This window comes from Streptomyces sp. NBC_01551, assembly GCF_026339935.1.
GTDB lineage: Bacteria > Actinomycetota > Actinomycetes > Streptomycetales > Streptomycetaceae > Streptomyces.
Map to the genome: position 1 here is coordinate 742,501 of NZ_JAPEPX010000001.1, position 225,961 is coordinate 968,461.

At 72.6% G+C, this 225,961-nt stretch carries 207 protein-coding genes, 7 tRNA genes, 2 pseudogenes and 1 riboswitch (2 of these 217 running past the window's edge); of the genes and pseudogenes, 66 read left to right on the forward strand and 150 right to left on the reverse strand.

Annotated elements, in window-relative coordinates:
- Together OG982_RS03135 and ptsP are read left to right on the forward strand one after the other, a co-directional pair.
- A protein-coding gene (locus tag OG982_RS03135) for a PTS glucose transporter subunit IIA (protein ID WP_266789961.1) crosses the window boundary here: on the forward strand, positions 1-148 show its final stretch. The gene continues 302 nt to the left of window position 1, outside the view; the window shows 148 of its 450 coding nt (coding positions 303-450); the start codon falls outside the window, past its left edge; it ends in the stop codon at positions 146-148.
- Between the two features lie 75 nt (positions 149-223).
- A complete protein-coding gene (gene ptsP / locus OG982_RS03140; protein WP_266789959.1) occupies positions 224-1,894 on the forward strand; it encodes a phosphoenolpyruvate--protein phosphotransferase in 1,671 nt (556 codons plus the stop codon).
- Positions 1,895-1,977: 83 nt separating this feature from the next.
- Here ptsP and OG982_RS03145 read toward each other — a convergent pair whose 3' ends face one another.
- Positions 1,978-2,955 carry a hypothetical protein gene (locus OG982_RS03145; RefSeq protein ID WP_266947891.1) on the reverse strand — a complete coding sequence of 326 codons (978 nt, stop codon included), beginning with the start codon at positions 2,953-2,955 and terminating at the stop codon, positions 1,978-1,980.
- Positions 2,956-3,018: 63 nt separating this feature from the next.
- A complete protein-coding gene (locus tag OG982_RS03150; protein ID WP_266947893.1) occupies positions 3,019-5,007 on the reverse strand; it encodes an acetoacetate--CoA ligase in 1,989 nt (662 codons plus the stop codon).
- A gap of 211 nt (positions 5,008-5,218) precedes the next feature.
- On the opposite strand from OG982_RS03150, the gene OG982_RS03155 reads away from it, so the two are divergent.
- A complete protein-coding gene (locus tag OG982_RS03155; protein WP_266947895.1) occupies positions 5,219-7,786 on the forward strand; it encodes a glycoside hydrolase family 31 protein in 2,568 nt (855 codons plus the stop codon).
- A gap of 53 nt (positions 7,787-7,839) precedes the next feature.
- On the opposite strand, the gene OG982_RS03160 is transcribed toward OG982_RS03155, so the two are convergent.
- Positions 7,840-8,361, reverse strand: a complete 522-nt coding sequence (locus tag OG982_RS03160) for an NUDIX domain-containing protein (protein ID WP_266947897.1) — start codon at positions 8,359-8,361, stop codon at positions 7,840-7,842.
- A gap of 29 nt (positions 8,362-8,390) precedes the next feature.
- Between OG982_RS03160 and OG982_RS03165 the strand changes: the two genes are divergently transcribed.
- The 4 genes from OG982_RS03165 to OG982_RS03180 are packed head-to-tail and all read left to right on the forward strand — an operon-like array spanning position 8,391 to position 11,137.
- Complete coding sequence (locus OG982_RS03165; protein ID WP_266947898.1) at positions 8,391-9,062, forward strand: M15 family metallopeptidase; 672 nt, start codon at positions 8,391-8,393, stop codon at positions 9,060-9,062.
- A gap of 5 nt (positions 9,063-9,067) precedes the next feature.
- Positions 9,068-9,445: a DUF962 domain-containing protein gene (locus OG982_RS03170; protein WP_266789947.1), complete on the forward strand. Its 378-nt coding sequence runs from the start codon at positions 9,068-9,070 to the stop codon at positions 9,443-9,445.
- 34 nt (positions 9,446-9,479) lie between these two features.
- Positions 9,480-9,950: a Zn-ribbon domain-containing OB-fold protein gene (locus OG982_RS03175; protein WP_266789945.1), complete on the forward strand. Its 471-nt coding sequence runs from the start codon at positions 9,480-9,482 to the stop codon at positions 9,948-9,950.
- Positions 9,947-11,137 (forward strand): lipid-transfer protein, encoded by a 1,191-nt coding sequence (locus tag OG982_RS03180; protein ID WP_266947900.1) that lies wholly within the window; start codon positions 9,947-9,949, stop codon positions 11,135-11,137. Before OG982_RS03175 ends, OG982_RS03180 begins: the two co-directional genes overlap by 4 nt.
- A gap of 216 nt (positions 11,138-11,353) precedes the next feature.
- On the opposite strand, the gene OG982_RS03185 is transcribed toward OG982_RS03180, so the two are convergent.
- Genes OG982_RS03185 through OG982_RS03200 form a run of 4 tightly spaced genes read right to left on the reverse strand, consistent with a single transcriptional unit; the run spans position 11,354 to position 15,764 of the window.
- The gene (locus OG982_RS03185) at positions 11,354-11,947 is read right to left on the reverse strand and encodes an ATP/GTP-binding protein (RefSeq protein ID WP_266789941.1); all 594 of its coding nucleotides are present in this window, start codon (positions 11,945-11,947) and stop codon (positions 11,354-11,356) included.
- A 13-nt stretch (positions 11,948-11,960) separates the two neighbouring features.
- A complete protein-coding gene (locus tag OG982_RS03190; RefSeq protein ID WP_266789922.1) occupies positions 11,961-12,377 on the reverse strand; it encodes a DUF742 domain-containing protein in 417 nt (138 codons plus the stop codon).
- Between the two features lie 10 nt (positions 12,378-12,387).
- On the reverse strand, positions 12,388-12,825 hold the full coding sequence (locus tag OG982_RS03195; RefSeq protein ID WP_266789920.1) for a roadblock/LC7 domain-containing protein: 438 nt from the start codon (positions 12,823-12,825) through the stop codon (positions 12,388-12,390).
- Positions 12,822-15,764, reverse strand: a complete 2,943-nt coding sequence (locus tag OG982_RS03200) for a nitrate- and nitrite sensing domain-containing protein (RefSeq protein WP_266947902.1) — start codon at positions 15,762-15,764, stop codon at positions 12,822-12,824. Before OG982_RS03200 ends, OG982_RS03195 begins: the two co-directional genes overlap by 4 nt.
- 351 nt (positions 15,765-16,115) lie before the next feature.
- Between OG982_RS03200 and OG982_RS03205 the strand changes: the two genes are divergently transcribed.
- Positions 16,116-16,586, forward strand: a complete 471-nt coding sequence (locus tag OG982_RS03205) for a hypothetical protein (protein ID WP_266947903.1) — start codon at positions 16,116-16,118, stop codon at positions 16,584-16,586.
- 158 nt (positions 16,587-16,744) lie between these two features.
- On the opposite strand, the pseudogene OG982_RS03210 reads toward OG982_RS03205, so the two are convergent.
- The 3 genes and pseudogenes from OG982_RS03210 to OG982_RS03220 all read right to left on the reverse strand — a co-directional run bounded on the left by OG982_RS03210 (position 16,745) and on the right by OG982_RS03220 (position 24,270).
- Positions 16,745-21,483: pseudogene (locus OG982_RS03210) on the reverse strand (hypothetical protein).
- A gap of 53 nt (positions 21,484-21,536) precedes the next feature.
- Complete coding sequence (locus OG982_RS03215) at positions 21,537-22,454, reverse strand: hypothetical protein (RefSeq protein WP_266947904.1); 918 nt, start codon at positions 22,452-22,454, stop codon at positions 21,537-21,539.
- A gap of 310 nt (positions 22,455-22,764) precedes the next feature.
- Entirely contained in the window at positions 22,765-24,270 is a 1,506-nt protein-coding gene (locus tag OG982_RS03220; protein ID WP_266947905.1) for a hypothetical protein, read from the reverse strand.
- Between the two features lie 150 nt (positions 24,271-24,420).
- On the opposite strand from OG982_RS03220, the gene OG982_RS03225 reads away from it, so the two are divergent.
- From OG982_RS03225 to OG982_RS03240, 4 genes are all read left to right on the forward strand, one after another.
- On the forward strand, positions 24,421-25,182 hold the full coding sequence (locus tag OG982_RS03225) for a LamB/YcsF family protein (RefSeq protein ID WP_266792244.1): 762 nt from the start codon (positions 24,421-24,423) through the stop codon (positions 25,180-25,182).
- Complete coding sequence (locus tag OG982_RS03230; protein ID WP_266789910.1) at positions 25,179-25,790, forward strand: allophanate hydrolase subunit 1; 612 nt, start codon at positions 25,179-25,181, stop codon at positions 25,788-25,790. Before OG982_RS03225 ends, OG982_RS03230 begins: the two co-directional genes overlap by 4 nt.
- A complete protein-coding gene (locus OG982_RS03235; protein WP_266947906.1) occupies positions 25,787-26,671 on the forward strand; it encodes a biotin-dependent carboxyltransferase family protein in 885 nt (294 codons plus the stop codon). Before OG982_RS03230 ends, OG982_RS03235 begins: the two co-directional genes overlap by 4 nt.
- 489 nt (positions 26,672-27,160) lie before the next feature.
- Positions 27,161-27,568: a DUF3224 domain-containing protein gene (locus OG982_RS03240; RefSeq protein WP_266947908.1), complete on the forward strand. Its 408-nt coding sequence runs from the start codon at positions 27,161-27,163 to the stop codon at positions 27,566-27,568.
- 405 nt (positions 27,569-27,973) lie between these two features.
- Here the strand turns inward: OG982_RS03240 and OG982_RS03245 are convergent, their stop codons facing one another.
- Both OG982_RS03245 and OG982_RS03250 read right to left on the reverse strand, forming a co-directional pair.
- Complete coding sequence (locus OG982_RS03245) at positions 27,974-29,371, reverse strand: HEAT repeat domain-containing protein (protein ID WP_266789906.1); 1,398 nt, start codon at positions 29,369-29,371, stop codon at positions 27,974-27,976.
- Between the two features lie 342 nt (positions 29,372-29,713).
- Positions 29,714-30,142 (reverse strand): ankyrin repeat domain-containing protein, encoded by a 429-nt coding sequence (locus tag OG982_RS03250; RefSeq protein WP_266789904.1) that lies wholly within the window; start codon positions 30,140-30,142, stop codon positions 29,714-29,716.
- A gap of 303 nt (positions 30,143-30,445) precedes the next feature.
- Between OG982_RS03250 and OG982_RS03255 the strand changes: the two genes are divergently transcribed.
- Both OG982_RS03255 and OG982_RS03260 read left to right on the forward strand, forming a co-directional pair.
- On the forward strand, positions 30,446-30,640 hold the full coding sequence (locus OG982_RS03255; protein ID WP_007262923.1) for a hypothetical protein: 195 nt from the start codon (positions 30,446-30,448) through the stop codon (positions 30,638-30,640).
- Between the two features lie 80 nt (positions 30,641-30,720).
- Entirely contained in the window at positions 30,721-32,352 is a 1,632-nt protein-coding gene (locus OG982_RS03260) for a hypothetical protein (protein ID WP_266947909.1), read from the forward strand.
- A 9-nt stretch (positions 32,353-32,361) separates the two neighbouring features.
- Here OG982_RS03260 and OG982_RS03265 read toward each other — a convergent pair whose 3' ends face one another.
- Complete coding sequence (locus tag OG982_RS03265; protein ID WP_266789900.1) at positions 32,362-33,864, reverse strand: PLP-dependent aminotransferase family protein; 1,503 nt, start codon at positions 33,862-33,864, stop codon at positions 32,362-32,364.
- A gap of 173 nt (positions 33,865-34,037) precedes the next feature.
- Here OG982_RS03265 and OG982_RS03270 point away from each other — a divergent pair, with 173 nt between their 5' ends.
- The 3 genes from OG982_RS03270 (at position 34,038) to OG982_RS03280 (ending at position 36,956) form a co-directional block, all read left to right on the forward strand.
- Entirely contained in the window at positions 34,038-34,808 is a 771-nt protein-coding gene (locus OG982_RS03270) for a glycerophosphodiester phosphodiesterase family protein (protein ID WP_266789898.1), read from the forward strand.
- A 67-nt stretch (positions 34,809-34,875) separates the two neighbouring features.
- Positions 34,876-36,258 (forward strand): MFS transporter, encoded by a 1,383-nt coding sequence (locus tag OG982_RS03275; RefSeq protein WP_266789896.1) that lies wholly within the window; start codon positions 34,876-34,878, stop codon positions 36,256-36,258.
- Between the two features lie 323 nt (positions 36,259-36,581).
- The gene (locus OG982_RS03280) at positions 36,582-36,956 is read left to right on the forward strand and encodes an RNA polymerase-binding protein RbpA (RefSeq protein WP_007262928.1); all 375 of its coding nucleotides are present in this window, start codon (positions 36,582-36,584) and stop codon (positions 36,954-36,956) included.
- A gap of 90 nt (positions 36,957-37,046) precedes the next feature.
- Here the strand turns inward: OG982_RS03280 and fxsA are convergent, their stop codons facing one another.
- The 4 genes from fxsA to OG982_RS03300 all read right to left on the reverse strand — a co-directional run bounded on the left by fxsA (position 37,047) and on the right by OG982_RS03300 (position 41,115).
- Positions 37,047-37,631: an FxsA family membrane protein gene (gene fxsA, locus OG982_RS03285; RefSeq protein ID WP_266789894.1), complete on the reverse strand. Its 585-nt coding sequence runs from the start codon at positions 37,629-37,631 to the stop codon at positions 37,047-37,049.
- Between the two features lie 81 nt (positions 37,632-37,712).
- Positions 37,713-38,654, reverse strand: a complete 942-nt coding sequence (locus tag OG982_RS03290; protein WP_266789892.1) for a polyprenol monophosphomannose synthase — start codon at positions 38,652-38,654, stop codon at positions 37,713-37,715.
- A gap of 270 nt (positions 38,655-38,924) precedes the next feature.
- The gene (locus OG982_RS03295; protein WP_266789890.1) at positions 38,925-40,559 is read right to left on the reverse strand and encodes an amidohydrolase; all 1,635 of its coding nucleotides are present in this window, start codon (positions 40,557-40,559) and stop codon (positions 38,925-38,927) included.
- 115 nt (positions 40,560-40,674) lie between these two features.
- Entirely contained in the window at positions 40,675-41,115 is a 441-nt protein-coding gene (locus OG982_RS03300; RefSeq protein ID WP_030240692.1) for an Lrp/AsnC family transcriptional regulator, read from the reverse strand.
- A 220-nt stretch (positions 41,116-41,335) separates the two neighbouring features.
- On the opposite strand from OG982_RS03300, the gene OG982_RS03305 reads away from it, so the two are divergent.
- Complete coding sequence (locus OG982_RS03305; RefSeq protein ID WP_266789888.1) at positions 41,336-41,782, forward strand: hypothetical protein; 447 nt, start codon at positions 41,336-41,338, stop codon at positions 41,780-41,782.
- Between the two features lie 39 nt (positions 41,783-41,821).
- Here OG982_RS03305 and OG982_RS03310 read toward each other — a convergent pair whose 3' ends face one another.
- The 4 genes from OG982_RS03310 to OG982_RS03325 all read right to left on the reverse strand — a co-directional run bounded on the left by OG982_RS03310 (position 41,822) and on the right by OG982_RS03325 (position 45,515).
- Positions 41,822-42,934, reverse strand: coding sequence for a phosphotransferase family protein (locus tag OG982_RS03310; RefSeq protein WP_266789886.1), 1,113 nt, complete (start codon positions 42,932-42,934; stop codon positions 41,822-41,824).
- 56 nt (positions 42,935-42,990) lie between these two features.
- Positions 42,991-44,124: a hypothetical protein gene (locus tag OG982_RS03315; protein ID WP_266947910.1), complete on the reverse strand. Its 1,134-nt coding sequence runs from the start codon at positions 44,122-44,124 to the stop codon at positions 42,991-42,993.
- A 221-nt stretch (positions 44,125-44,345) separates the two neighbouring features.
- A complete protein-coding gene (locus OG982_RS03320; protein ID WP_266789882.1) occupies positions 44,346-44,717 on the reverse strand; it encodes a MerR family transcriptional regulator in 372 nt (123 codons plus the stop codon).
- Between the two features lie 30 nt (positions 44,718-44,747).
- Positions 44,748-45,515, reverse strand: coding sequence for an SDR family NAD(P)-dependent oxidoreductase (locus OG982_RS03325; protein ID WP_266789880.1), 768 nt, complete (start codon positions 45,513-45,515; stop codon positions 44,748-44,750).
- A gap of 205 nt (positions 45,516-45,720) precedes the next feature.
- On the opposite strand from OG982_RS03325, the gene OG982_RS03330 reads away from it, so the two are divergent.
- On the forward strand, positions 45,721-45,948 hold the full coding sequence (locus OG982_RS03330) for a hypothetical protein (RefSeq protein WP_266947911.1): 228 nt from the start codon (positions 45,721-45,723) through the stop codon (positions 45,946-45,948).
- Positions 45,949-45,978: 30 nt separating this feature from the next.
- Here the strand turns inward: OG982_RS03330 and OG982_RS03335 are convergent, their stop codons facing one another.
- The 5 genes from OG982_RS03335 to OG982_RS03355 all read right to left on the reverse strand — a co-directional run bounded on the left by OG982_RS03335 (position 45,979) and on the right by OG982_RS03355 (position 50,395).
- Positions 45,979-47,151, reverse strand: coding sequence for an acyl-CoA dehydrogenase (locus OG982_RS03335; RefSeq protein ID WP_266947912.1), 1,173 nt, complete (start codon positions 47,149-47,151; stop codon positions 45,979-45,981).
- A gap of 147 nt (positions 47,152-47,298) precedes the next feature.
- Positions 47,299-47,994, reverse strand: a complete 696-nt coding sequence (locus OG982_RS03340; protein WP_266789874.1) for a TetR/AcrR family transcriptional regulator — start codon at positions 47,992-47,994, stop codon at positions 47,299-47,301.
- A 76-nt stretch (positions 47,995-48,070) separates the two neighbouring features.
- Positions 48,071-48,235: an SCO1431 family membrane protein gene (locus OG982_RS03345; protein ID WP_323139221.1), complete on the reverse strand. Its 165-nt coding sequence runs from the start codon at positions 48,233-48,235 to the stop codon at positions 48,071-48,073.
- Between the two features lie 191 nt (positions 48,236-48,426).
- Positions 48,427-48,849, reverse strand: a complete 423-nt coding sequence (locus OG982_RS03350) for an SPW repeat protein (protein WP_266789871.1) — start codon at positions 48,847-48,849, stop codon at positions 48,427-48,429.
- 106 nt (positions 48,850-48,955) lie between these two features.
- Entirely contained in the window at positions 48,956-50,395 is a 1,440-nt protein-coding gene (locus tag OG982_RS03355) for a peptidase C39 family protein (RefSeq protein ID WP_266789869.1), read from the reverse strand.
- A 145-nt stretch (positions 50,396-50,540) separates the two neighbouring features.
- On the opposite strand from OG982_RS03355, the gene OG982_RS03360 reads away from it, so the two are divergent.
- Together OG982_RS03360 and OG982_RS03365 are read left to right on the forward strand one after the other, a co-directional pair.
- On the forward strand, positions 50,541-51,185 hold the full coding sequence (locus tag OG982_RS03360; RefSeq protein ID WP_266789867.1) for a uridine kinase: 645 nt from the start codon (positions 50,541-50,543) through the stop codon (positions 51,183-51,185).
- A gap of 378 nt (positions 51,186-51,563) precedes the next feature.
- Positions 51,564-53,525 carry an AAA family ATPase gene (locus OG982_RS03365; protein ID WP_266789865.1) on the forward strand — a complete coding sequence of 654 codons (1,962 nt, stop codon included), beginning with the start codon at positions 51,564-51,566 and terminating at the stop codon, positions 53,523-53,525.
- Between the two features lie 246 nt (positions 53,526-53,771).
- Here OG982_RS03365 and OG982_RS03370 read toward each other — a convergent pair whose 3' ends face one another.
- From OG982_RS03370 to ribD, 10 genes are all read right to left on the reverse strand, one after another.
- On the reverse strand, positions 53,772-54,830 hold the full coding sequence (locus tag OG982_RS03370) for a hemolysin family protein (protein ID WP_266789863.1): 1,059 nt from the start codon (positions 54,828-54,830) through the stop codon (positions 53,772-53,774).
- A complete protein-coding gene (locus OG982_RS03375) occupies positions 54,827-56,203 on the reverse strand; it encodes a hemolysin family protein (RefSeq protein WP_266789861.1) in 1,377 nt (458 codons plus the stop codon). The genes OG982_RS03370 and OG982_RS03375 overlap by 4 nt, the downstream gene beginning before the upstream one ends.
- 200 nt (positions 56,204-56,403) lie before the next feature.
- A complete protein-coding gene (locus tag OG982_RS03380) occupies positions 56,404-56,868 on the reverse strand; it encodes a PH domain-containing protein (RefSeq protein WP_266789859.1) in 465 nt (154 codons plus the stop codon).
- Positions 56,869-56,926: 58 nt separating this feature from the next.
- On the reverse strand, positions 56,927-57,775 hold the full coding sequence (hisG, locus tag OG982_RS03385) for an ATP phosphoribosyltransferase (RefSeq protein WP_266789857.1): 849 nt from the start codon (positions 57,773-57,775) through the stop codon (positions 56,927-56,929).
- Between the two features lie 79 nt (positions 57,776-57,854).
- Entirely contained in the window at positions 57,855-58,133 is a 279-nt protein-coding gene (locus tag OG982_RS03390; protein WP_266789855.1) for a phosphoribosyl-ATP diphosphatase, read from the reverse strand.
- Positions 58,134-58,168: 35 nt separating this feature from the next.
- Positions 58,169-58,654, reverse strand: a complete 486-nt coding sequence (gene ribH, locus OG982_RS03395) for a 6,7-dimethyl-8-ribityllumazine synthase (RefSeq protein ID WP_007262951.1) — start codon at positions 58,652-58,654, stop codon at positions 58,169-58,171.
- 66 nt (positions 58,655-58,720) lie between these two features.
- The gene (locus tag OG982_RS03400; RefSeq protein ID WP_266789853.1) at positions 58,721-60,004 is read right to left on the reverse strand and encodes a bifunctional 3,4-dihydroxy-2-butanone-4-phosphate synthase/GTP cyclohydrolase II; all 1,284 of its coding nucleotides are present in this window, start codon (positions 60,002-60,004) and stop codon (positions 58,721-58,723) included.
- Positions 60,001-60,654, reverse strand: coding sequence for a nicotinamide mononucleotide transporter family protein (locus OG982_RS03405; RefSeq protein ID WP_266789851.1), 654 nt, complete (start codon positions 60,652-60,654; stop codon positions 60,001-60,003). The genes OG982_RS03400 and OG982_RS03405 overlap by 4 nt, the downstream gene beginning before the upstream one ends.
- Positions 60,651-61,274 carry a riboflavin synthase gene (locus OG982_RS03410; protein ID WP_266789850.1) on the reverse strand — a complete coding sequence of 208 codons (624 nt, stop codon included), beginning with the start codon at positions 61,272-61,274 and terminating at the stop codon, positions 60,651-60,653. The genes OG982_RS03405 and OG982_RS03410 overlap by 4 nt, the downstream gene beginning before the upstream one ends.
- Entirely contained in the window at positions 61,275-62,441 is a 1,167-nt protein-coding gene (ribD, locus tag OG982_RS03415) for a bifunctional diaminohydroxyphosphoribosylaminopyrimidine deaminase/5-amino-6-(5-phosphoribosylamino)uracil reductase RibD (protein ID WP_266789848.1), read from the reverse strand. It abuts the gene before it with no gap.
- 149 nt (positions 62,442-62,590) lie between these two features.
- Positions 62,591-62,721, reverse strand: a riboswitch (FMN riboswitch).
- Positions 62,722-63,058: 337 nt separating this feature from the next.
- On the opposite strand from ribD, the gene OG982_RS03420 reads away from it, so the two are divergent.
- Positions 63,059-65,416 (forward strand): chitinase C-terminal domain-containing protein, encoded by a 2,358-nt coding sequence (locus tag OG982_RS03420; protein ID WP_266789846.1) that lies wholly within the window; start codon positions 63,059-63,061, stop codon positions 65,414-65,416.
- Between the two features lie 195 nt (positions 65,417-65,611).
- Positions 65,612-66,415, forward strand: coding sequence for an SDR family oxidoreductase (locus tag OG982_RS03425; protein WP_266789844.1), 804 nt, complete (start codon positions 65,612-65,614; stop codon positions 66,413-66,415).
- A gap of 12 nt (positions 66,416-66,427) precedes the next feature.
- Here OG982_RS03425 and OG982_RS03430 read toward each other — a convergent pair whose 3' ends face one another.
- Together OG982_RS03430 and OG982_RS03435 are read right to left on the reverse strand one after the other, a co-directional pair.
- Entirely contained in the window at positions 66,428-67,657 is a 1,230-nt protein-coding gene (locus OG982_RS03430) for a serine hydrolase (protein ID WP_266789842.1), read from the reverse strand.
- A gap of 47 nt (positions 67,658-67,704) precedes the next feature.
- Positions 67,705-68,862: an ROK family transcriptional regulator gene (locus tag OG982_RS03435; protein ID WP_266947914.1), complete on the reverse strand. Its 1,158-nt coding sequence runs from the start codon at positions 68,860-68,862 to the stop codon at positions 67,705-67,707.
- Between the two features lie 55 nt (positions 68,863-68,917).
- Here OG982_RS03435 and OG982_RS03440 point away from each other — a divergent pair, with 55 nt between their 5' ends.
- The 4 genes from OG982_RS03440 (at position 68,918) to OG982_RS03455 (ending at position 73,210) form a co-directional block, all read left to right on the forward strand.
- Positions 68,918-70,138 (forward strand): MFS transporter, encoded by a 1,221-nt coding sequence (locus tag OG982_RS03440; RefSeq protein ID WP_266947915.1) that lies wholly within the window; start codon positions 68,918-68,920, stop codon positions 70,136-70,138.
- Between the two features lie 62 nt (positions 70,139-70,200).
- Entirely contained in the window at positions 70,201-71,595 is a 1,395-nt protein-coding gene (locus OG982_RS03445; protein WP_266789838.1) for a uracil-xanthine permease family protein, read from the forward strand.
- A 76-nt stretch (positions 71,596-71,671) separates the two neighbouring features.
- The gene (locus tag OG982_RS03450; RefSeq protein WP_266789836.1) at positions 71,672-72,313 is read left to right on the forward strand and encodes a DUF5995 family protein; all 642 of its coding nucleotides are present in this window, start codon (positions 71,672-71,674) and stop codon (positions 72,311-72,313) included.
- Positions 72,314-72,667: 354 nt separating this feature from the next.
- Entirely contained in the window at positions 72,668-73,210 is a 543-nt protein-coding gene (locus OG982_RS03455; protein WP_266789834.1) for a hypothetical protein, read from the forward strand.
- Between the two features lie 154 nt (positions 73,211-73,364).
- Here OG982_RS03455 and OG982_RS03460 read toward each other — a convergent pair whose 3' ends face one another.
- From OG982_RS03460 to OG982_RS03470, 3 genes are all read right to left on the reverse strand, one after another.
- Positions 73,365-75,062 (reverse strand): NAD(P)/FAD-dependent oxidoreductase, encoded by a 1,698-nt coding sequence (locus OG982_RS03460; protein ID WP_266789832.1) that lies wholly within the window; start codon positions 75,060-75,062, stop codon positions 73,365-73,367.
- 91 nt (positions 75,063-75,153) lie between these two features.
- Positions 75,154-75,954 (reverse strand): carbon-nitrogen hydrolase family protein, encoded by an 801-nt coding sequence (locus OG982_RS03465; protein WP_266789830.1) that lies wholly within the window; start codon positions 75,952-75,954, stop codon positions 75,154-75,156.
- Between the two features lie 166 nt (positions 75,955-76,120).
- Complete coding sequence (locus OG982_RS03470; protein ID WP_266789828.1) at positions 76,121-76,756, reverse strand: cell envelope biogenesis protein OmpA; 636 nt, start codon at positions 76,754-76,756, stop codon at positions 76,121-76,123.
- A 981-nt stretch (positions 76,757-77,737) separates the two neighbouring features.
- Between OG982_RS03470 and OG982_RS03475 the strand changes: the two genes are divergently transcribed.
- The 5 genes from OG982_RS03475 to OG982_RS03495 all read left to right on the forward strand — a co-directional run bounded on the left by OG982_RS03475 (position 77,738) and on the right by OG982_RS03495 (position 82,939).
- Positions 77,738-78,430, forward strand: a complete 693-nt coding sequence (locus OG982_RS03475) for a GNAT family N-acetyltransferase (protein WP_266947916.1) — start codon at positions 77,738-77,740, stop codon at positions 78,428-78,430.
- A 308-nt stretch (positions 78,431-78,738) separates the two neighbouring features.
- The gene (locus OG982_RS03480) at positions 78,739-79,974 is read left to right on the forward strand and encodes an LLM class flavin-dependent oxidoreductase (RefSeq protein ID WP_266789824.1); all 1,236 of its coding nucleotides are present in this window, start codon (positions 78,739-78,741) and stop codon (positions 79,972-79,974) included.
- Positions 79,975-79,993: 19 nt separating this feature from the next.
- A complete protein-coding gene (locus OG982_RS03485) occupies positions 79,994-81,364 on the forward strand; it encodes an NtaA/DmoA family FMN-dependent monooxygenase (protein WP_266789822.1) in 1,371 nt (456 codons plus the stop codon).
- A gap of 14 nt (positions 81,365-81,378) precedes the next feature.
- On the forward strand, positions 81,379-82,518 hold the full coding sequence (locus OG982_RS03490; RefSeq protein ID WP_266789820.1) for an LLM class flavin-dependent oxidoreductase: 1,140 nt from the start codon (positions 81,379-81,381) through the stop codon (positions 82,516-82,518).
- Between the two features lie 118 nt (positions 82,519-82,636).
- Entirely contained in the window at positions 82,637-82,939 is a 303-nt protein-coding gene (locus OG982_RS03495; RefSeq protein ID WP_266789818.1) for a WhiB family transcriptional regulator, read from the forward strand.
- On the opposite strand, the gene OG982_RS03500 is transcribed toward OG982_RS03495, so the two are convergent.
- Genes OG982_RS03500 through OG982_RS03510 form a run of 3 tightly spaced genes read right to left on the reverse strand, consistent with a single transcriptional unit; the run spans position 82,936 to position 85,426 of the window.
- Positions 82,936-83,451 carry a hypothetical protein gene (locus OG982_RS03500; protein ID WP_266947917.1) on the reverse strand — a complete coding sequence of 172 codons (516 nt, stop codon included), beginning with the start codon at positions 83,449-83,451 and terminating at the stop codon, positions 82,936-82,938. The genes OG982_RS03495 and OG982_RS03500 overlap by 4 nt on opposite strands.
- 39 nt (positions 83,452-83,490) lie before the next feature.
- The gene (locus OG982_RS03505) at positions 83,491-83,946 is read right to left on the reverse strand and encodes an Lrp/AsnC family transcriptional regulator (RefSeq protein ID WP_030027017.1); all 456 of its coding nucleotides are present in this window, start codon (positions 83,944-83,946) and stop codon (positions 83,491-83,493) included.
- A gap of 10 nt (positions 83,947-83,956) precedes the next feature.
- Positions 83,957-85,426, reverse strand: coding sequence for an amino acid permease (locus OG982_RS03510; RefSeq protein ID WP_266789814.1), 1,470 nt, complete (start codon positions 85,424-85,426; stop codon positions 83,957-83,959).
- A 587-nt stretch (positions 85,427-86,013) separates the two neighbouring features.
- Here OG982_RS03510 and OG982_RS03515 point away from each other — a divergent pair.
- From OG982_RS03515 to OG982_RS03525, 3 genes are all read left to right on the forward strand, one after another.
- Positions 86,014-86,979: a GDSL-type esterase/lipase family protein gene (locus tag OG982_RS03515; RefSeq protein ID WP_266792240.1), complete on the forward strand. Its 966-nt coding sequence runs from the start codon at positions 86,014-86,016 to the stop codon at positions 86,977-86,979.
- A gap of 116 nt (positions 86,980-87,095) precedes the next feature.
- A complete protein-coding gene (locus OG982_RS03520) occupies positions 87,096-88,043 on the forward strand; it encodes an SCO0930 family lipoprotein (RefSeq protein ID WP_266789812.1) in 948 nt (315 codons plus the stop codon).
- A gap of 173 nt (positions 88,044-88,216) precedes the next feature.
- Positions 88,217-89,083 carry a LytTR family DNA-binding domain-containing protein gene (locus OG982_RS03525; RefSeq protein ID WP_266789810.1) on the forward strand — a complete coding sequence of 289 codons (867 nt, stop codon included), beginning with the start codon at positions 88,217-88,219 and terminating at the stop codon, positions 89,081-89,083.
- Between the two features lie 115 nt (positions 89,084-89,198).
- Here the strand turns inward: OG982_RS03525 and OG982_RS03530 are convergent, their stop codons facing one another.
- The gene (locus OG982_RS03530; RefSeq protein WP_266789808.1) at positions 89,199-90,374 is read right to left on the reverse strand and encodes an alpha/beta hydrolase; all 1,176 of its coding nucleotides are present in this window, start codon (positions 90,372-90,374) and stop codon (positions 89,199-89,201) included.
- Positions 90,375-90,613: 239 nt separating this feature from the next.
- Between OG982_RS03530 and OG982_RS03535 the strand changes: the two genes are divergently transcribed.
- The 3 genes from OG982_RS03535 to OG982_RS03545 all read left to right on the forward strand — a co-directional run bounded on the left by OG982_RS03535 (position 90,614) and on the right by OG982_RS03545 (position 94,044).
- A complete protein-coding gene (locus OG982_RS03535; protein WP_266789806.1) occupies positions 90,614-90,889 on the forward strand; it encodes a hypothetical protein in 276 nt (91 codons plus the stop codon).
- Between the two features lie 105 nt (positions 90,890-90,994).
- Positions 90,995-92,812, forward strand: a complete 1,818-nt coding sequence (locus OG982_RS03540) for a cation acetate symporter (protein ID WP_266947918.1) — start codon at positions 90,995-90,997, stop codon at positions 92,810-92,812.
- Positions 92,809-94,044: a sensor histidine kinase gene (locus tag OG982_RS03545; RefSeq protein WP_266947919.1), complete on the forward strand. Its 1,236-nt coding sequence runs from the start codon at positions 92,809-92,811 to the stop codon at positions 94,042-94,044. Before OG982_RS03540 ends, OG982_RS03545 begins: the two co-directional genes overlap by 4 nt.
- 115 nt (positions 94,045-94,159) lie before the next feature.
- On the opposite strand, the gene OG982_RS03550 is transcribed toward OG982_RS03545, so the two are convergent.
- From OG982_RS03550 to OG982_RS03685, 28 genes are all read right to left on the reverse strand, one after another.
- Positions 94,160-95,602 (reverse strand): GuaB1 family IMP dehydrogenase-related protein, encoded by a 1,443-nt coding sequence (locus tag OG982_RS03550; RefSeq protein ID WP_266789802.1) that lies wholly within the window; start codon positions 95,600-95,602, stop codon positions 94,160-94,162.
- Between the two features lie 146 nt (positions 95,603-95,748).
- A complete protein-coding gene (locus OG982_RS03555; RefSeq protein ID WP_266789800.1) occupies positions 95,749-96,912 on the reverse strand; it encodes an XdhC family protein in 1,164 nt (387 codons plus the stop codon).
- Complete coding sequence (locus OG982_RS03560) at positions 96,912-98,222, reverse strand: transposase (protein WP_266789798.1); 1,311 nt, start codon at positions 98,220-98,222, stop codon at positions 96,912-96,914. The genes OG982_RS03555 and OG982_RS03560 overlap by 1 nt, the downstream gene beginning before the upstream one ends.
- 72 nt (positions 98,223-98,294) lie before the next feature.
- Complete coding sequence (locus tag OG982_RS03565) at positions 98,295-98,942, reverse strand: TMEM175 family protein (RefSeq protein WP_266947921.1); 648 nt, start codon at positions 98,940-98,942, stop codon at positions 98,295-98,297.
- An 81-nt stretch (positions 98,943-99,023) separates the two neighbouring features.
- Positions 99,024-99,365 carry a nuclear transport factor 2 family protein gene (locus OG982_RS03570; RefSeq protein WP_048477838.1) on the reverse strand — a complete coding sequence of 114 codons (342 nt, stop codon included), beginning with the start codon at positions 99,363-99,365 and terminating at the stop codon, positions 99,024-99,026.
- 15 nt (positions 99,366-99,380) lie between these two features.
- On the reverse strand, positions 99,381-100,937 hold the full coding sequence (locus OG982_RS03575) for an ATP-binding protein (RefSeq protein WP_266947922.1): 1,557 nt from the start codon (positions 100,935-100,937) through the stop codon (positions 99,381-99,383).
- Positions 100,934-102,214, reverse strand: a complete 1,281-nt coding sequence (locus tag OG982_RS03580; RefSeq protein ID WP_266789791.1) for an MFS transporter — start codon at positions 102,212-102,214, stop codon at positions 100,934-100,936. The genes OG982_RS03575 and OG982_RS03580 overlap by 4 nt, the downstream gene beginning before the upstream one ends.
- Positions 102,215-102,240: 26 nt before the next feature.
- The gene (locus OG982_RS03585; RefSeq protein WP_266789789.1) at positions 102,241-103,083 is read right to left on the reverse strand and encodes a xanthine dehydrogenase family protein subunit M; all 843 of its coding nucleotides are present in this window, start codon (positions 103,081-103,083) and stop codon (positions 102,241-102,243) included.
- A complete protein-coding gene (locus OG982_RS03590; protein ID WP_266789787.1) occupies positions 103,080-105,548 on the reverse strand; it encodes a xanthine dehydrogenase family protein molybdopterin-binding subunit in 2,469 nt (822 codons plus the stop codon). The genes OG982_RS03585 and OG982_RS03590 overlap by 4 nt, the downstream gene beginning before the upstream one ends.
- A 5-nt stretch (positions 105,549-105,553) precedes the next feature.
- On the reverse strand, positions 105,554-106,078 hold the full coding sequence (locus tag OG982_RS03595; protein ID WP_266789785.1) for a (2Fe-2S)-binding protein: 525 nt from the start codon (positions 106,076-106,078) through the stop codon (positions 105,554-105,556).
- Entirely contained in the window at positions 106,063-106,689 is a 627-nt protein-coding gene (locus OG982_RS03600; RefSeq protein WP_266789783.1) for an NADPH-dependent F420 reductase, read from the reverse strand. The genes OG982_RS03595 and OG982_RS03600 overlap by 16 nt, the downstream gene beginning before the upstream one ends.
- A gap of 50 nt (positions 106,690-106,739) precedes the next feature.
- The gene (locus tag OG982_RS03605) at positions 106,740-108,224 is read right to left on the reverse strand and encodes an aldehyde dehydrogenase (protein ID WP_266789782.1); all 1,485 of its coding nucleotides are present in this window, start codon (positions 108,222-108,224) and stop codon (positions 106,740-106,742) included.
- Positions 108,225-108,261: 37 nt separating this feature from the next.
- The gene (locus OG982_RS03610) at positions 108,262-109,002 is read right to left on the reverse strand and encodes a type 1 glutamine amidotransferase domain-containing protein (protein ID WP_266789780.1); all 741 of its coding nucleotides are present in this window, start codon (positions 109,000-109,002) and stop codon (positions 108,262-108,264) included.
- Between the two features lie 70 nt (positions 109,003-109,072).
- Positions 109,073-109,816 (reverse strand): MinD/ParA family protein, encoded by a 744-nt coding sequence (locus tag OG982_RS03615; protein WP_266789778.1) that lies wholly within the window; start codon positions 109,814-109,816, stop codon positions 109,073-109,075.
- A complete protein-coding gene (locus tag OG982_RS03620; protein WP_266789777.1) occupies positions 109,817-111,076 on the reverse strand; it encodes a PP2C family protein-serine/threonine phosphatase in 1,260 nt (419 codons plus the stop codon).
- The gene (locus OG982_RS03625; protein WP_266792238.1) at positions 111,058-111,513 is read right to left on the reverse strand and encodes an ATP-binding protein; all 456 of its coding nucleotides are present in this window, start codon (positions 111,511-111,513) and stop codon (positions 111,058-111,060) included. The genes OG982_RS03620 and OG982_RS03625 overlap by 19 nt, the downstream gene beginning before the upstream one ends.
- A gap of 14 nt (positions 111,514-111,527) precedes the next feature.
- A complete protein-coding gene (locus OG982_RS03630) occupies positions 111,528-111,839 on the reverse strand; it encodes an STAS domain-containing protein (protein ID WP_266789775.1) in 312 nt (103 codons plus the stop codon).
- A 16-nt stretch (positions 111,840-111,855) separates the two neighbouring features.
- Positions 111,856-114,003: a glycogen debranching protein GlgX gene (gene glgX / locus OG982_RS03635; protein ID WP_266789773.1), complete on the reverse strand. Its 2,148-nt coding sequence runs from the start codon at positions 114,001-114,003 to the stop codon at positions 111,856-111,858.
- A complete protein-coding gene (locus OG982_RS03640) occupies positions 114,000-114,350 on the reverse strand; it encodes an STAS domain-containing protein (protein WP_266789771.1) in 351 nt (116 codons plus the stop codon). The genes glgX and OG982_RS03640 overlap by 4 nt, the downstream gene beginning before the upstream one ends.
- A 37-nt stretch (positions 114,351-114,387) precedes the next feature.
- Entirely contained in the window at positions 114,388-116,208 is a 1,821-nt protein-coding gene (locus OG982_RS03645) for an AGE family epimerase/isomerase (RefSeq protein ID WP_266789769.1), read from the reverse strand.
- 1 nt (position 116,209) lies between these two features.
- Entirely contained in the window at positions 116,210-116,662 is a 453-nt protein-coding gene (locus OG982_RS03650) for a VOC family protein (RefSeq protein WP_266789767.1), read from the reverse strand.
- Positions 116,662-117,273 carry a DJ-1/PfpI family protein gene (locus OG982_RS03655; protein ID WP_266789765.1) on the reverse strand — a complete coding sequence of 204 codons (612 nt, stop codon included), beginning with the start codon at positions 117,271-117,273 and terminating at the stop codon, positions 116,662-116,664. Before OG982_RS03655 ends, OG982_RS03650 begins: the two co-directional genes overlap by 1 nt.
- Positions 117,266-118,870, reverse strand: coding sequence for a GMC family oxidoreductase (locus OG982_RS03660; RefSeq protein ID WP_266789763.1), 1,605 nt, complete (start codon positions 118,868-118,870; stop codon positions 117,266-117,268). The genes OG982_RS03655 and OG982_RS03660 overlap by 8 nt, the downstream gene beginning before the upstream one ends.
- Positions 118,871-118,883: 13 nt before the next feature.
- On the reverse strand, positions 118,884-119,264 hold the full coding sequence (locus OG982_RS03665) for a nuclear transport factor 2 family protein (RefSeq protein WP_266668937.1): 381 nt from the start codon (positions 119,262-119,264) through the stop codon (positions 118,884-118,886).
- Between the two features lie 12 nt (positions 119,265-119,276).
- Positions 119,277-119,732 (reverse strand): nuclear transport factor 2 family protein, encoded by a 456-nt coding sequence (locus OG982_RS03670; protein WP_266789761.1) that lies wholly within the window; start codon positions 119,730-119,732, stop codon positions 119,277-119,279.
- A 23-nt stretch (positions 119,733-119,755) separates the two neighbouring features.
- Positions 119,756-120,187 carry a nuclear transport factor 2 family protein gene (locus OG982_RS03675; RefSeq protein ID WP_266789759.1) on the reverse strand — a complete coding sequence of 144 codons (432 nt, stop codon included), beginning with the start codon at positions 120,185-120,187 and terminating at the stop codon, positions 119,756-119,758.
- 89 nt (positions 120,188-120,276) lie between these two features.
- Positions 120,277-121,920, reverse strand: coding sequence for a thiamine pyrophosphate-binding protein (locus OG982_RS03680; RefSeq protein ID WP_266789757.1), 1,644 nt, complete (start codon positions 121,918-121,920; stop codon positions 120,277-120,279).
- 8 nt (positions 121,921-121,928) lie between these two features.
- Positions 121,929-122,753: a type 1 glutamine amidotransferase domain-containing protein gene (locus OG982_RS03685; protein WP_266789755.1), complete on the reverse strand. Its 825-nt coding sequence runs from the start codon at positions 122,751-122,753 to the stop codon at positions 121,929-121,931.
- A gap of 274 nt (positions 122,754-123,027) precedes the next feature.
- Between OG982_RS03685 and OG982_RS03690 the strand changes: the two genes are divergently transcribed.
- From OG982_RS03690 to OG982_RS30935, 5 genes are all read left to right on the forward strand, one after another.
- Positions 123,028-123,300 (forward strand): UBP-type zinc finger domain-containing protein, encoded by a 273-nt coding sequence (locus tag OG982_RS03690; protein WP_266789753.1) that lies wholly within the window; start codon positions 123,028-123,030, stop codon positions 123,298-123,300.
- 134 nt (positions 123,301-123,434) lie between these two features.
- Positions 123,435-125,069, forward strand: coding sequence for an FAD-dependent oxidoreductase (locus OG982_RS03695; protein WP_266792236.1), 1,635 nt, complete (start codon positions 123,435-123,437; stop codon positions 125,067-125,069).
- 54 nt (positions 125,070-125,123) lie between these two features.
- The gene (locus OG982_RS03700) at positions 125,124-125,636 is read left to right on the forward strand and encodes a hypothetical protein (protein WP_266789751.1); all 513 of its coding nucleotides are present in this window, start codon (positions 125,124-125,126) and stop codon (positions 125,634-125,636) included.
- Between the two features lie 78 nt (positions 125,637-125,714).
- Positions 125,715-126,044, forward strand: coding sequence for an antibiotic biosynthesis monooxygenase family protein (locus tag OG982_RS30930; protein WP_323139222.1), 330 nt, complete (start codon positions 125,715-125,717; stop codon positions 126,042-126,044).
- Positions 126,041-126,517 carry a group II truncated hemoglobin gene (locus OG982_RS30935; RefSeq protein ID WP_323139223.1) on the forward strand — a complete coding sequence of 159 codons (477 nt, stop codon included), beginning with the start codon at positions 126,041-126,043 and terminating at the stop codon, positions 126,515-126,517. The genes OG982_RS30930 and OG982_RS30935 overlap by 4 nt, the downstream gene beginning before the upstream one ends.
- A 205-nt stretch (positions 126,518-126,722) precedes the next feature.
- On the opposite strand, the gene OG982_RS03710 is transcribed toward OG982_RS30935, so the two are convergent.
- From OG982_RS03710 to rpe, 5 genes are all read right to left on the reverse strand, one after another.
- The gene (locus tag OG982_RS03710) at positions 126,723-127,136 is read right to left on the reverse strand and encodes a barstar family protein (RefSeq protein ID WP_266947924.1); all 414 of its coding nucleotides are present in this window, start codon (positions 127,134-127,136) and stop codon (positions 126,723-126,725) included.
- Positions 127,133-127,564: a ribonuclease domain-containing protein gene (locus tag OG982_RS03715; protein WP_266789747.1), complete on the reverse strand. Its 432-nt coding sequence runs from the start codon at positions 127,562-127,564 to the stop codon at positions 127,133-127,135. The genes OG982_RS03710 and OG982_RS03715 overlap by 4 nt, the downstream gene beginning before the upstream one ends.
- Before the next feature lie 68 nt (positions 127,565-127,632).
- On the reverse strand, positions 127,633-127,854 hold the full coding sequence (locus OG982_RS03720; RefSeq protein ID WP_031145007.1) for a CarD family transcriptional regulator: 222 nt from the start codon (positions 127,852-127,854) through the stop codon (positions 127,633-127,635).
- Positions 127,855-127,960: 106 nt separating this feature from the next.
- Positions 127,961-129,007, reverse strand: a complete 1,047-nt coding sequence (locus tag OG982_RS03725) for a sugar-binding transcriptional regulator (protein WP_266789745.1) — start codon at positions 129,005-129,007, stop codon at positions 127,961-127,963.
- 116 nt (positions 129,008-129,123) lie between these two features.
- Positions 129,124-129,810, reverse strand: coding sequence for a ribulose-phosphate 3-epimerase (gene rpe, locus OG982_RS03730; protein WP_266789743.1), 687 nt, complete (start codon positions 129,808-129,810; stop codon positions 129,124-129,126).
- A 132-nt stretch (positions 129,811-129,942) separates the two neighbouring features.
- Between rpe and OG982_RS03735 the strand changes: the two genes are divergently transcribed.
- The gene (locus tag OG982_RS03735; protein ID WP_266947925.1) at positions 129,943-131,181 is read left to right on the forward strand and encodes an MFS transporter; all 1,239 of its coding nucleotides are present in this window, start codon (positions 129,943-129,945) and stop codon (positions 131,179-131,181) included.
- Between the two features lie 151 nt (positions 131,182-131,332).
- Here OG982_RS03735 and OG982_RS03740 read toward each other — a convergent pair whose 3' ends face one another.
- Both OG982_RS03740 and fmt read right to left on the reverse strand, forming a co-directional pair.
- Positions 131,333-132,838, reverse strand: coding sequence for an RsmB/NOP family class I SAM-dependent RNA methyltransferase (locus OG982_RS03740; protein WP_266789739.1), 1,506 nt, complete (start codon positions 132,836-132,838; stop codon positions 131,333-131,335).
- Between the two features lie 62 nt (positions 132,839-132,900).
- The gene (gene fmt / locus OG982_RS03745; protein WP_266789738.1) at positions 132,901-133,845 is read right to left on the reverse strand and encodes a methionyl-tRNA formyltransferase; all 945 of its coding nucleotides are present in this window, start codon (positions 133,843-133,845) and stop codon (positions 132,901-132,903) included.
- 306 nt (positions 133,846-134,151) lie between these two features.
- Here fmt and OG982_RS03750 point away from each other — a divergent pair, with 306 nt between their 5' ends.
- The gene (locus OG982_RS03750; protein ID WP_266789736.1) at positions 134,152-134,682 is read left to right on the forward strand and encodes a hypothetical protein; all 531 of its coding nucleotides are present in this window, start codon (positions 134,152-134,154) and stop codon (positions 134,680-134,682) included.
- A 111-nt stretch (positions 134,683-134,793) separates the two neighbouring features.
- Here OG982_RS03750 and OG982_RS03755 read toward each other — a convergent pair whose 3' ends face one another.
- From OG982_RS03755 to pyrR, 14 genes are all read right to left on the reverse strand, one after another.
- Positions 134,794-136,851 carry a primosomal protein N' gene (locus OG982_RS03755; RefSeq protein WP_266949857.1) on the reverse strand — a complete coding sequence of 686 codons (2,058 nt, stop codon included), beginning with the start codon at positions 136,849-136,851 and terminating at the stop codon, positions 134,794-134,796.
- Between the two features lie 176 nt (positions 136,852-137,027).
- Positions 137,028-138,236, reverse strand: coding sequence for a methionine adenosyltransferase (metK, locus tag OG982_RS03760; protein ID WP_214940407.1), 1,209 nt, complete (start codon positions 138,234-138,236; stop codon positions 137,028-137,030).
- Positions 138,237-138,430: 194 nt separating this feature from the next.
- Positions 138,431-139,645 (reverse strand): bifunctional phosphopantothenoylcysteine decarboxylase/phosphopantothenate--cysteine ligase CoaBC, encoded by a 1,215-nt coding sequence (gene coaBC, locus OG982_RS03765; RefSeq protein ID WP_266789732.1) that lies wholly within the window; start codon positions 139,643-139,645, stop codon positions 138,431-138,433.
- 99 nt (positions 139,646-139,744) lie between these two features.
- On the reverse strand, positions 139,745-140,017 hold the full coding sequence (rpoZ, locus tag OG982_RS03770) for a DNA-directed RNA polymerase subunit omega (RefSeq protein WP_004948662.1): 273 nt from the start codon (positions 140,015-140,017) through the stop codon (positions 139,745-139,747).
- A 63-nt stretch (positions 140,018-140,080) separates the two neighbouring features.
- Positions 140,081-140,644, reverse strand: a complete 564-nt coding sequence (gmk, locus tag OG982_RS03775) for a guanylate kinase (protein ID WP_073778917.1) — start codon at positions 140,642-140,644, stop codon at positions 140,081-140,083.
- 61 nt (positions 140,645-140,705) lie between these two features.
- Positions 140,706-141,029: an integration host factor gene (locus OG982_RS03780; RefSeq protein ID WP_008740406.1), complete on the reverse strand. Its 324-nt coding sequence runs from the start codon at positions 141,027-141,029 to the stop codon at positions 140,706-140,708.
- Positions 141,030-141,367: 338 nt separating this feature from the next.
- Positions 141,368-142,201: an orotidine-5'-phosphate decarboxylase gene (gene pyrF, locus OG982_RS03785; RefSeq protein WP_266792232.1), complete on the reverse strand. Its 834-nt coding sequence runs from the start codon at positions 142,199-142,201 to the stop codon at positions 141,368-141,370.
- Between the two features lie 2 nt (positions 142,202-142,203).
- Entirely contained in the window at positions 142,204-143,313 is a 1,110-nt protein-coding gene (locus OG982_RS03790; protein ID WP_266789728.1) for a quinone-dependent dihydroorotate dehydrogenase, read from the reverse strand.
- 85 nt (positions 143,314-143,398) lie between these two features.
- Positions 143,399-146,707: a carbamoyl-phosphate synthase large subunit gene (carB, locus tag OG982_RS03795; protein ID WP_266789726.1), complete on the reverse strand. Its 3,309-nt coding sequence runs from the start codon at positions 146,705-146,707 to the stop codon at positions 143,399-143,401.
- Positions 146,700-147,857: a glutamine-hydrolyzing carbamoyl-phosphate synthase small subunit gene (gene carA / locus OG982_RS03800; protein ID WP_266789724.1), complete on the reverse strand. Its 1,158-nt coding sequence runs from the start codon at positions 147,855-147,857 to the stop codon at positions 146,700-146,702. Before carA ends, carB begins: the two co-directional genes overlap by 8 nt.
- The gene (locus tag OG982_RS03805) at positions 147,854-148,435 is read right to left on the reverse strand and encodes a hypothetical protein (protein ID WP_266789722.1); all 582 of its coding nucleotides are present in this window, start codon (positions 148,433-148,435) and stop codon (positions 147,854-147,856) included. Before OG982_RS03805 ends, carA begins: the two co-directional genes overlap by 4 nt.
- Positions 148,432-149,718, reverse strand: a complete 1,287-nt coding sequence (locus tag OG982_RS03810) for a dihydroorotase (RefSeq protein WP_266789720.1) — start codon at positions 149,716-149,718, stop codon at positions 148,432-148,434. Before OG982_RS03810 ends, OG982_RS03805 begins: the two co-directional genes overlap by 4 nt.
- A gap of 2 nt (positions 149,719-149,720) precedes the next feature.
- On the reverse strand, positions 149,721-150,710 hold the full coding sequence (locus OG982_RS03815; protein WP_266789719.1) for an aspartate carbamoyltransferase catalytic subunit: 990 nt from the start codon (positions 150,708-150,710) through the stop codon (positions 149,721-149,723).
- 117 nt (positions 150,711-150,827) lie between these two features.
- Complete coding sequence (gene pyrR / locus OG982_RS03820) at positions 150,828-151,403, reverse strand: bifunctional pyr operon transcriptional regulator/uracil phosphoribosyltransferase PyrR (protein WP_266789717.1); 576 nt, start codon at positions 151,401-151,403, stop codon at positions 150,828-150,830.
- A 246-nt stretch (positions 151,404-151,649) separates the two neighbouring features.
- Here pyrR and bldD point away from each other — a divergent pair, with 246 nt between their 5' ends.
- A complete protein-coding gene (gene bldD, locus OG982_RS03825) occupies positions 151,650-152,150 on the forward strand; it encodes a transcriptional regulator BldD (protein ID WP_007263032.1) in 501 nt (166 codons plus the stop codon).
- A 181-nt stretch (positions 152,151-152,331) separates the two neighbouring features.
- Here bldD and nusB read toward each other — a convergent pair whose 3' ends face one another.
- The 15 genes from nusB to OG982_RS03900 form a co-directional block, all read right to left on the reverse strand.
- Positions 152,332-152,766: a transcription antitermination factor NusB gene (gene nusB / locus OG982_RS03830; RefSeq protein ID WP_266789715.1), complete on the reverse strand. Its 435-nt coding sequence runs from the start codon at positions 152,764-152,766 to the stop codon at positions 152,332-152,334.
- 2 nt (positions 152,767-152,768) lie between these two features.
- The gene (gene efp, locus OG982_RS03835) at positions 152,769-153,335 is read right to left on the reverse strand and encodes an elongation factor P (protein ID WP_266789713.1); all 567 of its coding nucleotides are present in this window, start codon (positions 153,333-153,335) and stop codon (positions 152,769-152,771) included.
- 59 nt (positions 153,336-153,394) lie between these two features.
- Positions 153,395-154,501, reverse strand: a complete 1,107-nt coding sequence (locus tag OG982_RS03840; RefSeq protein ID WP_266789711.1) for an aminopeptidase P family protein — start codon at positions 154,499-154,501, stop codon at positions 153,395-153,397.
- Between the two features lie 632 nt (positions 154,502-155,133).
- Entirely contained in the window at positions 155,134-155,898 is a 765-nt protein-coding gene (locus tag OG982_RS03845; RefSeq protein ID WP_266789709.1) for an AAA family ATPase, read from the reverse strand.
- An 86-nt stretch (positions 155,899-155,984) separates the two neighbouring features.
- The gene (gene aroQ / locus OG982_RS03850) at positions 155,985-156,425 is read right to left on the reverse strand and encodes a type II 3-dehydroquinate dehydratase (protein ID WP_266789707.1); all 441 of its coding nucleotides are present in this window, start codon (positions 156,423-156,425) and stop codon (positions 155,985-155,987) included.
- A complete protein-coding gene (gene aroB, locus OG982_RS03855; RefSeq protein ID WP_266947926.1) occupies positions 156,422-157,513 on the reverse strand; it encodes a 3-dehydroquinate synthase in 1,092 nt (363 codons plus the stop codon). Before aroB ends, aroQ begins: the two co-directional genes overlap by 4 nt.
- Positions 157,510-158,028 (reverse strand): shikimate kinase, encoded by a 519-nt coding sequence (locus tag OG982_RS03860; RefSeq protein ID WP_266947927.1) that lies wholly within the window; start codon positions 158,026-158,028, stop codon positions 157,510-157,512. Before OG982_RS03860 ends, aroB begins: the two co-directional genes overlap by 4 nt.
- Positions 158,025-159,209: a chorismate synthase gene (aroC, locus tag OG982_RS03865; RefSeq protein ID WP_266947928.1), complete on the reverse strand. Its 1,185-nt coding sequence runs from the start codon at positions 159,207-159,209 to the stop codon at positions 158,025-158,027. Before aroC ends, OG982_RS03860 begins: the two co-directional genes overlap by 4 nt.
- A 114-nt stretch (positions 159,210-159,323) precedes the next feature.
- Positions 159,324-159,461: a hypothetical protein gene (locus tag OG982_RS03870; RefSeq protein WP_266947929.1), complete on the reverse strand. Its 138-nt coding sequence runs from the start codon at positions 159,459-159,461 to the stop codon at positions 159,324-159,326.
- Between the two features lie 93 nt (positions 159,462-159,554).
- Positions 159,555-160,379 (reverse strand): shikimate dehydrogenase, encoded by an 825-nt coding sequence (locus OG982_RS03875; RefSeq protein ID WP_266789698.1) that lies wholly within the window; start codon positions 160,377-160,379, stop codon positions 159,555-159,557.
- A gap of 11 nt (positions 160,380-160,390) precedes the next feature.
- On the reverse strand, positions 160,391-162,196 hold the full coding sequence (gene mltG, locus OG982_RS03880) for an endolytic transglycosylase MltG (RefSeq protein ID WP_266947930.1): 1,806 nt from the start codon (positions 162,194-162,196) through the stop codon (positions 160,391-160,393).
- A gap of 127 nt (positions 162,197-162,323) precedes the next feature.
- A complete protein-coding gene (gene ruvX, locus OG982_RS03885; RefSeq protein WP_030028999.1) occupies positions 162,324-162,794 on the reverse strand; it encodes a Holliday junction resolvase RuvX in 471 nt (156 codons plus the stop codon).
- A 2-nt stretch (positions 162,795-162,796) separates the two neighbouring features.
- Positions 162,797-165,466, reverse strand: coding sequence for an alanine--tRNA ligase (gene alaS / locus OG982_RS03890; protein WP_266789694.1), 2,670 nt, complete (start codon positions 165,464-165,466; stop codon positions 162,797-162,799).
- Positions 165,466-165,807 (reverse strand): DUF6167 family protein, encoded by a 342-nt coding sequence (locus OG982_RS03895; protein WP_266789693.1) that lies wholly within the window; start codon positions 165,805-165,807, stop codon positions 165,466-165,468. The genes alaS and OG982_RS03895 overlap by 1 nt, the downstream gene beginning before the upstream one ends.
- An 8-nt stretch (positions 165,808-165,815) precedes the next feature.
- Positions 165,816-166,244 (reverse strand): DUF948 domain-containing protein, encoded by a 429-nt coding sequence (locus OG982_RS03900; RefSeq protein ID WP_266789691.1) that lies wholly within the window; start codon positions 166,242-166,244, stop codon positions 165,816-165,818.
- 146 nt (positions 166,245-166,390) lie between these two features.
- Between OG982_RS03900 and OG982_RS03905 the strand changes: the two genes are divergently transcribed.
- Positions 166,391-168,649, forward strand: a complete 2,259-nt coding sequence (locus OG982_RS03905; protein WP_266789689.1) for an AAA family ATPase — start codon at positions 166,391-166,393, stop codon at positions 168,647-168,649.
- A gap of 30 nt (positions 168,650-168,679) precedes the next feature.
- On the opposite strand, the gene rpsD is transcribed toward OG982_RS03905, so the two are convergent.
- Positions 168,680-169,291: a 30S ribosomal protein S4 gene (gene rpsD / locus OG982_RS03910; RefSeq protein WP_008740451.1), complete on the reverse strand. Its 612-nt coding sequence runs from the start codon at positions 169,289-169,291 to the stop codon at positions 168,680-168,682.
- A gap of 55 nt (positions 169,292-169,346) precedes the next feature.
- On the opposite strand from rpsD, the gene OG982_RS03915 reads away from it, so the two are divergent.
- Positions 169,347-170,258, forward strand: a complete 912-nt coding sequence (locus tag OG982_RS03915; protein WP_266789687.1) for a DUF2470 domain-containing protein — start codon at positions 169,347-169,349, stop codon at positions 170,256-170,258.
- Here the strand turns inward: OG982_RS03915 and OG982_RS03920 are convergent.
- The 5 genes from OG982_RS03920 to OG982_RS03940 form a co-directional block, all read right to left on the reverse strand.
- Positions 170,255-170,944 carry an HNH endonuclease family protein gene (locus tag OG982_RS03920; protein ID WP_266789686.1) on the reverse strand — a complete coding sequence of 230 codons (690 nt, stop codon included), beginning with the start codon at positions 170,942-170,944 and terminating at the stop codon, positions 170,255-170,257. The two genes, OG982_RS03915 and OG982_RS03920, sit on opposite strands and share 4 nt — an antisense overlap.
- 134 nt (positions 170,945-171,078) lie before the next feature.
- Positions 171,079-172,434, reverse strand: a complete 1,356-nt coding sequence (locus OG982_RS03925) for a replication-associated recombination protein A (RefSeq protein WP_266789684.1) — start codon at positions 172,432-172,434, stop codon at positions 171,079-171,081.
- A 41-nt stretch (positions 172,435-172,475) separates the two neighbouring features.
- Positions 172,476-173,090, reverse strand: coding sequence for a vitamin K epoxide reductase family protein (locus tag OG982_RS03930; RefSeq protein WP_266789682.1), 615 nt, complete (start codon positions 173,088-173,090; stop codon positions 172,476-172,478).
- Positions 173,091-173,265: 175 nt separating this feature from the next.
- Entirely contained in the window at positions 173,266-174,528 is a 1,263-nt protein-coding gene (gene hisS / locus OG982_RS03935) for a histidine--tRNA ligase (RefSeq protein WP_266789680.1), read from the reverse strand.
- A gap of 10 nt (positions 174,529-174,538) precedes the next feature.
- Positions 174,539-175,252 carry an MBL fold metallo-hydrolase gene (locus tag OG982_RS03940; RefSeq protein ID WP_266789679.1) on the reverse strand — a complete coding sequence of 238 codons (714 nt, stop codon included), beginning with the start codon at positions 175,250-175,252 and terminating at the stop codon, positions 174,539-174,541.
- A gap of 164 nt (positions 175,253-175,416) precedes the next feature.
- On the opposite strand from OG982_RS03940, the gene OG982_RS03945 reads away from it, so the two are divergent.
- Positions 175,417-176,160 (forward strand): peptidylprolyl isomerase, encoded by a 744-nt coding sequence (locus OG982_RS03945; protein ID WP_266789677.1) that lies wholly within the window; start codon positions 175,417-175,419, stop codon positions 176,158-176,160.
- Positions 176,161-176,351: 191 nt separating this feature from the next.
- A complete protein-coding gene (locus OG982_RS03950; RefSeq protein ID WP_266789676.1) occupies positions 176,352-177,581 on the forward strand; it encodes a DUF349 domain-containing protein in 1,230 nt (409 codons plus the stop codon).
- 78 nt (positions 177,582-177,659) lie between these two features.
- On the opposite strand, the gene OG982_RS03955 is transcribed toward OG982_RS03950, so the two are convergent.
- The 15 genes from OG982_RS03955 to pgsA form a co-directional block, all read right to left on the reverse strand.
- Positions 177,660-180,083 (reverse strand): bifunctional (p)ppGpp synthetase/guanosine-3',5'-bis(diphosphate) 3'-pyrophosphohydrolase, encoded by a 2,424-nt coding sequence (locus OG982_RS03955; protein ID WP_266789674.1) that lies wholly within the window; start codon positions 180,081-180,083, stop codon positions 177,660-177,662.
- 320 nt (positions 180,084-180,403) lie between these two features.
- Entirely contained in the window at positions 180,404-180,955 is a 552-nt protein-coding gene (locus OG982_RS03960) for an adenine phosphoribosyltransferase (RefSeq protein ID WP_266789672.1), read from the reverse strand.
- Positions 180,952-182,031, reverse strand: a complete 1,080-nt coding sequence (gene secF, locus OG982_RS03965) for a protein translocase subunit SecF (RefSeq protein ID WP_266789670.1) — start codon at positions 182,029-182,031, stop codon at positions 180,952-180,954. Before secF ends, OG982_RS03960 begins: the two co-directional genes overlap by 4 nt.
- 3 nt (positions 182,032-182,034) lie before the next feature.
- Positions 182,035-183,828 carry a protein translocase subunit SecD gene (gene secD / locus OG982_RS03970; RefSeq protein ID WP_266789668.1) on the reverse strand — a complete coding sequence of 598 codons (1,794 nt, stop codon included), beginning with the start codon at positions 183,826-183,828 and terminating at the stop codon, positions 182,035-182,037.
- Positions 183,829-183,985: 157 nt separating this feature from the next.
- Positions 183,986-184,450: a preprotein translocase subunit YajC gene (yajC, locus tag OG982_RS03975; protein WP_266947931.1), complete on the reverse strand. Its 465-nt coding sequence runs from the start codon at positions 184,448-184,450 to the stop codon at positions 183,986-183,988.
- Between the two features lie 164 nt (positions 184,451-184,614).
- Entirely contained in the window at positions 184,615-185,676 is a 1,062-nt protein-coding gene (gene ruvB, locus OG982_RS03980) for a Holliday junction branch migration DNA helicase RuvB (protein ID WP_266789665.1), read from the reverse strand.
- 179 nt (positions 185,677-185,855) lie between these two features.
- A complete protein-coding gene (gene ruvA, locus OG982_RS03985; RefSeq protein ID WP_266789664.1) occupies positions 185,856-186,488 on the reverse strand; it encodes a Holliday junction branch migration protein RuvA in 633 nt (210 codons plus the stop codon).
- Positions 186,485-187,015, reverse strand: a complete 531-nt coding sequence (gene ruvC / locus OG982_RS03990; protein ID WP_266789662.1) for a crossover junction endodeoxyribonuclease RuvC — start codon at positions 187,013-187,015, stop codon at positions 186,485-186,487. The genes ruvA and ruvC overlap by 4 nt, the downstream gene beginning before the upstream one ends.
- 105 nt (positions 187,016-187,120) lie before the next feature.
- Entirely contained in the window at positions 187,121-187,873 is a 753-nt protein-coding gene (locus OG982_RS03995; RefSeq protein ID WP_266789660.1) for a YebC/PmpR family DNA-binding transcriptional regulator, read from the reverse strand.
- Positions 187,874-187,930: 57 nt separating this feature from the next.
- The gene (pdxT, locus tag OG982_RS04000) at positions 187,931-188,521 is read right to left on the reverse strand and encodes a pyridoxal 5'-phosphate synthase glutaminase subunit PdxT (RefSeq protein WP_266789658.1); all 591 of its coding nucleotides are present in this window, start codon (positions 188,519-188,521) and stop codon (positions 187,931-187,933) included.
- A gap of 5 nt (positions 188,522-188,526) precedes the next feature.
- The gene (gene pdxS / locus OG982_RS04005) at positions 188,527-189,444 is read right to left on the reverse strand and encodes a pyridoxal 5'-phosphate synthase lyase subunit PdxS (RefSeq protein WP_008740483.1); all 918 of its coding nucleotides are present in this window, start codon (positions 189,442-189,444) and stop codon (positions 188,527-188,529) included.
- A 142-nt stretch (positions 189,445-189,586) separates the two neighbouring features.
- Complete coding sequence (locus OG982_RS04010; RefSeq protein WP_266789656.1) at positions 189,587-190,126, reverse strand: hypothetical protein; 540 nt, start codon at positions 190,124-190,126, stop codon at positions 189,587-189,589.
- Between the two features lie 89 nt (positions 190,127-190,215).
- Positions 190,216-191,379, reverse strand: coding sequence for a glycosyltransferase family 4 protein (locus OG982_RS04015; protein WP_266789654.1), 1,164 nt, complete (start codon positions 191,377-191,379; stop codon positions 190,216-190,218).
- Positions 191,376-192,290, reverse strand: a complete 915-nt coding sequence (locus tag OG982_RS04020) for a phosphatidylinositol mannoside acyltransferase (protein WP_266789652.1) — start codon at positions 192,288-192,290, stop codon at positions 191,376-191,378. Before OG982_RS04020 ends, OG982_RS04015 begins: the two co-directional genes overlap by 4 nt.
- Positions 192,290-192,955: a phosphatidylinositol phosphate synthase gene (gene pgsA / locus OG982_RS04025; RefSeq protein ID WP_266789651.1), complete on the reverse strand. Its 666-nt coding sequence runs from the start codon at positions 192,953-192,955 to the stop codon at positions 192,290-192,292. The genes OG982_RS04020 and pgsA overlap by 1 nt, the downstream gene beginning before the upstream one ends.
- Before the next feature lie 293 nt (positions 192,956-193,248).
- Between pgsA and OG982_RS04030 the strand changes: the two genes are divergently transcribed.
- Positions 193,249-195,444, forward strand: coding sequence for an elongation factor G-like protein EF-G2 (locus tag OG982_RS04030; RefSeq protein ID WP_266789649.1), 2,196 nt, complete (start codon positions 193,249-193,251; stop codon positions 195,442-195,444).
- 121 nt (positions 195,445-195,565) lie between these two features.
- The gene (locus OG982_RS04035; RefSeq protein WP_266789647.1) at positions 195,566-197,242 is read left to right on the forward strand and encodes a hypothetical protein; all 1,677 of its coding nucleotides are present in this window, start codon (positions 195,566-195,568) and stop codon (positions 197,240-197,242) included.
- Positions 197,243-197,270: 28 nt separating this feature from the next.
- Here the strand turns inward: OG982_RS04035 and OG982_RS04040 are convergent, their stop codons facing one another.
- The gene (locus OG982_RS04040) at positions 197,271-197,831 is read right to left on the reverse strand and encodes an HIT domain-containing protein (protein WP_266789646.1); all 561 of its coding nucleotides are present in this window, start codon (positions 197,829-197,831) and stop codon (positions 197,271-197,273) included.
- A 67-nt stretch (positions 197,832-197,898) separates the two neighbouring features.
- Here OG982_RS04040 and OG982_RS04045 point away from each other — a divergent pair, with 67 nt between their 5' ends.
- Complete coding sequence (locus tag OG982_RS04045) at positions 197,899-198,597, forward strand: potassium channel family protein (RefSeq protein ID WP_266789645.1); 699 nt, start codon at positions 197,899-197,901, stop codon at positions 198,595-198,597.
- Positions 198,598-198,607: 10 nt separating this feature from the next.
- On the opposite strand, the gene thrS is transcribed toward OG982_RS04045, so the two are convergent.
- Positions 198,608-200,584 (reverse strand): threonine--tRNA ligase, encoded by a 1,977-nt coding sequence (gene thrS, locus OG982_RS04050; RefSeq protein WP_266789644.1) that lies wholly within the window; start codon positions 200,582-200,584, stop codon positions 198,608-198,610.
- Positions 200,585-200,726: 142 nt separating this feature from the next.
- On the opposite strand from thrS, the gene OG982_RS04055 reads away from it, so the two are divergent.
- Complete coding sequence (locus OG982_RS04055) at positions 200,727-201,209, forward strand: GNAT family N-acetyltransferase (RefSeq protein ID WP_266789642.1); 483 nt, start codon at positions 200,727-200,729, stop codon at positions 201,207-201,209.
- A gap of 67 nt (positions 201,210-201,276) precedes the next feature.
- Positions 201,277-201,792 (forward strand): DUF4232 domain-containing protein, encoded by a 516-nt coding sequence (locus tag OG982_RS04060; RefSeq protein WP_266947932.1) that lies wholly within the window; start codon positions 201,277-201,279, stop codon positions 201,790-201,792.
- A 57-nt stretch (positions 201,793-201,849) separates the two neighbouring features.
- On the opposite strand, the gene OG982_RS04065 is transcribed toward OG982_RS04060, so the two are convergent.
- Both OG982_RS04065 and OG982_RS04070 read right to left on the reverse strand, forming a co-directional pair.
- Positions 201,850-203,055: a hypothetical protein gene (locus OG982_RS04065; RefSeq protein ID WP_266947933.1), complete on the reverse strand. Its 1,206-nt coding sequence runs from the start codon at positions 203,053-203,055 to the stop codon at positions 201,850-201,852.
- The gene (locus tag OG982_RS04070) at positions 203,055-203,645 is read right to left on the reverse strand and encodes a DUF4365 domain-containing protein (RefSeq protein WP_266789636.1); all 591 of its coding nucleotides are present in this window, start codon (positions 203,643-203,645) and stop codon (positions 203,055-203,057) included. The genes OG982_RS04065 and OG982_RS04070 overlap by 1 nt, the downstream gene beginning before the upstream one ends.
- 216 nt (positions 203,646-203,861) lie before the next feature.
- Here OG982_RS04070 and OG982_RS04075 point away from each other — a divergent pair, with 216 nt between their 5' ends.
- A complete protein-coding gene (locus OG982_RS04075; protein ID WP_266947934.1) occupies positions 203,862-204,587 on the forward strand; it encodes a 3'-5' exonuclease in 726 nt (241 codons plus the stop codon).
- Positions 204,588-204,658: 71 nt separating this feature from the next.
- On the opposite strand, the gene OG982_RS04080 is transcribed toward OG982_RS04075, so the two are convergent.
- A tRNA-Val gene (locus OG982_RS04080) sits at positions 204,659-204,730 on the reverse strand.
- Positions 204,731-204,859: 129 nt separating this feature from the next.
- Here OG982_RS04080 and OG982_RS04085 point away from each other — a divergent pair.
- The gene (locus OG982_RS04085; RefSeq protein WP_266947935.1) at positions 204,860-207,199 is read left to right on the forward strand and encodes an SCO7613 C-terminal domain-containing membrane protein; all 2,340 of its coding nucleotides are present in this window, start codon (positions 204,860-204,862) and stop codon (positions 207,197-207,199) included.
- 85 nt (positions 207,200-207,284) lie between these two features.
- Here the strand turns inward: OG982_RS04085 and OG982_RS04090 are convergent.
- Positions 207,285-207,356: transfer RNA gene (locus tag OG982_RS04090), tRNA-Val, on the reverse strand.
- A 67-nt stretch (positions 207,357-207,423) separates the two neighbouring features.
- Positions 207,424-207,885 (reverse strand): TIGR02611 family protein, encoded by a 462-nt coding sequence (locus tag OG982_RS04095; protein ID WP_266947936.1) that lies wholly within the window; start codon positions 207,883-207,885, stop codon positions 207,424-207,426.
- A gap of 177 nt (positions 207,886-208,062) precedes the next feature.
- On the opposite strand from OG982_RS04095, the gene OG982_RS04100 reads away from it, so the two are divergent.
- Entirely contained in the window at positions 208,063-208,476 is a 414-nt protein-coding gene (locus tag OG982_RS04100; RefSeq protein ID WP_030011909.1) for an SsgA family sporulation/cell division regulator, read from the forward strand.
- A gap of 202 nt (positions 208,477-208,678) precedes the next feature.
- Entirely contained in the window at positions 208,679-209,299 is a 621-nt protein-coding gene (locus tag OG982_RS04105) for a CGNR zinc finger domain-containing protein (protein WP_266789628.1), read from the forward strand.
- Positions 209,300-209,530: 231 nt separating this feature from the next.
- Here the strand turns inward: OG982_RS04105 and OG982_RS04110 are convergent, their stop codons facing one another.
- On the reverse strand, positions 209,531-210,004 hold the full coding sequence (locus tag OG982_RS04110; protein WP_266789627.1) for a hypothetical protein: 474 nt from the start codon (positions 210,002-210,004) through the stop codon (positions 209,531-209,533).
- A 194-nt stretch (positions 210,005-210,198) separates the two neighbouring features.
- Between OG982_RS04110 and OG982_RS04115 the strand changes: the two genes are divergently transcribed.
- A complete protein-coding gene (locus OG982_RS04115) occupies positions 210,199-210,693 on the forward strand; it encodes a DsbA family protein (RefSeq protein ID WP_266789625.1) in 495 nt (164 codons plus the stop codon).
- A gap of 19 nt (positions 210,694-210,712) precedes the next feature.
- Here the strand turns inward: OG982_RS04115 and OG982_RS04120 are convergent, their stop codons facing one another.
- The 3 genes from OG982_RS04120 to OG982_RS04130 form a co-directional block, all read right to left on the reverse strand.
- Positions 210,713-211,537, reverse strand: coding sequence for a GNAT family N-acetyltransferase (locus OG982_RS04120; RefSeq protein WP_266789624.1), 825 nt, complete (start codon positions 211,535-211,537; stop codon positions 210,713-210,715).
- 63 nt (positions 211,538-211,600) lie between these two features.
- Positions 211,601-212,422, reverse strand: a complete 822-nt coding sequence (locus OG982_RS04125) for an aminotransferase class IV (protein ID WP_266789622.1) — start codon at positions 212,420-212,422, stop codon at positions 211,601-211,603.
- Positions 212,419-213,516, reverse strand: a complete 1,098-nt coding sequence (locus OG982_RS04130) for a chorismate-binding protein (protein ID WP_266789620.1) — start codon at positions 213,514-213,516, stop codon at positions 212,419-212,421. Before OG982_RS04130 ends, OG982_RS04125 begins: the two co-directional genes overlap by 4 nt.
- 180 nt (positions 213,517-213,696) lie before the next feature.
- Between OG982_RS04130 and OG982_RS04135 the strand changes: the two genes are divergently transcribed.
- The 5 genes from OG982_RS04135 to OG982_RS04155 all read left to right on the forward strand — a co-directional run bounded on the left by OG982_RS04135 (position 213,697) and on the right by OG982_RS04155 (position 214,161).
- Positions 213,697-213,769: transfer RNA gene (locus OG982_RS04135), tRNA-Gly, on the forward strand.
- 38 nt (positions 213,770-213,807) lie between these two features.
- Positions 213,808-213,881 (forward strand) — tRNA-Cys (locus OG982_RS04140).
- A gap of 1 nt (position 213,882) precedes the next feature.
- A tRNA-Val gene (locus OG982_RS04145) sits at positions 213,883-213,954 on the forward strand.
- A 20-nt stretch (positions 213,955-213,974) separates the two neighbouring features.
- Positions 213,975-214,046: transfer RNA gene (locus tag OG982_RS04150), tRNA-Val, on the forward strand.
- A 40-nt stretch (positions 214,047-214,086) separates the two neighbouring features.
- A tRNA-Val gene (locus OG982_RS04155) sits at positions 214,087-214,161 on the forward strand.
- 72 nt (positions 214,162-214,233) lie between these two features.
- Here OG982_RS04155 and OG982_RS04160 read toward each other — a convergent pair.
- From OG982_RS04160 to OG982_RS04170, 3 genes are all read right to left on the reverse strand, one after another.
- The gene (locus OG982_RS04160; protein ID WP_266789618.1) at positions 214,234-214,536 is read right to left on the reverse strand and encodes a zf-TFIIB domain-containing protein; all 303 of its coding nucleotides are present in this window, start codon (positions 214,534-214,536) and stop codon (positions 214,234-214,236) included.
- Positions 214,537-214,601: 65 nt separating this feature from the next.
- Positions 214,602-215,552, reverse strand: coding sequence for a phosphotransferase (locus OG982_RS04165; protein ID WP_266789616.1), 951 nt, complete (start codon positions 215,550-215,552; stop codon positions 214,602-214,604).
- A gap of 233 nt (positions 215,553-215,785) precedes the next feature.
- Complete coding sequence (locus tag OG982_RS04170) at positions 215,786-215,971, reverse strand: hypothetical protein (RefSeq protein ID WP_037797219.1); 186 nt, start codon at positions 215,969-215,971, stop codon at positions 215,786-215,788.
- Positions 215,972-216,534: 563 nt separating this feature from the next.
- Here OG982_RS04170 and OG982_RS04175 point away from each other — a divergent pair.
- Entirely contained in the window at positions 216,535-217,776 is a 1,242-nt protein-coding gene (locus tag OG982_RS04175) for a serine/threonine-protein kinase (protein ID WP_266789613.1), read from the forward strand.
- A gap of 59 nt (positions 217,777-217,835) precedes the next feature.
- Here the strand turns inward: OG982_RS04175 and OG982_RS04180 are convergent, their stop codons facing one another.
- The 6 genes and pseudogenes from OG982_RS04180 to OG982_RS04205 form a co-directional block, all read right to left on the reverse strand.
- Positions 217,836-218,648, reverse strand: a complete 813-nt coding sequence (locus tag OG982_RS04180) for an RNA methyltransferase (protein WP_073774591.1) — start codon at positions 218,646-218,648, stop codon at positions 217,836-217,838.
- A 58-nt stretch (positions 218,649-218,706) separates the two neighbouring features.
- Complete coding sequence (cobA, locus tag OG982_RS04185; protein ID WP_266789610.1) at positions 218,707-219,915, reverse strand: uroporphyrinogen-III C-methyltransferase; 1,209 nt, start codon at positions 219,913-219,915, stop codon at positions 218,707-218,709.
- A gap of 213 nt (positions 219,916-220,128) precedes the next feature.
- Complete coding sequence (gene cobT, locus OG982_RS04190; RefSeq protein ID WP_266947937.1) at positions 220,129-223,317, reverse strand: nicotinate-nucleotide--dimethylbenzimidazole phosphoribosyltransferase; 3,189 nt, start codon at positions 223,315-223,317, stop codon at positions 220,129-220,131.
- A gap of 270 nt (positions 223,318-223,587) precedes the next feature.
- Positions 223,588-224,798 (reverse strand): annotated as a pseudogene (gene cbiE, locus OG982_RS04195) (precorrin-6y C5,15-methyltransferase (decarboxylating) subunit CbiE).
- A 91-nt stretch (positions 224,799-224,889) separates the two neighbouring features.
- Positions 224,890-225,594 (reverse strand): GNAT family N-acetyltransferase, encoded by a 705-nt coding sequence (locus OG982_RS04200; protein ID WP_266789605.1) that lies wholly within the window; start codon positions 225,592-225,594, stop codon positions 224,890-224,892.
- A gap of 234 nt (positions 225,595-225,828) precedes the next feature.
- Positions 225,829-225,961 carry the 3' end of a MetQ/NlpA family ABC transporter substrate-binding protein gene (locus OG982_RS04205; RefSeq protein ID WP_266947939.1) on the reverse strand. It continues 734 nt past the right edge of the window, so 133 of the gene's 867 nt are visible here — the last part of the coding sequence; its start codon lies beyond the right edge, outside the window; its stop codon occupies positions 225,829-225,831.

Sequence of the window (225,961 nt, forward strand, 5' to 3'; positions counted from 1 at the left end):
CATCCGCTGGAACCCGCAGGCCGTCGAAGAAGCCGGCAAGTCTCCGATCTGCCCCGTCGTGGCACTGGAGGCCACCGCGGACTCCCTCTCCGACGTCGTCGAGTCCGGAGACGTGAAGGCGGACGACGCCCTCTTCAGCTGGCGCTGACCTTGTCCGCCTTCACAGGCGAGTCGGACATCCATCGCGGCGGCTGGGCTCGCCGCTCTATCGGAGACGGGTGAAATGGAGACAACGCTGCGAGGCGTCGGCGTGAGCCACGGTGTGGCGATCGGCGAGGTCCGGCACATGGGCACGGCGGTTCTCGAACCGCCGGCCAAGCAGATCGCCGCGGACGAGGCGGAGCGCGAACAGGGGCGCGCCCGTCAGGCCGTGAGCGCGGTCGCGGCCGACCTGATCGCACGCGGCCAGCTGGCCGGTGGCGAGGCCCAGCACGTGCTGGAGGCCCAGGCCATGATCGCTGAGGACCCCGAGCTCATGGCGGACGTCGACCGCCGTATCGCGGTCGGCAGCACCGCCGAGCGTGGCGTGTACGACGCGTTCGCCGCCTACCGCGAGCTGCTCGCCGGGGCCGGCGAGTACATGGCCGGCCGGGTGGCCGACCTGGACGACGTGCGCAACCGGATCGTGGCGCGCCTGCTGGGCGTGCCGATGCCGGGTGTGCCGGACAGCGACGAGCCGTACGTACTGATCGCGCGGGATCTCGCCCCCGCGGACACGGCGCTGCTCGACCCGGCGCTCGTGCTCGGCTTCGTCACCGAGGAGGGCGGGCCGACCAGCCACAGCGCGATCCTCGCGCGGGCGCTGGGTGTGCCGGCCATCGTGGCGCTGCCGGGTGCCGGTGAGATCGCCGAGGGCACCGTGATCGCCGTCGACGGCAGCACCGGTGACCTGTTCGTGGAGCCCACCCCGCAGAAGCGGGCCGAGCTGGAGGCCGCGGCCGCCGAGCGGAAGGCGGCGCTGTCCGCCTCCTCCGGTCCGGGTGCGACCTCCGACGGGCACAAGGTGCCGCTGCTGGCGAACGTCGGCGGTCCGGCGGACGTGCCGGCGGCCGTCGAGGCCGGGGCCGAGGGTGTGGGTCTGTTCCGCACCGAATTCCTGTTCCTGGACGACAGCAAGAAGGCGCCGTCCGAGGAGAAGCAGATCGAGTCGTACCGCAAGGTGCTCGAGGCCTTCCCCGAGGGTCGGGTCGTGGTCCGGGTCCTGGACGCCGGGGCCGACAAGCCGCTGGACTTCCTGACGCCGGCCGACGAGCCGAACCCGGCGCTGGGTGTGCGCGGTCTGCGTTCGCTGCTGGACCACCCGGACGTGCTGCGGACGCAGCTGACCGCGCTGGCGAAGGCCGCCGAGGGGCTGCCGGTCTACCTTGAGGTCATGGCTCCGATGGTGGCCGACCGTACCGATGCGAAGGCGTTCGCCGACGCGTGCCGCGAGGCCGGTCTGCGGGCGAAGTTCGGCGCGATGGTGGAGATCCCCTCCGCCGCGCTGCGGGCGCGCTCGATCCTCCAGGAGGTCGAGTTCCTGTCGCTGGGCACCAATGACCTGGCGCAGTACGCCTTCGCCGCCGACCGTCAGGTCGGTGCGGTGTCGCGGCTCCAGGACCCGTGGCAGCCGGCGCTGCTCGACCTGATCGCCATGTCTGCCGAGGCCGCGCGGGCGGAGGGCAAGAGCTGTGGTGTGTGTGGCGAGGCCGCTTCGGATCCGCTGCTGGCCTGTGTGCTGACCGGTCTGGGTGTCACCTCTCTGTCGATGGGTGCCGCGTCCATCCCTTATGTACGGGCGACGCTCGCCAAGTACACCCTCGCGCAGTGCGAGCGTGCGGCCGCGGCCGCACGTGCCGCGGACAGCGCCGAGGAGGCGCGGGTGGCCGCGCAGGCGGTGCTGTCCGGCGAGTAGCCGGATGGTGTGTTGTCGATCGAGGGGCCTTCGCCGGCGGCGAGGGCCCCTCGGCCGTTTCCGGGTTCCGCGGTTCCTTCCGCTCAGTGGTGTGGGCCCGGGTCGTCCACCTCGTAGCCGGGGCAGTACTCGACGCCCGGTTCGGGGGCGACGGGGTCTCCGGTGTCGGCGTCCGTGCAGTAGGCGTTGAACACGGAGGCCGCGGAGAGGGGGACGAGGCGGCCGCGGTCCAGGCGCCAGCCGTGTACCCGGTCGCGGAACCCTTCGGTGGTGCTGCGGAGCACCAGGCCTCCAGGGCCTCCGAGGGCGATGCCGGCGGCGAGGACGGTCACGAAGTCGAGGCCGTCGCGGCCCTCGATGCGTGGCGGGGCGGCCGGGTCGTCATCGGCGTCGGCGTGGAGCACGGCGACGAGCTGTTCCTCCTCGGTCGGGATGCTGCACACCAGGTGGTGGTGGCCCCGGCCGGCTCCGGCGACCAGGCGTTTGAGTGCCTCGGCCGCGCGCTCGAAGGAGGCGTGGCCGATGTCCTCGCCGCAGTCGGCGCAGTTGCCGACTGCGGCGAGGAGCGTGGTGGCGTACTCCCACGTGGCCTGGCGGACCGCTTCGTCGACGAGGAGCGGGACGAGCTCCTCGATGGGCTGGCCGGTGTAGGCCAGTCCCCCGCTGCCGCCGGCGAGCTCGGCGGTGAAGCGGGTGCGTGTTTCGGCCGTGTCCGGGTCGAGGTCGTGTTCCTCGCAGAACACGGCGTACTCCTCGGGGTCGAACAGGGCGACGGTGGTGTGGATGCCCTGGGACGCGAGGGACCGGAGCAGGCCGTCGACGTGCCGGAGGTAGTCCTGGTGGTCGTCGAAGGTGAAGCTTCGGTAGTCACGCATGGCCGCGAAGTCCCCCGCGTCGGCGAGGAGGCCGACGGTGCTGGGGGCTTCGCGGCGCAGGGTGCGGCGCAGGGTGCGGCGCCTGTCGTTGCGCGGGCGGTGCCGCGGTGCGGTCTTGTCTTCCCCGGTCGTGTCTTCCGCGGTCTTGTCTGTGGTCTTGTCTGTGGTCTTGTCCGTCGGTGGCATGGCTCCCCCTGAGTGGCGCAATCGCTTGCTCACTCACAGTAACCATGACCACTGACAGTGGCCTCAGGCCTGGGTGCGGGTGCGGGTGCGGCCCAGCTCCTCGTAGAAGGGGAGCAGGTCGAGGTTGTCGACCGAGCCGGCGTTGACCGCCTTGGCCAGGGGCGTGCCCTGGAGGAGGCGCTTGACCGGGACCTCGATCCGCTTGCCGGTGAGGGTGTGCGGGATGGCCGGGACCTCGATGATCTCGTCCGGGACGTGCCGCGGGGAGAGCTGCTCGCGGATCGTCGTCTTGACGCGGGCGCGGAGGTCGTCGTCGAGGATCGCGCCGGGGGCGAGGTGCACGAAGAGCGGCATCCAGTAGCCGCCGTTCGGCTCCTCCAGGCCGATGACGAGGGATTCCTTGATCTCCGGGAGGCGTTCGACGGCCTCGTAGATGTCGGCGGAGCCCATCCGGACGCCCTGGCGGTTGAGGGTGGAGTCCGAGCGGCCGTGGATGACGACCGAGCCGTGGTCGGTGATGGTGATCCAGTCCCCGTGCCGCCAGACGCCGGGGAACATCTCGAAGTAGCTGTCGCGGTAGCGGCTGCCGTCCGGGTCGTTCCAGAAGTGGATCGGCATGGACGGCATGGGGTTGGTGACGACGAGTTCGCCGACCTCGCCGACGAGGGGCTTGCCGGACGGGTCCCAGGCCTGGAGGTCGGTGCCGAGGCAGGCGGCCTGGAGCTCACCGATGTGCACGGGAAGGGTGGGAACGGCGCCGGCGAAACAGCTGCAGACGTCGGTGCCGCCGCTGACGGAGGCGATCCAGAGGTCTTCCGTCACCTCGTCGTGCAACCAGCGGAAGCCGTCGGGCGGCAGCGGGGATCCGGTGGTGGCGACGCACTTCACGGCGGAGAGGTCGAAGTCCCGGCCGGGGTGCACCTCCGCCTTGCGGCAGGCCATGACGTACGCGGCGGAGGTCCCGTAGAGGGTCGCCCCGGTCCGCTCGGCGATCCGCCACTGGGCGCCGGTGTCGGGATAGCCGGGGCTGCCGTCGTAGAGGACGACGGTCGTCCCGGTGAGGAGGCCGGAGACGAGGAAGTTCCACATCATCCAGCCGGTGGAGGTGTACCAGAAGAACCGGTCCTCGGGGCCGAGGTCGCAGTGCAGGCCGAGCTGCTTGAGGTGTTCGAGGAGGATGCCGCCCTGGGACTGGACGATCGCCTTGGGGAGGCCGGTCGTACCGGAGGAGTAGAGGACCCAGAGGGGGTGGTCGAAGGGGACCGGCTCGAAGACGGGCTCGGTGGCCCCGGCGGTCAGGTCCGACCAGGTCAGCGCGGCTTCGGGGGCCGGAGTACCCAGCAGCGGGATGTGCACGACGGCGCGCAGCGAGGGCAGCTCGGCGCGCAGTTCGGCGACGGTGTCGCGGCGGTCGTGCTCCTTGCCGCCGTAGCGGTAGCCGTCGACGGTGAAGAGGACGACGGGCTCGACCTGCTGGAAGCGGTCCAGGACGCTGCGGGCGCCGAAGTCGGGGGCGCAGGAGGTCCAGACGGCGCCGACGGCGGCGGTGGCGAGCAGGGCGGTGACGGCCTCGGGGATGTTGGGGAGGTAGCCGCTCACCCGGTCGCCGGGGCGGACGCCGAGGGCGCGCAGTTCGGCGGCGAGGGCGCCGACCTGGCGACGCAGTTCTGCCCAGGTGACGGGGACTGCCTCGTGGGTCTCGTCGACGTAGAGGAGGGCGGCCTCGTCGGCGCGGGCCGGGTCCTCGGCGGCGCGCAGGGCGTGCTCGGCGTAGTTGAGGGTGGCGCCGGTGAACCAGCGGGCGCCGGGCATGGCGCGGTCGGCGAGGACGGACTCGTACGGGGTGGTGAAGCGGACCTCGAACCATTCGGCGACGGCCTGCCAGAAGGTGTCCAGCTCGTCGACGGACCAGCGGTGCAGGGCCGGGTAGCCGCCGGTCGCGGGGGCTCCGAAACGTTCGACGGCCCAGGCCTGGAAGGCCGTGATCCGGGCCGCGGCGATGCGGTCGGGGCCGGGGGACCAGAGGGGTTCCGGCGTGCTGGGTGAGGTCATGGGTCGGCTCCCGGTCAAGTCTGCGGCTCGCGCTTCGTGTGCGTACGGTGCCATCGCGCGGTGGGTGTGCGCGTGGCGGCTCACAGGGACGATGCCACGTGATCGACATACGCACCAGAGCTGTCAGGGCCGGTCTCTCTTGATCCATTTATCGGTGAACGGAAGTTGAACGCAGCCCGCTCGGCCGGGGGCCGGTGGCAGGGTGAGGGCCATGGACGGTCGTGATCTGGTGCGTGCGGTGATGGAGCTCGGTACGGCGCGGGGGCGGGGGGCGTGGCGGTCGGCCTGGCGCCACCGGCGCGCGGACGCGGTGGGGCTCCCGCGCCGGGGCGCGGAGCGGGCGCGGGTGCCGGGGCTGCTGACGGGGACGGAGCCGCGCCCGGGCGGGGGCGTGCTGCGGTTCGCGCGCTCGGAGCTGCTGGTACGGGTGATGGTGGGCGGCGCGGTGTTCTGGGGCTGGGACGGGGCGGAGCCGACGCCCTCGTACGCCGTGACGGGCGGCGGCCCGGAGCCGGATCCGCGCGCGGTGCTGGAGGCGGACACCGGGGGCGGCTGGCGGGTGGTGTCGGAGCGGGTGACGGTGGCGGTGTCCCGGCACGGGGCGGTGGAGGTACGGACTCCGGGCGGGACGGTGTTGCGCCGGGAGCTGCCGCCGCGCTGGTGGGAGCCGGTGGCGGAGGATCCGGAGGGCGACGACGACGCGGTCGTCGGGTACGGGTACGGGGGCGCGGGCGACGACGCGGGCGGGGACAGGGACACGGGCGGCGACGCGGCCGGGGGCTCGGACGCGGACGGCGACGCGGCCGGGCACACGGACGGCGACGCGGACCGCGCTGAGGGCGCGCTCGGGGACGCGGCCGGGCCCCGGCGCGAGGCGCGGTGGCTGTCGCGGGCCGAGGTGCCGGCGGACGCCCGGTTCTTCGGGCTGGGTGGGCGCGCGGCGGGGCCGCGGCTGCGGGACGGCTCGTACCGGCTGTGGAACACGGACCCGAAGGGCGGTTTCGGGCCGGGGGACGATCCGCTGTACATCACGATGCCGGTGCAGATGGTGGTCGCGGACGCGGGGACGCACCTGGTGTTCCACGACAACACCTGGGACGGACGGGTGGTGCTGCGCGAGGGCGAGGAGGGCGCGGGCTCCGGGCCGGACCGGCCGGGGACGAGCGAACTGCGCATGGAGGGCGGCCCGTTGCGGTGCTGGGTGCTGGTGGGGACGCCGGCGCGGGTGCTGCAGGGCTGGTCGGGACTGACGGGCGCGGCCGCGGTGCCGCCGGAGTGGGCGCTGGGCTACCAGCACGCGCGGTGGGGGTTCGGGAGCGCGGCGGAGGTGCGCCGGGTGGTGTCGGGGTACCGGGAGCGCGGGCTCGCGCTGTCGGCCGTACATCTGGACATCGACCACTACGACGCGCACCGGGTGTTCACGGTGGACGAGGAGCGGTTCCCGGATCTGGCCGGTCTGGCCGGGGAGTTGCGGGAGCGGGGGGTGCGGCTCGTCTCGATCGTGGACCCGGCGGTGAAGGCGGGCGACGCGGTGCACGCGTCGGGCCTGGCGGTCGGCCCGGACGGGGCGTTCGTACGGGACGCGCGGGGTCAGGAGGTACGGGGTGAGGTGTGGCCCGGGGAGTGCGCGTACCCGGACTTCACGGATCCGGCGGTACGGGAGTGGTGGGGCGGGCTGTACGAGGAGCGGCTCGCGCGGGGGTTCTCCGGGGTGTGGCACGACATGAACGAGCCGGTGTCCTTCGCCCCGTTCGGGGACGCGTCGCTGCCCCGCTCGGCGCGGCACGCGCTGGACGGGGCCGGCGGGGACCACCGGGCCGCGCACAACGTGTACGCGCTCGGGATGGCGCGGGCGGGCTGGGAGGGGCTGGTGCGACTGCGGCCGGACGAGCGGCCGTTCCTGTTCTCGCGGTCGGGGTGGGCGGGGATGCAGAGGTACGGGGGCACGTGGTCGGGGGACGTGGAGACGGGCTGGGAGGGGCTGCGGGCGTCGCTCGCGCTGGTGCTCGGGCTGGGTCTGTGCGGGGTGCCGTACTCGGGGCCGGACGTCGGAGGTTTCGGGGGGTCCCCGTCGCCCGAGCTGTACCTGCGGTGGCTGCAACTGGGTTCGTACCTGCCGCTGTTCCGGACCCACTCGGCGATCTGGGCGGGGCGGCGCGAGCCGTGGGAGTTCGGCCCGGAAGTGGAGGAGCACGCGCGGGCGGTGCTGGCGGAACGGGAGCGGCTGCGGCCGTATTTCGTGACGCTGGCGCATCTGGCGCGGCGGACGGGGGCGCCGTACGTGCGGCCGCTGTGGTGGGGGGCTCCGGAGGACCGGGGGCTGCGGGACTGCGAGGACGCGTTCTTGCTGGGGGACGCGCTGCTGGTGGCGCCGGTGCTGGAGTGCGGCGCGGACCGGCGGGCGATCCGGCTGCCGCGGGGGCGGTGGTACGACACGGTGACGGGGGAGGCGTACGAAGGGCCCGGCCAGGTGCTGCTGGACGCTCCGCAGGGGCGGATCCCGGTGCTGGCGCGGGCGGGCGCGGTGCTCCCCGTCCGCTCCGGCGACGGGTCCGGGGTCGGGTCCGGGGTCGGGTCCGGGGTCGGGTCCGGGGTCGGGCTGGAGGTGTGGGCGCCGGCCCGGGGCCGCACGGGCGGCGGGGTGGTGATCCGCGACCCGGGGCCGGGTTTCGAGCCGGGCGAGGTCGAACGCTACGCGGTGCGGTGGGCGGGGGACACGGTGGTCGTGGAAACGGAGGCCGGAACCCCGGTCGACGGCGTGACCATACGCGGCCTCTGACCACGCCCACAGCGGACCCCGCCGGGGATCCGGCGGGGGCGCGCCGTGCGGGTTTACGCGGCGGCGGGGGTGTAGCCCCCCTTGAACCAGGCGGCCGCGGCGCGGGTGTGGAGGGGGAAGGCCAGTACCTCCGGGGTGCGCAGGATGTGCCAGCCCGTCGTCTCGTCGGTCGCGACGGACGGCGGGAGGGCGGCGGCCGGGCGGGGCGGGAGGAGGCCGAAGAGGAGGAGGTGGCCGGCCGGGGAGCTCATGGCGTCGGCGAGGGCGACCTCCGAGGCGGTGGCCTCGATGCCGGTCTCCTCGCGCAGTTCGCGGACCACCGCGTCCCGCCAGTCCTCGCCGAAGTCGATGAACCCGCCGGGCAGGGCGACGCCGCCGAGGGCGGGTTCGATCGTACGGGTGATGACCACCAGGCCGGTGCCGTCCTCGTCGTGGACGGGGAGGAGGGTGACGGCCACGGGGAGCGGGTTGCGGTAGGTGACGGCGCCGCACGCGGAGCACGCGCGGGGCCAGGCGGACGTGTCGAACACGGCTCCGCAGGTGGAGCAGTGCGAGTCCCTCAGGTGTGCCGGCATGCGGTGATGGTATGCCAAGGGCCATGAGGATGTTGGCTGTTGTGGCGGTGGTCGCGGGGCTGGCCGCGGGGTCGGCGGCTCCGGGGTTCGTGGCGCTGGCGGAGGTGGACCCGAGTATCGGGCAGGACATGCGGTACGCGGGTCCGCACAATTTCACCGGCGCGCGCGTGCCCGGCTACCAGGAGCCGGTCTGTCTGCTCGCCCGGCCGGCCGCCGAGGCGCTGCGGCGGGCGCAGCGGGAGGCGTTGCGCGGCGGGTACGCGCTGAAGGTGTACGACTGTTACCGGCCGCAGCGCGCGGTGGACCACTTCGTACGGTGGGCCGGCGACGCGGCGGATCAGGCGACGAAGGCGGAGTACTATCCGGCGGTCGCGAAGGACCGGTTGATCCCCGAGGGGTACATCGCCGAGCGGTCGGGGCACAGCCGCGGCAGCACCCTGGACGTGACGCTCGTTCGGCTGCCCGCGCGGCGGGAGGTCGACATGGGGACCCGGTTCGACTTCTTCGATCCGCTCTCGCACACGGACGACCGGCGGGTGGGGGCGGCCGCGCGGGAGAACCGGATGTGGCTGAAGGAGGTGCTCGGGCGGCAGGGGTTCGTGAATCTGCCGGAGGAGTGGTGGCACTTCACGTACCGGCCGGAGGCGTTCCCGGACCGCCATTTCGACTTTCCGGTGTCTGTCGGGTCCGTCCGCCCCTGAGTACCGTGCCCGGCATGACTTTCCGTTCGTACGAGGAATTCTGGCCCTACTACGTCGCCATGCACTCCCGCGCCGCCACCCGCTGGATCCACCTCGCCGGCACGCTCACCGGCCTCGCCGTGACGGCCTACGGGCTGGCGCGCGGCCGCAAGCGCCATCTCGCCGCCCTGCCCCTCATCGGGTACGGGACCGCGTGGCCCGCGCACTTCCTGATCGAGGGGAACAATCCGGCCACCTTCGGGCATCCGGCGTGGTCGCTGCGCGGGGACGCGCAGATGATCCGGATGATGCTGGCGGGGCGGGACGCGGAGCTCTCCGTGATCGCGCAGAAGTGGCTCGCCGAGAACCCGTGCCAGGACTGCCCGCCCGTGGCAGACTCCTGACGATCCGTCAGATATCTGTCAGGGAGGGGTTCCCATGGGACGCACACGCACCCCCGTCGTCAGCGGGTGGTTCACCGAGGACGCACCGGACGGCGGCGGCTTCCGGCTGCTCGGCACCCGGTGTTCCGCCTGTGGCGCGGTGTTCTTCCCGCGCGAGGACGCGTACTGCCGCAACCCGCACTGCCCGGGCGACGGCGGGCTCGCCGAGGTCGCGCTGTCCCCTCGCGGGCGGGTCTGGTCGTTCACCGACGGGCGCTACCGGCCGCCCGCCCCGTACGTGTCCGACCCGGACGTGCCCTGGGAGCCGTACACCCTGGTCGCGGTGGAGCTGGAGGCCGAGGGGATGGTGGTGCTCGGGCAGGCGGCGCCCGGGGTGGGTGTCGCCGATCTGGCCATCGGCATGGAGGTCGAGGTGGAGGGCGGCGTGCTCGACGAGAGCGCCGACACCACCTGGACCACCTGGCGGTTCCGCCCCGTGGCGGCCGGCGGGGAGGCGCGGCCGTGAGCGCCGATGTCGCCGTCCTCGGGGCCGGCATGCACCCCTGGGGCAAATGGGGCCGGAGTTTCGTCACGTACGGGCGGGCCGCGGCCCGGGCCGCGCTCGCCGACGCGGGGCTCGACTGGAAGGACGTCGGATCCATCGTCGGGGCCGACACGGTGCGCTCCGGCTACCCCGGCTACGTCGCCGGCGCCACCTTCGCCCAGGCGCTCGGCTGGCAGGGCGCACGGGTGACCAGCGTGTACGCGGCCTGCGCCTCGGGAGCCCAGGCGATCGGGGCGGCGCGGGCGCAGATCCTGGGCGGGCTGGCGGACGTCGTCCTGGTGGTGGGCGCGGACGCGGCGCCCAAGGGCTTCTTCGCCCCGGCGGGCGGGGACCGGCCGGACGACCCGGACTGGCTGCGGTTCCGCGTACTGGGGGCGACCAACCCGGCGTACTTCGCGCTGTACGCGCGGCGCCGGATGGCCCTGTACGGGGACACCGCCGAGGATTTCGCCCAGGTGAAGGTGAAGAACGCGGCGGCCGGGGCGCTCAACCCGAACGCCCGGTACCGCAAGGCGGTGACGGCCGAGGAGGTCGCGGCCTCTGGCGTGGTCGCCGACCCGCTGCGGCTGCTGGACATCTGCGCGACCTCCGACGGGGGCGCGGCCCTGGTGCTGACCAGCATGGACTTCGCCCGGGCCCGGGGCGTCAGCGATCCGGTGCGGATCCGGGCGGTCTCGACCGTCACGCCGACCTATCCGCGCACGGTGCTGGACCTGCCGGACATCGCCACCGACTCGGTGACGGCGGTGCGCCCGGCGCCGGGCTCGTTCCGGGCGTCGATCGCGCGCGCCGCCTACGAGGAGGCCGGCCTCGGTCCCGAGGACCTGTCGCTCGCCGAGGTGTACGACCTGTCCACGGCCCTGGAGCTGGAGTGGTACGAGGACATCGGGCTGTGCGGTGAGGGCGAGGGGGCGAAGCTCGTACGGGACGGGGCGACCGCGTTGGGCGGGCGGGTCCCCGTCAACACCAGCGGCGGGCTGGCCTCGTTCGGGGAGGCGGTGCCGGCGCAGGCGATCGCCCAGGTGTGCGAGCTGACCTGGCAGTTGCGCGGCACGGCCGCGGAGCGCCAGGTTCCGGGGGCGCGGGTGGGGATCACCGCGAACCAGGGGCTGTTCGGGCACGGATCGGCGGTCATCGCGGTCCGCTAGCGGGCGCCGGGGAACCTCCTGTGCGAACGCTTGACGGCTCCTGGCGGCGGGTTCACACTCTCCCCACAGTCTCGCGCCGCGCAGGCCCCCCGGACCCCCGTGAGAGCCGCGGCCCGTACCCCAGTCGGCGGGGGTACGGGCCGCCTCCACGTCCGGGCATGGCCGCGGACCGGCTCAGGCGACCGCCGTCAGGGGCCGGCCGTCAGGCGCCCGCCGTCAGGCGCCCGCCGTCAGGCTCTGCCGGCGTGCTCGGGCCAGCGACATCGCGTGTTCCACGACTCCCACCAGCACGTCCTTGACGGACTCCCGGTCGCGCGCGTCGCACAGCAGCACCGGCACCTCGGGATCGAGGTCCAGCGCCTCCCGTACGGTCACCACCGGATGGCGCTCGGCGCCGTCGAAGCAGTTGACCGCGACCACGAACGGCAGTTCCCGCCGCTCGAAGTAGTCGATGGCGGCGAAGCAGTCGGCGAGGCGGCGGGTGTCGGCGAGGACGACCGCGCCGAGCGAGCCCTGGGACAGCTCGTCCCACAGGAACCAGAACCGGTCCTGGCCGGGCGTGCCGAACAGGTACAGCACCAGGTCCTCGCGCAGGGTGATGCGCCCGAAGTCCATGGCCACGGTCGTGGTGTTCTTGCCCTCCACTCCCCCGGTGTCGTCGATTCCGACGCCGGGTTCCGAGAGCAGTTCCTCGGTCCGCAGCGGTCTGATCTCACTCACCGCACTGACCAGGGTGGTCTTGCCCACCCCGAAGCCGCCCGCGACCAGGATCTTCAGGGTCAGCGGCTCGACCGGCGACACGGCATGCATCGCGCCGGTGCGGCTAGAGCGCCCGAAGGCCATCGATCACCTCACGCAGAATGGATTCGTCGGGCAGTTCGGCCGGTGGCACCGGCCGGGTCACATGGACCAGTTCCTCGTCGACCAGGTCGCCGATCAGGACACGGACCACCCCGATCGCCAAGTCGAGTTCGGCCGCGAGTTCCGCGACCGACTGGGGGTGCTCCCGGCACAGCCCGAGGATGTGGGCGTGTTCCGGGGACAGGGTCATGTCCCAGATCGGGTCGTCGGCCGCCGAGTCGGCGATGACGAGCGCAATCAGGTCGAGCCGGTGCTGGCCCGCGTGGCTGGTCCGGCCGCGGGTCATCGCGTACGGGCGGACCACGGGGCCCGCCTCGTCGTCGAACCAGTGCGGGTGGGCGGGGGTGGTGGCGGGGTGGTCCTGGCCTGAATCGCTCATGCCGTCCGACTCACCCTCCGGCTGGCAGCCCGGTCCGAGGGGCGGTCGCCAGGTGGTCGCCGACTCGCTTGACCATCAGGGTCATCTCGTACGCGACCTGGCCGACGTCGGAGTCGGCGTCGGAGAGCACGGCCAGGCAGCTGCCGTCGCCGGCCGCCATGACGAACAGGAACGCCTCGTCCAGCTCGACGACGGTCTGGCGGACCCGGCCGGACTCGAAGTGCCGGCCGACGCCCTTGGCCAGGCTGTGGAAACCGGAGGCCACGGCGGCCAGGTGCTCGCTGTCCTCCCGGGTCAGGTCCTTGGAGCTGCCGGTGGGCAGGCCGTCGCCGGAGAGGACGACCGCCTTGCGGATGCTGGCGACCTTGTCGACGAGTTCGTCGAGGAGCCAGTTGAGCGGGCCGGAGCCGCGGCCCCTGGTGTCGTTGCCGGTCTGCGGTGCGGTCATCGACCGTCCCCCTCGTTCTCGTTCTCGGTCGCGGGACCGGTGGCGGCGGACGTGCCCGCCCCCGTCTCCGACTGCTGCTGAGCGTTCTCCTGCTGTACCCGGCGCTGCTGCGCCGCGTACTCGGTGCGTCCGGCCGTCCAGCCTCGCTGGAGCGCGGACATGCGGTTGCGTACGTCCTCCGCGTCGCGTTCCTCCGGCCGCTCGGCGGCGGCTTCGGCGGACGCGGCGGCCGGGGCGTTCTTGAGCTGTGGGGCCAGGCTGGCCTGGCGGACCCGGCGGGGCAGCCCGCCGGGGCCGTGGGCGGGATTGGCACTGGTGGCCGGCGCGTCGGTCTCGGCGGGCGCCTGCCCGGGCCGCCGGACCATGGACACCGGGCGGGGATCCACCCGGCGGCCGTGCTCGGCGACCAGGGTCGGGGTCGGCCTGCGGCGCGGGAGCGGTACGGCGCCGGAGGCGCGGGGGCCGTCGGGGCGGACCTTCTCGACCCGGGAGTGGTCGAGGCGGACCGGGCCGGTGGGGGGCAGCGGTTCCCGCTCGCGGTCGCGGTCGGGTTCGCGCTCGCCGAAGCGGTCGGCGCCGCCCCGGTCAGCGCCGCCCCGGTCGCCGGCGTGGCGGTCACCGGTGTGCCGGTCGACGGAGTTGCGGTCGGCGGTGTTGCGGTGGGCTCCGTTGCGGTCGCTCTTCCAGCCGCCGGCCCGCTGCGGGAGCCCCAGCAGGGAGCTGCGCGGGGTGCCGTTCGGCGGGGTCTCGTCGTCCAGGGTGGCCATGGGCGGGCGGCCGCCGACGCCGCTGAGCCCGGCGATCCCGGTGATGTCGTCGAGGATGTCGAGGTCGGCGAGGCCGACGGGGGCCTCGGTGGCGTCGATGCCCTCCAGTCCGAGGGCGCCGAGCGGGGCCTCCAACTCCACCGGGCCGCGCAGGGCCCCGGCGGGCAGCGGGCGGCCTGAGCGGGCACGGCCGGACTGGGCGCGCTCGACGGCGGCCTGCGCGGGGCGCGGGGCGCGCTTGCCGTCGGTGAGCCGGATGCCGTTGCCATTGGTCTCGGGGGCGTCGGTGAGCAGGTCGGCCGGGAGGAAGACGACCGCGGTGGTGCCTCCGTAGGGGCTGTGCTGGAGCACAACCTTGACGCCGTGGCGCTGGGCGAGCCGGCTGACCACGAAGAGGCCCAGCCGGTCGGTGTCGGAGAGCTCGAACTCGGGGGTCTCGGCGAGCCGGAGGTTCGCGTCGAGCAGCGCCTCCGGGTTCATGCCGAGGCCGCGGTCGTGGATCTCCAGGGTGAAGCCGTTGGCCACGCGCTCGCCGTGGACGTGGACGGCGGTGTGCGGCGGGGAGAACACGGTGGCGTTCTCCAGGAGTTCGGCGACGAGGTGGGTGACGTCGGCGACGGCCGGGCCCTCGATGCCCAGGCGCGGCAGGCGGCGCACCTCGATGCGCTCGTAGTCCTCGACCTCGGCGACGGCGGCGCGTACGACGTCCATCAGCTGGACGGGCTTGCGCCACTGGCGGGAGGGTGCGGCGCCGGAGAGGATCACCAGGCCCTCGGCGTGGCGGCGCATGCGGGTGGTCATGTGGTCGAGGCGGAACAGGTCGGCGAGTTCCTCGGTGTCCTCGGTGCGCCGTTCCATGGTGTCGAGGAGGGTCAGCTGGCGGTGCAGGAGCACCTGGTTGCGGCGGGCCAGGTTGACGAAGACCTCGGAGACGCCGCGGCGGAGCTCGGCCTGCTTGACGGCGGCCTCGACGGCGGCGCGCTGGAGGCTGTTGAGGGCGAGGGCGACCTGGCCGACCTCGTCCTTCTCGAACTGCAGGCGGGGCGCCTCGGTTTCGACGTCCACGCTCTCGCCCGCGGCGAGGCGGCGCATGACGCTGGGCAGCCGGACACCGGAAGCCTCGTGGGCGTCCTTGCGGAGCCGGGACAGGTCGCGGACGAGGTCGCGGCCGATGCGTACGGAGAGGACGACGGAGACGAGGAGGGCGATGAAGCCGAGGACGCCGGCGATGGCGGCCTGGATCAGGACGTCCATGGCGGCGGGCTCGACGCGCTTCTGGTAGGCGTCACCGGCCGCGGTGCCCATGGTGGCGAGGTCGTCGAGGACCTTGGTGGCCGTCTCGTCCCACTGGGCGGCGGTGACGGCGCGCGGGGTCTTGGTGACCCCCGCGTTGATGAACCGTTCCTCCGCCTCGCGCAGGGCCCGGGTCTGGGCGCCCATCCAGTACGACTCGAAGCGGTCCCGGTCCTCGCTCGGCAGGATCGCCAGGTTGAACTCGTACAGCAGGCGGCGGTTGGCGGCGAAGTCGGAGACGTGCCGGATGTCGGCGGCGCCGACGTTGCGGGCGACGAGCGCCGAGGCGATGACGGCGTCCTCCCGGGAGAGCGTCTCGCGGGCGCGGGTGATGCCGACGAGGGCGCGGCCCTGCTTGTCCATCTCCACGTTCTCAAGGGCGTGGAGGTTGACCAGGAACTCGTAGCAGGGGTCGATGAGTCGGCTGTAGAGCTCCAGGGCCTGGCTGGGATCGAGGCTGTTCTGGTCGACGGAGCGGCGCAGCGCGGAGATGCCGCGGAAGGCGTCGAGGATGGAGTCCAGCCGCTGGGCGGTGCTCTCGCTGAGCTCGTCGAGGACTTCGGGGTCCTTGGCGCTCGCGCTGATGCTCTCGACGGCGGCGTCGGTGGCGGCGCGGCTCTTGGCGAGTTCGGCGGTGGCGACGGAGGAGCGGGGGTCGCCGACGACGACGAGGGTCTGGCGGCGCTCCTTCTGGATGACGCGGACGACGTCCTCGATGGGATAGCCGACCTTGTCTATGACGTAGGCCACGTCGAGGAGTTGGAGGGCCTGGCGGCCTGTGATGACTGTCGCGAACCCCCAGAGGGCGGTCAGGGAGACGAGCGGCACAAGGAGCAACGCCACGATCTTCCGGCGGATGGACTTCCCGCGAAAGCGCATGGCCTCCCCAGCCTCCCCCAGCTCAACCCCATTGGCGGGGGTCGGTGTTCCGTCATTTAAACGGCGTGAGCCTACTACTGCCACCGTGCGGCTTCGAAGGCGTGTCCGGACGTTTTCGGCCGGATGCGTTGGCGGAGATCACTAGTTGTCCGCTCATTCCGGGCGTGAGCGGACCGATATGTGGCAGATGACACTTGGTGGGGCGTCAGTTCCCGCTACGTGATGGATGGCTGGAATTCTTCGTTCCGCGTTGTTCAAGCGCGGGGAAGGTGTCCGGCATCCGGGAATCTCTCGGCCGTCCCGAACGTCTTTCCAGGTATGGGCGGCCGCGTGGAGGGGAGTGAGCGGACCATGCGGATGTACGAGGACGGCGGCGCGGGTGGCGCCGGGCGGTCCCTGTGGGTGGAGGAGGAGGCTCCGCGGCGCAGGCTGCCCGACCCGGTGCGGACCTCGGCGGTGCGGGCGGTGCTGATCGTGGCCGTCACGCTGACGGAGGCGACGATCACCTTCTTCCTGATGATCACCGGCTCCTGGCTGGCGCTGCCGATGGCGCTCGGCGCGATAGCCGGGACCGTCGTGGCCACATGGGGGGTGCTGGACGTGCTGATCACCCGGCAGATGTGGAACCAGCGGTACGGGGTGGTGTCGCAGCCGAGCAGTACGGCGCGGGCCCGGCGCCGCGAGGCCCGGACGGGGGCTCCGTCCGCGCAGGGCGGCCGAATACGGGCGCAGCAGGGCGATACGGCGGCCGGTGGACGCGTCGCCGCCTGGCATGCGCCGGCCGGTGACCGGCGGTACCAGACGGGCGCCGGTCGGGGCTGACGGCGGGGCCTTGCCGGGTTGGCCCGGGGCCGGGCCGGATCCCGGGGCCTGGGCAGGGCATGTCCGGCATGCCCCCGACCAGGCAACCGGGTCGGCGGGGGCCTGGGCGGCGTGCACTGGTCGGGGTGCCCTGGGCGGGCGCCGGCCGGGCGCCCGGGTCAGGCGCCTACCGTCGAGCGGCGGAACATCCGGGTCGCCGTGATCTCTCCGTGGATCGTCTCCTCGTCCGGGGACTGCTGGGGCAGGCCCGGACGCAGGTGCTCCTCCACGCTGATGTACTTCAGGCCCGCGCGCAGGTCCGCGTCGTTGCGCAGCCGGATGACCAGCGGGAACTCGGCGAGGGCCGTGGTGTCGAACAGGCCCGTCGTGTACAGCAGCTGGACGCCGAGCGCGTCGGACACGGCCCGCTGGAGCTCCAGCAGGTACGTGGCGTTCGCGCGGCCGATCGGGTTGTCGAGGAACAGCGTGCCCGCGTGGCGGTGCTTGTCGCGGCCCCGGTCGTTGCTGCGCAGCGCCGCCATCGTGCAGTACAGCGCGATCGCGGCGGTCAGCAGCTGCCCGCCGGAGAAGACATCGCCCATCTGTCCGACGGGGACCCGCTCGGCGCGCAGCACCGCGTCCGGCTTCAGGATCTCCACCGCGATGCCCTTGGGCTCCAGCGCCGCCTGGACGCCGCGCAGCAGCAGTGACATGCCGTCGCGGCGGCCCTCGCCGAAGGAGGCGGCGCTGTTCTTCTTGACGGCGGAGCGGGTCGCCTCGTCGATGACCTCGCCGAGCCGCTCGGTGAGCGTGGCCTGGTCGGGCTCCTCGAAGCGGATCCGCAGGAACTCCTGGCCCGACCACTCCCCCAGGCCCTCGGGGAGCTGGGAGAGCCGCTGGGCGGAACGCAGGGTGGCCAGGGCCGACTCCACCAGCCCGCGCAGCCGGTCGACGATGCTGTCGCGATTGCGCTCCAGCTGCGCCAGCTCGTCGGTGAGGACGCGCAGTCGCGGGGCGAAGGCCGCCGCCCAGGCGGCCGCGTGCTCGGGCAGGGCGGAGGCGGGCAGTTCGCGGATCTGCTGGCGCGCGGGGGTGCGCACCTGCTCGTAGCGGTTGGCGTTGGCGTGCCGGACGAGGATGTCGCTCGCCTCGCGCACCGCCGCCTCGGCGGCCGAGAGGTCGGCCGCGCAGCCGCGCAGGGAACGGCGGGCCTCGGTGGCGGACTGGCGGGCTTCCTCCAGGGTGCCCGGGTGGGGCGCCGGGGACTGCTCGTCCTCGTCGTGGCCGTGGTCGCGCAGCAGGTCCCGCAGCAGGGCGGCGAGCTCGTCGAAGCCGCCGGCGCCGTCCTCGGCGGTGCGGTGGGCGCGCAGCAGGTCCGCGTGGGCGGCCTTGGCGCTCTCCACCGCCGCGGCGTGGGCGGCGAGCTGGGCGGTGGCGGTGCGCAGCAGGCCCTGTGCCTGTTCGACGTCCCCGGGGATCATCTCCTCGGGCAGTTCGGTGTGCGCCTCGCCGTCGGCGGGGGCGTGCCGTTCGGCCTCGCCGCGCAGCCGGCCGAGCTGCTCGCTCGCGGTGGAGGCGCGGGACTCCAGCATCTGGACGAGGGACTCGGCGCGGGCGGCCGCGGCCTGCCGGGAGGGGCCGTCGGCGCCGTCGGTGCCTTCGAGGAGCTGGGCGGCGCGGGTGCGGACCTTGTTGGTGAGCCGGTCGAGTTCGGCCAGGGCGGCGCTCTCGTCGCCTTCGGCGCGGGCCTGTTCGGCGCGCAGGTCGGCGCCGACGCCGACCTTCTCGTAGAGCTGGGAGGCGGCCCGGTAGGCCTCACGGAGGTCGGGCAGCGGCGCCTTGGGGGCGCCGTCGTCCTCGGGGAGGGGCTCGGGGGCGCCGGCGATCTCGGCGCGTTCGGCGCGCAGCGCGCGGGCGGTGCGGCGGGCGTCGTCCGCGGCGCGCTGGGCGGCGCGGCGGTCCTCGTCGGCGGCGCGGGCCCGGTCGAGGCAGACCTCGGCGCGCGCCTCGGACTCGGCGGCCTCGTCGGCGAGTTCGCGGACCTTGGCCTGCCAGCCCGCGCGTTCGCGCAGCCGGAAGGCGAGTCCGGCCAGCGCGTCGGCGGCGCGGCGGGCCCGCTGGGCGGTGTCCTGGCGCTCGTCGCGGACGCGGGCGGCGTCGGCGGCGGCCTCGTCGGCTTCGGCGCGTACGGTACGGGCCTCCGCGAGCTCGGCGTCGGCCTCCTCGGCGAAGGCGCGGGCGGCCTCCGCCTGCTGCGCGAGCTCGGCGAGGCGGCCGGGCGGGCAGCCGGTGCGCCAGGAGGCGAGGCGGGCGGCGAGTTCGCGGTCGCCGGAGAGGCGGGCGGCGAGGTCGCGGATCTCGGTGTCGCGGGCGGTGGCGCGGGTGCGCAGCGCCTGGCGTTCCTCGTCGGCGGCGTGCTCGTCGTGCATGGCCGGGTTCGGCGGTACGAGGAACACCCCGGAGGCGGAATCGTCGCCGACCGGGGGCACGGGGGCCAGCAGGGCGGCGGCCGTACCGACGGCGACGGTGGAGCGGGGCAGCAGAGCCGCGCCGGAGAGCACCTCGCGGGCCCGGGCGTGGGTGTCGGGGTCGGTGATGACGACGCCGTCGACGAGTTCGGGGCGGGCGGCGAGGACGGCGGCGTGGTCGGCGGGGTCCACGGACTGGGCGAGGTAGCGCCAGCCGGGCAGGGCGGGGATGCCGTGCTCTCCGAGGTACTCGACGGTGGCCAGGACGTCGGGGCCGGGGGGCAGCAGCCCGCCGTCGCCGAGCGCGCCGAGGATCCGGGCGTCGTCGGCGGCGGCGGTGCGCAGCTCGAACAGCTGGCGCTCGGCCGCCGCGACGGCGCGGGTGAGCAGCTCACGCAGGTCGTCGGCGTTCCGGTCGAGGTCCTCGACTCGGAGGCCGCCGCCTGCGGCGGTTTCGGGGTGGCCGGCCGAAGCACCGGAGCCGGCGGCTCCCGGGCGCCCGGAGGCGGAGCCGGGTGCGGTTCCGGTCGCGCCGGCCGGCGCGGCGGAGCCCGCGGAGGCGCCCGGCGTGCCCGGGCGCGGGTGCGGGAGGAAGGTGTCCGGGGTCGAGGGGAGGCCCAGGAGGTCGGCCAGGCGGGGGCGGCCGCGAGGGAGGCTGCCGCCCGGTGCTCGGCGTCGTGTGCGGCCTCGGCCGCGTCGGCGGCGTCCGCCGCGCGGGCGGCGGTGAGTTCGGCGCGGGATTCCGCGGCGGCGGCCTCGCGGGCGGCCTCGGCGGTGGCGCGGGCGGCCTCGCGGGATTCGTCCCAGGCGGCGACGGCGGTCTTCTCCGCGTCGGCGGCGGCGAGCGCGGCGCGGGCCGGGTCGGCGTCGGGGGCGGTGTCGTCGAGCCAGCCGGCCCGGACGGCCTCGGCGGTCTCCTGCTGGACCTCGCCGAGGCGGGAGCGCAGGTGCTCGGCCTCGCTGCGGGCCCGCTGGGCGGCGGTGGCGGCGGCGGTGGCGTCCCGGTGGGCGGTCTCGCCGAGTTCCTGGAGGGCGGCGGAACGCTCCTCCTCTTCGTTCGCGGCCCGCTCCCCGTGCTCGGCGGCGGTGTGCAGGGCCCGTACCAGCTCGGCGGCGGCCGTGGCGCGCGCGGCGAGCGCCGGGGCGGCGTCCCGCTCGGCCTCCAGGATCGCCGCGGCGACCCGCGCGGAGCGGTCGGCGGCGGCCCGGTGGCGCAGGACGATCTCGGCGGCCTGCCAGGCGGAGTGCAGGGTGCGGGCTTCGAGGAGCTCGCGGCGCTGCGCGGCGGCGGCCTTGTCGGCGACGGTCAGGGCCAGCGAGGCGTGCCGGTAGGCGAGTTCGGCGGAGATGGCGGCGCTGCGGTCGCGCGCGGCCTCGGCGGCGGTGACCTCGTGGGCGGCGCCGGTGACCCGCTGGGCGAGGTCGGCGGCGCGGCCGCGCTCCTCGCCGGCGCGGGCGGACAGCCGCCGGGCGAGGGTGCGCGTGCGGCGTTCGGCGCCCGCGTGGACGTCGCGCAGCCGGGACCGCGTCTCGGCCGCCTCGACGATCTTGGTGAGCAGGTCCACGGAGCCGGCGGTGAAGTCCCGTTCGGCCATCAGCTCGCCGCGTCGGCCGAGCTTGTTGCCGAAGCCGTGGACCAGGTCGGCCAGGCCGTCGGTGTCTCGGGTGTCGGTGACGGCGCGCAGCAGCAGGTCGGTGAAGTCGGAGTCCTTCTTGACCGCGAAGAGGCCGGCGGCCTCGCCCTCGTCGGCGTTCATCTCGCGCTGGTAGCGGAAGAGTTCGGGGTCGAGGCCGAGTTCGGTGAGGTGCTCGTTCCAGCGGTCGTGGATCTCCTCCCAGTACACCTCCAGGTGCGGGTACGCCTTGCCGGCGTCGGTGATCGCGTCGCGGAAGCCCTTCATGGTGCGGCGGCGGCCCTGGGCGCCGGAGGCGCCTTCGACGGGCGGGCGCACTGCGGTGGCCTCGGCGACGGGGAGGTTGTCGAGGCTGAGGCCCGGGCCGGGGCGGAAGGAGTACCAGGCCTCGGCGAACTTGCGCGGGTCGTTGGAGACCTGGCGGCCGCGCCATTCGCTGACCTTGCCGACGACCACGCACTCGCCGGTCTGGGTGTGCTGCCACTCCAGGGCGACGTGGCCGCAGTCGTCGGCGAGCAGGAACTTGCGCAGCACGCCGGAGCTGGCGCCGCCGAGCGTGTTGCGGTGACCGGGGAGCATCACCGAGAAGATCAGCTTGAGCAGGACGGACTTGCCGCCGCCGTTCTCCAGGAAGAGCACGCCGGCGGGCGCGGGGCGCCGGGGCGGGCCGGTGGGCTCGTCCTCGAAGAACTCCGCCTGGGTGGGCGCCGGGTGGGGCACCGGTTCGCCCACTCCGCGCAGGTCGAGCACGGTGTCGGCGTAGCGTGCGCCGGCGGGCCCGATGGAGTAGAGGCGGATCCGGGACAGCTCGTACATGGCGGCGGACTCTCGTGAATTCTCGGTACGGAGGGGTACGGAGGGCAGGTGGCTCAGGCGTGGAACGGCAGGCCGGCGTCGGCCGCGAGCTCCAGGTCGTCGCCCTCGGGCGGCGGCAGGAGGGTGGCGGAGCCGTCGCTGACGGGGACCACGCCGAGTTCCAGGAGTTCGGCCATCGCCGAGCTGCCCGCCATGTCGCGGACCTGGAGCTGGTAGCGGGGGGTGGTGCGGTAGGTGCCGCCGGACTCGTCGCCGGTGCGCTGGAGGAACCCGGAGTCGGTGAGGAAGGCGGCGGCCTTGCCGACGATGCCGGTGGTGGATCCGGCGAGGCGGCGGGCGTCCTTGGTGGCGCCGGTCGCGCTGCGGCGGGCGTAGACGCGCCAGGCGGCCTCCAGGCCGGGGGCGTCGGAGGCGGGGTCGGTGTTCTCGCCGAGTTCCTCGGCGCGCTCCTCCAGGCGGCGGCAGGTCTGGCGGACGAACGCGTCGACGCCGTTGACGGTGATCCGGCCGATGTAGCCGTCGTCGGCGAGGTCCTCGGGCCGGGGGAAGGCGAGGGCGGCGACGGCGAGGTGCGCGAGGCCGTGCAGGAACCGGTCGGCGGAGTCGGCGGTGGTGCGGCGGGCGTAGTCGCCCATGCGCACGGCGAAGACGGAGTCCTCGCCGGCGGCGACGGCCATGCCGGCGCGCGGGGACACCTCCAGGACGACGAGGCCGAGCCCGGTGGCGACGGCGTCGGCGAGCCGCCCGAAGGCGGGGTCCTCGCGGTAGCGGCGCAGCAGTTCGGCGTACTCGGCGTCGCGGGCCGGGAGCAGCTTGGGCTGGAGCCCGAAGGCGACGAGCCGGGCCGCGTCCGCGGCGTCGGCGGGCGTGACGGTCCCTCCGGGGGCGGTCCCTCCGGGGGCGGGCGCGACGGGAGCCGACGGCGCGTCGGGCTCGCTCCACGCGGGGTGCTCGGCGTGGTGGTCGCTCACGGGTGGGTCTCCTCGGCGGTGCGGTGTGCGTGGTGTGCGGTGGCCGTGGGGCGCTGCGCCCGGGCCGGCCCGGCGGCGGGCGGGGTCCGTTCCGGGTACGGAGCCCCGGCGGCCCGGCGGCCTCCGGCCCGGGGGGTGCCACGGCCCGTGGCACCCACAGCGGCACGGCCCCCGGCCCCAGCCGAAGGACGGTCTGCGTCCCCGGCGCCGGCCCGGGTAGCGGCCGCGCGCGCGGTGCGGAGTCCGGCTCCGGCTTCGGATCCGGCTGTGGGGCGGTGGCCAGGCGGCGGGGGCCCGGCGGGGGCGGTGGTCACGACGCCTCCGAGCGGGCCGCGGCCATGCCGGCGGCGTCGAGGAGGGCCGTGCCGACGATCAGGTCGGCGCCGCCGAACTCCGGGTCCTCCAACTGCGTGCCGTCGTCCACGGCGAAGAGCAGCCGCTCCTCGCCCTGGCGGTACGCGGTGCCGACCGCCGGGCTCGCCGCGTGGACGGCCAGCAGGGCCACCAGGTACGGGAGCTCCGGGTCGCCGCGGCGGGCCTGCGCGAGCAGCCCGGAGAGCCGGCGCGGGGCGTCGTGCGGCAGGTCCAGGAGCTCCATGGCGCGGGCGAGCTGCTCCTCGCTGAAGCGGCTGTCGTCCGGGGTCGCGATGAGGTCCGGCTCCGGCATCTCCACGCCGAGGTGCTCCCGCTCCACGGGCGGGGTCAGCAGTATCTCGACGAGGTCGGCGGCGCGGACGGAGACGGGGGTGCGCAGGCCGGCGCCGGCCGCGAAGAAGGCGTCGGTGACCCGGCAGGCCTGCTCCAGCGGGAGCGGCAGGACGGGGGCCACGAGCTGCCCGTACAGGTCGATGCCCGAGCGCGGCGCGGGGGCGGCGAAGGCCTGCCGGTCCTGCTCGGCGCGGAACAGCGGGCCGGCGTCCAAGAGGCGGGACTGGAGCTGGGTGTGGCGGCGGATGCAGTCCTTGACGATGTCCACCAGCTCGGCGGCGCGGCGCTTGTTCTCGGGGTCCTCGGCCTCGTCGCGGGCCCGGCGGATGTTCGTCAGGATCGCGTTCTCGTGCCGGTAGCGGTCGGCGACGTGGTCGAGGGCCTCGGCGATCATGTCGGGGACGGCCTGGAGCCAGTCCACGGCGCGCACGTTGCGCCGCGTCGCGTCGAGGGTGCGGCGCAGCGTCTCCGCGTACTGGACGGTGCGGTAGCGGGCCTGTTCGGCGGCGAGCTGCGCGTCGGCGAGGCGGCCCCGGCTGATCAGGACCTCCAGCTTGACCTCGGCGGCGATCTGCGCGCTGGTGACGTCCGTGTCGAGGGCGCCGACCAGGACGTTGACGGCCTCGTCGGTGGTGCGCAGGTAGACGCCGCCGCCGTACCCCGGGACTTCCTCGATGAGTTTGAAGTCGTAGTCGCGGCGTACGTACACCCCGTCGGGGCCGAACGTGCCGTAGATCGCGCGGAAGCCCCGGTCGACGCTGCCGACGTTGATCAGGTTCTCCAGCACCCAGCGGGCCACCCGCTCGTGCTCGGCGGCCGGGCGGACGGGCGCCTGGGCGGCGACGCGGGGCAGCAGCCGGGCCACTATCTGCTCGTGGTCGGCACCGGTGTCGAAGTCCATGTTGAGCGTGACCAGGTCGATCGCGGCGAGCGCGACCTCCGCCATCGCGTAGCCCCCGTACTCGCCGGCCAGGTTGGCCTTGCGTACGTCGAGGTCGTGCAGCGGGGCGGTGCAGGCGAGCGCGCGCAGCCGCCGGGCCAGGCCCTCGTCGGCGGCCGGGCCCGGCGCCGGGGACGAGAGGGGCTTCGCCGGGGCAGGGAGAGTCACGGACAAAGACTAGGCGCTGATACGGACAACATCCCAAACGGCATGGTTCGGCCGGATCGGTCCCGGAGCGACGGGGAACCCGGCACGGCGGTCCGGGCGCTGTTCTACGCTCACCGCATGGCTTCCATGATCGCACCCAGGATCACCCCCCTGATCGACCTCAACGCCGACCTCGGCGAGGGCTTCGGGCGCTGGACGCTGACCGACGACGAGGCGCTGCTGTCCGTGGTCACGTCCGCCAACGTGGCGTGCGGCTTCCACGCCGGGGACCCGTCGATCATGCGACGGGTGTGCGAGCGCGCGGCGGAGCGGGGGGTACGGATCGGCGCGCAGGTCGCCTACCGGGACCTGGCGGGCTTCGGGCGGCGCTCCATGGACGTGCCGCCGGATGAGCTGGCCGACGAGGTGGCGTACCAGATCGGGGCGCTGGAGGTCTTCGCCCGGGCGGCCGGGTCGAGGGTGTCGTACGTGAAACCGCACGGCGCGCTCTACAACCGCACCGTCCACGACGCGGGCCAGGCGGGCGCGGTCGTCGCCGGGGTCCGGCTGGCGGCCGGGGCACAGGGTCTTCCCGTACTGGGGCTGCCCGGGTCGCTGCTGCTCGCGGCGGCGGCGGAGGCCGGGCTGGCCGCCGTACCGGAGGCCTTCGCCGACCGGGCCTACACGCCCGCCGGGACGCTCGTACCGCGCGGCGAGCCGGGGGCGGTGCTGCACGATCCGGACGCGGTGGTCGCGCGCGCGGTACGGATGGCCGTCGAGGGGGCGGTGACCCCGGCCGACGGGACGGCCCCGGTACCGGTCGCCGCGCGCTCGCTGTGCCTGCACGGGGACACCCCGGGGGCGGCCGGCCTCGCGCTGCGCGTGCGGGAGGCGCTGCGCGCGGCCGGGGTGCGGGTGGAGGCGTTCGCGTGAGGGCCCTCGTGGCGGGCTCCGAGGGACTGCTGCTCGAAGTGGACTCCGCGGCGGAGGTGGCCGCGCTCCACGCCGAGCTGCTGCGGCGCCGCGCGGAACTCGGCCCGGTACGCGAGATCGTGCCGGCGGCCCGGACCGTACTCCTGGACGGGGTGCGGGAGCCGCGCGCGCTGGCGGAGCGGATCGCCCGCTGGGAGGTGCCGCCGCTGGCGGAAACGGAGGGGCCGCTGATCACCGTCCCGGTGCGGTACGACGGACCGGACCTGGCCGAGGTGGCCCGGCTGTGGGGGGTGGGGGCGCGGGAGGTCGCGGAGATCGTCGGCTCGCTGGTGTTCCGGGTGGCCTTCTGCGGCTTCGCACCCGGGTTCGGGTACCTGACGGGGCTCCCCGAGCACCTGCACGTACCGCGCCGGGCCACGCCGCGCACGGCCGTCCCGGCGGGCTCGCTGGCGCTGGCGGGCGAGTACGCCGGGGTGTACCCGCGCTCCTCCCCCGGCGGCTGGCAGCTGATCGGGGCCACGGACGCGGTGCTGTGGGACCCGGAGCGGGAACCGGCGGCGCTGTTCGCGCCCGGGCTGCGGGTGCGGTTCGAGGAGGCCGGGTCATGAGCGGGGCGCGCGCCCTGCTGGTGCTCCGCGCGGGGGCGCTGACCACCGTCCAGGACCGGGGCCGGCCCGGGTACGCGCACCTCGGGGTCCCCCGGTCGGGCGCCCTGGACGCGGGGGCGCACGCGTTGGCCAACCGGCTGCTGGGCAACCCTGCGGACGCCGCGACCCTGGAGACCACCCTGGACGGGGTCGCCCTGCGGGCGCTGGCCCCGCTCACGGTGGCGGTCACGGGAGCGTCCTGCGCGGTACGGGCCTCAGGACGCCCGGTCGCCTGGGGCGAGCCGGTGTGGCTCCCGGCCGGGGCCGAGCTGGAAGTGGGCCGGGCGGTGTCGGGGCTGCGCAGCTACGTCGCGGTCCGGGGCGGCTTCGCCGTACCGCCGGTCCTGGGCAGCCGGGCGACGGACCTGCTGTCGGGCCTGGGCCCGGACGTGCTCGCGGCGGGGGCGGTGCTGCCGGTGGGGGCGGCGGGGCGGGACCCGGTGACCGGGGCGGACGTGACGGGGGCGGCGGGGGCGGGGCCGGGGGCGGAACTGCTGCTGCCGTTGCGGCTGGGGCCCAGGGCCGACTGGTTCACCCCGGAGTCGATCGCGGGGCTCTGGCGCTCCGGGTACCGGGTGTCGGCGATGTCCAACCGCATCGGCCTGCGCACGGAGGCGGGCCCACCGCTGCTCCGGTCGCGCCCGGGCGAACTCCCGAGCGAGGGCATGGTCCTGGGCGCGGTCCAGGTCCCCCCGGACGGCCTGCCGGTGGTCTTCCTGGCCGACCACCCGGTCACGGGCGGCTACCCGGTACTCGGCGTGGTCCCGCCCGGCCCCGCCCTCAACGCGGCGGCCCAGGCCCGACCGGGGGTCGGGGTGCGGTTCGTGAGGGCGCGGGCGTGACCGGCATACGGGTCGGGCGGGATGGGACAGGGTTGGGGACTTCCCGCCAGTCTCACTGTCCTTCCGGTTCGGTCCGGCCCGTCAAGGGCGCTCACTGCGTTCGCGTCGCTTCGCGATGGCCTTCGGCCACCCTTGACCGACCGGCCCGAACCGGAATGCCAAAGACTGTCGGGAACCCCCCAAAGAAACGGTCAGGGGGAACCGTTCCAGGGAGGGCGACGCGAGACGCCTGAACGGGACCCCTGCCTCCCGGCAACGCCGCCCTCCGGGCGGAAAGACACCCGCACCAGCCCCCAGCAGCACCCAAGTACCAAACGGGGGCCAGGCGCGTCAGATCGCTACGTGCTCCTCATTGCCCGGCGACCGCGACCCGTCTGTGGCCGGACATAAGCCGCCCACGATCGCTACACAGCGCGGACCGGCCGGCGGCGAACGGTCGCCGTGGGCTGGTCAGGGCGCGTTGTCAGTGGGCGTCCTTACGATCGAGGCATGAGAGCTTCTGGAACGTTCAGCGTCAAAGCCTTCGACCCGACCGACGTCGTGCCGTCTCCCCCTGTGGCCACCGGAGTTCCGGTGGGCGTGATGACGATGGAGAAGCACTTCGAGGGTGACATCGTCGGCCGTTCGGCCACGCTGTTCACCTCTGCGTTCGACCACACGGCGGGTGTTGGCACCTACCTGGCCATGGAGTCCTTCGAAGGCACGCTGAACGGTCGCGAGGGTGCGTTCAACTTCGCGCATTCCGCCACGACGCACGGCAGTGACCGTGTCAACGAGTTCTTCGCCATCGTGCCGTCCAGTGGCACCGGCCGACTCACCGGCATCGCCGGATCCGGTGGGCTGACCGTCGATGCCGACGGCACCCATCGGGTGTGGTTCGACTACGAGCTGAGCTGACCAGCCACAGACGTCCGCAGTCGCCAAGCCGTGAGGAGCGCGTAGCGATCTGACGCGCCCTGCCGGCCTTCTGTTAGTCGGATGCTGCTGGGGGCGGGTTCGGCTGTCTTTCCGCCCGGAGGGCGGCGTTGCCGGGAGGCAGAGCTCCCGGCCAGGCGCCTCGCTCCCGAGAGGTGGGCATGGTCCCCCCTGACCGTTTCTTTGGGGGGTTCCCGGCAGTCTTTGGCATTCCGGTTCGGGCCGGTCGGTCAAGGGTGGCCGAAGGCCATCGCGAAGCGACGCGAACGCAGTGAGCGCCCTTGACGGGCCGGACCGAACCGGAATGCCAAAGACTGCCGGGAACCCCCCAACCCTGTCCCATTCCGTCCGACGTGAATACCGGACACCCGACACCGCAGCCCGGACCTACACCGCCGACTCCGGCGCTATCCGGCTCCGGACCGCCGACTGGACTTCCTCTTCCTCCGCCGGGTCCGCCGCCAGGTGGCGCAGCCGGGGGGCTACACGGGCGTCGGCCGTTTCCGCGTGGTGGGCCGCCACCTCGCGGGTGGTCTCCTCGCAGTCCCACAGGCACTCGACCGCGAAGCCCGCCGCGAAGGACGGGTCCGTGCTGGCCAGGGCGCGCGCCGCGCGGCCGCGCAGGTGGGACGAGGACGTCTCGCGGTAGACGTGGCGCAGCACCGGTGCCGCGCAGCCGATGGCGAGCCGGCCGGCTCCGTCGACCAGGGGGAACAGCCTCAGGCTGTCCGGGCCCGCGCCGCGGACCGTGGAGCGGAGGGCGCTCAGGACGAGGTTCGTGTCCTCGGCGCCGCCGCGGGTGGCGAGGAGGGCCGCCGCGGCCGCTCCGAGGGCGTCGGGGCGGTGGGCCCAGAGCCGGGCCCGGTCGATGGCGGCGGGGCTGTACATGCGCTCGTAGGCGGCCACGGCGGGCTCGTCCCCGGCGGCTTCGATGAGGTCGAGGACGGCCGGGTTGTCCGGTTCGGCGACGACCAGGTGGTGCAGGGCGGTGGCCCGGGCCGCCTCGCCGGCGGCTCCGGCGGCGGCCGCGAGGATCGCGGAGCGGTCCTCGGGGGCGGCCACCGCGGCGAGGCAGCGGGCGGCGGGGACGTGCAGCGGGGTGCCGCGGCTCAGGCCGTCGGCGGCCCAGTCGAAGACGGCCTGGACTCCCCAGCCGGGGCGGGGCCCGCTGGGCGTCAGCTGGCGCTGCCAGCGGTCGAAGGAGCCCTGCTGGCGGGCGGCGCGCAACCGCTCGCCGAACTCGGGCGTCTCTTCCCACAGGCACCAGGGCCGCGGCTCGTACGCGTCGCGGACGGCGGCGGCCAGCCGCGCCTCGCCGTCGGCGGTGGCCGGGAATCTGGCGAGGATGGGGGTGGCGAGGCCGCGCAGTCCCTCGTCGTCGTCGCGCAGGGCGAGTTCGTCGAGGGCCCACGCCCAGTTGGCGCCGGAGGCTGCGTACCGGCGCAGCAGCATGAGCGCGTCGTCGCGGCCGTAGGAGGCGAGGTGGCCCAGTACGGACAGGGCGAGGCCGGTCCGGTGGTCCTCCTCGTCGACGAGGTCGTCGGCGCTGAAGAGGTGGGTCTCGATCTCGCCGAGGGGGCCGTCGAGGTCCAGGTAGAGCCTGGCGTAGTACAGGGAGCGGTTCTCGACCCGCCAGTCCTGGCGCGGGTCGCGGAGCACGCACTGGTTGAGCGCCGCGAGGGCCTCGGCCCTGGGTGCGGCCAGGGCGTGCAGCGTGCCGTCGCCGCGACCCCGCTGGAGGAGCCCGAGCAGGGTGCCGCTAGGCGCTATGACTGGTTCGAACATGGGAATGGCCTCAAATCAAGCTGGGGACGCAACCGGGAATCGGGATTCACAGGGCCGCGTAACAGCATGTGAGGACGTCCGCCGTCATGTTCCGCTCGATGTAGACCATTGCCTTCTCACTCTCGTCGGTGCTTCGCGGCCATGGCGGCCGGTTCGGCAGGTGGTGGGTCGGGACACCCTTCGCGTCCAGCCCGCTCCTGCCCGTCCGTCATGTTCGCGAATCGAATCCGACGCCATGATGACCCAGCCGGTTTGTGCACCGCGACCACATTTACGGCCGCCGTGACCAACCCGTGAGGTCCGCGTCGGCCGATCGGTGCCCAGGTGGCGCCAGAAAACGGATTACTCGGCTCCGAAGAGTTCCAGCAGGTCGGCCTTGGCGAACATGCGGGCGGTGTCCACGGCGGAGGGGGTTCCGGCGGTCGGGTCCGCGCCCGCGGCGAGCAGCGCGCGGATGACGGCCTCCTCGCCCTTGAAGACGGCGCCGGCCAGCGGGGTCTGGCCGCGGTCGTTGGCGCGGTCGGCCTCGGCGCCGCGGGCCAGCAGGGCCGTGACGGTGGCGGCGTGGCCGTGGTAGGCGGCGAGCATGACGAGGGTGTCGCCGCGGTCGTTGGTGAGGTTGGCGGGGACCCCCGCGTCGAGGTACGCGGTGAGCGTCTCGGTCTCACCCTGGCGGGCGAGGTCGAAGATCTTGGTGGCCAGTTCGATGACGTCCTCGTCGGGGACGCCGTTGGTGCCGGGGCCGGAGCCGTCCGGGGTGTGCTCGCTCATCGTTCGTACCGCCTTTCGCTGGCTGATGGCGTGATGTTTCCCCAGGCCGGGCGGGCAAGGGGGCGTACGGAGCCGCGTCCGTACGGGTGAATCGTCAGGGTAGCGCCCGGTCCCGCACAGGAGCGGGACCGGCCGGGGCGAAGATCGCCCTTGACCCCCTTCGCCCCGGACGCGCCAGCCGGGGAGGGCCGGTCAAGTGAAAAACCCGGAGATTCACCCGTATGCACCTTTTGTCGCATTGATACTTCCTGTGAGCCTGGAACAACTGATGGTGACTGTCCCCACCCACCAGGAGAACCTCTCATGGTCCTGTCCATCTCAGGTGTCGTCCTACTCGGCATCATCTGCTTCCTGTTCTTCAAGAAGGACGGGATGAAGCTGACGCACGCGTTCGTCTGCGCGCTCTTCGGCTTCTTCCTCGCCGGCTCCGCGATCGCCCCCAGCATCACGGCGAGCACCGCGAGCCTCGCGAGCCTGCTCGGCGGGATCAAGCTCTAGGGCCCGCCGAGCGAGTGGTACCGAGAACACCCAGCCACACCCGACGTACCCCGCCACACCCACAACTCCAGGAGACGCCCGTGGCCCGGCGCCCACTTCCCCGCATCCTCAGCAGCGGCACAGCGTCGCTGGCACGGGGCCGCGACTTCGCTCGCACGGCCGCCGACAGCGCCACGGACGTCCTCCATCCGCTCCTCGTCATCGGACGCGGCCTGCGCATCCTGGCCTCCGCCGGGCGGCGCAAGTGGGCCGAGACCCCCAAGGACAAGCGTGGTCCCGCGCTGTTCCTGGCAGCGGCCTGCGTCCTCGTGGTCGCGCTCGTCCCCTACGGTCCGCTGCTCGCCCTGATCACCCTCATGGCGGCGGCAGCCTGGCAAGGACGCGACCGCTCCCCGGTGAAGACCGGTCCCAGCGATGCCGAGACCGAGCGGCTCGGCTCCCTCTACGAAGCCCTCGTGCCGTACTTCTCCATCCCGGAGGACCCGAATCCGCTCTTCGCCCACGGCGGGGACTGGGACCAGGCCTTCAGCGGCTACGAGTTCGACGAGGCGGGCCGCGTCACCCGGCTGCGCATCCGCTACCCGGCCTACTTCACCGACGGCGAGGCCCCCTCGCGGGCCCGGATCGAGTCACTGCTGCACGCCAAGTCCGGGCGCGGACGGGAGTACCGCTTCGACTGGGACGAGGAGGGCAACCAGCTCGACCTGAGCGTGCTGGCGGCGCTGCCCACGGGCATCGCCGCCCAGCCTTTCGTCACCTCGCCCGGTGAGACCGTGCTCGGCTTCACCGACGCCGGCGGCGTGCAGCGCACGCTGCCCGTCGTGGAGGGTGACGAGCCGCGCGACGTGCCGCCGGTGATCTGGCGCACCGGACCGCGCTCCACCGAGCCGCACCTGCTGGCCGTCGGCCAGCCGAGCAGCGGCACCTCCACCCTGCTGCGCTCGATCGCCCTCCAGGCCCTCCGGCACGGGGGCGACGTACTGGTCGTCGAGGGGGGCGGCACCGGCGAGTACGCCTGCCTCTCGGGCCGTACGGGCGTCCTGGCCGTGGAATGCGGCCCGACGGGAGCGCTGGCCACGCTGGAGTGGGCCGCGCACGAGACGGAGCGGCGGCTGATCGCCGGCCACCGGGCCCGCGAGACGGGCCGCCCGGCGCCCGAGGACACCCGGCGCCCGCTGTGGATCCTGCTGGACCAGCCGAGCGTGCTGGCGCACCTGGCCGTCGCCGAGGGGCACCCCGATCCGCTCGGCCAGCTCCAGGTGCCGCTGCGGCACGGCCGTGCCGCGCACATCACGGTGGTGGTGGCCGAGCAGTTCGACCACCTGGAGCTGCTGAACGACGCCGTCTGGCAGCACACCCGGGCGCGGGTGGTGCTCGGGCCCGCCGCGATCCAGCAGATCGCCGACGTACTGGGGCTGCCGCCGCACACCACTCCGCCCGCGCAGGTCCCGCCCGGGCGGGGGTACGCGCGGCTCGGCACGGGTCCGGTGCACCGGCTCCAGGTGCCCGCCACGCCGGACCCGTACGACGACGCCACGCCCGCGGCGCACCGCCAGGCGGTACTGGAGCTGCTCCCCGCCCGCCGGGCGTCCGGGGCCGGGGACCACCTCACCCCGGGCAAGCCGCTCCCGGGCCACCAGCCCCCCGCGCAGGCGCAGGCCCCTGCGATGGACTCCGCGGAGATCCCCGAGGTGCCCGCCGAAGCCCCGTAACCGCCTCTCCTACGCCACGAAGGTGCGCGGCGGCTCGGCGCCGCTGCCGCCCGCGCCCGTGCCGACCAGCCGGGCCGCCGCCGCCAGCCGGGCCGCGGCCTCCTCGGCCACCGGGCCGCCGACGGTGAACGGGAGCCGGACGTACCCCTCGAAGGCCCCGTCCACGCCGAAGCGGGGGCCCGAGGGCACCCGTACGCCGACCCGCTCCCCCACCTCGGCCAGCCGCGAGCCGGACAGCCCGCCCGCGCGGGCCCACAGGGTCAGCCCGCCCCGCGGCACCTCGAACTCCCAGTCCGGCAGTTCCCGGCGCACGGCCGCGACCAGCGCGTCCCGGTTCTCGCGGGCCTGGTCGCGGCGTATTCCGACGGCCTCCTCCCAGCCCCCGGTCCGCATGAGCCAGTTCACCGCGAGCTGTTCGAGCACCGGAGTGCCCAGGTCCGCGTAGGCGCGAGCGGCGACCAGGCTCCGGATGACGTCGGGCGCCGCGCGGACCCAGCCGATCCGCATCCCGGCCCAGAAGGCCTTGCTGGCCGAGCCGACGGTGATCACGGTGGATCCGGCCGGGTCGAAGGAGCACACCGGGCGCGGCATGGCCACGTCCGGATCCAGCCGGAGCTCGGCCATGGTCTCGTCCACGACGAGCACGGTCCCGGCCGAGCGGGCGGCCTCGACCATCGCGCGACGCTGGTCCTCGGAGGCCAGGGCGCCGGTCGGGTTGTGGAAGTCGGCGACGACGTACGCGAGGCGGGGCGCGGCGTCACGCAGCACCTTCCGCCACACGGCCATGTCCCAGCCGGCGAGGCCGTCGCCCATGGCGACCGGTACGAGGCGGACGCCCGCGGCGCGCATGAGCTGGAGGATGTTGGCGTAGGACGGGGATTCGACGGCGATCCGCTCCCCGCGTCCGGCGAAGAGGCTGCAGATGGCGTCGATGGCGCCCATCGCCCCGGTGGTGACCATGATCTGCTCGGGCATGGTCGGGATGCCGCGCTCGGTGTACCGGTCGGCGAGCATCCGGCGCAGCGCGGGCAGCCCGGCGGGGTAGTCCCCGTGGGTGTGCGCGTACGGGGGGAGCTCCTCCAAGGCGCCCTGGACGGCCTTGGTGAGCCAGGGCTCGGGGGCCGGGAGGGCGGCGCAGCCTAGGTCGATCATGGAGCCGAGGGACTCGGGCGGCAGGGGTTCCAGGCCGCGCGCGGGCAGCGGGTTCCCGGCGGGTACGGAGGTCCAGCTGCCGGCGCCCCGGCGGGATTCGAGGAACCCCTCGCCGCGCAGCGCCTCGTACGCGGCGGCGACGGTGGTGCGGCTGAGGGAGAGGGAGACGGCCAGCTCGCGTTCGGCGGGCAGCCGGGCGGCGACGGGGACGCGGCCTTCGAGGACGAGCAGCCGGATCCCGTCGGCGAGGGTGCGGTACGCGGGCGGCTTGCGGGCGCCGGCCGCGGCGGGCGGCCGCTGCTGGGAGCCGATCAGGCGGGCGAGCTGTGCGGCGCCGACCGCCGAGGTCCACTGAGCCATGCTGTCCGGTCCACCTTCGTCGAATTGGCCCCGACCGGCCCCCGAGGCGACCGGTATTGGATTGCTTCCGTAGCCCCAGACTGTCATGCGCGGCTCTCTCAGGGCCAGAGGGCCCGGCCGCCCGGGCGAGGGTCCGGTCGGGCGCGCGCCCGCGCAGGGGGCATACTGCCGCCGTGACGCAACGACCCCCTCGCCACCCGTATCTGGACCACCACGGTCCGATCCCCTTCGCGCACCGCGGCGGGGCCGCCGACGGGCTGGAGAACACCGCCGCCGCGTTCCGCCGTGCGGCCGACGCGGGCTACCGGTACTTCGAGACCGACGTGCACGCCACGCTCGACGGGAAGCTGGTCGCCTTCCACGACTCCACCCTCGACCGGGTCACGGACACGCGGGGGCGGATCTGCGAGCTGCCCTGGAGCCGGCTGCGGGAGGCCAGGGTGGGCGGCAAGGAGCCGCTGCCGCTGCTGGAGGAGCTCCTGGAGGAGTTCCCCGACGCCCGCTGGAACATCGACATCAAGGCCGAGTCCGCGGTGCACCCGCTGGTCAACCTGATCGCGCGGGCGGGCGTCTGGGACCGGGTCTGCGTGGGCTCGTTCTCGGAGAGCCGGGTGGCCCGGGCGCAGAAGATCGCCGGCCCCCGGCTGGCGACCTCGTACGGGGTGCGCGGGGTACTGGGCCTGCGGCTTCGCTCGCTGGCGATCCCGTTCGCGCTGCGCGTCGGCGCGGTGGCGGCGCAGGTTCCGGAGACCCAGGGAGGCGTCCGGGTGGTCGACCGGCGCTTCGTACGGACCGCGCACGCGCGGGGACTCCAGGTGCACGTCTGGACCGTGAACGAACCGGAACGCATGCGGGCGCTGCTCGACCTGGGAGTCGATGGCATCATGACCGACCGGATCGACATCTTGCGCACGGTGCTGGAGCAGCGCGGGGCCTGGGCCTGACGAGCCCGTACGGCCACCGCGCGGATCCGGCGGCCCGTGCGGTACGGGGACCAGCGAGGGGGCACCCATGAGTGCGCAGACCACGGACGAAGCGGAACCGGGGGCCGAGGACGGCAGAGCCGGCGCGGCCGCGCGCAAGCGCGAGCAGCGCGGCTGGTACTTCTACGACTTCGCCGTCTCGGTGTACTCGGCGAGCGTGCTGACCGTGTTCCTCGGGCCCTACCTGACCTCGGTGGCCGAGGCCGCCGCGAAGGCCGACGGGACCCCCGGGTTCGTGCACCCGCTGGGCATCCCGGTGCGGGTCGGGTCCTTCTTCGCCTACTCGGTCTCGGCCTCGGTGATCCTCGCCCTGCTGCTCATGCCGCTGGTGGGGGCCGTCGCCGACCGGACCGGCCGGAAGAAGCCGCTGCTCGCCGTGGCGGCGTACACGGGCGCGGCGGCCACCGCCGGGATGTTCTTCCTGGGCGGCGAGCGCTACCTGCTGGGCGGGGTGCTGCTGGTCGTCGCGAACGCCGCGCTGTCGGTCTCGATGGTGCTGTACAACGCCTACCTGCCGCAGATCTCCACGCCGGACGAGCGGGACGCGGTGTCCTCGCGGGGCTGGGCCTTCGGCTACACGGCGGGCTCGCTGATGCTGGTGGTCAACCTGGTGCTCTACCTGGGCCACGACTCCTTCGGGCTCAGCGAGGGCGAGGCGGTACGGATCTGCCTGGCCTCGGCGGGCCTGTGGTGGGGAGCCTTCGCGATCATCCCGCTGCGCCGGCTGCGGGACCGCTCGGTGGTGCGCGAACCCGGGGCGGGGCCGGCGGTGAGCGGCTGGAAGCAGCTCGTGGCCACGCTGAAGGACATGCGGCGCTACCCGCTGACCCTGTCGTTCCTGCTCGCGTACCTGATCTACAACGACGGCGTGCAGACGGTGATCTCCCAGGCCTCGATCTACGGCTCGAAGGAACTGGAACTGGAGCAGTCCACGCTGATCGGAGCGGTGCTGCTGGTGCAGGTCCTGGCGGTGGCCGGCGCGCTGGGGATGGGCCGGCTGGCCCGGGTGTACGGCGCCAAGCGGACGATCCTCGGTTCGCTGGCCGCGTGGGCCCTGACGCTGGCGGCGGGCTACTTCCTGCCGGCCCGGACGCCTGCGTGGTTCTTCGCGCTGGCCGCGATGATCGGGCTGGTGCTGGGCGGCAGCCAGGCGCTGTCGCGCTCGCTGTTCTCGCACCTGGTGCCGGCGGGCAAGGAGGCCGAGTACTTCTCCGCGTACGAGATGAGCGACCGCGGGCTGAGCTGGGTGGGGCCGCTGGTGTTCGGCCTGACCTACCAGATCACGGGCAGCTACCGGGACGCGATCATCTCGTTGGTGGTCTTCTTCGCACTGGGTTTCGTGCTGCTCGCCCGGGTGCCGGTGCGGCGCGCGGTGGAGGCGGCGGGGAATCCTGTTCCCGAGCGGATCTGAGAGGGGTCCGACGGTACGCGGGAGCCCCGGCCTGACCGAATTCTCTGGCGAATTCCGAACGGATTTCGACGTTGAAGCCAAGGGCCGGTAGTGTACGCCTTTGGCCTGCCAGGCGGACCGTTACTGCGCGCTAAAGAAGTGAAGACGTTGGGTGACATCTGCTGCCAGATGTGACAAAACGGGCATTGGTGGGTACAACAAGGGGCGGCACGACGGGCGACGCATGACCCGGAGCGGGAATCTATACCGCCGACCGGACGTTGACCGGATGACGACGACAGCGACACCTGTCCTGTGGGCGACAAGCCCGGGAGGCACGATTCATGAGTGAGCGAGCTCTCCGCGGTACGCGGCTCGTGGTTACCAGCTACGAGACGGACCGCGGCATCGATCTGGCCCCGCGCCAGGCGGTGGAGTACGCATGCCAGAACGGACATCGATTTGAGATGCCGTTCTCGGTTGAGGCAGAAATTCCGCCGGAGTGGGAGTGCAAGGCGTGCGGCGCCATGGCACTCCTGGTGGACGGGGACGGGCCCGAAGAGAAGAAGGGCAAGCCTGCGCGAACGCACTGGGACATGCTCATGGAGCGACGCACCCGCGAGGAGTTGGAGGAGGTGCTGGCCGAGAGGCTGGCCGTCCTTCGTTCCGGCGCCATGAACATTGCCGTGCATCCGCGGGACAGCCGCAAGTCCGCCTGACAGCCGGACTGAGCACACGCAACAAGCCGAGGGGCCCCCGCCACATCTGATGTGGCGGGGGCCCCTCGGCTTTTGGCGGTTCTACGGGGATCAGGGGGCCAGCGGCGGCCGGTACCCGGTGTCGGGGCCGGACGGACCCGGGCCCTGCGGCCGGTCCTCGCGGATGACCTCGCCCTGGACGATCTTGCCGTCCGGGTAGTGGATACGGGCCTGCTGGAAGGCGTCCCCGAAGGAGCCGGAGGGCGCCGCGGCCATCTTGCGCTCCAGCGAGCGCGAGGCGCGGCGGCTGACGAACGCGCGGACCGGCGGGAGCAGCAGGAGCAGCCCCGCGAGGTCGGACAGCAGGCCCGGCATGATCAGGAGCAGGCCGGCCAGCATGGTGAGGCCATTGCCGCCGCCCGGCTGCTGCGCGGTGGGGGCCACGCCCTGCTGAGCCTGCTGGAACGTCTCCGTCAGGTTCTTGAAGGCACGCCGCCCGGCCCGCTTGATGACCACCACGCCCAGCACCATCGCGCCCGCGAGCAGCGCGGCCACGGCCAACCCGCCGGCCTGCCCCGCGACCAGGCTGAGCAGCCAGATCTCCAGGATCAGCCAGGCGGCTACCGCCAGGGGGAGGAACGTACGGGCGGGCGAGCGCCGCCGGGGGGCCGTCGAGGTGGGAACGCCGGTCGTCATGACATCCAGTGTGCCTGGGGCGGCGTAAAAGCGGCCTCAGTCGGAGGTACCGGACATCCCCTAAGGGCTCCCCCGGGCAGGTCAGGCGTGGGGGTCGGCCTTCGGTCCGGCCTTGGGTTCGGCCTTGTGACCAGGTGTTTCGTCGCCCCGGGGCGCTGCCTTGAGCTCGGCCGCGGGCTCGCCCTCGCCCTCGGCCACGGGCTGCGGGTCCGCCTTGTGGTCCGTCTTGCCCAGGGCCAGGTCCGTCAGCTTGGACGTGCGCGCCTTGAGGCCCCACTGGGTGACCCGCCACAGCGCCTCGACGACGATGTCCTTGCTCATCTTGCTGTCGCCGAACTCCCGCTCGACGAAGGTGATGGGCACCTCCACGACGCGGAAGCCCTTGGTCACCGCCCGGCGGGCCAGGTCCACCTGGAAGCAGTACCCCGCCGAGGCGACGTCCTCCAGGCCGAGACCCTCCAGGGTCTCGCGGCGGAAGGCGCGGTACCCGCCGGTGACGTCGCGGATCGGGACGTCCAGCAGCAGCCGCGAGTAGGTGGAACCGCCGCGCGAGAGCACCTCGCGGCTCTTGGGCCAGTTGACGACCCGGCCGCCCGGCACCCAGCGGGAGCCGAGCACCAGGTCCGCGCCGGCGAGGGCGGTGAGCAGCCGGGGCAGCTCCTCCGGCTGGTGGGAGCCGTCGGCGTCCATCTCGACGATGACCCCGTAGTCGCGCTCCAGGGCCCAGTGGAAGCCCGCCAGGTAGGCGGCGCCGAGGCCTTCCTTGCCCTTGCGGTGCAGGACGTGGACGTGGTCGTCGGCGGAAGCCAGCTCGTCGGCGAGCTTTCCGGTGCCGTCGGGGCTGTTGTCGTCGGCGACCAGGACGTGGGCAGCCGGAACCGCCGCGCGGACGCGCCCGACGATCGGCCCGATGTTCTCCGCCTCGTTGTAGGTCGGAATGATCACCAAAGCCGTGCCGAGTGGGCCGTAGCTACGCGGTCCGCCGTCGCTCACAGGGTCCCCTTGTGTGTTCTCGTCGGTCATCCGGTCACAGGAGGATGATTTTAGAACAGCGATCGGAGCCCGGGGTCCTTCGGGCCGGTCCGCTTCCCGCTGGCCGCGGGCCCTCGCAACCGTTGTCTACTGGACCGCCGGACTCCGATCCGGGGCCACCGCCGCCCGGCGAAACCTTCCCTCGCCCCCGAGGCGCGGGCGCGCCGGGCTGACGGATCCGTCCGGCGCGGACGTCCCTTTGGTGGACCCGGCCGAACCTATCCGGGTCCGGCCGCCCGCACCGAGCCGAGGCCCGCCGGATCACCCCTGTGGGCGTACGAATACCTCCCGGCCGCCCACGACGGTGGCGAGGCACACCGGCAGTTCTCGGCCGGGGGTCAGATCGGGCAGTCCGGGGGTGCCGGAACGGGGGTCCGTGGACCAGCGGGCGACCCGGTCGTCGGGGGCCTGGACCACCAGTTCCTCCGTCTGCCAGACGGCGTAGTCGGCCGGGGCGCCGGGCACGAGGACGCCCGCGTCGTCGCGGCCCAGCGCCCGCCAGCCGCCCCGGGTGTGGGCGGTGAAGGCGGCCCGTACGGAGATCCGGTGCTCGGGGGTCCGGTGGAAGGCCGCCGCCCGGACGGTGCCCCACGGGTCGAGCGGGGTGACGGGCGCGTCGGAGCCGAAGGCAAGGGGCACACCGGCCTTGAGCAGGGCGGCGAACGGGTTGAGCGTGCGAGCCCGCTCGGCGCCGAGGCGGTCCGCGTACATGCCGTCCTCGCCGCCCCAGGCGGCGTCGAAGGCGGGCTGCACGGAGGCGGTGAGGCCGAGTTCCGCGAAGGCGGCGATGGTCTCGGGGGTCATCATCTCGGCGTGCTCGACGCGGTGTCGGGCGGCGCGGACCCGGTCGAGGCCGACCTTCGCGGCGGCCGCGCGGGCGCCTTCGACGACGGCGGTGATCGCGGCGTCGCCGATGGCGTGGAAGCCGGCCTGGAGGCCCGCCTCCGTACAGGCGGCGACGTGTTCGGCGACGGCATGCGCGTCGAGGTAGCCGGTGCCGGTGTGGCCGGCGTCGGCGTACGGGGCGTGCAGGCAGGCGGTGTGCGAGCCGAGGGCGCCGTCCACGAAGAGGTCGCCGGCGGCGCCGACCGCGCCGAGGGCCTTGGCCCGGTCGAGGTCGCGGTCCGCCCAGTATCCGAAGACGCGCGGCCCGGGGCGGCTCGCCGCCAGCTCCAGGAGGGCGGTGAAGTCCTCGGCGGAGGAGATGCCGGGGCCGCCGCACTCGTGCACGGAGCCGATGCCGAGGGAGGCGGCCCGGTCCAGGGCGGCCCGCTGGGCCTCGGCGCGCTGGGCCGGGGTGACGGCGTCGAGTGCGGCGGCCCGTACGGCGTGGTGGTCGTCGCGGGTCAGCGGTTCGTCGCCGCTCGCGCGGACGCCGGGGACGAGGTCCAGCAGGGCGGTGGTGACGACGGCGGAGTGCACGTCGATGCGGCTCAGGTAGAGCGGGCGGCCGCCGGTGGCCCGGTCGAGCTCCTCGCGGCGCGGGGCGCGCCGCTCGGGCCACCGGGCGGCGTCCCAGCCGTGACCGAGGAGGACCCGGTCGGCGGGGCGGCCCTCGGCGTACGCGCGCACCCGGTCGAGGGCGTCGGCGAGGGAGCGGGCCGCGGAGAGGTCCAGCCCGGTCAGGGCCAGGCCGGCGGAGGTGGTGTGGACGTGGGCGTCGGTGAAGGCGGGGGTGACGAGCGCCCCGTCGAGGTCGACGACCTCGTCCACGCCCTGCGCGAAGGCGTCGGCGGCGCCCTCGGAGCCCACCCAGGCGATGTGGCCGCGCTCGACGACCATCGCGGTGGCGAAGGGGTCGGCGGGGCTGTGCACCTCGCCGCGGCGCAGGAGGACGGTGCGGTGCGGTGCGGTTGCTCCGGCGGCGGTGGCGGAGTCGGCGGTGCGGTCAGTCATGCGGACCAGTCTCGCGGGTCCGTGTCGCCGGTCCGACCGCGGCCCCCGGGCGACCGGCGGGCCGTGGCCGGTTCGCGCGGGGCGCGCGTCCGGTTTCGCGCGCGGGGCGCGCGGGTCACACGCGGGGCGGGCGGGCTTCGTAGGGGGTGGAGAGGACGACCGTGGTGCGGGTGGAGACGTGCGCGAGGGCGCGCAGCCGGCCCAGCAGGTCCTCCAGTTCCAGCGGGGTGGCCACGCGGACCTTGAGGATGTAGTTCTCGTCGCCCGCGACGCTGTGGCAGGCCTCGATCTCGGGCACGCCGGCGAGCCGTTCGGCGATGTCGTCCGGGGCGCTCGGGTCGAACGGTTTGACCGAGATGAAGGCGGTCAGGGGCAGCCCGACGGCCTCGGGGTCGACGACGGCCGCGTAGCCGCGGATCACCCCGCGCTGCTCCAGGCGGCGTACTCGCTGGTGGACCGCCGACGTGGACAGTCCCGTGGCCTTGCCCAGATCCGTGTAGCTCATCCGCCCGTCCCGCACGAGCAGGTCAACGATCTGGCGGTCCAGCTCCTCCATTGCGCTCATAGCCGCACAACCTACGGCCCAACACGGCTCCGCGCCCAGCGCTGTCCACGGTTGAACTGGCACCTGCGCCGGGCATGTGACCAAAGCCACAGGGGTATGAGGGCGTATGCCGGTCTGTTGTTGGTTACTCGTGCCGGGCGACGGGAAGTGCTTGCTGTGGCCGTGGCCGAAGAACCTTGCCCGCCCGGCCCACCCAAGGGGGAGTACATCCATGCCGAACACCAAGCGCGCCGGTCGCACCGAACCGGAGCCCCTCGAACTTCTCGTCGACTCCGAGGACGACGACTACCTCGAAGACGCCGAGGGCTTCGAGGTGCACCACGCGGTCTGCCCGGACTGCGGGCAGTCGATCGCGCTCGTCGCCGACGAGGAGCACCTTCCGCAGCACGCTCTCTGCCTGACCCCGTGGAACCCGTTCGGGCTCACGGTGTGCGCGGGTACGGGCCGGCCGGTTTCCGACGCGCTGCCGACCGTGGGCACGCTGCAGAACGAGGACGGCGTCCGGGAGCTGGAGCCGGTGGTGCTGCTGACCCTGCCGCAGGGGCTGGACTGGCGCACGCAGCCGTTCTCGCACGTCGGCGGTCCGGGCTCGCGTCCCGTACAGATGCCCGCGCCGACGCTGCTGCCGCAGATGCGGCAGCACGCGCAGGCGGCCTGAGCAGGTCGGTCGCGGTAGCCCGGACTCAGCGGGCCGGGTTCACCAGTACGTGCCCTGCACCATGGCGGCGAGGCTGGCGTGGTGCAGGATCAGGCCGTCGACCTGGTCGGCGGCTGCCGGGATCTCGACCTCCCCGAAGTGCGCCTGCCGGTAGGCGATGCGCAGCATTACGATCCCGTGCCGCAGCGCGGCGTACAGGGTGTGGAACTCCATGTCCCGCGGGGTGTGCCCGGTGAGTTCGGCGTACCGGCGTTCGAGGTCCTCGCGGCGCAGGAAGCCGGGCAGGCCGGGCTGGCCGAAACTCACCGTCAGGTCCTGGAAGAAGCGGTGCAGGTAGACGGTCCAGCCGAGGTCCACCTCGCGCGGGGCGAGCGCCGCCATCTCCCAGTCCAGGACGGCGACGGGGGCGAAGCCGTCGGGCTCGTAGACGACGTTGCCGATGCGGGCGTCGCCCCAGTTGAGGACGGCGGGGCCCTCGTCGGCCGGCCAGAGTTCCTCCAGGCGGTCGAAGGCCCGCTCCAGCAGCGGGGACGGCGCGAGTCCGCCCACCACCCAGGCGTAGTAGGCCCGTTGGGCGTCGACGTGGCGGCGCAGTGGGCTGCCGGCGCCCTCCGGGAGGAGGAACTCGGCCTCCTTCGCGGGGAACTGGTCGTGCAGGCGGGCGAGCAGGGAGATGCTCGCCTCCTGGAGCGCGGCGCGTTCGGTGTCGGTGGCGGCGTGCAGCCAGTTGCCCTCGTAGGTGTAGGGCATGACGTCGGGCGGTACGCGGCCCTCGGCGCGGGCCATGACGAAGAACGGGGCGCCGAGCGGGCGGGGGTCTTCTTCCAGCCACAGCACGCGCGGGACGGGCAGGTCGGTGTGCTCGGCGACGAGGCTCATCACACGGTGCTGGCGGGGCATGTCGTAGGTGGGGAACACGGTGTAGGCGGCCGGGTCGGCGGCGAGGCGCAGGGCGCAGGCGCGGACCGGGGCGTCGGGGTGTTCGATGTCGAAGAGCAGGGTCTCGCTGGACATGCCGTTGGAGCCGGGGACGGAGGCGTTCGTGACCTTCGCGCCGGGGAGCCGGGTGTCGAGCCAGGCGGCGAGGCGGCGGCCGAGTTCCTCGGGCTCGCGGGTGGAGGTGCGGGGACGTGGTGCGGGCGCTGCTGCCATGGACTGCCCCTTCCTGCGGTGTGCTGGATGCTGCCTGCGGCGGGTGTGGGCGGGGGTTACTGCGCGACGGAGTCGTAGTCGGTGAAGCCGCTGGGGTCGTGGCGGCCGAAGCTGCCGTGCTCGAAGATGCCGAAGCCGGTGCGGCTTTCGAGGGTGAAGCGGGCCGAGTGGTCGGTGACCCCGAAGGCGGCCATGGGGTGGGCGGCGGGGTCGGAGAGGTCGTAGACGCGGCGGTCGGTCCAGCCGCGGCCCTGCCAGGTGCCGTGCTGCCAGTCGGCGGCGGGCGGGTAGCCGGCGCCGACGGCGAGCGGGGAGGAGGCCAGGATCTCCACGGCGAGTTCGAGGGGCTTGCGGGCCGGGTCGGTGAGGTGCACGACGGCACTCTCGGGGTGGCGGGTGCCCGGGCGGTAGCGGATGTCGGTGTGGGGCCAGCCGAGTTGGACGTCGTGGCGGCCGTCGCCCTCCGGGAAGACCTGGACGGCTTCGCTGAGGGTGCGGTGGCCGTCGGCGTCCTCCTGGGCGATGACCATCAGGAAGCGGTCCTCGAAGCGGACGGGGATCCAGAGCCAGTGGAAGCCCTCGGGGCGGTACTCCTCGGCGGCCCGGCCGCCGTCCTCGCCGGGGATGGGGCGCACGCCCCAGCTGCGGTCGCGGGTGCCGGTCCACTCGTGGGGGGTGAGGGCGTACTCCTCGCCCTTGGCCCGGATGGTGCCGGTGACGTGGCCGGCCTGGACGAAGCGGCGGCCTTCCAGCATGAGGCGGTCGCCGCGGCGCTGGACGTGGTGGGGCTCCCAGACGGCGGGGAACTCGGCGGTCCAGGTGATGTCGCAGGAGAGCCCTTCGGGGTCGTCGGGGTCGGCGTCGCACTGGAGGGTGATCCGCTTCAGGGGTTCGTCGACGATGATCCGGAGCGGGCCGACGGAGAGGTTCATGCGGTCGTCGGTGAGGGCGTCGGAGGCGCGGACGGCGAGGAGTTCGTCGCCGACGCGGAGGGTGGCGTAGGCGTCGATGACCCCGGCGTTGGGGTAGACGCCGAGGCCGAGGATGAGGACGGCCCGGCCGGTGTGGTCGAAGACGTGGAAGATGCAGCGGTCGTAGGCGTTCCGGTCGCCGCTGACGAGGTGGCGCATCGACAGGGGGGCCTGGTGGATGGGGTACTCGTCGAGGGCTATGGGGCGGTCCGCGGGCATGGCAAACCTCCTGGGCGCGGGGCGGGCGGATCAGCGGAGATGACGGTACGTCAGAAACCGCGTCGGGGGCCATAGCCGTACGTGGCACGCCCTGACAGGGCGTCACTCCGTGCCGCTCCGCTGGCCGCGGGTTCGAGGCGGCGCCGACTGCGCCTGGCCGGCCCCGGGGCCGGGGATGAGGGCGGGCCCGGGCCCGGGCCCGACCCCGGTGGGGCGATCGGTCAAGCCGTCGGGTGGATCCGGTCGCCGGTCCGCTCCCGGAGGGCGGTTCGCAGTCGGTCGCGGGCCTCGGTCTGGGCGGCGATCCGTTCGTCGAGGACCGCCAGTCGTTCCAGGGCAACGCGCAGGCCCTTGTCCGAGGGCGGTGCGGCGGCCACATCGCCGTCCAGGCACGGCGCGAACACGCGCACGTCGTCCAGGGTGAGCCCCGCGGACAGCAGGCAGCGGATGTTGCGGACCCGTACCAACGCGCGCTCGTCGTAGACGCGGTAGCCGTTGGAAGCCCGTGCGGAGGAGATCAGCCCGGCCTGCTCGTAGTGCCGCAGCGCACGGGCCGTCGTCCCGGCCGCCTCGGCCAGCTCACCTATCCGCACCCGTTCCACCTCCGCGACCCACCACTCTTATCACGCCACGACCGCTCCCCCGTCGACCGGGAGCACGACCCCGGTGACGAACGAGGCTGCCGGTGCGGCGAGCTGGGTGATCGCCCAGGCCACCTCCTCGGGGCGGCCGATCCGGCCCAGCGGGGTGTGCGCCAGCTGCCACTCCCGCACCGCGGCCCGCCGCTCGGACGTCAGGCCCTGGTGCTCGCCGATCGGGGTGTCGATCGCGCCGGGCGCGACCGCCACGACCCGGATCCCGCGGGGTGCCAGCTCGACCGCCCAACTGCGCGTCAGCAGTTCCAGTGCGGTCTTGGTCGCCGCGTAGACCGAGCTGCCCGGCCACGCCCGCTGCCCCACCGACGTACTGACGTTGACGATCACTCCGCCCGAAGCCTCCAGAGCCGGCAGCGCGGCCTGGGTCAGCAGAACGGGGGCGACGAGGTTCGTGGCGAGCTGGTCCGTGATCAGCTTTGGGCTCAGCGTTCCGAGGGCGCCGCCGCGCACGATGCCGGCGTTGTTGACCAGCACGTCCAACCGGCCGTGCGCCTCCTGGACGGCCTGGACGATCCGCTCGGGCTCGCCCTCGGCGGTGATGTCGGCGGGCAGCGGCACGATCCGGTCGTATCCGGCCGCCGTCTCCTGGAGCCGTTCCCTTCGCCGTCCGATCGCGACCACGCGGGCGCCCTCGGCGGCGAAGGCGCGGGCGGTGGCCCGGCCGATGCCGGTGCCGGCTCCGGTGACGACGACGATCCTGCTGCTCTGCGGTTCGGTGCTGTTCATGCCGGTCATCGTGCAACCCTGCCGCCAGCGGCAAGGTCAACTTCTCGTCAGACCTCGGACCTCGGACGTCGGACGCCGGGCGCCGCGCATCGGACGCCGGCCGCGGGTTCGCGCGGGGGTACGGGCCGCGCCGGCGGGAGGAGCGGGGACACGTCGAACGGATGGGCGCCGGGTGGGGGCGGTTACCGGGGGTGCGGTGGCGCGTTGGGCCGGTATGACGACGCTTGGGAGTACCACGCCGAGGACGGGGCGCCGTCGGCGGCCGATGCCGCCCGGCCACGAAGAATCGGTTCAGCAGCGGCACCCGGATCCGCCGATCTACCGCGAGTTGCTGGCCCGCTGGGCCGCCGACGGGCGGACCCTGCCGGGGTGCGGCGACCAGGAGTGGTCCAAGGTCGCCGCGTCCCCGATCTGGCCGAGCGGCCCGCTCTACGGCGGCTGAGCGCTCACAGCCCCGGCACCGCCGGAACGGTCAGCGGGTTTCCGGGCCGGCCAGGTGGCGGGCGATGACCATGCGCTGGATCTGGTTCGTGCCCTCCACGATCTGGAGCACCTTCGCCTCGCGCATCAGCCGCTCCACCGGGAAGTCGGCCGTGTAGCCGTAGCCGCCGAGGATCTGGACCGCGTCCGTCGTGACGGCCATGGCCGCGTCCGTGCAGAACAGCTTGGCCATCGCCGCCTGCCGGGAGAACGGCTTGCCCTCGTCCCGCAGTCGCGCCGCCGCCAGGTACAGGGCGCGGCCCGCCTCGATCTTCGTCGCCATGTCGGCCAGCATGAACCGCAGGCCCTGGAAGTCCGCGATGGGGTGGCCGAACTGCTTGCGGCCCAGGGCGTACGACACGGCCTCGTCCAGGGCTGCCTGGGCGACGCCGATCGCGCAGGCGGCGATGCCGAGGCGGCCCGCGTCGAGCGCGGCCAGCGCGATGGTGAAGCCCTGGCCCTCCTCGCCGATGCGGCGCGCGTCCGGGACGCGGACGCCGTCGAAGTGGAGCTGGGCCGTGGGCGAGCCCTTCATGCCCATCTTCTTCTCGGGGACGGCCGCCGTCAGGCCCTGCGCGTCGCCCGGCACCAGGAAGGCCGTGATGCCCTTGGGGCCCGGGGCGCCGGTGCGGGCGAGCACGGTGTAGAAGTCGGCGACGCCGCCGTGGGTGATCCAGGCCTTGGTGCCGGTGATGACCCAGTCGTCGCCGTCGCGCACCGCCTTGGTGGTCAGCGAGGCCGCGTCGGAGCCGGCGGCCGGCTCGGACAGGCAGTAGGCGCCCAGCAGGCCCCCGCCGAGCATGGCGGGCAGGTGGGCGGACTGCTGCTCCTTGGAGCCGTAGCCGGCCAGGCCGTGGCAGGCCAGCGAGTGCACGCTGACGCCGAGGCCGACGGTCAGCCGGGCCGCCGCGAGTTCCTCCAGGACCTGGAGGTAGACCTCGTACGGCTGCCCGCCGCCGCCGAACTGGCCGTCGTAGGGAAGGCCGAGCAGGCCGGCCTCCGACAGCAGGGTGAAGACCTCCCGGGGGAAGCGCCCGGCGTCCTCCTCCTCGGCGGCCCGGGGGCGGATTTCCCGCTGGGCGATCTCGCGTACGAGGGCGAGGAGGTCCCGGGACTCCTCGGTGGGCAGCTGACGGTCCACCGGCTGCGGGGCGCGGTCGGTCATGGCGGCGCTCTCCTCCCTGATCGGGCACGGCGGCGGCGCGTGAGGTGTGGGACGCGACGCCGGGTCTCGGTGCTCTCACAGCCGATGCTGCCCTTTCGGATCACGAAAGGGGCTGACCAGCGGCTGCGGCGGCTTGAGTATGCCCGATCAGGGGCGTCCCGTCACCGGGGCAAGATCATCGGCCCGGTCGAACGGCCCTTCGAGAAGGGGCGGCGGCGGACACTCCGGGACGAACTCCCCGATGACCGTCAGAGTGGCTCGCAGCTGGCGTACGAAGAGGGCCCCGAGGCGGTCCCGGTCGGGCTGGTCGGCGGCCTGCGCGGCGAGCGCGCCGATCCACTCCAGGGTGGCCCCCTCGACGGCGCAGAGCCAGCCCACCAGCGCGAGCCGGGCGAGCGGCGGGATCTCGCGCCGCCCGTACGCGCCTTCGGCGATGGCGGCGACCAGTTCCTCGCGGACGGCGTCCCGGATGGCGAGCACCTCGGCGTCGGAGCCGACGCCGCCGGTGACGATGGTGCGGTACGCGGCCTGGTGGTGCTCGGCGTACGCGAGGTAGCCCTCGATGGTGCGGCGGACCCGCTCGGCGCCGGGCAGGTCGGTGTCCCCGCCGGCGCGGGCGACGAGCTCGGCGACGGAGTCCTCGACGATGGCGAGGTAGTAGCCGCGCTTGCTCTGGAAGTAGTAGTAGATCAGCCCCTTGGCGACACCGGCCTGCTTGGCGATGTCGTCCATGGAGAGCGCGTCGTACGAGGTGTCGGCGAACAACCTCCGCCCGATGGCGATGAGTTCGGCTCTGCGGACCTGCGAACGTCCGGTCGCACCACGCTGTTGACTATTGTTCAAATCCGGCCCCACCCTAGAACTGCCTCAGGATGGCGGAAGTATGGCAGAGCCGGGCAGGAGGGGCGGAGCGGCCCCGTCAGAACCAGCCGACCTGCGTGACGAACATGGCGACGACGACCACCAGCGTCCAGCCGAGCACGTGCTCCAGCCAGGAGGAATCGTCCTTGGGGCCGCCGGTCCGGACGAGGTTGCGCAGGAGGTTCCGGGCGGGGGCGGTGGGGGCGGCGCTGTCTGCGGTCATGCCGTCCAATGTGCCAGCGTTCGCGGCTTTCGCGGTAGATGACGATGGTCACACGCGTGGTGCACGTCACTTCGCCGGGCGCCGCACACCGTCGGATCCCCGCGTGTCCCTCGGGTCCCCGCACGTCGTCGGACGCCCGCACGTCGTCGGGCCCCGGCCGGATCGCGACCGGGGCCCGGCGTGCTCGGATGTCAGGCGGCTCGTTCGCGGCCCGCCATGCCGGCCATGGCCAGGGCGAGGCAGAGCGCGACGGCGCCCGTGATCACGTTGTTGACCACGGTGCGGGTCGTGTCGACGTTGCCGGCGATGACCCACGGAGCGATGATCGTCCAGGCTCCGATGCCGACCGCCGTCCAGGCCATCGCGTGGGTGCGTTCATAGGCGGAGCCGAGTCCGCTCATGCACACGCAGTACGCCAGGCCGGCGATCAGGTTGTTGACGGCCAGCGCGCCGAGGACGCTGAACCCGGCGATCCACGGTGAGGCCGCCAGGTACAGGCCCGTTATCAGGGCCAGCGCCTCCACCGCCTGCGCGGCCGGGGTGCTGGTGACCCGCTCGAACCGCGTCCTCATTTCGGCGAGGTCGGGGTGGTGTTCGATGCTGTGAGTGGTCATGGTGGGCCGCCTCCACATAGAAACGTTTATACGCCCTTTATGCCCCATATTGCACTTGTCATACCTCGCGGTCAACGGCATCTCGGGCCCCTTTTCGGCCCGTTCCTCACAGCACTCCGACGGCCTTCAGCGCCGCGATCTGGACGGGGCTCGGTTTGGCCGGCGCGTAGAGGTAGCAGATGCCCCCGCTCCCCGAGACGACCTTGCCGGCGGCGTTGTGGCGCTTGGTGCGCAGCCAGATCGTCTCCCATTCGGCGCGCTTGTAGACGCGGCGCACGGCCGCGTTGTCGGCCGAGTTCGGGTCGTTGGCGATCACGTCGCCGGCCGCCGTGAAGCCGATGACGGTCATCAGGTGGCCCGCCGTGCCGTACCCCGCCCCGGCGAGTTCCTCGGTGCGGAAGGACTGCGAGGTGATGGCGGGGATGCCGGCGCGGATCAGGGTCTCCAGGTCGGTGAGGGAGCCCAGCCGCGTGACGACCCCGGCGATGCCTCGGTAGGTGGCGGCGTAGGCGGCGTTGAAGGGCCAGTTGCCGCAGCCCTTGTAGGCGGCGTCGTAGGTGGAGCGGGCGGCGTGGCAGACCTGCGGGTCCTTGTACTTGGCGTCGACCCAGCCCAGGGCGCCGGCACTGGCCCGGCCGCCCCAGTACTCGATGATCATCTGGGAGGAGGTGGGGCTGCACCAGGCCTCGCCGCCGTTGTCGTACTGGGGGTACTGGCCCTTGTGCGTCTCCTGCGAATAGCGCGGGACCGTGAGCTCGTGCGCCCCGCCCAGGGAGGGGACGGAGGCGGGGACGGTGAACCGGGCCGGGACGTCGGAGACCATGGCGCCGGCCAGCCGCACCACCGGGCCGCCGTCCGCGCCGGGCTTGCGGTAGAGGGTCAGGCGCAGCTGCCAGTCCCTGATCCGCAGGCCGCTCTCGGGGTGGTCGACGGCCAGGGTGTCCGTCCAGACGGTGGTCTTGCCGTCGGTCTGGCCGTCCACCGAGGTGCGCCGGATGTCACCGTCGCCGCCGGCCCAGCGGCCCATCACGTACCAAGGGCCGGAGAGGCCGTCGGTGTAGGTGGGGCGCAGTTCGATCTGGATCCAGGTGCCGGCCGGGGTGCGGGCATTCCAGGAGGCGATGGCCTCGGTGCCGGGCACGGCGCAGCGGTGCACCGGGGAGGTCCAGGCGGCGTACTCCCAGGTGCGCTTCTTGCCGGTGTGCGGGTCGTGGTACTCGGTGCGGCCGACGGGCGTGTGGATCCGCAGGGCGGGACGGTCGCCCGCGGTGGCGGTGGTGCCGTGGTGGATGCCGTCCCGCCAGTGGCGGTGGGCGTACCAGAACCGGTTGTCGACCGTCGCCGGGGTGGCCTGAGGGGCTTGGGCGGCCTGGGCGGCTCCGTCAGGCCCGGCGGCCCCGTCCGCCCCGGCGGCCCCCCGACCGGCACCCGCGCCGTCGGAACGGGCCGGGCCCGAGGCCGAGGCGCGGCCGCCGGGGACGGTGACCGTGGCGGCGGCCGCGAGGGCGACGGCCAGCAGGGCCCGGCGTGGTGTGGCTGCGGTCATCGGCTTGGCCCCCCTGGGGTCGGTACGGCGGATCGGCTGCTCCACCCTTCCAGTTCCCGGTGGCCGGGTGTCGAAGCCACGGCCCCGCGTCGGGGTGACAAATCGGCCCGTCCGGCCTCGGAATGCCAGGCCATAGGCTGGCCGGGTGGAGTCACACCGGTCACACCAGTCACTCGAACCGCTGGCGCGCGAGATCGCCGCACTGCCCCCGTCGCTCGGCCCCGTGCGCCTGATCGGCATCGACGGGCACGCGGGTTCCGGCAAGAGCACCTTCGCGGGGCGGCTCGCGGAGGCGCTCGGCGGGGTGCCGGTGCTGCACCTCGACGACATCGCCACCCACGAGGAGCTGTTCGGCTGGCCGGAGCGGCTGCGCGCGCAGGTGCTGGAGCCGCTCGCCGCCGGTCGGCCCGCGCACTGGGCCCCGTACGACTGGGTGGGTCGCCGCTTCGGCCCGGAACGGGTACTGGAGCCGGCGCCGGTGCTGCTCGTCGAGGGTGTCGGGGCCGGGCGGCGGGCGCTGCGCCCGCATCTGGCGCGGCTGCTGTGGATGGAGACACCGCGCGCGCAGTCCTGGGGGCGCGGACGAAACCGGGACGGGCGTGAACTTTCCGACTTCTGGGACGGATGGGAGCGCGCGGAGCTCGCGCACTTCTCGGACGACCCTTCGCGCCCCTTCGCCGACACTCTGGTACGCCAGAGCGGTACGGGATACGAGTGGTCTTCCGGGACGGGTGCGACCTCAGGAACCTCCGCTTCCGTCACCGAGGGTGACGGACTCCCCCAGGCCTGAGCCGCCCGGGAAATCCGCTCGCGCGGGCCTGCTCCGACCCGCTTGACCCGGGGCCCGCACCAGCCGTACGTTCTCAATGCGCGGCCTGCGAAGGCCGCAGCAGACGCGAAGCCCCCGATTGTTCCCCCGTGATCGGGGGCTTCGTTCTGCCCGCGACCCCCTTCGCACCGCCGTCCCACGCGTCGTTCCCGCCCCGGCCGTTCACCCTGAGTCACCGTGCGCCCAGCAGGCACCCGCCCGACCCGTGAGCGCCGCACCCTACGTAAGGTGCGTAACCGCAGGTACGATGCAGCCCTGAATTCATCGGCGCAGGGAACAACTCGCGTGTGCGACGCGGGGGTTGCCGCGCACCACGGGGGCAGGCTTGTGGGGGATGTGATGGACTTCGGCACTCCGGGCAGCACGCACGCCCCGGCCGAACTCGCCTGGCTGCGCGGGGTCGACGCCTGCACCATGGGCGCGTACCCGCAGGCCGAGGAGGAGTTCCGGGCCGCCGTACGGCTCGACCCCGCGATGGCCGACGCCTGGCTGGGCCTGCACGCGCTCCGGGTGGACACCACCAACGCCTTATTGCGCATGTACGCCCACCGGGACCGGTTCGGGGAGCAGCGGGCCCGGCACCGGCGCACGCTGAACTCCTGGTACTGGCTCGGCTGGTGGGTGCAGCCGGTGCTGGAGAGCCGGCGGGACCTGCTGCTCGCCCACGCCTCGCACTGGCTGGACGGACGCCACGTACCGGAGCTGGACCAGGCGCTGGCCGCCCTGCCGCCCGTGGACGCCGATCCGCAGGTGCGGTTCCTGCACGCCTGCCGGGCCTATCTGGTCAAGGACTGGGAGCAGCTGGTCCGGCACACCGAGCCGCTGGTCGACGATCCTCTGCTGGGCATCGAGGCGGGCCTGTTCGGCGGGATGGCCCGGGTGCGGCTGGAGATGTACGGGCAGGCGGAGCCGATGCTGTCGACGGCGCTGATGCGCTGCCGCAGCGAGCAGCCGCAGCGCAAGGAGCTGCGGTACTGGCTGGCGCGGGCGCACGAGGGGACCGGGCGCAGCGCGGCGGCGCTGCCGCTGTACCGGGCCGTGCACCGGGTGGACCCGGCGTTCATGGACACGGCGGCGCGGCTGACGGCGATCGAGGACAGCGACTACGTCGACGGCGCCGACGGCTACGCGGGCTTCGGCGGGCACTCCGCGGAGGGGTTCGCCGGTCACGGCCTGTCCCCGGTGGGCGGGGACTTCGCGGCGGTGGCGCTGGGCGGTGGCGGCGGTCCCGTCCAGGACATCGCGGCGGACGGCCAGGTGGACGGGCAGGCGGAGGGCGATCCGCTGTCGGCGCCGGACCCGCCCGACCAGCGTTTCGCGCCGCCTTCGGACGCGGGCCGGACGGAAGGCGTACGGCGGAAGGTGTCCGTACCCCCGCAGGCCGCCCCTGCGGGGCTGCCGGCCGGGCCGGCCGATCCGCAGGCCCTGGCGCAGGCGCTCGCGGAGCTGGAGCGGATGGTGGGCCTGGAGCCCGTCAAACGGCAGGTGAAGGCGCTGTCCGCGCAGCTGCACATGGCCCGACTGCGCGCCGGGCAGGGATTGCCGGTGCAGCCGCCGAAACGCCACTTCGTGTTCTCGGGGCCCTCGGGCACGGGCAAGACCACGGTGGCGCGAATCCTGGGCCGGGTCTTCTACGCGCTGGGGCTGCTCGGCGGGGACCACCTGGTGGAGGCCCAGCGGGCCGACCTGGTCGGCGAGTTCCTGGGGCAGACCGCCGTGAAGGCGAACGAGCTGATCGACTCGGCGATCGGCGGGGTGCTGTTCGTGGACGAGGCGTACTCGCTGTCGAACTCGGGCTACAGCAAGGGCGACGCGTACGGGGACGAGGCGCTCCAGGTGCTGCTGAAGCGGGCCGAGGACAACCGGGACCACCTGGTGGTGATCCTGGCGGGCTATCCGGCCGGGATGGACCGGCTGCTCGCGGCCAATCCGGGGCTGTCGTCGCGGTTCACGACCCGGGTGGACTTCCCGAGCTACCGGCCGCTGGAGCTGACCGCGATCGGCGGGGTGCTCGCGGACGCGAACGGGGACCGCTGGGACGAGGAGGCGCTGGAGGAGCTGCGCAGCATCAGCGGGCACGTGGTCGAGCAGGGCTGGATCGACGAGCTGGGCAACGGGCGGTTCCTGCGGACGCTGTACGAGAAGAGCTGCGCGTACCGGGATCTGCGGCTGGCGGGGTTCGCCGGGGAGCCGTCGCGGGACGATCTGGCGACGTTGCGGCTGGCGGACCTGATGCAGGCGTACGGGGAGGTGCTGTCGGGGCGGGGCCCGGACCGGCCGGAGCCGCCGCCGCTGCCCTGACGGGGGGCGAAGCCGGGGGTGGGTCTCCCGGCCGGGGGGCCCGGCCGGGGGGCCGGTGCCGCTGCGCGGTCCGACGCGAAGCCGGGCCGGGGGCCGGTGCCGCTGCGCGGGGCTGTCCCTGCCCGCCCTTCCACCGTTCCCCCCAGGGGCTCCGCCCCGGACCCCGCGCCTCAAACCCCGGCGGGGCTGGATTCGCGCCGGCGGGGCTGGAGTGGCGCGGAACGCCGTCCAGCCCCGCCGGCGGTATTACGCGCTGCGGACGTAGCCGCGGTGGGCCGGGTCGCGGTGGGCGGGGTCGCGGACTTCGCCGACCAGCATTTCCAGGACGTCCTCCATGGTGACCAGGCCGAGGATGCGGCCGGACGGGTCGGCGACCTGGGCCAGGTGGGTGGCGTCCCGGCGCATGACGCTGAGGGCGTCGTCCAGCGGGAGGGTGGAGCACAGGGTCGTCATCCTGCGCCAGACCCGCTGGGGCACGGCCCGCTCCCGGTCCTCCAGGTCGAGTACGTCCTTCACGTGCAGGTAGCCCATGAAGGCGCCGCCGTCGGAGCGCACGGGGAAGCGGGAGTACCCGGTGCGGACGGTGAGCTGCTCGATCTGGCGCGGGGTCGCCGAGGGGCCGACCGTGACCAGGCGGTCCCGGGCGAGGAGGACGTCGGTGACGGGGCGGCTGCCCAGTTCCAGGGCGTCCTCCAGGCGTTCCTGCTCGACCGGCTCCAGGAGTCCGGCCTGCCGGGAGTCCTTGAGCAGCCGGCCGAGCTGGGCGCTGGTGTAGACGGCCTCGACCTCGTCCTTGGGCTCGACCTTGAACAGGCGGAGCACCAGCGTGGCGCAGGCGCCGAGCGCGGTCGTGATCGGCCCGCACAGGCGGGCGAAGGCGACCAGGCCGGGACTGAACCAGAGGGCGGTCTTCTCGGGGGCGGCCATGGCGAGGTTCTTGGGGACCATCTCGCCGATGACCAGGTGCAGGAAGACCACGGCGGCCAGCGCGAACGCGTAGCCGAGGGGGTGGATCAGGCCCTCGGGCACGTGGACGGCGTGGAAGACGGGCTCCAGGAGTCGGGCGACCGTCGGTTCGGCGACCGCGCCCAGGGTGAGGGAGCAGACGGTGATGCCGAACTGGGCGGCGGCCATCATCCGGGGCAGGTTCTCCAGGCCGTGGAGCACCTGGCGGGCCCGCTTGGAGTCGGCCGCGAGGGGTTCGATCTGGCTGCGGCGGACGGAGACGAGGGCGAACTCGGCGCCGACGAAGAAGCCGTTGGCCAGGACCAGGAGCAGGGCGAACAGGAGCTGGAGGGCGTTCACCGGCCCACCGCTTCGAGCTGGGCGGGCACGGACACCGTGCCGGTGGACACGGGGTCGGCCGCCGGGGCGGCGCGGACCAGCCGGACCCGTTCGGCGCGGTAGCGGCCGACCTGGCGGACGGACAGCTTCCAGCCGGGCAGCTCCGCGCGGTCCCCGGGGGCGGGGATCCGGCCGAGCAGGTCGGCGACGAGGCCGGCGACGGTCTCGTACGGGCCCTCGGGCACCTCCAGGCCTATCCGGCGGAGGGTCTGGACGCGGCAGCTGCCGTCGGCCTCCCAGGAGGGGCGGCCGTCCTCGGCGGCCACGGCGGCCAGCTCGGGGCTGTGGTCCTCCGCGAGGTCGTGCTCGTCGCGGACCTCGCCGACGAGTTCCTCCACGATGTCCTCCAGGGTGACCACGCCGGCGGTGCCGCCGTATTCGTCGACGACCACGGCCATCGGCTGTTCGCTGCGCAGCCGCTCCAGCAGCGGCTGCACCGGCAGGGAGCCGGGCACCAGTAGCGGGGCGACGCAGATCCGCGCCACGGTGGTGCGGGCGCGCTCGGACTCGGGCACGGCGAGGGCGTCCTTGAGGTGGACGACGCCGGTGACCTCGTCGATGCGGTCGCGGTAGACGGGGAAGCGGGACAGGCCGGTGGCCCGGGTCAGGTTGAGCACGTCGGCCGCCGTGGCCGTGTGCATCAGGGCGCTGACCTTCACCCGCGGGGTCATGACGTGCTGGGCCGTGAGCTCGCCCAGCGAGAGGGTCCGTACGAAGAGGTCGGCGGTGTCCTGTTCGAGGGCGCCGGCCTGGGCCGAATGGCGGACCAGGGAGACCAGTTCGCCGGGGGTGCGGGCGGAGGCCATCTCCTCGGTCGGCTCCACGCCGAGCGACCGGACGAGCCGGTTGGCGACGGCGTTGAGGCCGGCGATGACCGGCCGGAAGGCGCGGGAGAAGACCTGCTGCGGGCCGGCCACGACACGGGCGACCTGGAGCGGCCGGGAGACGGCCCAGTTCTTCGGGACGAGCTCGCCGACGACCATCTGGACGGCGGAGGCGAGCAGCATGCCGATGACCACGGCCACGCCGGAGACGGCTCCCTGGGGGAGGCCGGTCGCCGCGAGCGGGCCGGACAGCAGTCCGGCGAGGGCCGGTTCGGCCAGCATGCCGACGACGAGGGAGGTGATGGTGATGCCGAGCTGGGTGCCGGAGAGCTGGAAGGACAGCTCCCGCAGGGCCTTGACCACCGTACGGGCACGGCGGTCACCGTCGGCTGCGGCGCGTTCGGCCTCGGGTCTCTCGACGGTGACGAGGCCGAATTCGGCTGCCACGAAGAAACCGTTGGCGAGGATCAGCGCGAAGGCCGCCACGAGCAGAAGTAGCGGGATGATCATGCCGCCGCCTCCGTGGGGAGGGCGGCGCGGGTATTACCGGACGATCCGTCCATTGCTGGAAGGAGTCACTCCTCAAGTAGCAGTTGCCCGCGGGCCACGGGGTCCCGGGGCCGGTGGGAGGGCGCACGGACGCGCCCCGCCACCAGGGTAGTCATTGAGATCGCTGCCGCAATGGGACGCAGCGACGAGGCGGGCCGGGCTCAGTGGTCGTTCGACCCGGTTCCCCGGGATTCGGCGAGGGCGCGCAGGGCGCGGGCGTCGCCGATGGCCTGGGCCTTCGCCACGCCGGGCTGGATGCCGAGGGCGGGCAGGCTGGTGCCGTCGCTCAGGTCGAGGAACACCCACGGGTCGCCGGGGCGGAGGTTCACGCGCAGGATCTGCGCCCACTCCAGGCGCCGGGTGGTCGTCAGGTTGACGACGGTGACCCCGGCCTCGTCCGCGACCACCTTGGGGCGGCTGAGCAGCACGAGTACGGAGCTCAGCAGGACGGCGGTGAAGACGAAGCTGATCCGCTCGCCCGGGCCGAGGTTCTCCAGCAGCAGGGCGATCGCCGTGATGGTGGCGAACATGGCGAGCCCGACGGCCAGCAGGACGGCCCGGGTGCGGGTCGGCCGGAAGGTGACCGGCAGGGCGGGCGGTGCGGGCTGGGCGGCGGACTCGGCCATGATGCTGGTGATGCCTTCTGGAGGGGGTGTACGGATCGGGTGACCGCGTGCGTACGGGTCAGAGACGGCAGGCGTGGATCGAGGTGGTGAGGATCGCGCGCGCGCCGAGCTCGTACAGGTCGTCCATGATCCGCTGGGCTTCCTTGGCGGGGACCATCGCGCGGACGGCGACCCAGCCTTCGTTGTGCAGCGGGGAGATGGTCGGCGACTCCAGGCCCGGGGTGAGGGCGACCGCGCGCTCCAGGTGCTCGGCGCGGCAGTCGTAGTCCATCATCACGTAGCTGCGGGCCACCAGGACGCCCTGGAGGCGGCGCAGGAACTGCTGGGCGCGCGGGTCGTCGGCGTCGGCGGAGTTGCCGCGGATGACGACCGCCTCGGAGGTCATGATCGGCTCGCCGATGACCTCCAGGCCGGCGTTGCGCAGGCTGGTGCCGGTCTCGACGACGTCCGCGATGATCTGGGCGACGCCGAGCTGGATGGCGGTCTCGACCGCTCCGTCGAGGTGGACGACGGAGGCGTCGATGCCCTGCTCGGCGAGGTGCTTGGCGACGATTCCCTCGTACGAGGTCGCGATCGTCATCCCGGCGAAGTCCTCGGGGCCCTTCGCGGTGCCGGGCTTGGTGGCGTAGCGGAAGGTGGAGCGGCCGAAGTTCAGCGGCAGGATCTCCTCGGCGCTGGCGCCGGAGTCGAGCAGCAGGTCACGGCCGGTGATGCCGATGTCGAGCTTGCCGGAGGCCACGTAGATCGCGATGTCCTTGGGGCGGAGGTAGAAGAACTCCACTCCGTTCTCGGGGTCGATGACCACGAGCTCCTTGGACTCCTTGCGCTGGCGGTAGCCGGCCTCATGGAGCATCGCCGACGCCGCTCCGGAGAGTGAACCCTTGTTGGGGACGGCGATGCGCAGCATGGGGCTTCCTTCAGTGCGTGGTGTGCGAAAGGTGTGGGCTAAGCGGCGGGCGGGGGGGGGCCCGGGGAGGAGCTCCGGCCTAGAGGTGCGCGTAGACGTCGTCGAGGGAGATCCCGCGCGCCACCATCATCACCTGGACGTGGTAGAGCAGCTGGGAGATCTCTTCGGCGGCGGCTTCCTTGCCCTCGTGCTCGGCGGCCATCCAGACCTCGGCGGCCTCCTCGACGATCTTCTTGCCGATCGCATGGACGCCCTTGCCCACGAGCTCGGCGGTACGGGAGGTGCTGGGGTCGCCGTTGGCGGCCTTGAGCTGGAGCTCGGTGAAGAGCTCTTCGAAGCTCTTGGGAGTGTTCGCCATGATGGTCCTCAGAATAAGGGGTCCCCCGCCGCCACTCAGCGCCAGGGTTCGCTGACGGTCCGCAGGGTCATGGCGGTGGAGACGGCGGCGGTGACCGCTTCGTGCCCCTTGTCCTCGTTCGACCCCTCGAGTCCGGCGCGGTCCAGCGCCTGCTCGTCGTTGTCGCAGGTCAGGACACCGAAGCCGACGGGGACTCCGGTGTCGATCGACACCTGTACCAGGCCTTGGGTGACGCCCTGGCAGACGTAGTCGAAGTGCGGGGTGCCGCCGCGGATGACCACTCCGAGGGCGACGATGGCATCGTAACCGCGACCGGCGAGTACCTTCGCCACCACCGGCAGCTCGAAGCTGCCCGGGACGCGCAGCAGGGTGGGCTCGTCGATGCCCAGCTCGTGCAGGGCCCGCAGGGCGCCGTCGACGAGCCCGTCCATGACCTTCTCGTGCCACTGGGCCGCGATGACGGCCACCCGGAGGTCGCCGCAGTTCTTCACGCTCAGTTCGGGTGCGCCCTTGCCGCTCACAGCTGTGCTCCTCGGTGCGTTACGTGTTTCGTGTCGTTCGGTCGGGTGATACGGGTGGTGCTGGTGTTACTGGTTGCCGCAGGCGGACGTGGTCACGGCCTCGTCCAGCCAGGGCAGGTCGTGGCCCATCCGGTCCCGCTTGGTGCGCAGGTACCGCAGATTGTGCTCGCCCGCCTCGACCGGCATCGGCTCCCGGCCGGAGACGGCGATGCCGTGGCGGACCAGGGCCTCGGACTTCTCGGGGTTGTTGGTCATCAGCCGGACGCTGTGCACGCCGAGGTCGGCGAGCATCTGCGCGCCGGCCCCGTAGTCGCGGGCGTCGGCGGGCAGGCCCAGTTCCAGGTTGGCGTCCAGCGTGTCGCGGCCGCGCTCCTGGAGTTCGTACGCGCGCAGCTTGGACAGCAGTCCGATGCCGCGTCCCTCGTGGCCGCGCAGGTAGACGACCACGCCGCGGCCCTCGGCCTTGATGCGGGCCATGGAGGCGTGCAGCTGGGGGCCGCAGTCGCAGCGCAGGGAGTGGAAGATGTCGCCGGTCAGGCACTCGGAGTGCATCCGGACCAGGACGTCCTTGCCGTCGCCGATCTCGCCGTGGACGAGGGCGACGTGCTCGACGCCGTCGACGGTGGAGCGGTACCCGTAGGCGGTGAACTCGCCGTGGGCGGTCGGCAGGCTGACCTCGGCCTCGCGGCGCACGGTCGGCTCGGCGCAGCGGCGGTAGGCGATCAGGTCCTCGATGGAGATGATCGTCAGGCCGTGCTTGCGGGCGAAGGGGATCAGCTCGGGCAGCCGCAGCATGACGCCGTCCTCGCCGGCGATCTCCACGATGGCTCCGGCCGGGCGCAGCCCCGCGAGGCGGGCGAGGTCGACGGCGGCCTCGGTGTGGCCGTTGCGGACCAGGACGCCGCCGGGCTTGGCGCGCAGCGGGAAGATGTGGCCGGGGCGGACGAAGTCGCCGGGCTGGGAGACGCCGTCGGCGAGCAGCCGCAGCGTGGTGGCGCGGTCGGCGGCGGAGATGCCGGTGCTGACGCCGTGGGCGGCGCTCGCGTCGACGGAGACGGTGAAGGCGGTCTTCATCGACTCGGTGTTGTTCTGGACCATCTGGGGGAGTTCGAGCCGCTCCAGCTCGGGGCCCTCCAGGGGGGCGCAGATCAGGCCGCGGCACTCGCTCATCATGAACGCGACGATCTCGGGGGTGGCCTTCTCGGCCGCGATGACCAGGTCGCCCTCGTTCTCGCGGTCCTCGTCGTCGACGACGACCACCGGGCGGCCGGCCGCGATGTCGCGGATGGCCTGCTCGACGGGGTCGAGGCGGAAGGTCTCGATCTCATTGGGCACGGGCTCGAGGATCATGCCGTTGCTCCTTCCAGGGCCGTGGCGGGGGTGGTGCGCGAGCGCTGGTACCAGTCGTAGGCGCCCCAGATGACGAGGGCGAAGTAGACGACGTACACGAGGCCGGAGAAGGCCAGTCCGTTGTTGAAGGCGAGGGGGACGCCGACCAGGTCGACCAGGAGCCAGGCGCCCCAGAACTCGACGAGGCCGCGGGCCTGGGCGACCATCGCGACGATCGTGCCGACGAAGATGTACGCGTCGGCCCACGGGCTCCAGGACAGGTCCGGGTAGAGCGTGAACAGCCCGCCGACGGCGAGGGTGCCGACGGCCGCACCGGCCAGCAGGAGCCCGCGCTCGGTCCAGGTGGCGGTGCGGACGGCGATGGAGCCGTCCTGGGCCTGCCGGCGGCCGCGGGACCAGGCGCGCCAGCCCCAGGCGGCCACGCCGATGACCAGGAGCTGCTTGCCGACGCCGCCGGAGAGGTGTGCGGAGGCGTAGGCGGCGATGAGGATCAGGCCGGACAGGAGCTGGGCGGGCCAGGTCCATATGGAGCGGCGCCAGCCGAGCGCGAGGGCGGCCAGGCCCATCAGGTTGCCGATCATGTCGGACCAGATGACCTTCTGGCCGAAGACCGTGAAAGCCTCGGTGTTGAGCCAGGTCAGGGCGCTCACCGCTGGTCCTCCTTGGCGGTGATCGGGTCCACGCCGGCGGCCAGCAGGCGCTCGACGTACTTCGCGAGGACGTCGACCTCGAGGTTGACCGGGTCGCCGGGCTGCTTGATGCCGAGCGTGGTCAGCGCGAGGGTGGTGGGGATGAGGCTGATGGTGAAGTAGTCGGCCGCCGCCTCGACGACGGTGAGGCTGACGCCGTCGACCGTGATGGAGCCCTTCTCCACGACGTACCGGGACAGGTGCGCGGGCAGCGCGACCTTGACGAGTTCCCAGTGCTCCGAGGGGGTGCGGGAGACGATCTCGCCGGTGCCGTCCACGTGCCCCTGGACCAGGTGGCCGCCGAGCCGGCCGCCGAGCGCCATCGGGCGCTCCAGGTTGACCCGGGAGCCCTGGTGGAGGGCGCCGAGGCTGGAGCGGTTCAGGGTCTCCTGCATGACGTCGGCGGTGAACTCGCCGTCGGCGGTCTCCACGACGGTCAGGCAGACGCCGTTGACGGCGATGGAGTCGCCGTGCTTGGCGCCGTCGGTGACGACGGGGCCGCGCAGGCGGAAGCGGGAGGCCTCGGCGAGCTGCTCGACGGCGGTGACCTCGCCCAGTTCTTCGACGATTCCGGTGAACACTCAGTGCTCCTTGGGGGCGGTGGGGGTGGCGGGGGCGGCTTCGGGGACTTCGGGTACCGCGGTGATGCGGAGGTCGGGGCCGATGCGGACGGTCTCGGTGATCCGGAGCCGGAGCGCGTCGGTGATCGTGTCGATGCCGGCGTCGCCGAGGGCGGTGCGGCCGGCGCCGAGGAGGACGGGGGCGAGGTAGCCGACGACCTTGTCGACGGCGCCCGCGGCGACGAAGGCGCCGGCCAGGGTCGGGCCGCCTTCGAGGAGGACGGAGCGGACGCCGCGCCGGTGCAGCTCGGCGAGCAGGGCCTCGACGGAGATCCCCGCCCCGTCGGCCGGGAGCCGGGCGACGTCCACGCCGGGCAGGTGCCCGGTGTCGGCGTCCTGGGCGACGGCGATCAGCGTGGGGGCGGCCCCGTCGAGGACGCGGGCGCCGGGGCGGACGGTGGCGCGGGTGTCCAGGACGACGCGCAGCGGCTGGTCGGCGGCGGCGAGGCCGGGGCGGCCGCGGACCGCGAGGTGCGGGTCGTCGGCGCGCAGGGTGCCGGAGCCGACGACGACGGCGTCGGCCTCGGCGCGCAGCCGGTGGACGTCGGCGCGGGACTGCGGGGAGCTGATCCAGCGGCTGGTGCCGTCGGCGGCGGCGATCCGGCCGTCGAGGGTGGCGGCGTACTTCCACAGGACGTACGGGCGGCCCAGGCGTACGGAGGTCAGCCAGGCGGCGTTGCCCTCCTCGGCCTCCTGCGCGAGCAGGCCGGCCTCGGTGGCGATCCCGGCGGCGCGCAGGGTGGCGCCGCCGCCGCTGGCCTGCGGGTTCGGGTCGGAGACGGCGTAGACCACGCGGGTGACGCCGGCGTCGATGAGGGCCTGTGCGCAGGGGCCCGTACGGCCGGTGTGGTTGCAGGGTTCGAGGGTGACGTACGCGGTGGCGCCGCGGGCCGCCCCGCCGGCCGCGCGCAGGGCGTGGATCTCGGCGTGCGGGCCGCCGGCCCGCTGGTGCCAGCCTTCGCCGACGACGGCGCCGCGGGCGTCGGTGATGACGCAGCCGACGACGGGGTTGGGGCTGGTGGAGCCCAGTCCGCGGGCCGCGAGCGCGATGGCTCGGCGCATGGCGGTGGCGTGGGTGTCGGGTGCTGCCTGCGCGGCGTGGGTCGCCACCGGGTCCTCCTGCCTCATCGGGCACGGACTCCGGGGCCTGTCGGGATACGACAGTGAAGCGGGACACCACACGCGGGGACGCCGGGGCCGGAAAAACGGTCCGACCGGGCACGTCCCGAGGGATATGCCGATGAACCGCCGACGGCGGCGTACCGGTGACTGGCCCGCCGCGCACTGCCTCCCATCCGGACTTTAACCGTCGGTCCAGGAATTTCACCTGGTCAACCGGCCGCTGGCTGCGGACGGGTCGCGGACTATAACCGCCGGTTCGGAATTACACCGACCCCGGAGTGCGCTGCTACTGGTACTAGGGCCAGTGTGCCACGGGCGATCGGCGGCCATGCGAGTGAGGGGCTGTGGCCTGACTCACAGCAGGGGGCTGCGGGCCGACCTTGTCAAGTCGGTGGGGCGGGTCGCCGGGGTTGGGGTGAATCGCCCGGTTGGCGGCCCGTACCGGAGCCCGGCCGCCCACCCCTCGCTTTGGTCCAGACCTATTGACGGGTTGGTCTAGTCCTCTTAACGTTCCCTTCATCTTCCCCGGGAGACAGCCCGTCAGATGTGCGCACGTCACGGGCCAACAAGCGCCACCCGTCTGCATGTTGTGTCCTGCCATCCTCCCCTCCCCAGGAGGCACAATGCTGTCCCCCACGCGTACGAGAGCGATGCTCCTGGCATCCGGCGCAGCGATCGCCGGCCTGCTGGTCGGCGGGCTCTCCGCGGGCGTCTCGCACGCCGCCGACAACGAGAGCTGTCGCCCCGACGGGCTGTACAAGACGTCCGGCGTCGAGGTCCCGTACTGCTCGGTCTACGACTCCGAAGGCCGCGAGAAGATGGGCGCCGACCACCAGCGCCGCGTCATCGGCTATTTCACCGGCTGGCGCACGGGCAAGGACGGCACGCCCGCCTACCTCGCCAACAACATCCCGTGGTCCAAGGTCACCCATCTGAACTACGCCTTCGCGCACGTCGGGGCCGACAACAAGATCTCGGTCGGCGCGGACAACGCGAACAACGCCGCCACCGGGATGACCTGGCCGGGTGTCGCGGGAGCCGAGATGGACCCCGCGCTCCCCTACAAGGGCCACTTCAACCAGCTGACCAAATTCAAGAAGCAGTACCCGAACGTGAAGACCCTGATCTCGGTGGGCGGCTGGGCCGAGACCGGCGGCTATTTCGGTGACGACGGCAACCGGGTCGCCTCCGGCGGCTTCTACTCGATGGCCACCAACGCCGACGGCTCGGTCAACCAGGCCGGCATCGACACCTTCGCGGACTCCTCGGTCGAGTTCATCCGGAAGTACGGGTTCAACGGCGTCGACATCGACTACGAGTACCCGACCACCATGAAGGACGCGGGCAACCCGCTGGACTGGCAGCTGTCCAACGCACGCCGCGCCGGGCTGGTCAAGGGCTACGCGGCGCTGATGAAGTCGCTGCGCGAGAAGCTCGACCGCGCGGGCGCCGCCGACGGCAAGCACTACCTGCTCTCCGTCGCCGCCCCCTCCTCCGGCTACCTGCTGCGCGGCATGGAGACGTTCCAGGTGCAGCAGTACCTGGACTACGTCAACATCATGTCCTACGACCTGCACGGCGCCTGGAACGAGTACGTCGGCCCCAACGCCTCGCTCTTCGACGACGGCAAGGACGCCGAACTGGCGGCCGCGGGCGTCTACTCCACCTCCCAGTACGGCGGCGTCGGCTACCTCAACACCGACTGGGCGTACCACTACTTCCGCGGCTCCATGCCCGGCGGCCGCATCAACATCGGCCTGCCGTACTACACCCGCGGCTTCAAGAACGTGCAGGGCGGCACGGACGGCCTCTGGGGCAAGGCCCCGGCGACCACCTGCCCGGCCGGCGCGGGTCTGACCAAGTGCGGCGACGGCGCGGTCGGCATCGACAACCTGTGGCACGACAAGGACACCAACGGGGTCGAGTCCCCTGCGGGCTCCAACCCGATGTGGCACGCCAAGAACCTGGAGAAGGGCGTCGTCGGTGACTACGTCACCGCGTACGGCTTCCCGGCCAACACCGCGCTGACCGGCACCTACGCCCGCAAGTACGACTCCACGCTGGTGGCGCCGTGGCTGTGGAACGCGCAGAAGAAGGTCTTCCTGTCGACGGAGGACGAGCAGTCCGTCGCCGCCAAGGCCGACTACGTGGTCGACAAGGGCATCGGCGGCGCGATGGTCTGGGAGCTGGCGGGCGACTACGCCTACAACTCCGCCAAGGGCCAGTACCAGGCGGGCGACACGCTCACCTCCCTGATGTACGACAAGTTCAAGGCGGCCGCCCCGTACGGCGCGAAGAAGGCGGGCAGCGCGCTGCCGACGCAGGCCGTGGACATCAAGACGGAGTTCACCGAGTTCAAGCTGGGCGACTCCAACTACCCGCTCACCCCGAAGCTGAAGATCACCAACAACACGAAGGCCACGCTGCCCGGCGGCACCGAGTTCCAGTTCGACTACGGGACCTCCGCCCCGGCCAACGCCTCGGACCAGTCCGGCTTCGGCACCAAGGTGATCAGCACCGGGCACAGCGGCAACAACATCGGCGGCCTGAAGGGCGACTTCCAGCGGGTCTCGCTGAAGCTCCCGGCGTGGCAGACGCTGGCTCCCGGCGCCTCGGTGGACCTGGCGTTCAACTACTACCTGCCGGTCTCGACGCCCTCCAACTGGACGGTGAACATCTCCGGCACCACCTACGCCCTCGCCGGCGACCTGGCGCGCGGCACGACGGTGACGGAGCCGGGCGGCACGCAGCCCCCGACCACCCCGCCCACGACCCCGCCGACCACTCCCCCGACGACGCCGCCGACCACGCCTCCGGGCGGGACCTGCACGAACCCGGCGTACGTCGCGGGCACGGTCTACAACAGCGGGAGCGTCGTCTCGCACAAGGGCCACAGCTGGAAGGCCCAGTGGTGGACGCAGAACGAAGAGCCCGGCACCACGGGTGAGTGGGGCGTCTGGAAGGACCAGGGCGCCTGCTGACACGACGCGGGTGAAGGCGTGCGAGGACCCGGTGGCCCGGCGGCCACCGGGTCCTCGCGCGTTCGCGGGCAGCGGCGGCCCCGGGGAAGCTGAGACGTCTTCGGCCGAGGATTCCTCGGCCGCGGCTGTCACATTCCCGAGGGCTGCCTTGTCCGGACTGGTGAACGCACCTCTCGCACGGAAGGAACGGACACCATGAGCACCATCCTCGTCACCGGAGGCACCGGGAACCTCGGCGCACTGGTCGTCGCCCGGCTACGGGACGCGGGCCACGAGGTCCGCGTGCTGAGCCGGCACGCGAAGGAGTACCCGGTCGACCTGACGGACGGCAGCGGGCTGGAGGCGGCGATGGCGGGTGCGGACGTCGTCGTGCACTGCGCGAGCAACCCGCGCGGGGGTGACGACGTGGCCGCCCGGCACCTGATCGAGGCGGCCCGGCGGGCCGGGACGGTCACGAACGTCGTCTACATCTCGATCGTCGGGGTGGATGTGGTCCCGTTCGGCTACTACAAGACGAAGCACCAGGTGGAGCAGCTGCTGGAGGAGTCGGGGCTGGGCGTGACGATCCTGCGGACGACGCAGTTCCACGACCTGGTGGCGATGCTGGTGGACGCGCTGGCGAAGGCCCCGGCGCCGCTTCCGGTTCCGCTGCCGAAGGGGGTACGGGTGCAGTCGGTCGCGGTCGAGGAGGTCGCGGCCCGGCTGGCGGAGCTGGCGGTGCCGGTCCCGGCCGGCCGGGTCCCCGACATGGGCGGCCCGGAGATCCGTCAGCTGGCGGACCTGGGCCGGTCGTACCTGGCGGCGACCGGGCGGCGCCGGCGGGTCCTGCCGCTGCCGCTGGCGGGCAAGGCGTACAAGGCCTTCGTGCGCGGCGGGCACCTCACCCCGGGCCACGCGGTGGGGCGCCGCACCTTCGCGGACTTCCTGGCGGAACGCGGACCCGGAACCGGACGCGGAACCGGAACCGGTACCGGACCCGGGCGCGGACCCGCCGTCTGACGTCGCCCGGCGTCACTCCAGGACGAGGGGGTGGTCGGGGGCGAGGGCCTTGGCGATGCGTTCGGCGATGGTCGAGGCGGAGTTGCCCTCGGGGGACGTCGGGCCCTTCGTCACGGAGACCGCGAGGGAGAGATCCTGCGCCGGGAGGTAGGCCGAGACCGCCGCGTAGCCGGAGAAGGACGGGTTCGTCGCGGTCCAGTCGTGCAGGACCAGGATGCCGAAGCCGAAGTGCAGGGCCTCGGTGTTCTTTCGGCAGTACGGGGCCGGGCACTCCTTGGTCGGGGTGCCCAGACCGACCGTGCCCGGGTTCAGCTGGGTCCTGAACGCGGCCTTCGACAGCAGCTCGCCGGTTCCGATGGCCCGGGCCGAGGTGGCCAGGTCGCAGACGTCGCCGGTGAGGACCGCGCCGGGGGCGGTGGTCCAGGAGGGGTTCCAGTAGCTGGACTCCTCGTAGGTGCCGCGTTCGGAGGTGAAGGCGTGCAGTGCGGGGACCGGGATCTCGGGGGTCGCGGAGTTGGCCGTCTGGTCCAGGCCGAGCGGGGTCGTCACGCGTTCTTGGAGCACCTGGTCGAGGGGCTTTCCGGTGATCTTCTCCAGGGCGGCGCCGAGGAGCTGGAAGTTCTCGTGGGAGTAGCTCCAGTTGGTGCCCGGCTCGTACCAGAGCGGGTGGCTGCTGGTGATGGCCAGGGTGTCGGCGGGAGTCCACTGGCGGAAGGGCTTGGCCTCGATCTCCTTGAGGAAGACGGGGTCGGTGACGTAGTCGTGGATGCCCGAGGTGGAGTTGCCGAGCATGCGCAGGGTGATCTCGTCTGCGTGCGGTACGTCCGGCAGCCAGCGCGCGATCGGGTCGTCGAGGCCGACCTCGCCCTCGTCGACGAGCTGGAGCAGCACGGTGGCCATGTAGACGATGCCGACCGATCCGGTACGGAAGTGCATGGCCGGATCGGCGGGGACCCCGGTCATGGACTCGCCGACGGCTCCGGTGACGACCTCCCGCTGACCGGACGTCACGCGGAAGACGACCGCGTTGAGGCCGAGGTCCCGCTGCGCCTGGCGGACGATGTCGCGGACCCGGGCGGCTTGGCCCGCGTCCTGGTTCGGGCTGCTGACGCACTCGCGCGCCGGGGCCGATGCGACGGCGGCCGCATGCGCCCCGGTCCCGGTCCCGGTCCCGGCGGGCAGGAACGCGGCGACCAGGCCCGCTGCGCACAGGAGCGCGGTACGAGTACGCCTCACATTCATCAGTATGGCCGTGTCGCGGACATCCGCCCGGCGGGCCGAGGGGCCCGTCAGGGGGCGAAGAGGGTGGCCTGGGCGGATTCGCGGGCCGCGAGGCGGGCTCCGGTCAGGACCGCCGGGTCGCCGAGGGTGGTGGCCAGGACCCGTGTCGCCACCGGGGTCAGCGTGGCCAGCCGACGGGCAACGTGGTCGGCCAGCGCGGAGCCGCCGGCGCGGCCGAGTTCGCCCGCCAGGACCACGCATCCCGGGTCCAGCACCGCCGCCACGGCCGCCGCCCCCAGCGCGAGGCGCTGCGCCAGCGCGTCGAGGAACGCCTCCCCCGCGGCGCCCGCCACCGCCTCTTCCACCGGCCCGGCGTAGCCGTGCTCCGCCGCCAGCTCGGCCACCGCCCCCCGGCTGACCAGCGCGTGGAACCCGCCCCCGCAGTCCGTGGCGGACGGCAGCCCGCCGGTGCCCGGTACGGGGAGGAAGCCGATCTCGCCCGCCCCGCCCGACGCGCCCCGCCGCAGCCGTCCGTCCAGGACCACCGCCGCCCCGACCCCCGCGCCCAGCCAGAGCAGCACGAACGAGTCCAGCTCCCGGGCCGCCCCGACCCGCTGCTCGGCCAGCGCCGCCAGGTTGGTCTCGTTCTCCACCACCACCTCGGCCGGCAGCCGCCGCTGGAGGGCCGCGACCAGGTCCCGGTGCCAGGCCGGCAGCCCGATGGTGTCCCCCAGTTCGCCGCTCGCGGGGGCGACCATTCCCGGGGCGCCGACCACCACGGTGTGCAGCCGGTCCGCGCCGGCCTCCCGGGTGAGCTCCTCCAGCCGGTCCACCGCCTCCTCCACCGCGTCCACGGGCAGCACCGCCCGGGCCAGCGGGCGCCCGAGCAGGTCCGCGATCACCGCCGTCGCGCTGTCCATCCGTACGTCCAGGGCCGCCAGGTACGCGCGGCCGGCGACGATCCCGTACAGCCGGGCGTTGGGGCCGCGCCGCTGGGCGCCGGACTCGCCGACGACCTCGATCAGCCCGGCCTCGGTGAGCCGCTCGACGAGGTCGGCGACGGAGGGCCGGGAGAGCCCGGTCCTCGCCTTGAGCTGGGTGGCCGTCAGGGGGCCCTCCTCCTGGAGGAGGGCCAGCGCGAGCCGGTCGTTGATGGCCCGGGCCGTGCTCGGGGAGGCGGGCGACGGAGCGGGGGTCAGGGCCTTGGCAGGAGTCACGGCGCTCATCCTAGGGAGTTCCCGGCATTAACCATCAGGCAGGGTCCCTGATAGTTTACTTGTCATGACCGGGGACACCAATAGCACCCTCAGCCCGGCGCGGCTGCGCCATGCCCGTTTCGCCATCGCCGCCGTGTTCTGCGCCCACGGCGCGGTGACCGGCTCCTTCGCCACCCGCATCCCCTGGATCCAGGAGCACGCCCAGCTCAGCGCGGGCACCCTGGGGCTCGCGCTCGCCTTCCCCGCCCTCGGCGCGGCGCTCGCGATGCCGCTCGCCGGGCGGATCAACCACCGCTTCGGCGCCCGGGCCGCGCTGCGCGGACTGCTGGCGCTGTGGACCCTGTCCCTGATCCTGCCGAGCCTGGCCCCGAACCTGCCGACGCTCTGCCTCGCGCTCTTCGTCTACGGCGCCACCGCCGGGATGTCGGACGTGGCCATGAACGCCCTCGGCGTGGAGACCGAGAACCGGCTCGGGCGCTCGATCATGTCCTCGCTGCACGGCATGTGGAGCGTGGGCGCCCTCCTCGGCTCGGCCGCCGGTACGGTCGCCGCGCACGCGGGGGCCGACGCCCGGCTGCACCACCTGATCGCCGCGCTGGCGCTGACCGCCGCCGGCCTGGTCGCGGCGCAGGGGGTGCTGGACCTGCGCAGCGCCCCGGACGCGCAGGCTCCGCCGCATTTCGCGCTGCCGCCGAAGTCGGCGCTGCTGATCGGCGCGATCGGGTTCGCGGCGGTCTTCGCGGAGGGCGCCAGCCTGGACTGGTCGGCGGTCTACCTGCGGGACGTACTGGACACCAACGCGGGCGTCGCCGCCGCCTCCACCACCGCGTTCGCACTCACCATGGCCGTGGCGCGGCTCGCCGGGGACCGGGTCGTGGACCGGTTCGGCCCGGTGCGCACGGTGCGGGCGGGCGGCGTACTGGCCACCGCGGGCGGGGTGCTGGTGGTGACGGCCGGTCATCCGGGCACGGCGATGGCCGGGTTCGCGCTGCTCGGGCTCGGGATCGCGGTGGTGGTCCCGCTGGCCTTCGCGGCGGCGGGACGCAGCGGGCCGGCCCCGGCGCAGGCCATCGCCGGTGTCGCGACGATCACGTACACGTCCGGCCTGATCGCGCCGTCCGCGATCGGGGCGGTGGCCGACGCGAGCTCCCTCGTCGTGTCGTTCGGGCTGGTCACGCTGCTGGCGTTCGCGCTGGTCGTGGGGGCTTCCGTACTGCGGCCGAAGCCGGCCGGGGCGGGCTCCCGTACGGCCGACCAGGACGAACCCGCTGGTATCCGCCCGTAATATGTCGCTGGCCGCCCAGCGGTCAGGTTGATCGACCCTCGGCGGAACGGAAGTGGTGGAACATGGGCCTCGGCGTGGGCTGGACCCTGCACGGAGACGGGCGGACCCCCGCCCCCGGAGCGGTGGTACGGCCGGACGAGCGGCTGTCGTGGCCGCGTACCGCCGGGCTCGGCGCCCAGCACGTCGTGGCGATGTTCGGGGCGAGTTTCGTCGCCCCGGTCCTCATGGGCCTGGACCCGAACCTGGCCATCATGATGTCCGGTGTCGCGACGGCGATCTTCCTGCTGGCGACGCGCGGCCGGGTCCCCTCCTACCTGGGCTGCTCGCTCGCCTTCGTGGGCGTCGCCGCCGCGATCCGGGCGGGCGGCGGGGACAGCGCGGTGGTCACCGGCGCGGTCTTCGTGGTCGGCGGGGTGCTGTTCCTGGCCGGGCTCGCCGTGCGGCGGTTCGGGGCGCGGGTCATCCACGCCACCATGCCGCCGGTGGTGACGGGCGCGGTGGTGATGCTGATCGGCTTCAACCTGGCGCCGGTGACGGCCTCGACGTACTGGCCGCAGGACCAGTGGACGGCGCTGCTGACGATGCTGTTCACGGGGCTGGCCGTGGTGTGCCTGCGGGGCTTCTGGTCACGCATCGCGATCTTCCTCGGGCTGCTCTTCGGGTACGCGCTCTCCTGGCTCCTCGACCTCGTCTTCGGCAAGATCCACTCGCCGGCGGGCGGGGCGGAGGCCGTCGACCACTGGCGGCTGGACCTGTCCGGGGTCTCCAAGGCCGACTGGATCGGGCTGCCGTCCTTCCACGCCCCGGCGTTCGAGTGGTCGGCGATCCTGATCGCGCTGCCGGTCGTGATCGCCCTGATCGCGGAGAACGCCGGGCACATCAAGGCCGTCGGCGAGATGACGGGCGACCCGCTGGACGACGAGCTCGGCACCGCGATCGCCGCCGACGGCGCGGCGTCGATGCTGTCCACGGCGGTGGGCGGCCCGCCGAACACCACGTACTCCGAGAACATCGGCGTCATGGCCGCCACCCGGGTCTACTCCACGGCGGCCTACTGGGCGGCGGCCTGCTTCGCGTTGCTGTTCGGCCTGTGCCCGAAGTTCGGGGCGGTCGTCGCCGCGATCCCCGGCGGGGTGCTGGGCGGGATCACCGTCATCCTGTACGGCATGATCGGGCTGCTCGGCGCCCAGATCTGGATCAACGGCCGGGTAGACCTGCGCAATCCGCTGAACCTGGTGCCGGCCGCGGCGGGCATCATCATCGGCATCGGCGGCGTGAACCTCCGGATCACCGACAGCTTCGAGCTGGGCGGCATCGCGCTCGGCACGATCGTGGTGATCACCGGCTACCACACGCTGCGGTACTTCGCCCCGGCGCACCTGAAGGGGCAGGAGCCGCTGCTCGACGCCGGCACCTCCTCCTACGACGACCAGGAACCCCGGGACACGCCGAGTTGACGGCGTTTCGCCCGAACCGGCGAAGCGTACGGCCAAGTTCCCCGCTTCCGGGCCGCCGACTGGGACGCTGCGTCCCATGGAAGCGGTGCTCGCGCGGATGCGCGCCCTGGATCAGCGGCTCCCCGAGCAGGACGGCGTCGCCGTCTTCAACCGGGTGTACCTGACGGTGACGGAGACCCTGCACGAGCGCATCGCCCTCGGGGCGTTCCCCGCACCCCGGCGGGCGACGGCGCTCAGCTCGCGGTTCGCGGAGCGCTACCTGACGGCGGTGGAGGCGGACCGGCCGCCGGCCTGCTGGCGGCCGCTGCTCCAGTACCGCCGGCACCCGGGGGTGCGGCCGCTCCAGCACGCGCTGGCGGGGATCAACGCGCACATCGGCCACGACCTGGCGCTGGCGGTGGTGGCGACGTGCCGGCACCTGGACTGCGACCCGGCGGCCCTGGAAGCGGACTTCGACCGGGTCGGGGACACCCTGGTCTCCCTGGAGGAGCACATCCGGGAGGACCTGATGCCGGGACCGGACCTGCTGGAAATCGCGGACCCGCTGACGCACCTGGTCGGCTCCTGGAGCCTGGAACGGGCCCGCGCGGGAGCCTGGGCGGCGGCCCGCCTGCTGTGGGCACTGCGCCGCTCGCCGGAACTGGCCGAGGAATTCACCCGGTCACTGGACGCGGGTGTCGGCCTGGTCGGCCGCTGCCTCCTGACCCCCCGGGGCTGACGGGCACTACGTACATTGGCCGTGCGCCGGGTGCGGGGTGTGTCTGGGGGGCCGGGCGGTCGGCGAAGCGGAATCCGCCGTGGCGGTGGCGCGGGCGGAGCGCCGGAAGCCGGTCCGGCAGCGCCGGAGTTGAGCCGTGGAGCCCGTGTGCCCGGGGCCCGCGCGAGATTGCCCCGAACGGTCGCACACCCGGTCTGAGCAGCCATCACGCCCCTTTCCGGCCAAGGAAGTTCGAGCCTGATTTGTGTGGACGGTCTTCACAATCTCCCCAGTAGTGTCACATTCGCTTCGCCGCGAGGGCCGCGGCTCATCGGGAGCCGTGGCATCCGAGCGTGACCGAAAGGGAACCCACTGATGATCGAGACCACCGGCCGGCCGCGGCTCCGCGCCAGGCTCACCGCCGCCACCAGGCGGGGCGCGGCCCTCGCGGGCGGCGCCACCCTCTTCGCCTCGCTCCTCCTCGCCGGCACGGCCGGCCAGGCGGCCGCTGCCCCGAAGACGGACACCGTGCGCAGCGCCGCCGCGCAGGCCGGCCCGGCGCAGGCGGACACCGCGGTGGCGGCGGTCGGCGGGTGGACCTGTTCCGGCGCGGCCATTCCCGCCGGTTACGTGCTGACCGACTACGACCCGTGGGGCTGCGGCGGCTTCGGCTCCTGGTTCCAGGCGCCCGCGCACAACAAGATCTGGACGTGCTCGGGTTCCCCGGTGGTGTCCGGGTACGTGATCACCAGCTACAACAAGACGGGCTGCCGGGGCATCGGCGCCTGGTACCACGAGCTCGTCCACGACAAGATCTGGACCTGTGGCGGCTCGCCCATCCCGCCCGGGTACCGCAGCGTGCAGTTCATCTCCGGCGGCTGCAACGGTGTCGGCGCCTGGCTCCTGCGGACCATCTGACCCCGTCCGGGCGAGGGCCTCGGGGGAAAGCGACGGGGAGACGACGGGGGCAACGGGGGCAACGGGGGCAACGGGGGCATTGAAAACGGGCCGCCGCCGCGATGTTTGCGCGGGGGCGGCCCGTGGTCACGGGGCCGGAGGGACCGGGGTGGGGTCAGTCCTCCGGGAGCTCGACCGGGGCGATCTCGTCGTAGACGTCGCCCGGGCCCGGGTTGGTGGAGTCGGTGGAGCCTCCGAGGTGGTGCATGACGCCCCAGACCGCGTTCAGCGCCGTCTGCACCGCGCCCTCGGCCCAGCCGGCCGTCCAGGAGATGTCGTCACCCGCGAGGAAGATGCCCCGCTTGTCCTCGGGCAGGCGGTCCTGCATGAAGTGGGTGAACAGGCGGCGCTGGTAGCGGTAGTGACCCGGCAGGTTGGCCTTGAACGCGCCCATGAAGTAGGGCTCGTTCTCCCAGGACACGGTCACCGGGTTGCCGATGATGTGGCGTCGGATGTCGACCTTCGGGTAGATCTCGCCGAGGGACTTCAGCATGACCTCCATCCGCTCGCTCGCGGACAGCGGCAGCCACTTCAGGCTGTCGTCGCACCACGTGTACGAGAGGCAGATGACGGCGGGCTGGTCCGGGCCGTTGTCCAGGAGGTACGTACCGCGCGTCATGCGGTCCGTGAGCGTCATCGACATGACGTCGCGGCCGGTCTCCTCGTCCTTGTCCAGCCAGAACGGCCGGTCGACGGGGATGAAGAGCTTGGACGACTCCATGTAGTGGGTGCGCTCGATCGCCGTCCAGTGGTCGATCGGGAACAGCGTGTCGTCGCACGCGATCTTCGACAGCAGCATCCACGACTGCGCGGTGAAGATCGCCGCGCGGTAGGTACGGATGTCGCCGGTGGCGTCGGTGACCGTGATGCGGTTGCCGGCCGTGCGGTGCAGGCGGGTCACCGCGGGGCGCGGGGTGCCCTCGTGCAGGGAGGACAGCGAGGTGCCCTGGGCCCAGTGGAGGATCTTCTCGGGCTCGCGCTCCCACAGGCGCAGCGGCAGCTGCTGCGAGCCGCCGACGATGCCGCGGTGGTGGTCGTCCGCCTCGGTGTAGACGACGCGGAGGATCTCCAGGATGGAGTTCGGGAAGTCGGTGTCCCAGCCGCCCGTGCCGAAGCCGACCTGGCCGAAGATCTCGCGCTTGCGGAACGACTGGAAGGCCTCGGACTTGCAGAGGAAGCCGTAGAAGGTCTCGTCGTCGAGCTTCTCGACGAGCTTGGCCCAGATCTCGCGGATGCGCGGGACGTCCCGCTCGCGCATCGCGGTGTTCATGTCGGAGAAGTCGGCGCCCTCGTCGAGGCAGGCGTTCCACGCGGCCGACACGTCGCGGTAGATCTGCGGGAGGTCCGCAATGGTCTCGGCGTAGTGCGTCTCGCCCTTGAGGTCGACGACCGTCGAGGGGGTGGACTCGGCGAGCGGGTTCGGGAACGGCTCGGTGACCAGGCCGACGAGGTCGATGTAGTGCTGGAGCGCGGTGGAGGACGGCGGGAAGCGCATGGCGCCCATCTCCGCGGTCAGGCCCTCCGTGCCGGCGCCCTCGAAGCCGACGGTGCGCAGCCGGCCGCCGATCTGGTCCGCCTCGTAGACGACTGGCTTGAGGCCCATCTTCATCAGCTCGTAGGCGGAGATGATGCCGGACAGCCCTCCGCCGATGACGGCGACCTCGGTGCCGAACTCGGTCGCCGGTATCTGCCCCAGGCCCGCCGGGTGGGCGAGGAAGTCGTCGTACGCGTACGGGAAGTCCGGGCCGAACATGGTGATCGGCGGCTGTCCGTCGCTGTGCGGGACGGCGGTGGTGGGCACCGTGGACGTCATGGGGTACGACTCCTTGCAGGGTGGGGCAGGGGGGAAGACTCGGGGGCGGGCCCGGGCGGGCAGGCGGCCTCGGGGGCGCGGGCGGGAGGGCTCAGACCAGGGACTCGTAGAGCCCGGGTCGCCGGTCGCGCAGGTACGGGTTGGCCGCGCGGGAGGCCCGCAGCAGCTCGGGGTCGGCCTCGCCGACCACCATCTCCTCGCCGCGGCCGGCCCGGGTGCGGGTGACCCCGTCGGGGCTCGCGAGGCAGCTGAGGCCGACGAACTCGAACTCGCCCTCGGGGCCTGTGCGGTTGACGTACGCGATGTACATCTGGTTCTCGAAGGCCCGTACGGGGACCAGCTGCTCGGCGACGAACTGGAACGGGTGCATCTGCGCCGTCGGGACCAGGAGGAGGTCGGTCCCGGCGAGCGCGTGGGCGCGGACGTTCTCGGGGAACTCCACGTCGTAGCAGATCATGATGCCGATGCGGAGGCCGTTCAGGTCCGCCTGGACGACGGGGGCGTCGCCGGGGGTGAAGGCGTCCTGCTCGAAGCAGCCGAAGAGGTGGGTCTTGCGGTAGTTCGCGAGCGTGGTGCCGTCGGGGCCGATGAGCTGCGCCGAGTTGTACACCGTGTCGCCCGCGCGCTCGGGGTAGCCGTACAGGACGGCGATGCCGTGGCGGCGGGCGATCTCGCCGATGGCCCGGGCGGACATGCCGTCCGCCGGTTCGGCGAGACCGGGGATGTCCTGGAGGTCCAGCGCGTAGCCGGTCAGGAACATCTCCGAGGTCACGAGGAGCCCGGCCCCGCCCTGTGCGGCACGCTCCGCGGCCTCTTCGAGCGCCTTGAGGTTCTCGGCGGTGTCGCCGAGCCGGCCGGAGCTCTGGAGGAGGGCGGTGCGCAGCGGGGGCATGGGCGTACCTCTGTGAGTCTGTGACAGGTGGGGTAGGGGTGTCATACGAAGGTACGGTCGCACGTTCGACCGCGACAAGCCGTGACCGTTGCGCTCTGCGCATCGATTCGTTGCGTGTTCGGGGGGCCGCACGGCGATTCGTTGCGCGGGCCGCGTTGCGCGGGCGCTACGCGGGGGCGCGGAAGGCGGGGTGGGCGCGCAGACGCCGCAGGTACGAGCGTACGTGCGGGGCGGGTGTGACCGGGGTTGCGGGGTGCCGGAGCGCGACCCAGAGGTCGGCGTCGGCGACGGTCGGGCGGTCGCCGGCGAGGGCGTACGGCTGGACCGCGAGGCGGCGCGCGACGAGCTCCAGCGCGGCGGACCGCTCGGCGCGCGGGGCGGCGGGGTCGAGCAGGACCCGGACGGCGTCGGCGTGGGCCTCGGGGGCGGGCGGGTTCAGATCGGGACGGCCGGCGAGCCGGAGTGCGAGGTCGTCGAGGATGTCGGGGGTGTGCTCGCTGACCACGCGGCCGCTCCAGGTGTCGCAGAGGGCGGGGACGGTGAGGGCGCCGGTGTGGTGGTGCCGGGTGGCGTCGTAGGCGCGCCGCAGCTCCGCGTAGCCGGGGGCTCCGGGAGCGAGGACGCTGGCCGGGACGGAGTCCTCCAGGCCGAGCAGGGAGCGGGCGATCCGGACCCGCAGCGAGCTCGGACACCCGGCGGACAGGTACAGGTGGTACCGGTGGGGCACGGGCGAGAACCCGGCCCCGATCCGCCCCCGCAGCACGGGCGCGGGCCCGGTCCGGGGCAGTGACATCTGAAGCATGGCTCTCCTCCTGGGTACGGGACCTCTACGTGATCCGCGCCTGTCCGTGCCTGTCCGTGCCTATGCCGTGCCTGTCCGTGCCCGGCGCCCGCGCCGACCGCGCGCGCCGCCCCTACCTGCCGGGCCCGGCCGGTAGGCCCGGCCGGCCGCCGGTCCGGGGTCGCCGCCCGCCCTGGCGACACCGGGCCCCCGGCCTGCGCCAGCCGCCGTGCCCCTGCCGGGGGCGGATCGCCATGCGGTGCACCGGGCGGGCCGGCCCCGACGTGCCTGGCCTGGCGCCGCCCGTCAGCCGTGCCGAGCCCGGCACGAGCCCGGCCCTGCGACCCGGCCCGCCTCCGTCGGCCTCCCCGGCCGTGCGGCCTGGCCCACCGGGCCGGGAGGGCGACCTGGGCGGGTCGGACGCCGGGCGGCGCGCCGCACGCGGTCGGGGACCCGCCGTCCGGTGGGCCGGGACCGACGGGCGGTGACCGACCCGCCGTACGGCGGACCCGGCCCGCCGCGACCCCGGCCCGGGGAGGCGACCCCGCCCCACCGGCCGTGCGGCCTGGCGCACGGGTCCGGGAGGGCCGGCGCGGGCAAGGCCGTACGGGGGGCCGGGTAGGCCGGGGGCGGAGCCGGCGGCCTCGGCCGGACGGGTGCGGTGTCCCCGCGAGGCGCCGGACCGCGTGCGGGCACGGGCCTGCCGGGGCGTCGACCCCGGGGCGGGCTCGGGCCCGCCGAGGGCGGCGGAGGTGGCGGGGTCCCGGATCAGCCCCGCAGGGCGGTGGCGCTGCAGACGCGCAAGAGATCGATGTGGAGGCGGCGGGTGAGCCAGCAGCGGCGCAGCGTACCCATCGGTCCCGCTCCATCCCGTCCGCGGCGGCCAGCGCACCGGTGGATACGCTGATCACGGCGGGCACTTGAGGCCGTGGCCGCCGTCCCCCGCAGTCTCGTGGCGGCGCGCGGGGCCGTCAAGAAGCCCGACCCAAGGAGTTCCGCGTCATGTCCACCGACACCGCAGCCCTCGACAACCCGGTCTGGGCCGCGCTGACCGGCCCCCACGCCGCCTTCGCGGAGGTGTCCGGGCTCGCCGCCCGCTACGTCGCCGACGCCAGCCCGTTCGCCGCGCTCGCCGACCCGCGGGACCCGCTGGCCTGGGCGGATCTGGCCGAGCTGGCCGGCCCCGGCATGCCCGTCTGGGTCACCGGGCTGCTGACCCCGCCCCCGGACTGGGAGACCGCGGCCGTCATCCCCGGCGTGCAGCTGGACGGCCGGGCCGTACGGGCCGAGGCCGCGCCCGACGCCGTCGTGCTCGGCGCCGCCGACGTGCCGGAGATGCTGGAGCTGGTCGAGCTGACCAAGCCCGGCCCGTTCCTGGAGCGCACCGTCGAGCTGGGCACGTACCTGGGCATCCGGCACGACGGCCGGCTCGTCGCTATGGCCGGGGAGCGGATGCGGCCGACCGGCTGGTCGGAGATCAGCGCCGTGTGCACCCACCCCGACCACCGCGGGCAGGGGCTGGCCGCCCGGCTGATACGCGCGGTCGCCGCCGCCGTCCGGGAGCGCGGCGACAGCCCGTTCCTGCACGCGGCCGCGGACAACACCCCCGCCATCGCGCTGTACGAGGCGATGGGCTTCACGCTGCGCCGCCGGCCGGACTTCCTCGGCCTGCGCACTCCTGACAAGAAGCCGTAACACGGCGTTCGTTGTGGGGCACACGCACCTCGCGTAGCGTCGAACGCGAGGGCCCGGCGCCGAGGGCCGGGGCCGAGGACGGCGGAGGTGGTGGGCGTGGACACGCAGCGTGGCAGCGCCGCACGCCCCGTCCTCCGTCCCGCGCTCCGACCCGCCTTCCGGCCCGTCCGGCTGTTCTCGCGGGCCCACATCGACCTCGTGAGGGTCGCCGCCTCGCTCTGTCTTTCCTGACCGCTCCCGCGTACCCGCCCCAGCGTCCTGTCGACGCCGGCGGTCCTCCACGCCCGCTCAGGAAAGGCGGCACCGCCATGCCCTCCCCCTCCTCCTCCCCCGCCCTCCACCTGGCCGTCGCGCTCGACGGCGCCGGCTGGCACCCGGCCGCCTGGCGCGAACCGGGCGCGGCGCCGGACCGGTTGTTCACCGCCGCGCACTGGGCGCCGCTCGTCGCCGAGGCCGAGGCGGGCCTGCTGGACTTCGTCACGTTCGAGGACTCCCTCGCCCTCCAGTCCACGCATCCCACCGAGTCCGACGGCCGCACCGACCAGGTGCGCGGACGCCTCGACGCCGTGCTCCTCGCCGCCCGGCTGGCGCCGCTGACCCGGCACATCGGGCTGGTGCCGAGCGTGGTCGCCACACACACCGAGCCGTTCCACGTCTCCAAGGCCGTGGCCACCCTCGACCACGTCAGCCGAGGGCGCGCCGGCCTGCGGATCCGGATCTCCCAACGGGACGACGAGGCACGGCACTTCGGCCGCCGTAAGCCCGACGAGGGCCGCGCCGCACTGCTCGACGAGGCGGCCGACCACATCGAGGTGGTCCGGCGGCTGTGGGACAGCTGGGAGGACGACGCGGAGATCCGGGACGTGGCCACCGGCCGCTTCGTCGACCGCGCGAAACTGCACTACGCCGACTTCGAGGGGCGGCACTTCAGCGTCAGGGGGCCCTCGATCACGCCCCGGCCACCGCAGGGCCAGCCCCTGGTGACCGCCCTCGCCGCCGACAGCGGCGCGTACCCGCTGCTCGCGCGGGCCGCCGACCTCGGGTACGTGACCCCGAGGGACGCCGACGAGGTCCGCGTCGCCGTCGCGGGCATCCGCGGCGCGCGGGAGGCGGCCGGACTGGGCGGCGGACAACCCCTGCACGTCTTCGGCGAGTTGACGGTCTTCCTCGGGGACACCCAGACGGCCGCCGCGCGCCGGCTCCAGAGGCTGGACGCCGCGCACGGGTCGGCGTACACGAGCGACGCCCCCGTGTTCACGGGCACGCCCGCGCGCCTCGCGGACCTGCTGCTGGAGTGGCGGGCGGCCGGGCTGACCGGGTTCCGGCTGCGGCCCGGCACGCACGCGCACGACCTCCCGGCGATCACCCGGGGCCTGGTTCCGGAGCTGCGGCGGCGGGGCGTCTTCCGGCGGTCGTACGAGGCCGCCTCGCTGCGCGGCCTGCTCGGGCTCCCGCGGCCGGGGAACCGGTACGCCGCCCCGGCCCCCGGCCCCGCTCCCGTTCCCGGCCCCGCCCCCGCCGCCGTTCCCACCGCCCGCGCCTGATCCGGAAGGACCGGTCACGATGAGCAAGCCGCTCAAACAAATTCACCTCGCGGCGCACTTCCCCGGGGTCAACAACACCACCGTGTGGAGCGACCCGGCCGCCGGCAGCCACATCGAGTTCGCCTCGTTCGCCCACTTCGCGGCGACAGCCGAGCGGGCCAAGTTCGACTTCCTCTTCCTCGCCGAGGGCCTGCGCCTGCGCGAACAGGGTGGGCGGATCCACGACTTGGACGTGGTGGGCCGGCCCGACACCTTCACCGTGCTGGCCGCGCTCGCCGCCGTCACCGAACACCTCGGGCTGACCGGCACGATCAGCTCCACCTTCAACGAGCCCTACGAGGTGGCCCGCCAGTTCGCCACCCTCGACCACCTCTCGGACGGCCGCGCCGCCTGGAACGTGGTCACCTCCTGGGACGCCTTCACCGGCGAGAACTTCCGGCGCGGCGGCTTCCTGCCGCGCGAGGAGCGGTACGCGCGGGCCCGGGAGTTCCTGGCCACCGCGCACGAGCTCTTCGACTCCTGGGACGGCGGGGAGATCCTGGCCGACCAGGCGTCGGGCGTGTTCCTGCGGGACGCGGGCGCGGGCGCCTTCGCGCACCGGGGCCCGCACTTCGACATCGCCGGCCACTTCAACGTGCCCCGCAGCCCCCAGGGCCGCCCGGTGATCTTCCAAGCGGGCGATTCCGAGGAGGGCCGGGAGTTCGCCGCGGCCGACGCCGACGCCGTCTTCAGCAGGTACGCCACCCTGGAGGCCGGCCGGGCCTTCTACGCCGACGTCAAGGGCCGGCTCGCCCGGTACGGCCGCACCCCGGACCAGCTGAAGATCCTGCCGGCGGCCACCTTCGTACTCGGTGACACGGACGCCGAGGCGCGGGAGCTGGCCCACGAGGTGCGGCTGAAGCAGGTCAGCGGGGCCACCGCGATCAAGTACCTGGAGCACGTCTGGAACCGGGACCTGTCCGGCTACGACCCGGACGGCCCGCTGCCGGACATCGACCCCGACCCCGGGGAGAACACGATCGCCCTCGGGCGGGCCAGCGTGCGCCAGTTCCGCGACCCGTTCGCGGTGGCCCGGCAGTGGCGGGAGCTGGCCGCCGCCGGGAACCTGTCCATCCGGGAGCTGGTGATCGAGACCACCGGCCGGCAGACCTTCGTCGGCTCCCCCGCCACCGTCGCGGAGTCGATCGACCACCTCGTCCAGGCGGACGCCGCCGACGGGTTCATCCTCGTCCCGCACCTCACGCCCGGCGGGCTCGACGCCTTCGCGGACACCGTCGTCCCGCTGCTCCAGGAGCGCGGCGTCTTCCGCCGCGCATACACGGGGCGCACACTGCGCGACCACCTCGGGCTGGCGGCCGCGGCCCGGCCCGTCGCCCACTCCCACCGCTGAGGAGCAGCCCGACCATGCCCGGAACACCGCTCGGGGTCCTGGACCTCGTACCGATCTCGTCCGGTTCCACCGCCGCCGACGCCCTGCGGGGCAGCATCGACCTCGCCCGCCAGGCGGAACGGCTCGGCTACGCCCGCTACTGGGTCGCCGAGCACCACCTGAACCCGGGTGTGGCCGGGAGCTCCCCGGCCGTCGTGCTGGCGCTGACCGCCTCGGCCACCTCGACGATCCGGATCGGCTCCGGCGCCGTCCAGCTGGGCCACCGGACCGCGCTGTCCGCGGTGGAGGAGTTCGGGCTGATCGACGCCCTGCACCCGGGGCGGCTCGATCTGGGCCTGGGCCGCTCGGCGGGCCGCCCGCCGCAGCGCACCGGGCCGCCGCCGCGGGAGCGGCCCGCGCCCGAGGGCGGGTACACGACGGACAACGGCCTGCGCATCCCGCCGCCGTTCTCCTTCTCCCACCTGCTCGGGCATCCCCGGGTCGTCCTCCAGCAGCAGTTGCTGAACCTGCCCGGGGCCCGGCCACAGGACTACGCCGAGCAGGTGGGCGACGTACTGGCCCTGCTGCGCGGGGAGTACCGGTCGGCGCAGGGGGTGGCGGCGCGGGCCGTCCCCGGCGAGGGGGCCGACGTACAGGTGTGGGTCCTGGGCAGCAGCGGCGGGGTGAGCGCGCAGACGGCCGGGGAGAACGGGCTGCGGTTCGCGGCGAACTACCACGTGAGCCCGGCGAGCGTGCTGGAGGCGGCGCGGGGCTACCGGGCGGCGTTCAAACCGTCCGCCGGGCTGGACCGGCCGTACCTGACGGTCTCCGCCGACGTGGTGGTGGCCCCCGACGACGCGACGGCGCGGGAGCTGGCCGCCGGGTACGCGCCGTGGGTGCACAGCATCCGTACGGCGCAGGGCGCGATCCCGTTCCCCACGCCGGCCGAGGCTCGCGCGCTGACCGGGTCGTGGACGGCGGCGGACCACGCGCTGGTCGCGGACCGGGTGGAGACGCAGTTCGTCGGCTCGCCGGGGACGGTGGCCGACCATCTGGAGCGGCTGCGGGACGCCACCGGGGCCGACGAGCTGCTGATCACGACGATCACGCACGACCACGCCGACCGGGTCCGCTCGTACCGGCTGCTGGCGGAGGAGTGGGCCCGCCGGCAGTGACGGCCGGGCGGCGGGTTGCGGGTGGCCGGGCCGCGGGCGGTAGGCGGCAGGCGGGTTTCAGGGAGCGGGGAGCGGTCAGACGCGGAGGGAGAAACCGCATCCCAGGAAAGGACCTGCCATGACCGACGTCTCCCGCCTGCCCGGACCCGCCGCGCACCACTGGCAGTGGCAACTGCGCGCGGCCTGCCGGGACCTGGGGCCGGGACCGTTCTTCCATCCCGCCGGCGAGCGGGGCGAGGACCGGGAGGAACGGGACGAGGCCGCGAAGCGGGTCTGCGCCGGCTGCCCGGTGCGGGCGCGATGCCTGGAGCACGCGCTGCGCACCCGCGAGTCGTTCGGCGTCTGGGGCGGGCTGACCGAGGAGGAACGCCGCCCGCTCCTCGTCCCGGCCGCCCGCCCCGTGCCGGCGGGCCGGCGCTAGGCGTCCTCCGCCTGCGCCAGGCCCGCCGCGCGGGCCGAGGCCCGCACCCGGCGGGCCAGGTCGGCCGGCGGCTCGCCGGGCGAGGCCGCCCACGCGTCAAGGACCCGTACGAACTCCTCGTGCGCGGCCTCGGGCTCCAGTACGGTGGCCAGCCATGCCTGGTGGCCGCTCAGCGCGGCCGCCGGCAGCGCCCCGGCGCGGGCGAAGAGCAGCACGTTGGCCCGGTGGTGGCCGGCGTCCACGGGCAGTTCGTGGTCCCGCTCGGCGGTGCGGGCGAGCCCGTAGGCCCGGGCGGCGGCGCGGCGGTGCGGGCCGCTCAGCCGGTGTCCCACCGTGTCCCAGAACCACGGCAGGTGGGCGGGCGGCAGCTGCCGCGCACGCCGCTCCAGCCCGTCGAGGAAGCGCCCGGGCTTGCCGTACGCCCCGGGCAGGCCCCGGGCGACCTCGGCGAGGAGCTCCCGCACGGCGGGCTCGGCGCCGGGGTCGTACGCCCTGACCCAGTCGGGGTACACCGTCGAGGTGGCGGGGTCGATGCGTCTACTCGGGGGCGTCTACGCGGGGGCGCCGGAGGTGAAGCGGCGCAGGAGCGGCGAGAGGACCAGGACCGACTTGGTGCGCTCCACGAAGGGCTCGCCGGCGATCCGTTCCAGGACCCGCTCGAAGTGCCTCATGTCGGAGGCGAAGATCTGGACGAGGGCGTCCGCGTCGCCGGTGACGGTCGACGCGGACACCACCTCGGGGTACCGCTCCAACCCCCGCCGGATGTCGTCCGGCGAGGTGTTGTGGCGACAGTAGATCTCGATGAAGCCCTCGGTCTCCCAGCCCATCGCGGCGGGGTCGACGCGCACGGTGAAACCGGTGATGGCTCCCTCGGCCCGCAGCCGGTCCACGCGTCGCTTCACGGCGGGGGCCGAGAGCCCGACCTCGGAGCCGATGTCCGCGTAGGAGCGGCGGGCATCCTCGGCGAGGGCGTGCACGATGCGTTCGTCGAGATCGTTCAGTCGCACTGCGGGTGGATCACTTTTCTGCTGTGGCCACCTCTGCCGTGGCCAGTCGGGAGCGGCGGACGCCGTACAGGAAGTAGAACACGAGGCCCACGATCATCCAGCCACCGAAGACCATCCACGTGGCCGAATCGAGCTCGAACATCATGTAGCCGCAGGCGATGGCGCCCAGGATCGGAGTCACCGGGAAGAGTGCCACCTTGAAGGTGCGCGGCATGTCCGGGCGGGTCCTGCGCAGGATGATGACGGCGACGTTGACGAGGCCGAAGGCGAACAGGGTGCCGATGCTGGTGGCGTCGGCGAGCTTGCCCAGCGGGATGAAGGCCGCGAGGACGCCGCAGAACAGGGAGACGATCACGACGTTGGTGCGCGGGGCGCCGGTCTTCTCGTCGACCTTGGCGAAGACCTTGGGGACCAGGCCGTCGCGGGACATCGCGAAGAGGATGCGGGTCTGGCCGTAAAGGACGGCGAAGACGACGGAGAAGATCGCGATGACGGCGCCGGCGGCGAGAACGACGCCCCAGACGCTGTTGCCGGTGACGTCGGTCATGATCTGGGCGAGCGCGGCCTCGGTGCCCTCGAAGTCCTGCCACGGCATGGCGCCGACGGCGACGAAGGCGACGAGCACGTAGAGGGCGGTGACGATCGCCAGCGAGAGCATGATCGCGCGCGGCAGGTCCTTCTTCGGGTTCTTGGCTTCCTCACCGGCGGTGGAGGCGGCGTCGAAGCCGATGTAGGAGAAGAAGAGGGTGGAGGCGGCGGCGCTGATGCCGGTGACGCCCAGCGGGGCCAGCGGGGTGTAGTTGCCGGCCTTGATGCCCATGACACCGATGCCGATGAAGAGCAGCAGGGTGACGATCTTCACCGCGACCATGATCGAGTTGACCGTGGCGCTCTCCTTGGCGCCGCGCATCAGGAAGACCATGGAGAGCAGGACGACGACCAGGGCCGGCAGGTTGATGAACCCGCCCTCGCCCAGCGGCGCGGAGACCGCCTCGGGGACGGTGATGCCTATGGTGCCGTCGAGGAGCTCGTTGAGGTACTGGCCCCAGCCGACGGCGACGGCCGCGACGGAGACGGCGTACTCCAGGACCAGGCACCAGCCGCAGATCCAGGCGATGAGCTCGCCCATGGTGGCGTACGCGTACGAGTACGAGGAGCCGGAGACCGGGACGGAGCCGGCCAGCTCGGCGTAGGAGAGGGCCGAGAACAGGGCGGTCAGGCCCGCGAGGATGAAGGAGATCGTCACGGCGGGGCCGGCCTTGGGGGTGGCGGTGCCGAGGACGACGAAGATTCCGGTGCCCAGGGTGGCGCCGATGCTGATCATCGTCAGCTGCCACATGGTGAGCGAGCGGCGCAGCGAGCCGCCCTCACCCTGGCCGCCCTCGGCGACCATCTGCTCGACCGGCTTGCGGCGCAGCAAAGGGTTCACAGGCTTGCGGGGCTCGGCGGAGAGCGGTGGCGCCTGGCCGGTTTCGAGCACGGGGGGTCTCCTTTGACACTGCGGGTGGGGATAAGGCGTCGACCGCAGCGGTCCTGAGCAGGAGCAGGCGCGCGAAAGGCGCGCCTGGGCATGGGGGACCGCCGAGCAGGCGGTCCACGCCACTCCACGTACAGCGAGTGAGCCTACGAGCTGAGTGATACCGCCCGTAATGCACCATCCTTGCACATTGCCGAACGATCGTTGCGCGGATCTGTCCCAGATGGCCCTTTGTTGCGCGCGGATGATCGATCACTGCGCGGGCACACTCGGCTCACCTTTCTTGACAGTTCGTCAGATCTGTCGCAGCGTGCCGTGGGCCCGAGCGGGGTACGGGTGAACGCGGCGGCCCGGGGAGCGGTGCGGTTCCCGTATCCGACGAGCGGAGGCGATGCGTGAGACCAGTGAGCGGCGCGGACGGACGGGGCGACAGGCGAGAACCGGGCGGCGCGGCGGAGCCGGGCGGACCGGGCGGCGTCGGCGGAGGGGGCGGAGCGGGCGGAGGGGGCGGAGCGGGCGAGGTCGGCGGACCGGGCGAGGTCGGCGGACCGGGCGGCGTCGGCGAGCGGTGGCAGGACCCGGCGCCGTTCCTGCGCGGGATCGCCTGGCTCGACCGCGGGCGCCCCGTGCGCGCGGACCCGGCCGACACCATGCGGCTGCCCTGGGACACCGGCGAGCGGGCCACCCTGCCGATCGGCGTCCGCCTGGAGTTCACCACCGAGACGGCCCGCGCCCTGGAGATCCGCTACCGGGCCACCGTGCCCGGCCCCACCGACGCGCTGCGCGACCTCGCGCACGGCTTCGCCCTGTGGAACCGGCACGGCCGGCTCACCGAGGTGTACACCGAACCGGCCGCCGAGGCCGTCGTCCGCATCGAACTCCCGTCACAGCGCGGCCCGTTCACCGTCCACCCGCCCGAGAACCAGGGCCCCTTGATCCTCGGCCTGCGCGGCATCGGCGGCCCCGTCGCCCCGGCCCCGGCCGCCCCGCGCTGGGTGGTGCACGGGGACTCCATCACCGAGGGCTGGTGGTCCACCCGACCCGCCCACGGCTGGCCCGCCGTCACCGGCCGGGCGCTCGGCTGGGACACCGTCAACCTCGGCTACGCGGGCGCCGCGCGCGGGGAGCTCGCCACCGCCGAGCAGCTCGCCGGACTCCCCGCCGACGTCCTCACGCTCGCCTTCGGCACCAACTGCTGGTCCCGCGTGCCCCATTCGGCCCCCCTGCTGTACGAGACCACGCGCGCGTTCCTCGACCTGCTGCGCCAGGGTCACCCCCGGACCCCGGTGCTGCTCGTCTCGCCCGTGCTGCGCCCGGACGCCGAACGGACCCCCAACAAGCTCGGCGCCACCCTGGGCGCGCTGCGCGACGCCATGGAGCGCGCCGCCCGCGACCGGATCGCCGCCGGGGACTCGTACCTCGCCCTGCTCCCGGGGCGTGACCTGCTGGGTCCCGAGCACCTGGCGGACGGGCTGCACCCCAACGACTCCGGACACCAGGTCCTCGGCCTCGCTGTGGTCACGGCCCTGCGCCGGGCCGGGTTCGACGGCGTGTGAGTGAGACAGCACACAACGGCCGCGCTGAACGATCCGGCCCCCTCGTCCCGTGTCCTGCATGAAGTTGGCGCGGCCCCGGTCGCGGCACGAGAGACACCACCACGGGAGAGATCACGATGGGCATCAAGCGCGGAACCACCCTGGCGGCCGTGGCAGTTGTCGTCGCCCTCACGGCGACGGCCTGCGGCGGGGACGACACCAAGGCGGCGGACGCCGCACAGCCCGTCGCGGCCGCCTCCTCGCAGTCGAAGGCGGGCGAGTACGGCGACGCGAACGCGGCGGGCAACGCCGCCAACGCCGCCGCCAAGACCGGCGCCGGGCAGCTGGCGATCGCCGACAACGAGAAGGTCGGATCCTTCCTCGCCGACAGCGAGGGGCGCACCCTCTACCGCTTCGACAAGGACACCGCGAAGCCCCCGAAGTCGAACTGCGAGGGCGACTGCGAGAAGACCTGGCCCGTGGTCGCGGCCGGCGACGTCACCGCCGCCGCAGGCATGGACGCGTCGCTGCTCGGCGAGGTCGTCCGCAGCGACGGCACCAAGCAGCTGACGGTGGCCGGCTGGCCCGCGTACCGCTACGCCAAGGACGAGAAGGCCGGCGACGTGAACGGCCAGGGCGTCGGCGGCGTCTGGTTCGCGCTCGCGCCCGACGGCAAGAAGGCCGCGAAGGCGGCCGCCCCGGCTGCCCCGGAGGCTCCCGCCAAGGGCCAGGAGGGCGCCCTGACCGTCGCCAAGGACCCGAAGCTCGGCGACCACGTCGTCGACGGCAAGGGCATGACCGTCTACCGCTTCAAGCCGGACACCGCCTGGCCGATGGTCTCCAAGTGCACCGGCGACTGCCTGGCCAAGTGGCCCGTGGTGGCCCCGCAGGACAAGGGCGAGGGCATCATCGAGAAGAACTACCTGGTGCTCGACCGCCCGGACGGCAAGAAGCAGCAGACGGTCAACTGCTGGCCCGTCTACACCTTCACCGGTGACAAGAAGCCCGGCGACGTCAACGGCCAGGGTGTCGGCGGCACCTGGTACGCCGTCGCCCCCGACGGCAAGCTCATCACCGCCAAGTAGCCGTCCGTGAGGCCGGCCGGCCCCCTCGCCGGCCGGCCTCCGGACTCGCCCCGCCCGCCCGGCCACCCGCCGGGCGCTCCCCCACGCCCGACCGCGCGGCCCTCGCCCTACCTCCCCCGGGGCGGGGGCCGCGCACCGTTTCGCCTTGTCGGCGCACTCCCTACACTCCACCCATGCTGCGCGTACTGGCCGTCGACGACGAGAAGCCGCTCCTCGAGGAGCTCCTCTACCTGCTGCGCTCCGATCCCCGGGTGCACACCGCCGAGGGGGCCTCGGACGCCACCGAGGCACTGCGCCGGATCACCCGCGCGCTGGAGAGCGGCCCCGACGGGGCCGACGGCATCGACGTGGTCTTCCTCGACATCCACATGGCGGGGCTGACCGGACTGGACATCGCCCGGCTGCTGGCCGGGTTCGCGCGGCCGCCGCTGATCGTGTTCGTCACCGCCCACGAGGGTTTCGCCGTCCAGGCCTTCGACCTCAAGGCCGTGGACTACGTACTCAAACCGGTCCGCCCGGAGCGGCTGGCCGAGGCCGTCCGGCGGGCCTGCGTACAGCTGGGCGGGCCCGCCGAGGCGCCCGCCGCCGCGGCCGGGCCGCCGCCCGCGGTACGGAGCCGGCCGGCGCCGGCCGCACCGCCGCTACCGGCGCAGCCGGCGCCGCAGCTGCCCCGCCCCGTCCCCGAGGTCACCGTCGCCGACCGGACCGCCGACCAGATCGCCGTCGAACTCGGTGGGGTCACCCGGTTCGTGGCGATCGCCGACATCGCGTACGTGGAGGCCCAGGGCGACTACGCCCGCCTGCACACCGACGAGGGCAGCCACCTGGTCCGGATCCCGCTGTCCACGCTGGAGCAGCGCTGGGCGGCGCGCGGGTTCGTCCGGATCCACCGGCGCCACCTGGTGGCGCTGGGGCGGATCGACGAGCTGCGACTGGACGCGGGCACCACCAGCGTCCGGGTCGGGGCGGCGGAGCTCCAGGTCAGCCGCCGCCACGCGCGCGAGCTTCGGGACCTGCTGATGCGGCACGCCACGGGCTGACCGGCCGCCGCGCCGCCGCCGCCCCGTTCCGGCCGCCCCGTTCCGGCCGCCCGGCGGTGGTCGGAGCCGGCGCTCTCGGGGGTGTCCGGCATGCGCGTGAGCTCCTCGGGCCGGTTCAACCGCCGCGGTGGAACAGGACTTCCGGGTCGGACGCCGCCGGACCGTCCAGGCGCGGGGCCGCGGTCCCGCGCAGGTGCAGGCCGAAGAAGTCGCCGACGTACGCCCGCGTGATCTGCTGGGAGCGGGTGCCCGACAGCGGGGTCTCGGGATGCGAGTAGCCCACCTGGTCGCCGAGTACGGGCCAGTCGGTGAACGCGGGGTGGCCCGCTCCCGTCACGGTCAGCCAGCGCTTCCAGCCGTCGAGGCGGGGCCAGCTGTCCTCCCAGGAGGTGTCGGGGAAGTCCGGCGGCAGCAGGGCCGGGTCCCCGGCGAGCATCAGGAAGGGGCGGCCGCCGAGGCCGGCCTCGGGTATCGGGGTGAAGAAGGTGCCGTCCATGTTGACCCCGGCGTCCACGCGCGGGTCCGCGGCCATGGTGGCGGAGGCCGCGGCGCCGCCGATGGAGTGGCCGGCCATGCCGATGTACCGGGCGTCGATCAGCCGGGAGTACCGCCACGCGGAGCGCGGGCCGGTGAGCCGGTCCAGGAGGAAGGTGACGTCGCGGGCCCGGCCGTCGGAGACCCGGTGCAGCGACCCGTCGGGGAACACCTGCTCGCACGCCTTGCAGCTGAGCAGCCGGCCGCCGGGGAAGACGCTGCCGTCCGACTCGTACGCGTGGTCCACCGCGGCCACGACGTAGCCGCGGCTGGCGAGGTCCTCCGCCAGGGTGGTCAGCGAGGAACGCGGCATCGTGAAGCCGGGCGAGAGCACGATCAGCGGGTAGCCGCGCGGGGCGGGCCGGGGCAGTGCGCCGGCCCGGGAGTGCGTGCGGGTGGCCGCGACGCGCTCGGGCGTGACGTGGTCGCCGAGCTGTCCCCGGTCGGTCAGCAGCGCCTTGGCCTCGGCGGCGGCCATGTAGGGGGCGGGAGTTCCGGTGTGCGCGAGGGCCGGGTAGTACAGCGAGAGCAGCAGCTCCCGGTCGGCGGTCGGCACCCAGGGGTCCTTGCGGTCCCGGTCCACCAGGTGGAGGGTGTCGCGGCCGACCGCCAAGGCGCCGGTGGGGCGCGGGAGTTCGAGTCTGGTGGCCTCGCCGGCCGGGGCGCCCGCCGCCGAGGCGGGGGTCGCGAGGGTGCCGGGCGCGGCGAGGGCCAGGCCGGCCGCCACGGCCGTGAGCACGCGGATGATCTTCTTCATGACCGCATCCTAGCCTCAACTTAGGCAAGGCTTACCTAAATTGGCCACATGTGGCGGAACCCGGCCGCGCGAGGCCCCGGACCGACCGTCCGCCGTGCGGAGGATGCCGTTCGTCGCGCCGGGAGGGGCGTACGGCGATCCGGCGCCGCCGTCGGCCGCAGCGGTCGGAGGAACGATCCGCCACCGCCCCGCCCCACGCGTATCGTGGATCTTCCGGCCCGGACGGAGCAGGGGGTGCCATGTCCGAGATCCAGGCGCTGCTCGACGCCCTGAACGGACTCGCCCGCACCCGCGCCGCCGGACCCGCGGAGGCCGAGGAACTGCTGGCCCGGCTGCGCAGCGCGGCCGCGCGCTGGGCCGACGTGCTGTACGAGGCGCACGAGGGCGTCCGGGCGGAACTGCCGCCCCGCGCCGAGGCGGCCCTGACCCTGGCCTTCCGGCGCGCGGAGGAGTCGTACGTGGAGCTGGAGATCGCGCTGCGCGACTGCGCCGAGCACCGGGACCCCGCGATCTGAGGCCCCGCGCGGCCCGGACAGACGTGCCGGATCACGCCTGTTGCCCGGTCCGGAGCCGTGCGTAGACTCCGGTCACCCCGCTCCCCCGCCGAAGGACCGACGCCCGTGAACCAGACGTACGCGCTGACCGCGGTCACCGTCGTCGTCCTGGTCACGGTGCTGGTCGGGGCGCTCGGCCTGCGGATATCCCGCACCACCTCCGACTTCTACGTCGCCTCGCGCACCGTCGGCCCGCGCCTCAACGCGGCGGCCATCAGCGGGGAGTACCTGTCGGCGGCCTCCTTCCTCGGCATCGCGGGGCTGGTGCTGCTCCAAGGGCCGCAGATGCTCTGGTATCCGGTCGGCTACACCGCCGGATACCTGGTGCTGCTGGTGCTCGTGGCGGCCCCGCTGCGGCGCTCGGGCGCGTACACGCTGCCCGATTTCGCCGAGGCGCGGCTGGAATCGCAGGCGGTGCGGCGGATCGCGGTGCTCTTCGTGATCGGCGTCGGCTGGCTCTACCTGCTGCCGCAACTGCAAGGAGCCGGGTTGACGCTGGCGATCTTGACCGGGGCCCCGCACTGGGTCGGCGGGGTGGTCGTCGCCGCGGTGGTGACGGTGGCGGTGGCCGCCGGCGGGATGCGCTCGATCACCTTCGTCCAGGCCTTCCAGTACTGGCTGAAACTCACCGCCCTGCTGGTGCCGGCGTTCTTCCTGATCGGGGCCTGGGCCGGGGACGGCGCGCCGCGCGCCCGGTTCGACGCCCCGGCGGTCTTCCGCGAGCACACCGCCGTCACCCTCGCCGACGACGTCCGCCTCACCTTCGACGAGCCGCTCACCCTGACGGTGACGGGGCAGGTGGACGGCCGGTCGTACGACGGCAGCGAGCCGCTGGCCCTGTCCGCCGGGCAGCACGCGGTACGGGCGCCCGCGCGGCTGGAGTTCACCCCGGGCAGCCCCGTCCCGGAGTCCCGGGCGGAGGCGGGGATGGGGGTGTCCAGCTGGTCCGAGCCGCTGTCCGGGGACCGGCCGGAGTTCCGGCTGTACGCGACGTACGGGCTGATCCTGGCCACCTTCCTCGGCACCATGGGGCTCCCGCACGTGGCGGTGCGGTTCTACACGAGCCCGAACGGCAGGGCCGCCCGGCGGACGACGCTGGTGGTGCTGGGGCTGGTCGGCGTCTTCTACCTGCTGCCGCCGGTCTACGGGGCCCTCGGCCGGATCTACGCCCCCGAGCTGGCGCTGACCGGCACGGCGGACGCGGCGGTGCTGGTGCTGCCGGAGCGGATGGTGGGCGGGTTGCCCGGCGACCTGTTGGGCGCGCTGCTGGCAGGGGGCGCCTTCGCGGCGTTCCTGTCGACGGCCTCGGGGCTGACGATGGCGGTCGCCGGGGTGCTGCACCAGGACGTCCTGCCGACGCGGGGGGTGCGCAGCTTCCGGGTCGCGGCGCTGGTGGCGATGCTCGTACCGCTGGGCGGCAGTGTGGCGGCCACCGACGTGCCGGTGGCGGACGCGGTGGGGCTGGCGTTCGCGGTGTCGGCCTCCTCGTTCTGCCCGCTGCTGGTGCTGGGGATCTGGTGGCGCGGGCTGACGCCGCCGGGGGCGGTGGCCGGGCTGGTCACGGGCGGCGGGGCGGCGCTGAGCGCGGTGCTGGCGACGCGGGCGGGGCTGCCGCCGGCGGGCTGGCCGCACACGCTGCTGGCGTGGCCGGCGGTGTGGTCGGTGCCGCTGGGGTTCCTCACGATGGTGCTGGTGTCGCTGGCCACGCGGTCGCGGATCCCGGCCGGGACGGCGGTGACGCTGGCCCGGCTGCACCTGCCGGAGGCGCTGTACCCGCCGGAGGCGGGGGCGGGGGCGGGGACGGGGACGGGCGCCGGGGCGGGGTCGGGCGCCCGGGCCGGCACGGGCTCGGGCGCCGCCGCGCGCGCGGGCGGTGCTCCATGACCGGAGCGGTGCTCTCGGTACTGGCAGTGGCCGGCGCCGCCCTGCTGTTGGGGCTGGGCTGGGCGGCCGGTCGCCGGCAGGCCCGGCGCGGCGAACGGACCGCCGCGCCGGACCTCGGGACGCCCGTGGAGCTGGCCACCTTCCACACCCTGCACACCGCCTCACTGGCCGCGCCCCCGCTGCGCGCCGGGCTGACCGAGGACACCGCTCGCAAGGCCGCCCGGCGGCTGCGCTCGCTGCTCGGCACCGAGGCCCTGTGCCTCACGGACCGGGAGGCGGTGCTGGCCTGGGACGGCCCGGGCGCCGACCACCACCAGCGGCGGGTGATGGCCCGGGTGGCGGTGATGCTGGAGTCCGGGCGGAGCCAGAGCGTGCGCACCGAGTGCCAGCGCCCCGACTGCCCGCTGAAATGGGCCGTGTTCGCCCCGCTCACCGGCGAGGACGGGGTGCTGGGCGCCCTGGTGGCGTACGGGTCGCGCGAGTCGGCGGTGCTCGTGCGGGCCGCGACCGAGGTGGCGCGCTGGGTCTCCGTACAGCTGGAGCTCTCGGAGCTGGACCGGTCGCGGACCCGGCTGATGGAGGCGGAGATCAAGGCGCTGCGGGCGCAGATCTCCCCACACTTCATCTTCAACTCCCTCGCCGCGATCGCCTCGTTCGTGCGGACCGACCCGGAGCGGGCCCGGGAGCTGCTGCTGGAGTTCGCGGACTTCACCCGCTACTCCTTCCGGCGGCACGGCGAATTCACCACGCTCGCCGAGGAGTTGCGCTCCATCGAGCAGTACCTGGCGCTGGCCGGGGCCCGGTTCGGGGACCGGCTGAAGGTGACCTTGCAGGTGGCGCCGGAGGTGCTCCCGGTGGCTCTGCCCTTCCTGTGCCTGCAGCCGCTGGTGGAGAACGCGGTCAAGCACGGGCTGGAGGACTCCACCCAGGAGTGCCGCATCGCGATCAGCGCCCGGGACGCGGGCTCCGAGGCGGTGATCGCCATCGAGGACAACGGGGTCGGGATGGACCCGGCCCTGCTGCGCCGGATCCTGGCCGGGGAGCGGGCGGGCTCCTCGTCCGGCATCGGACTGCCGAACGTGGACGAGCGGATCCGCCAGGTGTACGGCGACGCGTACGGGATGGTCATCGAGACGGCCCTCGGCGCCGGCATGAAGATCACCGTACGCATCCCCAAATACCGCGCGGGCGTACACAGCTCACCCCCGGGCCAGCGCCTCCCTCCGCCCTGAACCTCCGGCCCCGCCCCGCTCCATCTGCCCCCGCCCGGGACGCGCCAGGCCCGGGACGCGCCTGGGCCCCGGCACCGTCCGGGGATGGACGGGGCCGGGGCCCAGGGGAAGTGGACTAGCTCCAGCTGGCGTGCAGCGGCTTGCCCTCCGCGTAGCCGGCGGCGGACTGGACACCCACGACCGCCTTCTCCTCGAACTCCGCGAGGGAACCCGCACCCGCGTAGGTGCAGGACGAGCGGACGCCCGCGATGATCGAGTCGATCAGGTCCTCGACGCCCGGACGCGTCGGGTCCAGGAACATCCGCGAGGTGGAGATGCCCTCCTCGAACAGCCCCTTGCGGGCCCGGTCGTACGCCGACTCCTCCGACGTCCGGTTCTGCACCGCGCGCGCGGACGCCATGCCGAAGGACTCCTTGTACAGGCGGCCGTCGGCGGTCTGCTGGAGGTCGCCCGGGGACTCGTACGTACCCGCGAACCAGGAGCCGATCATGACGTTGGACGCGCCGGCCGCGAGGGCCATCGCCACGTCGCGCGGGTGGCGCACGCCACCGTCGGCCCACACGTGCTTGCCGTACTTCTTCGCCTCCGCCGCGCACTCCAGCACCGCGGAGAACTGCGGGCGGCCCACGCCGGTCATCATGCGGGTCGTGCACATCGCGCCGGGGCCGACACCGACCTTGATGATGTCCGCGCCGGCGTCGATCAGGTCCTTGACGCCCTCCGCCGCGACGATGTTGCCCGCCACGATCGGAACCTGCGGGTCCAGCGCCCGGACGGCCTTGATCGCGTTGATCATCGACTCCTGGTGGCCGTGCGCGGTGTCGATGACGAGCGTGTCCACGCCCGCGTCGAGCAGCTGCTTGGCCTTCTGCACGAAGTCACCGTTGATGCCGACGGCGGCGGCGATGCGCAGCCCGCCCTTGGCGTCCACGGCCGGCGCGTACAGCGTCGCGCGCAGCGCGCCCTTGCGGGTCAGGATGCCGACGAGCCGGCCGTCCTTGTCCACGGCCGGGGCCAGCTTGCGGTGGCCGGCGTCGAGCCGGTTGAACGCCTCGCGCGGGTCGATGTCGGCGTCGATGAGCAGCAGCTCCTTCGACATGACCTCGGAGAGCTGGGTGAAGCGGTCCACGCCGGTCAGGTCGTGGTCGGTGACGACACCGACCGGTCGGTTGTCGGCGTCGACGACGACACCGGCGCCGTGCGCGCGCTTGGGCAGCAGCGACAGGGCGTCGGCGACGGTCTGGGTGGGCGCCAGCGTGATCGGGGTGTCGAGCACGTGGTGGCGGGTCTTCACCCAGGAGATGACGTCGGTGACGATCTCGATCGGGATGTCCTGAGGGATGACGACGATGCCACCGCGGCGGGCGACGGTCTCGGCCATCCGGCGGCCCGCGATGGCGGTCATGTTCGCCACGACGAGCGGAATGGTGGTGCCGGTGCCGTCGGGCGAGGAGAGGTCGACGCCCTGGCGGGAACCCACCGCGGAGCGGCTCGGCACCATGAACACATCGTCGTACGTCAGGTCGTACGGCGGCTTCTGGTCATTGAGGAAACGCACGTGCAGAACATCCCAGTCGAGTCGGAGGATCCCGTCATACCCAGCAGGGCAGCCGAGGAAAACGCACGTACTTCATTCTCCCACGTCCGGGCGTTTACCACGCCCGGGTAGATCGTCCAGGACATAACGGGCCGTGTGGTTCTTTCCTACGGGACTTTGGTCCCGAAAGGGGCGCCGGTCGCGCCGACCCGCCGGTGCACGGGTCCCGAGAGCGCCGCCAGAGGGAGCACCGAGCCGCCGTGCCGGGCGGCGGTGAACTCCGCGGCGATGGACAGGGCCGTCTCCTCGGGGGTGCCGCCGCCCAGGTCCAGGCCGATGGGCGAGCGCAGCCGGGCCAGCTCGTCGGCCGTGACGCCCTCGTCCCGCAGCCGCGCGGCCCGCTCCTCGTGGGTGCGCCGCGATCCCATGGCCCCGATGTACCCGAGGGGCAGCCGCAGCGCCAGGGCCAGCAGCGGTACGTCGAACTTCGCGTCGTGGGTCAGGACGCAGACGGCGGTACGGGCGTCCAGCCGGCCCGCCTCCCACTCGGCGGCCAGGTGCCGGTGCGGCCAGTCGACGATCACCTCGTCGGCGTCGGGGAAGCGGGCCGGGGTGGTGAACACGGGCCGGGCGTCGCAGACGGTGACCCGGTGTCCGAGGAAGGCCCCGATGCGGGCCAGGGCGGAGGCGAAGTCGATGGCGCCGTAGACGATCAGCCGGGGCGGCTCGGCGGCGGATTCGACGAGCAGGGTGAGCGGCTGCCCGCAGAGCCCGCCGGCCGTGCCGAGCTCGGCGGTCCCGGTCCGGCCGGCCAGCAGCAGCGCGCGGGCCTGCCGGGCGGCTGCCCGGTCGAGCTCCGCGCTCCCGCCCAGGCAGCCCTCGTAGGAGCCGTCGGGGTGGACGGCGAGGGCGCGGCCGAGCTGCTGGGGCGGCCCGGTGACGACGCGGGCGAACGCGGCCTTGGCCCCGCCGAGCGCGGCGTCGAGCACCGCGCCCAGCACGGGCCGCACCTGGTCTTGCCCGCGGACCGGGGTGACGAGGACGTCGAGGACTCCCCCGCAGGTCAGCCCGACGGCGAAGGCGTCGTCGTCGCTGTATCCGAAGCGGTGCACGCCGCTCTCCCCGGACGCGATCGCGTCGAGGCAGATCTCGTGCACGGCGGACTCCACGCAGCCCCCGGAGAGGGAGCCGAGCGCGGTGCCGCCGGCGTCGACGGCCAGCGAGGCGCCGGGGCCGCGTGGTGCGCTGCCGCTGACGGCCACCACGGTGGCCAGCGCGAATTCCCGCTGGGCGGCGCACCACGCGCGTAGCTCCCCGGCGATGTCGAGCATCAGCGGATGTACTCGCGGCGCGGGCTCTGTCCGGGCAGGCGGGGTGCCTGCCCGGGTATGAGCGGTCTCGGCGGTCTCGGCGGCAGCACGGACGGCCCCGCGGTCCGGGCGGGTGCGCCCGGGTAGGCGAGCGGGCCCGGGTCGGGGCTGTGGCCCCGGGTGCCGAGCAGCATGGCGGCGTGGGCCACGCTGGCGAGGGTGGCGTGGTGGTGCCAGCCGCGGAACGAGCGGCCCTCGAAGTCGCGGATCCCCACGGGTTCGCAGGTCTCGGAGAAGTCGAGGGAGACGCGGTCGGTGAGCTTGGCGAGCAGGAAGAGCTGGGCCAGCGGGCGGTCACCGATGTTGGTGATCCAGAACTCGGACGGCAGCATCGCGGCCTCGGTCCAGGCGCCCACCAGGAGCAGCGGGGTCGGCGGCGCGGGGACCGGCCGGTCCTCGCAGGGGGTGGCGAGGATGGCGGCCGAGGTCAGCAGGGTCACCGCTCCCTCGGTGCGGCCGTGGCGGGTCCATTCGACGACGCGGCGCTGGGAGCGCAGGGAGTCGATGAGTTCCCGGGCGGGCGCGGTGTGCGGGCCGGGTTTGTGGCGGCCGGCGCCGCCGAAGGAGACGGGCAGGGTGCCGTCGACCTTGAAGACGAAGGGGATGTCCTGGAGCGCGAACGACTCGATGCAGTGCGGGAGATCGCTGTTGGCCACCTCCATCACGACGGGCCGGCGCTGGAGTTGCCAGCTGGCGGCCATGCGCTGGACGGCGTGCACCGCGTCCTGGGCGGGGGTCAGGGAGCGGGCGGTGTCGGGGATGCCGGCCCGCCGCCTGCGCAGCAGTTCACTGGTCCAGGGCCCGGGGAGGGTGAGGGTCCATTCGACCGGGAAGCTGGCCTCGCTGGAGGCGAGCCAGATCCCGCTGGCCTGCTGGCAGTTGGCGGTGCGGCCGAGCTGGGGGACGAACTGCCGGCCGACGCCCACCGACCGGTCGCCGGCCTTCTCGATGACCATGGGCTGGATGACCCAGGCCAGCGGGCGCTGCGCGGTGCGTTCGAGGTGCTGAGCGAGGGACCGGCGTACGGGGGTCCAGTCCCACGGGGATTTGCTGATGAACTGCTGGAGGCTCTGCTCTACGGAACTGGCCCCTGTTCCGGCGATGTTTCGGATTGTTTTCTTCCCGGTCGTCTTCACGAGACCGTTCAGATATACGCGGGCCCAGTTTCGCTGGTCCCGCCGGGGTAAGGATTCGAAGAAGAGCGAGATCAGTACGTCGATCAAATCGGAGATTTCCTTCGTGGAATCCTCCGGCAGAACTACGCGAGCCATCTGGGCCTCCCCCGCGACCAGCTAGATCCAATACCCTACTTGACCGCGGAGAACGGCCGTAGGCCACGGCGGCTACTTCCTGAGGTCGCTGGCAGTTTCGAGCCGCTCTTCCTCTACCACGAGGGGGATGGGGATCTGGTTCGCCGCATAGTAGAGCGCGATCAGGAAGTGCGCGACAAGTGTGAGCGGTGCGGAGACGAAGGCCAGGAGCACGGTCAAGGGGTAGGCGATGGCCCCGAGACCGAAGCGCACCCTGGTGGCGCGGGCGCCGACCTTGTCCACCTTTTCGTGGAAGAGGTGGCCGACCCGGGTCACGTACCACCAGAAGGCCAGGAATGCCAGGGCGTAGGCCACGGTGACGGCGCTGTAGAGGACCGCGGCCGCGTTGGCGGAGCCGCCTTCCTCCATGAGGTGTTCGGCGAGCACATTGGTGGTGTACGGAATCACCGATACCACCATCAGCACCATGAGATTCAGGAACAACAGCGGCCTGTCCACCCGCTTGAGGTGACTGAAGATGGTGTGGTGGTTCACCCACATGACGCCGATGATGAGGAAACTCACCACGTAGGCGGCGTAATGCGGCCACTGTTCCCGGACGCCGTGCCAGAAGGCGGATCCGGTTTCTTCCGGAACCTTTAGCTCCAGGACGAGAATCGTGATGATGATGGCGAATACGCCGTCACTGAATGCCTCGACCCGCCCGGTTTCGCGTTCCATGACCTCCCCTTTGCCATTCATGTGCACATACGGGGAGGGCGTTCCCCGCCCTCCCCGCACACGCTACCCAGGTTTCGGCCGTCAGCCGCCAAAGCCCGCCGTCTGGCGCCAGATTCGGCCATCGCGGACGACGAGTGTCCCGAACGCGTGCTCCGGTTCACCGTTGAGGTTCATGATCGCCCGATAGAAGATCGTGTCGTCGGTCTCGATGTACTCCTGGAGTTCGACCAGGGTCGGCTTCACCGTGAGGTAGCCGGTGAACGTCTCACGGACGGCCTCGATGCCGACGGACGCCCCCTCGAAGCGGAGCAGCACGGCGTCGTCGGTGTAGTTCTTCATCACCGCCTCGATGTCCAGGGCGGCCAGGGCGTCCATCTGGCGGACGAACACCGGGTGCAGTTTCGAGATGTCGTACTTGGCCATGTCGACTCCATTCCTTCACGTGGTGGCGGAGCTGCGGGTGGAGCTGGTGGTGGCGTTGGTGGAGCTGGTCGCGGTCGCCGCGTCACCCTCCTGACCAGGGAGGTCGTCCTCGATGGCACAGGCCGGCGCGTTCCCGGCGAAGGGCAGCCGGACGACCATCCGGGTCTCGCCCGGCCGGGAGCGGGCCGCGATCGACCCGTGGTGGCGCTGGGTCACGATCCGGTAGCTGAGGTGCAGCCCCAGACCCGTGCCCTTCCCGACGTCCTTGGTCGTGTAGAAGGGCTCGAAGATCCGCGGCAGGGAGTCCTCGGGGATGCCCCGGCCGGTGTCGGTGATCTCGACGACCATGCAGACGCCCTCGGCCCGGACGCGTAGCGTGAGTACGCCGGATCCCTCCATGGCCTCGGCGGCGTTGTCGACCAGGTTGGTCCACACCTGGTTCAACTCGCTTGGATAGCCCGTCAGTTCGGGCAGGTCGGGCTCGTACATCCGTACGATGCTGATGCCCGCGAGCTTCGCACGCAGCACGACCAGCGTGTTCTCCAGCCCGTCGGTCACCGAGAAGGTCTGCTCGGGGGCGCGGTCGAGATTGGCGTAATCCCGGGTGGCCGCCACCAGTTGGGAGATGCGCGGGCCGGCCGCGCGGAGCTCGGCCGCCAGCGACCTGGTCTCCAGCAGCGCCGCCAGATGGTCCAGGGCGGCGGGCAGGGCCGCCTCGCCGACGCCCTCCAGCCGCTCCAGCAGCCAGCCCAGCTCCAGCCCGAGGTCCGAGATCCCCGAGCCGAGCAGCCCGGCGCGCTCGGCGCCCGCCTCCTGCGCCCAGTCGGCGATCTCCTCCTCCGCGTCGGCCTGGGCGAGCGGATCGGTGATCTCCGGCGGCGGCAGCTTGTCCAGCTCCTCGGCCAGCCGGTCCAGGACGGAGCGCTCCGCGCCCGAGGCCGCCGCGCCCCAGGCGTACCCGGTCCGGGTCAGCCGCTCCAGGGCGGGCGCCAGCTCCTGCGCGGCCCGGGCCACGGCGGCGGCCGGGTTGTTCAGCTCGTGGGCCAGCCCGGCGGCGAGCGTGCCGAGCGCCTCCACGGTGGCCCGTTTGCGGGCCTGCACCTCGGAGGACTTGATCCGCCAGGCCAGGACCGGGATCAGCACCGCGGCCACCCCGTGGCAGCGGGTCAGCATCTCGAAGAACACCGGCCTCGGGTACGCGACCACGGTCGTCGCCGGCCCGCTGGCGGCGGCGGTCGCCACGTAGGCGCCGTCCGTCAGCAGCGGCAACTCCCCGGTGAAGCGGTGCGCGGCGGAGGGTTTCCCGTCGTGCTCCTCGGCGGCCGCGCTCTCCTCCTCGGTGGAGTGCCGGGTGAGCACCTCCTCGCGGCCGTCGACGACCTTGGTGACGACGAGGCCCCCGGAGAGCAGGACGTGGAAGCCGCTCGCCTCCTCGCCGTCGCGGAAGAGGACCTCCCCGTCACCGAGGACCCGGGGCTCGGAGACGGAGACCAGCCAGTCCAGCTGGTCCTCGGAGAGCCCCTCGAAGATCTCCAGCCCGCGCAGGGCCGCGCGCAGCTCCGGCTCGCTCATGCCGTCCTCCCCTCGGCCCGGGTCCGGGCGGCCAGTCGCAGGGTCACCAGCAGGGCCAGCGCGCACACCGCGGCGACGGCGGCCATGAAGCCGACCGAGGTGCGGTGCAGCCCGTGGATGTTGGTCAGCATTCCGGCGAGCACCGCCGGCACGCTCATCGCCAGGTACGCGAACACGTAGACGGCCGCGGTCAGTTCGCCCCGGTGCGCCGGGTCGGCGAGGGCGCTCAGCGCCCGGAAGGAGCCGAGGAAGGCCGCGCCCCAGCCGCTGCCGAGGACGGCGGTGGCCACCAGGAACAGGGCGGCGGAACCGGTGCCGAGCGCGAGCAGCACCAGCCCCAGCCCGGCGAGCAGCCCGAGCAGGCCGATGACGGCGGTGCGCAGCGCCTCCGTACCGCCCAGCAGCAGCTGGGCGACGGTGGCGGCGCCGGCGAGCAGGGCCACGGTGGCCCCGCCGACGAGGTAGTTGGTGCTCTGGAGCAGGGAGAGCACCAGGTGCGGGCCGAGCGAGAGGTAGAAGCCGCCCACGGACCAGACGGCGACGATGGTCAGCACGAGGACGGCGAACCGGCCGCGCGAGGCCGCCGGGATCCGGATCCGGTGCGGTACGACGCGGAAGCCGCCGCCCGCGCCGGGAGCGCTCTCACCCATCCGCGCGACGCCGACCAGGGTGACCGCGAAGGCCCCGATCAGCAGCAGGTAGCTCAGCACGGTCGGCGCGGGCGCGTACTGGACGAGCAGCCCGGCCCCGATGCCGCCGAGCCCGATGCCGATGGTCGGCCCGGCGCTGTTGACCTGGGCACCGAGCGCGGGCCGCGAGCGCGGGGTGAGTTCCAGCAGGGCCGCGCCCATGGCCCCGGTGGCGAGGCCCACCGCCAGGCCCTGGACGGCGCGGGCGGCGAGCAGCAGCCCGAGCCCCTGGGCGCCGGCGAACAGCCCCATGGAGACGATGGCCAGGACCAGGCCGGCGCCGAGTACGGGGCGCCGGCCCAGGGTGTCCGACAGGGAGCCGAAGAGCAGGAGTCCGGCCAGCACGGTGACGGCGTAGAGGGCGAAGACCACCGTGATGGTGCCGGAGGACAGGCCCCACTTCTCCTGGTAGAGCACGTAGAGGGCGGAGGGTACGGACGAGGAGAGCATCAACAGGACCAGTACGGCGCCCACCACCCAGAAGCCGGAGCCTCTCGGTGTACGGGCCGCGCGGGCGGCCGGGTCCAAGGTCCCCCCCGTCGTGGTCGTCGTCGGCGTGGTCAGCGTCGATGTCTGGTCGGGTTCCACTGGTTCAACTCCCCCGTGGTGGGCGGTCAGGCGACGGCCTGGACCGCCCTCGCGAGCGCGCGGGCGGTCAGTACCCCCGCGAGGTGGCCGAGGTATTCGGCCGAGGTGCCGCGCCCGGGGACGAACAGCTCCCTGGGTTCGGCGCGGAACGCCGCGAGTACGGCGTCGGTGGTGTACGGGCCCGCGCCCAGGCGGTCCTCGACCCCGCGCAGGCGCAGCGCGCGGGGGGTGGCGCCGGTGACCGCGATGCGCGGCCCGTCGGCGGTGATCCGTACGGCGGTGGCGCAGACCGGGTAGCGGGTGGCCCGGTCGGCGGTCTTCTCGAACGCGGCGGCGGGCCCCGCGGCCGGTGCGAGGAGCGCGGTGACGACGGCTCCGGCGGGCGTGCCGGTGGCGGCGAACTCCTCGGCCGGTACGGTCGACCGCCCGCCGGGGCCGGCCAGTTCGACGAGCGCGTCGGCGGCGATGGCGGCGACCGGCAGGTCGGTGGCCCGCCCGGTGGCGGCCAGGTTCCCGCCGACGGTGCCGAGGTTGCGGACCTGCGGGTCGCCGTTGGCGCGGGCCGCGGCGGCCAGTTCCGGGGCCTCGGCGAGCACCCGGGGGTGCGCGGCGAGTTCGGCGAGGGTGGTCAGGGCGCCGATGCGCAGGCCGCCGTCGGGCCCCTCCTCGATGCCGCGCAGCTCGTCCACGTGCCGGATGTCCACCAGCAGCGGGCCGCCGGCCGCGTCGAGGACGATCTCGCCGGTGCGCAGCGCCGGCAGCAGGGTCTGGCCGCCGGCCAGCACCCGGGCGCCCCGGGTGCCGGACAGCAGGGTCAGGGCCTCGTCGAGGCCGACGGGCCGGACGTAGTCGAACTCGGTGAGGATCACTGGGCTTCCCCTCTCAGGCGGCGCCAGACCTTCTCGGGGGTGACGGGCATGTCGATGTGCCGGACGCCCAGGTCGGAGAGGGCGTCGACGACGGCGTTGACGACGGCCGCGGCGGGCGGCACGGTGGCGATCTCGCCGGCGCCCTTGGCCCCGAGCGGGTTGTGCGGGGAGGGCGTGGTCGTCTTGTCGAGGGTGAAGAACGGCGCGTCGAAGGCCCGCGGCAGGGCGTAGCGGGTGAGGTCGGAGCTGACGAGCAGCCCGTTCTCGTCGTAGACGGCGTGCTCCATCAGTGCCTGGCCGAGGCCGTGCATGATGCTGCCCTCGATCTGGCCGAGGACCACCTTCGGGTTGCCGATGTTCCCGGCGTCGTCGACGGCGGTGTAGGCCACCACCTCGGTCTCGCCGGTGAGTTCGTCGATCTCGACGACCGCGACGTGGGTCCCGAAGGGGTAGTTGAAGTCGGGCGGGTCGAAGTGGGTGGTCTCGTCGAGGGCCGGCTCGATCTCGGGCGGCAGACCCCAGCCGTACCACATGGCCATCGCCAGCTCGGCGAAGGTCTTGGTGTTCTCCGGGTTGCCGTCCTCGTAGACCTTGCCGCCCTCGTAGACGACCTTGTCCTCGGGGACGCCGAGGAACACGGCGCCGGCCTTGACCAGCTTCGCCTTGAGCTTGCGGGCGGTGAGGGCGACGGCGGGCGCGGCCATGCTGTAGGAACGCGAGCCGTAGGTGCCCTGCCCGTACGGGGCCTTGAGCGTGTCGCCCTCGTACACCTGGACCTGCGCCGGGTCGATGCCGAGCTCGTCGGCGGCGACCTGCGCGAAGACGGTGCCGTGGCTCTGGCCGGTGGAGGCGGAGCCGACGGTGACGGTGACCTCGCCGGTCGGGTGGACGCGGATGTTCGCGCTCTCCCAGGTGCCGCCGAGCATGCCCTCCTTGGACATCCGGGTGGAGGGGCCGACGCCGCAGATGGCGACGTAGCTGGCGATGCCGACGCCGAGGCGCTTGCCGCGGGCGCGGGCCTCCGCCTTGCGGGCGGGCATGCCGGCGTAGTCCGACAGTTCCATGGCCCGGTCGAAGTTCAGCTGGTAGTTCCCGGAGTCGTACGTCCAGCCGAGGCCGTTGTCGTACGGGAACTTCTCCTTCGGCACCAGGTTCTTGCGCCGTACGGCCGCCGGGTCCATGCCGATCTCGCAGGCGTACCGGTCGACCAGGCGCTCCATCAAGAACGCGGCCTCGGCTCGCCCGCTGCCGCGCTGGGCGCCGAGCGAGACGGTGTTGGTGAAGGCGGCGTACACCTCGCAGAAGGCCGCGTCGATGTCGTACATGCCGCTGATGGAGCGTCCCATCAGGGCGGTGGCGACACCGGGGCCGATGGTGGAGGGGTAGGCGCCGAGGTTGGCGTAGCTGGTGGCGCGCACGGCGGTGATGCGGCCGTCGCGGGTGCCGGCGAGCACCACGTGCTGGCGGTGGTCGCGGCCCTGGACGGTGGAGTTCATCAGCCCGGTACGGGTGTCGACCCACTTCACGGGCCGGCCGAGCGCCTTGGAGAGCAGCAGGACCAGCGCCATGTCGGGGTACAGGTACCCCTTGGTGCCGAAGCTGCCGCCGACGGTCGGGGCGACGACGCGGAGCTTGTTGAAGGGGATGCCGAGGACCAGCGCGGAGAGCAGGAAGCGGTGGTTGTGCGGGCCCTGGGTGGAGGCGTACAGCGTGTACTCGCCGGTGGCGGCGTTGTAGTCGCCGACCGCGCCGCGGGGCTCGATGGGGCTGTTGATGGTGCGCTGGTTCACCAGGTCCAGCTCCACCGTGACCTCGGCGACGGCGATGGCCGCGTCGGTGCGGTCCTTGTCGCCGCAGGTCCAGTACGCGTTCAGGTTGCCGGGAACGGCCTCGTGGAGCTGGGGCGCGCCCTCCTTGAGGGCTTCGTCGGCCAGCGTGACCACGGGCAGCGGCTCGTACGCGACCTCGATGGCCGAGAGCGCGGCGGCGGCCTGGCGGGGGGTCTCGGCGACGACGACCGCGATGGGGTCGCCGACGTGCCGGACGGTGTCACCGGTCAGGACGGGGCGGGCGCCGGGAAGTCCGTAGGGGTGGGGCGGGAAGTGGCTCTCGACCCCGCCGGGTATCCAGATGCAGGGCAGCGGCATGACGTCGGTGAAGTCGGCCGCGGTGGCCACCTTGAGCACGCCGGGCAGCTGCTCGGCGGCCTTGGTGTCGATGGAGAGGATCTTCGCGTGGGCCACCGGGCTGCCGAGGATGGCCATGTGGGCGGTGCCGGGCAGGTTGATGTCGGCGACGTACGTGGCCTCGCCGCGCAGCAGCTGCGGGTCCTCGCGGCTGTCGAGCGGCTGACCGAGCACTCCGTTGCCGTAGGGCGCGGCCTCAGCGGTCCCCGTGGCCTCAGTGGTCTGCGCGGTGTCCGCAGCCTCCACGGTCTCCGTGGTCTCCCCCGTCACTGTGGTCATCTCCCTCACACCTCCTGTCCGACGGCGGTGGACGCCGGGGAACCGGCGGGCACCTCGGCGCGCGAGGCCTCGCAGGCGCGCTGCACTCCGCGGACGACGCTGTGGTAGCCGGTGCAGCGGCACAGGTTGCCGGTGAGCCACTCGCGGATCTCGGGCTCCGTGGGGGCATCGCCGTCGGCGGTGGAGTCGACGAGTTCACCGAGCGACATGACCATGCCGGGGGTGCAGAACCCGCACTGGGTGCCGTGTTCCTGGCGCAGGGCCTCCTGGAGGCCGGTGAGCTCACCACCGGTGGTGGTGACTCCCTCGATGGTGGTCACCTCGGAGCCGGCGGCCGCCGCGGTGAGGACGAGGCAGCTCTTGACGGACCGGCCGTCGAGCCGCACCACGCAGGACCCGCACTGGCCCGTGTCGCAGCCGACCTTGGTGCCGGTCAGCCCGAGGCCCTCGCGCAGGCGCTCCACGAGCAGCTCGTTCGGCTGCGCCGTGAATTTCTCGGGTCTTCCGTTTACATTCAGTGTGAGATCCATGCGAGCGCCTGCGCTTCCGTGAGCGGCCGGTTGAAGAGGGGCCCGCCGGGCTGCTGGAGAATTCCCCCGGAGTGCAGCGGACCGGTGTCCACGGGAGCGAATCCGAGATCCGTGATGACCCCCGCGACGATTTCCTTGGCTTTCCCGTCGTCGCCGGCCACGAAATGGGCCAGGCGCTGTGACTCTTTTCGGCCGGGATCGGTTCCGGCGACGGCGAGTGTCTCGAAATGCATGGTGTTCAGGGATTTCACGACCCGCGCGCCGGGATACCACTCGGCGACGAGTTCGCTGGAGCCGCGCCCACCCAGCTCCCGGGGGTTGCCCGGGCCGCTGAAGGCGTTCGTCGCGTCGACGAGCACGGCGCTGCGCACGGCGTCCTGGGGCAGCAGGCCCTGGACGCTGTCGAAGGGCACCATCAGCACCAGCAGTTCGCTCCGGTCCGCCGCCTCGGCGGGGTGCGCCGCCGAGGCCGCCGGCCCGAGTTCGGCCAGCAGCGGGCCGATACTGAGGGGGCCGCGGGCGTTCGCGAGGACGACCTCGTGACCTGCCGCCACCACGATCCGGGCGAGGGTCGAACCGATCCGCCCTGTGCCGATGATGCCCAATCGCATTGCCGCTCCTTCGGGAGGAATCTCCAGGCGGTGCCCAGCCCGTTCCGGACTCAGTCCATGCCGATCCAGACCGACTTGGTCTGGGTGTAGCTCTCCAGGGATTCGGGCCCGCATTCGCGGCCGAACCCGGAGGCCTTGTAGCCGCCGTACGGCACGGAGGGGTCGTACTGGTTGTAGCAATTGACCCAGACCGTTCCGGCCTTGATCTGCGAGGCGACCCGGTGGGCGCGCCGCAGGTCCTTGGTGTGGACACCGGCGGCGAGGCCGTACGCGCTGTCGTTGGCGATGCGTACGGCGTCCTCCTCCGTGTCGAAGGGGATGATCGACAGGACCGGGCCGAAGATCTCCTCCTGGGCGATCCGCATCGAGTTGTCGACGCCCGTGAAGATCGTCGGCAGGAAGTACAGGCCTTCGGAGGAAGCGCCCTCGGGCGTCCAGCCGGTGCCGCCGGTGCGCAGGACGGCGCCTTCCTTCTCGCCGACCTCGATGTACGAGCTCACCTTGTCGAACTGGCCGCGGTGGGCCAGCGGGCCGAACAGGGTGGCCGGGTCGCGCGGGTCGCCGGGCTTGAGGGCGGAGGCCCGGCGCACCAGGCGCTCGACCATCTCGTCGTGGACGGGGCGCTGGAGCAGCAGGCGGGAGCCGGCGGTGCAGATCTCGCCCTTGTTGTAGTAGATGCCGAAGAACGCGAGCTCCTCGGCGGCGTCGAGGTCGGCGTCGGCGAAGACGATGTTGGCGGACTTGCCGCCGAGTTCCATCGTCACCTTCTTCAGGGTGCCGGCCGACTTGCGGATGATCGACTGGCCCACGACGGTGGACCCGGTGAAGGCGATCTTGTCGATGTCCGGGTGGTCGCTGAGGGTCTGGCCCAGCTCCACGCCGGGCCCGGTGACCACGTTCAGCACCCCGTCCGGGATCTCCGCCTCCTGGAAGAGCTCGGCGATCTTCAGCGCCGTGAGCGGGGTCGCCGGGGAGGGCTTGTGGACGACCGTGTTCCCCGCCGCGAGAGCCGGCGCGATCTTCGTCATCGACAGCAGCAGCGGGAAGTTGAACGGGGTGATCGCGCAGACGACGCCCAGCGGTTCGCGCAGGGTGTACGCGAGCTGCCCGCCGGCCGGGGCCCGCGAGGAGCCGTCGACGCGGGTGACCGCGCCGGCGTAGTAGTGCATCAGCTGCGCGGCCATGGGGGCGTCGACCGTGCTGGAGAAGGCGAACGGCTTGCCCATGTCCACCGTCTCCAGCAGGGCGATCTCCTCCAGGTCCCGCTCGATCAGCTCACCGACCCGGTTCAGCCGCAGCGCGCGTTCCTGGGCGGACAGTCTGCTCCACGGACCCTCCTCGTACGCCGTGCGGGCGGCGGCCACGGCCGCGTCCGCGTCAGCGGCGGTGGCCTGGGCCACCGGCACGATCTCCTGTCCGTCCACGGGGCTGATGTCCGGCTCGGTCCTGCCGTCCTGGGACGGGACCCATTTGCCGCCGATGAAGAGCTTGCCGGGGTTGGCGAGGGGCGGGCCGCTCAGCTCACGCTTGGTCATGGCTGCCTTCCGGTGTCGGGTGCGGGGCGCGGTGGTGCTAGCCCTTCGCGAGCTGCGATAAGAAGGTCTCGGCGAGGGCCTTGGAGGAGTACGGGTTCTGGCCGGTGGTGAGCTTGCGGTCCACGACCACGTGGGAGTCCCAGATCGCTTCGGCCTTCTCGTACCGGGCGCCGAGCCGGGTGAGCTCGACCTCCAGGATCAGCGGGAGGCGGCCGGCCATGTTGGTGACCAGTTCCTCGGCGTGGGAGAAGGCGGTCATTCTGTAGCCCTCGAACGGCCACCGGCCCTCACCGTCGCGGAGCGCGAGCAGCGAGGTGTGTCCGTGGCAGACGGTGGCCAGCGGCTTGTCCTGGGCGATGGCCCACCGCAGGATCTGGGCGAGCTCGTCGGACTTGGGCAGGTCGCCGATGGCGCCGTGGCCACCGCTGACGTAGATGCCGTCGTAGTCGGCGATGTCCTTCTCGCCCAGGGTCTCCAGGGCGATCGGGTCGTTCAGCTGCGGGGTGTCCCCGATGACGCGGACGTATGCGGCCGCGTTGGCCTCGTCCTCGTTGGGCGAGCCCTGGGGGCGGACCCACTGGAGGAACTGGGGGTCGATGCTGGTCTGGTCGACCGTGGGCGCCTGTCCCCCGATCGTCGCCACGTCCACGGTGTGGCCGGCGGCCTTGAAGAGCGTATAAGGAACCACGAATTCCTCGGCCCAGAATCCCGAGGGGTGTTGTTCCCCGTCCAAGAGATGGAGCGTTGCCTTGGCCGTCATGACGACGAGAATCTTCATGACTGTTCTCCTTGTTCTGGAATCGCTGCCGATTCAACACGCCGCCCGCGAGGGGCGTAAGGGGGGAGCGTCAGGCGCGTGATACTTCGTCACGTGCGTCCAACGCCGAGATGATGGTGCGGAATTCACCGACCAGGGGGTGGTCGGGATGGGCTTCGGCGAATATGCGTTCGCCGTACAGAGCGGCCATTTCCGGCGCGTAGGGGAGGATTCCGGCCAGGGGGGCGTCGTACGCCTCCTCGGCGCGCCGGCAGACCTCGTCCCGGTCGACGCCGTGCGGGGCCATGCTCATGACCAGGGCGCGCCGGCAGGGCAGCCGCCCGGCCAGTGCGAGCGTCTCGTCGACCCCGGTGAGATCGATGCGGTCCGCCCGTACCATGATCATCAGTACGTCGGCGCTGGCCATGGCCGTCACCGACTCGTTGTTGAGTCCGGCGTGCGTGTCCAGCAGCAGCACGTCGAGGGCGAGGTGCTGCGACAGCCGGTCGAAGCCCTCCGGCAGCAGCCCCACGTCGTACCCGGTGGACATGAGCTCGCGCAGGGCGGCGGTCCCGGTCCGGGCCGGTACGACGTACAGCCCGGGCACACCGACCTGCTGGGCCGCGGCCTCGATCTCGCACCGGCCGAGCAGGTAGTCGGCCAGCGAGAAGCCGGGCTCCAGCCGGAACAGCAGGTCCAGGGTGGGCGACTGGATGTCGGTGTCGACCACCCCCACCCGGCGCCCCTCGGCCGCGATCAGCAGCGCGAGGTTCGCCAGCACCGAGGACTTTCCGGTGCCGCCGCGGTGCGAGTGCACCACGATGGTCCGGGTCATCTACGCCACCACCCGATGCCCGGCACCGCTCGCGCGCGGCCCCCGCGCCGCACGTGGCCGGTGCAGGGCCAGCATGGTGACGTCGTCGTGCTGTTCGGCGGTGCCGGTGTGCTCGCGCACCGCCAGGTCGATCCGGTCGACCACGTCCTTGCCGCTCACCGGCGGACCGGCGAGCAGGTCCAGCATCCGTTCGTCGCCGAGGAAGCTGCCGTTGGGGCAGCGGGCCTCGGGGACCCCGTCCGTGAACACGAAGAGCGTGTCCCCGGGATTGAGCTGGGCGTAGCCGAGGGTGTAGACGCAGTCGGGCAGGACTCCGACGGCCGGCCCGGTGACGTCCAGCGGGACGGGGTCGCTGCCGTCGGCGCGCAGCAGCAGCGGCGGGTTGTGGCCGCCGTTGATGTAGACCAGGCTGCCGGTGAGCGGGTCGAGCACCCCGAAGAACAGGGTGGCGAAGTAGCCCTGCCGCAGGTGGTTGCGGGTGAGGTAGCCGTTGGTGGCGGTGACCGCGTTGAGCAGCGGGGTGGCGCCCACGACCGGGGTGCGCCGGCTGCCGCCGGTGCGCCCGGCCGCCATCAGGTGCTGGAGGCCGCTGTTCTCGGCGGTGTGCCGCAGCAGGGAGCGGATGAGCGCCATGAAGAGCGCGGCGCCGACCCCCTTGTCGCAGACGTCGGCGACGACGACCGCGAGCCGGCGGCCCCGGGAGATCTCGAAGACGTCGTAGAAGTCCCCGGCGACCTGTCGGGCCGGCCGGAACCGTACGTCGATCTCCCAGCCCTCCGGGACCGGCAGCGATTCGGGCAGGAACCCGGCCTGGATCTCCCGGCCGATCTCCAGTTCCTTCTCGTACCCCATGAGCTCGGCCCGGGCGTCGGCCTCGCGCAGGGTGCGGCCGAGTCCGGCGCGCTCCGAGCAGCTGTGCAGCCGGGCCCCGACCAGGGCGGGCAGGAACGGCGGTACGAGGTAGTCGTGACCGAGGCGGACGTGCCCCTCCAGGGCGGCGAACTCCGTCACGGTCCAGACGACCACGATGGGCGCCCCGGCCCAGCGGCGCAGCCGGCGGACGGCCGTGCGTACCGACTCCCCGTCGGATTCGGCGGGTACGAGCAGCACGTCCGCGACGGGCAGCTCCTCCGTGTCGCCGTACAGCAGGTCCGGCAGGGTGCGGGTGACGAGCTCCGCGTCCATCGACCGCAGCGCGTCGAACAGCTGCGGCGGCGGAGGCGGGTACTGGTCGAGGATGATCACGGTCGTGGAGGGCATGGGTCCGTCCCCTCAGCCTTCACAGTCAGCGTGCTGATGTTGCGGCCGTCCCTACGGGTGTAGCTGTACTCGTCCACGCTGGTCAGCGCCAGGTGGATGCCGAGTCCGCCGACCCTGCGCCGCTCCGGGGGGAGCCCGGGGACGGGCGGCAGGCAGCCCTCGACGGGGTCGAAGGCGGGTGCGGTGTCCTCGATGACGATCTGCACCCCGCCGGGACCGGAGCGGCCGCGGACGGTGATCCGCCCGTCGCCGCCCCGGTACCCGTGCATCACGATGTTCGTGGCCAGCTCGTCCACGGCCAGCCGGATCCGGTACGCGGCGCCCTTGCCCAGGCCCGCTCCGGCGGCCAGCCGCAGGACGAACGCGGCGATGTCGCCCAATGCCCCCGTCGTCGCGGGCACTTCCAGCTCGACGGGCTTCCTCGCCAGTTCAACCATGTCACTCACCGGTGTCAGTCATCGGAGAGGACGATGCTGCGGTCCAGCCCGGCCGTCCGGATGGTCCGGGACACGGGCTCGATGGCGCCGACCACCTTGATGGTCACGTGGTCGGCCACCTTCTGCTGGGCGAAGACCAGGGAGCGCAGTCCGGCGCTGGCCATGTAGCCGACGCCGGCCATCCGGATCTCCACCGTGCCGGTGCCGTGCCCGGCGGCCTTCTCGATGGTCTGGTGGAACTCCGGCGCGGTCTTGGCGTCCAGCTCGCCCGTCAGTTCGATCACGGTGGTGTCGCCCTCGATGCTCAGGGACACGGAAAGCGGCATGTCAGGTCTCCTTCGGTCAGGGCGTCCCGGTCGTCTCGGGATCGTTCGTGCGGCCCACCAGGATCACGACGGAGCGGGGGCCTATGAGGTACTTGCCGGCGTTGTCCAGCTCCTGCTCCGCACCGGGGGTGCGGATGTCGTACGGCGCCTCGGCCCCGGTGTCGGCGAACAGGTGCCAGCTCCGTCCGCCCGGGAGGGCGGGCAGTTCCAGGTCGTGCGACTCCCAGTGCGAGTTCATGGCCACGTACACCACGTCGTCGTCCCCGGTGCCGCAGCGGGCCACCGCCAGCAGGCGGCTCTCCTGCGACCAGTCGGGCTGCCAGGCCCGCTCCCCGTGCCAGCTGATGTCGGGCAGCCCGAGGCTGTCCCGCATCCGGCCGGTGGGGTGGGCGGTGGAGCGCAGCTCGCGGTGGTGCTTGCGGAAGGCGATCATCTCCCGCGTGAACCGGAGCAGTTCGGCGTTCTCGTCGACCTGGTCCCAGTCGAACCAGGACAGCTCGTTGTCCTGGCAGTACGTGTTGTTGTTGCCCTGCTGGGTCCGTGCGACCTCGTCCCCGGACAGCAGCATCGGGATGCCCTGGCTGGTGAAGAGGATGGCGAGGGCGTTCTTCATCTGCCGCGTGCGCAGCGCGTTGACCTCGGGGTCGTCGGTCGGCCCCTCCGCCCCGCAGTTCCAGCTGGCGTTGTCGTTGCCGCCGTCGTTGTTGCCCTCGCCGTTGGCCTCGTTGTGCTTGTCGTTGTACGAGACCAGGTCGGCCAGGGTGAACCCGTCGTGCGCGGTCAGGAAGTTGACCGACGCCGACGTGCCGCGGCTGGAGTACAGGTCCGGCGAGCCGGCGATCCGGGTGGCGAGCTCCCCGGTGATCCCCGGGTCGCCCTTGAGGAAGCTGCGCACGGTGTCGCGGTACTTGCCGTTCCACTCGGCCCAGCGGCCGTACGCCGGGAAGTTGCCGACCTCGTAGAGGCCGCCCGCGTCCCACGCCTCGGCGATGAGCTTGGTGTGCCGCAGTACCGGGTCGTAGGCGAGCAGCTCCAGCAGCGGCGGGTTGGGCAGCGGCGTGCCGTCCAGGGACCGGCCGAGGATGGCGGCGAGGTCGAAGCGGAACCCGTCGATGTGGTAGTCGGCGACCCAGTGGCGCAGGCAGTCGAGCACGTAGTTGCGCACGACGGGGTGGTTGCAGTTGACCGTGTTGCCCGTGCCGCTGAAGTTGAAGTAGTACCCCTCGGGCGTGAGCATGTAGTACGTGGCGTTGTCGAGCCCCTTGAAGGAGATCGTCGGGCCCTGCTCGTTGCCCTCGGCGGTGTGGTTGAAGACGACGTCGAGGATGACCTCGATGCCGGCCGCGTGCAGGTCCTTGATCAGGGTGCGGAACTCGTCGCCCTGCATCCCGTAGCGTCCGGTGGCCGCGTAGCCGGCCTTGGGCGCGAAGAAGGCGACGGTGTTGTAGCCCCAGTAGTCGAAGAGCTGCTCGCCCGTCTCCGGGTTGCTGCGCGGGTTGTCGCTCTCGTCGAACTCGAACACCGGGAGGAGCTCGATGCAGTTCACGCCGAGTTCCTTCAGGTACGGGATCTTCTCCCGCAGCCCCGCGAAGGTGCCGGGCGCGGTGACGCCCGAGGAGGGGTGCCGGGTGAAGCCCCGCACGTGGGCCTCGTACACGACGAGGTCCTCGGCGGGGATGCCCAGCGGTGTGTCGTCGCCCCAGTCGAAGTCCTGGAGGCAGACGCGGGAGCGGTACTGGTAGCCGCGGCTGCGGTCCGGTTCCACGCCCCACACGTCGCGGCCCGCGATGAGCCGCGCGTAGGGGTCGGAGAGGACCTGGCGGGCGTCGAAGCGGTGGCCGGTGACCGGGTCGAAGGGGCCGTCGGCCCGGTAGCCGTACTCGATGTTCTCGTGGTCGAGGCCGAAGACCGTCATGGCGAAGACGCTGCCGGTGCGGAATTCCTCGGGGAATTCCAGCTCGGCCATCGGCTCGGGCTCTCCGCGCTTGTAGATGACCAGCGACATGGAGGTGGCCTGGTCGGAGAAGACGGAGAAACTGACCCCGCCGGGGACCACGTTGGCCCCGAACGGGAAGGGCTTGCCGGCGCGGACGCGGTACCCGCCCACCTCGTGGGTCGGGTACGCGTCGACGCGCAGGACCTGCTCGGACTGGGCCTCGGTCATCGCGCCGACCGTGCCTTGACCTTGGCCTCGGCGGCGGCGGCCTCGCCCGTCTCGAAGAAGTCGAGGAAGCCGGTGGCCGACATGACGAACCGGACTTCCTCGCTCACCCCGTAGAGGGTGACGGCGACCCCGGCGTGCTGGGCCTCGCGGTAGACGACGAGCAGGGTGCGCAGCCCCGCGCTGGAGACGTAGGTGACGGCCGTAAGGTCGATGCGCAGCGGCCGGCCCTCCCGGACGAGCGGCAGCAGCGTCTGCAGCATCGCTCCGGAGGTCTCGCTGTTGATCTCGCCGGTGGCGACGAGCACGGTGCCCGTCTTGTTCCGGCGTTCCTTCAGGTTGAGAGTCATGATGTTCCCCTCTTCTCGGGGCGCCCCCCGTTGGGCCTTACTTGGTCACCGGCCGCAGCCGGACCTTGACCTTGACCCGCCCCTGGACGTCGGGCAGCCGGACCGTGAGGCCGTCCGCGTCGAAGTCGGTCCACGGCTTCTCGTCGATCTCGACGGACGCGACCTTGACCGAGCCCGCGGGCAGCAGGTCGGGCGAGACGCGCAGCACGCGGTCGGGCAGGTTGGTCGGGTCGGGCTGGAAGTGGAAGTCCATTTCCCGGCCGTTGATGAGCAGGTTGTTGTAGACGGCGGAGAGGTAGCAGAGCTCCGCCGAGTGGTACATGGACATCGAGTGACTGCCCTTGAGCCGCTCCGTGCCGAGCAGGTACGGCATACCGCTGGCGAGCACGTTGAAGTAGACGGCTCCCTCGTCGTGGTCGAGGAAGAACGTGTTGTAGAAGGCCTGCGCCTGCCGGGCCTCGCGCAGGAAGTCGTCGCCGCCGACGGTGCCGTTCAGGATGAGGTAGGCGAGGATCGCCTGCTCCTGCTGCCACCAGGCCTTGCGGTCGTGCCAGGCGAAACGATACGTCTCCTGGTCGCCCTGCTTGACCCGCTCGACGACGTCGTACCAGCCGCCGCGCTGCACGTCGCTGCCGACGGCCGGCATGATCTCGCCGATCTTCTTGGCGAGGTCCTCGTACGCCGGCTTGGCCTTCAGCGAGTTCATCCGCATCAGGTTCCAGGCGATCTTCAGGTTGTGCCCGACGACCGCGCGGTTCTGCTGCCAGCTGTGCGCGGTGTCGTGCGACCAGTCGCGGAAGAAGCGCTCCTGGACGAAGGGGCTGTTCTTGTAGTCCGGGAACTTGTCCGCGATGGTGTCGAAGGTGTACTCGAGGAAGTCGGCGTACGTCTGGTCGCCGGTCGCCAGGTACAGGTTGATGAGGTACGCGGGCGCGTGGTCGCCGACCGAGTTCCAGTTCTTGCGCTCGGCGTTCTCGCCGAGGGACTCGTGGTCCGCGCTGAACAGGATCGGGTCGATGTGCGAGTAGTAGCCGCCCTGCTCCGGGTCCTTGAAGAACTTGTCGAACAGCCGGATCGTGGCGTCCGCGTCGTTCTTGATCCGGATGTCACCGGTGACGCGGTACGTCTGGATGGGGCCGGCGAGCGCGTAGATCTGCTCGTACATCGGGATCGCGTCGTAGTCGTCGGAGAACTCCGAGGTGAACAGCTTGCGTTCGGAGTCACCGTCCACGCTGATGCCGTGGTACCAGAAGACCACGTCCTCCTCGCCGTCCACGACCCGCATGTGCTTGCGCAGGTACTCGGTGCCGCGCTCGGCGACCTCCAGGTACTCGTCCTTGCCGGTCAGCAGGTAGGCCGAGGCCATGCCGTAGACCAGTCGGGAGATCGTGTCGGTCTCCTGGACGTGGCTGGCGGTCTTGTCGCCGCCGAGGCGGATCTCGGTGCGGTACTCGGTGAAGTCCACCGGCCCGTCACCGAACTGTGCCCGGATGTAGAAGTCGGCCAGCGACTCGATCTGCTTGACCCACCAGCTGCCCTCCTCGAAGCGGTAGTCCTCCGCCCCGCGGCCCAGGAACACCAGGCGCTTGGCGTCGAAGCGGCCGCCGTGCTCCGGGTAGAAGACGCCGTAGACGAAGAGGAACCGGCCCGGCGAGAGCATCTCGTCGATGTGCCCGGAGGCGTCGATGTACGGCTCGTCCAGGTTGCGGACCAGCTCGGCGCTCGGGTCGCCGGCCAGCGAGACGTCGAACTCGCGGCCGTCCGAGGTCTTCAGCCGCAGCAGCCTGGAGCCGGAGTCGAAGCGGACGACGTAGCCCGCGATGGTGTCGGAGAAGGAGAAGCTCACGGCGTCCGCCATGTCATGCACCGTCCTTATTCTCTGAAGGCGTGCGGTCGTCCTCGAACCCCTGGCTGACCTCGACGATCACCCCGTCGGGATCGCGGACCCACACGGTCCGCCACCCGCAGATGAAGTCGTCGAAGTCCAGTGGCCCCAGGGTCACTTCGGCCGCGTCGCCCAGCGATGCCAGGAACGCGTCCACGCTGTCGGTCTGAAAGGCCAGGTGGCGCATCCGGCCGGGCGCCTGCGGCCCGTCGTCGTGCGCCTGGCGCGCCGGTTCGGCGTCGGCCGCGAAGAGCTCCAGGTACGCGTCCCCCTTGCGCAGGAACACGATCCGGGCCTCCCCGAGGTCGACCACCCGGGCCCGGGTGAAGCCGAAGTACCGGGTGTAGAACTCCTCGGTCGTCTTCTGGTCCGTGCAGTTGAGGCCCACGTGGGACCAGACCATCACGCGCTCCCCCGCGCCGGGCATCAGGCGCTCCCCCGGCCCCGCCCCGCCGCGATCAGCTCGATGATCCGGCGGGCGAAGAGGTGGTGGTGCGCGCCGGTGCGGCCGGTGACCAGGTCCCCGTCGACCACGACGTCCTCGTTGACGTACTCGGCGCCCATGTTGCGGACGTCGCCGATGAGGTTGTTGTGGCACACCACCTTGCGGCCGCGGATCTTGCCGGGGATCGAGGCGGCCAGCCACATGCCGTGGCAGATGATCCCCTTGAGGACCGTCGGCTCCTCGAAGGCCCGGCGCAGCAGCTCCGTCGCCGGCGCCAGCACGTCCACGTCCTCGGTGTAGCGCAGCCGGTCGGCCACCATGCCCGAGGGCACGATGATCGCGGCGTACCGGCGCAGCTCCTCGTCGCTCAGCCCCTCCAGGGACTTGTCGGCGGTGAACGGCGCCCGGTACTCGTGTCCCGAGAAGGTGATGGAGTCGTTGCCCCACAGCCGGGTCAGGAAGTCGACCTCGGCGCCCTCCTCGGCGAACCGGTGCTGGTAGTAGAAGATCTCCGGCTCGTAGAAGTCGCTCTCGACCAGGACCGCGATCCGGGTCCCGGACAGCGCGCCCTCGCGCAGTACGGCGTCAGGCACGGGAGGTCCCCCTCAGGAAGTCCGCCGCGCGCTCGGCGATCATCGCGATGGCGGTGTGGCAGTTGCCCGACGGCACGGCGGGCATCACGCTGGCGTCGACGACGCGCAGGTTCCGTACGCCGTGCACCCGCAGCTCGGGATCGACGACGGAGAGGTCGTCGATGCCCATGCGGCAGGAGCCGGCCTGGTGGTGGTAGCTCTCCGACTTCTGCTTCACGAAGGTCCGCAGCTCGTCGTCCGTGACGTGGCCGGGCCCGGGCTGGAGTTCCTGCTTGTACCAGGGCGAGAAGGCCGAGGTCGCGAAGATCTCGCGGGCGGTCTTGACGCCCTGCACCATCCGCTCCAGGTCCCACCGGTCGCCCAGGTAGTTCGGGTGGATCAGCGGGTGGGCCAGCGGGTCGGCGCTCGCCAGCCTGATCCAGCCGCGCGAGACGGGGCGCACGACACCGGGCAGGATGCTCACCGTGTTGGGGTGGTCCTGGCCGACGATCACGTCGAACGGCACGTGGACGAAGGCGATCTGCAGGTCGGGAGCGGGCAGACCCGGCTGGGAGGCCAGGAATAGAGCGCTCTCGGAGAGGTTCTGCGCCGGCGGCGGCAGCTCCTGCGTGACCTCCGCCATCAGCCCGGTCAGGACGTGGTTGTGGAAGTTCTCGCCGACCCCGGGCAGGGCCGCGGTGAGCTTGACGCCGTGCTCGCGCAGCTGCTCGGGGTGCCCGATGCCGGAGAGCAGCAGCAGCTTCGGGGACTCGATCGCCCCGGCGGCCACGATCACCTCCCGGCGGGCCCGCACGGTGCGCGGCCCCGGCTCGCCGGCCGTGTCGCCGACGGTGCGGCCCGGGAACTCGGCGGGCGGCGCGAGCTGGGCGTACTCGACGCCCGTGCAGGTGTCGCCGTCGAAGAGCAGCCGGGTGGTCTGCGCGCTGGTGCGCAGGGTCAGGTTGGGGCGCTCCAGCGCCGGCTCCAGGTAGGCGGCGAGGGCGCCCTGGCGGCGGCCGTCGGCCACGTCGATGTGGTGCCAGCCGGTCCCGAAGAGCCCGCGCCGGGGCCCGTCGGTGTTGAAGTCGGCGATCTCCTCGTGGCCGAGCTCGACGGCCGCGTCGATGAAGGCACGGGAGACCGGGTTGGGCCCGTGCTGCCCGGCGTTGGTGATGCGCTGCGGGCCGCGGGTGCCGGTGGTGGCGGCGGTCGCGTCCTCCTGGCCCTCCAGCAGGGCGAAGTACGGCAGGACGTCCTCGTGCGCCCAGCCGGCCGCGCCCTGGTAGGCCCAGTTGTCGAAGTCCGAGGCGTGGCCCCGGATGTGCATCATGATGTACAGGTTGCTGCTGCCGCCGGGGGCCTTGCCGCGCGGCTCGTACGTACGGCGCCCGTCCAGGCCGGGCTGCGGGACGCTGGTGTAGCCCCAGTCGACGGGCCCGCCGAGCAGCTTGTACCAGGAGGACGGGTCGTCCACCTCGGGCGGGATCCGGGAGCCGCCGGCCTCCAGGACCAGGACGGAGACGTCCGGGTCCTCGGAGAGGCGGTTCGCCAGGACGCTGCCGGCGGTACCGGATCCCACGATGACGTAGTCGTACTCGTCTGTGTCGGCGATAGCCACGAGTCGGCCCCCCTCAGCCCTGGCTCAGCACCTGGAAGGGGACGGTGTCGTGGTAGTTCGCCATGTACGCGATCTTTCCGTCCACGATCCGGAAGAAGTTCATGACCTCGGCCTCGATCGCCTCGCCGGAGGCGCTGACGGCGCTGAGGTGGGAGACGGCCGCGGCCTTCTCCCCGTCGACGAGGAAGTGCACGGGCTTGTTCTGGAAGACGCGGTACATCGTCCCCATGCCCTTCATCATCGAGCGCAGGACCTCCAGGCCCTCGATGTGGCCGGCGAGCTGCTCGTCCATGACCTGGTCGTCGGCGAACAGGTCGCACCAGCGGTCCCAGTCCCCGGCGTTGGCGTACTCGTAGTACTTCTCAAGGATCTGTCGTGCGTCCACGGCGCTCATCGCGCTCCTCCCCTATCGGTCCCGGCGGGTTCCGTCGGGCGCGAACGGCGCCCAGAACTGGCTGAATGCGGTGGCCGTGTCGCCGAAGAGCCCGTCGCGGCCCTCGACGATGCGGCCGCCGCGCCACCGCATGAAGTGGAATACGGGGTAGTCCATCCGCTCGTACGGGGACAGGCTCGCGGCGTCCGCGCCGTCCCGCAGGGCGACGTTGCGGCACACGTCGGCGCTGCAGTCCTCGCCGACGAGGACCGCCTGGATGTCCATCCGGAAGGTGCCGCCCGTGAGCTTGTGGGTCTGGCCCATCAGCTCCAGGAAGGCGTCCAGGCTCTCGTACCAGCCGGCCAGCGGGTGGCTGCCCGGCACCAGCCAGCGCAGGTCCTCGGAGTAGTACTCCAGGATGCGGGCGCGGTCTCCGGAGCCGAGGGCGGCGTAGGCGGCCTGGACGCGCTCGCGTGTCACTTCGGTCATGGTGGCTTCTCCTTCGCCGGTGCTCAGAGGGAGCCGGAACCGGGCATCGGCGCCAGGTCGTTGACGGTGTACTGCTTGATCAGCGGCCCGTCGGGACCGGCCACCACCGTCCACGTCTGGTCGGCGTCGAAGCCGAGCCACTCGCTGCGGGCGGCCGGCGGGTCCCAGATCTTGGCCTGCCAGTTGACGAGCACCCGGACGATGGCGCGGTCGCCCTCGATGACGGGCTCCACCTTCGTGACCGTGTGCACCTCGTCGAAGAACCGGTTGGTCACGGCCGCGTACCAGCGGCCGAAGCCCTCGGCTCCGAGGAAGGTGTCCTCGGGGACCTTGAACTCCAGGTCCTCGGTGATGAGTGCGAGCAGCCGGTCCAGCGGAAGGTGCTGGTCCAGGGCCACGTACCAGTTCTCGGCGAAGCTGCGGATCGCGTCCTCGGTCAGCCGTTCGGCGGGCATGCGGTCTCCTCCTGTCCGTACGGGTGTGGTGTGCGGGCGGGGCGTGCGAGCCGGCTCACGGGCGTCCGGTGGGCCGGCGGCGCCGTGCGTCAGATCTGGACGTCCACGAGGAACGGTCCGGGGTGGGCCAGCATCCGGGTCACGGCGGCGACCGCCTCGTCCGGCTTCTCCACACGGACCCCGTCGGCGCCCAGCGACCGGGCCAGCCCGGCGAAGTCGATCTCGGGGTGGGAGAGGTCGAAGGAGCCCGGGAAGCCGTGCTCGGGGATCTCCCGCTCCCGCCAGTACTGGGCGATGTTGTCGTCCAGCAGCCGGTACTTGCGGTTGTTGCAGACCACGAACTTGGCGTTGATCCCGTGCCGGACCGCGGTCCACAGCGCCTGGTACGTGTACATCGAGCCGCCGTCACCCGCGAAGCCGACGACGAGCCGGTCCGGATGGGCGAGCTGGGCGCCCACCGCGCCCGGGAAGCCCACGCCCAGCGAACCGCCCCGGGTGAGGTGGTAGTCGCCCGGCCGCTCGGGCGGCAGGTACTTCGTGACCAGCGGCGAGGTGGTCAGGGCCTCGTCGAAGACGATGAGGTCGCCCCCGGTCCGCTCGGCCAGGGTCCGCAGGAAGACGGCCATCGGCGTGCCGTCCTGCTCGTCCTGCCCGGCCCGGGCGGCCAGCGCCCGCTCCCGGGTCCGCGCGTCCAGCCGGGCCGCCGCGGCCGCCCGCCGGGGCGCGCTCAGCAGGCGTTCCAGCGCGCCGGCCAGCGCGCGCAGCGCCTGCTTGGGATCGGCGGCCAGCCCCAGGTCCACCGGGTGGTTCTTGGCGATCTCGTACGCGTTGAGGTCGATGTGGACGACCTTCGCGCCCTCCCGGAAGGGGCTCTCCAGCTCGGGGAACACCTCCGGGAAGACATAGGTGCCGACGATCAGCACCCCGTCGGCTTCGCCCACGAGCTCCTTGCTGTGCGGTCCGAACATGTGGCCCGTCTGGCCCCGGCGCAGCGGGTGCGAGGCCGCGATGTTCACCTCGGAGGAGTCCACCTCGTACACGTCCGCGCCCAGCAGCTCGGCGACGGCGACGAGTTCGCGCTGCGCTCCGGAGAGCGAGACCCCGTCGCCGACGAGGACGACGGGCCGTTCGGCGGAGGCCAGCAGCTCGGCCGCCCGCCCCACCGAGGCCGGAGAGGGCGCCACGTCCGTGAGCGGCACCGCGGCGGGCAGGACGGGCTCGGAGTTGAGCTCGTCCAGCACGTCCATCGGCAGCGCCACGAACACCGGACCGCGCGGCGGGGTCAGGGCGATCTTCACCGCCCGGCGGATCGTGCGCAGTACGGAGTGCCGGTCGGTGACCCGGGTCGCGTACTTGGTCACCGGCTTGGCCATCGCCACCAGGTCGGACGCCATCTGCGCGTCCATCGCGTCGTAGCGCACCCCGGCGTCGCCGGCGACGACGACGAGCGGGGTGTGCCCGCGCAGCGACTGGTAGAGCATGCCGATGCCGTTGCCCAGCCCCACTCCGGAGTGCAGCTGGAGCAGGGCCGCGCCGCCGGTGGCCCGGGCGTAGCCGTCGGCGATGCCGGCGGCCACGGTCTCCTGGAGGGCGAGGATGTACGAGAAGTCCTCCGCCGCGTCGACCGCGTCGAGGAATCCCTGTTCCACGGTCCCCGGATTTCCGAACATCACATTCAGGCCGTCGGCCTTGAACTGGTCGATCAGCCTTTCCCGTCCGGGAGTGGCTTCCATGATTCCCCCTACCACCCGTATCGGGTGAGACCGTCCTCCAGGACTTCCACGATCTTCTGCCCCGTCAGATATGAATCAGGGGTGGAACGGCCGGTCACGAACGGGAAGTCGACGATCACCGAAAGCGGGTGACCGAAATTCCCGTGATACGCGCCGCGCGGCCCGGTGGCGTCGCGCAGGATGTACTCCAGCGGGTACGGCGGCGGGCCCATGTTGAAGTCGGTACCGAGGAATCCGGTGCCGTCCTTGTAGTCGTACTCCTTGCAGTGCCCGGTGACGTGCTTGCCCCAGATGATGCTCTTGCGGTCGCCCCAGTCGCGGGCGAAGGCGAGGCAGGCCACGCCGTAGCACTCGGCCGCCACGACCTTGCCGGCGTTCTTGAAGGCCAGGATCAGGGCGTGCACGCGCTCGTTGTTCGCGAGGTCGACGATGGGCCCGCTGCCGCCGACGATCAGGACCGCGTCGTAGCCGGCGATGTCGGACTCCAGCTTGTCCAGATCGCGGTGGTACTGCTCAAGCTTGGGGAGATAGCCCGCGTCGCTCGTGTACGGACGCTCGGGGACCCACGCCTCGATGTCGAGCGGCGAGTCCAGCCGGCTCGACTGCTCGAACTCCCGCCCCAGCCGGGCGTTCTCCTCGGTGGTGACGGAGCGACCCAGCGGGGGGTCGATGAAGCTCGCGTCGAGGCTCGGCGGAAGAGCGTGCGCACGCTTCCCGGTCGGCGTGGCGAATACGACTTCATAGCCCCGCTCGTCGAACTTGGATACGGGGCCTATCAGTTCTTCGGCCCAGTAACCGTGTTCGGAGACAATGACCAGAATCTTTCTGCTCACAGATTCCTCCAGGCGCCGCCTGTTGTCGTTGGCGTCCCCCACACTGCTTGTGCCCGGGGCCTGCGTCAAAGCGCCCGTATGCGACTTCGTGAGGTAGGAACCCAGGTCGTCGGGACACCTCAGGTAGTAGTGCGCGGACCTGAGGAAGTCGCCCCCGGACTTCCTGACTTCGGCCGAATCAGTGAACCATTCGGGGGGTCGCGTCTTATGGTCTGGACGCGTCGTGAATCACGGACGCGAGGGGCACGAGTGCGCGAGGAGAGGGACGGGGACGATGACGATGGACCTGTTGTGCACACACATCGATCAGATACGTCCGGTGAAGCCCGGTACCGAGGGCTGCGAGGAGTGCCTGGCTCTCGGGGACAGCTGGGTGCATCTGCGGATGTGCCTCAGCTGCGGGCACGTCGGATGCTGCGACTCCTCGAAGAACCGTCACGCCACCCGGCACTACAAGGACACCGACCACCCCATCGCGGCCTCGCACGAGCCCGGTGAGGACTGGGCCTGGTGCTACGCCGACAAGCTGATGCTGGACCCCGCGTGAGCGCGGCCCCGGAGAACGCTCCGGCCACCCAGACCGCCCCCAAGAGGGCGAACGGCACCGGCACCACCACGACCGGTACGACCACCGCGGCCGCCGCCGAGCGCGCGGAGAGCCGCAAGCCCGTCATCCTCGCCGTGGACGACGACCCGCAGGTGCTGCGCGCCGTCCGCCGCGACCTGCGCAGCGCCTACGGCGACCGCTACCGGGTGCTCGGCGCCTCCTCGGCGGCCGACGCCCTGAAGATCCTGGACTCGCTCGACGAACGCGGCCACGACCCCGCTCTGTTCCTCGTCGACCAGCGGATGCCCGACGTCACCGGCGTCGAGTTCCTGCTCGAAGCCGTCAGCCGCTTCCCGGACGCCCGCCGCGTGCTCCTGACCGCCTACGCGGAGACCGACGCGGCGATCACCGCCATCAACCGGGTGCGGCTGGACTACTACCTGCTCAAGCCGTGGGACCCGCCGCACGAGCGGCTGTTCCCCGTCCTGGACGACCTGCTGTCGGACTGGCTGGCCACCTACCGCCCCGCGTACGACGGGATCATCGTCGCCGGCCACCTGGTCTCGCCCGGCACCCACGCCGTCCGGGACTTCTTCACCCGCAACGGCCAGCCCTTCCGCTTCCTCAACGTCGAGCGGGACCCCGAGGCACTGACCCTGATCGCCGGCCAGCCCGACGCCGCGCTCCCGCTCGTGCGCTTCCCCGACGGAGCGGTGCTCTCCGCCCCGACCGACACCGAACTCGCGCAGCGCCTCGGGCTGGCCACCACCGCCTCCCGCCCGCACTACGAGTGCGTCATCGTCGGCGCCGGCCCCGCGGGCCTGGCGGCCGGGGTGTACTCGGCCTCGGAGGGCCTTTCGACCCTGATGCTGGACGCCCGCGCACCGGGTGGCCAGGCGGGCACGTCCAGCCTGATCGAGAACTACCTCGGCTTCCCGTCGGGCCTCTCGGGCGGGGACCTCACGCGTCGGGCCACCATCCAGGCCTCGCGGTTCGGCGCCGAGATCCTGCACCCGGTGGAGGTGGTCTCGCTGACCCGGGACGACCCGGCGAAGATCCTGACCCTGGCGGACGGCACGGAGATCAGCGCGGAGACGGTCCTGCTGGCCACGGGCGTCTCGTACAACCGCCTGGAGGCCCCGGGCGCGGACCGTTTCGAGGGCGCTGGCCTGTACTACGGCGCGGCCACGACGGAGAGCTCGGCCTGCATCTCCCAGCACGTGTTCATCGTCGGCGGCGCCAACTCGGCCGGCCAGGCGGCGGTGCACTTCGCCAAGTACGCGGCCCGTGTGACGATCCTCGTCCGCGCGGAGTCCCTCGACGCGAGCATGTCCCGCTACCTGATCGACGAGATCGACCGCACGCCCAACATCGAGGTCAGGGTCCGCACGACGGTGGTCCGCCTCGACGGCGAGGAGCACCTGGAGAAGCTCACCCTCCACAACGCGGACACGGGCGAGGACACCGAGGTCCCGGCCCGCTTCATGTTCACGTTCATCGGCGCCCGCCCGCACACCGGCTGGCTGTCGGGCGTCGTGGAGCGCGACGACCACGGCTTCGTCCTCACCGGCTCCGACCTGATCTCCAACGGCGGCGAGCTCCCGGCCGAGTGGAGCCTCGAACGCGCCCCCTACCCCCTGGAAACCAGCGTCCCCGGCGTCTTCGCGGCCGGCGACGTCCGGGCCCACTCGGTCAAACGCGTGGCCTCCGGCGTGGGCGAGGGCGCGATGGCGGTCTCCCTGATCCACCGCTACCGCTCGATGGGCTGAGAGCGAACACCGATCGCTTGCGATCAACCCCCCGCCGGATGCAACGTTGATTACATGATTACAGCCGAACAGAGCGAACAGCTCCGCGCGTGGTTCGCCGAGCGCCTGCCGGTGGACGTCTACGAGTCCCTCGTCTCGGTCACGGTCGACCGCGAGGAGATCACGGTCGTCGGGGCCATCCCGGCGACCGAGTCGGTCAAGGAGTTCCGCGAGCGCACCCGCGAACAGCGTATCGAGGTGGCCCGCGAGGCCGAGGAGCTCTACCGGCGCAAGGTCGCCTGGGGCGTCCAGGCCGGCACCGAGCGCCACCTCTTCACGCACCTCGCGGTCCCCGTCATGACCCGGCTGCGCCAGTCCGAACGCCAGGTCCTCGACACCCTGGTCGCGGGCGGCGTGGCGCGCAGCCGGGCCGACGCCCTCGCCTGGTGCGTCCGCCTCGTCGCGCGCAACACGGACGAGTGGCTGGGCGACCTGCGCGAATCCCTCGACAAGGTCCAGCAGGTCCGCTCCCAGGGCCCGGACGTCAAGGAATCGTCCTCCGACTCCATGAAGTCAGAGGACGAATAGGTAAAACCGTCGCGAGGACCGCCATGATCCCGGAAGGGTAGCCGGGACCACCTGAACCCAGGGAGAGGCACTCACACCATGACCACCACCGTCGAATACATCCGCTACCGGATCGCATTGGACGACCAGCAGGCCTTCGAGGACGCGTACACCCGGGCCGCCGAGGCCCTGGCCGCCTCGCCCGAGTGCGTCGACTACGAGCTGACCCGCTGCTCGGAGGAGGCCGAGCGCTACATCCTCCGCATCCGCTGGACCTCGATCGACGCCCACCTCAACGGCTTCCGCAAGGGTGAGCACTTCCCGGCGTTCTTCACCGCCATCCGCCCGTACGTGACGGCCATCGAGGAGATGCAGCACTACCTCCCGACCTCGGTGGCCGGAACGGGAAAGGCCAGCACGGAGTCATGAGCACCACGCCCAACACGCCCACGATCTACGAGTGGATGGGCGGTGCGGAGGCGATGCGACGCCTCACCGACGCCTTCTACGCCCATGCCCTCCAGGACGAGATCCTGGCCCCCGTCTTCGCGGGCATGGACGCCGAGCACCCCCAGCACGTCGCGGTCTGGCTGTCGGAGGTCTTCGGCGGCCCGTCGGACTACACGGCCCACCACGGCGGCCACCAGCACATGGCCACCAAGCACCTGGGCCGCGGCATCACCGAGAAGCAGCGCCGCCGCTGGGTGGATCTGCTCCTGGACACCGCCGACGAGGTCGAACTCCCGACGGACCCGGAGTTCCGCGCGGTGTTCATCTACTACATCGAGTGGGGCACCCGCATGGCCCTGATCTACTCGGGCCCCAACCCACCCCCGGTGGACGCGGCCAAAATCCCCATCTGGTCCTGGGGCCAAACCCCGCCTTGGATCCCGAAAACCTGACCCACTCCAGCCCAGCCGCCCCCTCAGCCCCGCCGGCGTTTGAGGCGCGGGGTCCAGGGCGGAGCCCCGGTACGTCCCAGCCCGTCCGGCGCTTCAGGCGCGGGGCTCGGGCAAAGCCCGGGGACTTCCCAGCCCGTCCGGCGCTTGAGGACCGGGTCCGGGCGGAGCCCGGGGAAACGGAGAAAGGGCGGGGCGGGGAGAGAACTCACTCCCCGCCCCGCACCCTCCCCCCGGAGGGATCGGCATCGGCGAGCAGCACCACCAACGGCGTGCCCCCGTCCTCCCGCCAGAACTCGACGGCAGACTCCAGCACCTCCTGGAACGTCTCCCACTCCCCCGCCCGCCCGCCGGCGAACTCCGACCAGGACGTCACGGCAACCACCCGCCCCGGCGCCTCCGGCGCCCCCGGCAGCCACGACAGATCGATCAGCGCATCCGCCAACGCGTCCCAGTTCCCCCCGAACCACCCCGGCACCCGCAACGCATCGGCACACCGGCGCATCAGCCCGGCCTTGCCCCGCACCCCGCCCAGGTCCAGCCGCACGGTCACCCACCCCGCCGCCCCGGCCTCGGCCAGCGCGGCGTCAACGGCATCGAGGGGCTGCGGATCCAGGCTCATCGGAGAACCGCCTTGAACGTGTTGTAGTGGTCGTCCGTGTAGTAGAACTCCCCACCCTCACCCGTCACGATCCGCCGGGCCCCACGATCCCGCTCCCCCGGCGTCTTCACGGTGAACTCGTGGTAGTAACCGCGCCCCTGCTTCGGCAGCGCCTTCTCGAAGTTCCCGAAGACGGTCCCGTCCTGCCGGTACGGATACGGCCCGCCCTTGTCGATCAGCGCGAGCACGTCCCGCGCCTGCCGCGGCAGCGCGGAGGCCCGTACGGTCGCCATCCCCTCGGCCCACCCGGGCGTGGCGACACCACCGGACGGCGGCACGGGCTCAGGAGCACCGGCACCACACCCCACCGCACCGGCGACCACCGCGGCGCAGAGGAACAACGCCCCCAGCACACGCAGCAACGATCGGGGCACGTTCCGAAAGATCATGCACCGATCGTGCCAAATATCCGATTCGCCCGCGAATCGCGCACGAACCGGCCCAGCGCTCCCTCAGTTCAGAGCGCGGCCATCTTGGTGTAGGGACTCAGGATCCGTTTCTGGACCGATCCGAAGTCGACGAGGACAGCGATCCCCTCCTCAATACCGACGACACGGCCGAGGCCGTGCTCATCGTGAGTAACCCGGTCGCCGACGCTGAACTGCCGGAGCGGCGGTTCCACGGGGGCCTTGAACGGGCTGGACGGCAAATGGCGGCGAGGTACTGCTGACTTTGTCATTGAGACCAGTATGCGCCCCGCAGGCCTCCCCGCGGTCCGCCGTTCGGATCTCAATTCCAGCACCATCCGCACCACACATCTTGCGGCCGCCGGATCCGACGCCGGATCAGTCGTCCGGGTCGGCCCGGTCCAGCGCCGGCCGCAGCCCCGGGGCCGACTCGGTCAGCAGGTAGTCCGCGACCGCCGTGTCCGTGACCAGGCTGGTCACGAGCCCCGACCGCAGCACCGCCCCGATCGCCGACGCCTTGCGCAGCCCGCCCGCGATCGCCACGACCTCGGGGATCCGGCGCAGCCGGTCCGCCTCCACGGTGATGCACCGCTCGCCGAGGTCCCGGCCGACCCGGCGCCCCTCGGAGTCGAACAGGTGAGCCGACATCTCGGCCGCGACACCCAGCGAGGCGTAGTGCGCCCGCTCCTCGTCACTCAGCATGTCGTGGACGGTCGAGATGCCCGGCTCCCACGACCCGATCGAGACGGCCGCGACGGTCACCTTGTCGAAGTACTCGAACGCCCGGGCGATCCCCGTCTGGGACCGCAGCGCGGCCGCGGTCGCGGGATCCGGCAGCAGCATCGGCGCGTAGATCGGGTGCGCGTCCCCGCCGGAGACCTGCGCGGCCCGCCGTACCGCCTCCACGGAGCCGCGCTCGGCGGTCCCCGCGTCGTACACGCCGGTCAGCTGGACCACCGTGCACTGCGGGAGGCGGTGCAGGGAGGCGGCCATGTGAATGGTCGACCGTCCCCACGCGAGGCCCAGGACGTCGCCCTCGTTGACGAGCTCGCCCAGCAGGTCGGCGGCGACCGCGCCCAGGTTCTCCGGGTCCGGCGCGTCCTCGGTCGCGTCGGCCGGGGACTCCACCACGACGGCGTGCCGCAGCCCGTACCGGGCCCGCAGCGCGTCGGAGCGCTCCGCGTCGAGTTCCGCCGGAACCCGGATCTCGATGCGCACGAGGTCACGTTCGAGGGCGGTCTCCAGGACCCGGGCCACCTTGAAGCGGCTCACGCCGAACTCCTCGGCGATCTGGATCTTGGACTTGCCCTCCAGGTAGAAGCGGCGCGCCATGGCCGCCGCCTGCACCAGCTCCGCGGGTCCCATCCGCAGGGCTGACCGTCCCGCCGACATAGCAGACACCGCGTTCTCCTCACTGCTGTTCACACTCTCGTGTTCACACTCTCGACTCGTCGTTCATCCTGTCAGATCCAACGGCCCCCGATCAGCCCGGACAGCTCCCGTTCACCAAGCTGTTCACGAACCCTCGCCCTGGGCCGTCCCTAGTGGTCGCAGCCCCACGGCGCGGCGGCGATCGCCGCGCCCGCCTGCTCGCGCAGCGTCCGGACCGCGGACGCCGGATCGACGGCCCCGTATACGGCGCTGCCCGCCACGAACACGTCGGCGCCGGCCTCGGCGACCCGCTCGATGGTCGTCGCGGAGACCCCGCCGTCCACCTGCAGCCACAGGTCCAGGCCGTGCTTGGCGATCAGCTCCCGGGTACGGCGGACCTTGGGCAGCATGATGTCGAGGAAAGACTGCCCGCCGAAGCCCGGTTCGACGGTCATGATCAGCACCATGTCGAGCTCGGGCAGCAGGTCCTCGTACTGCTCGATCGGAGTCGCCGGCTTCAGCGCCATCGCGGCCCGCGCCCCCTTGGCCCGGATCTCCCGCGCGAGGCGCACGGGCGCGGCGGCGGCCTCGGCGTGGAAGGTGACGGACCCGGCACCGGCCTCCACGTACTGCGGCGCCCAGCGGTCGGGGTCCTCGATCATGAGGTGCAGGTCCAGCGGAATGTCCGTGGCCCGGCTCAGGGACTCCACGATCGGCATTCCGAGGGTGAGGTTGGGGACGAAATGGTTGTCCATGACGTCGACATGCAGCCAGTCCGCGCCCTCGACGGCCTTCGCCTCCTCGGCGAGCCGGGCGAAGTCCGCGGACAGGATGCTGGGATTGATCTGAACGGCCATGCCCCAAGCCTGCCATGCCCTCGCGTAGTTCCGGCCACGACCCCGGATGTCCGGACTCCCGCAGCGGCGCTTAAGTGATCATGGAGAACATTTCAATTGTCCTGCGTGATCACGTCCGGCACGGTTCTGCCTATGCCCCCACAGCCCACCAAAGCTCCCACCACCACCCCGTGGCGCAACAGAAACTTCCGCACCCTCTTCGCCGCCTCCACCCTCAACCAGTTCGCCACGAACACCGGCGCCGTGGCCGTCCCCCTCCTCGCCCTCACCGCGCTCGACGCGAGCGCCGCACAGGTCGGCGCCCTCGCCACGCTCTCCACCCTCGCGTTCTTACTCATAGGCCTCCCGGCCGGCGCCTGGGTCGACCGCCTGCGCACCCGCCGCGTCCTGATCGCCGCCGACCTGGCCCGCGCCGCCCTCTTCGCCTCGCTCCCCGCCGCCTGTTGGCTCGACGCACTCACGCTCGCGCAGCTGTACGCCGTCGTCCTCCTCGGTGGCTGCGCCACCGTCTTCTCGGACGTCGGCTCACAGAGCGTCCTGCCCCGGCTGATCGACCGCGAGAGCCTGGTACGGGCCAACGCGGCCATCGTGACCCTGATGGCCGTCGCCAACATCGCCGGCCGGGGCGCCGGCGGAGCCCTGGTCGCCGCCCTCACCGCACCCTTCGCCCTCGCGTGCGTCTCGGCGGCGTACCTCACCTCCGCGCTCCGCCTCATCGCCATCGCCGCCACGCCCGCCCCGCCAACCGGCGACCGCACACGGCTCCTGCCCCAGATCCGGGAGGGCCTGCGCCACGTCCTGGGCCACCCGGAGCTACGGGCCCTGGCGCTCAACGCCGCGCTCAGCAACCTGGGCGGCTCGATCATCAACACCATGCTGCCGGTGCTGTTCGTACGGGAACTCGGACTCTCCCCGGCCTCCCTCGGCCTCTTCTGGGCGGCGGGCGGCGTGGGCCTGCTCCTCGGCGCCCGCCTGGCCCGCCCCTTCGCGGCCCGCGTCGGCTACGGCCGCGCCCTGGTCCTCAGCCTCACCCCGGCGACCCTCCTGGTCCCCCTGCTCGACCGGGGCCCCTGGCTCTGGCTGGCGGGCGCGGGCTGGATGCTGGCGATGATGAAGGTCGGCGCGAACAACGTCCTAGGGGTCAGCCTCCGCCAGCACCTCACCCCGGACCCCCTCCTGGGCCGCATGAACGCCACTTTCCGCTTCATGCTCACCGGCGCCCTCGCCCTGGGCGCCGCGACCTCGGGTTTCCTGACGGAGCTCACCACCCTCCACACCACCCTGTGGGCGGGCGCAGTGGTCATGGCCCTCGCCTGGCTCCCCCTGTCCCTGTCACCGGTCCGCGAGAGGGTGTCCCTCGACGGAACGTGACGTCATTCCAGCCCCAGACGGCCGGCAGCCGCCAAGCCGGGAGAAGCGCGTAGCGATCTGTCGCGCGTTGACCCCGCGCCTCGAACGCCGGCGAGGCCGGACAAGCGGGAAACGGACGCTCAACCGCCAAACCCGCTCAGACCAGCACCAGCTACGCCGTACGCCTCAGCAACGCCAGATACATCGCGTCCGTCCCGTGCAGGTGCGGCCACAGCTGGACGTCCGGGCCGTCACCCAGCGCCGGGACGCCGGCCATGAACGGGCGGGCGTCGATCAGTTCGGCCGACACCGGCGACGCGCCCGCGCCCCGGCCCTTGAGGACGTCGTCCACGACCACCCGGGTCTCCGCCAGGTGGGGCGAGCAGGTCGCGTAGCCCACGACGCCGCCCACCCGTACCGCCGACAGCGCCTCCCGCAGCAGCCCCCGCTGGAGCGGCGCGAAGCCCTCCAGGTCCTGGGGCCGGCGCCGCCAGCGCGCCTCCGGGCGGCGCCGCAGCGCGCCCAGGCCGGAGCACGGCACGTCCATCAGCACGCGGTCGAAGGATCCCGGCCGCCACGGCGGCCGGGTGCCGTCCGCCGCGATGACCTGGTACGGACCGGGGTTGCCCGCCAGCGCCTTCTCCACCAGCCGCGCCCGGTGCGGCTGCTTCTCCGAGGCCAGCAGGAACGCCCCGCGCTGCGCGGCCAGCGCCGCCAGCAGGGCCGCCTTGCCGCCCGGTCCCGCGCAGCCGTCCAGCCAGCGCTCGTCGCGCCCGTCCACGGGCACGGCGGCCAGGGCCATCGCCACCAGCTGGCTGCCCTCGTCCTGGACACCGGCGCGGCCCTCGCGCACCGCCTCCAGCGCGCCCGGCTCGCCGCCCTCGGCCATCCGGACGGCGTACGGGGACCAGCGCCCCGGCAGCGCCGAGTCCTCGCCGACGGCCTCCAGCAGCTCCTCGGGCGTGGACCGCCCGGGCCGTGCGACCAGCGTGACCTCGGGCCGCTCGTTGTCGGCCTCCAGCAGGTCCTCGATCCCGGCGCGCCCGCCGCCCAGCGCGTCCCACAGCGCGCTGACGACCCAGCGCGGGTGCGAGTGGTAGACGGCGAGGTGCTCCTCGGCATCGTCCTCGTACGGCGGGGCGACCCGCTCCAGCCAGCCGTCCAGATCGTGCGCGGAGATCTTCCGCAGGACAGCGTTCACGAACTTGGCACGCCCGTCGCCGAGCACCACGCGCGCGAGCTCCACGCTCGCGGAGACCGCCGCGTGCGTCGGGATCCGGGTCCCCAGCAGCTGGTGCGCCCCGAGCGCGAGCACGTCCAACACCGGCGGGTCCACCTCCCGCAGCGGGCGGTCGACGCAGGCGGCGATGATCGCGTCGTACGTCCCCTGGCGGCGCAGCGTCCCGTAGACGAGCTCGGTGGCCAGTGCCGCGTCGCGCGCCTCGAAGCTCTCGTCCTGGCGGGCCTTGCGCAGCAGCGGCGGCAGGACGAGGTTCGCGTAGGCGTCGCGCTCGTCGACCGCCCGCAGCACCTCGAAGGCGAGCATCCGGACGGGGTCCTTCTGCGGCCGCCGGTACGGCTTGGCCTGCTTGCCGGGCTTGCCGCCCTGATTGCCGGACGGCTTGCCACCCCCGCCCGCGGCGGGACGACGACGAGGCTGACGAGGCTGTTCGCTCACGTGAAAGGTGCTCCGGATTTACGAGGTGCTACGAATGTGCTGATACGGAAATGCGACAGACCTCAGCCTACGTCGCCCCCGCCGACCCGCTCGCCGGGAGCGATCCGCACCCCGCGCGCCCAGTCGGCACCCTTCATCGGCTTCTTGCCCTGCGGCTGCACCCACAGCAGCTCCACGGCGTGCGAGCCGGTGCCGACGTAGATGTTGTTCTTCGCCGGGGCCAGCTCGCCCGGTGCCAGGTCGGTCCGGTCGGTGACCAGGCCGAGGGAGATCAGCTTGAGCCGCTCCCCGCGGAAGACGGTCCACGCGCCCGGCGCGGGCGTGCAGCCGCGCACCACGCGGTCGGCGCGCATCGCCGGGGCGTTCCAGTCGATCCGGGCGTCCTCGACGGTGATCTTCGGCGCGACCGAGACCCCGTCGGCGGGCTGCCCGACGGCGCGCAGGGTGCCGTCCTCGATGCCGTCCATGGTGGCGGCCAGCAGGCCGGAGCCGGCGAAGGCGAGGCGGGTCAGCAGGTCGCCGCTGGTGTCGGTGGGCCGGATCTCCTCGGTCAGGTGCCCGTAGACGGGCCCGGTGTCCAGGCCCTCCTCGATGAGGAAGGTGGAGGCACCGGTGACCTGGTCGCCCGCCATGATCGAGTGCTGGACGGGGGCGGCCCCGCGCCACGCGGGCAGCAGCGAGAAGTGCAGGTTGACCCAGCCGTGGCGGGGGATCTCCAGGGCGCTCTTGGGAATCAGCGCGCCGTACGCGACGACCGGGCAGCAGTCCGGGCCGATCTCGCGCAGCCGCGCCTGGAAGTCGGGGTCGCGCGGCCGGACCGGCTTGAGGACCTCGATCCCGGCCTCCTCGGCGCGCTCGGCGACGGGGCTGGCGACCAGCCGGCGGCCGCGGCCTGCCGGTGCGTCGGGGCGGGTGATGACGGCCGCGACCTCGTGGCGCCCGGAGGCGATGAGGGCGTCCAGGGCGGGCACGGCAACCTCGGGGGTGCCTGCGAAGACGAGCTTCACTGGGGTCCTACCTCGCTATCTCGGCTGTCAGCAGCGCACCAGTCTATGGGGTGCCCGTCGGGGTGCCCGATGGAGCGTCCAGGGGGCACCCGCCGGAGCGTCCACCGGGCGGCCCGCCCGCACCGTCGAGGGGGCGCACGCACACCCACACGCCTCTCGCATATGCCGACACGCCCCCACAGCGTGACCTGGGCGCCGGGTGGCGCGTTGGTCAAGAGAGATTGACCGAAACCGGGCCGCGATGAGAACTGAGAACGGTGTCTGCGGCCCGATCCGCTCTTCAGCACCGGTTCGAGAGGCTTCTTCATGGCCGACCACGCCACCCACGACGCCCAAGCACGGGCCAGTCTGCACCTGTTGGTGCGAGACATCGAGCGGGTTCGCCGGCAGGTGGATGCTCTGCGTACGCTCACCGCCCAGCTCGGCAATGTGTACCGCCCGCGCCGCTCCGGTCCCTCCACGGGCTTCGTCGTCTACGGGAGGGCTCCCGCGCCCACCGTCCGCCTCGCGCAGGAGCTGCGGGACAGCGTCGAGACCCTGGTCACGGCCGCGGTGGACTTCGACCGCTCGCTCGGCTTCTCGTGGGACGCGGTCGGCTCGGCGCTCGGGGTCACCAAGCAGGCCGTGCACCGCCGTTACGGGGCCCGCCGCGCGCAGGCCGCCGAGTCCGCCGAGCCGCTGGCCGAGGGCACGACCACCCGGACCCTGGGGCCGCTCCCCACGGTCCCGGCGGCCCGCTCGGTCCCGCCGCAGCCGGTGCGCGAGGAATCCCAGAGCGCGGCGGGCGCGGCCGCCGCCACCCGCTCCCCGGCCTTCCCGGGCCCGCGCGGCGGCTGACGCACCGTCGGCCGCCGGGACGCCGACCCCCGACGGCCCTGCCCGACGCCCCCGGCTCCGCCGGGGGCGTTCGGCGTTCACGCGCCCGCCGACTCCACCGCCCGAGCCGGATCAGCCGATGTCCGGCGGGTCGATCCGTACCCGGACCGATTCCGCCGCCGACACCCCGCGCGCCAGCCGGGCCGCCTGCGCCGACTTGAGCGCGGCGGCCAGCGCGGCCCCGCTGCCCGGCGGCACCCGGACCAGGGCCCGCTCCCCCGGCGAGCGCTCCCCGCGCCGGCCCGGCAGCGGCACCGGGCCCAGGACCTCCGCGTCCGACGGCAGTTCGGCGGCGGCCAGGAAGGCCTCGACGGCCTCGGCCCGCCCGGCGACCGCGGCCATCCGGGACACCGGCGGGAACCCCAGCTGGGCCCGCTCCGCGAGCTCCCGTACGGCATGGCCCACCGGGTCCCACCGCACCAGGGCCTGGACCGGCCGCAGCGTCGGCTCGGCGACCACCACGACCTGCCCCTCCCCCCGTACGAGCGAGGCGGCGCCGATCCAGCGCCGCAGGGCGTCCTCCCCGGCCCGCAGGTCGGGCCGGGTCAGCATGGCCCAGCCGTCCAGCAGCAGCGCCGCCGCGTACCCCTCGCCCGCGGCGACCGGTTCCGCCCCGGGCGTGCACACCACCAGCGCCGGCCGGTCCGGCACCTCGTCCAGTACGTGATCGCGTCCGGACGTCCGGACGGGCACGGCGGGGAAGGCCCGCCCCAGCTCCTCGGCGGTCCGCCGGGCGCCCACCACCTGGGCGCGCAGCCGGAACGACCCGCATTCCTCGCAGTGCCAGGACTGCTCGGCCCGCCCGCACCAGCCGCACTGGAGGTCCCGCTCGTCGGGGGCCTCCAGCGGTCCCGCGCAGACCTTGCAGCGGGCCGGGGTCCGGCACCGCTCGCACGCCAGCCGGGGCACATAGCCCCGCCGCGGCACCTGCACCAGTACGGGCCCGGTCTTCAGCCCCTCCCGTACGGTCTCCCACGCCAGGCTGGGCAGCCGCGCCGCGCGCGCCGCCTCGTCCCGGGCCAGCAGCTCGTCCCCGACGGTCCGGATCCGGGGCGCACACGCCCTCACCGTCTCGCGGGCGGCGACCAGCGGCCGCGCCCAGCCGGACTCGACGAGTTGCGCGGCCTCCACGGTGCAGCTCGTGCTCCCGGCGAGGAAGCCGCAGCCGTCGCTGACCGCGCGCAGTTCCAGCACCTCCCGGACGTGCGGGAACGGGGCGTTGTCGTCGCTGTGGCTGGAGTCCCCGTCGTCCCAGATGGCGACCAGACCGAGGTCCCGTACGGGCGCGAACATCGCGGCGCGGGTGCCGATGACGGCCCGCACCGAGCCGCGGTGCACGGCGAGCCACTGCCGGTAGCGCTTCTCCGGCCCCGACTCGGCGGTCAGCAGCGCGTGCCGGCCCGGCCCGAGCAGGGCGGTGAGCGCCGCGTCGACCCGGGCGGCGGTGCGCCCGTCGGGCAGGACCGCGAGGGCGCCCCGGCCGGAGGCGAGGGTGGCCGCCATGGCGCGGGCGAGTTCGTCGGCCCAGCCGGGGCCGGGCAGCGCGGTCCACACGGCGCGCGGGGTCCCGCCGGTGGCGAGGGCGCGCAGGAAGGCGGGCCCGGCACCGTACCGCTCCCAGCCGGCGGGTTCGGGCGCGGCGGGCGGGGGCAGCGGCTCCGGGGACGGCTTGGCCTCGGCGCGGGCGTTGCGCGGGGGCAGGGCGAGCTGGAGGACGTCGGCCAGGCTGCCCGCGTACCGGTCGGCGACGGCCCGGGCGAGGGCCAGCATGCGCGGGCTGAGCACCACCTCGGGCGAGACGACGTGGGCGAGGGCGGCGAGCGCCCCGTTGTAGTCGGATTCGGCGCGGCGCTCGACGATGAAGCCGTCGATCAGCCCGCCGCCCTCGCGGCGGCCGCCGTGCACCTGGTGGGAGCCGGCCCCGAAGCGGACCCGGACGCGGACGCCGGGCTGCGCGGCCTCGGAGAGCTCGGCGGGGACGGCGTAGTCCCAGAGCTGGTCGAGGTGGAGGACGCCCTTGTTGACGAGGATCCGGGCGACGGGGAGCTCCTCGGCGAGCGCGGCGCCCCGCCAGGTGCGCGGCTTGGCCTTGGGCGCCTTGGCCTTCGCCTCGGCGACCATCTCCCGCATCAGCGCGAGCTGCTCCGGCGGACCGCCGGGATCCTGGTCCCGGCCCCGCTGCTCGGACTCGTTCGCGCTGCTCACACCCGCATTCTTACCAAACGCCACCGACAACGGACGGGTCCGGGACGCAGCGCGTACGGCCCCGGACCGCGAGGGTCCGGGGCCGTACGGGTGTTCAGGTCCTACAGGCCGGCGGCCGCGCGCAGCGCGTCCACGCGGTCCGTGCGCTCCCAGGTGAAGTCCGGCAGCTCACGGCCGAAGTGGCCGTACGCGGCGGTCTGGGCGTAGATCGGGCGCAGCAGGTCCAGGTCGCGGATGATCGCGGCGGGACGCAGGTCGAAGACCTGGCCGATCGCGTCCTCGATCTTCTGGACCTCGACCTTGGCGGTGCCGAAGGTCTCGACGAACAGGCCCACCGGCTCGGCCTTGCCGATGGCGTACGCGACCTGTACCTCGCAGCGCGAGGCGAGACCGGCGGCGACCACGTTCTTCGCGACCCAGCGCATCGCGTACGCGGCCGAGCGGTCCACCTTCGACGGGTCCTTGCCCGAGAAGGCGCCGCCGCCGTGACGGGCCATGCCGCCGTAGGTGTCGATGATGATCTTGCGGCCGGTCAGGCCGGCGTCGCCCATCGGGCCGCCGATCTCGAAGCGCCCGGTCGGGTTCACCAGCAGGCGGTAGCCCTCGGTGTCGAGCTTGATGCCGTCCTCGACGAGCTGCGCCAGCACGTGCTCGACGACGAACTCGCGGATGTCGGGAGCGAGCAGCGAGTCCAGGTCGATGTCCGCGGCGTGCTGCGAGGAGACGACGACGGTGTCGAGGCGGACGGCCTTGTCGCCGTCGTACTCGATGGTGACCTGGGTCTTGCCGTCGGGGCGCAGGTACGGGATGGTCCCGTTCTTGCGGACCTCGGACAGGCGGCGCGAGAGCCGGTGCGCGATGTGGATCGGGAGCGGCATGAGCTCGGGGGTCTCGTCGCAGGCGTACCCGAACATCAGGCCCTGGTCGCCGGCGCCCTGCTTGTCGAGCTCGTCCTCGTCACCCTCGACGCGCTTCTCGTAAGCGGTGTCGACACCCTGCGCGATGTCCGGGGACTGGGCGCCGATGGACACCGACACGCCACAGGAGGCGCCGTCGAAGCCCTTCTTGGAGGAGTCGTAGCCGATCTCGAGGATCTTGTCGCGGACGAGCTGCGCGATCGGCGCGTACGCCTTCGTCGTCACCTCTCCCGCGATGTGCACGAGGCCGGTGGTGATGAGGGTCTCCACGGCCACGCGCGAGGTCGGGTCCTCGGTGAGGAGTGCGTCGAGGATCGTGTCGCTGATCTGGTCAGCGATCTTGTCGGGGTGGCCCTCGGTCACGGACTCCGAGGTGAACAGGCGGCGGGACACATCGCTCCCTGGGGTTGCAGCGGCTGCTGGCTGATCATTTGGCGGAACCACATCGGGGGCTGCGCCCGATCACGTTCCGAATGCAGTTTATCGGTCGCCACCGTTTACCGGACCACCTGTCTCGCCCTATGGGAGACGTGTGACCTGCGGCACTCCATTCTGGCGCACGGATTTGCCGGGGAGAAGAGCGCCACTCAGGGCGTTCGGGGCGCGAGTCGCGGAGCGACCTGGTCCCAAATGGCGTCCGCCAGCGCTTCCTTCGGACCATGGGCCACCGGGGTTTCCGTCCCGTCGGATGCCAGGATGACCGCCTCGTTCTCCTCGGAACCGAAGGTCTTGGTCTCGCCGACCTCATTGACCACGAGAAGATCACATCCCTTGCGGACGAGTTTGTTCCGCCCGTTCGCGAGGACATCGTCCGTTTCGGCGGCGAAACCGACGACGACCTGCCCGTGCTTCGCCCGATCGGCCGAGATCTCCGCGAGGATGTCCGGATTTCGCACAAGGTTCACCGGGGCGGGCTCCTGGCCGTCCTTCTTCTTGATCTTGCCGTCGGCGTAGACGGCGGGCCGGAAGTCGGCCACGGCCGCCGCCATCACCACGGCGTCGGCGTCGGCGGCCGCCTTGAGCACCGCCTCCCGTAGCTGGAGGGCGGTGCCCACCCGTACGACGTCCACCCCTGCCGGGTCGGCCAGCGCGGTGTTGGCGGCCACCAGGGTGACCCGGGCGCCGCGGGCGGCGGCGGTGCGGGCCAGCGCGTAGCCCTGCTTGCCGGAGGAGCGGTTGCCGAGGAAGCGGACCGGGTCGAGCGGCTCGCGGGTGCCGCCCGCGCTGATCACCACGTGGCGCCCGGCCAGGTCGGGCCCGGCCGCGCCGCGCGCCAGGACCCGGCGGCAGACCTCGTAGATCTCCTCGGGGTCGGGCAGCCGCCCCTTGCCGGTGTCCTTGCCGGTCAGCCGGCCGACGGCGGGCTCGATGACGACGGCGCCGCGGCGGCGCAGCGTGGCCACGTTCTCCCGGGTGGCCGGGTGCTCCCACATCTCGGTGTGCATCGCGGGCGCGAAGACCACCGGGCAGCGGGCGGTCAGCAGCGTGTTGGTGAGGAGGTCGTCGGCCAGTCCGTGGGCGGCCTTGGCCAGCATGTCCGCGGTGGCCGGGGCGACGACCACGAGGTCGGCGTTCTGCCCGATGCGCACGTGCGGGACCTCGTGGACGGTCTCCCAGACCTCGGTACCGGCCGGGTTCCCCGACAGCGCGGCCCAGGTGGCCGCGCCCACGAAGTTGAGGGACGCCGCCGTGGGGACGACCCGTACCTCGTGCCCGGACTCGGTCAGCAGGCGCAGCAGCTCGCACGCCTTGTAGGCGGCGATCCCGCCGCTGACTCCGAGCACGACCTTCGGCTTAACCACCACACACGCCCCTATCGCTGATCGTCGTACCTGTCTATGACACACCACAGGCCCGGCAGATGGTCTGCCGGGCCTGTGGTGAAAGGAATTCTCGGTGCCTTACTGGGCCGGGGCCTCGATGGCCTCGGAGGTCAGCAGACCCGCGTTGATCTCGCGCAGCGCGATCGAAAGCGGCTTCTCGTGGACGTGGGTGTCCACCAGCGGGCCGACGTACTCGAGCAGGCCCTCACCGAGCTGCGAGTAGTACGCGTTGATCTGACGCGCGCGCTTGGCCGCGTAGATCACGAGGCTGTACTTCGAGTCCGTGGCCTCGAGCAGCTCGTCGATCGGCGGGTTGATGATGCCCTCGGGCGCAGTGATGGAAGAGGACACGCTCTACCTTCCGAAGAATGGGTGAATGATCAAGCATTGACCGAAATGAACAACGGTCAACGATCAGACAACTTCCATCAAGGCTAGCAGCTCGCGCGCCACGTCCTCGACGGAGGTGTTGACCAGGGTGGTGTCGAACTCGGACTCGGCAGCCAGTTCGACCTTGGCGGACTCCAGACGGCGCTGGATGACCTCCGGTGATTCGGTGCCCCGGCCGGTGAGCCGGCGGACCAGCTCGTCCCAGCTCGGCGGGGCCAGGAAGACCAGCTGGGCCTCGGGCATCGACTCGCGGACGAGCCGGGCGCCCTGGAGATCGATCTCCAGCAGGACGGGTTCGCCGTTGTCCAGGCGCTCCAGCACCGCGCCGCGCGGTGTGCCGTAGCGGTTGCCCGCGAACTCGGCCCACTCCAGCAGCTCGCCGTTGGCGATCAGCTTGTCGAACTCGTCGTCGTTGACGAAGAAGTAGTGGACTCCGTGTCGCTCACCGGGCCGCGGCTTGCGGGTGGTGGCCGACACCGAGAGCCATACCTCCGGGTGGACCTTGCGCATATGCGCGACGACCGTGCTCTTGCCGACCCCCGAAGGGCCGGAGAGCACGGTCAGCCGCGGACGAACCTCTGCTGCCATAGAGCGATTATCCAGGTTCTCGGGACTGCCTGAGAACGCCGGGAGAACTTCAGGCGACGCGTCAGCCGGCGGGAGTGCCGAACTCACGCTCCAGAGACGCGATCTGGTTGGAACCGAGACCTCGGACACGCCGGGATTCGGAGATGCCGAGGCGCTCCATGATCTGCTTGGCGCGGACCTTGCCCACGCCAGGCAGGGACTCCAGCAGGGCGGAGACCTTCATCTTGCCGATGACGTCGTTCTCCTGGCCCGTCTTGATGACCTCTTGGAGCGAGGCGCCGGAGTGCTTGAGTCGATTCTTCACCTCGGCCCGCTCCCGGCGAGCCGCGGCGGCCTTTTCGAGCGCGGCTGCGCGCTGTTCAGGGGTAAGGGGCGGAAGAGCCACGCCTACGTCACCTCGGATGTCGAACTGTCGGATACGGACCAGTGGGGAGCCCGAAGGCACCACACCAGGCGAGCCCCCGAACAGCGCCGTTATTCGCTCGCTGCTCGTTCACTCTGCTCGGAGACTAGCGGCCAAGGCCGCTCCAGTCAGCGAGAACGGACGAAAAGTCCTGGTCAGCCTCCACTGAACCGTACATCACGGACAAATCACCCCGGTTTTGTCCGGTGAAAGACGTTCGATTTTCGTCAAGAGGTGCGACACGAGGTTCGAGGCGGGGTGCGACGCGGGGTGCGACGCGCTCCTCCGGAGACGTCCCGGAGGAGCGGAGCGGCATTCCGTCAGGCCGAAACGGCCTTGCGGATCTCGTCCGCGAACCCGGCCGCCGACGCGCGCAGCGCGGCCGCGTCCGGACCGTGCTTCAGGACACCCCGCGACACGTTCGGGACGACGTTGCGCACCGCCGCACCGAAGACCGCCGGCAGATCGGCGGCGGTGGCGCCCTGCGCACCGATTCCGGGGGCCAGCAGCGGCCCGTTGATGTCCAGGTCGAAGGAGGACAGGTCGCCCAGCGTCGCGCCGACCACGGCCCCGAAGGAGCCCATCGGCTCGGCGCCCGCGTTCTCCGCCGCCAGGTGCGCCAGCATCGTCGCGCCGATCGAGCGCCCGTCCTCGCGCAGGGCCCGCTGGACCTCGGCGCCCTCGGGGTTCGAGGTGAGGGCGAGGACGAACAGGCCGGCGCCGGACTCGCGCGCCAGCTCCACGGCGGGGGCGAGCGAGCCGTAGCCCAGGTACGGGGAGACCGTCAGGGCGTCCGAGAACAGCGGCGAGGACGGCGACAGGAACGTCTGCGCGTAGGCGGCCATGGTCGAGCCGATGTCCCCGCGCTTGGCGTCCATGACGACGAGCGTGCCCGCCGCGCGGGCGTCGGCGACGGTGCGCTCCAGCACGGCGATGCCCTTCGAGCCGAACCGCTCGAAGAAGGCGGCCTGCGGCTTGAACACGGCGACCTGGTCGGCCAGCGCCTCGACGACCGTGCGGGAGAACGTCTCCAGCCCGGCGATGTCGTCGCTCAGGCCCCAGGAGGCCAGCAGGGCCGCGTGCGGGTCGATGCCGACGCAGAGCGGGCCACGGGTGTCCATCGCCTCACGGAGGCGGGTGCCGAACGGGATCACGGTCACTGGGCGGCCTTTCGGGTCTCGGCGCCCACCGCTTCGGCGAGGGTCGCGTAGGGGCTGTTGGCCAGGCGCGCCGCCAGGCCCTTGTGGATGGCGCGGGCGTAGAACGGGCCCTCGTAGATGAAGGCGCTGTAGCCCTGGACCAGGCTGGCGCCGGCAAGGATCCGCTGCCAGGCGTCCTCGGCGTTCTCGACGCCCCCGACGCCCACGAGGACCAGCTGGCCCCCCACACGGGCGTACAGGCGCCTGAGGACCTCCAGGGAGCGCTCCTTGACCGGCGCTCCGGACAGCCCGCCGGTCTCCTTGACGAGCGCGGGGTCGGATTTCAGCCCCAGGCCCTCGCGGGCGATGGTGGTGTTGGTCGCGATGATGCCGTCCAGGCCCAGCTCCAGGGCGAGGTCCGCGACGGCGTCGACGTCCTCGTCCGCCAGGTCGGGGGCGATCTTGACGAGCAGCGGCACGCGGCGGTCCGTCACGGTGCGGTCGGCGGCCTCGCGGACGGCCGTGAGCAGCGGCCGCAGCGACTCGGTGGCCTGGAGGTTGCGCAGGCCGGGGGTGTTCGGCGAGGAGACGTTCACCACGAGGTAGTCGGCGTGGCGGGCCAGGCGCTCGGTGGAGGCGACGTAGTCCCCCACGGCCTCTTCCTCCGGGACGACCTTCGTCTTGCCGATGTTGACGCCCACGACGGTCTTGAAGACGGCCGTACGGGCCGCCAGGCGGGCCGCCACGGCCTCGGAGCCCTCGTTGTTGAAGCCCATGCGGTTGATCAGCGCGCGGTCCGGCACGAGGCGGAACAGCCGCTTCTTCGGGTTGCCGGGCTGGGCCTGCGCGGTGACCGTGCCGATCTCGACGTGGTCGAAGCCGAGCATCGACATGCCGTCGATCGCGACGGCGTTCTTGTCGAAGCCGGCCGCGAGCCCGAAGGGGCCGTGCATCCGCAGGCCGAGGGCCTCCGTGCGCAGCTCCTTGAAGCGCGGCGCGAGCCAGGCGGCGAGGAAGGTGCGCAGCACGGGCGTGCGGGCCGCGAGTCGGATCCATCGGAAGGCCAGGTAGTGGGCCTGCTCGGGGTCCATCCGCTTGAAGACCAGGTTGAAGAAGAGTTTGTACATCGTCAGTCGAATCCTCGTGCGCTCATGAAGAGGGGGACACCCGTCGCCTCGGCGAATCCGGTGTCCCCCTCTCCTGTTCGGGCTGCTAGTCGCGGGCCGCGGTCAGGTGCTCCGCGTGCTCCTGGAGCGAGCGGACGCCCACGTCGCCGCGGTTGAGCGCGTCGATGCCCTGGACGGCGGCGGCGAGCGCCTGGACCGTGGTCAGGCACGGGACGCTGCGCGCCACGGCCGCCGTACGGATCTCGTAGCCGTCGAGGCGGCCGCCGGTGCCGTACGGGGTGTTGACGATCAGGTCGACCTGGCCGTCGTGGATGAGCTGGACGATGGTCTTCTCGCCGTCCGGGCCCTCGCCCTCGCTGAGCTTGCGCACCACGGTGGCGTTGATGCCGTTGCGGCGCAGCACCTCGGCGGTGCCGGAGGTGGCCATCAGCTCGAAGCCGTGGGCGACCAGCTCGCGCGCCGGGAAGATCATCGAGCGCTTGTCGCGGTTGGCGACGGAGATGAACGCGCGGCCCTTGGTGGGCAGCGGGCCGTAGGCGCCGGCCTGCGACTTGGCGTACGCCGTGCCGAAGACGGTGTCGATGCCCATGACCTCGCCGGTGGAGCGCATCTCCGGGCCGAGGACGGTGTCCACGCCGCGGCCGTGGATGTCGCGGAAGCGCGACCACGGCATGACGGCCTCCTTGACGGAGATCGGCGCGTCGAGCGGCAGGGTGCCGCCGTCGCCGGTCTTCGGCAGCATGCCCTCTTCGCGCAGCTCGGCGATGGTGGTGCCGAGCGAGATGCGGGCGGCGGCCTTCGCGAGCGGGACGGCGGTCGCCTTCGAGGTGAAGGGGACGGTCCGGGAGGCGCGCGGGTTGGCCTCCAGGACGTAGAGGATGTCGCCGGCCATGGCGAACTGGATGTTGATCAGGCCGCGGACGCCGACGCCCTTGGCGATGGCCTCGGTGGAGGCGCGCAGGCGCTTGATGTCGTAGCCGCCGAGGGTGATCGGGGGCAGGGCGCAGGCCGAGTCGCCGGAGTGGATGCCGGCTTCCTCGATGTGCTCCATGACGCCGCCGAGGTAGAGCTCGGTGCCGTCGTAGAGGGCGTCGACGTCGATCTCGATCGCGTCGTCGAGGAAGCGGTCGACCAGCACGGGGCGGGTCGGGGAGATCTCCGTGGACTCGGCGATGTACGACTCCAGGCGGGTCTCGTCGTAGACGATCTCCATGCCGCGGCCGCCGAGCACGTAGGACGGGCGGACCAGGACCGGGTAGCCGATCTCGTCGGCGATGGCCTTGGCACCCGCGAAGGTGGTGGCGGTGCCGTGCTTGGGGGCCGGCAGGCCGGCGTCGGCGAGGACCTGGCCGAAGGCGCCGCGGTCCTCGGCGGCGTGGATGGCCTCGGGCGAGGTGCCGACGACGGGGACGCCGTTGTCCTTGAGCGCCTGGGCGAGACCGAGGGGGGTCTGGCCGCCGAGCTGGACGACGACACCGGCGATGGGGCCGGCGAGCGACTCGGCGTGGACGATCTCCAGCACGTCTTCGAGCGTCAGCGGCTCGAAGTACAGGCGGTCGGAGGTGTCGTAGTCCGTCGAGACGGTCTCCGGGTTGCAGTTGACCATCACGGTCTCGTAGCCGGCGTCGCTGAGCGCGAAGGAGGCGTGGACGCAGGAGTAGTCGAACTCGATGCCCTGGCCGATGCGGTTCGGGCCGGAGCCCAGGATGATCACCGCGGGCTTGGTGCGGGGCGCGACCTCGGACTCCTCGTCGTACGAGGAGTAGAAGTACGGGGTCTTCGCGGCGAACTCGGCGGCGCAGGTGTCGACCGTCTTGTAGACCGGGCGGACGCCCAGCGCGTGGCGGACCTCGCGGACGACGTCCTCGCGCAGGCCGCGGATCTCGGCGATCTGGGCGTCGGAGAAGCCGTGCCGCTTGGCCTCGGCGAGGAGCCCGGGTTCGAGCTTCTCGGCGCCGGCGAGCTCGTCGGCGATCTCCTTGATCAGGAAGAGCTGGTCGACGAACCAGGGGTCGATCTTCGTGGACTCGAAGACCTCTTCCTGGGTGGCGCCGGCGCGGATGGCCTGCATGACGGTGTTGATGCGGCCGTCGGTCGGGCGGACCGCGGTGGCCAGCAGCTCGGCCTTGTCGCCGGGGTCGCCGACGAAGGTGAACTGCGAGCCCTTCTTCTCCAGGGAGCGCAGGGCCTTCTGGAGGGCCTCGGTGAAGTTGCGGCCGATGGCCATGGCCTCGCCCACCGACTTCATGGTGGTGGTGAGGGTGGCGTCGGCGAGCGGGAACTTCTCGAAGGCGAAGCGCGGGGCCTTGACGACGACGTAGTCGAGGGACGGCTCGAAGGAGGCCGGCGTCTTCTCGGTGATGTCGTTGGGGACCTCGTCGAGCGTGTAGCCGATGGCCAGCTTGGCGGCGATCTTGGCGATCGGGAAGCCGGTGGCCTTCGACGCGAGCGCCGAGGAGCGCGAGACGCGCGGGTTCATCTCGATGACGATGACGCGGCCGTCGACCGGGTCGATCGCGAACTGGATGTTGCAGCCGCCGGTGTCGACGCCGACCTCGCGGATGATCGCGATGCCGATGTCGCGCAGCCGCTGGTACTCGCGGTCGGTGAGCGTCATCGCCGGGGCGACGGTGATCGAGTCACCGGTGTGGACGCCCATCGGGTCGAAGTTCTCGATGGAGCAGACGACGACCACGTTGTCCTTGGTGTCGCGCATCAGCTCCAGCTCGTACTCCTTCCAGCCGAGGATGGACTCCTCCAGGAGCACCTCGGTGGTCGGGGAGAGCGTGAGGCCCTGGCCGGCGATGCGGCGCAGCTCCTCCTCGTCGTGGGCGAAGCCGGAGCCGGCGCCGCCCATGGTGAAGGAGGGGCGGACGACGACGGGGTAGCCGCCGAGCGTGTCGACGCCCGCCAGGACGTCGTCCATGGAGTGGCAGATGACCGAGCGGGCGGACTCGCCGTAGCCGATCTTGGCCTTCACGGCCTCGACGACGCCCTTGAAGAGGTCGCGGTCCTCGCCCTTGTTGATGGCCTCGACGTTGGCGCCGATCAGCTCGACGCCGTACTTCTCCAGTACGCCCTGCTCGTGCATGGAGATCGCGGTGTTGAGCGCGGTCTGGCCGCCGAGGGTGGGGAGCAGCGCGTCGGGGCGCTCCTTGGCGATGATCTTCTCGACGAACTCGGGGGTGATCGGCTCGACGTACGTGGCGTCGGCGATCTCCGGGTCGGTCATGATCGTCGCGGGGTTGGAGTTGACCAGGATGACCCGCAGGCCCTCGGCCTTGAGGATGCGGCAGGCCTGGGTGCCGGAGTAGTCGAACTCGGCGGCCTGTCCGATGACGATCGGGCCGGAGCCGATGACCAGGACGGACTGGATATCGGTGCGCTTAGGCACGCTCGGCCTCCATCTGGGCGGTGCTCATCAAAGACGTGAAGCGGTCGAAGAGGTACGCGGCGTCGTGCGGGCCGGCGGCCGCCTCGGGGTGGTACTGGACGGAGAAGGCCGGCTGGTCGAGCAGCTGGAGGCCTTCGACGACCTGGTCGTTCAGGCAGACGTGGGAGACCTCGGCGCGGCCGTAGGGGGTCTCGGAGACCTTGTCGAGGGGCGCGTCGACGGCGAAGCCGTGGTTGTGCGCGGTGACCTCGACCTTGCCGGTGGTGCGGTCCTGCACCGGCTGGTTGATGCCGCGGTGGCCGTACTTCAGCTTGTACGTGCCGAAGCCGAGCGCGCGGCCCAGGATCTGGTTGCCGAAGCAGATGCCGAAGAGCGGGGTCTTGCGCTCCAGGACGCCCTGCATGACGGCGACGGGGCCGTCGGCGGTGGCCGGGTCGCCCGGGCCGTTGGAGAAGAACACGCCGTCGGGGTTGACCGCGTACACGTCCTCGACGGTGGCGGTGGCGGGCAGCACGTGCACCTCGATGCCGCGCTCGGCCATCCGGTGCGGGGTCATGCCCTTGATGCCGAGGTCCACGGCGGCGACGGTGAACTTCTTCTCGCCGATCGCGGGGACGACGTACGCCTCCTTGGTGGCGACCTCGGCGGAGAGGTTGGCGCCCTTCATCTGCGGGGCCTCCTGGACGCGGGCCAGCAGGGCCGCGTCCTCGGCGATGGCCTCGCCGGAGAAGATGCCGACGCGCATGGCGCCGCGCTCGCGCAGGTGGCGGGTCAGGGCGCGGGTGTCGATGCCGGAGATGCCGACGACGCCCTGCTTGACCAGTTCCTCGTCGAGCGAGCGCTGGGAGCGCCAGTTCGAGGGCTTGCGGGCGGGGTCGCGTACGACGTACCCGGACACCCAGATGCGGGAGGACTCGGGGTCCTCGTCGTTGACACCGGTGTTGCCCACGTGCGGGGCCGTCATGACGACGACCTGGCGGTGGTACGACGGGTCGGTCAGGGTCTCCTGGTAGCCGGTCATGCCGGTGGAGAACACGGCCTCGCCGAAGGTCTCCCCCACAGCGCCGTAGGCACGGCCGCGGAAGATCCGACCGTCCTCCAGGACGAGTACGGCGGGAGCTTTGGCTGCTCCCCTGGTGGAGGTCGTCATCGTTCGGCGCCTTCCGTCGTGATGGATGAGTTCATGGTGTTGATCGCTTCGACCCACGCGGCGTGTTCGGCCGCGCGGTCGGAGCGGAATCCGGAGTCGATCAGCTTGTCGCCGTGCGCCCATGTGACGACGAGCAGACCGCCCTCGGTGAGTACCTTGCCCGCGATTCCCTTGTCGAGGCGGGCGCCGCGCAGCTGCGCGGTCGGTACGAAGAAGTCGTTGGCCCCCGGACGGACCACGTCGAGGCCCGCGTCGGTGAGCGTGAGCTCGACCCGGCTGCGCAGACCCAGACCGTGGGCGACGATCCGGTCGAGCCACTGCCCGGCGGTGGTGGACCCGTGGTACCGGCCGGTCAGGGCCAGCCGGTGCTCGGGGAGACCGCTCGGGGCGGCGGGCAGCTCCGGCAGATCACTCTGCAGAGCGCCGCGCCATTTCCAGCCCTGCCGCATCAGCCAGTACACGAACGCGATGAAGACGAGCAGACCGACGACCCACGCGATGCGGGCGCCCCAGTCCGTCACCTCCGCCGACTGTCGTTCGGCGGCCTCGGCGGCCAGTTGGATTACTGCAGGTGTCACGCCAGCGTCCCGTCCACGACCGTTGCCCGGCCCCGCAGGAAGGTGTGAGTGACGCGTCCCGGCAGCTCGCGGCCCTCGTAGGGCGTGTTGCGGCTGCGGGAAGCGAACTGTGCGGGGTCCACGACACCACGGTACGAGGTGTCGACCAAGGTCAGGTTCGCGGGTTCACCCACCGAGACGGGTCGGCCGTGGCCCGCGAGGCCGCCGATCCGGGCCGGGGCGAAGGACATCCGCTCGGCGACGCCCGCCCAGTCGAGGAGCCCGGTCTCGACCATCGTCTGCTGGACGACGGAGAGCGCGGTCTCCAGGCCCACCATGCCCATGGCGGCCGCGGCCCACTCGCAGTCCTTGTCCTCGTGCGGGTGCGGGGCGTGGTCGGTGGCGACGATGTCGATCGTGCCGTCGGCGAGCGCCTCGCGCAGGGCCATCACGTCGCGCTCGGTGCGCAGCGGCGGGTTGACCTTGTAGACCGCGTTGTACGAGCGGACGAGCTCGTCGGTGAGGAGGAGGTGGTGCGGGGTGACCTCGGCGGTGACGTCGATGCCGCGGGACTTGGCCCAGCGGACGATCTCGACGGAGCCGGCGGTGGAGAGGTGGCAGATGTGCACACGGGAGCCGACGTGCTCGGCGAGGAGGACGTCGCGGGCGATGATCGACTCCTCGGCGACGGCCGGCCAGCCGCCGAGGCCGAGCTCGGCGGAGACGACGCCCTCGTTCATCTGGGCGCCCTCGGTCAGGCGGGGCTCCTGGGCGTGCTGGGCGACGACGCCGCCGAAGGCCTTCACGTACTCCAGGGCGCGGCGCATGATCACGGCGTCGTCGACGCACTTGCCGTCGTCGGAGAAGACGGTGACGCGGGCGGCGGAGTCGTGCATGGCGCCGAGCTCCGAGAGCTGCTTGCCCTCCAGGCCGACGGTGACGGCGCCGATGGGCTGCACGTCGCAGTAGCCGGACTCCTTGCCCAGGCGCCAGACCTGCTCGACGACGCCGGCGGTGTCGGCGACCGGGAAGGTGTTCGCCATGGCGAACACGGCGGTGTAGCCACCGGAGGCGGCGGCGCGGGTGCCGGTCAGGACGGTCTCGGAGTCCTCGCGGCCGGGCTCGCGCAGGTGGGTGTGCAGGTCGACGAGGCCGGGGAGGAGCGTCTGGCCGGCGGCCTCGACGACGGTCGCGCCCTCGGCGGACAGGCCGGTGCCGACCTCGGCGATCGTCTCGCCGTCGATCAGGACGTCCTGCGCCTCGCCACCGAGTACCTTCGCGCCACGGATAAGGATCTTGCTCATGGTTACTTGTTCTCCTCGGTGCGCGCGGCGGGGGTGGTGGTGACGGCGGGCTCGGAGCCTCCGAGCAGCAGGTACAGGACGGCCATCCGGGTGGAGACGCCGTTGGCGACCTGCTCGACGGCCGTGCAGCGGTCGGAGTCGGCGACCTCGGCGGTGATCTCCATGCCGCGGTTCATCGGGCCGGGGTGCATCACGATGGCGTGCTCGGGCATCTTCGCCATGCGGTCGCCGTCGAGCCCGTACCGGCGGGAGTACTCTCGCTCGGTCGGGAAGAAGGCGGCGTTCATGCGTTCGCGCTGCACACGCAGCATCATCACCGCATCGGACTTCGGCAGCACCTTGTCGAGGTCGTACGAGACCTCGCACGGCCAGCTCTCGACGCCGATCGGCACCAGCGTGGGCGGGGCCACCACGGTGACCTCGGCGCCCAGCGTGTGCAGCAGCTGCACGTTGGAGCGGGCCACCCGGCTGTGCAGGACGTCACCGACGATGGTGATCCGGCGGCCGGCCAGGTCCTTGCCGAGCCCGGCGTCGCGGCCGACCAGGCGGCGGCGCATGGTGAAGGCGTCCAGCAGGGCCTGGGTGGGGTGCTCGTGGGTGCCGTCGCCGGCGTTGACCACGGCGGAGTCGATCCAGCCGGAGGTCGCGAGCCGGTAGGGGGCGCCGGAGGCGTGGTGGCGGATGACGACCGCGTCGGCGCCCATCGCCTCCAGGGTCAGCGCGGTGTCCTTCAGCGATTCGCCCTTGGAAACCGAGGAACCCTTGGCGGAGAAGTTGATGACGTCGGCGGAGAGCCGCTTGGCGGCCGCCTCGAAGGAGATCCGGGTACGGGTCGAGTCCTCGAAGAAGAGGTTGACGACCGTGAGCCCGCGCAGGGTGGGCAGCTTCTTGATCGGCCGGTCGGCGACCCGGGCCATCTCCTCGGCGGTGTCGAGGATCAGGACGGCGTCGTCGCGCGTGAGATCGGCGGCCGAGATGAGGTGGCGCTTCATCTGGATGGCTCCGTAAGTCTGGGAGGGCAGGCTGAGGGCGCCCGCTGCGGCGGGCGGGGCGGTGCTGGGCAAGGGCTGCGCGGCGGTTCCCCGCGCGGGGAGCCGTGCGCGCGGGGGCTAGAGCCCTGCTGCCTGGGCGGTCCGCTGGCCGAGCAGCACGGCGTCTCGGCCGTCCTCCTCCTGGAGCTGGACCTTGACGATCTCCCGCAGCGAGGTCGGGAGGTTCTTGCCGACGTAGTCGGCGCGGATCGGCAGTTCGCGGTGGCCCCGGTCGACGAGGACCGCGAGCTGGACGGCGCGGGGGCGGCCGAGGTCGCCGAGCGCGTCGAGGGCGGCGCGGATGGTGCGGCCGGAGAAGAGCACGTCGTCGATGAGGACCACGAGACGGCCGTCGAGGTCGTCGCCGGGGATCTCGGTGCGACCGATCGCGCGGGCGGGCTTCATCCGCAGGTCGTCGCGGTACATGGTGATGTCGAGGGAGCCGACCGGGATCTTCGTGCCGGTGATCTCTTCGAGCTTGGCGGCCAGCCGGCGGGCGAGGTAGACACCGCGGGTGGGGATGCCGAGGAGCACCACGTCGTCGGCGCCCTTGGCGCGTTCGACGATCTCGTGGGCGATGCGGGTCAGGACCCGCGCGATGTCCTGCGCTTCGAGCACGGGGCGCATGTCATCGGTGTGCTGCTGGGTGTCCATGGATGGACCTCCTTCTCCGCCTCACGGGACGGACCTTAAAGGACGTCTGATGTACGCCGTCCACGGTAGCAGGGGGAATCGGGCGGGCCCGCACCGGGCCGCCGGGAACCCCTCGCGCGGGGCGATGAAGACCATTCGGCTTGACGCATCCAAGTAACGCTGCGTAACCTCACAGTGAGTTACCAGCCGCGCGGCTGAGCCGCATGCAGTCCATGTAGTCACAGCGTCACAGCGTCCGGGAGCGTTATGTCCAGCGAATACGCCAAACAGCTCGGGGCCAAGCTCCGCGCCATCCGCACCCAGCAGGGCCTTTCCCTCCACGGTGTCGAGGAGAAGTCCCAGGGCCGGTGGAAGGCCGTGGTGGTCGGTTCCTACGAGCGCGGGGACCGCGCCGTGACCGTCCAGCGCCTTGCCGAGCTGGCGGACTTCTACGGGGTTCCGGTGCAGGAGCTGCTGCCGGGCACGACCCCCGGCGGAGCGGCCGAGCCGCCGCCGAAGCTGCGTCTCGACCTGGAGCGTCTGGCAGGGGTGCCCGCCGAGAAGGCCGGTCCGCTCCAGCGTTACGCCGCGACCATCCAGAGCCAGCGCGGCGACTACAACGGCAAGGTGCTGTCGATCCGCCAGGACGACCTGCGCACCCTGGCCGTGATCTACGACCAGTCGCCCTCGGTCCTGACCGAGCAGCTCATCAGCTGGGGCGTGCTGGACGCGGACGCGCGCCGCGCCGTGGCCCACGAGGACATCTAGTCCTCGGACCCAGGACCAGCAGAAACGTTACCGGCGGGTGCCGGGCGGCCTGAGCGGCTTCCCGGCACCCGCCGGTTTTTTCGGTTCCGGTGCGAGTGGATGCGGCTGAACACGGAAGGGCCCGCAGCACGTGTGCTGCGGGCCCTTCCGTATGACGCGGTACCGGCGACGACCGGTGCGGTCAGCTCTCGCTGCGGCGCAGGCTCGGCTTCAGGTCCTTGAAGCGGGCCAGCAGCCCGTTCACGAACGAGGGCGACTCGTCCGTCGAGAACTCCTTGGCCAGCTGGACGGCCTCGTCGATGGCCACGGCGTCCGGGGTCTCGTCCACCCAGATCAGCTCGTAGGCACCGAGACGCACGATGTTGCGGTCCACGACCGGCATCCGGTCGAGGTCCCAGTCCACGGCGTACGTGATGATCAGATCGTCGATGCGGTTCACCTTGTCGGCGTAACCCTCGACGAGATCCATCGTGAAGGCGCTGACCGGCGGCTGCCGGTCGTCCGACCGCGCGTGGCGGATCCAGTCCGCGAGGACGTCGCGCACGGGCACCCCGCGCTGGTCGGCCTCGAACAGGATCTGGAAAGCGCGCTTGCGCGCGTTGCTCCGGGCAGCCACGGTTAGCTGTTCACCCGGCCGAGGTAGTCGCTGGTGCGGGTGTCGACCTTGACCTTCTCGCCGGTGTTGACGAAGAGCGGGACCTGGATCTCGTGGCCGGTCTCCAGCTTGGCGGGCTTGGTGCCGCCGGTGGAGCGGTCGCCCTGGACGCCCGGGTCGGTGTGCTCGATGACGAGCTCGACGGCGGCCGGGAGCTCGACGTAGAGGACCGAGCCCTCGTGCTGGGCGACGGAGGCGGTGAAGCCCTCGATCAGGAAGTTGGCGGCGTCGCCGACAGCCTTCTTGTCGACCATCAGCTGGTCGTAGGTCTGCATGTCCATGAACACGAAGTACTCGCCGTCCATGTACGAGAACTGCATGTCACGGCGGTCGATGGTGGCCGTCTCGACCTTCGTGCCGGCGTTGAAGGTCTTGTCGACGACCTTGCCGGAGAGCACGTGCTTGAGCTTGGTGCGCACGAAGGCCGGGCCCTTGCCGGGCTTGACGTGCTGGAACTCGACGACGGACCAGAGCTGGTCACCGTCGAGCTTGAGCACCATGCCGTTCTTGAGGTCGTTCGTGGAAGCCACGGTTGCGGAATCTCCTGCACTGGAAGACCACGGGTGCGCGCACAGTCCGCCGCGGCGGGCTAGAGCGCGAGCAGCTCCTTGGTCGTAATGGTGAGTAGCTCGGGACCGCCGTCCGCCTCGGGGCGTACGACGAGCGTGTCATCGATCCGGACACCTCCCCGGCCGGGGAGGTGAACCCCCGGTTCGACGGTGACCGGCACGCAAGCGTCCAGTTTACCCATTGCCGTAGGTGCAAGCTGCGGGTCCTCGTCGATTTCGAGTCCGACACCGTGTCCGGTCCACGGAGCGAGGGATTCCCCGTGCCCCGCAGAGTCCAGTACGGAGCGGGCCGCGTGGTCGACGTCCCGGTACGCGGCGCCCGGCAGGAGCGCCTCGCGACCGGCCCGCTGGGCGGCGAAAACAAGATCGTAGAGCTCGATCTGCCAGTCGGCCGGGCTGGTGCCGATCACGAACGTACGGCCGATCTCGCAGCGGTAGCCGCGGTAGTTGGCGCCGAGGCAGACGGTGAGGAAATCGCCCTCCTCGACCCGGCGGTCGGTGGGCCGGTGCCGGGAGCGGCCGGAGTTCGGGCCGGTGCCGACGGAGGTCGGGAAGGCGGGGCCGTCGGCGCCGTGGTCGACGAGGCGGCGCTCCAGCTCCAGGGCGAGGTGGCGTTCGGTCCGCCCCACCAGGATCGACTCCAGCAGCTCACCGAGGGCCTGGTCGGCGATCTCGGCGGCGATGCGGAGGCAGGAGATCTCCTCCTCGTCCTTGACGAGGCGCTGCTGCTCCACGGAGAGGCCGAGGTCCGCGAGGCGGAGCCCCGGCGCGACGGAGCGCAGGGCGCGGTGGCGGGCGACCGTGAGGTGGTGCTCCTCGACGGCGAGCGAGTCGGCCCGTACGGCGCCGGCCATGTCCCCGGCGGCGACGGCGGGATCCCCGCCGGGGGCGGACAGCACCGACACCCGCAGCTGTTCGTCGAGGCGGCCCTCGTCGGCCTCGCCGGTGGGGGTGTTGGAGCAGAACAGCACGTCGTCGGCGGGCCCGACCAGCAGCACGGCGCCGGGCGGTGAGGCCCCGGCGAGGTACCGGACGTTCGCCGGCCGCGTGATCAGAGCGGCGGCGTTGCCCGCGGCGGCACAACGGTCGCGAAGCAGGCCCCTTCGGGCCGCGTACACGTCTGACATGACTCCGAGCCTACGAGCGCCTCGCCCATCCGGCCTGACGAGCGCCGCCGTCCGATGCCGGCCCGCCTGTCCGGCGACACCCCCCCGCCCCAGGCGCCCCCGCCCCTGGGGCCCCTGCGGGGCCGAACCGATCCCGGCCGGAAACCCGGCCCGCGCCGGCAATCGAGACCCGGGCCCGCCCCCGACGACAGCGCTGCCGTCGCACAGCCGCGTGCGCCCGCGGAACCCCAGCCCCACCGGCGTTCGAGGCGCGGGGGTCCAGGGGCTGCACCATCCAGCCTCGCCGGCGTTTGAGGCGCGGGGGTCCGGGGGCTGGCCCCCGGCGACGGCGCCGCACGGCTGGACCCGGGGAAGCGTTGGCCCGTGCGGGCGGGCTTCCTGGGGCGCCGCCCCAGACCCCGCGCCTCAAACGCCGGCGAGGCTGGGATTGCCGGCACAGCCGGGTTTCCGGCGCAGCCGGCGTTGCGGCGAGGCCGGGTTTCCGGCGCGGCCGGGTTCCGGCACAGCCGGCGTTGCGGCGAGGCTGGAATTTCCGGCACAGCCGGGTTCCGGCACAGCCGGCGTTGCGGCGAGGCTGGAATTTCCGGCACAGCCGGGCGCCCGGCGCGGCCGGGGTAGGAGTAGGCGGGGTGTTAGAAGGCGGGAGCCGAGATGGCTCGGGCCAGGGCTTCGTCGAGGGCTCGGGAGGTGGCCTCGACGTCCAGGTGCGAGTTGTCGATGATCGGCAGGCCCGAGCCGTACCAGCCCGCCATGCGCCCGTGGATCCGCGCGACCTCCTCGTCGGACAGCCGCCGGTTGCCGGAGCGCTCCGCGTTGCGCTCCAGGACGATCTCCAGCCCCGGCAACAGCACCACCGGCAGCAGGTGCGGGCCCACGTGCCGTTTCCAGCCGCCCAGCCCCACCACCGGCCGGTCCGGGAAGACCGCGTCGTCGAGGATGCAGGAGATCCCGTTGGCGAGGTAGTTGCGGGCGGCGAACCCGCAGGTGCGGCGGGCGAGGCGGTACTGCGCCTCGGAGTGGTCGTTCCAGCCCGCCTGCGGGTCCGCGAAGCCCGAGCAGACCCACTCCCGGACGTCGTCCAGGCTCACGTGCGCGGTCGGGACCGGCCGGGTGCTGGCCCAGTGCCGGGCCACGGTGGTCTTCCCCGCGCCCGCCGGGCCGATCAGCAGCACCGCGAGCGTGGCCCCACCCGTTCCGGTCGCGACCGGCGCAACGGGCGCCACCGGCGCGACCGGCGGCAGCGGGATGTGCCCCGTCGGCTCCTGCCCCGGCGAGGGCGGCGGCAGCGTCGGCCACCCCTTCGCCGGGGGTATCGGCGGTTGCGGCGGGGGCGTCACCGGAGGCTGCTGTCCCGGCTGCCCCCAGCCCGCTCCCCCGCCCCCGACTCCTTGCTGCATCCGCTGCCACTCCGTCTCGTTCCAACGACTGATGCGAGAACGTTATATGACCGGACGCCCCCAACCCCCACCGGCGGGCCCCGACGTCAGGCGGAGACTTCCTCCGCCAGCGCGCGCAGCGCCAGCCGGTACGAACCGATGCCGAACCCCGCCACCGTCCCGGTCGCCACCGAGGCGATGACCGAGGTGTGCCGGAACTCCTCACGGGCATACGGGTTCGAGATGTGCACCTCGATCAGCGGCGCGGTGCGCTGCGCCGCCGCGTCCCGCATGGCGTACGAGTAGTGCGTGAACGCGCCCGGGTTGATCACGACCGGGATCTTGCCGTCCGCGGCCTCGTGCAGCCACCGGACCAGCTCGCCCTCGTCGTTGGTCTCGCGGACCTCGACGTCGAAGCCGAGCTCCCCGCCCAGCGCGCGGCAGCTCTCCACCAGCCCCGCGTACGAGGTGGCCCCGTACACGTCGGGCTCGCGCGACCCGAGCCGGCCCAGGTTCGGGCCGTTCAGGACGAGCACCTTGCGGCTCACGCCGACACCTCGCCGTACGCGGCGATGAGATGCGCCGGGTCCGGGCCCTCAAGGACGGTCGGCTTGCCCAGGCCGTCCAGGACGATGAAGCGCAGCAGGTTGCCGCGGGACTTCTTGTCGACCTGCATGGTCTGGAGCAGCTTGGGCCACTGGTCGCCGCGGTAGGTCAGCGGCAGCCCGACGGCGGCCAGGATCTCGCGGTGGCGGTCGGCTGTCGCGTCGTCGAGCCGCCCGGCCAGCCGCCCGAGTTCCGCCGCGAAGACCATGCCGACGGACACGGCCGCGCCGTGCCGCCACTTGTAGCGCTCGTTCTTCTCGATCGCGTGTGCGAGGGTGTGGCCGTAGTTCAGGATCTCGCGGAGTCCGGACTCCTTGAGGTCGCTGGAGACGACGTCGGCCTTGACCTGGATGGACCGCACGATCAGCTCGGCCGTGTGCGGGCCGTCGGGCGTACGGGCCGCCGCCGGGTCGGCCTCGATCAGGTCGAGGATCACCGGGTCGGCGATGAAACCGGCCTTGATGATCTCCGCGAGCCCGCTGACGTAGTCGTTGACCGGCAGCGAGTCCAGCGCCGCGAGGTCGCAGAGCACGCCCGCCGGGGGGTGGAAGGCGCCGACGAGGTTCTTGCCCTCGGCGGTGTTGATGCCGGTCTTGCCGCCGACCGCCGCGTCGACCATGGCCAGCACGGTCGTCGGGACCGCGATCCAGCGCACCCCGCGCAGCCACGAGGCCGCGACGAAGCCCGCCAGGTCGGTGGTGGCGCCGCCGCCGACGCCGACGATCACATCGGTACGGGTGAACCCGGACTGCCCGAGCGCCTTCCAGCAGTACGCCGCGACCTCGACGGTCTTGGCCTCCTCGGCGTTCGGCACCTGGATGGCGACCGCCTCGTAGCCCTGCGCCGCGAGGTCGTCGCGCAGCGCCTCACCGGTCGAGGCCAGCGCCTCGGGGTGGATCACGGCGACCCGCTGGGCCTTCGTACCGATCAGGCCGCCCAGCTCGCCGAGCAGCTGCCGGCCGACCAGCACGTCGTACGCGTCGTGTCCGGCGCTCGCGCCGACCTGGATACGCGTCACCTGGTCTGTCATACGTCCTTCAACTCCAGAGCGTCGAGGACCGCCTGGGCGACCTCTTCGGGGGTGCGGTCGTCGGTGGCCACCACGACGCGCGCGACTTCGGTGTACAGGTGGCGGCGGGCTTCCATCAGCTCGCGCCACTGGCGGCGCGGGTTGACGGCGAGCAGCGGGCGCGCGGCGCCCAGGCCGACGCGCCGGACGGCTTCCTCCACGTCCATCGACAGGTACGCGACGGGCAGCCCGGTGAGCAGCTCGCGCGTGCCCTCGTCGAGGACGGCGCCGCCGCCGAGGGCGAGGACTCCGGTGTGCTCGGCGACGGCGGCCGCGACCGCCCGGCGCTCCAGCTCACGGAAGTACGGCTCGCCCTCGTCGATGAAGAGGTCGGAGATCTCCCGGCCGGTGGCCCCGACGATGTCGGCGTCGGTGTCCCGGTAGGGGACGCCGAGCCGCTCGGCGAGGAGTTCTCCCACCGTGGACTTGCCGGACCCCATCGGTCCGACCAGGACGATCAGAGGGCCGCCGCTCACCGGATGCGCAGGTGGTCGAGGTAGGACCGGACGTTGCGGCGGGTCTCGGCGACCGAGTCGCCGCCGAACTTCTCGACGACGGCGTCGGCCAGCACGAGCGCGACCATGGCCTCGGCGACGATGCCGGCGGCCGGGACGGCGCACACGTCGGAGCGCTGGTGGTGCGCGGCCGCCGCCTCGCCGGTCGCCACGTCGACCGTGGCGAGGGCCTTGGGGACGGTGGCGATCGGCTTCATCGCGGCGCGCACGCGCAGCAGTTCACCGGTCGTGAGTCCGCCCTCGGTGCCACCAGAGCGGCCGGAGGTGCGCTTGATGCCCTCGTCCGTCGCGACGATCTCGTCGTGCGCCTGCGAACCCGGTACGCGGGCCAGCTCGAAGCCGTCGCCGACCTCGACGCCCTTGATCGCCTGGATGCCCATCAGCGCAGCGGCCAGCCGGGCGTCCAGCCGTCGGTCCCAGTGGACGTGCGAGCCGAGGCCGACGGGAACTCCGTAGGCGAGGACCTCGACCACGCCGCCGAGGGTGTCGCCGTCCTTGTGGGCCTGGTCGATCTCCGCGACCATCGCCTTCGACGCGTCGGCGTCGAGGCAGCGCACCGGGTCGGCGTCGAGCTTCTCGACGTCGGCGGGGGTCGGGTAGACGCCGTACGGGGCCTTGGCGGCGGCCAGTTCGACCACGTGCGAGACGATCTCGATGCCGGCGACCTCCTTGATGAAGGAGCGGGCGATCGCGCCGAGGGCGACGCGCGCGGCCGTCTCACGGGCGCTGGCGCGCTCCAGGATCGGGCGGGCCTCGTCGAAGCCGTACTTCTGCATGCCCGCCAGGTCGGCGTGACCGGGGCGCGGCCGGGTCAGCGGCGCGTTTCGGCCGGTCTCCTTCAGCTCGGACGGGTCCACGGGATCGGCCGACATGACCTTCTCCCACTTCGGCCACTCGCTGTTGCCGACCATCACCGCGACCGGCGAGCCGAGCGAGCGCCCGTGCCGGACCCCGCCGAGGAAGGTGACGACGTCCTGCTCGAACTTCATCCGGGCACCGCGGCCATAGCCGAGCCGGCGCCGGGCCAGGTGGTCAGCCACCAGCTCGGTGGTGACCGGGACGCCGGCGGGAAGGCCCTCCAGCGTCGCCACCAGCGCCGGTCCGTGGGACTCTCCGGCGGTCAGCCAACGCAACCTGCTCAACGATGCTCCTCATGCTCGCGCCTGGTTACTGCGACGGCGCGATCGGGTGCGCGGCCCGGACCCGCCGTACTTGATCCTCCCATGTCCGGCGCCCGGGACCGCGCTCCGGTCCAGCTATCGGACGGCGGACCGGCGCCGCCGCAGCCACTTGCCGCCCTCCCACAGACCCGCGAAGGCCAGCAGGCCGCAGATGGTCCACTTCGCCCAGTCGGGCAGGGTGTGGCTGAGCATGACCCGGACGAAGTGGAACACGCCGGGCACGATGTCCCATTTACTGGCCAGTATCTGACCTGATTCCGCCGTTTCCACGTAGCCCCCTCGACCTGAAGTGCGCAGGTGAGAAGCCTAGCGGGCGCGCAGTGCCGCCTCGCCCGCCGCCCGCATGGCGGCCAGGGGCGCGCTCGGGCGGCCGGTCATCCGCTCGACCTGGAGCACGGCCTGGTGGACGAGGAGGTCCAGCCCCCCGATGAGCTTGCCGCCGTGCTGCGACCAGGCAGCCGCGAGGGCGGTCGGCCAGGGGTCGTACAGCACGTCGAACAGGGTTCCCGCCCCGTCCGGTACGTCGGCGGCCAGGGCGTCCGTGGTCCCCGCCGGGGTGGTCGCGATCACCAGCGGCGCGGACAGCGCCTCGGCCGCCCGCGACCAGTCGGCGGTGCGGACGGGAACGCCGAGACGCTCGCCCCACTGCCGCATCTCGTCGGCGCGGGCGTCCGAGCGGACGTAGACGGTGACCTCGCCGGTGCAGATCCGCGCCAGCGCGGCCAGTGCCGAGGAGGCGGTGGCGCCCGCGCCGAGGATGGCGGCGGACGGCACCTTCTCGACGCCGCGCTCGTGCAGCGCCGAGACGATCCCGGGGATGTCGGTGTTGTCGCCGAGGCGGCGGCCGTCCTCGGTGAAGACGACCGTGTTGACCGCCTCGACCGAGGCGGCGGTGTCACTGATGCCGTCGAGCAGCGGGATGATCGCCCGCTTGAGCGGCATCGTCAGGGACAGCCCGGCCCACTCGGCGCCGAGGCCCGCCACGAAGTCCGGGAGCGCGGCCTCGTCGATCTCGAACCGGTCGTACGACCAGTCGACGAGGCCGAGCTCCTGGTAGGCGGCGCGGTGCAGCACCGGTGAGAGGGAGTGCTCGATGGGCGAACCCAGCACCGCGGCCCGTATGCGTGACATGTCTTTCCTACCTACCCGCCGTTTTGCTGCTTCTGATTCTGACGCTCGTTGAACTCGTCGACCAGTTTCGTGTGCTCGGCGAACGTCTTGGTGAAAGTCGTCTTGTTTCCGTCAACTGACACGAAGAACATCCAGCCGCCCTTGTCGGGGTCGAGCGTGGCGTTCAGGGCGTCGGCGCCCGGGTTGCTGATCGGACCCGGGGTCAGGCCCTTGTGGAAGTAGGTGTTGTACGGGTGGTCGAGCTTCTTCGTCTCCGCGCGGGAGACGTTGATGTTGCTCGTGCCCTTGAGGTAGTTGATCGTCGAGTCGAATTCGAGCTTCTGGTTGGTGACGTCGTTCGACTTCTTCAGTCGGTTGTAGATGACGTCGGACATCTTCCGGAAGTCGTCGTGGTTCATGCCCTCGGCCTGCACGAGGCTGGCGACCGTGATCACCTGGAGCGGGCTCTCCAGGCCGAGCGACTTCGCCTTCTCCTCGACGCCGAGCGCCGCGTACTTCTCGTTGGCGTTCTTGACCATCTGCTTGAGCAGCGACTCGGGCGTGCTGTCCTTGCTGAGGTCGTAGCGCGCCGGGTACAGGAACCCTTCGAGCGGGTCCATGATCTTCTGGTTGCTGTTGGCCCAGGCCGGCAGGCCGAGGTTCTTGATCTCGCGCTTCGCCGTTTCCTCGGTGGTGCCCTCGGGCCGGCTCAGCTTCTTGTCGATCGCCTCGTAGACGGCCTTGTTGCGCATGCCCTCGGTGACCGTGATGACGTTCAGCTTGCTCGGGTCGGTCATCAGCTCGACGGCGGCCGCGCCCGACATCTTCTTCTTCAGCGGGTAGATGCCCGGCTGGATCGATTTGCCCTTGGGGTGGCTGCCGGCGGCGTTGGCGAACGCCTGGGCGCTGGCGACGACGCCGTGTTCCTTGAGGATGGCGCCCATCTGGAGCAGGCCGGCACCCTTGGGGATCTCCACCTCGACCGTCTCGTCGAGGCCGGAACCCGCGTAGTCCGCGGCCGCGCCGAACCGCGCCTTGAGGTAGGTGTACCCGTAGTACCCGCCACCGCCGACCACACCGATGATCACGACGGCGGCGATCAGGCAGGCCGCGCCGTTGCGGCGTTTGGGCTTGCCGCCGCCCTTGCCCTTCGAGCGGCCCGAGCGGCGGCCACCGCCGCCCGAGGCGTCGGGGTCGTCGTCATCGTCGTCCCGGTCGGCGAAGAAGGAGTCAGGCTCGTCCTCGTTCTTCGCGTCCTCGGCGTCGTCCTGCCACTCCTCGGCCTCCGGTTCCGGCGCGGGCCGGCGCCGGCCCGGGGGCTGCGGCGGCGGATAGGCCTCGGGGGTGGTGTAGAGGTCGGGGCTCTCGCCCGCGTAGCCGCCGACGGGCTGCTGGGTGTACGGGTCCACGGCCACGTACGGATCGGCCGGCGCGGCGACCTGCGCTCCCTGGCCGGTGTCCCAGACCTGGCCCGCGTACGTCGGCTGCTGCTGGGGCTGCTGCTGGTACTGGGGCTGCTGCTGGGGCTCCTGGAGCTGCTCTTGCCGGTACTGCTGCTCCTGGAACTGCTGCGGGGCATAGCCCTGCTGCTGCCCCGGGTACTGCTGGTGCTGCTGGTGCTGCTGGACGTACGGATCCTGCTGGCCCTGCTGCGGGTACGACGGCTGCTGCTGGTACTGGGGCTCCTGGTACTGCGGCGCCTGCTGATACTGCTGCGCGCCACCGCCATAGGGCACCTGACCCTGCTGGGCCTCGTGCCCGCTCCACCCCTGGTCGCCGTACAGCGGGTCCTCGGGGTGCCACGGTTCGGAGCCGCGGCCCCGGCCATACTCAGTCATCGATCCCCTAGCGCCGCGAGACGACGGCCACGGTTCCGTCTACCGCGACACCCGGTTCCGCCTCTTTGGTGGTGGGCGACGGCTGTTCGAATGCCGTCTCATCGCGCGGAACGTTACCGTATCGCGATCAGACAACCACTTCGACGCACTCACCGGGCGGATTACCTGATACCCGTTCGGTCTCAAGAGCGTTCTGAAGGATGACCACCGCGGCGGCCTGGTCGATGACCGACCGGCCCTTCTTGGCGTTCCTCCCCGAGGCCCGCAGCCCCTGGGCGGCGGTGACCGTGGTCATCCGCTCGTCCACGAGGCGGACCGTCACCGGCTTGATGCCCTTGGCCAGCTCGTTCGCGAAGGCGCGCACCTTGGCCGCGGCCGGCCCCTCCCGCCCGCTGAGCGAGCGGGGGAGGCCGACCACGACTTCGAGGGGCTCGTACTCCTCGACGAGCTGCCGCAGCCGCCGGTGGGCGAAGGGAATGTCCCGGCCCGGCACGGTCTCCACCGGTGTGGCGAGCACCCCGTCGGGGTCGCACGAGGCGACCCCGATGCGGGCGTCCCCGACGTCGATGGCGAGCCGGCGGCCACGGCGCAGCGTCATGGTCAGACCGTCTCTACGACGAGGCGCTCGACCGCGGCAATGGCGTCGGGGATGGCGGCCGGGTTCTGGCCACCGCCCTGGGCCACGTCCGGCTTGCCGCCACCGCCGCCGCCGAGGGTCTTGGCGGCGGTACGGACCAGGTCGCCGGCCTTGAGGCCGCGCTCGCGGGCGGCCTCGTTGGTGGCGATGACGGTCAGCGGGCGGTCGTTCGCCGTGGTGAAGAGGGCCACCACGGCCGGGCGGTCGCCCTGGATGCGGCCGCGCACGTCGAGGACCAGCTTGCGCAGGTCGTCGGCGCCGGTGCCGTCCGGGACGGTGCCCACGACGAGCGCGACGCCGCGGATGTCCTGGGCGTTCTCGGCGAGACCGGCGGCGGCCTGGAGGACCTTCTCCGCGCGGAACTTCTCGATCTCCTTCTCGGCGTCCTTCAGCTTGCCGAGCATGGAGGCGATCTTCTCCGGCAGCTCCTCCGGACGGCCCTTGACCAGCTCCTGGAGCTGGGCGACGACCGTGTGCTCCTTGGCGAGGAAGTTGTACGCGTCCACGCCGACGAGGGCCTCGACGCGGCGCACGCCGGAGCCGATGGAGGACTCGCCGAGCAGCTTCACCAGACCCAGCTGGGCGGTGTTGCCGACGTGCGTACCGCCGCACAGCTCCTTGGAGAAGTCGCCGATGGTGACGACGCGCACGCGCTCGCCGTACTTCTCGCCGAACTCGGCGATGGCGCCCTGCTTCTTGGCCTCGTCGATGCTCATGATCTCGGCGGTGACGTCGAGCTCGCGGGAGAGCACGTCGTTGATCTTCTGCTCGACGTCGGTGAGGACCGTGCCGGGGACGGCGTTCGGCGAGCCGAAGTCGAAGCGGAAGCGGCCGGGCGAGTTCTCGGAACCGGCCTGGGCGGCCGTCGGGCCGAGGGCGTCGCGCAGCGCCTGGTGGGTCAGGTGCGTGGCCGAGTGGGCGCGGGCGATGGCCCGGCGGCGGTTGATGTCGATGGCGGCGTACGCGGAGGCGCCCACCGTCACCTCGCCGACCTGGACGGAGCCCTTGTGCACGGAGACACCGGGGACCGGCTGCTGCACGTCGCGGACGACGATGACGGCGCCGGAGTCGAGCTTGATGCGGCCCTGGTCGGCGAGCTGGCCGCCGCCCTCGGCGTAGAAGGGGGTGCGGTCGAGGACGACCTCGACGTCGTCGCCCTCGGAGGCGGCGGGCGCGGAGACGCCGTTGACCAGGAGGCCGACGATGGTGGACTCGCCCTGGGTGGTGGCGTAGCCGGTGAACTCGGTGGCGCCGGAGCCGTCGGCGATCTCCCGGTAGGCGGACATGTCCGCGTGGCCGGTCTTCTTGGCCTTGGCGTCGGCCTTGGCGCGGTCGCGCTGCTCCTGCATCAGGCGGCGGAAGCCGGGCTCGTCCACGGAGAGGCCCTGCTCGGCGGCCATCTCCAGGGTGAGGTCGATCGGGAAGCCCCAGGTGTCGTGGAGCAGGAACGCCTTGTCGCCGGAGAGGACCGTGCCGCCGGCGGCCTTGGTCTCGGTCACGGCGGTGTCGAGGATGTTGGTGCCACCCTTGACGGCCTTGAGGAAGGCGGCCTCCTCGGCGAGCGCGACGGTCTCGATGCGCTTGCGGTCGGTGACGAGCTCCGGGTACTGCTGCCCCATCGTGTTGATCACGACGTCGACGAGGTCCTGGACGACCGGGCCGGTGGCGCCCATGAGGCGCATGTTGCGGATGGCGCGGCGCATGATGCGGCGCAGCACGTAGCCGCGGCCCTCGTTGCCGGGGGTCACGCCGTCGCCGATGAGCATCACGGAGGTGCGGATGTGGTCGGCGACCACGCGCATCGAGACGTCGGTGCCCTGGGCGGCGCCGTACTGCACGCCGGTCAGCTCGGTGGCCTTGTCCATGACCACGCGCAGGGTGTCGGTCTCGTACATGTTCTGCACGCCCTGCAGGATCATCGCGAGGCGTTCGAGGCCGAGACCGGTGTCGATGTTCTTCGACGGCAGGTCACCGAGGATCGGGAAGTCTTCCTTCCCGTCGCCGGCGCCGCGCTCGTACTGCATGAAGACCAGGTTCCAGATCTCCACGTAGCGCTCGTCGTTGACGGCCGGGCCGCCCTCGACGCCGAACTCGGGGCCGCGGTCGTAGTTGATCTCCGAGCACGGACCGCAGGGGCCGGGGACGCCCATGGACCAGAAGTTGTCCTTCTTGCCCAGGCGCTGGATGCGCTCGGCGGGAACGCCGATCTTCTCGCGCCAGATCGTCTCGGCCTCGTCGTCGTCGAGGTAGACGGTGATCCAGAGCTTCTCGGGCTCAAGGCCGTAGCCGCCGTCCGCCACGGAGCTGGTGAGCAGCTCCCAGGCGTACTTGATGGCGCCTTCCTTGAAGTAGTCGCCGAAGGAGAAGTTGCCGCACATCTGGAAGAACGTGCCGTGGCGGGTCGTCTTGCCGACCTCTTCGATGTCCGGCGTACGGACGCACTTCTGCACGCTGGTGGCGCGGGGGGCCGGGGGCTTGGTCTCGCCGAGGAAGTACGGCTTGAAGGGGACCATGCCCGCGTTGACCAGCAGCAGAGTCGGGTCGTCCGCGATGAGCGACGCCGAAGGGACAACGGCGTGACCGCGCTCCTCGAAGAAGCTCAGCCAGCGGCGGCGGATTTCAGCCGACTCCATCAGTGGTCCTCATTCCGGTTGTACGAAAGGTTCGAGTGGGTGGTCTTGTCGTTCTGGAGGGCCCGCAGCCGCCGCGGCCCCGGGAGGGCGGTGACGTTGTCGGGCCGCTCGGGGTCCTGATGGAGCCCCAGTGCATCGTTCAGCTCGTCCTCGCGCTGCGTCATTCCCGCCTTGACGTCGAGGGCGAAGTCCTTGAGGCGGTGACCCGCCTCGACGGCCTTGTCCGCGGCCTGCGCGGCGAGGCTCTCCGGCGTCAGCTTCTTCAGCTGGCGGTTGACCTTGGTGGTGGCCCACACGCCGGCGGCGGCGCCTGCGGTGAACCAGAAGGCTCGGCGGAACATCGGAGGTCTCAGCCCTTCTGCTTCCGGCGCCGGGCCGCCGGCACCGTACGGCCGACGATCACGGTTCGCCGGGGGGTCTTCTGCGGCGCGTCGTCGGTCTTGCCCAGCGCCTTGCGCACCCCGTAGCCGAAGGCCGCGACCTTGACCAGCGGCCCGCCGAAGGCGGAGGCCACGGTGGAGGACAGGGCGGAGGCGTTGGAGGTGACTTCCTGGACGTCGCTCGCGATGGCGTCGACGCGGTCGAGCTGCGTGCGCGCGGAGCGGACGGTCGTGGAGGCGTCGGCCAGCAGCGGCACGGCCTGATCGGTCACGTCCGCCACCAGTTTGGTGGTCGCTTTGAGCACCTGGGCCAGCCTCACCAGCACCACGGCGAGGAAGGAGACCAGAATGGCCCAGAAGACGGCCACGAGGATCCCGGCCACCTCTCCACCGGACACGTTGCACCGCTCCCTGCACATTGATCACTACGCGAAAAGTCGTCCTCCGACCCTATCGCGCCGGGGATCCGCCGCCGTACCGGAATTCCGAGGTCGGGCACATCGCGTTGTACGCGGCGCATCCGGACCAGTACTCTCCGTGTCCCATGCGACAGAGACCCCTTCACACGGGCACCCGGGGCAATCTTCCCTCAGAGCTGAGCGGCTTCGTCGGGCGGGGTGCCGAACTGGGCGAGCTGGCGCGGCTGCTGGAGTCCTCGCGGCTGGTCACCGTGACGGGCGTGGGCGGGGTCGGCAAGTCCCGGCTGGTCCTGGCGGCGGCCCGGCGCGTCGCGGAGCGGGCGGGGGAGCCCTCGGACGGCACACCGGACGGGCCGCGGGAAGGGTCGCGGGAGGCGCTGCGGGAGGGGCCGCAGGAACGCTACTGCGACGGCGTCTGGCTGGCCGAGCTGGCCTCCGTACGGGATCCGGCGCTGCTGGAGCTGACCCTCGCGGAGGCCCTCGGCCTGACCAACCACACCACCCGGCCGCCCCGGACCGTCCTGGCCGAACACCTCGCCGGGCGGCGCCTGCTGCTGGTGCTGGACGGGTTCGAGCAGCTGGTGGAGGACACCGCCGAGCTGGTACAGGAGCTGCTGCGCCGCTCCCCCGGCCTGCGGGTACTGGCCGCCGGGCGGCGTCCGCTGGCGCTCGACGGGGAGCAGGCGTTCGCGCTGGCCCCGCCCGCGCCCGAGGAGGCCCTGGCCCTGCTGTGCGCGCGGGCGGCCGCCGCCGATCCGGGTTTCACGGTCTCGGAGGCCGACCGGGCGGTGCTGGTCGAGCTGTGCGCCCGGCTGGACGGGATCCCCCTCGCGCTGGAGCTGGCGGCGGGCCGACTGCGGGCGCTGTCACCGGCGCAGGTGCTGGCCCGGCTGGAGGACCGGTTCGCCCTGCTGACGGGCGGGGCGCGCGGGGCGCTCCCCCGGCACCGGGCGCTGCGCACCACGATCGGGTGGAGCCACGAGCTGTGCACGGCGCCGGAGCGGCTGCTGTGGGCCCGGCTCTCGGTGTTCGCCGGGCAGTTCGACCTCGACGCCGCCGAATACGTGTGCGCGGGCCCGGACCTGCCCGTGGAGTCGGTGCTGGACCTGGTCGGGGAGCTGCTCGCGCAGTCCCTGCTGTTCCGGGTGGAGACGGCGGCCGGGGTGCGCTACCGGATGCTGGAGACCGTACGGATCTACGGGGCGGGCTGGCTGGAGTCGCTGGGCGACGCGGCGCGGCTGCGGCGGCGCCACCGGGACTGGTACACGGGGCTGGCGACCTGGTGCGAGCTGGACTGGTTCAGCCCGCGCCAGCGCGAGGTGGCCGCACTGGTGGAGGCGGAGCTGCCGAACCTGCGCCTCGCGCTGGAGTGCTGCCTGGAGGATCCGGAGGAGGTCCACCTCGGCCAGTACCTGGCGGGGACCCTGTGGTTCTCCTGGGCGGGCTGCGGGCGCCTGACCGAGGGCCGGTACTGGCTGGACCGTGCGCTGGAGAACACCCCGGAGGCGGGGTACGAGAGCTCATGGCTGAAGGCGCTCTGGGTGCTGGGCTACGTGGCGGCCCTGCAGGGCGATTCGGTGGCCTCGATGAGCGCCCTGTACGAGTGCCGGGACGGGGCCGCGCGGACGGGCAACCCGGTGGCGGCGGCGTACGCGGTGCACCGGCTGGGCTGCCTCGCGCTGGTCTCGGACGACATGGCACGGGCCGGGGAGCTGCTGGGTTCGGCGCTGGAGCGCTACCGGGAGGCGGGAGAGCTGAACAGCAACGTGCTGATGTGCCAGGTGGAGCTGGCCATGACGCTGGCCTTCCAGGGCGACCTCGCGGGCGCGCTCTCGCTGTGCCGGGAGGTCCGGGACATCTGCGAGGAGCGCGGGGAGCGCTGGACGAAGGCGTACGCCCTGTACGTGCTGGCGTACGCGGCGCTGGACGCCGGCGGCACGCGGGAGGCGCGGCGGCTGCTGGCCGAGTGCGTGGAGATCAACCACGCCTTCCGGGATCTGGTGGGGCTGGTCCTGGCCGTGGAGCTGCTGGCGCTGGTCACGGTCGCCGAGGGCGAACCGGCCGAGGCGGCGGTGCTCCAGGGCGCGGCGGAGCGGATGTGGGACGGGGTGGGCCTGCGGCTGTTCGGCTCGGGGTACTTCAACGCGCCGCGGCTGATGTGCCAGGAGCGGGCGGGTGAGCTGCTGGGCGCGGAGCGGTACGCCGCCTGCGCCGGGCACGGCCGCGCCCTGGCGCTGGACGAGCTGGTCGAGCGGGCCCTGCGCGGCCCGGAGCCGAAGCCGTCGAGCGCGCTGCCGAGGCCCCGTACGGCGGCCGGCCGACCCGTCGGGTACCCGAAAAGCAGGAAACCCGCCGACTCCCCCGAGGGGGAGCCGGCGGGCTGACCAGCCTGTGAGGCTACGTCCGCGGATGAATCAGCGGGCGTAGTACTCGACGACGAGCTGCTCGTCGCAGATGACCGGGATTTCCTTGCGGTTCGGGTCGCGGTCCAGGCGGAAGGCCAGGGCCTTCAGGTTGACCTGCAGGTAACGGGGGGTCTCGCCCTCGCCTGCGTAGCCACCCTCACGGGCAACCTGGAACGGAACCTTCTCGCGGCTGCGCTCGCGAACGGTGATGACGTCGTCCGGGCGGACACGGAACGACGGCTTGTCGACCTTGTCACCGTTGACCTCGATGTGGCCGTGAACGACCATCTGGCGAGCCTGGTAGATGGTGCGGGCGATGCCCGAACGCAGGACCAGGGCGTCGAGGCGACGCTCGAGCTCGACGACCAGCGCCTCGCCCGTCTTGCCTTCGGCCTTCTTGGCGCGGTCGTAGGCGCGAGCCATCTGACGCTCAGAGATGTCGTACTGGGCGCGCAGACGCTGCTTCTCGAGCAGACGAACCTTGTAGTCCGAGTTCTGCTTGCGGCCACGGCCGTGCTCGCCCGGCGGGTAGGGGCGGGCCTCGAAGTACTTGACGGCCTTCGGGGTCAGCGCAATGCCGAGGGCACGCGACTTCTTGACCTTGGGTCGCTTCTGGTTCACGTGGAACCTACCTCCATGTAAGTTAGGTGAGGCTTACCTTAGCGAGGAGGACGTAATGTCTCGACCACATGGGATCCCCCTGCCCAGTGCGCGTCGAAGTTCGGGTTCCAACGAAACGGAATCCGCTTTCGACGACGATAAGCAAGGTCAGCCGCGTCCCAGGGAAGGCGTTCGGCAGCTCACCGGAGCCGAACGCGTACGAACCCTCGTAGAGTCCAACGCCTCAGTATCCCTCACGCTGCCGGGTGCTTTCGACCAGGGTGAGTTCGGGACAGGGGTGGTGGCCGCGCGGACCGTCACCCCGGACGGGGACGTGATTCTCCTTGTTCCAGGGGAATCCGCGGCTGCCAGGGCAGCCGCTTACGCCCAGGACGACGACCTCACGGCCGTGATCGAGATCACGGATGTGGCGCCGGTGTCCGTGCCCCATCGTATCCGAGGCCGCGCCTGGCTGGCCGGGTGGCTGACGCGGGTGCGCGGGGACGACCGCGCGGTGTGCGCGGCGCTGATGGCGGAGCGCCACCCGGTGGGCGAGCTGCTGGGGATGCACGGCGGACACCCCTACGTCCTGCTCCGCCTGGAGGTCGGCGAGATCTCGGTGGACGACCTCTGGGGCGCCGAGCACGTCGAGCCGGAGGACCTCGCGGCCACCGAGCCGGACCCGCTGGTGCACCACGAGACGGAGCTGCTCCAGCACCTCGCGGCCGCGCACGGCGACCGCGTCGCCGACCTGTGCGGGCTGCTCGGGTCGCGCGAGGCCGACGGGATGGCGGCGGTGCCGCTGGCCCTGGACCGGTTCGGCCTGCGGGTGCGCTTCACGGGCGGCGGCGTCTCGTCGTTCGACGCCCGCTTCGACTTTCCCGACCCGGTGGCGGACGTGTGCGGCCTGCGCCACGCGATGCGGCGGCTGTTCGCGGCGGCGGGCGAGCGGGCCGGAGAGCGGGCCGGTGACCGGGCAGCCGACTAGCAGGCGGCCAGCATCTCGCCGAGCGCGGCCTTCTCCGGCTCGGTGACGGACAGCCGGTACTTGGCCTTGATGCCGGTGTAGCGCCGGGCGTACTCGCACCAGTACGCCCGAAGCGGCGGCTTCCACTTGTCGGCGGTCCTGCTGCCCTTGTCCTGATTGGTCTGCTTGTCCACGGCCAGGAGTACGTCGAGGTCGTTCGCGTACTCCAGCCTGCCCTGCGACGTCCAGGCGTGGGCGCCGGCGCGCCAGGCCGCACCGAGCGCGACGACGTGGTCGGTCTCGATCTGCGAGGCGCGGCGGTAGGAGTAGGGGAGGGTCTTGCCGGTGTACGGATCGTGCAGCACCCCGGAGACCACGACGCAGGGGTTCCGGTCGCCCTCGCGGAGCTCCGTCAGGTCCCGGCGCAGGACGTCGTCGCGGGTGTCGCAGCCGTTGCGGCCGCCGGGGGCGTCGGTGTCGTCGGACCAGTAGCGGCCGAAGTTCTCGCGCTTGTACGTCTGCCAGTTCTTGCCCCACTCGACGGTGAGCCCCGCCAGCTCGGCCTTGGCCGCCTCGGCGCCGGGCGGAAACCCGACCCCGACGAGCGGGACGACGCTCCCCCGGGCCGGCTGCCCGGGATCCCCGTGGTGACACCCGCTGATCAGCAGCGCCGCCGCCACGGCGATGAGCGAAGCCCGACGTCCCATGCGAGGACCCTAGGCCGGGCGCGCGAGTTCCCCGGACCCCCACGCCGTCGGCAGGGCACCGCTGCGCGGAGCCGTTCCCCCACCCCGCCCCTTCCCGAAACCGGGGGCTGGGGCGGAGGCCCAGGGGTGGCTGGTCAGGGGGCGTCGGGGCGGAGGCGGTCGCGGACCTTTTCGACCACGTCCGCGTACCGCGCCTCCGCTCCGTACCGCGTCGGCTCGTAGTACCGCTTCCCCTGGATCTCGTCCGGCGCGTACTGCTGCGCGGCGATCCCGCCCGGCACGTCGTGCGGGTAGACGTACCCCACGGCGTGACCCAGCTTCGCCGCGCCCTTGTAGTGCCCGTCCCGCAGGTGCGCCGGCACCGCTCCAGCCAGTCCGGCCCGGACATCGGCCAGCGCCGCGCCGATCGCGGTCGTGGCCGTGTTCGACTTCGGCGCCAGGGCAAGGGCGATCGTCGCGTGCGACAGCGTCAGCGCCGCCTCCGGGAAGCCGATCATCGCCACCGCCTGCGCCGCCGCCACGGCGATCGGCAGGGCCGTCGGATCCGCCAGCCCGATGTCCTCGCTCGCCGAGATCATCAGGCGCCGCGCGATGAACCGCGGGTCCTCCCCCGCCTCGATCATCCGGGCCAGATAGTGCAGCGCCGCGTCCACGTCCGAACCCCGGATCGACTTGATCAGCGCGCTCGCCACGTCGTAGTGCTGGTCGCCGTCCCGGTCGTACTTGACCGCCGCCCGGTCGACCGCCTCCTCCAGCGTCTGGAGGGTGATCTCCGGCTCCCCCTTGGCGATCGCCGACCCGGCCCCCGCCTCCAGCGCCGTCAGCGCCCGCCGCGCGTCCCCGCCGGCGATCCGCAGCAGGTGCGCCTCCGCGTCCGCCGGCAGCGTCACCGCGCCGCCCAGCCCGCGCTCCTCCTCCAGTGCCCGCCGCATCAGCGCGCTCAGGTCGTCGTCCGTCAGCGGCTCCAGCGTCAGCAGCAGGGACCGCGACAGCAGCGGGGAGATGATCGAGAAGTACGGGTTCTCGGTGGTCGCCGCGATCAGCGTGACCCAGCGGTTCTCCACGGCCGGCAGCAGCGAGTCCTGCTGGGCCTTGCTGAAGCGGTGGATCTCGTCCAGGAACAGGACGGTCTCCTTGCCGTACCCGCCGGCCGCCCGCTTCGCGCCCTCGATGACGGCGCGTACCTCTTTCACACCGGCCGTGATGGCCGACAGCTCCACGAACCGCTTCTGCGTCGCCTGGCTCACCACGTACGCGAGCGTGGTCTTCCCGATGCCCGGCGGACCCCAAAGGATCACCGACGAGGCACCGGCCGGACCGCCCGCCCCCTCCCCGACCAGCCGCCGCAGCGGTGATCCGGGCTTCAGCAGGTGCTGCTGGCCGACCACCTCGTCCAGGGTGCGCGGGCGCATCCGGACGGCGAGCGGAGCGCTCGTGGGGTCCTTCTCACGGCGTTCTTCGGCAGCGGCGGTGAACAGGTCTGGTTCCACACAGGAAGCCTAAGCGAGCCCACCGACAGCGCGGCCACGCCTTACGAGGTCCAGAAGTCCCACCAGCGGGTCAGGATCAGCATCCCGATGATCCCGACGTGCAGGACGGGCAGCACCCAGGTGAACTCGTCGAGGAAGCCCCGCAGCCAGCCGGGGGCGGGCAGCAGCCGCTCGCGGACGTTGTGCGCGGTGACGTACCAGAACATGAAGATCGTGGCGACCCAGGCCAGGCAGCACCACAGGCACAGCGAGTTGATGTTGTACAGCGACTGGTACGTGAGCCAGGCGCAGAAGACGACGCCGAAGGCGGTGCCCGCGTTCAGGGTCAGCCAGTACCAGCGGCGAAACCGCGCCCCGGCCAGCATGCTCATGCCGACGCAGATCACGATGCCGTAGGCGACCAGGCCCAGCATCGGGTTCGGGAAGCCGAAGACGGCCGCCTGGTCGCTCTTCATGATGTTGCCGCAGGAGACGATCGGGTTCAGGCTGCAGCCCGGCGTGAAGTTCGGGTCCTCCAGCAGCTTGAACTTGTCGATCGTGATCACCCAGGCCGCGAGCAGACCCGCGGCTCCCGTGATCACCAGCAGCAGCGCCAGGGCACGGCTGCCCCCGATGGTCCGCGGGGCGGTGTCCGCCTCAGCACTCTTCGTCGTCATACCGCCCGCTCCACATCCGCAAGGTCATCAAGCCCGTCAAGCCCCGACATTGTGCCGTACTCACCTGTGCGTCGGCCGTTCGGTGGACATAAGGACGGGCGGGGCAGGGGGACTCCGCACCGCGGAACCACCCTGCCCCGCCCGGAAACCACCGTGGGGCGCCGGACCGGAGAGGTCAGGCCGCCAGCTTGGCCTTCAGCACCTCGACGACGTCGGACAGCGCCACCGGGGACTGCTCCCCGGACTCCATGTCCTTCAGCTGGACGACGCCCTCGGCGAGGTCGCGGTCCCCCGCGACGACCGCGAACCGCGCGCCCGACCGGTTGGCGTCCTTCATCGCGCCCTTGAGGCCCTTGCCCCCGTACGAGATGTCCGCCGCGATCCCGGCCTTGCGCAGCTCCGTGACGAGCCCGAACAGCACCGGCTTCGCCTCGCCCAGCGCCACCGCGAACACCGAGGTGGCCGCGGGGATGTCCAGCTCGACGCCTTCGGCCTCAAGGGCCAGGACCGTACGGTCCACACCGAGCGCCCAGCCGACCGACGGCAGCGCCGGTCCGCCGATCATCTCGGAGAGGCCGTCGTAGCGGCCGCCGCCGCCGACCGCCGACTGCGAGCCCAGACCGTCGTGCACGAACTCGAAGGTGGTCCGGGTGTAGTAGTCCAGGCCGCGCACCAGCTTCTCGTCGTCCTCGAAGGCGACGCCGGCCGCCGTGATCAGCGCCCGCACCTCCTCGTGGTACGCCTTGCAGGCGTCGCACAGGTAGTCGCGCAGCATGGGCGCGCCGACCAGCTGCTTCTGCACCTCGGGACGCTTGTCGTCGAGGACGCGCAGCGGGTTGATCTCGGCCCGGCGGACGGTCTCCTCGTCCAGGTCGAGGCCGCGCAGGAAGGACTGGAGCGCCTCCCGGTACACCGGGCGGCATTCCTTGTCGCCCAGCGAGTTCAGCAGGATCCGGAAGTCGCGCAGGCCGAGCGTGCGGTACGCCTGGTCGGCCAGGATGATCAGCTCGGCGTCCAGCGCAGGGTCCTCGGCGCCGATCGCCTCCGCGCCGACCTGCGAGAAGTGGCGGTAGCGGCCCTTCTGGGGACGCTCGTAGCGGTAGTACGAGCCCGAGTACCAGAGCTTGACCGGCAGGCCGCCGGCCTTGTGCAGGTTGGCCTCCAGCGCCGCGCGCAGCACGGACGCGGTGCCCTCGGGGCGCAGCGCGAGGTTGGCCCCGCCCTTGGTCGTGAGGGTGTACATCTCCTTGGTCACGATGTCGGTGGACTCGCCGACACCGCGGGCGAACAGGTCGACGTCCTCGAAGCCGGGCGTCTCGACGTACCCGTAGCCGGACAGGCGCAGCGGGCCGGAGATGGCGTCGCGGACGGCCAGGTACTTCGCCGAGTACGGCGGGATGAGGTCGTACGTGCCCTTGGGGGCCTTGAAGGTGCTCACGAAACTCTCGTCACATTCCTCGTCGTGGGGCGGCGGTCGGGTCCGCTCCCAGGCCGGCGGCGACTTCCCGCAGGTACGGGTTGGTCGCGCGCTCGCGGCCGATGGTGGTCTGGGAACCGTGGCCGGACAGCACCACGGTCGAGTCGTCCAGCGGCAGGCACACACGGGCCAGCGACTGGAGCATCTCGGCGTGGGAGCCGCCGGGCAGGTCGGTGCGTCCGATGGAGCCGGCGAAGAGCAGGTCGCCCGAGAAGAAGACCGACGGGATGTCGGCCGCCTCGGGCATCCGGAAGGTCACCGACCCCTTGGTATGGCCGGGCGCGTGCGCCACCGAGAACTCCATTCCGGCCAATTTCAGGGTGCTGCCGTCGGTCAGTTCACGGACGTCGTCCGGCTCCCCCACGGTCAGCTCGCCCATGAGGGGCATCCCGATGGAGCGGCCGAGGGCCTTCTCCGGGTCGCTCATCATGTAGCGGTCCCTGGGGTGGATCCAGGCCGGTACGTCGTGTGCTCCGCACACCGGGACCACCGAGGCCACATGATCGATGTGGCCATGGGTCAGGACGACCGCGACGGGCTTGAGCCGATGCTTCTTCAGCGTCTCCTCGACACCCTGGGTGGCCTGGTGGCCCGGGTCGATGATGACGCACTCCTCACCGGCGGCGGGGGCGACCAGATAGCAATTGGTCCCCCAGGCCCCGGCGGGGAACCCGGCAATCAGCACGTTCGTCCTCAATCGTCGTCCGGCGGGAGCTGCGGCAGCGGCCGCTGATCGGAATGCTGCTGCTCAGAGCCTACCGGCGCGGCTCATTACTCAGCGAACCCATATACGGTACGGCCTAACCCAGCCCGGACAGCGGTACCAGAGACGCACAAGGAGACGACCCGGTGGTCACGAGCGATCAGCGGCGGCGACAGCTCGCCAGGGAGAAGTACGAGCGCCAGCAGAAGCGGCGGGCCGAGGCCCGGCGCAAGGCCCGGCGGCGTTCGGCGGTGATCGGCGCGGCCGTGGCCGTGGTGGTCGCCACGCTGGTCGGCCTGATCGTGGGCGGCGTCTTCGACAAGGAGGAGAAGAAGCCGCTGGAGCCCTCGGGCCCGCCGCCGATGGCGATCGACAAGAGCGCGAAGTACACCCTCGGCCTGAAGACGAACTCGGGCGACATCAAGATCGCGATGGACGCGGCGAAGACGCCGGAGACGGTCAACTCGTTCAAGTCGCTGGCCGACAAGAACTTCTTCGACAACACCAAGTGCCACCGGCTGACCACCGGCGGCATCTTCGTGCTCCAGTGCGGCGACCCCCAGGGCACCGGCAGCGGCGGCCCCGGCTACACCATCAAGGACGAGAACCTCGACGCTCTGGGCAAGCCGGACGAGTCGGGCAAGGTCGTCTACAAGGCCGGCACGGTGGCGATGGCGAACACCGGTCAGCCCAATTCCGGCGGCAGCCAGTTCTTCCTCGTCTACAAGGACACCCAGCTTCCTCCGGGCTACACGCCCTTCGGCACGATGGACGCCGCGGGCCTGAAGGCCGTGGAGGAGATCGCCAAGGCGGGGACGGCCGACGGCGCCCCGGACGGGGCCCCGAAGAACACCGTGACCATCGAGAAGGCCACCGTCGGCAAGGACTGACGGGGCGCGGCGGCACCGGGCCCGGCCGGCCTCCCGCCCGTACGGCGATATTCCGTCGTGCGGGATGCGGACAGCCGGCCCGGCGGTCGCCTATGTTGGCGTTGTGCAGGGCGGGCGCGGCCCGCCCCAGGAAACTGTGGACGATGCCCAGGGGGTGAACCCCTCGCAAGGCATCAGGTGGAGGAGGCGCTGTGAGCAGCGACCCGTGGGGCCGTGTCGACGAGACCGGCACCGTGTACGTGCGTACGGCCGAGGGCGAGCAGGTCGTCGGCTCGTGGCAGGCGGGCACCCCTGAAGAGGCCCTGGCCTACTTCGAGCGCAAGTACGAGGGCCTGGTAGTCGAGATCGGCCTCCTTGAGCGGCGGGTGCGGACCACCGATCTGTCCGCCAAGGACGCCCAGACCGCGATCGACCATCTGCGGACGCAGGTGGACGAGCACCACGCCGTCGGCGACCTCGGCGCGCTGCGCGTCCGGCTGGACAAGCTGGTGGCGACGGTCGACTCCCGCCGCGAGGAGCGCAAGGCCCAGAAGGCCAAGCAGACGGACGAGGCCCGCGCGGCCAAGGACGCGCTGGTCGTGGAGGCCGAGCAGCTGGCGCAGAGCGACCAGTGGCGCAGCGCCGGTGAGCGGCTGCGGGCCCTGGTCGACATCTGGAAGGGGCTGCCGCGTCTGGACCGCAAGTCGGACGACGAGCTGTGGCACCGCTTCTCGCACGCCCGGTCGGCCTTCTCCAAGCGCCGCAAGGCGCACTTCGCCTCGCTGGACGCCCAGCGCGAGGACGCCCGCAAGGCCAAGGAGAAGCTGGTCGCGGAGGCCGAGGCGCTGTCGAAGTCGACGGACTGGGGTCCGACGGCCGCCCGCTACCGCGAGCTGATGGCGGACTGGAAGGCGGCGGGCCGCGCCCAGCGCGAGGCCGAGGACGACCTGTGGAACCGTTTCCGCGGTGCGCAGGACGTGTTCTTCGCGGCGCGCGGCGAGGTCTTCGCGGAGCGCGACGCCGAGCAGACCGAGAACCTGAAGCTGAAGGAGGAGCTGGCCGACGAGGCCGAGAAGCTCGTCCCGATCACGGACCTGAAGGCGGCCCGTGCCGCGTTCCGCTCGCTCAACGAGCGCTGGGAGGCCATCGGCCACGTGCCGCGCGACGCCCGTCCCAAGGTCGAGGGCCGGATGCACGCCGTGGAGCGGGCGATCCAGGAGGCCGAGGAAGGCGAGTGGCGCCGTACCAACCCGGAGGCGCGGGCCCGTGCGGCCGGTCTGACGGGTCAGCTGCAGGCGGCCGTCGACAAGCTGCGCGAGCAGATCGACGCGGCGCGCGCGGCGGGCAACAACGCCAAGGCCGACAAGCTGGCGCGGGAGCTGGAGGGCCGGCAGGCGCTGCTGGACCAGGCGCTCAAGGGCCTTGAGGAGTTCGGCGGCTGATCTTCCGGCCGCACGATCGACGCGGAAGGGCCCGGTACGGATCTCCGTACCGGGCCCTTCTCGCCGTGCTCGCGCGGGCTACGGCCGGCGGGCCGAGGTCACGCGGTAGACGTCGTACACGCCCTCGACGCCCCGGACGGCCTTCAGGACGTGTCCCAGGTGCTTGGGGTCGCCCATCTCGAAGGTGAACCGGGAGGTGGCCACCCGGTCCCGGGAGGTCTGCACGGCGGCCGACAGGATGTTCACGTGCTGGTCCGACAGGACCCGGGTGACGTCGGACAGCAGCCGGGACCGGTCCAGCGCCTCGACCTGGATGGCGACCAGGAAGACGGAGGACTGGGTGGGCGCCCACTCGACCTCCAGCATCCGCTCGGGCTGCTGGGAGAGGGAGTCCACGTTGACGCAGTCGGCGCGGTGAACCGATACGCCACTGCCGCGCGTGACGAACCCGATGATCGGGTCGCCCGGAACCGGGGTGCAGCAGCGGGCGAGCTTCACCCAGACGTCGTCGACGCCCTTGACGACCACGCCCGGGTCGGCGTTGCTGCGCCGCTTGTTGCGGGCGCGCGACGGCGGGACGCTCTCCTCGATGTCCTCGTTGGCGGCTTCCTCGCCGCCGAGGGCCTGGACGAGCTTCTGTACGACGGCCTGCGCCGAGACGTGTCCCTCGCCGATCGCCGCGTACAGCGAGGAGATGTCGGGGTAGCGCATCTCGTGGGCGAGGGTGACGAGCGAGTCGCCGGTCAGGATGCGCTGGATCGGCAGGTTCTGCTTGCGCATGGCCCGCGCGATGGAGTCCTTGCCCTGCTCGATGGCCTCGTCGCGGCGTTCCTTGGAGAACCAGGCGCGGATCTTGTTGCGGGCCCGCGGGGACTTGACGAAGCCGAGCCAGTCGCGGGACGGGCCGGCGCCCTCGGCCTTGGAGGTGAAGACCTCGACGAGGTCGCCGTTGTCGAGGGTCGATTCGAGCGGGACGAGCCGCCCGTTGACCCGCGCCCCTATGGTCCGGTAGCCGACCTCGGTGTGGACGGCGAACGCGAAGTCCACGGGGGTGGCGCCGGCCGGGAGCGCTATGACGTCGCCCTTGGGCGTGAAGACGAAGACCTCGTTGCGGGAGAGGTCGAAGCGCAGCGAGTCGAGGAACTCGCCCGGGTCCTCGGTCTCCTTCTGCCAGTCCAGCAGCTGCCGCAGCCAGGCCATGTCGTTGACGGTGTCCTGGCCGGCGCTGCCCTTGGCGGCCTGCGGGACGTCGGTGCGGACCTTGGAGGTGCCGGCGACGGTCTGCTGCTTGTACTTCCAGTGCGCGGCGATGCCGTACTCGGCGCGGCGGTGCATGTCGAACGTGCGGATCTGGAGCTCGACGGGCTTGCCGCTGGGTCCGATGACCGTCGTGTGCAGCGACTGGTACATGTTGAACTTGGGCATCGCGATGTAGTCCTTGAACCGGCCGGGGACCGGATTCCATCGCGCGTGCACGGTGCCGAGGGCTGCGTAGCAGTCCCGGACGGTGTCGACCAGGACGCGGATGCCGACCAGGTCGTAGATCTCCGCGAAGTCGCGCCCCCGCACGATCATCTTCTGGTAGACGCTGTAGTAGTGCTTGGGCCGCCCGGTGACGGTGGCCTTGATCCGGGCCGCCCTCAGGTCGGTCTGCACTTCGTCCGTCACGACGGCGAGGTACTCGTCCCGCTTGGGCGCCCTTTCGGCCACCAGCCGGACGATCTCGTCGTACATCTTCGGGTAGAGGATCGCGAAGGAGAGGTCTTCGAGCTCCCACTTGATGGTGTTCATGCCGAGCCGGTGCGCCAGCGGGGCATAGATCTCAAGGGTCTCGCGGGCCTTCTTCTCCTGCTTCTCCCGCTTGAGGTAGCGCATCGTGCGCATGTTGTGCAGGCGGTCGGCGAGCTTGATGACGAGGACCCGGGGGTCCTTGGCCATGGCGACGACCATCTTGCGCACGGTCTCGGCCTGCGCCGCCTCGCCGAACTTCACCCGGTCGAGCTTGGTGACGCCGTCCACGAGCAGGGCCACGGCGTCGCCGAAGTCGCGGCGGAGCTGTTCGAGGCCGTACTCGGTGTCCTCGACGGTGTCGTGCAGCAGCCCGGCCATCAGCGTCGCCGGGTCCATCCCCAGCTCGGCGAGGATCGTCGTGACGGCGAGCGGGTGGGTGATGTACGGGTCGCCGCTCTTGCGCTTCTGGCCGCGGTGCCAGCGCTCGGCGACCTGGTACGCCTGCTCGATCTGGCGCAGGGTCGCCGTCTCGATCTTCGGGTCGTTGCTGCGGACTATACGGAGGAGGGGTTCCAGTACCGGGTTGTACGGGTTGGAACGCTGGACTCCGAGTCGGGCGAGGCGGGCGCGCACCCGGTTGGAGGACCCGGCCGACTTCAGCGGCGCGGGCTTGACCGGCGGGGCCGGCGGGGGCGTGGCGGCGGCCGCCTTGGCCTGCTCGGCCTGTGGGTCGGGCTGCGCGGCGGAGATTGGCTGGACCTCGTCTGGCAAGAGCGCTCCTCTGGGGGTCCCCCCGGACGAAGTGTGGGGGAGGATCCGGTGCCCGTGTCCGGTCCGGATAACCCATCGTAGCGAGGGATCCGCCGCCTCGTTCGCCGAGCCTCCGTCCGGTGCGGGTCCCCTCCGGGGGCTCCGCCCCGGCCCCCGCGCCTCAAACGCCGGCGAGGCCGATCAATCCGGCCCGTCCGGCCCCCGAAGACCGGGCCCGGGGCGGGGAGGAGTCCGCGTGGCGGTCGGGCCCCGATACGCCGAACGGCGGGTGCCCGGGGGAATCCCGGGCACCCGCCGCTCCACGGCAATGCCGGCGGTCGTCAGACCACGATCAGCGCGTCCAGCGGGGCACCGCCAAGGCCCTCGGCCAGCCGCGCCCGCCCCGGCAGGAACGACAGCTCCATCAGGACCGCCACCCCCGCCACATCGGCCCCGGCCCGCCGGATCAGGGACAGCGACGCCTCCGCCGTCCCCCCGGTCGCCAGCACGTCGTCGATGACCATCACCCGGTCACCCGCCGCCAGGTCCTCCGCGTGGACCTCGATCTCCGCGGTCCCGTACTCCAGCTCGTAGGACTGTGCCAGCGTCGCCCCCGGCAGCTTCCCGGCCTTGCGCACCGGCACGAAGCCGATGCCCGCCGCCACCGCCACCGGAGCCGCCAGGATGAACCCGCGCGCCTCCAGCCCGACGATCTTCGTCGCGCCGTACCGCCCGGCCAGGTCCACCAGTACGTCCGTCAGCGCGGCGAACGCCTTCGGGTCCGCCAGCAGCGGCGTGATGTCCTTGAACATCACCCCCGGCTTCGGGTAGTCCGGGACGTCCTTGATGCGGCTGACCAGCAGCTCCCGCACCTCCGGCGAGATCACGGTCACCGCCGCCGCCCCGCGCGCCCGGGCGTCTGGGCGACGATCTGCGGACCGCCCCCGGAGCCGTCCTCACCGCCGTCCTCGTACCCCGCGTCCGCGGACTCGCCCTTCGCCGCCGCGGCCGCCCGCTTCGCGAGCACCCGCTTCTTCAGCGCCTTCATGGCGGGCTCGCGCTCCTTCAGGTCGACGACCAGCGGGGTCGCGATGAAGATCGAGGAGTACGCACCGGCCGCGAGGCCGACGAACAGCGACAGCGAGATGTCGTTCAGCATGCCCGCGCCCAGGAAGCCGCCGCCGATGAACAGCAGGGCCGCGACCGGCAGGAGCGCCACGACGGTGGTGTTGATCGAGCGGACCAGCGTCCCGTTGATGCTGCGGTTGGCGACCTCGCTGAAGGTGTAGCGGGTCTGCTTGGTGATGTCCTTCGACCCCTCCTTCAGACCGTCGAAGACGACGACGGTGTCGTAGAGGGAGTAACCGAGGATCGTCAGCAGACCGATCACGGTGCCCGGGGTGACCTCGAAGCCGACCAGCGCGTACACGCCGACGGTGATGGTGAGGTCGTGGATCAGCGCGATCAGCGCCGCGACCGCCATCCGCCACTCGAAGGCGATGGCGAGGTAGATCACCACGAGGATCATGAAGACGGCGAGGCCGGTCCAGGCCTTGTTCGCGATCTGCTCGCCCCAGCTGGGACCGACCAGGTCGGCGTTGATGCCGGCCTGCTCGACCTTGAGCTCCGTGGCGAGCTCCTTCTTCACGTCGGCCGCGGCGGCGGTGTCCAGACCGGTGATCTGGATGCGCATGCCGCCGGTGCCGAGCTCCTGGACGATCGCGTCGTGGCCCGAGGCCTTCTCCGCGGCCTCGGTCGCCTTGGCGACGGAGACGGCCGTCTTCGGGGTGGTGAAGACGGCACCGCCCTTGAACTCGATGCCCATGTTGAGGCCCTGAACGGCCAGGGCCACGATCGCCGTGATGGTGATCAGGATGGAAACGCCGTACCAGAGAAAGCGCTTGCCGACGAAGTCGTAACCGACCTCACCTCGGTACAGCTTGGCGCCGAGATCTCCCAGCTTCGACATCTCTCACGCCTCCTTTGCGTCGACGGGAGCGGAGACGGTACCGGAACCGGTGCGACGGGACCGGCGCAGCGGCGGCTTCGCGCCAAGCCGCTTCGGGTCCAGACCGGACCACGGGTGACCGCTGGAGAAGAACTTCGTGCGGGCCAGCAGCGTCATGACGGGCTTGGTGAAGAGGAACACCACGACCACGTCGAGCAGGGTGGTGAGACCCAGCGTGAAGGCGAAGCCCTGCACCTTGCCGACGGTCACGATGAACAGCACCGCGGCGGCCAGGAAGGACACGAAGTCGGACACCAGGATGGTGCGCCGGGCACGCGGCCAGGCCCGCTCGACGGCCGGACGCAGCGTGCGGCCCTCACGGATCTCGTCGCGGATGCGCTCGAAGTACACGATGAACGAGTCCGCGGTGATGCCGATGGCGACGATCGCACCGCAGACGGCCGGCAGGTTCAGCGCGAACCCGATGCCCTTGCCGAGCAGCGCCATGATCGTGTACGTGAGGATCGCGGACACCAGCAGCGAGATGATCGCGATGAACGCCAGGCCGCGGTAGTACACCAGCAGGTAGATCACGACGAGGAGCATGCCGATCGCACCGGCGATCAGGCCGGCCTTCAGCTGCTCGCCGCCGAGGGCGGCGGTGACGGTGGTGACGCTGTCCTCCTGGAAGGACAGCGGCAGGGCGCCGTACGAGAGCATGTTGCCCAGGTCCTGCGCGGACTGCTGGGTGAAGCCACCCGAGATCTGGGCGTTGCCGCCGGTCAGCGCCTGGCTCACGGACGGGTCGGAGATGACCTGGCCGTCGAGCACGATCGCGAACTGGTTCTGCGGGGCCTGCTTGGCGGCGAGCTCACCGGTGATCTTGGCGAACTTGTCGGCGCCCTTGTCGGTGAACTGCATGGTGACGATCCACTGACCGGACTGCTGGTCGATGACGCCCTTGGCGTCGTCGACGTCCTGGCCGTTGACGCCGGCCGGGCCGAGCACCCACTTGCCCCAGGTGTCGCCGCGCTGACCGCAGGCGACCATCGGCTCCTCGGGCTTGACGCCCTGGCTCGCGGCGACGCGCTGCTTCTCGTCCTTGCAGTCCAGGGCGGCGAACTTGGCCTGGAGCGCGGCGGCGGCGGCTTCGTCACCCGACGGCGTCGCGGAGGGGGACGGGGCCTTGCTGTCGTCTGCCTTCTTCGACTCGCTCGCCGAGGGCGAGGGAGAGGGGCTGCCCGGGGCCTTGAGGGCCTCACTGAGCGCGCGACCCTGGGAAGTGGCGCTGGACGACGGGGTGGCGGACGGGCTGGCCTTCTTGCCGTCCGAGGCCTTCGGGGCTCCGGAACCGCTCGGGGACGCGCTCGGCGATCCGCTCGGCGAGGTCTCGGGGGCGATCGGCTCACCGCTCGCGAAGGTGAGCACCGGGCGGAAGTAGAGCTGGGCGGTGGTGCCGACCTGCTCGCGCGCCTGCTGCTCGTTCATCCCCTTGGGGATGTTCACGATGATGTGGTCTTTACCCTGCGTCTGAACCTCGGCCTCGGTGACACCGAGACCGTTGACACGTCGCTCGATGATGCCGACGGCCGTGTTCATGTTCGTCGGGTTGATCGCGTCCGGCTTGCCGGGCTCGCTCTTGGCCTTGAGCGTGATGCTCGTACCGCCCGCGAGGTCGATGCCGAGCCGGGGGGTCGTCTGCTTCGTGAGGAACATCCCCGCGGTGAGCGCCACCATCGCGATCAGGATGATGGCCAGGGCGCGCCCCGGCCTCCCCTGAGCCCCCGTGGGCCGCCGGCCCTTCTTCGGTGCTGCCACCTTGTCGTATCTCCCTGTCCAACCGTCCCGCGCCGGGTCAGCGCGCGGACGGCCAAGAAATGTGTGGTGGGGACCCCTGCCCCCCGCAGAAACGGGTCACTGACAGGCACCGCGGCGGCCGCCGGTCAGGCGCCGCCGCGATCCATGCCGCGTACTGCTACTTGGCTCCGGCGTCGCCGTCGGTCTTGCCGTCCTTGGGCTCGTCGCCCTTCGGCTCGTCGTCCTTGGGCTCGTCCTTCTTGCCCAGGTCGAGCTTCGGGGCGTCGCCCTCGGTCTCGGCCTCGGTGAGCGAGGAGGCGTCGTCCGGGACGACCGGCGTGTCGATCGTCAGATCAACGGCCGTGCCGTGGACGATGCGGTTGTACTCCTCGTCGTCGAGGACGGCGCCGATGGCGTTCTTCGCGAAGATCGCGTGGACGCCGGGGGCCACTTCGAGCGTGACCGTGTCGTCACCGATCTCCTTCACCGTGGCGTACATGCCGCCGATGGTGCGGACGCCGGTGCCGGGCGTCATGTGGTCGCGCATCTGCGCGGCCGCCTGCTGCTTCTTCTTCGCGGAGCGGGTCATCAGGAACATCGCCCCGATGAGCACGATGAACGGGAGGAGTGTCACGAGATTCACGGGACGGAGATCCTTCGCACGACCGCGCGGGAGGCGGCCTTTTTCTACGGGGGTGGGCACGCCGACCCGAAGGGTCGGCATCGGCGGAGTCTAGGCGAGTCCGCACCGATGGAACAACGCCCAGCATGGCACCGCAGTTCCTGACGGGGCGAACCTCCGCGCCGTCACGCCCCGAACAAGCCCTGTTGTCGGCTTGATCCACTCCCACCGGACTGCGGCGGGACGAGCCCCAGGTGAGCCCATGCGGCGGGGGTCGCGACGCGGCCGCGGGGGGTACGGGCGAGCAGTCCCTCCCGTACCAGGAAGGGCTCCGCGACCTCCTCGACGGTCTCCCGCTCCTCCCCGACCGCCACGGCGAGGGTGGACAGCCCGACGGGGCCGCCGCCGAACAGCTTGAGCAGTGCCTCCAGGACGGCCCGGTCGAGGCGGTCGAGGCCGCGCGCGTCCACCTCGTAGACCTGGAGGGCGGTTCCGGCCACCTCGCGCGTGATCACTCCGTCGGCCTTGACCTGGGCGTAGTCGCGGACGCGGCGCAGCAGCCGGTTGGCGATGCGGGGGGTGCCGCGGGAGCGGCCGGCGATCTCCGCGGCGCCCGCGGTGTCGATCTCGACGTCGAGGAGGCGGGCGGAGCGGTGGATGACGCGCTCCAGCTCCTCGGGGGCGTAGAACTCCATGTGGCCGGTGAAGCCGAAGCGGTCGCGCAGGGGCGGGGGGAGCAGGCCGGCGCGGGTCGTCGCGCCGACGAGGGTGAAGGGCGGCAGCTCCAGCGGGATCGCGGTGGCCCCCGGGCCCTTCCCGACGATCACGTCGACGCGGAAGTCCTCCATGGCCATGTACAGCATCTCCTCGGCCGGCCGCGACATGCGGTGGATCTCGTCGAGGAAGAGCACCTCGCCCTCCTGGAGGGAGGAGAGGATCGCGGCGAGGTCGCCGGCGTGCTGGATGGCGGGGCCGGAGGTGATCCGGATGGGCGCGCCCATCTCGGCCGCGATGATCATGGAGAGCGTGGTCTTGCCGAGGCCGGGGGCGCCGGAGAGCAGTACGTGATCGGCGGTGGCCCCGCGCTGGCGGGCCGCCTTCAGCACCAGGTCGAGCTGCTGGCGGACCTTCTCCTGGCCGACGAACTCGCCGAGGTCCTTGGGGCGCAGGGCCGCCTCGACGGCGGTGTCCTCGCCGTCGGCCGCCGCCGCCACGATCCGGTCGTCGCTCTCGTCATCCCAGTTCACGCTGTCAGTCTGCCTTGTCGTTCGTACGGTGGTTTCCTGCCCTGCCGCCACGTGCCCCGCGGGGTCGTGCCGGGCGGCGAGGCGCGGGTCCGGGCCGGGCCCGGTGAACGGGAGAAGGGTGGGGCGGGGCGAGCCCCGCCCTGCGGCGTCGAGCCGGGGTCCGGCTCAGCGGGTGCGGTTCAGCGGGTGCGGTTCAGGGTCTGCAGGGCCGCTCGCAGGAGCTGCGGGACCGGGGCCGAGCCGCCGGAGGCGATGGCGGCCTCGGCCTGCGGCGTCACCGCCGAGACCGCTTCCTCCGCCTCGCGGGACGCGTAGCCCAGGCCGATCAGCGCGGCCGACAGCTGTTCGGTCCACGGCGCGGGCCCGGACGCGGCCGCGCGCTGCGCACCCACGAGTCCGCTCGACCCGAGCGGCGCGCCCAGCTTGTCCTTCAGCTCCAGCAGCAGCTTCTGCGCACCCTTCTTGCCGATCCCCGGCACCGCCATCAGGGCCTTCTCGTCCCCCGTCGAGACGGCCAGCCGCAGCGCGTCCGGGCTGTGCGCCCCGAGCATCGCCTGGGCGAGCCGCGGCCCGACCCCGCTCGCGGTCTGGAGCAGCTCGAACACCTGCCGCTCGTCGTCGTCCGCGAAGCCGTACAGCGTGAGCGAGTCCTCCCGTACGACCAGCGACGTCGCCAGCCGCGCCGGCTCCCCGATCCGCAGGCCGGCGATGGTGTTCGGGGTGCACTGCACCGCCATGCCCACTCCCCCGACCTCGATCACGGCCAGGGTGGGGGCGAGCGCGGCGACCGCGCCGCTGACGAAAGCGATCATGAAGGGCGGCCTTTCGAGGCGTGCAGGGCGACCGCCTGCTGGAGGCGGTTCTGGGCGGGGGCCCGCCAGATGTGGCAGATGGCGAGCGCGAGCGCGTCGGCGGCGTCGGCCGGTTTCGGCGGGGCGGAGAGCCGGAGCAGCCGGGTCACCATCGCCCCGACCTGCGCCTTGTCGGCCCGGCCGCTGCCGGTGACGGCGGCCTTGACCTCGCTCGGGGTGTGCAGCGCGACCGGTATCCCGCGCCGCGCGGCGCACAGCATGGCGACGGCGCTCGCCTGGGCGGTGCCCATCACCGTACTGACGTTGTGCTGGCTGAACACCCGCTCCACGGCGACGATTTCGGGCCGGTGTTCATCGAGCCACTCCTCGATGCCCCGCTCGATGGCGACGAGTCGGTGGCCCAACTCCGCGTCCGCGGGCGTCCGTACGACCCCCACGCCGAGCATGGTCAGCGGACGGCCCGCGACTCCCTCGACCACGCCGACACCGCACCGGGTCAGCCCCGGGTCCACACCGAGCACGCGCACCGGGCCCCCCTCCTTCGATTGCCAGTGCGTGCAGGCTAACCGGCGGCACTGACAAAGCGACGGGCCGACGGGGTGTGTCCCCGTCGGCCCGTCGTTGATGCCGGATCAGGCGTCGACCTTCTCCATGACCTCGTCCGAGACGTCGAAGTTGGCGAAGACGTTCTGCACGTCGTCGCTGTCCTCCAGCGCGTCGATCAGCTTGAAGATCTTGCGCGCGCCCTCTTCGTCCAGCTCGACCTGCATGGTCGGCAGGAAGTTGGAGTCGGCCGAGTCGTAGTCGATGCCGGCCTGCTGGAGCGCGGTGCGGACCGCGACCATGTCGGTGGCCTCGCTGATGATCTCGAAGCTGTCGCCGAGGTCGTTGACCTCTTCGGCGCCCGCCTCGAGCACCGTCTCCAGGACGTCGTCCTCGGTGAGCTCGCCCTTGGGCAGCAGGACGACACCCTTGCGGTTGAACAGGTACGAGACCGAGCCCGGGTCGGCCATCGAGCCGCCGTTGCGGGTCATGGCGACGCGCACGTCGGACGCGGCACGGTTGCGGTTGTCGGTGAGGCACTCGATGAGCACCGCGACACCGTTCGGACCGTAGCCTTCGTACATGATCGTCTCGTAGTCGGCGCCGCCGGCCTCAAGACCACCGCCGCGCTTGACCGCGGAGTCGATGTTCTTGTTGGGGACCGAGCTCTTCTTGGCCTTCTGAATGGCGTCGAAGAGCGTCGGGTTGCCGTCGATGTCGGCGCCGCCCATACGGGCCGCGACCTCGATGTTCTTGATCAGCTTCGCGAAGAGCTTGCCGCGCTTGGCATCGATCACGGCCTTCTTGTGCTTCGTCGTAGCCCATTTAGAGTGGCCGGACATCCGCCTGTCTCCTTCGCGTAACCAACAGTGTTCGTCACCGATCCTACCGGGAGCTCGTCACAGCCCCGCGCGCACCATGTCGACGAAGTACGCGTGCACGCGGTCGTCGCCGGTCAGCTCGGGGTGGAACGAGGTCGCGAGGACGTTGCCCTGGCGCACGGCGACCGTGTGGCCGTCGTACGTCGCGAGCACCTCGACGGCGCCGCCGACCGATTCGACCCAGGGGGCGCGGATGAAGACGCCCTCGACCGGGCCGCCTGCCACGCCCGCGAACTCGACCTTCGCCTCGAAGGACTCGTTCTGGCGGCCGAAGGCGTTGCGGCGGACGATCATGTCGATGCCGCCCAGCGTCTCCTGGTCCTCGCGGCCGTCGAGCAGCTTGTCGGCGAGCATGATCATGCCGGCGCAGGTGCCGTAGACCGGCATGCCGGCCTTCACGCGTTCGCGCAGCGGCTCCAGCATGCCGAACAGGACGGCGAGCTTCGACATCGTCGTGGACTCGCCGCCGGGGATCACCAGGGCGTCGACCTCGGCGAGCTCCTCGGGACGCCGGACCGGCCTGGCCACGGCGTCCGCCGCGGCCAGGGCGATCAGGTGCTCCCGTACATCTCCCTGGAGGGCCAGGACACCGATAACGGGGGTGGTCATGGTGACTACCAGCCGCGGTTGGCGTAGCGCTCGGCCTCGGGGAGGGTGTCGCAGTTGATGCCGACCATGGCCTCGCCCAGGTTGCGGGAAGCGTCCGCGATGATCTTCGGGTCGTCGTAGAAGGTGGTGGCCTTCACGATGGCCGCGGCGCGCTTGGCCGGGTCGCCGGACTTGAAGATGCCGGAGCCGACGAAGACGCCCTCGGCGCCGAGCTGGCGCATCAGCGCGGCGTCGGCCGGGGTGGCGACGCCACCGGCGGAGAACAGCACGACCGGGAGCTTGCCGAGCTCGGCGACCTCCTTGACGAGCTCGTACGGGGCGCGCAGCTCCTTGGCGGCGGCGAACAGCTCGTTGTTGTCGTAGCCGCGCAGGCGGGCGATCTCGTTCTTGATCTGGCGCAGGTGGCGGACGGCCTCGACGACGTTGCCGGTGCCGGCCTCGCCCTTCGAGCGGATCATGGCCGCGCCCTCGGCGATGCGGCGCAGGGCCTCACCGAGGTTGGTGGCGCCGCAGACGAAGGGGGTGGTGAACGCCCACTTGTCGGAGTGGTTGACCTCGTCGGCCGGGGTCAGGACCTCGGACTCGTCGATGTAGTCGACGCCGAGGGACTGGAGCACCTGGGCCTCGACGAAGTGGCCGATGCGGGACTTGGCCATGACCGGGATCGAGACGGCCTCGATGATCTCTTCGATCATGTTCGGGTCGGACATGCGCGCGACGCCGCCGTCCTTGCGGATGTCCGCGGGGACCCGCTCCAGAGCCATGACGGCCACGGCGCCGGCGTCCTCGGCGATCTTCGCCTGCTCGGCGTTGACCACGTCCATGATCACACCGCCCTTGAGCTGCTCGGCCATGCCGCGCTTGACGCGGGAGGTGCCGATCGCGGACTCAGCGGACTGCGGGGTGGAGGGAAGCGTGCTCACGGGTTGACCTCACTCGAAGGAAAAGGAAGACGGGTGCTGCGGGTGTACTCGGCGAGCAAACCGTCATCGACCAGTCCACTGCAAGGGCCAATGCGGAGCCGGTGGCTCCTTCCAAATTGGCCTTCGGGTACAACTCGCGGCCTCAGGGGCGGTCGGCGAGGTCCGCCGGGGGTTCGTCGTCCATCTCGAAGGCGAGCGGGAACGGCGCGTGTCCCGCCAGTCTGAACCAGCGGACCTTGCGGTGCCTGCGCAGCGCGCGGGCGGCGCGCACGGCGTCGTTGAGGAACCGCCGGGCCATCGGCACCCGGCGGACGGCCGCCGCCAGTTCCTCGGCCGCGGCCTCGCCGCCCGGGGCGGCCTTCACGGCCTCGACCTGGTCGGCGTCGGCGAACACCGCGCGCAGCGCCTGGCTGAGCTCGCTCTCGGCGACCTCGCGGTGCTCCTCCTCGGCCTGGCGGGCGGCGTGGGCGGCCTCGTAGAGCACGAGCGAGGAGGCGGGGTCCAGCACCCCGGAGGTCGCCACCTCCAGCACCACGGAGGCCCGGCGCACGAGCTGGGCGTCCAGGGCGGCGCGGGCGGCGTCCATGCGGGTGTGCAGCCGGTCGAGCCGCCCGGCGGTCCAGCTGAGGTAGACCCCGATGACGCCGAGCGCCAGGGCGATCCAGACAAGGGTTTCGATCACGGGCCGCGACTTTACCCGCGAAGTCACCCCCGAATTCACCCGCGAACGCGCGGGTCAGGTCCCGGCCGGGCGCTGGCCGGGGCCTGACGTCACGTCTCCCGGGACAGCCCCCAGCGGGTGCGCAGCGGGACCCGCTCGTCGGCGGCCACCGCGGCCGCGCCGTCCGTCACCGTCTCGTAGACGGCCAGGATGTCCGCGCCCACCGTCGACCAGTCGAAACGGCGTACGTGCGCCGAGCCGCGGGCGCTCAGTTCCGCCCGTCGCGCCGGGTCGCGCAGCAGCCGTACGGCGGCGGCGGCCAGGTCGTCGGCGTCCTCATTGGCGAAGAGCTCGCCGGCCGCCCCCTGGTCCAGGACCTGCGCGAACGCGTCGAGGTCGGAGGCCAGCACCGCGGCGCCCGCCGAGAGGGCCTCGACGAGGATGATCCCGAAGCTCTCGCCGCCGGTGTTGGGCGCGACGTACACGTCGACGCTGCGCAGCAGTCGCGCCTTGTCCTCGTCGGAGACCATGCCGAGGAACTCGACGCGCGAGCGCAGCCCGGCCGGGAGGGAGGCCACCGCCTCCTCCTCGTCGCCGCGGCCCGCCACCAGCAGCCGTACGTCCGGGCACTGCTCCACGATGCGCGGGAAGGCCGCCATCAGCACGGGCAGGCCCTTGCGCGGCTCGTCGATGCGGCCGATGAAGCCCAGGGTCCGCCCGGACCAGTCGGGATTGGGCTCTGCCTCGGCGAAGAAGTCCACGTCGACGCCGTTGGGGATCACGACGGCGTCGCCGCCGAGGTGCTCGACGAGCGTGCGCCGCGCGTACTCGCTCACCGCGATCCGCGCGCTGATCTTCTCCAGAGCGGGCTGGAGGATGGGGTACGCCGCGATCATGGCCCGCGAGCGCGGGTTCGAGGTGTGGAAGGTGGCCACGATCGGCCCCTGCGCCGCCCAGCAGGACAGCAGTCCCAGCGAGGGCGAGGCGGGCTCGTGGATGTGGATCACGTCGAAGACCCCGTCGTGCAGCCAGCGCCGGACCCGGGCCGCAGAGAGGAACCCGAAGTTCAGCCGGGCCACCGACCCGTTGTACGGCACCGGAACCGCCCGCCCCGCCGAGACCACGTAGGGCGGCAGCGGGGTCTCGTCGTCCGCCGGGGCCAGCACCGAGACCTCGTGGCCGAGGCGGATGAGGTGCTCGGCGAGGTCCCGGATGTGGAACTGGACGCCGCCCGGCACGTCCCAGGAGTAGGGGCACACGATGCCGATCTTCACTGCGTGCGCTCCCCCTGGTCGTCCAGGTCGTCCAGCCACAGCCGCTGCAGCATGTGCCAGTCCTGAGGGTGCTCGGCGATCCCGAGCGCGAAGGCGTCGGCCACGGCCTGGGTCATGGCGGCCGTCTTCTCGACCCGGGTGCCGTCGCGCGGCACCGGAACCTCGGGGTGGATCCGCCCGTACAGCTTCGGGGTGTCCCCGTAGTACAGGGTGACGGGCAGCAGCACGGCGCCCGTCTGCTGCGCGAGCAGCGCCGGCCCGGCCGGCATCCGCGCGGCCGCGCCGAAGAAGTCCACCTGGACCCCGGAGGCCGACAGGTCCCGGTCGGCGACCAGGCAGATCAGGCCGCCCGAGCGCAGCCGGCGCGCCAGGGTGCCGAAGGTGGAGCCGCCGCTGTGCGGCAGGACCTCCATGCCCAGGCTCTCGCGGTAGGCCACGAAGCGGTCGTACAGCGATTCGGGCTTGAGGCGCTCGGCGACCGTGGTGAACGGGATGCCCAGGTGCCCGGTGGCCCAGGCCCCGGCGAGGTCCCAGTTGGCCAGGTGCGGAAGGGCGACTATGACGCCGCGCCCGGAGGCGATGGCCTCGCGGAGGATGTGGTCGTCCTTGATCTCGACGTCCGTGCCGAAGCGCTGCCGGTCCATCGCCGGCAGGCGGAACGATTCCATCCAGTAGCGCATGTACGAGCGCATGCCCGCCTTGGACAGCTCGCGCAGCCGCTCGGGGCTCGCGTCCGGCACCACCCGGGCCAGGTTCGACTCCAGCCGCAGCACGCTCTTGCCGCGCCGCTTCCAGGTGTGGTCGGCGATGCGCCGGCCCAGGGCCACGGCCGCGGGCTCGGGGAGCTTCTTGACCCCGGCCCAGCCGAGCCCGTACAGGCCGTCGACCAGCTTCTCCCGCGTCGTGCCCATCAGGCGGCCCCGCCCTCGGCGACGGCGGCGGCCGCGTCGGCCTCGGCCGCCTCGCGGCGTACGGTGACCACCCGCTGGATCAGCGTGACCAGCGAGCCGACGGCCACGACCCACAGCGCGATCGGCAGCAGCACGCCGATCCAGGACGGCACCCCGAAGGTCTCCAGCCCGGACAGACCGGCCGCGACCAGCGAGATCACCAGGCGTTCGGCGCGCTCGATGAGCCCGTTGACGGCCACCGGCAGGCCGATCGACTCGCCGCGCGCCTTGGTGTACGAGACCACCTGGCCGCTGGCCAGGCAGAAGATCGCCACCGCGCACAGCACGTTGTCGTTGCCGTTGCCCGCGTACCAGAGCGCGAGGCCGCCGAAGATCGCGGCGTCCGCGACCCGGTCGAGCGTGGAGTCGAGGAACGCGCCCCACCGGCTGGAGACGCCGGCCTGGCGGGCCATGTTCCCGTCCACCAGGTCGGAGAACACGAAGAGGGTGATGGTGATCGTGCCCCAGAAGAACTCGCCGCGGGGGAAGAAGACCAGCGCTCCGGCCACCACTCCGGCCGTGCCGATCAGGGTGACCGCGTCCGGGCTCACCCCCCGCCGGAGCAGAAAAGCGGCGAATGGCGTGAGAACACGCGTGAAGAATGCACGCGCGTACTTGTTCAGCATGGCCTTCCCAGAGGGTCGCTGGGCCGCACGGCCACATCGGCCACCGGCTGGCCCATCGTAGCCAGCGCCCCGGGCGCGCAGCGCCGCGCACCCACCGGTTCGCGCCGGACAATCCCCGCGCCACCTCCGCGTCACACTCCGGCCGGCGCCCGGTACGACGTATGGACGGAGTGTGACGGCAGTGCAAAGCTCGAAGGGCCGCGTTTTCTCCGGAACGACTTCTTCCACACCGTGGACACCCTCATCACCCCCGAACATCCTCCTCACCGTCACAACCGGGAGGCACGAGCATCATGGGAGCCACCTCACACCACGCCGGGGCCGCCGGCAGGGCACTGACGGCCGACCGCCCCTCCTCGATACGCAACGTCGTGCTGGTCGGCCACAGCGGAGCCGGTAAGACCACCCTGGCGGAAGCCCTGGCCCTGACCGCGGGCGCGGTCAACCGGGCGGGCCGGGTCGAGGACGGCGGGACCGTCTCCGACTACGACGAGATCGAACACCGCCGACAACGTTCCATCCAGCTGTCCCTCGTCCCCGTCGAATGGGGCGGGATCAAGATCAACATCCTGGACACCCCCGGATACGCCGACTTCGTCGGTGAGCTCAGGGCCGGTCTGCGCGCCGCGGACGCGGCCCTTTTCGTCATCTCGGCCTCCGACGGGATCGACGGCGCGACCCGCATGGTCTGGGACGAGTGCGAGGCCGTGGGCATGCCCCGGGCCATCGTCGTCACCCATTTGGAGGCAGCCCGCGCCGACTACGCGCAGATGACCTCCGTCTGCGGCGAGATCTTCGGCGCCGAGGACCCCGACGCCGTGATCCCCCTCTACCTGCCCCTGTACGGGCCCGCCGGGCCCGACGGGCACGCCCCCGTCGCCGGCCTCCTCGGCCTGCTCTCCCAGCGCGTCTACGACTACACCTCCGGCGAGCGCGTCGAACGCGACCCGGAGCCCGACGAGCTCGCCCTCATCACCGACGCCCGCTCCCGACTGATCGAGGGGATCATCGCCGAGAGCGAGGACGAGGGCCTCATGGACCGCTACCTCGGCGGCGAGGACATCGACTTCAAGACCCTCGTCGACGACCTGGAGCGCGCCGTCGCCCGCGGCACCTTCCACCCCGTCCTGATGGCCGCCCCGGCCACCGACGGCGCCCGCCAGGGCCTCGGCACCGTCGAACTCCTCGAACTGGTCACCGGCGGCTTCCCCACCCCGCTGGAGCGGGCCGCCGTCACCGTCACCTCCCCGGACGGGGCCGCCCGCCCCGACGCCACCTGCGACCCCGAGGGGCCACTGGTCGCCGAGGTCGTCAAGACCTCCTCCGACCCCTACGTCGGCCGCGTCTCCCTCGTCCGCGTCTTCTCCGGCACCCTGCGCCCGGAGGAGACCGTGCACGTCAGCGGCCACGGGCTCACCGACCGGGGGCACGAGGACCATGACGTGGACGAACGCGTCGGCGCCCTCTCCTCCCCCTTCGGCAAGCAGCAGCGCACCCTCACCCGGGTCATCGCCGGCGACCTCGCCTGCGTGGCCAAACTCACCCGCGCCGAGACCGGCGACACCCTCTCCGACAAGGACCGGCCGCTCCTCATGGAACCCTGGCCGATGCCCGACCCGCTGCTCCCCCTCGCCATCGAGGCCCACAGCAAGGCCGACGAGGACAAGCTCTCCCAGGGCCTGGCCCGGCTCGTCGCCGAGGACCCGACGATGCGGCTGGAACAGAACCCGCACACCCACCAGGTCGTCCTGTGGTCCCTCGGCGAGGCGCACCAGGACGTCGCCCTCGAACGGCTGCGCACCCGGTACGGGGTCCAGGTGGACGCCGTCCCCCACAAGGTCAGCCTGCGCGAGACCTTCGGGGCCAAGGCCACCGGGCGCGGCCGCCACGTCAAACAGTCCGGCGGGCACGGCCAGTTCGCCATCTGCGAGATCGAGGTGGAGCCGCTCCCGCCCGGCAGCGGCGTCGAGTTCGTCGACAAGGTCGTCGGCGGCTCCGTCCCGCGCCAGTTCATCCCGTCCGTGGAGAAGGGCGTACGGTCGCAGGCCGCCCGCGGGCTCGCCGCCGGCTACCCGCTGGTCGACGTGCGCATCACCCTGCTCGACGGCAAGGCGCACTCGGTGGACTCCTCCGACGCCGCCTTCCAGACGGCCGGGGCGCTCGCGCTGCGGGAGGCCGCCGCGGAGGCCCGCATCCACCTCCTCGAACCGGTGGCCGAGCTCGACGTGAGCGTCCCCGACGAGTACGTCGGCCCCGTCATGAGCGACCTCGCCGGCCGCCGCGGCCGCGTCGTCGGCACCGAACAGGCCGGCCCCGGCCGGACCCGGGTGCGCGCCGAGATCCCCGAGATCGAGATCGGCCGCTACGCCGTGGAGCTGCGCTCCGTATCGCACGGCACGGGCCGGTTCGCCCGGGCCTACGCCCGCCACGAACCCATGCCACCACAACTGGCGGACAAGATTCGCGAACAGGCAGAGAAGGGAACCTAGTTGACATAGCGCTTCGGCGGCCGCCCACCCAACCAGCTTGCGGTGGGCGGTATTTCCCTGTCCCATGACCATGGGGCACGCCGCGCGGATAGGCTCTTCCGCGCGGCAAAGAGCAGCAGCAATGGGGGCAGTGGTGGCGGACGACGGATTCGACTTCAGTCCCGGCGCGCAGATTCCGCTCCAGGGCAGCGGGGGGCAGACGGCGGCGACCAACGCGCTGGCCTCCGCCGCGTACCGGGACGGCGGCAAGGACACCAAGCTGGCGGCCATCCTCGGCGCCGACAACGAGTACCACAAGTCGACGGTGAAGGCCGGGAAGCTCTCCCTGCTCGAACCCAGCCTCGGCGAGGCCTTCTGCCGGGCCGTGGAGGCCCGCACGGTCACCCCCGGCCGCAAGCCGCTCATCCAGTCCTTCGGCGCCGACCCGCAGACCGTCGTCGAGCACTGTCTGGCGGCCTCCCGCATCCGCAAGGTACGGGACCGCAAGCTCCGTCTGATCATGCTGGTGTGCGGCGTGCTCTTCCTGCCCGGACTGCTGCTGTGGCTGGGCCTGTTCCAGCTCCGCAAGACCCTGGCCTCCGGCAAGGGCAAGCACTCCTCCTGGCTGGGCACCGCGCTGCTCGTCGGCGTCGCCCTGGTCGTGGCCGTGCTGATGTTCCGGCTGCCGTTCACCGGCTTCCTCGGCCTCTACCTGCGCGGCATGATCATCGCCCCGGCGCTGGGCTGGTTCCTCGCCCGCCGGATCTGCGAGGCCACCGTCACCGACCTGCGCTCCCGCTGGGACGGGCTGCTGTCGGGCGGCGGCGTCGCCGCCAAGATCCCGGAGGCGGTGCCCGGCAACCCCGACGAGAAGGCCCGCGAGGACCTGCGCCACTCCCTCGCCAAGCTCACCGCCGAGGACCGCAGCAACTCCGTCTTCTACGCCGGCCCCAAGGGCATCCTCGGCATGGGCACCCGCTGGGGCAGCTGGCAGATGGCCGAGGAACTGGCCCCCAAGACCGAGGGCGCCGAGATCCACCCGTTCCGCAGCTGGGACGTCATACGAGCGATCGACACCGAGCTGCGCAAGCTGGAGCGCGGCCCCCTGCACACCGGCGGCTTCCCGCCCGCCGCGATCAAGCACTGGATCGTCACGCCGATCGGCGAGGGCGCCACGGAGGTGGCCCGGCCGTCCGGCGCGGACGTCGACACGTTCATCGTGAAGCCGCACGAGATCACCCGGATCTGCAACGAGCAGCAGTTCAGCGCCGGCGAGCGGCACTACCTGGGCATCCAGTACCCGCTCTGGGACGGCCAGTTGGTCATCACCATGCTGGTGACGGTCACCGTGCTCTACAAGACCCTGCGCGTGGACGTCACCGCGCACGCGCTCGGCCCGGTGCACGGGCTGTTCACCACGAAGTCCAAGGCGCCGACGGTCGAGGTCCCGAAGTCCATCCGCTTCTGGGAGACCGTCGAGCGCCCGCTGCCGCTGGTCGACACCATGGAGGTGGTACGGCTGGCCGCGCGCGCCCCGCTGACCTGGTACCCGCCGCTCCTGGAGTTCCTCGGCGGCAAGCTGGTCCTGCCGGAGCCGTTCGGACTGCGGCACGTGTGGGCCGGCTCGATGTGGCGCCACCGCTTCATGGCGGACGACGCCCTGCGCACGGTCGCCCCGGTGCTGCGGGCGGTGCACGCGGCCGCGTTCCGGGTGCTCGAGGAGAACGGCTGCGACACCGACCGCTTCACCAACCGCTCCTCGATCATGAGCGGCCTCATCCAGGAGCCCTCGCCCCGCAAGGCGGACGTGTACGAGTAACCCGTACACGTCGACGGGCGTACGGGTCCTAGTCGACGGGCCATGCGTCGGCCAGCATCTGGCGGGTGTCCGCGAGGAGTTGCGGGAGCACCTTGGTGTGGCCGACGACCGGCATGAAGTTCGTGTCCCCGCCCCAGCGGGGCACGATGTGCTGGTGCAGGTGCGCGGCGATGCCGGCCCCGGCGGCCGCGCCCTGGTTCATGCCGATGTTGAAACCGTGCGCCCCGGACGCCTTGCGCAGCGCGACCATGGCCCGCTTGGTGAGGTCCGCCAGCTCGGCCGTCTCCGGCCCGTCCAGCTCGGTGTAGTCGGCTACGTGCCGGTAGGGGACGACCATCAGGTGCCCGCCGTTGTACGGGTACAGGTTCAGCACCGCGTAGACGTGCCGGCCCCGGGCCACGACCAGGCCGTCCTCGTCGGACATGTCCGGAATCCCGCAGAAGGGACAGCCGTCGCCGGCCTCCGGGCCGGTCGGCTTGTTCTCCCCCTGGATGTAGGCCATCCGGTGGGGCGTCCACAGACGCTGGAACGCGTCCTGCGTGCCCACACCGATCTGCTGCTCCGGCTCAGTCGTCATGGGATGCAGCATATGACCTTGCCCCCGCTCGGCGTGTCGCCGGGGCGAAGACCGGCACTGCGGCCGCGATGCTGGGCGCATGCGCGAACAAGCCGAGAGCCGGGACGCAGTCTGGGAGCGCCGTACCGAGCTGCCCCTGTTCTATGCCTCGCTGGTCTTCCTCGCCGGGTACGCGGTCCGCGTCCTGGTCAACGAGGCCCACGCCCTCTGGCGCGACATCGCGACCGCCCTGGTCCTGGCGACCTGGCTCTGCTTCATCGTGGACTTCCTGGTGCGGCTCGTCCTCAGCCGCCAGCGGCCGCGGCGCTTCATCCGCGTGCACTGGCTGGACGCCCTGGTCGTCCTGCTGCCGACGCTGCGGCCGCTGCGCATGGTCAAGGTCCACGACGCCATCCAGGCCAAGCACCACGACCAGCCGCGCCGCGGCCTCTACCCGCGCGTGATCACGTACGCCGGTCTCTCGTCGGTGCTGCTGGGCTTCTCAGGCTCGCTCGGCATGTACCACGTCGAGCACACGGACCCGCACTCCCCGATCCGGACGTTCTGGGACGCGGTGTGGTGCGTGTGCCAGACGCTGACGACGGTCGGCTACGGCGACGTGGCCCCGGTGACCGCGGAGGGACGGCTGATCGCGGTCGGGCTGATGACCTTCGGCCTGGGCCTGCTGGGCGCCGTGACGGGTTCCTTCTCGTCCTGGCTGATCCAGGTCTTCCGCCGGGAAGGCGAAGAAGAGGGGCCCCCGGGGAACGGAAGTTCCCCGGGGGCCCCTCGGGACTGAGCTGCGCCGGTCAGACCTGGACGCGGTCCGCGACGACCTTGGCCAGCTTGGCCAGGGCCTCGTCCTTGGCGATGCCGTTCTCCTGCGAACCGTCGCGGTAGCGGAAGGAGACGGTGCCGGCGGCCATGTCCTCGTCACCGACGATGATCATGAACGGGACCTTGAGCTTCTGGTGGTTGCGGATCTTCTTCTGCATCCGGTCGGAGGAGGCGTCCACCTCGACCCGCAGGCCCTGCTTCTTCGCCGCCGCGGCGAACTCCTGCAGGTACTCGACGTGCCCGTCGCCGATCGGGATGCCGACCGCCTGGACCGGGGCCAGCCACGGCGGCATGGCGCCCGCGTAGTGCTCCAGCAGCACGGCGAAGAACCGCTCGATGGAGCCGAACAGGGCGCGGTGGATCATCACCGGCCGCTGGCGGGAGCCGTCGGGCGCGGTGTACTCCAGGTTGAAGCGCTCCGGCAGGTTGAAGTCCAGCTGCACGGTCGACATCTGCCAGGTACGGCCGATGGCGTCCTTGCACTGCACCGAGATCTTCGGGCCGTAGAAGGCGGCGCCGCCCGGGTCCGGGACCAGCGGGAGGCCCTGCTTCTCGGCGACCTGCGCGAGGACGGCGGTCGCCTCCTCCCACGCCTCGTCCGAGCCGACGAACTTCTCCGGGTCCTTGGTGGACAGCTCCAGGTAGAAGTCGGTCAGGCCGTAGTCGCGCAGCAGGTTGAGCACGAAGGTGAGGGTCGTGTCGAGCTCCTCGGCCATCTGCTCGCGGGTGCAGTAGATGTGCGCGTCGTCCTGGGTGAAGCCGCGGGCGCGGGTCAGGCCGTGGACGACACCCGACTTCTCGTACCGGTACACGGTGCCGAACTCGAAGAGGCGCAGCGGCAGTTCGCGGTAGGAGCGGCCGCGCGCGTCGAAGATCAGGTTGTGCATCGGGCAGTTCATGGGCTTGAGGTAGTAGTCGGTACCACCGTCGAGCTGCATGGGGGGGTACATGCCCTCCGCGTACCAGTCCAGGTGGCCGCTCTTCTCGAAGAGGGCGCCCTTGGTGGCGTGCGGGGAGTAGACGAACTCGTAGCCCTCCTCCTCGTGCCGCTTGCGCGAGTAGTCCTCCATGACCCGGCGGATGATGCCGCCGCGCGGGTGGAAGACGGCGAGGCCGGAGCCGATCTCGTCCGGGATGGAGAAGAGGTCGAGCTCGTTGCCGAGCTTGCGGTGGTCGCGCTTCTCGGCCTCGGCGAGGAAGTCGAGGTGGGCCTTCAGCTCCTCCTTCGACGGCCACGCGGTGCCGTAGATGCGCTGGAGCATCGGGTTCTTCTCGCTGCCGCGCCAGTAGGCGGCCGCGTTGCGCATCAGCTTGAACGCCGGGATGTTGCGGGTGGTGGGCAGGTGGGGACCGCGGCAGAGGTCCTTCCAGCACAGGTCGCCGGTCTTGGCGTCGAGGTTGTCGTAGATGGTCAGCTCGCCGCCGCCCACCTCGACGTTCGCGCCGTCGTCGGTCGACGCGGAGCCCTTGATGCCGATGAGCTCCAGCTTGTACGGCTCGTCGGCGAGCTCCTCGCGGGCCGCCTCGTCGGTGACCACGCGGCGGGAGAACCGCTGCCCGCGCTTCTGGATCTCCTGCATCTTCTTCTCGATGGCCTTCAGGTCCTCCGGAGTGAAGGGCCGGGCCACGTCGAAGTCGTAGTAGAAGCCGTTCTGGACCGGCGGGCCGATGCCGAGCTTGGCCTCGGGGAACAGCTCCTGCACGGCCTGCGCCATGACGTGCGCGGTCGAGTGGCGCAGGATGTTCAGGCCGTCCTCGGAGGAGATCTCCACCGGCTCGACGCTCTCGCCGTCCTTCACCTCGTACGCGAGGTCCTTGAGCTCGCCCGCGACGCGCGCGGCGACGACGGTGCGCTCGCCGGCGAAGAGCTCGGCCGCCGTAGTGCCCGTGGCCACCACGCGCTCGTCCCGCTCGGAATCGCGTTGGATGATCACACGGACGTCTGACACCGGTCTCTCCTGACTCAGGGGATGCGCCAGCGAACGCTGCGCGCCTGAATCGTACCGAGCCGAGTGGCTCCCCCGCGAAACGGTTACGGGTGCCCGCGTTCGTTACGGTGGACCCGCCCCCTCCCGCGAAGGAATCCCGCGTATGCGCAGCCCGCTCGCCGTCCGGCCGCTGGACCTGACCGACGACGCCACGGCCGCCGCCGTCCACCGGATCGGCCGGGCCGCGTACGCGGTGGAGGCGGAGCTGATCGGCTTCGACGGGATCCCGGCGCTACGGGAGAGCCTCGCGCAGATGCGGGAGCGACCGCTGCGGTGGCTCGGCGCGGTGACCGGGGCGGGGGAGATCGCCGGGTTCCTCGCCTGGGAGGAGGAGCCCGAGGGGGCCGTCTGCCTGGACCGGCTGTGCGTGGACCCGGCCTGGTTCCGCCGGGGCCTCGCCTCCCTGCTGCTGGAGCACGTCCTGACGGAGGTCTTCCCGGACCGGCCCGTGGAGGTCACCACCGGAGCGGCCAACTCCCCCGCCGTGGCCCTCTACGAACGCCTCGGCTTCGTCCGCGGGGCGGACTTCTCGCCGGTCCCCGGCCTGCGCATGGCCTCCTTCGCCCGGGCGGCGACCGGGTCGTAGCGCCGCCCGGCGGGGCCCGTGGGATCGTGGGAGAGGGGATCCCTGCCGGTGGTGAGAGGAGACCCCCATGAGAGCCGCGAGGAAGGCCGCTCTGGCGATGACCTCGACGGGCGTACTGCTGGCCGCAGTGCCCGCCGGCGCGTTCGCGGCGTCCGCGACAGCGGCGGCCGCCCCGGCGGCGGCGTGCAAGGGCTCCCAGCTCACGGCGGGCGGCGCGCAGTACACGCCCTCCGGTCAGGTGCGGTTCACGGTGGTCAACAAGGGCGCGCCGTGCGAGCTGCGGGGCTTCCCAACGGTGGCCGTCGCGGGCCAGGGCTCCCCGGACAAGAACAAGCCGCTGGGCGTCAGCCCCCAGGGCCAGGCCCCTTCGGTCCGGCTGCCCTCGGGGGGCAAGGCGGTGACGGTGCTCTCCTTCACCCCGGTCCTCGGTGAGGCGGACGGCTACTGCGCCTCGGGCACCGACCCGACCGTGGCCCCGTCCCTCGTGGTGGGCGTCGCCGGCACCCGCTTCCAGGTGGGCTCGTCCGACGGCGGCGAGTTCGCCCTGTGCGGCGACTCGGTCCGCGCGACCGCCTTCCGCTGACCACCGCCCTCCCCGTCGGCGGCCGCGCCCCCCGCGCCCGCTGCGTCACGGGTCGGCTCAGTCGTCCGACGGCAGGACGTCCTCCGGGTCGAAGGACGCGTCCAGGGACTTCATCAGGCGGTCGCGTTCGACCTCGTCCAGCGGGACCGGGGCCACGTCCGCCGCGTCGGTGAGCCGGCGGAAGCCGCCCCGGCGCTGGAGGCGGCCGCTGACCCGGACCGGGAGGCCGACGAGGTGGGCGTGGCCCGCGATCCGGTACGCCTCCTCGTCGAGCGCGGCCCGAACGTACGGGACTTCCGCGCCCGCGAGCACGCGGAGGCGGACGGTCCCCCCTCCCCCGGCCGCCTTGCGCCGCATCCGCACCACGGCCCCCGCGATCCGGACGGGGACGGCGGGTTCGGCCCGGGTGTAGCGGAGCGCGGCCTCCCGCAGCACCGGCAGGTCGCCCGGGGAGAACTCCACCGGTTCCGGCCGCGCCGCGCATCCCGCCGGGACCCCGGCCGCCGGCGCCCACGCCAGCGCGATCCGGGCCCCCTCCGATCCCCGCACCAGCGCGATCAGCGCGTCCGCCAGCTCTCGGCTGACGCCCGCCGCCACCGCCGCGTCGAAGGCCTCCATGCCGCCGGTGGCCCGCTGGTAGTCCACCGCCTCCCGCGCCGCGTGCAGCGCGTGGTGCAGCCGTGTCACGGTGCCCCGGCCCCCGTCCACCGGGACGTACGCCGTCAGTCGCCGACCGCCCGGCGCCGGGCCCACCAGCACCCCGTCCAGCGCCCGTTCGGCCTGCGCCCGGTGCCGCGCCCCGTAGTACCCGGCGCGCGCCCGGTCCGCCAGGGCCCCGGCCAGCAGCAGGTGCCGCGCCGCCGAGCGCAGCTGTTCCTGCACCGTCCAGTCTGCCTCGGCCCGGAACCCGTGCGAGCCCTCCGGTATCTCCCGCTCCCACCGGATCTCGTCGCTCGGCACGCTCAGCCCGTACAGCACCTCCCGCGCCGAGGGCAGGGCGCTGCGCGCGAGGGCGCCGAGCGCCTCCTCCAGCAGGTCCGCGCAGTCGGGGAAGGCCCGGGTCTCGGGGACGAGCAGGCTGGTGCCTGCGTAGCCGGGCGGGGTCCAGCGCCCGTACCGTCCTGCGGCCCCGCCGCGCCGCAGCCAGCCGTGCCGGTGCAGCAGAGCCCCCAGCACCGCCGGGTCGACGTGGGCCGGATCCGGGGCTCCCGGGCTGAACTCCGGGGACGACAGCGGCTCCAGGTGCGGTGAGTGCCAGTTCATCAGGGTGTCCCTCCCGACCCGACCCGGGTCATGATCTCGCACAGCGCCCGGTCGTCGAAGATCCGCGAGGTCGGGATCCGTACGGTGGTCCGGCGCCGGCCGGTCACGGGGTGTCCGGCGAGGTTGGTCCAGTAGCAGCAGTGGCGCAGGTCGAGCCGGTCGTGCCCGGCGGACAGCCACTGGTCGCGCTCCCTGGGCACGAGCATCACGACCAGGATCTTGTGCACGGCGACCGGCGTGCGGGCGAGCTTCACCAGGTGCTCGTTGTCGAGGGTGAAGGCGAAGGTGGGCCCGGCCGGTCTGGGCGGGACCTGGTAGGTCGCCTTCAGCTGCACCTTGACGGTGACCTCGTCGTCGACGACGTGCTCGGGCGCGCCGTGGCTGACGTGCCAGTCGATGCCGTTGTCCGGAAAGGGCTGGGACAGCGAACAGCCTGCCGCGGCGGCGACGGCGTGCAGATAGCCCACCTGGAGGGTCTCCATGCAGGCGGTGGTGGCGAGTGTGCCGCGCAGCGGTCCGGTCCGCGCGTCACCCCGCGGATCGATGTGCAACGCCGGTACCCCGCCCGGTTCGGGCTGTGCGAGCGCCATGGCCGGCTCCCCATGCCTTCCGGGCTCTGCCGAATGAGGGTGGAGTGGTGGGCGGGGTGACGGCCGATCATGTGTGCGGTCCCCCAAGGAAGTTGTCTCCGCACCCGGCTGCCCGCAAACGGCGTACGGCGCAAACAGGCCGGGTATCACGGATTCGGGCAAGGGTGGCGTGTCACGGGTGCGCCCCATCTGCCGATCGGGGACGAGGAGTTCGCCATGACGCGCTGGTACGAGGGCCCGCTGGCCGCATTCGACACGGAGACCACCGGGGTGGACGTGGAGCAGGACCGGATCGTGTCCGCCGCGCTCATCGTGCAGGAGTGTGCGGGCGGCCGGGTCCGCTCCACCCGGTGGCTGGTCAATCCCGGCATCCCGGTTCCCCCGGGGGCCACGGAAGTGCACGGTCTGACCGACGAGCACCTCCAGCTGCACGGGCGCTGGCCCGCGCCGGTGGTGGAGGAGATAGCCCGCGCGCTCGGTGAGCAGCAGGTGGCGGGCCGTCCGGTGGTGGTGATGAACGCGCCGTTCGACCTGACGCTGCTGGACCGGGAGTTGCGTCGGCACCGGGCGTCGTCGCTGGCCCGGTACCTGGACAACCGGCCGCTGACGGTGCTGGATCCGCGGGTGCTGGACAAGCACCTGGACCGCTACCGCAAGGGGCGGCGGACGCTGACGGATCTGTGCGCGCACTACGGGATAGAGCTGGAGGGCGCGCACGACGCCGCGGTGGACGCACTGGCCTCGCTGGAGCTGGTGCGGGCGGTCGGGCGGCGGTTCGCGGCGCGGCTGGAACGGCTGACGCCGGGCGAACTGCACACGCTCCAGGCGGTGTGGCACGCGGCGCAGGCGCGCGGCCTGCAGGCGTGGTTCGCGCGCCAGGGGACGCCGGAGGCGGTGGATCCGCACTGGCCGCTGCGGCCGGAACTGCCGGCGGCGGCGTAGCGGCGGAGGCGGCGACCGGGCCCGGGAATGCGGAAGGCCGGTCCGTCATCAGACGGACCGGCCTGTCCCGGTGGGCGATACTGGGATCGAACCAGTGACCCCTTCGGTGTGAACGAAGTGCTCTCCCGCTGAGCTAATCGCCCGGGAACGGGTTGAACAATACAAGAGCCTGCGGGTCGGTTCAAACCGCTTCCGTCGCGGCGGGTACTCAGCACACGGATGAGTACGCACACCCATGTGCCGGGGGCGTGACGGGCACCACACTCCGAACCATGAACACCCCCCTGCCGCCGGCCGACGAGCTGGCGCTCATCGATCGCGAACTCGCTCAACTCGACGCCCGGCGCCTGCACTTGCTCGTGCGGCGGGACTGGCTGATCCGGCAGCTGACCCCGATCGCCTGGGCGGCCCCGGCCGCCGCGGCGGCAGCCGGGCGCCCGAAGGAGGCCTCCGCGCCGAGCGCGCAGAACGTGCTGCTGACCTTGGGCGCCGTCCTGCTGGCGGTGGCCGCCCTGGCGTTCACGCTGGTCAGCTGGGGTTCCCTCGGGATCGGCGGCCGCTCGGCGGTGCTCGCGGTGGTCACGGCGGCCGCGCTGGGCGCGCCCGCGCTGCTGCTGCGCCGCGGGCTGCGGTCCACGGCCGAGTCGGTCGGGGCGGTCGGCCTGCTGCTGACGGTGCTCGACGCGTACGCCGTCTTCGCCGTCGGCATGCCGGACACCGACGGCACCGCCTACGCGGCGGGGGCGGCCGCGGTGCTCGCGGCGGGCTGGGCCGGTTACGGCCTGGCGCTGCCCTCGCTGCGGATCCCGCTCCCTGCGGCGCTCGTGACGGCGCAGCTCCCGCTCCCGCTGGCCGCGCTGGCCTCGGAGGCGGGCCCGCTGGAGCTGGGCTGGGCCCTGCTGGCGACGGCCGCGCTGGACCTGGCCCTGGCGGTACTGGCGCCGGGTGCCCGGGCGCGCGCCGCCTGGGTCCCGGCGGCGGCGCTGGGCGCGGGGGCGCTGCTGATCGGGCTGACGGAGTCGGTGGCGGCGGCCTCGGCGGCGGACGCGACGGCTCCGTCGGCGCTGCTCGCGGCCGTGGCCGTGCTCGGTGTCGCGGCGGCCTGGCGCACCCCGCAGGCCTCGGCGGCGGCCACGGCCGGCGGGCTCGCGGCGGTGGCGGCGCTCGGCGGGCCGGCCCGGCCGGAGCTGGCCCCCGGCTGGGCGGTCGTCGCCCACCTCGCGGTGGCGCTTGCGCTGCTCGCGGCGGTACGGATGACAGCGCTCCCGGCGTCGGTCCGGGGCGGCCTCGCCCGCGCGGGGGCGGGCATCGCCGCCCTGGCCGCGCTGTGGGGCTGCTCGGTGGCGGCGACGGCGCTGGTGACGCGGCTGCGGGTGCTGGAGGAGGTGTGGGCGGCGACGACCCCGCCGGCGGACGCGTACGGGCAGCCGGGCGCGGCCGCGCTGACCGCCCTCCTGACGACGGCCGGGGCGGCCTGGTGGCTGGCCCGGCTGCTGCCCGCCCGCCCCGAGCCCGGGGTACTGGCGGTGGCCCTCGGGTGGGCCGGGCTGTTCTCGGCCCCGCTGCTGCTCGGGTTCCCGGTGGCGGCGGTGCTCGCCGCGCAGCTCGCGGTCACGGCGGCGGCCACGTTCCTCGCGCTGCGCTCCCCGGACCGCAGCGCCGCGCTCGCGGCCGGCGTGTGCGCCCTCCTCGGGGCCGGGAGCGTGTCCCTGGCCTCCCTGGACGGCCGCGCGGCGACCTTCGCGGTGCTCGGCCCGCTGGGCGCGCTCTGCGCGGCGGGAGCGGCGTACGCGCCCGCTCCGCGCCGGGCCCGCGCGGGGGCGGCGGCGCTCGCCGTCGGGTACGCGACGGCGCTGGCGGTGGCCCTGAGCGCGCTGACGGAGCTGGCGGTCGCCTGGTGGGCGCTGCCGGTGCTGGCGGTGCCCGCGGCCGTGGCGGTGGCCGGGCCGAGGCTGGGCGCGGTCCGGATCCCCGCCGAGGCCGCGGCGGCCGCGGCCGGGGTCCTCGCCCTGGCCCTCGCCTGCGGGGACGCAGCCGTGCCGGCCCTGGCGCTGGCGCTGTCCGGCGTGATCTGCGCGGGTGCGGCGGTCCGGGCGGACCGGCGCGTGCTGGGCTGGGCGGCCGGGGTGCTCTTCGTCGCGGCGACCTGGGTCCGGCTGGCGTCGGCGGGTGTGGAGGTGCCGGAGGCGTACACGCTGCCGGTGACGCTGCCCGCGCTGGCGGTGGGGTTCCTGCGCCGGCGCCGGGACCCGGCGGCCTCGTCCTGGGCGGCGTACGGCCCGGGGCTGGCGGCGACCCTGCTGCCGAGCCTCGTGGCCGCCTGGGGCGACACGCACTGGCTGCGGCCGCTGCTGCTGGGGGTGGCCGCGCTCGCGGTGACCCTGGCGGGAGCGCACCGGCGCCTCCAGGCCCCGCTGCTGCTGGGCGGGGGAACGCTCGCGGCGGTGGCCCTGCACGAGCTGGCCCCGTACGTGGTGCAGGTCGTCGACGCCCTCCCCCGCTGGCTGCCGCCGGCGCTGGCGGGCCTGCTGCTGCTCGCGGTGGGGGCCACGTACGAGAGGCGACTGCGGGACGCCCGCCGGCTGCGCTCGGCCCTCGGCCGCCTGAGGTGACCGGGGCGGGCGCCGGGGCCCGGGCCGGCGCCCCGTAACGCCAAAGGCCCGGAGACTCAAAGAGTCTCCGGGCCTTTGGTCCGGGTGGGCGATACTGGGTTCGAACCAGTGACCCCTTCGGTGTGAACGAAGTGCTCTCCCACTGAGCTAATCGCCCGGACGCACCGCAAACATTACCGCATGTCAGCGGTGCTCTTTGACCATCCCCGGGCGGCCCCGGCCGATCACTGGTCCTTGAGGTTCCACGGCAGGGTCAGGCCGTACTTCCACAGGTAGAAGCCGATCAGCGCGCCGGCGATGGCGAGGCCCACGCTGGTCAGGATGATGTTGCGACGGCGGACCTTGGGGTCCAGTGCCTTCTGCGCGGCCTCGCTCACCTTGCGCTTCGTCCAGCGCAGGACGAGGTGGGCCCAGGCGAACTCCGTCGCCCAGATCGCCAGGCCGGCGAAGATCGCCACCCATCCCGGTCCGGGCAGGACGAGCATGGCGACACCGGCTCCGATGACGGCCAGGCCGACGACGAAGACGCCGACCTGCCAGCTCAGGTGCAGGCTGCGGTTGGCCTTGATGAAGGCAGGCGCCTTGGAGACGTGCGGCGCCTCCTGCGCGTCCGGTCCGTCGGTCGCGCGCACCTCCGGTCCGGCGGTCGCGGACTCGTGGGTTCCGTGGTCACTCCCCGTATTCATGCGCCCGAATCTACCGGAGCCGGAAGCACACGTGAATGCCGGTTTGGATCCGCCGTCCGAGGGACCCAGAGGTCCGCAAAACGGTCAGAGGGGTTTACAACGGCACCGTAGGTGGCATGTCGATTTCGCCGACGTGCGAATCCCCGAGCGCACACTGAGCGAAAGGCCCTGGCGCTTATGAACACCACGGTCAGCTGCGAGCTGCACCTGCGCCTCGTTGTGTCGAGCGAGTCCTCACTGCCTGTTCCCGCGGGCCTGCGGTATGACACGGCCGACCCCTACGCCGTGCACGCCACCTTCCACACCGGCGCCGAGGAGACGGTCGAATGGGTATTCGCCCGCGACCTCCTCGCAGAGGGCCTCCACCGGCCCACCGGTACCGGCGACGTCCGCGTCTGGCCCTCCCGCAGCCACGGTCAGGGCGTCGTGTGCATCGCCCTGAGCTCACCGGAGGGAGAAGCGCTGCTCGAAGCACCCGCCCGAGCACTCGAGTCGTTCCTCAAGCGGACGGACGCCGCGGTTCCACCCGGGACCGAACACCGGCACTTCGACCTCGACAAGGAGCTCTCCCACATCCTGGCCGAAAGCTGAGCCAGGCCTACAGCCGCTCGACACCGTCCGACTCGGGGCGACGGTGCGGCGCGGACAACCACATACGGCTGTGTCGGCGCTGTCCTCGCGGGAGCCACCCGCGCGGATGGCGCCGGTGCGCTTTCGGGGGGACCCGCTAGAGTCGGCCACCAGCGGCAAGCAGCAGCCCGTCGCCGCAGGCCCGGCCTTCAGGGAGCGACCCGTGCAGATCCCCCACGACACCCGTCGCGCGCTCGACGTCGTCGTCGCGCTGGTGAACACCGCGGCCGAGCCGGACCAGCCGGACGGCCTGTCGGACGTCAGCGAGCTGCGCGGATTCGTCCACGAGCACGCGATCAGCGACGTCGGCGAGCTCGGCGCCCGCGACCTCGCCGGGGTCCGTACGGTGCGCGGCAAGTTCGCCCAGGTCTTCGCGGCCCCGAACTCCCGTGCGGCCGCCACACTGATCAACGAGCTGGTCGACACGGCCGGCACCACCCCGCAGCTGACCGACCACGACGGCTACGACTGGCACGTGCACTACTTCGCGCCCGGCGCCTCGGTGGGCGACCACCTGGCGGCGGACGGCGGCATGGCGCTGGCCTTCATCGTGGTCTCGGGCGAGCAGGAGCGGCTGCGCCGCTGCGAGGCCCCGGACTGCCGACGCGCCTTCGTCGACCTCTCCCGCAACCGCTCGCGGCGCTACTGCGACAGCCGTACGTGCGGGAACCGGCTGCACGTGGCCGCGTACCGGGCGCGCCGCAAGGAGGCCGACGCGCACGGCTCAGAGCAGGAAGAGATCGTGCACGGCGGCGAGCAGCAGCAAGGTGCCGATCACCGCTAGGAAGATCATCAGGGGCGGCTGGGAAAGCGCGAAGAGGCAGCCTCGGGGCTCCTCCGCGACGGAGGCGGTGACCGGCGCGGGTACCGGCGGATCACCCTGCGATGTGTCGAGCATGTCGGGGCGATGATGACGCAGCGCGCCGCCGTTCGCCCCACAACACGCCAAGATCTACGCGGGAGTTCGCCAGATCCGGCGGATCGGTCAGATCCCGCCGGTTCCCGTCGTTTTCCGTCAGATCCCGTGCTTCTTCAGAATCGCTTCGATGTCCGAGAAGTCGTCCGCGGGGGTGGCGGGGGCGCTGCGGCCCGCGTCGGACCGCTGCCGGGATCCGGTGCCCAGCGAGGGCGCGGAGGCTGCGGGCGCCACGGCGTCCCGTGCGGGAGCGCCCTTCGCGGCCTTGGGCGCCTTCGCCGCCTTGGCTTCCTTCGCCGGCTTCCCGGCTGCGCCCGCGCCGCGCCGCTCGACGGCCCGCGTGGTCATGAACAGCAGCCAGGACGCGCCGAGCAGCCCGAAGCCGATCCACACGCTCGGCTCGAAGACCATCCCGGAGACCCACTCCACGACGCCCGTCATCACCAGCCCGAGCGGCACCAGCGCGTACGCCGTGATCCGCGCGGCGGCCAGGAAGCGCCTGCGGTAGGCGGTCAGCGCGGCGACGCCCAACCCCGCCGCGGACACCGCGGCACATATCGTCTCGGCGAGCATGCGGTCCTCCAGGGTGCGGCTGACGGTCGGGCTGGGCGATCTGTCCCTTCCATCCTGCACCGGACACCGCCCTGCGGGCCACGCCCCGGACGCGGCGCGGCCCGATCTCCGGGAGATCTCCGGGTCCCGTCTCCTCCCCAGGTCCCGGCCGGTGCGGTGCGCCGGGCCCCGGGCGCGGCTGGGAGACTGTCCGTATGACCGATTCCGTGATCCTCGACGTCTGGTGCGAACTCCAGTGCCCGGACTGCCACAGCGCCCTCGACGACGTACGCGCCCTGCGGGCCCGCTACGGCGACCGGCTGGACATCCGGCTGCGCCACTTCCCGCTGGAGAAGCACAAGCACGCGTTCGCGGCCGCGCAGGCCGCCGAGGAGGCCGTGGAGCAGGGTCAGGGCTGGCCGTACGCGGAGGCCGTGCTGGCGCGGACCGCCGAGCTGGCCGAGCGCGGCGAGCCGGTGCTGCTGGACGTGGCGCGTGAACTGGGCCTGGACGTCGAGGAGTTCGACACGGCTCTGATCGACGGCCGGCACATCCTGATCGTGGACGCCGACCAGGCCGAGGGCAAGGCGATCGGCGTGAGCGGCACCCCGACGTACGTGATCGACGGCCAGCGCCTGGACGGCGGCAAGAGCCAGGAGGGCCTGCGCGCCCGCATCGAGGAGATCGCCGACCGCCTGCTGGCTGGCTGACACCCCGCGCGGGCGGCCCTCAGATCAGCTCCTTGGCGAAGTTGATGCCCGTCGGGCGGTAGCCGAGGGACTCGTACAGCCTCAGGGCCGGGGTGTTCTCCGCGAAGACGTGGAGCGCGAGCGTGCGCCCGCCCCCGGCGAGGGCGGCGCGTTCGGCCAGCAGCATCAGATCGCGGCCGTACCCCCGGCCGCGGTGCTCGGCGGCGACCTCGACGTCGTAGACGTACGCGTCCCCGCCGTTCGGCCCGACCCACACCTGCCCGACGGGCACGCCGGCCGCCTCCAGGACGCAGACGCTCACCCCGGGAGTGGCCAGGCCCCGGGGCAGCTGGGTGTCGTGGTCGGCCGCCGACTTCGCGTGCGCGGCCTGCGGTGACATGCCCCGGCCGATCCAGGTCTCGGCGTACGCCGCCCGCGCGGCGGCGATCCAGACCTCGTACTCGGCCGGGGTCATGGGGCGGCCCCGTACCCCCTCGGAGAGGGCGGGCGGCTCGGCCGGGAGTTCCTTGGCCATGTTGCGGCCGTGCTCGGTGTAGCCGAGGGCCTCGGCCATCCGCAGCCCGCCCGCCGACCCGGCCGGGACGCAAACGCGCACCCGGCGGCACCCCCAGCCGCGCAGCACCTCCTCGGCGGCGAGCGCCGCGACGGTGGCGCGCCCGCGCCGCCGGTCCGGCTCGTCGATGGCCAGGCCGCGGATCTCGCCGACCGTCGGCCCGAAGGCGGTGTCGGCGGCGATCAGCAGGGCGCCGACGCGCCTGCTGTTGACGCGGACCTCGTACGGGCGCGAGCGCCCCCCGCCGGTGCTCTGCTGAAGCGGCGCGCTCGGCCGCAGGGTGGTGGTCATCATCCGAGTTCTACCCACTCCGCGGCCGCCGCGACAGTGCTTATCGGACCGCCCGCGACCCGCTCACGGGTCGATGTCGGCCGCGGCGCGCTCGTCGAAGGCGCGCATGGCCTTCGCGGTGACCGGTCCGGGAGCCTGGGTGACGGTCCGCCCGTCGACCCGGTGGACGGCCTGGACGTCGCGCAGGGTGGAGGTCAGGAAGATCTCCTCGGCCCGCTCCAGGACGTCGAGGGGCAGGTCGGTCTCCTTGGCCCCGGCCCATTCGACGGCGAGGGCGCGGGTGATGCCCGCGAGGCAGCCGGAGGCGACGGGCGGGGTGTGCAGTTCCCCGTCGAGGACGACGAACACGTTGGAGCCGGTGCCCTCGCAGAGCTGCCCCACGGTGTTGGCGAACAGCGCCTCGGAGGCGCCCGCCCGGTTCGCCTCGGCCAGCGCGACCACGTTCTCGGCGTAGGAGGTGGTCTTGAGGCCGGTCAGCGGGGAGCGCTCGTTGCGGACCCAGGGCACCGTGATCACGGCGGTGGTGTCGGGGCGGCGGGTGGTCGCGCCGACGGCGACGACGAGGGTGGGGCCGGTGTCGCCCCGGTCGGAGCCGAGCGGGGACAGGCCGCCGGTGTAGGTGATGCGGAGCCGGCCCAGCGGTACCGGGTTGGCCTCCAGCACGGCCGCGCAGGCGCGGCGGACCTCGTCGAGGTCGGGGTCGGGCAGCCCGAGGCCGCGCGCCGAGCGGGTCAGCCGGTCCAGGTGGCGGGTCAGCGCGAAGAGCTTCCCGTCCTGCGCCTTCAGCGTCTCGAAGACGCCGTCACCCACGGTCAGCCCGTGGTCGAGCACGGACACCTTCGCGTCGTCGGCGTCCCGCAGTGCTCCGTCGAGCCAGATCCTCACCGTACGGTCCCTCCACTTCCACTCGGTTCACGGACCCCGGGGGTCCCCGCGGCCTCGTGGGTCCCGGAGCCCGACGCTACCGCGAGCAGCCGGGCGGCCTTGAGTTCGGTCTCCGCCCATTCGCGGTCGGGGTCGGAGCCCCAGGTGATCCCGGCGCCGGTGCCGAAGCAGAGGCGGGGGCCGCCGGGGGCCGCGCGGTCGATCCAGAACGTGCGGATGCCGACGGCGAGCTCGGCCGTGCCCCGGTCCGCGTCGACCCAGCCGATGCCGCCGCAGTAGGGGCCGCGCGGGGCGGTCTCCAGGGCCTCGATGATCCGCAGGGCGGAGGACTTGGGGGCGCCGGTGACGGAGCCGGGCGGGAAGGTCGCGGCGAGCAGCTCGGGCCAGCCGGCCCCGTCGGCGAGTTCGCCGCTGACGGTGGAGACGAGGTGGACCAGGCCCGGGTGCTCCTCCACGGCGCACAGCTCCGGGACGGTGACGCTGCCGGTGGCGCAGACCCGGCCGAGGTCGTTGCGGACGAGGTCCACGATCATCACGTTCTCGGCGTGGTCCTTGGGGAGCAGGTCCGCGGCGGTGCGGCCGGTGCCCTTGATGGGCCCGGACTCGATGTGCCGGCCGGCGCGGCGCAGGTACAGCTCGGGCGAGGCGGTGGCGATCTCCACGCCGTGGGCCGGGAGCCGAATCGTTCCGGCGTAGGGGGCCGGGTTGCCGCGGGCGAGCAGGGCCGTGAGGGCGTCGACGTCGGCGGCGGCCGGTCGCGGCAGCGGCGCGGACATCACGCGGCAGAGGTTGGCCTGGTAGACCTCGCCGGCGGCTATGTGCTCGCGGATGCGGCGGACGCCCGCGACGTACGCGGCCCGGTCGAGCGAGGACGTCCACCGGTCGGCGGCGGGGCCGCGCCAGGCGCCGGGCACGGGCGCCGGCACGGGATCGGGGCGGACGTCGCCGAAGCGCGCGCAGACGAGACCGCCTTCGAAGTCCGCGGCCACCGCCCAGAACCCGGTGGAGTCGAGGGCGGAGGGATCGCTGGTGACGTCTCGGAGGTCGGTCGCGAGGAGGCCGCCGAAGCGGGCCAGAGGAAGCAGGTCGTGCACGGCTGCGAGTCTATGACCGGTGGCGCGGTCGCGCCGGGGAGGTGACGGTCGGGTGACCGCCGGTGATCGGGCGGCAGCACGCTGCGGAAACGCGTTTTTGAGCTGGCCCGGGAATCCGCTAGAGTTCAACACGTCGCCAGGGAGCGAAGGGGAAAAACCCCGGAGCGAACACGGTGACCTGCGGACGTAGCTCAGTTGGTAGAGCACCACCTTGCCAAGGTGGATGTCGCGAGTTCGAGTCTCGTCGTCCGCTCGAAGTGGGGGATCTTCCCGAGAACCCCTGCAGCTCCAGGTGGAGTGGCCGAGAGGCGAGGCAACGGCCTGCAAAGCCGTCTACACGGGTTCAAATCCCGTCTCCACCTCCAAGGACGATTAGCTCAGCGGGAGAGCGCTTCCCTGACACGGAAGAGGTCACTGGTTCAATCCCAGTATCGTCCACTGGTCCGCAAGGACCACCCGCGCGATTAGCTCAGCGGGAGAGCGCTTCCCTGACACGGAAGAGGTCACTGGTTCAATCCCAGTATCGCGCACGCAGTACACGCACCACCTGCGGTTCCAGACCGCGGTCCCGCGCGATTAGCTCAGCGGGAGAGCGCTTCCCTGACACGGAAGAGGTCACTGGTTCAATCCCAGTATCGCGCACCACCTCCGAAAGCCCCGGCCGTCTCGACGGCCGGGGCTTTCGCGTTGTCCCGTGCGGCTCGGGGGCTCAGGGGCTCAGGAGGAGAACAGCATCCGGCCGAAGCCGCCCTTGTGGTGGCCGTGGTGACCGTGGTGGCCGTGGCCGTGCTGCGGGGCTCCCCAGGCGGGGGCGGGGGCGTGCTGGCCCGGGTACGGGGCGGGCGGCGCGGCGGGCGGCGGGACCTGGCCGTACTGGGCGGTGTACTGGGACTCCAGGCGGGTCAGCGCCTCCAGCTCGCCGTAGTCGAGGAAGATGCCGCGGCAGCCGCTGCACTGCTCTATCTGGACGCCGTTGCGGTTGTACGTGTGCATCATCGCGTGACACTTCGGACACTGCATGACCGGATCAACTCCTCGCCGTGTGCGTCGACACCGGATGCATGCCCGGTGGCGTGGGGCTCACCCTACGACGTGGGCGCGGGCTCCAAGTGGGGCGGGAGGGTGGCGATTCGGGCGCAGGCGTCCACCATCAGGCGCTCCACGTCTTCCAGTCGGCGGCCTTCTCCCGCCGCCTTCGCCAGCGCCAGGGCCGCCGTCTGTACGGTGAGCGCGCGCGCCGCCAGATCGAGTTCCGGCCATGGATCAGAGCCGGGCCGACCGGCACCGGGCCCCCCGGCATCGCGGTAGGCGTCGAGGAACCGCAGCCAGGTGTCCGCGTCGACCAGCCCGGCCGCGTACCAGGCGGCGGGTCGGGCGAGGTCCCAGGCCGGGGTGCCGGCGCCGAGGTCGTCCACGTCGATGAGCCGCCAGGAGCCCTCCGCCTCGGCGAGCGGGAACCGGACCAACTGGCCGAGGTGCAGGTCCCCGTGGCACAGCACCCCGCCGGCGGGCGCCGGGGTCTCGCCCCGCGCCCAGCCGGGCAGCGTCCGCGCGGCGGCCCGTACCGCCCTGGCCTCGGCCACCGTGGCGGCGTCCGGGGCGGCGGCGAGGCGGCGCAGCGCCCGGGCGAGCTTGGCCGGCCCGCGCATCGGCGGGACCGGTCCGGGGAGCCGGTGGAGCGGGACCTGGTGCAGGGCCGCCAGCAGCCGGGCCATCGCCTCCCAGGGGGCGTCCTCGGGCCGGTGCGGGTCGACGGGCGCGCCGTAGGGCCACAGGGACACCGGGCGGCCCTGGATGTGCTCGACCTCGGTGCGCAGGGGCTGGAGCAGCACCTGGGACAACGCCCGGGCGCCGGCGATCCGCATGCGCACGGTCAGGCCGTCGCGGTCGGTGTCCGGGGCGTGTGCCTTGGCGACGGAGTTCCCGCAGCGGACGACGGTGCCGTCGTCCCGGTCGGCGAGGAGCTCGTAGGGGGCGGGCCGGCCGGAGGGGGCCGCGTACGCCGCCAGCGCGGCGGGCAGGGTGGGCTGGGTCATCGCGGCTCCGCGCGCCTCCGTTCCGTTCCGATCCGTGACCTCGGGCTTCGCAGCCAGATTACGGAACACCCGGGCTCCCGGCAGGCACGCGGACGCGAAAAAGGGTGCTGCCCGTCCGACTCCCCAGTCGTACGGGCAGCACCCTTCACCTGCCGTCCGCCGCGCCCCCGTCCCCACGGGGTTCGACGGGCCGATGTCGGACCCGGGCCGCTCTCCCGGGTCTGGTGCGCCGCTCAGCGCCCCAGCATCACACCCACGGACGACGCCTGTGCCGCCACCTGGTCGAAGCCTCCGAAGAGGAAGAGCAGGAGGGCGGCCAGGGGGAGCACCATGGCCGCGGCCACCAGCGGGTGGCGCGTGCCGGACTCATGGCCGTTGAACGCGAATGCCTTGCGTCCCTGCCGTGCGATGTCCGCCATGGTCCTCTCCCTGTCGTTTGGCAGCGGCGGGCTCGTGACCTCGGGGGACGAGTGCGCCACCCGCCGCTTGTCTTCAACACTAGGCATCCGGAAGGCCTCTGGCCTCATGCCCTCGTACCCATTGGCGGGCCTCCGGGAGGATGACGAGCCCCTCCTCGCGTACTCCCCTGGGTGGAGACGGCTCCCCCGTGATGAGGGTCTTCCCGGAGGGGATGACCGGAGGGTAGTGACTTCGCTCACTTCCGTCACTCCCCGCACTCGCGTGTCCTCCTGCCGGGTGTCCTCAAGATCGATCCCGGGATCCGTCCGGGGTCGCCGGGCGCACGGGGTGGGGCCGCCGCCCGAGGCGGCCCGGACACCTGTCAATCCCCTTGGCGCGAAGGCCGTTTGGGGCGGTCGGCGCACGCCCGTCCATCGTCGGGCAGGGCGCTCGAGGATCCCTCAAGTGGGCTGTGGCGCACTGACAATCGAATCCCCCGGCGAGGGCGCGGCCTCTGAGCGCTCGTGGCGGATGGTCCGTAAGCTGTGCCACGTCAACAGGACGACCGGTCAGCGGGGTGGACATGGCGATGATGCGGCTCCGGCGCGAGGACCCGCGTGTCGTCGGCTCGTTCAGACTGCACCGGCGGCTCGGCGCCGGCGGCATGGGCGTGGTCTACCTGGGCTCGGACCGGCGCGGCCAGCGCGTCGCCCTCAAGGTGATCCGGCCCGATCTGGCCGAGGACCAGGAGTTCCGCTCGCGGTTCGCGCGCGAGGTGTCCGCCGCCCGGCGGATCCGCGGCGGGTGCACCGCGCGTCTGGTGGCCGCGGACCTGGAGGCCGAGCGGCCGTGGTTCGCCACCCAGTACGTGCCCGGCCCGTCGCTGCACGACAAGGTGGCCGAGGAGGGCCCGCTGACGGCCGCGCAGATCGCCGCCGTGGGCGCCGCGCTCTCCGAGGGGCTGGTCGCCGTACACGAGGCGGGGGTCGTGCACCGGGACCTGAAGCCCTCGAACATCCTGCTGTCCCCCAAGGGGCCCCGGATCATCGACTTCGGGATCGCCTGGGCCACCGGCGCGAGCACCCTCACCCACGTGGGCACCGCCGTCGGCTCCCCCGGCTTCCTCGCGCCCGAGCAGGTGCGCGGCGCCGCCGTCACCCCGGCCACGGACGTCTTCGCGCTCGGCGCCACCCTCGCGTACGCGGCGACCGCCGACTCGCCCTTCGGGCACGGCAGTTCCGAGGTCATGCTGTACCGGGTGGTGCACGAGGAGCCGCATCTGGTCGGGGTCCCGGACGCCCTCGCGCCCCTCGTACGGGCCTGCCTGGCCAAGGATCCCGAGGAGCGGCCGAGCACGCTCCAGCTGTCGATGCGGCTCAAGGAGATCGCGGCGCGCGAGGCGCACGGGCTGTCCGACGGACGCCCGCCGGCGCAGCGCGCCCGGGCCGAGCGGCCCACCGGTCGGCTGGCCGAGCCGCCCTACGAGGAACAGCGGACGGAGCGGCGTACGGCGGGCACACCCGCGCCGAGGCCGCAGGGCCAGGGCAACGGGCACGGGCCGGGCCCGGGGCAGGGGCAGGGGCCACACAGCGGTCCGCACTCGCGGCCGTCGTCCTCGCGCAATCCGGGCGCGGCGGGCGCCGGCGGCGGCCCGTCCTCGCGGCCGACCTCGGGCCGTACGGGCGGCCGCCCGGCGCCCCGTACGACGGGTACGGGGCGGCGGCCCTCGCGGCCCGACCCGCGGCTGATGCGGCAGCGGCTGATCGTGTTCGTCGTGGTGACGCTGATCGTCGCGCTGGGCATCGCCGCGGCGCAGAAGCTGTAGGGCCGGGCGCCGCCACGGGCATGGGCCCCGCGCCGCTCCGGGCGCAGGCCCCGGCGCCGCTACGGGCGGCCGCTCGCCACCGCGTAGAAGGCGACGGCGGCGGCCGCGCCCACGTTCAGCGAGTCGACCCCGTGTGCCATGGGGATCCGTACCCACTCGTCGGCGGCGACCAGCGCCTGCGTGGACAGTCCGTCGCCCTCCGCGCCCAGCATCAGCGCGACCCGCTCCAGGGTCTGCGGGGCGGCCTCGTCGATCGGCGAGGCCTTCTGGTGCGGGGTGAGCGCGAGCAGCTTGAAGCCGGCCTCGCGGACCGAGTCCAGGCCCTTGGGCCAGGTCTCCAGGCGGGCGTACGGGACGGAGAACACCGCGCCCATCGACACCTTCACCGAGCGGCGGTACAGCGGGTCCGCGCAGTCGGGCGACAGCAGCACCGCGTCCATGCCGAGGGCGGCGGCGCTGCGGAAGATGGCCCCGATGTTGGTGTGGTCGTTGACCGCCTCCATGATGGCCACGCGGCGGGTGGTGGCGAGGAGTTCCTCGGCCGTCGGCAGCGGCTTGCGCTGCATGGAGGCGAGGGCGCCGCGGTGCACGTGGTAGCCGGTGACGCGCTCGGCGAGGTCCGGGCTGACGGCATAGACCGGGGCCGGGAGCTCGTCGATGACGTCGCGCATGACGTCGACCCACTTGGCGGAGAGCAGCATCGAGCGCATCTCGTACCCGGCGTCCTTGGCCCGTCTGATGACCTTCTCGCCCTCGGCGATGAAGAGGCCTTCCGCGGGCTCGCGCCGGCGCCGGAGTTCGACGTCGGTCAGGCCCGTGTAGTCGCGCAGGCGCGGGTCGTCGGGGTCTTCGATGGTGATGAGATCAGCCACAGGGTGATACTGCCTTGTCCTGGGTGTGGTGCCAACGGCCCTGGCGGGTGCTGGTGGTTCAGACGTTCGGGGTACCGGCCCGGACGACGTCGCCGATGACGATGACGGCGGGCGGGCGGACCTCCTGCGCGCGGACGGTCTCGCCGACCGTGGCGAGGGTGGCGTCGACGCGGCGCTGGGTGGCCGTGGTGCCCTCCTGGACGACCGCGACGGGGGTGTCGGCGGAGCGGCCGTGGCGGATCAGGGCCTCGGCGATCAGGCCGATCTTGTCGACGCCCATCAGGATCACCAGGGTGCCGGTGAGCCGGGCGAGGGCGGCCCAGTCCACGAGGGAGCGCGGGTCGTCGGGGCCGACGTGGCCGCTGACGACGGTGAATTCGTGGGCCACGCCGCGGTGGGTGACCGGGATGCCGGCGGCGCCGGGCACGGAGATGGAGCTGGAGATGCCGGGCACGACGGTGCAGGCGATCCCGGCCTCCGCGAGGGCCTGGAGCTCCTCCATGCCGCGGCCGAAGACGTACGGGTCCCCGCCCTTGAGCCGGACCACGGCCTTGCCGGCCTTGGCGTGCTCGATGAGGGCGTTGTTGATGGCCTCCTGGGCCATGAAGCGGCCGTACGGGATCTTCGCGGCGTCGATGACCTGGACGTGGGGCGGGAGCTCGTCGAGGAGGTCGCGGGGGCCGAGCCGGTCGGCGATGACGACGTCCGCCTCGGCGAGGAGGCGGCGGCCGCGGACGGTGATCAGGTCCGGGTCGCCGGGACCGCCGCCGACGAGGGCGACGCCGGGGGTGTGCGGGCGGGCGGCCGTGAGGGAGCCGTCGCGCAGCCCCTCTACGACGGCGTCGCGGACGGCGGCGGAGCGGCGGGGGTCGTTGCCGCTCAGGACGGCGACGGTCACGCCCTCGACGCGGCCGGTGGCCGGGGTCCAGGCGGTGGCGGCGTCGGCGTCGTCGGCGCGGACGCACCAGACCCGCTCGCGCTCGGCCTCGGCGGAGGCGGCGTCGTTGGCGGCGCGGTCACGGGTCGCGATCAGCGCGTACCAGGCGCCGGCCAGGTCCCCGTCCTGGTAGCGGCGGCGCTCCCAGCGGATCTCGCCGGTCTCGGCCATGGCGTCCACGGACGGGGTGGCGGAGGGGGAGACGAGGAGGACATCGGCGCCGGCCGCGACGAGCGCGGGCAGGCGGCGCTGGGCGACCTGGCCGCCGCCGATGACGACGACGCGGCGGCCGGCGAGACGGAGTCCTACGGGGTATGCCGGGTGTCCCATGGCGGTTGCGGCTCCTGATGCGGCGGTGGATCTCCGGGCCGCTGCTGCGCTGGAGCGGCTTGTCGGGCGTGACGTGCGGTTTCGCCCGTCCGGGTCCACGATACGACCCGACACCCCCGTCCCGAGCCCGGGGCCCCGCCACCACCACCCGACCCCGGTCCGTACGCCCGCCCCGGCCGCACCGGGTTGAGGTGCGGGCCGGGCGGCCCGGGGCTACTTCTCCGTTACGCCGGCGGAGTCGAAGGTGGCCACCTCGTGCATCGCGCGGGCCGCGCTCTGGACCAGGGGGAGGGCAAGGAGCGCGCCCGTGCCCTCGCCGAGGCGGAGGTCCAGGTCGACCAGCGGGCGCAGGCCGAGCTTGTTCAGGGCGGCCACGTGGCCCGGCTCCGCGCTGCGGTGGCCCGCGATGCACGCCGACAGGGACTCCGGGGCGATGGCCCGGGCCACCAGGGCTGCCGCGCCCGCGCTGACGCCGTCCAGGATCACGGGCGTGCGGAGTGAGGCTCCGCCCAGGAGGAGGCCGACGATCGCCGCGTGCTCCAGGCCGCCGATGGCCGCCAGGACGCCGATCGGGTCCGCCGGATCCGGCTGGTGGAGTTCCAGGGCCCGCCGTACGACCTCGACCTTGCGGGCGTGCGTCTCGTCGTTGATGCCCGTGCCGCGGCCGGTGACCTCGGACGGGTCCACCCCGGTGAAGACCGAGATCAGGGCCGCGGACACCGTGGTGTTCGCGATGCCCATCTCGCCCGTGAGGAGGGCCTTGTTGCCGGCCGCCACCAGGTCACGGGCCGTCTCGATGCCCACCTCGATGGCCGCGATCGCTTCCTCGCGGGTCATCGCCGGGCCCGTGGAGAGGTCGGCCGTGCCCGGGCGGACCTTGCGCGGGAGCAGGCCGGGGGTGGCGGGGAGGTCCCCGGCCACGCCGACGTCGATCACGCAGACCTCGGCGCCCACCTGATTCGCGAACGCGTTGCAGACCGCCCCGCCGCCCAGGAAGTTGGCCACCATCTGCGTGGTGACCTCCTGCGGCCACGGGGTGACGCCCTGGGCGTGGACCCCGTGGTCACCCGCGAAGATCGCGACCGCGGCCGGCTCCGGGATCGGCGGCGGGCAGACCCGGGACAGGCCGGACAGCTGCGCGGAGATGATTTCCAGCATGCCCAGCGCCCCGGCGGGCTTGGTCATGCGCTTCTGCCGCTCCCACGCCTCGCCCAGCGCCTTCGCGTCGAGCGGGCGGATGCTGGCGACCGTCTCGGAGAGCAGGTCGTGCGGCGCCTCGCCGGGCAGCGCGCGGCGGCCGTACGTCTCCTCGTGGACGACCCAGGACAGGGGTCGGCGCTGCGACCAGCCCGCCTGCGCCAGCTCCGGCTCCGGCGGGAACTCGTCGACGTAGCCGACGCACAGGTACGCGACGACCTCCAGGTGCTCCGGCAGACCCAGCGCGCGCACCATCTCGCGCTCGTCGAAGAAGCTGACCCAGCCGACGCCGAGGCCCTCGGCGCGCGCGGCGAGCCACAGGTTCTCCACGGCGAGGGCGGAGGAGTAGGGGGCCATCTGCGGCTGGGTGTGCCGGCCGAGGGTGTGGCGCCCGCCCCGGGTGGGGTCGGCGGTGACGACGATGTTCACCGGGGTGTCGAGGATGGCCTCGATCTTGAGTTCCTTGAACTGCTTCGCCCGGCCCTTGGGCAGCGACTTGGCGTAGGCCTCGCGCTGGCGCTGGGCGAGCTCGTGCATCGTCCGGCGGGTCTCGGCCGAGCGGATGACGACGAAGTCCCACGGCTGGGAGTGGCCCACGCTGGGGGCGGTGTGGGCCGCCTCCAGGACGCGGAGCAGCACCTCGTGCGGGATCGGGTCGGTGCGGAAGCCCTTGCGGATGTCGCGGCGCTCGCGCATGACGCGCAGGACGGCCTCGCGCTCGGCGTCGGCGTACGCGGGCGCCGGCTCGCCCGGGGAGGGCTCGACGGGCGCGGCGGACACGGCCTCGACGACCGGCTCGGGCGCGGGTTCCGGCTCCACGGGAGCGGCGGGCCCGGCCTCGGCGACGACCGGCTCCGCGATGGCCTCGGGCTCGGGAGCGGGCGCGGCAACGGCCTCGGGAACGACGGCCTCGACGACCGGTACGGGCTCGGGAACGACGGCCTCGGCCTCGGGCTCCGGCGCCTGAACCGTTTCTGCAGCCTGCGGTTCCGCCTCGGGCTGGGGAACGACGGCCCCGGCCACCGGTTCCGCCACGACCGGCGCGGGCTCCGGCTCCGGCGCCGTCGGCTCCGGTGCCACGGGCACGACGGCCTCCACGGCCTCCGGCACCTCGGGAGCGGCCTCGACGACCGGCTCGGGCGCGGGCGCGGGCGCGAGCTCGGGCTCGGGCTCCGGAACGACGGCCTCGACGACCGGCTCGGGCTGCGGCTCAGGCTCCGGCGCGGGCTCCGCGGCCGGCTCGGGCGCGACGGCGACGGGCGCCTGCGCCACCGGGGGAACCTCGACGGGCTCGGCCACCGGCTCGGCCACCGGCGCCTCGACCGGCTGCTCCGGCTCCGGCGCGGCCGCCGCGGCCTCGGCCACCGGCTCCGCCGCCCACGGGGCCCCGGCCTGCGGCGGGATCTCGCTCAGCTGCGGCGCGGCCGGCTCTACGACGGTCTCCGCGCGCGGGATGTCCAGGTACTCGGGACCCGTGGTCGGCGGCCCGGCCTGACGCAGCGGGACGGGCGCCACCGGAGCGGCGGCGACCGGAGCGGGAGCCGCGACGGCCGTCACCGGGGCGGCGGCCGGACCCCGGTCCGCCAGGGACCGTACGAGCCCACCGGCCTCGGGCACGGGCGGGCCCATGTGCAGCGGGCGGCGCGCCGGGATCACCGGGGCCGCGGGCGCCGCCGGGGCGCCGGCGGGCGGTGGGACCACCAGGCCGCCGAGGTCGAGCGCGCCGGAGTCCCGGCCGCCCGCCTCGTGCGCGCCGGTGCTGTACGGGGACTCGGCGAAGGAGGGCTCGGCGAACGAAGGCTCGGGGAAGGACGGCGCGGGCGCGGCGGGCTCGGGGTACCCGGCGGGCGCCTCCGGGAACGGCTGCTCGGCGAATCCGGGGTGCTGGGCGTAGGCCGCGGGCGCCTCGGGGTATTCGGTGTACGCGGGTGCGGGCTCCACGGGGAAGGACGGCACCGGCGGGACGAGCTGCGGGTCGCTCCAGGCGCCCTGCCCGCTCGGCATCAGCAGGAGTTCCTCGTCCTCGGGCTCGGCCGGGTTGTCCATGAGGTCCTGGAAGGCGTAGCCCGCGGGAGCCGGGACGGGAGGGGGCGTCGTCATGGGGTGCGGCGCGGGAGTCTGGACCGGAGCGGGGATGCCCTGCTGATCCACCATGCCCGCGTTGTCCGGGAGCCCCTCGCCCGGGACCTGGCCGGTGTCAGTCATGCGTACCCCTCGCCCATCGGTGTTGCCTCTTCGATCGCCCGGCGCCCACGTGACCAACGAGCGGGGTTCCCGCGCGACGCGAACGCCTCACGCACGCCCGCACGACAACCAGTAAGCATTGTCCCGCTCGTCAGCCGCAATGGCGGCCATTACCGGAGCGGTCCGCTGTGGACTGCGCCACGTCGCGCACCCCGCGTACCGCCTCCGCTGCCGTCGTGCCCGGACGTCCAGGGCAGTACGACGATCGGCCAGCCTACCCCGGGGCCCGCGCTAGCGGTTCACGGGGCGTTCGGCGGACAGCAGGAAGACGACTGAACGGTCCTGTTCGGCCCAGGTCCGGGGGTCGAGGCCCACGGACTGCAGGAACGCGCACTCGACGGCGTAACCGTGTTCGGTCAGTACACGGCCGATGGCCTCCGCATCACCGCGTGACAGGGCGTGGCTGACGATCCGTTCGGGACGGCGCTCGGCGACGGCCTCGACGACCTCCGCTCCCCCGCCGCCGACGCGGACGACGTCGGGTTCGGGCAGGTTCTCCAGTACGTGCGGTGCGCGTCCGGCGACGACCTGGACCTGTACGCCGCGCTCGCGTGCGGCGGCGCTCACGCGGTCGCAGGCCCGCGGGTCGGCGTCGACGGCGATGACGGCGGCGCCGAGGGCGGCGGCGTCCACGGCGAGGGCGCCGGAGCCGGCCCCGATGTCCCAGACGAGGTCGCCGGTGCGCGGGCCGAGGCGGGCGAGTTGGGCGGCGCGCAGCGGGGCGGACTCCCCTCGCCGGCGGCTTCGGCCTGCGGCCGGGCCCAGCCGCGCGGGCCGCTCTGGCCGGGGGGCTGGCCGAGCAGCCAGCCGGGCTCGGCGGCGACCCCGGCGGCCTGGCCGGCGCCGCCGATGACGATGACGACGTTGGGGTCGCGCCAGGTGTGGTCGGCGGCCTTGTCGGAGGTGAGGACGCTGACCTGTTCGCCGGCGGTGCCGAGCGCCTCGCAGATGACGAAGGTGCGGTGGACTCCGTCGAGCAGCAGGGCGAGTTCGGCGGGGCCGGCGCCGGGCGACGTGAGGACGGCGACCTTGCCGTGGGCGCGGATGACGTTGACGGCGCGGCGCAGGGTGCGGGGGTGGGCGACGACGACCTGGGCGTCGTCCCAGGGCATCCCGGCGCGGGCGAAGGCGGCGGCGACGGAGGAGACGGCGGGGACGACCTCTACTTCGAGTCCGTGCTCCGGGGCGCGCAGGATGCGCACGACGCCGAAGAAGCCGGGGTCGCCGTCGGCGAGGACGACGGCGGTGCCGCGGTGGCCCGCGATGCGGCGGGCGGCGAGGCCCACGCTGCCGAGGCGGACGCGTTCGGCGGTGGGCGGCACCTCGGGGAGCGCGAGGTGGTGGGCGGCGCCGGCCACGAGGGTGGCGGCCGAGAGCGCGGACCGGGCGGCCGCGGTCAGGGGGGAACCGTCCCAGCCGATCACCGTGACCCGGTCGGCCATCGTCGTCAGTCTCCAGAGGTGGGGCGGCGCGGATGTGTGGGGGCAGGCGCGGAGGGTGCGGGGTTCACGGTGAGACTACCTGGTCATCGGGTCAGTGCCAGTCGGTCGAGACGGCGTACCCGTTCGCGTCGGAGCGGCGGCCGAAGCCGTATCCGTCGTAGCCGTCGGAGAAGGATCCGGAGTAGCCGTCCGAGTACCCGTCGGCTTCGTCGTAGCCGTCGAGGTCCTCGGGGACCAGGCTCCAGACGATGAGGTCGGTGCGGGTGTCGGTCCAGGAGCCGTCGGGCGACTGGGTCCGTACTATCCACGCGTTGCGCAGGACGCCCTCGCTGATGCAGCCGATCTTCTGGGCCACCTGCTGGGAGGCGGTGTTGTCGGCGGCGGTGCGCAGTTCGAGGCGCTCGAAGCGCTGGTCGCGAAAGAGCCACTGGGCGAGGGCGAGTACGGACTCGCTGGCGTAGCCCTCGCCGCGGGCCCAGGGGGCGGTGACGTAGCGGACCTCGGTGGCGCGGGTGCGCCAGTTGGTGTTCTGGAGGTGTACGACGCCGACGAGGCGCTGGGTGAGGAACTCGGTGACGGCGAGGACGATGCCGCGGCCACCGGTGCGCTCGGCGTGGGAGTCCCGGGTGGCCCAGGCGTGCGCGTCGGCGTGGGTGTAGGGGTGCGGGACGGAGGTCCAGGCGGTCACGTGCTCGTCGTTCATCATCTCGGCGAGCGCGGTGACGTCGTCTTCCTCGAAGGGGCGCAGTACCAGCCGGTCCGTGCTGATGGTGACGTCCGGGAAGGTGGTAGTCATGCGCAGCTCCATGCCTGAGACCGTGGTGCGACCGTGTTGCGATGCGACCGCGGTGCGGGACCGATCGTGCGGGACCGTTGGTGCGGGTCGTAGGCCACAGCATGCAGCATCGGCCGCGTGCTGCGCATGGCCGGGGTTGCCCGGAGGCGGGCACGGCTCGGCCCCGCGCGCCACGAGGGCGTGCGGGGCCGAAGTGCCCGTGTTCTCAAGCGGTTTCCGCCGGGTGGCGGGGCGTCAGGAGGCGGCGGGGGCACCGAAGGCGGGGATGACCGAGCCCTGGTACTTCTCCTCGATGAACTTCTTGACCTCGTCGGAGCCCAGGAGCTTGGCGAGCTTCTCGATGCGCGGGTCCTTCTCGTTGCCGGCC

Coding starts and splice junctions, on each gene's coding strand:
- OG982_RS03155 (WP_266947895.1), top strand. CDS start 5,219: ATGGACGGTCGTGATCTGGTGCGTGCGGTGATGGAGCTCGGTACGGCG.
- OG982_RS03700 (WP_266789751.1), top strand. CDS start 125,124: ATGATTACAGCCGAACAGAGCGAACAGCTCCGCGCGTGGTTCGCCGAG.
- OG982_RS04035 (WP_266789647.1), top strand. CDS start 195,566: ATGGGGGCAGTGGTGGCGGACGACGGATTCGACTTCAGTCCCGGCGCG.
- OG982_RS03455 (WP_266789834.1), top strand. CDS start 72,668: ATGATCGAGACCACCGGCCGGCCGCGGCTCCGCGCCAGGCTCACCGCC.
- OG982_RS03335 (WP_266947912.1), bottom strand. CDS start 47,151: ATGACCGACCGCGCCCCGCAGCCGGTGGACCGTCAGCTGCCCACCGAG.
- OG982_RS03565 (WP_266947921.1), bottom strand. CDS start 98,942: ATGGAACGCGAAACCGGGCGGGTCGAGGCATTCAGTGACGGCGTATTC.
- OG982_RS04095 (WP_266947936.1), bottom strand. CDS start 207,885: ATGAATACGGGGAGTGACCACGGAACCCACGAGTCCGCGACCGCCGGA.
- OG982_RS04085 (WP_266947935.1), top strand. CDS start 204,860: ATGAACACCCCCCTGCCGCCGGCCGACGAGCTGGCGCTCATCGATCGC.
- OG982_RS03295 (WP_266789890.1), bottom strand. CDS start 40,559: ATGACTGACCGCACCGCCGACTCCGCCACCGCCGCCGGAGCAACCGCA.
- OG982_RS04200 (WP_266789605.1), bottom strand. CDS start 225,594: ATGACTACCACCTTCCCGGACGTCACCATCAGCACGGACCGGCTGGTA.
- OG982_RS03475 (WP_266947916.1), top strand. CDS start 77,738: ATGTCCACCGACACCGCAGCCCTCGACAACCCGGTCTGGGCCGCGCTG.
- OG982_RS03235 (WP_266947906.1), top strand. CDS start 25,787: ATGAGCGGGGCGCGCGCCCTGCTGGTGCTCCGCGCGGGGGCGCTGACC.
- OG982_RS03390 (WP_266789855.1), bottom strand. CDS start 58,133: ATGGCGAACACTCCCAAGAGCTTCGAAGAGCTCTTCACCGAGCTCCAG.
- OG982_RS03445 (WP_266789838.1), top strand. CDS start 70,201: ATGGGCCTCGGCGTGGGCTGGACCCTGCACGGAGACGGGCGGACCCCC.
- OG982_RS03350 (WP_266789871.1), bottom strand. CDS start 48,849: ATGACCACTCACAGCATCGAACACCACCCCGACCTCGCCGAAATGAGG.
- OG982_RS03525 (WP_266789810.1), top strand. CDS start 88,217: ATGCTGCGCGTACTGGCCGTCGACGACGAGAAGCCGCTCCTCGAGGAG.
- OG982_RS03185 (WP_266789941.1), bottom strand. CDS start 11,947: ATGCATGCCGTGTCGCCGGTCGAGCCGCTGACCCTGAAGATCCTGGTC.
- OG982_RS03240 (WP_266947908.1), top strand. CDS start 27,161: ATGAGAGCTTCTGGAACGTTCAGCGTCAAAGCCTTCGACCCGACCGAC.
- pyrR (WP_266789717.1), bottom strand. CDS start 151,403: ATGGACACCCAGCAGCACACCGATGACATGCGCCCCGTGCTCGAAGCG.
- OG982_RS03815 (WP_266789719.1), bottom strand. CDS start 150,710: ATGAAGCGCCACCTCATCTCGGCCGCCGATCTCACGCGCGACGACGCC.
- OG982_RS04045 (WP_266789645.1), top strand. CDS start 197,899: ATGCGCGAACAAGCCGAGAGCCGGGACGCAGTCTGGGAGCGCCGTACC.
- OG982_RS03280 (WP_007262928.1), top strand. CDS start 36,582: ATGAGTGAGCGAGCTCTCCGCGGTACGCGGCTCGTGGTTACCAGCTAC.
- OG982_RS04110 (WP_266789627.1), bottom strand. CDS start 210,004: ATGCTCGCCGAGACGATATGTGCCGCGGTGTCCGCGGCGGGGTTGGGC.
- carA (WP_266789724.1), bottom strand. CDS start 147,857: ATGACGACCTCCACCAGGGGAGCAGCCAAAGCTCCCGCCGTACTCGTC.
- OG982_RS03995 (WP_266789660.1), bottom strand. CDS start 187,873: ATGTCCGGCCACTCTAAATGGGCTACGACGAAGCACAAGAAGGCCGTG.
- OG982_RS03490 (WP_266789820.1), top strand. CDS start 81,379: ATGCCCGGAACACCGCTCGGGGTCCTGGACCTCGTACCGATCTCGTCC.
- OG982_RS03535 (WP_266789806.1), top strand. CDS start 90,614: ATGTCCGAGATCCAGGCGCTGCTCGACGCCCTGAACGGACTCGCCCGC.
- OG982_RS03715 (WP_266789747.1), bottom strand. CDS start 127,564: ATGATCTTTCGGAACGTGCCCCGATCGTTGCTGCGTGTGCTGGGGGCG.
- OG982_RS03440 (WP_266947915.1), top strand. CDS start 68,918: ATGACCGGGGACACCAATAGCACCCTCAGCCCGGCGCGGCTGCGCCAT.
- OG982_RS03325 (WP_266789880.1), bottom strand. CDS start 45,515: ATGACCGGCATGAACAGCACCGAACCGCAGAGCAGCAGGATCGTCGTC.
- OG982_RS03570 (WP_048477838.1), bottom strand. CDS start 99,365: ATGGCCAAGTACGACATCTCGAAACTGCACCCGGTGTTCGTCCGCCAG.
- mltG (WP_266947930.1), bottom strand. CDS start 162,196: ATGACTGAGTATGGCCGGGGCCGCGGCTCCGAACCGTGGCACCCCGAG.
- OG982_RS04060 (WP_266947932.1), top strand. CDS start 201,277: ATGAGAGCCGCGAGGAAGGCCGCTCTGGCGATGACCTCGACGGGCGTA.
- OG982_RS04055 (WP_266789642.1), top strand. CDS start 200,727: ATGCGCAGCCCGCTCGCCGTCCGGCCGCTGGACCTGACCGACGACGCC.
- OG982_RS03330 (WP_266947911.1), top strand. CDS start 45,721: ATGACGACGCTTGGGAGTACCACGCCGAGGACGGGGCGCCGTCGGCGG.
- OG982_RS03545 (WP_266947919.1), top strand. CDS start 92,809: ATGACCGGAGCGGTGCTCTCGGTACTGGCAGTGGCCGGCGCCGCCCTG.
- OG982_RS04020 (WP_266789652.1), bottom strand. CDS start 192,290: ATGGGCACGACGCGGGAGAAGCTGGTCGACGGCCTGTACGGGCTCGGC.
- gmk (WP_073778917.1), bottom strand. CDS start 140,644: ATGGCAGCAGAGGTTCGTCCGCGGCTGACCGTGCTCTCCGGCCCTTCG.
- ptsP (WP_266789959.1), top strand. CDS start 224: ATGGAGACAACGCTGCGAGGCGTCGGCGTGAGCCACGGTGTGGCGATC.
- OG982_RS03255 (WP_007262923.1), top strand. CDS start 30,446: ATGGTCCTGTCCATCTCAGGTGTCGTCCTACTCGGCATCATCTGCTTC.
- ruvX (WP_030028999.1), bottom strand. CDS start 162,794: ATGACGCTGCGCCGTGGCCGCCGGCTCGCCATCGACGTCGGGGACGCC.
- OG982_RS04160 (WP_266789618.1), bottom strand. CDS start 214,536: ATGCAGTGTCCGAAGTGTCACGCGATGATGCACACGTACAACCGCAAC.
- OG982_RS03195 (WP_266789920.1), bottom strand. CDS start 12,825: ATGACCGCACCGCAGACCGGCAACGACACCAGGGGCCGCGGCTCCGGC.
- OG982_RS03160 (WP_266947897.1), bottom strand. CDS start 8,361: ATGCCGGCACACCTGAGGGACTCGCACTGCTCCACCTGCGGAGCCGTG.
- OG982_RS03420 (WP_266789846.1), top strand. CDS start 63,059: ATGCTGTCCCCCACGCGTACGAGAGCGATGCTCCTGGCATCCGGCGCA.
- OG982_RS03530 (WP_266789808.1), bottom strand. CDS start 90,374: ATGAAGAAGATCATCCGCGTGCTCACGGCCGTGGCGGCCGGCCTGGCC.
- ruvA (WP_266789664.1), bottom strand. CDS start 186,488: ATGATCGCTTTCGTCAGCGGCGCGGTCGCCGCGCTCGCCCCCACCCTG.
- OG982_RS03895 (WP_266789693.1), bottom strand. CDS start 165,807: ATGTTCCGCCGAGCCTTCTGGTTCACCGCAGGCGCCGCCGCCGGCGTG.
- OG982_RS04175 (WP_266789613.1), top strand. CDS start 216,535: ATGGCGATGATGCGGCTCCGGCGCGAGGACCCGCGTGTCGTCGGCTCG.
- OG982_RS03670 (WP_266789761.1), bottom strand. CDS start 119,732: ATGACCGAAGTGACACGCGAGCGCGTCCAGGCCGCCTACGCCGCCCTC.
- OG982_RS03810 (WP_266789720.1), bottom strand. CDS start 149,718: ATGAGCAAGATCCTTATCCGTGGCGCGAAGGTACTCGGTGGCGAGGCG.
- OG982_RS03430 (WP_266789842.1), bottom strand. CDS start 67,657: ATGAATGTGAGGCGTACTCGTACCGCGCTCCTGTGCGCAGCGGGCCTG.
- OG982_RS03755 (WP_266949857.1), bottom strand. CDS start 136,851: ATGCGGGAGATGGTCGCCGAGGCGAAGGCCAAGGCGCCCAAGGCCAAG.
- OG982_RS03690 (WP_266789753.1), top strand. CDS start 123,028: ATGACGATGGACCTGTTGTGCACACACATCGATCAGATACGTCCGGTG.
- OG982_RS03605 (WP_266789782.1), bottom strand. CDS start 108,224: ATGACCAAGCGTGAGCTGAGCGGCCCGCCCCTCGCCAACCCCGGCAAG.
- OG982_RS03150 (WP_266947893.1), bottom strand. CDS start 5,007: ATGACCTCACCCAGCACGCCGGAACCCCTCTGGTCCCCCGGCCCCGAC.
- OG982_RS03290 (WP_266789892.1), bottom strand. CDS start 38,654: ATGACCGACGAGAACACACAAGGGGACCCTGTGAGCGACGGCGGACCG.
- OG982_RS03245 (WP_266789906.1), bottom strand. CDS start 29,371: ATGTTCGAACCAGTCATAGCGCCTAGCGGCACCCTGCTCGGGCTCCTC.
- OG982_RS03650 (WP_266789767.1), bottom strand. CDS start 116,662: ATGCCCGGCGCGGGGGAGCGCGTGATGGTCTGGTCCCACGTGGGCCTC.
- OG982_RS03200 (WP_266947902.1), bottom strand. CDS start 15,764: ATGCGCTTTCGCGGGAAGTCCATCCGCCGGAAGATCGTGGCGTTGCTC.
- cobA (WP_266789610.1), bottom strand. CDS start 219,915: ATGGGACACCCGGCATACCCCGTAGGACTCCGTCTCGCCGGCCGCCGC.
- OG982_RS03620 (WP_266789777.1), bottom strand. CDS start 111,076: ATGCCCTCCACGACCGTGATCATCCTCGACCAGTACCCGCCTCCGCCG.
- OG982_RS03470 (WP_266789828.1), bottom strand. CDS start 76,756: ATGCTTCAGATGTCACTGCCCCGGACCGGGCCCGCGCCCGTGCTGCGG.
- OG982_RS03590 (WP_266789787.1), bottom strand. CDS start 105,548: ATGACCACAGTGACGGGGGAGACCACGGAGACCGTGGAGGCTGCGGAC.
- OG982_RS03275 (WP_266789896.1), top strand. CDS start 34,876: ATGAGTGCGCAGACCACGGACGAAGCGGAACCGGGGGCCGAGGACGGC.
- OG982_RS03480 (WP_266789824.1), top strand. CDS start 78,739: ATGCCCTCCCCCTCCTCCTCCCCCGCCCTCCACCTGGCCGTCGCGCTC.
- OG982_RS04075 (WP_266947934.1), top strand. CDS start 203,862: ATGACGCGCTGGTACGAGGGCCCGCTGGCCGCATTCGACACGGAGACC.
- OG982_RS03610 (WP_266789780.1), bottom strand. CDS start 109,002: ATGAAGATTCTCGTCGTCATGACGGCCAAGGCAACGCTCCATCTCTTG.
- OG982_RS03720 (WP_031145007.1), bottom strand. CDS start 127,854: ATGACAAAGTCAGCAGTACCTCGCCGCCATTTGCCGTCCAGCCCGTTC.
- OG982_RS03365 (WP_266789865.1), top strand. CDS start 51,564: ATGGACTTCGGCACTCCGGGCAGCACGCACGCCCCGGCCGAACTCGCC.
- OG982_RS04030 (WP_266789649.1), top strand. CDS start 193,249: ATGGGAGCCACCTCACACCACGCCGGGGCCGCCGGCAGGGCACTGACG.
- OG982_RS03345 (WP_323139221.1), bottom strand. CDS start 48,235: ATGACCGCAGACAGCGCCGCCCCCACCGCCCCCGCCCGGAACCTCCTG.
- OG982_RS03400 (WP_266789853.1), bottom strand. CDS start 60,004: ATGATCCTCGAGCCCGTGCCCAATGAGATCGAGACCTTCCGCCTCGAC.
- hisG (WP_266789857.1), bottom strand. CDS start 57,775: ATGCTGCGCATCGCCGTCCCCAACAAGGGTTCACTCTCCGGAGCGGCG.
- OG982_RS03575 (WP_266947922.1), bottom strand. CDS start 100,937: ATGAGCGAGCCGGAGCTGCGCGCGGCCCTGCGCGGGCTGGAGATCTTC.
- cobT (WP_266947937.1), bottom strand. CDS start 223,317: ATGACTGACACCGGCCAGGTCCCGGGCGAGGGGCTCCCGGACAACGCG.
- OG982_RS03315 (WP_266947910.1), bottom strand. CDS start 44,124: ATGCCCGCGGACCGCCCCATAGCCCTCGACGAGTACCCCATCCACCAG.
- OG982_RS04100 (WP_030011909.1), top strand. CDS start 208,063: ATGAACACCACGGTCAGCTGCGAGCTGCACCTGCGCCTCGTTGTGTCG.
- OG982_RS03145 (WP_266947891.1), bottom strand. CDS start 2,955: ATGCCACCGACGGACAAGACCACAGACAAGACCACAGACAAGACCGCG.
- OG982_RS03920 (WP_266789686.1), bottom strand. CDS start 170,944: ATGGGACGTCGGGCTTCGCTCATCGCCGTGGCGGCGGCGCTGCTGATC.
- ribD (WP_266789848.1), bottom strand. CDS start 62,441: ATGAGGCAGGAGGACCCGGTGGCGACCCACGCCGCGCAGGCAGCACCC.
- OG982_RS03375 (WP_266789861.1), bottom strand. CDS start 56,203: ATGATCATCCCGCTACTTCTGCTCGTGGCGGCCTTCGCGCTGATCCTC.
- pdxT (WP_266789658.1), bottom strand. CDS start 188,521: ATGACCACCCCCGTTATCGGTGTCCTGGCCCTCCAGGGAGATGTACGG.
- OG982_RS03625 (WP_266792238.1), bottom strand. CDS start 111,513: ATGGTTGAACTGGCGAGGAAGCCCGTCGAGCTGGAAGTGCCCGCGACG.
- OG982_RS04115 (WP_266789625.1), top strand. CDS start 210,199: ATGACCGATTCCGTGATCCTCGACGTCTGGTGCGAACTCCAGTGCCCG.
- OG982_RS03465 (WP_266789830.1), bottom strand. CDS start 75,954: ATGCCCCCGCTGCGCACCGCCCTCCTCCAGAGCTCCGGCCGGCTCGGC.
- OG982_RS03710 (WP_266947924.1), bottom strand. CDS start 127,136: ATGAGCCTGGATCCGCAGCCCCTCGATGCCGTTGACGCCGCGCTGGCC.
- OG982_RS03790 (WP_266789728.1), bottom strand. CDS start 143,313: ATGTACAAACTCTTCTTCAACCTGGTCTTCAAGCGGATGGACCCCGAG.
- OG982_RS03355 (WP_266789869.1), bottom strand. CDS start 50,395: ATGACCGCAGCCACACCACGCCGGGCCCTGCTGGCCGTCGCCCTCGCG.
- OG982_RS04040 (WP_266789646.1), bottom strand. CDS start 197,831: ATGCTGCATCCCATGACGACTGAGCCGGAGCAGCAGATCGGTGTGGGC.
- OG982_RS03735 (WP_266947925.1), top strand. CDS start 129,943: ATGCCCCCACAGCCCACCAAAGCTCCCACCACCACCCCGTGGCGCAAC.
- OG982_RS03310 (WP_266789886.1), bottom strand. CDS start 42,934: ATGGCAGCAGCGCCCGCACCACGTCCCCGCACCTCCACCCGCGAGCCC.
- OG982_RS03680 (WP_266789757.1), bottom strand. CDS start 121,920: ATGGAAGCCACTCCCGGACGGGAAAGGCTGATCGACCAGTTCAAGGCC.
- OG982_RS03560 (WP_266789798.1), bottom strand. CDS start 98,222: ATGGCTCGCGTAGTTCTGCCGGAGGATTCCACGAAGGAAATCTCCGAT.
- OG982_RS04120 (WP_266789624.1), bottom strand. CDS start 211,537: ATGACCACCACCCTGCGGCCGAGCGCGCCGCTTCAGCAGAGCACCGGC.
- OG982_RS03915 (WP_266789687.1), top strand. CDS start 169,347: ATGTCTCGACCACATGGGATCCCCCTGCCCAGTGCGCGTCGAAGTTCG.
- OG982_RS03305 (WP_266789888.1), top strand. CDS start 41,336: ATGCCGAACACCAAGCGCGCCGGTCGCACCGAACCGGAGCCCCTCGAA.
- glgX (WP_266789773.1), bottom strand. CDS start 114,003: ATGACCGAGGCCCAGTCCGAGCAGGTCCTGCGCGTCGACGCGTACCCG.
- aroB (WP_266947926.1), bottom strand. CDS start 157,513: ATGACAGACCAGGTGACGCGTATCCAGGTCGGCGCGAGCGCCGGACAC.
- OG982_RS03205 (WP_266947903.1), top strand. CDS start 16,116: ATGCGGATGTACGAGGACGGCGGCGCGGGTGGCGCCGGGCGGTCCCTG.
- OG982_RS03165 (WP_266947898.1), top strand. CDS start 8,391: ATGTTGGCTGTTGTGGCGGTGGTCGCGGGGCTGGCCGCGGGGTCGGCG.
- OG982_RS30930 (WP_323139222.1), top strand. CDS start 125,715: ATGACCACCACCGTCGAATACATCCGCTACCGGATCGCATTGGACGAC.
- OG982_RS03615 (WP_266789778.1), bottom strand. CDS start 109,816: ATGACCCGGACCATCGTGGTGCACTCGCACCGCGGCGGCACCGGAAAG.
- OG982_RS03840 (WP_266789711.1), bottom strand. CDS start 154,501: ATGTCAGACGTGTACGCGGCCCGAAGGGGCCTGCTTCGCGACCGTTGT.
- OG982_RS04070 (WP_266789636.1), bottom strand. CDS start 203,645: ATGGCGCTCGCACAGCCCGAACCGGGCGGGGTACCGGCGTTGCACATC.
- OG982_RS03460 (WP_266789832.1), bottom strand. CDS start 75,062: ATGACGTCCACGGTGCCCACCACCGCCGTCCCGCACAGCGACGGACAG.
- OG982_RS03175 (WP_266789945.1), top strand. CDS start 9,480: ATGGGACGCACACGCACCCCCGTCGTCAGCGGGTGGTTCACCGAGGAC.
- OG982_RS04165 (WP_266789616.1), bottom strand. CDS start 215,552: ATGACCCAGCCCACCCTGCCCGCCGCGCTGGCGGCGTACGCGGCCCCC.
- OG982_RS03450 (WP_266789836.1), top strand. CDS start 71,672: ATGGAAGCGGTGCTCGCGCGGATGCGCGCCCTGGATCAGCGGCTCCCC.
- OG982_RS03675 (WP_266789759.1), bottom strand. CDS start 120,187: ATGCCCGCCGAACGGCTGACCGAGGACGCGATCCGCAGCTTCGCCGAG.
- OG982_RS03595 (WP_266789785.1), bottom strand. CDS start 106,078: ATGGATCTCACACTGAATGTAAACGGAAGACCCGAGAAATTCACGGCG.
- OG982_RS03380 (WP_266789859.1), bottom strand. CDS start 56,868: ATGGCCGAGTCCGCCGCCCAGCCCGCACCGCCCGCCCTGCCGGTCACC.
- OG982_RS03930 (WP_266789682.1), bottom strand. CDS start 173,090: ATGACGACGAAGAGTGCTGAGGCGGACACCGCCCCGCGGACCATCGGG.
- alaS (WP_266789694.1), bottom strand. CDS start 165,466: ATGGAGTCGGCTGAAATCCGCCGCCGCTGGCTGAGCTTCTTCGAGGAG.
- OG982_RS03630 (WP_266789775.1), bottom strand. CDS start 111,839: ATGCCGCTTTCCGTGTCCCTGAGCATCGAGGGCGACACCACCGTGATC.
- OG982_RS03495 (WP_266789818.1), top strand. CDS start 82,637: ATGACCGACGTCTCCCGCCTGCCCGGACCCGCCGCGCACCACTGGCAG.
- OG982_RS03750 (WP_266789736.1), top strand. CDS start 134,152: ATGGCCGACCACGCCACCCACGACGCCCAAGCACGGGCCAGTCTGCAC.
- OG982_RS03425 (WP_266789844.1), top strand. CDS start 65,612: ATGAGCACCATCCTCGTCACCGGAGGCACCGGGAACCTCGGCGCACTG.
- OG982_RS03265 (WP_266789900.1), bottom strand. CDS start 33,864: ATGGCTCAGTGGACCTCGGCGGTCGGCGCCGCACAGCTCGCCCGCCTG.
- OG982_RS03665 (WP_266668937.1), bottom strand. CDS start 119,264: ATGAGCGCCGTGGACGCACGACAGATCCTTGAGAAGTACTACGAGTAC.
- bldD (WP_007263032.1), top strand. CDS start 151,650: ATGTCCAGCGAATACGCCAAACAGCTCGGGGCCAAGCTCCGCGCCATC.
- OG982_RS04065 (WP_266947933.1), bottom strand. CDS start 203,055: ATGAACTGGCACTCACCGCACCTGGAGCCGCTGTCGTCCCCGGAGTTC.
- secF (WP_266789670.1), bottom strand. CDS start 182,031: ATGTCGAAGCTGGGAGATCTCGGCGCCAAGCTGTACCGAGGTGAGGTC.
- OG982_RS03190 (WP_266789922.1), bottom strand. CDS start 12,377: ATGAGCGATTCAGGCCAGGACCACCCCGCCACCACCCCCGCCCACCCG.
- pgsA (WP_266789651.1), bottom strand. CDS start 192,955: ATGCTGAACAAGTACGCGCGTGCATTCTTCACGCGTGTTCTCACGCCA.
- OG982_RS03485 (WP_266789822.1), top strand. CDS start 79,994: ATGAGCAAGCCGCTCAAACAAATTCACCTCGCGGCGCACTTCCCCGGG.
- OG982_RS03435 (WP_266947914.1), bottom strand. CDS start 68,862: ATGAGCGCCGTGACTCCTGCCAAGGCCCTGACCCCCGCTCCGTCGCCC.
- fxsA (WP_266789894.1), bottom strand. CDS start 37,631: ATGACGACCGGCGTTCCCACCTCGACGGCCCCCCGGCGGCGCTCGCCC.
- rpe (WP_266789743.1), bottom strand. CDS start 129,810: ATGGCCGTTCAGATCAATCCCAGCATCCTGTCCGCGGACTTCGCCCGG.
- OG982_RS03250 (WP_266789904.1), bottom strand. CDS start 30,142: ATGAGCGAGCACACCCCGGACGGCTCCGGCCCCGGCACCAACGGCGTC.
- OG982_RS03300 (WP_030240692.1), bottom strand. CDS start 41,115: ATGGAGGAGCTGGACCGCCAGATCGTTGACCTGCTCGTGCGGGACGGG.
- OG982_RS03905 (WP_266789689.1), top strand. CDS start 166,391: ATGCGACAGAGACCCCTTCACACGGGCACCCGGGGCAATCTTCCCTCA.
- OG982_RS30935 (WP_323139223.1), top strand. CDS start 126,041: ATGAGCACCACGCCCAACACGCCCACGATCTACGAGTGGATGGGCGGT.
- OG982_RS03555 (WP_266789800.1), bottom strand. CDS start 96,912: ATGCTCGACATCGCCGGGGAGCTACGCGCGTGGTGCGCCGCCCAGCGG.
- OG982_RS03845 (WP_266789709.1), bottom strand. CDS start 155,898: ATGCAGCAAGGAGTCGGGGGCGGGGGAGCGGGCTGGGGGCAGCCGGGA.
- OG982_RS03600 (WP_266789783.1), bottom strand. CDS start 106,689: ATGCGATTGGGCATCATCGGCACAGGGCGGATCGGTTCGACCCTCGCC.
- OG982_RS03645 (WP_266789769.1), bottom strand. CDS start 116,208: ATGGCGGACGCCGTGAGCTTCTCCTTCTCCGACACCATCGCGGGCTAC.
- OG982_RS04170 (WP_037797219.1), bottom strand. CDS start 215,971: ATGGCGGACATCGCACGGCAGGGACGCAAGGCATTCGCGTTCAACGGC.
- OG982_RS03520 (WP_266789812.1), top strand. CDS start 87,096: ATGGGCATCAAGCGCGGAACCACCCTGGCGGCCGTGGCAGTTGTCGTC.
- OG982_RS03875 (WP_266789698.1), bottom strand. CDS start 160,379: ATGTCACGCATACGGGCCGCGGTGCTGGGTTCGCCCATCGAGCACTCC.
- OG982_RS03640 (WP_266789771.1), bottom strand. CDS start 114,350: ATGACTCTCAACCTGAAGGAACGCCGGAACAAGACGGGCACCGTGCTC.